The 163876-nt window shown below is 59.7% G+C and carries 145 protein-coding genes and 6 pseudogenes; 91 read left to right on the forward strand and 60 right to left on the reverse strand.

The window, feature by feature from the left end:
• Positions 1–198, forward strand: a 198-nt coding sequence (locus D3M70_RS32380) for a hypothetical protein (RefSeq protein WP_218568444.1), incomplete at its 5' end; no start/stop codon positions are given.
• A gap of 471 nt (positions 199–669) precedes the next feature.
• Here D3M70_RS32380 and D3M70_RS20575 read toward each other — a convergent pair.
• On the reverse strand, positions 670–1527 hold the full coding sequence (locus D3M70_RS20575; RefSeq protein ID WP_120127508.1) for a glycine betaine ABC transporter substrate-binding protein: 858 nt from the start codon (positions 1525–1527) through the stop codon (positions 670–672).
• Positions 1528–1983: 456 nt separating this feature from the next.
• On the opposite strand from D3M70_RS20575, the gene D3M70_RS20580 reads away from it, so the two are divergent.
• Positions 1984–3588: a glycosyl hydrolase family 17 protein gene (locus tag D3M70_RS20580; RefSeq protein ID WP_120127509.1), complete on the forward strand. Its 1605-nt coding sequence runs from the start codon at positions 1984–1986 to the stop codon at positions 3586–3588.
• Positions 3589–4263: 675 nt separating this feature from the next.
• Here the strand turns inward: D3M70_RS20580 and D3M70_RS20585 are convergent.
• Positions 4264–4623, reverse strand: coding sequence for a hypothetical protein (locus tag D3M70_RS20585; protein WP_120127510.1), 360 nt, complete (start codon positions 4621–4623; stop codon positions 4264–4266).
• A 222-nt stretch (positions 4624–4845) separates the two neighbouring features.
• On the opposite strand from D3M70_RS20585, the gene D3M70_RS20590 reads away from it, so the two are divergent.
• The 3 genes from D3M70_RS20590 (at position 4846) to D3M70_RS20600 (ending at position 8010) form a co-directional block, all read left to right on the forward strand.
• Complete coding sequence (locus D3M70_RS20590; RefSeq protein ID WP_120127511.1) at positions 4846–6144, forward strand: serine/threonine protein kinase; 1299 nt, start codon at positions 4846–4848, stop codon at positions 6142–6144.
• Complete coding sequence (locus D3M70_RS20595) at positions 6137–6940, forward strand: VacJ family lipoprotein (RefSeq protein ID WP_120127512.1); 804 nt, start codon at positions 6137–6139, stop codon at positions 6938–6940. The genes D3M70_RS20590 and D3M70_RS20595 overlap by 8 nt, the downstream gene beginning before the upstream one ends.
• 215 nt (positions 6941–7155) lie before the next feature.
• Positions 7156–8010, forward strand: a complete 855-nt coding sequence (locus tag D3M70_RS20600) for a pirin family protein (RefSeq protein WP_120127513.1) — start codon at positions 7156–7158, stop codon at positions 8008–8010.
• Between the two features lie 99 nt (positions 8011–8109).
• Here D3M70_RS20600 and D3M70_RS20605 read toward each other — a convergent pair whose 3' ends face one another.
• Positions 8110–9042: a lipid A biosynthesis lauroyl acyltransferase gene (locus D3M70_RS20605; RefSeq protein WP_120127514.1), complete on the reverse strand. Its 933-nt coding sequence runs from the start codon at positions 9040–9042 to the stop codon at positions 8110–8112.
• 145 nt (positions 9043–9187) lie between these two features.
• On the opposite strand from D3M70_RS20605, the gene minC reads away from it, so the two are divergent.
• The 7 genes from minC (at position 9188) to D3M70_RS20635 (ending at position 16419) form a co-directional block, all read left to right on the forward strand.
• Entirely contained in the window at positions 9188–9934 is a 747-nt protein-coding gene (gene minC / locus D3M70_RS20610; protein ID WP_120127515.1) for a septum site-determining protein MinC, read from the forward strand.
• A 199-nt stretch (positions 9935–10133) separates the two neighbouring features.
• Positions 10134–10946, forward strand: a complete 813-nt coding sequence (gene minD / locus D3M70_RS20615; protein ID WP_081565987.1) for a septum site-determining protein MinD — start codon at positions 10134–10136, stop codon at positions 10944–10946.
• Entirely contained in the window at positions 10946–11200 is a 255-nt protein-coding gene (gene minE, locus D3M70_RS20620) for a cell division topological specificity factor MinE (protein WP_037013831.1), read from the forward strand. Before minD ends, minE begins: the two co-directional genes overlap by 1 nt.
• Before the next feature lie 115 nt (positions 11201–11315).
• A complete protein-coding gene (locus D3M70_RS20625) occupies positions 11316–11951 on the forward strand; it encodes an RluA family pseudouridine synthase (RefSeq protein WP_120127516.1) in 636 nt (211 codons plus the stop codon).
• Positions 11952–12043: 92 nt separating this feature from the next.
• Positions 12044–13333: a M18 family aminopeptidase gene (locus D3M70_RS20630; RefSeq protein WP_120127517.1), complete on the forward strand. Its 1290-nt coding sequence runs from the start codon at positions 12044–12046 to the stop codon at positions 13331–13333.
• A 582-nt stretch (positions 13334–13915) separates the two neighbouring features.
• Entirely contained in the window at positions 13916–14080 is a 165-nt protein-coding gene (locus D3M70_RS32055) for a hypothetical protein (protein ID WP_165869858.1), read from the forward strand.
• Positions 14081–14232: 152 nt separating this feature from the next.
• A complete protein-coding gene (locus D3M70_RS20635; RefSeq protein ID WP_256659941.1) occupies positions 14233–16419 on the forward strand; it encodes a mechanosensitive ion channel family protein in 2187 nt (728 codons plus the stop codon).
• Positions 16420–16581: 162 nt separating this feature from the next.
• Here D3M70_RS20635 and D3M70_RS20640 read toward each other — a convergent pair whose 3' ends face one another.
• Entirely contained in the window at positions 16582–17490 is a 909-nt protein-coding gene (locus D3M70_RS20640) for a glycine betaine ABC transporter substrate-binding protein (protein WP_120127518.1), read from the reverse strand.
• Positions 17491–17706: 216 nt separating this feature from the next.
• Between D3M70_RS20640 and D3M70_RS20645 the strand changes: the two genes are divergently transcribed.
• On the forward strand, positions 17707–19743 hold the full coding sequence (locus tag D3M70_RS20645) for an NADH:flavin oxidoreductase (protein WP_120127519.1): 2037 nt from the start codon (positions 17707–17709) through the stop codon (positions 19741–19743).
• Between the two features lie 210 nt (positions 19744–19953).
• Here the strand turns inward: D3M70_RS20645 and D3M70_RS20650 are convergent, their stop codons facing one another.
• The 3 genes from D3M70_RS20650 to D3M70_RS20660 form a co-directional block, all read right to left on the reverse strand.
• Positions 19954–20733 (reverse strand): pyrroline-5-carboxylate reductase, encoded by a 780-nt coding sequence (locus tag D3M70_RS20650; protein ID WP_256659942.1) that lies wholly within the window; start codon positions 20731–20733, stop codon positions 19954–19956.
• Positions 20723–21427, reverse strand: coding sequence for a TetR/AcrR family transcriptional regulator (locus D3M70_RS20655; RefSeq protein ID WP_120127521.1), 705 nt, complete (start codon positions 21425–21427; stop codon positions 20723–20725). Before D3M70_RS20655 ends, D3M70_RS20650 begins: the two co-directional genes overlap by 11 nt.
• A 219-nt stretch (positions 21428–21646) precedes the next feature.
• A complete protein-coding gene (locus tag D3M70_RS20660) occupies positions 21647–22366 on the reverse strand; it encodes a UTRA domain-containing protein (protein WP_120127522.1) in 720 nt (239 codons plus the stop codon).
• 373 nt (positions 22367–22739) lie between these two features.
• On the opposite strand from D3M70_RS20660, the gene D3M70_RS20665 reads away from it, so the two are divergent.
• The 6 genes from D3M70_RS20665 to D3M70_RS20690 all read left to right on the forward strand — a co-directional run bounded on the left by D3M70_RS20665 (position 22740) and on the right by D3M70_RS20690 (position 28276).
• Complete coding sequence (locus D3M70_RS20665; RefSeq protein WP_120127523.1) at positions 22740–23801, forward strand: ABC transporter substrate-binding protein; 1062 nt, start codon at positions 22740–22742, stop codon at positions 23799–23801.
• 252 nt (positions 23802–24053) lie between these two features.
• Positions 24054–24860, forward strand: coding sequence for an alkaline phosphatase family protein (locus D3M70_RS20670; RefSeq protein WP_120127524.1), 807 nt, complete (start codon positions 24054–24056; stop codon positions 24858–24860).
• On the forward strand, positions 24857–25699 hold the full coding sequence (locus D3M70_RS20675) for an ABC transporter permease subunit (protein ID WP_120127525.1): 843 nt from the start codon (positions 24857–24859) through the stop codon (positions 25697–25699). The genes D3M70_RS20670 and D3M70_RS20675 overlap by 4 nt, the downstream gene beginning before the upstream one ends.
• The gene (locus D3M70_RS20680; protein ID WP_120127526.1) at positions 25686–26483 is read left to right on the forward strand and encodes an ABC transporter permease; all 798 of its coding nucleotides are present in this window, start codon (positions 25686–25688) and stop codon (positions 26481–26483) included. Before D3M70_RS20675 ends, D3M70_RS20680 begins: the two co-directional genes overlap by 14 nt.
• Before the next feature lies 1 nt (position 26484).
• Positions 26485–27474: an ABC transporter ATP-binding protein gene (locus tag D3M70_RS20685; protein WP_120127527.1), complete on the forward strand. Its 990-nt coding sequence runs from the start codon at positions 26485–26487 to the stop codon at positions 27472–27474.
• A gap of 148 nt (positions 27475–27622) precedes the next feature.
• Positions 27623–28276 (forward strand): HAD family phosphatase, encoded by a 654-nt coding sequence (locus tag D3M70_RS20690; protein ID WP_120127528.1) that lies wholly within the window; start codon positions 27623–27625, stop codon positions 28274–28276.
• A gap of 153 nt (positions 28277–28429) precedes the next feature.
• Here the strand turns inward: D3M70_RS20690 and D3M70_RS20695 are convergent, their stop codons facing one another.
• Entirely contained in the window at positions 28430–29392 is a 963-nt protein-coding gene (locus D3M70_RS20695) for a zinc-binding dehydrogenase (RefSeq protein ID WP_120127627.1), read from the reverse strand.
• Between the two features lie 144 nt (positions 29393–29536).
• Here D3M70_RS20695 and D3M70_RS20700 point away from each other — a divergent pair, with 144 nt between their 5' ends.
• Complete coding sequence (locus tag D3M70_RS20700) at positions 29537–31618, forward strand: carboxy terminal-processing peptidase (RefSeq protein ID WP_177418459.1); 2082 nt, start codon at positions 29537–29539, stop codon at positions 31616–31618.
• Between the two features lie 166 nt (positions 31619–31784).
• On the opposite strand, the gene D3M70_RS20705 is transcribed toward D3M70_RS20700, so the two are convergent.
• From D3M70_RS20705 to D3M70_RS20720, 4 genes are all read right to left on the reverse strand, one after another.
• The gene (locus tag D3M70_RS20705) at positions 31785–32159 is read right to left on the reverse strand and encodes a hypothetical protein (protein WP_120127530.1); all 375 of its coding nucleotides are present in this window, start codon (positions 32157–32159) and stop codon (positions 31785–31787) included.
• Complete coding sequence (locus tag D3M70_RS20710; RefSeq protein WP_120127531.1) at positions 32156–32506, reverse strand: helix-turn-helix domain-containing protein; 351 nt, start codon at positions 32504–32506, stop codon at positions 32156–32158. The genes D3M70_RS20705 and D3M70_RS20710 overlap by 4 nt, the downstream gene beginning before the upstream one ends.
• 316 nt (positions 32507–32822) lie before the next feature.
• Positions 32823–33272: a YkvA family protein gene (locus D3M70_RS20715; RefSeq protein WP_120127532.1), complete on the reverse strand. Its 450-nt coding sequence runs from the start codon at positions 33270–33272 to the stop codon at positions 32823–32825.
• A 417-nt stretch (positions 33273–33689) separates the two neighbouring features.
• Positions 33690–34478, reverse strand: coding sequence for an FKBP-type peptidyl-prolyl cis-trans isomerase (locus D3M70_RS20720; protein WP_120127533.1), 789 nt, complete (start codon positions 34476–34478; stop codon positions 33690–33692).
• A gap of 394 nt (positions 34479–34872) precedes the next feature.
• Between D3M70_RS20720 and D3M70_RS20725 the strand changes: the two genes are divergently transcribed.
• The 8 genes from D3M70_RS20725 to D3M70_RS20765 all read left to right on the forward strand — a co-directional run bounded on the left by D3M70_RS20725 (position 34873) and on the right by D3M70_RS20765 (position 43742).
• Entirely contained in the window at positions 34873–35925 is a 1053-nt protein-coding gene (locus D3M70_RS20725; protein WP_120127534.1) for an ABC transporter substrate-binding protein, read from the forward strand.
• Between the two features lie 11 nt (positions 35926–35936).
• Positions 35937–36863: an ABC transporter permease gene (locus tag D3M70_RS20730; protein ID WP_120127535.1), complete on the forward strand. Its 927-nt coding sequence runs from the start codon at positions 35937–35939 to the stop codon at positions 36861–36863.
• A complete protein-coding gene (locus D3M70_RS20735) occupies positions 36864–37658 on the forward strand; it encodes an ABC transporter permease (protein ID WP_177418461.1) in 795 nt (264 codons plus the stop codon).
• Positions 37659–37977: 319 nt separating this feature from the next.
• Entirely contained in the window at positions 37978–39438 is a 1461-nt protein-coding gene (locus D3M70_RS20740) for an NAD-dependent succinate-semialdehyde dehydrogenase (protein ID WP_120127536.1), read from the forward strand.
• Between the two features lie 312 nt (positions 39439–39750).
• Positions 39751–40839, forward strand: a complete 1089-nt coding sequence (locus D3M70_RS20745; protein WP_120127537.1) for an ABC transporter ATP-binding protein — start codon at positions 39751–39753, stop codon at positions 40837–40839.
• A gap of 297 nt (positions 40840–41136) precedes the next feature.
• Entirely contained in the window at positions 41137–42426 is a 1290-nt protein-coding gene (gene gabT / locus D3M70_RS20755) for a 4-aminobutyrate--2-oxoglutarate transaminase (RefSeq protein WP_120127539.1), read from the forward strand.
• 99 nt (positions 42427–42525) lie between these two features.
• Positions 42526–43212, forward strand: a complete 687-nt coding sequence (locus tag D3M70_RS20760) for a haloacid dehalogenase (RefSeq protein WP_120127540.1) — start codon at positions 42526–42528, stop codon at positions 43210–43212.
• A 38-nt stretch (positions 43213–43250) separates the two neighbouring features.
• The gene (locus D3M70_RS20765; RefSeq protein ID WP_081567735.1) at positions 43251–43742 is read left to right on the forward strand and encodes an Lrp/AsnC family transcriptional regulator; all 492 of its coding nucleotides are present in this window, start codon (positions 43251–43253) and stop codon (positions 43740–43742) included.
• Positions 43743–43793: 51 nt separating this feature from the next.
• On the opposite strand, the gene D3M70_RS20770 is transcribed toward D3M70_RS20765, so the two are convergent.
• From D3M70_RS20770 to D3M70_RS20785, 4 genes are all read right to left on the reverse strand, one after another.
• The gene (locus D3M70_RS20770; protein ID WP_120127541.1) at positions 43794–44504 is read right to left on the reverse strand and encodes a cupin domain-containing protein; all 711 of its coding nucleotides are present in this window, start codon (positions 44502–44504) and stop codon (positions 43794–43796) included.
• Positions 44505–44518: 14 nt separating this feature from the next.
• The gene (locus D3M70_RS20775) at positions 44519–45802 is read right to left on the reverse strand and encodes an FAD-binding oxidoreductase (RefSeq protein WP_165869859.1); all 1284 of its coding nucleotides are present in this window, start codon (positions 45800–45802) and stop codon (positions 44519–44521) included.
• Positions 45803–46005: 203 nt separating this feature from the next.
• The gene (locus D3M70_RS20780) at positions 46006–46710 is read right to left on the reverse strand and encodes an HAD-IA family hydrolase (protein WP_120127542.1); all 705 of its coding nucleotides are present in this window, start codon (positions 46708–46710) and stop codon (positions 46006–46008) included.
• A 142-nt stretch (positions 46711–46852) separates the two neighbouring features.
• Positions 46853–47800, reverse strand: coding sequence for a LysR family transcriptional regulator (locus tag D3M70_RS20785; protein ID WP_120127543.1), 948 nt, complete (start codon positions 47798–47800; stop codon positions 46853–46855).
• A 149-nt stretch (positions 47801–47949) separates the two neighbouring features.
• On the opposite strand from D3M70_RS20785, the gene D3M70_RS20790 reads away from it, so the two are divergent.
• On the forward strand, positions 47950–49377 hold the full coding sequence (locus D3M70_RS20790) for an aldehyde dehydrogenase family protein (protein ID WP_120127544.1): 1428 nt from the start codon (positions 47950–47952) through the stop codon (positions 49375–49377).
• Positions 49378–49548: 171 nt separating this feature from the next.
• Here the strand turns inward: D3M70_RS20790 and D3M70_RS20795 are convergent, their stop codons facing one another.
• The 3 genes from D3M70_RS20795 to D3M70_RS20805 form a co-directional block, all read right to left on the reverse strand.
• Entirely contained in the window at positions 49549–51279 is a 1731-nt protein-coding gene (locus D3M70_RS20795; RefSeq protein WP_120127545.1) for a GMC family oxidoreductase, read from the reverse strand.
• Between the two features lie 15 nt (positions 51280–51294).
• Positions 51295–52344, reverse strand: a complete 1050-nt coding sequence (locus D3M70_RS20800) for an ABC transporter substrate-binding protein (protein WP_120127546.1) — start codon at positions 52342–52344, stop codon at positions 51295–51297.
• A 231-nt stretch (positions 52345–52575) separates the two neighbouring features.
• Entirely contained in the window at positions 52576–53487 is a 912-nt protein-coding gene (locus D3M70_RS20805) for a LysR substrate-binding domain-containing protein (RefSeq protein WP_120127547.1), read from the reverse strand.
• Between the two features lie 109 nt (positions 53488–53596).
• Between D3M70_RS20805 and D3M70_RS20810 the strand changes: the two genes are divergently transcribed.
• Both D3M70_RS20810 and D3M70_RS20815 read left to right on the forward strand, forming a co-directional pair.
• Positions 53597–54676, forward strand: a complete 1080-nt coding sequence (locus tag D3M70_RS20810) for a tartrate dehydrogenase (protein ID WP_120127548.1) — start codon at positions 53597–53599, stop codon at positions 54674–54676.
• A gap of 107 nt (positions 54677–54783) precedes the next feature.
• Entirely contained in the window at positions 54784–55710 is a 927-nt protein-coding gene (locus tag D3M70_RS20815) for a glyoxylate/hydroxypyruvate reductase A (protein WP_120127630.1), read from the forward strand.
• Positions 55711–55716: 6 nt separating this feature from the next.
• On the opposite strand, the gene D3M70_RS20820 is transcribed toward D3M70_RS20815, so the two are convergent.
• On the reverse strand, positions 55717–59520 hold the full coding sequence (locus D3M70_RS20820; protein ID WP_120127549.1) for a bifunctional nitrate reductase/sulfite reductase flavoprotein subunit alpha: 3804 nt from the start codon (positions 59518–59520) through the stop codon (positions 55717–55719).
• Between the two features lie 728 nt (positions 59521–60248).
• Here D3M70_RS20820 and nirB point away from each other — a divergent pair.
• Positions 60249–62810, forward strand: coding sequence for a nitrite reductase large subunit NirB (gene nirB, locus D3M70_RS20825; protein ID WP_120127550.1), 2562 nt, complete (start codon positions 60249–60251; stop codon positions 62808–62810).
• Positions 62807–63184, forward strand: coding sequence for a nitrite reductase small subunit NirD (gene nirD / locus D3M70_RS20830; RefSeq protein ID WP_120127551.1), 378 nt, complete (start codon positions 62807–62809; stop codon positions 63182–63184). Before nirB ends, nirD begins: the two co-directional genes overlap by 4 nt.
• 257 nt (positions 63185–63441) lie before the next feature.
• On the opposite strand, the gene ccoM is transcribed toward nirD, so the two are convergent.
• The 3 genes from ccoM to D3M70_RS20840 form a co-directional block, all read right to left on the reverse strand.
• Positions 63442–63558 (reverse strand): cytochrome c oxidase subunit CcoM, encoded by a 117-nt coding sequence (ccoM, locus tag D3M70_RS33985; protein WP_305955099.1) that lies wholly within the window; start codon positions 63556–63558, stop codon positions 63442–63444.
• Positions 63559–63691: 133 nt separating this feature from the next.
• Entirely contained in the window at positions 63692–63853 is a 162-nt protein-coding gene (locus D3M70_RS32060) for a hypothetical protein (protein WP_165869860.1), read from the reverse strand.
• Positions 63854–63919: 66 nt separating this feature from the next.
• Positions 63920–64303 (reverse strand): aspartate-semialdehyde dehydrogenase, encoded by a 384-nt coding sequence (locus D3M70_RS20840; protein ID WP_120127553.1) that lies wholly within the window; start codon positions 64301–64303, stop codon positions 63920–63922.
• A gap of 218 nt (positions 64304–64521) precedes the next feature.
• Between D3M70_RS20840 and rapA the strand changes: the two genes are divergently transcribed.
• Positions 64522–67368: an RNA polymerase-associated protein RapA gene (gene rapA / locus D3M70_RS20845; protein ID WP_120127554.1), complete on the forward strand. Its 2847-nt coding sequence runs from the start codon at positions 64522–64524 to the stop codon at positions 67366–67368.
• A gap of 122 nt (positions 67369–67490) precedes the next feature.
• Here the strand turns inward: rapA and D3M70_RS20850 are convergent, their stop codons facing one another.
• Positions 67491–68846, reverse strand: a complete 1356-nt coding sequence (locus tag D3M70_RS20850) for an MFS transporter (RefSeq protein ID WP_120127555.1) — start codon at positions 68844–68846, stop codon at positions 67491–67493.
• Between the two features lie 281 nt (positions 68847–69127).
• Between D3M70_RS20850 and D3M70_RS20855 the strand changes: the two genes are divergently transcribed.
• The 3 genes and pseudogenes from D3M70_RS20855 to D3M70_RS33490 form a co-directional block, all read left to right on the forward strand.
• The gene (locus D3M70_RS20855) at positions 69128–69517 is read left to right on the forward strand and encodes a YkgJ family cysteine cluster protein (RefSeq protein ID WP_120127556.1); all 390 of its coding nucleotides are present in this window, start codon (positions 69128–69130) and stop codon (positions 69515–69517) included.
• Between the two features lie 148 nt (positions 69518–69665).
• The coding region (locus tag D3M70_RS33485; RefSeq protein WP_256659943.1) for a diguanylate cyclase domain-containing protein at positions 69666–70942 on the forward strand (1277 nt) is incomplete at its 3' end.
• Positions 70943–70944: 2 nt separating this feature from the next.
• Positions 70945–71873 (forward strand): annotated as a pseudogene (locus tag D3M70_RS33490) (putative bifunctional diguanylate cyclase/phosphodiesterase); the annotation flags it as partial.
• A gap of 152 nt (positions 71874–72025) precedes the next feature.
• On the opposite strand, the gene D3M70_RS20865 reads toward D3M70_RS33490, so the two are convergent.
• Positions 72026–72325 (reverse strand): DUF2288 domain-containing protein, encoded by a 300-nt coding sequence (locus tag D3M70_RS20865; RefSeq protein WP_120127558.1) that lies wholly within the window; start codon positions 72323–72325, stop codon positions 72026–72028.
• Between the two features lie 328 nt (positions 72326–72653).
• Here D3M70_RS20865 and D3M70_RS33495 point away from each other — a divergent pair.
• The 6 genes and pseudogenes from D3M70_RS33495 to D3M70_RS20890 form a co-directional block, all read left to right on the forward strand.
• A pseudogene (locus tag D3M70_RS33495) lies at positions 72654–72791 on the forward strand (leucine ABC transporter subunit substrate-binding protein LivK); the annotation flags it as partial.
• A gap of 1 nt (position 72792) precedes the next feature.
• Positions 72793–73738: pseudogene (locus D3M70_RS20870) on the forward strand (branched-chain amino acid ABC transporter substrate-binding protein); the annotation flags it as partial.
• Between the two features lie 215 nt (positions 73739–73953).
• Positions 73954–74883 carry a high-affinity branched-chain amino acid ABC transporter permease LivH gene (gene livH, locus D3M70_RS20875; protein ID WP_120127559.1) on the forward strand — a complete coding sequence of 310 codons (930 nt, stop codon included), beginning with the start codon at positions 73954–73956 and terminating at the stop codon, positions 74881–74883.
• Positions 74880–76142 carry a high-affinity branched-chain amino acid ABC transporter permease LivM gene (locus tag D3M70_RS20880; RefSeq protein ID WP_120127560.1) on the forward strand — a complete coding sequence of 421 codons (1263 nt, stop codon included), beginning with the start codon at positions 74880–74882 and terminating at the stop codon, positions 76140–76142. Before livH ends, D3M70_RS20880 begins: the two co-directional genes overlap by 4 nt.
• Complete coding sequence (livG, locus tag D3M70_RS20885; RefSeq protein ID WP_092408935.1) at positions 76142–76909, forward strand: high-affinity branched-chain amino acid ABC transporter ATP-binding protein LivG; 768 nt, start codon at positions 76142–76144, stop codon at positions 76907–76909. Before D3M70_RS20880 ends, livG begins: the two co-directional genes overlap by 1 nt.
• Positions 76910–77611, forward strand: a complete 702-nt coding sequence (locus tag D3M70_RS20890; protein ID WP_120127561.1) for an ABC transporter ATP-binding protein — start codon at positions 76910–76912, stop codon at positions 77609–77611.
• 185 nt (positions 77612–77796) lie between these two features.
• Here the strand turns inward: D3M70_RS20890 and D3M70_RS20895 are convergent, their stop codons facing one another.
• Positions 77797–78708 carry a LysR family transcriptional regulator gene (locus tag D3M70_RS20895; protein WP_120127562.1) on the reverse strand — a complete coding sequence of 304 codons (912 nt, stop codon included), beginning with the start codon at positions 78706–78708 and terminating at the stop codon, positions 77797–77799.
• Positions 78709–78954: 246 nt separating this feature from the next.
• On the opposite strand from D3M70_RS20895, the gene D3M70_RS20905 reads away from it, so the two are divergent.
• From D3M70_RS20905 to nhaA, 3 genes are all read left to right on the forward strand, one after another.
• Positions 78955–79635 (forward strand): COG3650 family protein, encoded by a 681-nt coding sequence (locus D3M70_RS20905; RefSeq protein WP_120127563.1) that lies wholly within the window; start codon positions 78955–78957, stop codon positions 79633–79635.
• Between the two features lie 95 nt (positions 79636–79730).
• Positions 79731–81344 (forward strand): NAD(P)/FAD-dependent oxidoreductase, encoded by a 1614-nt coding sequence (locus tag D3M70_RS20910; protein WP_120127564.1) that lies wholly within the window; start codon positions 79731–79733, stop codon positions 81342–81344.
• Between the two features lie 314 nt (positions 81345–81658).
• Positions 81659–82846 (forward strand): Na+/H+ antiporter NhaA, encoded by a 1188-nt coding sequence (nhaA, locus tag D3M70_RS20915; RefSeq protein ID WP_120127631.1) that lies wholly within the window; start codon positions 81659–81661, stop codon positions 82844–82846.
• A gap of 96 nt (positions 82847–82942) precedes the next feature.
• Here nhaA and D3M70_RS20920 read toward each other — a convergent pair whose 3' ends face one another.
• From D3M70_RS20920 to dinG, 6 genes are all read right to left on the reverse strand, one after another.
• Complete coding sequence (locus D3M70_RS20920) at positions 82943–83407, reverse strand: glycine zipper 2TM domain-containing protein (RefSeq protein ID WP_120127565.1); 465 nt, start codon at positions 83405–83407, stop codon at positions 82943–82945.
• A 193-nt stretch (positions 83408–83600) separates the two neighbouring features.
• On the reverse strand, positions 83601–84248 hold the full coding sequence (gene pdxH, locus D3M70_RS20925) for a pyridoxamine 5'-phosphate oxidase (RefSeq protein WP_120127566.1): 648 nt from the start codon (positions 84246–84248) through the stop codon (positions 83601–83603).
• 48 nt (positions 84249–84296) lie between these two features.
• The gene (locus D3M70_RS20930) at positions 84297–85391 is read right to left on the reverse strand and encodes an OmpA family protein (protein ID WP_120127567.1); all 1095 of its coding nucleotides are present in this window, start codon (positions 85389–85391) and stop codon (positions 84297–84299) included.
• Positions 85392–85542: 151 nt separating this feature from the next.
• Positions 85543–86691, reverse strand: coding sequence for a serine hydrolase domain-containing protein (locus D3M70_RS20935; RefSeq protein ID WP_120127568.1), 1149 nt, complete (start codon positions 86689–86691; stop codon positions 85543–85545).
• 202 nt (positions 86692–86893) lie between these two features.
• On the reverse strand, positions 86894–89239 hold the full coding sequence (locus tag D3M70_RS20940) for a beta-galactosidase (protein ID WP_120127569.1): 2346 nt from the start codon (positions 89237–89239) through the stop codon (positions 86894–86896).
• 108 nt (positions 89240–89347) lie between these two features.
• Positions 89348–91492: an ATP-dependent DNA helicase DinG gene (gene dinG / locus D3M70_RS20945; protein WP_120127570.1), complete on the reverse strand. Its 2145-nt coding sequence runs from the start codon at positions 91490–91492 to the stop codon at positions 89348–89350.
• 128 nt (positions 91493–91620) lie between these two features.
• Between dinG and D3M70_RS20950 the strand changes: the two genes are divergently transcribed.
• Positions 91621–92049: CopD family protein (locus D3M70_RS20950; RefSeq protein ID WP_120127632.1), on the forward strand; the 429-nt coding region annotated here is incomplete at its 3' end.
• A gap of 85 nt (positions 92050–92134) precedes the next feature.
• Here D3M70_RS20950 and D3M70_RS20955 read toward each other — a convergent pair.
• The 3 genes from D3M70_RS20955 to D3M70_RS20965 form a co-directional block, all read right to left on the reverse strand.
• Complete coding sequence (locus D3M70_RS20955) at positions 92135–92908, reverse strand: collagen-like protein (protein ID WP_120127571.1); 774 nt, start codon at positions 92906–92908, stop codon at positions 92135–92137.
• Entirely contained in the window at positions 92901–93176 is a 276-nt protein-coding gene (locus D3M70_RS20960) for a DUF1145 domain-containing protein (protein WP_120127572.1), read from the reverse strand. The genes D3M70_RS20955 and D3M70_RS20960 overlap by 8 nt, the downstream gene beginning before the upstream one ends.
• Positions 93177–93359: 183 nt before the next feature.
• Positions 93360–94058, reverse strand: coding sequence for an OmpA family protein (locus D3M70_RS20965; protein ID WP_120127573.1), 699 nt, complete (start codon positions 94056–94058; stop codon positions 93360–93362).
• Between the two features lie 244 nt (positions 94059–94302).
• On the opposite strand from D3M70_RS20965, the gene D3M70_RS20970 reads away from it, so the two are divergent.
• Positions 94303–94800, forward strand: coding sequence for a DUF6231 family protein (locus D3M70_RS20970; protein WP_120127574.1), 498 nt, complete (start codon positions 94303–94305; stop codon positions 94798–94800).
• 10 nt (positions 94801–94810) lie between these two features.
• Positions 94811–95284, forward strand: a complete 474-nt coding sequence (locus D3M70_RS20975; protein ID WP_120127575.1) for a YchJ family protein — start codon at positions 94811–94813, stop codon at positions 95282–95284.
• A 77-nt stretch (positions 95285–95361) separates the two neighbouring features.
• Here D3M70_RS20975 and D3M70_RS20980 read toward each other — a convergent pair whose 3' ends face one another.
• A complete protein-coding gene (locus tag D3M70_RS20980; RefSeq protein WP_120127576.1) occupies positions 95362–95970 on the reverse strand; it encodes a hypothetical protein in 609 nt (202 codons plus the stop codon).
• Positions 95971–96080: 110 nt separating this feature from the next.
• Between D3M70_RS20980 and D3M70_RS20985 the strand changes: the two genes are divergently transcribed.
• The 12 genes from D3M70_RS20985 (at position 96081) to pdeM (ending at position 110368) form a co-directional block, all read left to right on the forward strand.
• Entirely contained in the window at positions 96081–96569 is a 489-nt protein-coding gene (locus tag D3M70_RS20985; RefSeq protein ID WP_120127577.1) for an LEA type 2 family protein, read from the forward strand.
• 4 nt (positions 96570–96573) lie between these two features.
• Positions 96574–96780 (forward strand): SEC-C metal-binding domain-containing protein, encoded by a 207-nt coding sequence (locus tag D3M70_RS20990; RefSeq protein ID WP_120127578.1) that lies wholly within the window; start codon positions 96574–96576, stop codon positions 96778–96780.
• A 215-nt stretch (positions 96781–96995) separates the two neighbouring features.
• Positions 96996–99479, forward strand: coding sequence for a penicillin acylase family protein (locus D3M70_RS20995; RefSeq protein ID WP_120127579.1), 2484 nt, complete (start codon positions 96996–96998; stop codon positions 99477–99479).
• A gap of 214 nt (positions 99480–99693) precedes the next feature.
• Positions 99694–100728: a ligase-associated DNA damage response exonuclease gene (locus D3M70_RS21000; RefSeq protein WP_120127580.1), complete on the forward strand. Its 1035-nt coding sequence runs from the start codon at positions 99694–99696 to the stop codon at positions 100726–100728.
• Entirely contained in the window at positions 100725–102443 is a 1719-nt protein-coding gene (locus tag D3M70_RS21005) for an ATP-dependent DNA ligase (RefSeq protein ID WP_120127581.1), read from the forward strand. The genes D3M70_RS21000 and D3M70_RS21005 overlap by 4 nt, the downstream gene beginning before the upstream one ends.
• A gap of 392 nt (positions 102444–102835) precedes the next feature.
• Positions 102836–103618 carry a transporter substrate-binding domain-containing protein gene (locus D3M70_RS21010; RefSeq protein WP_062387926.1) on the forward strand — a complete coding sequence of 261 codons (783 nt, stop codon included), beginning with the start codon at positions 102836–102838 and terminating at the stop codon, positions 103616–103618.
• 83 nt (positions 103619–103701) lie between these two features.
• The gene (locus D3M70_RS21015; protein ID WP_120127582.1) at positions 103702–104430 is read left to right on the forward strand and encodes an ABC transporter permease; all 729 of its coding nucleotides are present in this window, start codon (positions 103702–103704) and stop codon (positions 104428–104430) included.
• The gene (locus tag D3M70_RS21020; protein ID WP_120127583.1) at positions 104427–105137 is read left to right on the forward strand and encodes an ABC transporter permease; all 711 of its coding nucleotides are present in this window, start codon (positions 104427–104429) and stop codon (positions 105135–105137) included. The genes D3M70_RS21015 and D3M70_RS21020 overlap by 4 nt, the downstream gene beginning before the upstream one ends.
• Positions 105138–105146: 9 nt before the next feature.
• Complete coding sequence (locus D3M70_RS21025) at positions 105147–106265, forward strand: succinylglutamate desuccinylase/aspartoacylase family protein (RefSeq protein ID WP_120127584.1); 1119 nt, start codon at positions 105147–105149, stop codon at positions 106263–106265.
• A gap of 12 nt (positions 106266–106277) precedes the next feature.
• On the forward strand, positions 106278–107042 hold the full coding sequence (locus tag D3M70_RS21030; RefSeq protein WP_120127585.1) for an ABC transporter ATP-binding protein: 765 nt from the start codon (positions 106278–106280) through the stop codon (positions 107040–107042).
• A gap of 180 nt (positions 107043–107222) precedes the next feature.
• A complete protein-coding gene (locus tag D3M70_RS21035; protein WP_120127586.1) occupies positions 107223–109715 on the forward strand; it encodes a ligase-associated DNA damage response DEXH box helicase in 2493 nt (830 codons plus the stop codon).
• A complete protein-coding gene (pdeM, locus tag D3M70_RS21040) occupies positions 109712–110368 on the forward strand; it encodes a ligase-associated DNA damage response endonuclease PdeM (protein ID WP_120127587.1) in 657 nt (218 codons plus the stop codon). The genes D3M70_RS21035 and pdeM overlap by 4 nt, the downstream gene beginning before the upstream one ends.
• A gap of 86 nt (positions 110369–110454) precedes the next feature.
• Here the strand turns inward: pdeM and D3M70_RS21045 are convergent, their stop codons facing one another.
• A complete protein-coding gene (locus tag D3M70_RS21045) occupies positions 110455–110676 on the reverse strand; it encodes a hypothetical protein (protein WP_120127588.1) in 222 nt (73 codons plus the stop codon).
• A gap of 109 nt (positions 110677–110785) precedes the next feature.
• Positions 110786–111352 carry a dCTP deaminase gene (gene dcd / locus D3M70_RS21050; RefSeq protein ID WP_017126297.1) on the reverse strand — a complete coding sequence of 189 codons (567 nt, stop codon included), beginning with the start codon at positions 111350–111352 and terminating at the stop codon, positions 110786–110788.
• Between the two features lie 311 nt (positions 111353–111663).
• Between dcd and D3M70_RS21055 the strand changes: the two genes are divergently transcribed.
• Positions 111664–111873, forward strand: a complete 210-nt coding sequence (locus D3M70_RS21055; RefSeq protein WP_002554837.1) for a cold-shock protein — start codon at positions 111664–111666, stop codon at positions 111871–111873.
• Between the two features lie 153 nt (positions 111874–112026).
• Here D3M70_RS21055 and apbC read toward each other — a convergent pair whose 3' ends face one another.
• Positions 112027–113121: an iron-sulfur cluster carrier protein ApbC gene (gene apbC / locus D3M70_RS21060; protein WP_120127589.1), complete on the reverse strand. Its 1095-nt coding sequence runs from the start codon at positions 113119–113121 to the stop codon at positions 112027–112029.
• Between the two features lie 182 nt (positions 113122–113303).
• Here apbC and metG point away from each other — a divergent pair, with 182 nt between their 5' ends.
• The 4 genes from metG to D3M70_RS21080 all read left to right on the forward strand — a co-directional run bounded on the left by metG (position 113304) and on the right by D3M70_RS21080 (position 117416).
• Positions 113304–115352, forward strand: coding sequence for a methionine--tRNA ligase (gene metG / locus D3M70_RS21065; protein ID WP_120127590.1), 2049 nt, complete (start codon positions 113304–113306; stop codon positions 115350–115352).
• A 46-nt stretch (positions 115353–115398) separates the two neighbouring features.
• Positions 115399–116481: an electron transport complex subunit RsxB gene (rsxB, locus tag D3M70_RS21070; protein WP_120127591.1), complete on the forward strand. Its 1083-nt coding sequence runs from the start codon at positions 115399–115401 to the stop codon at positions 116479–116481.
• Positions 116482–116489: 8 nt separating this feature from the next.
• Complete coding sequence (gene nth, locus D3M70_RS21075; RefSeq protein WP_120127592.1) at positions 116490–117128, forward strand: endonuclease III; 639 nt, start codon at positions 116490–116492, stop codon at positions 117126–117128.
• A 105-nt stretch (positions 117129–117233) separates the two neighbouring features.
• Positions 117234–117416, forward strand: coding sequence for a PA3496 family putative envelope integrity protein (locus D3M70_RS21080; protein ID WP_120127593.1), 183 nt, complete (start codon positions 117234–117236; stop codon positions 117414–117416).
• A 119-nt stretch (positions 117417–117535) separates the two neighbouring features.
• On the opposite strand, the gene D3M70_RS21085 is transcribed toward D3M70_RS21080, so the two are convergent.
• Positions 117536–118162, reverse strand: a complete 627-nt coding sequence (locus D3M70_RS21085) for a response regulator transcription factor (protein ID WP_074753141.1) — start codon at positions 118160–118162, stop codon at positions 117536–117538.
• Between the two features lie 1179 nt (positions 118163–119341).
• On the opposite strand from D3M70_RS21085, the gene D3M70_RS21090 reads away from it, so the two are divergent.
• Positions 119342–119932 carry a hypothetical protein gene (locus D3M70_RS21090; RefSeq protein WP_256659944.1) on the forward strand — a complete coding sequence of 197 codons (591 nt, stop codon included), beginning with the start codon at positions 119342–119344 and terminating at the stop codon, positions 119930–119932.
• 192 nt (positions 119933–120124) lie between these two features.
• Here D3M70_RS21090 and D3M70_RS33505 read toward each other — a convergent pair.
• From D3M70_RS33505 to D3M70_RS21100, 3 genes and pseudogenes are all read right to left on the reverse strand, one after another.
• Positions 120125–120225, reverse strand: a 101-nt coding sequence (locus tag D3M70_RS33505; protein ID WP_256659946.1) for a hypothetical protein, incomplete at its 5' end; no start/stop codon positions are given.
• 1 nt (position 120226) lies between these two features.
• A pseudogene (locus D3M70_RS21095) lies at positions 120227–121295 on the reverse strand (argininosuccinate synthase); the annotation flags it as partial.
• A gap of 133 nt (positions 121296–121428) precedes the next feature.
• The gene (locus tag D3M70_RS21100; protein WP_120127594.1) at positions 121429–122403 is read right to left on the reverse strand and encodes an OmpA family protein; all 975 of its coding nucleotides are present in this window, start codon (positions 122401–122403) and stop codon (positions 121429–121431) included.
• Between the two features lie 148 nt (positions 122404–122551).
• Here D3M70_RS21100 and pyrC point away from each other — a divergent pair, with 148 nt between their 5' ends.
• The 4 genes from pyrC to bfr all read left to right on the forward strand — a co-directional run bounded on the left by pyrC (position 122552) and on the right by bfr (position 125346).
• Positions 122552–123598, forward strand: coding sequence for a dihydroorotase (gene pyrC / locus D3M70_RS21105; protein ID WP_120127595.1), 1047 nt, complete (start codon positions 122552–122554; stop codon positions 123596–123598).
• On the forward strand, positions 123595–124272 hold the full coding sequence (gene rnt, locus D3M70_RS21110; protein WP_081567799.1) for a ribonuclease T: 678 nt from the start codon (positions 123595–123597) through the stop codon (positions 124270–124272). Before pyrC ends, rnt begins: the two co-directional genes overlap by 4 nt.
• 177 nt (positions 124273–124449) lie before the next feature.
• Positions 124450–124668 (forward strand): bacterioferritin-associated ferredoxin, encoded by a 219-nt coding sequence (locus D3M70_RS21115; RefSeq protein ID WP_092410435.1) that lies wholly within the window; start codon positions 124450–124452, stop codon positions 124666–124668.
• A gap of 201 nt (positions 124669–124869) precedes the next feature.
• Positions 124870–125346: a bacterioferritin gene (gene bfr / locus D3M70_RS21120; protein WP_062387988.1), complete on the forward strand. Its 477-nt coding sequence runs from the start codon at positions 124870–124872 to the stop codon at positions 125344–125346.
• Between the two features lie 159 nt (positions 125347–125505).
• Here the strand turns inward: bfr and grxD are convergent, their stop codons facing one another.
• From grxD to D3M70_RS21135, 3 genes are all read right to left on the reverse strand, one after another.
• Positions 125506–125835 (reverse strand): Grx4 family monothiol glutaredoxin, encoded by a 330-nt coding sequence (gene grxD, locus D3M70_RS21125; protein ID WP_074753148.1) that lies wholly within the window; start codon positions 125833–125835, stop codon positions 125506–125508.
• A 116-nt stretch (positions 125836–125951) separates the two neighbouring features.
• Entirely contained in the window at positions 125952–128060 is a 2109-nt protein-coding gene (locus D3M70_RS21130) for a molybdopterin oxidoreductase family protein (protein WP_120127596.1), read from the reverse strand.
• Between the two features lie 158 nt (positions 128061–128218).
• On the reverse strand, positions 128219–128521 hold the full coding sequence (locus tag D3M70_RS21135; protein ID WP_120127597.1) for a hypothetical protein: 303 nt from the start codon (positions 128519–128521) through the stop codon (positions 128219–128221).
• Positions 128522–128971: 450 nt separating this feature from the next.
• Between D3M70_RS21135 and argF the strand changes: the two genes are divergently transcribed.
• Together argF and D3M70_RS21145 are read left to right on the forward strand one after the other, a co-directional pair.
• Complete coding sequence (gene argF, locus D3M70_RS21140; protein WP_120127598.1) at positions 128972–129892, forward strand: ornithine carbamoyltransferase; 921 nt, start codon at positions 128972–128974, stop codon at positions 129890–129892.
• A complete protein-coding gene (locus D3M70_RS21145) occupies positions 129889–130968 on the forward strand; it encodes an ABC transporter ATP-binding protein (RefSeq protein ID WP_165869861.1) in 1080 nt (359 codons plus the stop codon). Before argF ends, D3M70_RS21145 begins: the two co-directional genes overlap by 4 nt.
• A gap of 10 nt (positions 130969–130978) precedes the next feature.
• Here D3M70_RS21145 and D3M70_RS21150 read toward each other — a convergent pair whose 3' ends face one another.
• Together D3M70_RS21150 and ybaK are read right to left on the reverse strand one after the other, a co-directional pair.
• Complete coding sequence (locus D3M70_RS21150; protein ID WP_120127633.1) at positions 130979–131767, reverse strand: PhzF family phenazine biosynthesis protein; 789 nt, start codon at positions 131765–131767, stop codon at positions 130979–130981.
• A gap of 98 nt (positions 131768–131865) precedes the next feature.
• Positions 131866–132336 (reverse strand): Cys-tRNA(Pro) deacylase, encoded by a 471-nt coding sequence (gene ybaK, locus D3M70_RS21155; protein ID WP_120127600.1) that lies wholly within the window; start codon positions 132334–132336, stop codon positions 131866–131868.
• Positions 132337–132614: 278 nt separating this feature from the next.
• Here ybaK and glpK point away from each other — a divergent pair, with 278 nt between their 5' ends.
• From glpK to D3M70_RS21205, 11 genes and pseudogenes are all read left to right on the forward strand, one after another.
• A complete protein-coding gene (gene glpK / locus D3M70_RS21160) occupies positions 132615–134120 on the forward strand; it encodes a glycerol kinase GlpK (protein ID WP_120127601.1) in 1506 nt (501 codons plus the stop codon).
• A gap of 134 nt (positions 134121–134254) precedes the next feature.
• The coding region (locus D3M70_RS33510; protein WP_256659945.1) for a DeoR/GlpR family DNA-binding transcription regulator at positions 134255–134563 on the forward strand (309 nt) is incomplete at its 3' end.
• 1 nt (position 134564) lies between these two features.
• A pseudogene (locus D3M70_RS33515) lies at positions 134565–134910 on the forward strand (DeoR family transcriptional regulator); the annotation flags it as partial.
• 311 nt (positions 134911–135221) lie between these two features.
• Positions 135222–136760, forward strand: a complete 1539-nt coding sequence (glpD, locus tag D3M70_RS21170; protein ID WP_120127602.1) for a glycerol-3-phosphate dehydrogenase — start codon at positions 135222–135224, stop codon at positions 136758–136760.
• Positions 136761–136788: 28 nt separating this feature from the next.
• Positions 136789–136983 (forward strand): hypothetical protein, encoded by a 195-nt coding sequence (locus tag D3M70_RS21175; protein WP_120127603.1) that lies wholly within the window; start codon positions 136789–136791, stop codon positions 136981–136983.
• A gap of 169 nt (positions 136984–137152) precedes the next feature.
• The gene (locus tag D3M70_RS21180; protein WP_120127604.1) at positions 137153–138067 is read left to right on the forward strand and encodes a glutamate/aspartate ABC transporter substrate-binding protein; all 915 of its coding nucleotides are present in this window, start codon (positions 137153–137155) and stop codon (positions 138065–138067) included.
• 117 nt (positions 138068–138184) lie between these two features.
• Entirely contained in the window at positions 138185–138931 is a 747-nt protein-coding gene (locus D3M70_RS21185; RefSeq protein WP_120127605.1) for an amino acid ABC transporter permease, read from the forward strand.
• The gene (locus D3M70_RS21190) at positions 138928–139596 is read left to right on the forward strand and encodes an amino acid ABC transporter permease (protein ID WP_177418463.1); all 669 of its coding nucleotides are present in this window, start codon (positions 138928–138930) and stop codon (positions 139594–139596) included. Before D3M70_RS21185 ends, D3M70_RS21190 begins: the two co-directional genes overlap by 4 nt.
• Positions 139593–140327, forward strand: coding sequence for an amino acid ABC transporter ATP-binding protein (locus D3M70_RS21195; protein ID WP_120127607.1), 735 nt, complete (start codon positions 139593–139595; stop codon positions 140325–140327). Before D3M70_RS21190 ends, D3M70_RS21195 begins: the two co-directional genes overlap by 4 nt.
• 91 nt (positions 140328–140418) lie before the next feature.
• Entirely contained in the window at positions 140419–142317 is a 1899-nt protein-coding gene (locus D3M70_RS21200) for an ATP-binding protein (RefSeq protein ID WP_120127608.1), read from the forward strand.
• Positions 142318–142466: 149 nt separating this feature from the next.
• Positions 142467–143792 carry a sigma-54 dependent transcriptional regulator gene (locus D3M70_RS21205; RefSeq protein WP_120127609.1) on the forward strand — a complete coding sequence of 442 codons (1326 nt, stop codon included), beginning with the start codon at positions 142467–142469 and terminating at the stop codon, positions 143790–143792.
• 111 nt (positions 143793–143903) lie between these two features.
• On the opposite strand, the gene D3M70_RS21210 is transcribed toward D3M70_RS21205, so the two are convergent.
• The 7 genes and pseudogenes from D3M70_RS21210 to metE all read right to left on the reverse strand — a co-directional run bounded on the left by D3M70_RS21210 (position 143904) and on the right by metE (position 152561).
• The gene (locus D3M70_RS21210) at positions 143904–144824 is read right to left on the reverse strand and encodes a PfkB family carbohydrate kinase (protein WP_165869862.1); all 921 of its coding nucleotides are present in this window, start codon (positions 144822–144824) and stop codon (positions 143904–143906) included.
• A gap of 73 nt (positions 144825–144897) precedes the next feature.
• Positions 144898–146240: pseudogene (locus tag D3M70_RS21215) on the reverse strand (purine-cytosine permease family protein); the annotation flags it as partial.
• Positions 146241–146408: 168 nt separating this feature from the next.
• Positions 146409–147425, reverse strand: coding sequence for an ADP-ribosylglycohydrolase family protein (locus D3M70_RS21220; RefSeq protein ID WP_120127611.1), 1017 nt, complete (start codon positions 147423–147425; stop codon positions 146409–146411).
• Positions 147422–148135, reverse strand: coding sequence for a GntR family transcriptional regulator (locus tag D3M70_RS21225; RefSeq protein WP_165869863.1), 714 nt, complete (start codon positions 148133–148135; stop codon positions 147422–147424). The genes D3M70_RS21220 and D3M70_RS21225 overlap by 4 nt, the downstream gene beginning before the upstream one ends.
• A 158-nt stretch (positions 148136–148293) precedes the next feature.
• Positions 148294–148977 carry a DsbA family oxidoreductase gene (locus D3M70_RS21230; protein WP_120127612.1) on the reverse strand — a complete coding sequence of 228 codons (684 nt, stop codon included), beginning with the start codon at positions 148975–148977 and terminating at the stop codon, positions 148294–148296.
• A 44-nt stretch (positions 148978–149021) separates the two neighbouring features.
• Positions 149022–150014: an alpha/beta fold hydrolase gene (locus D3M70_RS21235; protein WP_120127635.1), complete on the reverse strand. Its 993-nt coding sequence runs from the start codon at positions 150012–150014 to the stop codon at positions 149022–149024.
• Positions 150015–150248: 234 nt separating this feature from the next.
• Complete coding sequence (metE, locus tag D3M70_RS21240; RefSeq protein ID WP_120127613.1) at positions 150249–152561, reverse strand: 5-methyltetrahydropteroyltriglutamate--homocysteine S-methyltransferase; 2313 nt, start codon at positions 152559–152561, stop codon at positions 150249–150251.
• Between the two features lie 107 nt (positions 152562–152668).
• Here metE and metR point away from each other — a divergent pair, with 107 nt between their 5' ends.
• Positions 152669–153586: a transcriptional regulator MetR gene (gene metR, locus D3M70_RS21245; protein ID WP_120127614.1), complete on the forward strand. Its 918-nt coding sequence runs from the start codon at positions 152669–152671 to the stop codon at positions 153584–153586.
• Positions 153587–153752: 166 nt separating this feature from the next.
• On the opposite strand, the gene D3M70_RS21250 is transcribed toward metR, so the two are convergent.
• The 3 genes from D3M70_RS21250 to D3M70_RS21260 form a co-directional block, all read right to left on the reverse strand.
• Complete coding sequence (locus tag D3M70_RS21250; protein WP_120127615.1) at positions 153753–154157, reverse strand: NUDIX domain-containing protein; 405 nt, start codon at positions 154155–154157, stop codon at positions 153753–153755.
• Positions 154154–155245, reverse strand: coding sequence for a D-alanine--D-alanine ligase (gene ddlA / locus D3M70_RS21255; protein WP_120127616.1), 1092 nt, complete (start codon positions 155243–155245; stop codon positions 154154–154156). Before ddlA ends, D3M70_RS21250 begins: the two co-directional genes overlap by 4 nt.
• 220 nt (positions 155246–155465) lie before the next feature.
• Positions 155466–155735, reverse strand: a complete 270-nt coding sequence (locus tag D3M70_RS21260) for a type B 50S ribosomal protein L31 (protein WP_120127617.1) — start codon at positions 155733–155735, stop codon at positions 155466–155468.
• Between the two features lie 201 nt (positions 155736–155936).
• Here D3M70_RS21260 and D3M70_RS21265 point away from each other — a divergent pair, with 201 nt between their 5' ends.
• Positions 155937–156302 (forward strand): hypothetical protein, encoded by a 366-nt coding sequence (locus D3M70_RS21265; RefSeq protein ID WP_120127618.1) that lies wholly within the window; start codon positions 155937–155939, stop codon positions 156300–156302.
• Positions 156303–156350: 48 nt separating this feature from the next.
• Here the strand turns inward: D3M70_RS21265 and D3M70_RS21270 are convergent, their stop codons facing one another.
• Positions 156351–157676, reverse strand: coding sequence for an APC family permease (locus D3M70_RS21270; protein ID WP_120127619.1), 1326 nt, complete (start codon positions 157674–157676; stop codon positions 156351–156353).
• 126 nt (positions 157677–157802) lie between these two features.
• Positions 157803–158624 carry a carbon-nitrogen hydrolase family protein gene (locus D3M70_RS21275; protein WP_120127620.1) on the reverse strand — a complete coding sequence of 274 codons (822 nt, stop codon included), beginning with the start codon at positions 158622–158624 and terminating at the stop codon, positions 157803–157805.
• A 135-nt stretch (positions 158625–158759) separates the two neighbouring features.
• Here D3M70_RS21275 and D3M70_RS21280 point away from each other — a divergent pair, with 135 nt between their 5' ends.
• From D3M70_RS21280 to D3M70_RS21300, 5 genes are all read left to right on the forward strand, one after another.
• Complete coding sequence (locus D3M70_RS21280) at positions 158760–159572, forward strand: helix-turn-helix transcriptional regulator (RefSeq protein WP_120127621.1); 813 nt, start codon at positions 158760–158762, stop codon at positions 159570–159572.
• Positions 159573–159651: 79 nt separating this feature from the next.
• Complete coding sequence (locus tag D3M70_RS21285) at positions 159652–161265, forward strand: FMN-binding glutamate synthase family protein (protein WP_120127622.1); 1614 nt, start codon at positions 159652–159654, stop codon at positions 161263–161265.
• 208 nt (positions 161266–161473) lie between these two features.
• A complete protein-coding gene (locus tag D3M70_RS21290; RefSeq protein ID WP_120127623.1) occupies positions 161474–162616 on the forward strand; it encodes an OpgC domain-containing protein in 1143 nt (380 codons plus the stop codon).
• Between the two features lie 89 nt (positions 162617–162705).
• On the forward strand, positions 162706–163017 hold the full coding sequence (locus D3M70_RS21295) for a hypothetical protein (RefSeq protein WP_133306504.1): 312 nt from the start codon (positions 162706–162708) through the stop codon (positions 163015–163017).
• A 3-nt stretch (positions 163018–163020) separates the two neighbouring features.
• Positions 163021–163434, forward strand: coding sequence for a hypothetical protein (locus D3M70_RS21300; RefSeq protein WP_120127625.1), 414 nt, complete (start codon positions 163021–163023; stop codon positions 163432–163434).
• The last annotated feature ends 442 nt before the right edge of the window (positions 163435–163876 follow it).

The raw sequence follows: 163876 nt of genomic DNA on the forward strand, positions 1-163876 counted from the left end.
TTTGCTGATTTAACGACTGCTGCGCAGCCGATCGCCGACAAGTCAGGCTCCTACGCCCTCCGGGCAGAATCAAAAGCTACGCCCTTCGGGCAGAATCAAAACCATGCCCTTCGGGCAGAATCAAAAGCCATGCCCTTCGGGCAGAATCAAAACCATGCCCTTCGGGCAGAATCAACAACCAGGCGCGCGGCACCGTAGCTTCTGCCCCAGGCGTGGGAGGCCGGCTTGCCGACGAGCTGGCGCCAAGCGGCANGGGTCAGGCAGACTGCATTTGCTGATTTAACGACTGCTGCGCAGCCGATCGCCGACAAGTCAGGCTCCTACGCCCTTCGGGCCGAATCAAAAGCTACGCCCTTCGGGCAGAATGAAAAAACCAGGCGCGCAGCACCGTAGCTTCTGCCGCAGGCGTAGGAGGCCGGCTTGCCGACGATCTGGCGCGAAGCGGCAGCACACACTGAGCATGCGGGGGTCAGGCAGACTGCATTTGCTGATTTAACGACTGCTGCGCAGCCGATCGCCGACAAGTCAGGCTCCTACGCCCTTCGGGCAGAATCAAAAACCAAGTCAGGCTCCTGCGCCCTTCGGGCAGATGCGGAATGTGCGAACAATAAAAAAACCGCCTGGCAATCACTCACCAGGCGGTTTTTTGGACGAACGCTTTATTGCAACTTACTTACCGGTCCACTCTTTAACGCGATCCGGGTGTTTGGCGACCCAGTCCTTGGCAGCCGCTTCAGGCTTGGCGCCGTCCTGGATGGCGAGCATGACTTCGCCGATTTCATCCTTGCTGGTCCACTGGAATTTCTTCAGGAAGTCAGCCACGTCAGGGGCCTTTTTGGCCAGCTCCAGGCTGCCGATGTTGTTAACGGTTTCAGCTGCACCGTAGACGCCTTTTGGATCTTCCAGGAACTTGAGTTTCCACTTGGCGAACATCCAGTGCGGTACCCAGCCGGTCACTGCGATGGATTCTTGCTTGTTCTCAGCGCGAGTCAGTTCGGCGATCATGCCGGCGCCGGAGCTCGCCTGAAGTTTGTAGCCGTCCAGGCCGTAATCCTTGATGGCCTGATCGGTCTTGATCATCACGCCCGAGCCTGCGTCGATACCCACGATCTTCTTCTTGAAGGACTCGTCGGTTTTCAGGTCGGCAACGGAGTTGGCTTTCACGTACTCAGGCACGATCAGGCCAATTTTCGCGTCCTTGAAGTTAGCACCGTAGTCGGTGACCTTGTCCTTGTTCTTGGTCCAGTATTCGCCGTGAGTCACTGGCAGCCAGGCAGACAGCATCATGTCCAGTTTGCCGGTGGCAACGCCCTGCCACATGATCCCGGCTGCGACAGCCTGCAATTTCACCGGATAACCCAGTTTTTCCTTGATCACTTCAGCGGCCACGTTGGTGGTCGCAACGCTGTCGGACCAGCCATCCACATAACCGATGCTCAGCTCCGGTTTTTCTGCGGCAAATGCCAGCGTGGAACTGATGGCCAGGGCCAGAGCGGCACCCGCACCCAGGATATTTCGAATCTTCATCGTTACTTCCCCGGTAGTCCTGAACCCGACGGCGGTCGGGAATCGTTAACGTTCTTATAAGGTCGCGACCTGCGCCCACGTTTGGCGCGTCGCGCACTTTTCACGCCTCAACCACTTGCCTGCGCAGCCGCACTCGCTGCGTGGACGAATCGATCATCAACCCCCACTGACCTTGTGCCTTTCCTGTCAGCGACACTCAGACAGCGGGAAACGACATCACCGGGCCATCAACGACAGACAGGTCGTAAAACGCGTGGCAGTCCGTCCGAAAATTGCATGGTTAAAGAAAAGCGGCCGCTGGACACGCTTGCGCAGGGGCGCGTTTGCTCTGGGCGGCACTGCGACGATTCGCGAACGTTCCATGGCTCGGACGTCGGCAGTGATCCGTTTTTTCGCGGGCAAGCGCGCGCCTGCAGGGTGCTAATATGCCGACCTCTGCCCCACCTCGGCCCGATCATGCCCGCTACCTCCCGCTCCCCTGTCGTCCTTTACCTGTTTTCCTGTCTGATTGCTCTGATCGCCCTGTGCGGTTATTGGTACTGGCTCGGCAAACCGGTGGTGCTGCCGGATGCCGCGACCCCGACACACAAGCTGCAATGCGCGTCCTACACGCCTTTCGACAAGGACCAATCGCCGTTCGATCAGCCGTTCACCTTACGCCCGGAGCGGATGGACGCCGACCTTGCTCTGCTGGCGACACGCTTCGAATGTATCCGCACCTATTCCATGACCGGACTGGAGGCGATCCCGGAATTGGCGCGCAAACACGGGTTGAAAGTGATGCTTGGCGCCTGGGTCAATGCCAACCCCACAGACACCGCCAAGGAAATCAACGCGCTGATCGCACAGGCCAATGCCTACCCGGATGTGGTTAGCGCCGTGATCGTCGGAAACGAGGTGTTGTTACGCAAGGAAGTGACCGGCGCGCAGTTGGTCAAACTCATCCGGCAGGTGAAAGCTCAGGTCAGGCAACCGGTGACCTATGCCGACGTCTGGGAATACTGGCTGCAATACCCTGAAGTCGCGCCCGCTGTGGACTTTCTGACCATCCATCTGCTGCCTTATTGGGAAGACGATCCCAAAGGGATTGACGCTGCGCTCGATCATGTCGCGCAGATCCGCCAGCTGTTCGGCAGCAAGTTCGCGCCCAAGGACGTGCTGATTGGCGAAACTGGCTGGCCTAGTGAAGGGCGTCAGCGGGAAACCGCGCTTCCGAGTCGCGTCAACGAGGCAAAATTCATTCGCAGTTTCGTCGCGATGGCCGAGCAGAACGGCTGGCGCTACAACCTGATCGAGGCATTCGACCAGCCCTGGAAGCGCGAGGCCGAAGGTGCGGTGGGGGGTTATTGGGGACTGTTCGACGCCGACCGGCAGGAAAAAGGTGTGTTGGCAGGGCCGGTATCGAACCTGCCTTACTGGCCATTCTGGCTGACAGTCAGCGGGATAATCGGTCTTGCGACTCTGGCGCTGGCTGGCAAGGGAGCGACACCCCGCAACGCACTGATCCTTCCGCTGCTGGCTGTGTTCGCCGGTTGTTGCATCGGCACATGGGGTGAGCTGGCGCGGGTGACCAGCCGTTTCGTTGGCGAATACATCTGGGCGGTGGCCCTGGTCGTGTTGAACCTGCTGGTGCTCGCCCACGCCGCATTGGCGCTGTCAGCGCAAACTGGCTGGCGGGGTCGCGCCTTTGTCTGGTTCGAATCCCGCGCAGGGTGGTGGTTGAGTGCCAGCGGATTCGCCGCCGCGGTGATGATGCTCGCGATGGTGTTCGACCCACGTTATCGCAGCTTCGCGACCCCGACCCTCTGGCTGCCTGCCCTCTTTTATCTGTTGCGACCGGTGAGCGCCCCGCGCCGGGAAATCGCGTTGCTGGCGTTTATCGTCGGCGCCGGGATCGTTCCGCAACTGTTCCGCGAAGGCCTGAGCAATCCGCAGGCCCTGGCATGGGCGGCCGTCAGCGTGCTGATGGCATTGGCGCTCTGGCGCAGTTTGCGTGCGCGCGTCGCCTCGGCGGTCAGCCGCACACCGCCACGGCCCGACCTAGAGCGCGTGCCGGGGTGACAGCAGGAGAAACACATTGTGTTACCGATGAGGCCATTCCAAAACAGAATACGGGTAACACGGAAACAGAATGGGCTGTGCCGCTGAATCGACGAAATCTGTATTTCTGACAAGACATTGATTTTAAAGGATTTAACAAAGTTGGCACGGCACCTGCTATATCTCCTGCACAACAAGAATAAAATGTGAAATCCCAATAAAAATAAGATGAATCGGCTCTGACATAACAAGAACAACGGCACAGAGACGCAGCCAACAGATTTTTTTGGAGTAGATGTGCTTTACCGAGGTCTTGGCCTCGCAGCCCGACAGAGAACAATAAAACTACCTTCAGGTAGCGTCCAGAACGGGTTGGATCTTCGCCACACGCGAATCGGATCGAAGCAGATAAGCGCTCAAAAAAATACGTTTGCTCTTGTATCCCGGATGGGGATCACTGAAGAACGCTGTGAAGGGAACGGTTGCCAAAAACAACAATAGACCGCCCTAAAACAATAAGAAAAGAGCACGTGCAACGATTTAAAGGGGAGCCTCGGCTCCCCTTTATGCTGTCTGCGATTTGGTTTTTGACCTTGTCGCTCCGCTGCTTCTCCTTGTAGCAGTCCGGCTTGCCGGCGGTGGCGATATCGAGAGCGTCCCCGCCGGCAAGCCGTACTGCTACAGAGAGCACACTATTCAGGGAGCCCGCACCAACCGCAACCCGGCAATCACCACCGCGAACACCGCAAGACTCGCCGTGTATAGCACCAGCGCCAGAATCCCCAGCAGCAAACCGATCCCTGCCAACACTCGGCCGATTCTGTGTGGCATGAAGAAGGCGATTGCTGAAGCGATCAACGCGCCCCAGCCAAATACCCCGAAGTGAATGAGCAGGCCGAGATTCGAGCGCACCAAGCATTGCCACTTCGACGTTTCATCAGCACACGCCCCGACCCATTGCACGTCCTCCATCAGCCCATAGCGCACGCCATAAACGGCAGCCAGCCACAGCGCCAGGACGACAAACGACACAACCAGCGGCACACGACGGGACACGGAAATCTCCAGCTCTGGAAAACGACACTCAGCATATCTCTGGCGTGCGGCACACGACACGCAAATCACATTTAAAGCACAAGCAGACACGCCAAAAGTGCCGAAACGTGTATTGTCGCCTAGGGTCTTTACACGGGCAGCTTGCCGCTGCGGCACTTTGGCACTACACCCGTGTCATAGCCTGCGTATTTCAACAGCACTTCTTTCCCAAGGGATTTAGTCATGCTCCGTTTTTTACGCCTCGCCGCCCTTTCCGGTGGCTTGTTCTTGAGTGCGTCCGTGATGGCGGTCGATGTCGATCCGTCCAGCTATGGCTACCCTCTGACCAACCCGTTCGAAGCGACCATCGCCACGACGCCCCCTGATTTGCGTGCGAAGGTTCCGGACGACGCCGACATCGATCAGGACGACTACAGCCTGACCCTGCGCCCGGATCGCGAGTTCACCCTGCCAGATAACTTCTGGGCGGTGAAAAAGCTGCGTTATCGTCTGGCCAAGCAAGACAAACCCGCGCCGTTGATCTTTCTCATCGCCGGCACTGGCGCCCCGTACAACAGCACGCTCAACGAATACCTCAAGCGTCTTTACTACGGAGCGGGTTACAACGTCGTACAGCTTTCGTCGCCGACCAGCTACGACTTCATGAGCGCCGCCTCACGCTTCGCCACCCCCGGCGTGACCACCGAAGACGCCGAAGATCTCTACCGCGTGATGCAGGCCGTGCGTGCCCAGCAGAGCAAACTGCAGGTGACCGAGTACTACCTCACCGGTTACAGCCTCGGCGCTCTGGATGCGGCATTCGTCAGCAAACTGGATGAAACCCGGCGCAGTTTCAATTTCAAGAAAGTCCTGCTGATCAACCCGCCGGTGAATCTCTACACCTCGATCACCAACCTGGACAAGATGGTGCAGACCGAGGTCAAGGGCATCACCAACAGCACCACTTTCTATGAACTGGTCCTGCAGAAGCTGACCCGTTACTTCCGCGAAAAAGGCTACATCGACCTCAACGATGCGCTGCTCTATGACTTCCAGCAGTCCAAGCAGCACCTGTCCAACGAACAGATGGCGATGCTGATCGGCACCTCGTTCCGCTTCTCGGCCGCCGACATCGCGTTCACCTCGGACCTGATCAACCGCCGTGGTCTGATTACCCCGCCGAAGACGCCAATCAGTGAAGGCACGAGCCTGACCCCGTTCCTCAAGCGCGCGTTGCAGTGCGATTTCGACTGCTACGTGACCGAGCAAGTGATTCCCATGTGGCGCGCCCGTACCGACGGCGGCAGCCTGTTGCAACTGGTGGACCAAGTGAGTCTGTACGCACTCAAGGATTACCTGACCAGCAGCAAGAAGATCGCCGTGATGCACAACGCCGATGACGTGATCCTGGGCCCTGGCGACCTCGGTTTCCTGCGCAAGACCTTTGGCGATCGCCTGACCGTTTACCCTTATGGCGGTCACTGCGGCAACATGAACTATCGCGTCAACAGCGACGCCATGCTGGAGTTTTTCCGTGGCTAAACGTCTATTGCTCATTGCCGCCCTGCTCTGCGCAGGCACCGTTCATGCGGCCGACGCGCCGATTGTCTCTCAGGCCGCCCCGGTCAATCGGGTGGACAATCCGGACGGTTTCACCGAACCCTTGAAGTCGCTGAAATTCAATCCCGGCCTGGACGCGCAGGAATTCGAGCGCTCGTCGCTCAATGCCCTCAACGTCTACGATCCGCTGGAGTCGTGGAACCGCAGGGTCTACCACTTCAACTATCGCTTCGATGAATGGGTATTCCTGCCGGTGGTCAACGGCTACAAATACATCACGCCAAGCTTCCTGCGCACGGGTGTCAGCAACTTCTTCAGCAACCTGGGCGACGTGCCCAATCTGCTGAACAGCCTGCTGCAGTTCAAGGGCAAGCGTTCGATGGAAACCACCGGCCGCCTGATCATCAACACCACGCTGGGCATTGCTGGCTTGTGGGACCCTGCCACGATGATGGGCCTGCCCAAACAGAGCGAGGACTTCGGTCAGACCCTGGGCTTCTATGGCGTACCAGCGGGGCCGTATTTCGTGTTGCCGATCCTCGGCCCTTCGAACTTCCGCGACACCGGTGGTCTGGTATTCGACTTCACCGCCGAATCGCAGATCAACTTCCTGAACGTTGCGCAGGTCAGCCAGGACCATCCGGAGCTGTACCTGCTGCGTGCCATCGACCGGCGCTACACCACCAGCTTCCGTTACGGCCAGATGGATTCGCCGTTCGAGTATGAGAAGGTGCGGTACGTGTACACCGAGGCGCGCAAGTTGCAGATTGGGGAATAGCCCCAGTCCCCTGTAGGAGCGCGCTTGCCCGCGATTGCACTCTTTCCGGCACCTCTTTGCCGACTGACAGAACGCTTTCGCGGGCAAGCGCGCTCCTACAATGCAGCGTCATAACAATCTATAAAGTCGATCAATCCCCCGCAAAATCGTCACCCATCCATCGCCTCAACAGGCATACCATAGGCGCCATTCCCACCTGTTCCGGAGTGAGCCTCATGACTCAATTACGCAAAGTGCTGTCGATCCAGGCCGGTCAGCCGACCTCGGATGGCGCGGGCGTCAAGCTGACTCGCGTCTTCGGCGGTCCCGGTGTCGAGCTGTTCGACCCGTTCCTGATGCTCGATGAATTCGGCTCGGACAAGCCTGACGACTACATCGCCGGTTTCCCCCCTCATCCGCACCGTGGTTTCGAAACCGTGACGTACATGCTCGAAGGCCGCATGCGCCACGAGGACCACATGGGCAATGTCGGTCTGCTGCAGGGCGGCGGCGTGCAATGGATGACCGCTGCGCGCGGCGTGATTCACAGCGAAATGCCCGAGCAGGAAGAAGGCGTGATGCGCGGCTTCCAGCTGTGGTTGAACCTGCCGGGCAAATCGAAGATGGGTGACGCCGGTTACGACGATATCCAGCCGGAGCGCATCCCGCGCATCACCACTCAGAATGGCGTCGAGGTGGTCGTGATCGCCGGGCATTTCGACGATGGCCAGACCCAGCAGGCGGGTGTGGTGCAGCGCCCGGACACTGAGCCGCAGTATTTCGATTTCCACATGCCGGCAGGGGCACAGATAAGCCCGCGTGTTCCGCAAGGCCACCGCGTGCTGTTGTACGTGTATGAAGGTGAAGTCGAGATGGCGGGGCAACCGCAGAAACTGGGCAAGAGCCGTCTGGCCAGACTCTCGGAAACCGGCGAATTGCAGCTGAGCACTGCAAGCGGCGCCCGAGTGTTATTGATCGCCGGCAAACCGTTGGGTGAACCGATCGTGCAGTACGGGCCGTTCGTGATGAACAGCCGTGAAGAGATCGAACAGGCCCTGCGCGATTTTCGCGATGATCGCCTGACGGCCTGAGTCGCTGTCCTCTAATGCTGTAGCAGTCCGACGTGCCGGCGGCGGCGCATTCAATACGCCACCGCCGGGCAGCCGTACCGCTACAGGCGCTGTGCGCCCTCAGCCGCGCTTCTTGTACAGCTTCGGTTCGCCCGGCGGTCGGCTCTTGAAACGTCGGTGAGCCCACAAATACTGCTCTGGACACGCCGTCACCGCGCGCTCGACCCACTGATTGATGCGTATGCAATCGGCCTCATCGCTCTCGCCGGGGAAGTTCTCCAGCGGCGGGTGAATCACCAGTTTGTAGCCACTGCCGTCCGCCAGGCGCTCTTGCGTGAACGGCACCACCAACGCGCGACCCAGCGTTGCGAACTTGCTGGTGGCTGGCACCGTGGCGGCCGGAATGCCGAACAGCGGCACGAAGATGCTCTGCTTGGCGCCGTAGTCTTGATCCGGTGCATACCAGATCGCCCGGCCCTTGCGCAGTTGTTTGATCATCCCGCGCACGTCCTCGCGTTCGACGGCGATGGAATCCCTGTTATGCCGCTCCCGCCCGCGACGCTGAACGTAGTCGAACAGCGCATTCTTGTGCTCGCGGTACATGCCATCGATGGTGTGCTGCTGACCGAGCAGCGCCGCGCCGATCTCCAGCGTGGTGAAGTGCAGCGCCATGAGAATCACGCCCTGCCCGTCAAGATGCGGTTGCTTGAGGTGCTGCAGGCCTTCGATATGCGCGAGTTTCGCCAGGCGTTGCGGGCTCCACCACCAGCTCATCGCCATCTCGAAAAACGCGATGCCGGTGGACGCGAAGTTTTCCTTGAGCAGGCGTTTGCGCTCGGCTTTGGAATAGTGCGGAAAGCACAATTCCAGGTTACGGGCCGCGATGATCCGCCGATCGGTCGCGAAGTAGTACATGATCCCGCCAAGCACCCGACCGATGGCGACCAGCACGCGAAACGGCAACTGCACGATCAACCAGAGCAAGCCCAGCCCCAGCCAGAGCGGCCAGAAGCGCGGGTGAAGAAATTGAGCTCGAAAACGCGGGCGATCCATTACAGCTTCCGTCAGGGCAAAGGCGGGCATTCTACATCGGTTCGACGGGATCGGTGACGCTTCGTCAGTTGCGGCTCCCTTGCGACTCGCGGGCGTTCTCGTTATAAGTCTCGGCACTTTTAGCGACAAGCCGCTGTATGCCGACATGAGCCAAATCGAATTGAAAGACAAGGAACCGGTGTTCCAGTTGAAGGGCAGCATGCTGGCCATTACCGTACTGGAACTGGCCCGCAACAACCTCGAAGCGCTGGATCGTCAACTGGCGGCAAAAGTCGCTCAGGCGCCGAATTTCTTCAGCAATACCCCGCTGGTGCTGGCGCTGGACAAACTGCCACCCAACGAAGGCGCGATCGATCTGCCGGGGATGATGCGCATCTGCCGTCAGCACGGTCTGCGCACCCTGGCCATCCGTGCCAACCGGATCGAAGACATCGCGGCGGCCATCGCCATCGACCTGCCCGTCCTGCCACCCTCTGGTGCCCGGGAAAGATCGCTCGATCCGACGGAAGGCGAAGTGAAGAAAAAGCCGGAAGTGATCGCCAAACCACCCGAGCCGCTGATCAAGCCGACCAAGATAATCACGGCTCCCGTGCGCGGCGGTCAGCAGATTTATGCGCAGGGCTCTGATCTGGTGGTGATTTCCTCGGTCAGCCCCGGCGCGGAACTTCTCGCCGATGGCAACATCCATGTGTATGGTCCCATGCGGGGCCGGGCACTGGCAGGCATCAAAGGCGATACCAAAGCGCGGATTTTCTGCCAGCAAATGGTGGCCGAACTGGTCTCCATCGCCGGGCAATACAAGGTTTCCGAAGACTTGCGCAGAGATCCTCTGTGGGGGGCCGGGGTACAGGTCAGTCTGTCCGGCGACGTGTTGAACATCACCCGTCTTTAACGGATACTGCGCCATTTTCAAAGCCACTCTGATTCGTCGCGAAAACGATGCAAAGGGAAAGGAAATCCGTTTATTTGTCGGTTTTTCTCGAATCATGATCCCGATACGGGTTCTGGTTTGCACCGCTGCTCGGGTACCGCTGCGTCATGAGGGGCTCTTCAGGGACAAAAAAGTCCTTTTCCTCTAGGGGTGATTCACCTTGGCCAAGATTCTCGTGGTTACATCCGGCAAGGGTGGTGTGGGCAAGACCACCACCAGCGCCGCTATCGGTACCGGCCTCGCTCTGCGCGGCCACAAAACAGTCATCGTCGACTTCGACGTGGGTCTGCGTAACCTTGACCTGATCATGGGTTGTGAGCGTCGCGTCGTTTATGACTTCGTCAACGTGGTCAACGGCGAAGCCAACCTGCAACAGGCCCTGATCAAGGACAAGAAGATCGAAGGCCTGTACGTACTGGCCGCCAGCCAGACCCGTGACAAGGAAGCGCTGACCAAAGACGGCGTGGAAAAAGTCCTGATGGAACTCAAGGAATCCTTCGAGTACATCGTCTGCGACTCCCCAGCCGGTATCGAAACGGGCGCTCACCTGGCGATGTACTTTGCCGACGAAGCAATCGTCGTGACCAACCCGGAAGTCTCCTCGGTACGTGACTCGGACCGCATGCTGGGCCTGCTGGCCAGCAAATCGCGCCGCGCCGAGCGTAACGAAGACCCGATCAAGGAACACCTGCTTCTGACCCGCTACAACCCTGAGCGCGTGAGCAAGGGCGAAATGCTGGGCGTGGAAGACGTCAAGGAAATCCTCGCTGTGACCCTGCTGGGCGTGATCCCGGAATCCCAGGCCGTGCTGAAGGCTTCCAACCAGGGCGTGCCGGTCATCCTCGACGATCAGAGCGACGCTGGCCAGGCCTACAGCGATGCCGTCGACCGCCTGTTGGGCAAAGACCGCGAGCATCGCTTCCTGGACGTACAGAAAAAGGGATTTTTCGAACGTCTGTTCGGGGGTAATTAATGAGTATTTTTGACTTCTTTCGTGCCAACAAAAAGCCCAGCACCGCGTCGGTAGCGAAAGAGCGTCTACAGATCATCGTGGCGCACGAACGCGGCCAACGCAGCACCCCGGACTACCTGCCAGCCTTGCAGAAGGAACTGGTCGAGGTGATTCGCAAGTACGTCAATATCGGCAACGATGACGTGCATGTCGCCCTGGAAAACGACGGCAGCTGCTCGATTCTGGAACTCAATATCACCCTGCCTGATCGTTGATCGAAAAGGCAGTCGCCACGGCGGCTCGTTTGCCATGATCCTTTCGCGGGGTGGTGGTGAACGAGCCGCCGTTGGCGTTTGTTATGCGCCTGTTTTTTAGCTACGAGACTGATCGATGCCGCTGTCCAATGTTCACATTCTCCATCAGGACGATGCCGTACTGGTGGTGAACAAGCCCACCCTGCTGCTCTCGGTGCCCGGCCGCGCCGACGACAACAAGGACTGCCTGATTACCCGTCTGCAGGAAAACGGCTACCCGGAGGCGCGGATCGTTCACCGGCTGGACTGGGAAACGTCTGGCATCATCCTGCTGGCGCGCGATGCCGATACACATCGTGAGCTGTCTCGGCAGTTTCACGACCGGGAAACCGAAAAAGCCTACACCGCGTTGGCTTGGGGGCAGCCCGAGCTGGACAGTGGCAGCATCGATCTGCCGTTGCGTTACGACCCGCCAACCAAGCCGCGACATGTGGTCGATCACGAGTTTGGCAAGCATGCGTTGACGTTCTGGAAGGTGCTGGAGCGGTATGACACCCACTGCCGGGTGGAACTGACGCCGATTACCGGGCGTTCGCATCAGTTGCGGGTGCACATGCTGTCGATCGGGCATCCGCTACTGGGGGACGGCTTGTATGCGCATCCCGAGGCACTGGCGGCGTACCCGCGGTTGTGTCTGCATGCGAGCATGTTGACCTTTACCCACCCGGGGACGGGTAAGCGATTGCGGTTTGAGTGTCCTGCGCCGTTTTGATGGGGTTGTGGGGCACGCGGGATTGCTACAGGCGCACTCGCCGCAGCCCGGATTGGCCTGTAAACTCCCGCCATTGCTGTCTGGAGTAACTTATGCGCGAAGAGTTGAACCAAGGCCTGATCGACTTCCTCAAGGCCTCTCCCACCCCGTTTCATGCCACCGCAAGCCTGGTACAACGTCTGGAAGGCGCCGGTTATCAGCGCCTCGACGAGCGTGAGCCTTGGCACACCGAAACCGGCGGCCGCTACTACGTCACCCGTAACGACTCTTCCATCGTCGCCTTCAAACTGGGGCGCCTGTCGCCGCTGATCGGCGGTATCCGCCTGGTCGGCGCTCACACCGACAGCCCCTGCCTGCGCGTCAAGCCGCAGCCTGAATTGCAACGTCAGGGCTTCTGGCAACTGGGGGTCGAAGTCTATGGTGGCGCCCTTCTGGCCCCTTGGTTCGACCGCGACCTGTCGCTGGCCGGCCGTGTCACCTTCCGTCGAGACGGCAAGGTCGAAAGCCAACTGATCGATTTCAAGCTACCGATTGCCGTGATCCCGAACCTGGCGATCCACCTCAATCGCACCGCCAACGAAGGCTGGCCGATCAACCCGCAGAACGAACTGCCGCCGATCCTCGCCCAGGTGGCGGGCGATGAGCGCGCTGACTTCCGCGCGCTGCTCACCGACCAACTGGCCCGTGAGCACGGCCTGAACGCCGATGTGGTACTCGATTACGAGTTGAGCTTCTACGACACCCAAAGCGCTGCAGTCATCGGCCTGAACGGCGACTTCATCGCGGGGGCGCGTCTGGACAACCTGCTGTCGTGCTTCGCGGGCCTGCAAGCGCTGCTCAACGCCGATGGCGACGAGACCTGCCTGCTGATCTGCACTGACCACGAAGAAGTTGGCTCGACCTCGGCCTGTGGCGCCGACGGTCCGATGCTCGAACAAGTGCTGCAACGCCTGCTGCCGGAAGGCGACGACTACGTACGCACCATCCAGAAGTCGCTGCTGATCTCCGCTGACAACGCCCACGGTGTTCACCCGAACTATGCCGACAAGCACGACGGCAATCACGGCCCGAAACTCAACGCGGGTCCGGTGATCAAGGTCAACACCAACCAGCGCTACGCCACCAACAGCGAAACCGCCGGGTTCTTCCGTCATCTGTGCATGGCTGAGGAAGTACCGGTGCAAAGCTTCGTGGTCCGTACCGACATGGCGTGCGGTTCGACCATCGGCCCGATCACTGCCGGGCATCTGGGCGTGCGCACCGTGGACATCGGCCTGCCGACCTTTGCCATGCACTCGATCCGCGAGCTGGCGGGCAGCCAGGACCTGGCGCATCTGGTGAAGGTATTGTCAGCGTTTTATGCGAGCACCGAGCTCCCATAAGCACCCCACATCTGTATAGCCGGCTTGCTGGCGAACGCGATAGGTCAGTCGCAAATAGGTCGACTGACTCCCCGCCTTCGCCAGCCAGTCGGCTCCCACGGACTTCGGCCAGAATAAAAAGCCCGAACCACACTTCAATCCCGCTTCTGCCGAAGGCGTGGGAGGTCGCCGCGGTGGCGCTCCACCTTGTCGGCGATCTGCCGGGCACCGGCAGTAAGATCAGCCAGCTCGCTTCATCAGGCACACCGCATGCGCAGGTTTTGCTGCCGCTGCGCGCCAGATCGCCGACAAGGTGGAGCGCCACCCCGGCGACCTCCCACGCCCTCCGGGCAGAAGCTGTTCGACGTCTCCTGCAATACCGCAGCTTTGTGGCCTACCGGGCTTTTTAATTGAGCCAAAACATCGTAGGAGCGCGCTTGCCCGCGATTGCGGTGGGTCAGTCGACGTCAATGTGACAGACCTTGCGCCTTCGCCAGCAAGCCGGCACACAGAAAACGCGTCCAATCACACACCTGCCACCTGACCCTCTGAAAAATCCGGCCTAGACTCTCTGTATCTGTCCCCAACAGAGAGTCAGTCATCATGGACGAGTATTTTTCCCTTCTGATTCCAGTCGTCGTTGGCATGCTGTTGCTGTGCGTTGGCTTCAGTTACCGCGAGTACCGCAGCGGCGTGGCGTCGATTACGCTGGGTATGCTGCTGATGCTCGGCACCGCCGCCGTCCAGATCCTGGAAAAGCTCACGTGAGGCGATGAAGGCCGCAGTCGTTGGGAGTCGCCGCACAAAATGCTACTCGCCAATGCCAGGCGTCACTCGTAAACTCACCAGTCCTGCCTGAACGTCCCGGCTGGCCTCGCGCGGCCGCGTCAGGTGCCTGTCGATTCGAGGTTCATTGCCTGGTGATTGTTTCTGCCCGCCTGTCCGTCCTGCCGCGTCTGTTACTGATTTGTCTGCTGGCATTGTTTCCCTTCGCACTGACTGAGGCCGCGGGTCTTCCTAGTCTGCTGAGCGGTCAGAACGCCCAGCCTCAGGCGCAGGAACCGCTGGGGCAGTCGCTGGACGAGGTGATTACCTCGCTGGAGAACGATCAACAGCGCAGCAAACTGCTGGATGACCTGAAGAAGCTGCGCGATGCCACCAAAAAGGCCCAGCCCACTGCCGAGCAAGGCGTGCTGGGGCTGATCGGCAGTACGATGTCCGAGTTCGAAAAACAGTTCACCGGCGAGGACAGCCCCCTCAGTCGCTGGAGCGATGAGGTGTCGCTGGCGGAGCAGGAGTTGATCGCGCTGATGCTCCCGGCCAACCAGTGGTGGCCGATCATCTTCAGCTTTGCCGTGGTTATAGCCTTGTGGAGTCTGCTGGCCGCCGCGCTGATCTGGCTCAGTCATCGAGTGCGCGTGCGCTTCGGTCTGTCCGAAGAACTGCCACAACACCCACGTCCCACGGACATGCTGCGCTTCGCTTTGCGTAAACTCGGGCCGTGGCTGATCGCGCTGGTGATCACGGTCTACCTCAGTTATTCCCTGCCGCCGTCGCTGGGGCGCGACCTGGCGATGGTCCTGGCCTACGCGCTGGTTGTGGGCACGTTGTTTTCGGCGATCTGCGTGATTGCCTTCTCGCTGCTCGACGGCCCGCACCGGCATCAGGCGTTGCATATTCTGCGACATCAGGCGTTTCGTCCGCTGTGGTGGATCGGCAGTTTTGCCGCCTTCGGTGAAGCGCTCAGCGACCCGCGACTGGTGGCGAGCCTTGGCGTGCATCTGGCGCACACCGCCGCGACGCTCGCCAACGTCATGGCAGCTGTCTCCACCGGGCTGTTCATCATCCGTTTCCGCCGGCCGATCGCTCACCTGATGCGCAACCAGCCGCTGTCCAGACGTCTCAAGCGCCGTGCCCTGAGCGACACCATCGAGATTCTGGGCAGCTTCTGGTACTTGCCGGCGCTGGTGTTGGTGGGTGTTTCCCTGTTCGCCACCTTCTTCTCGGCGGGCGACACCAGCACGGCCTTGCGCCAGTCGCTGATTTGCACCGTGTTGCTGGTGTTGTGCATGGTGATCAATGGGCTGGTGCGTCGACACTCGCAGAAACCCTCCCACGGCCACAAGCGCCACGCCCTCTATTCGGACCGCTTGAAGAGCTTCTTCTACACCGTCGCACATCTGCTGGTATGGCTGCTGTTCATCGAACTTGGCCTGCGGGTGTGGGGCCTGTCGCTGATTCGTTTTTCGGAGGGTGAAGGCCACGACATCAGCGTGCGCGTCATGGGTCTGGCGACCACGTTGATGTTCGCCTGGCTGATCTGGATTCTGGCGGATACCGCGATTCACCACGCCCTCACCCGTTCGCGCAAAGGCCTGGCCAACGCACGGGCGCAAACCATGATGCCGCTGATCCGCAACGTGCTGTTCGTGACCATTTTCATCATTGCGCTGATCGTCGCGCTGGCGAACATGGGGATGAACGTCACGCCGCTGCTGGCCGGTGCCGGTGTGATCGGTCTGGCCATCGGTTTCGGTGCCCAGTCGCTGGTGGCGGATTTGATCACCGGCCTGTTCATCATCATCGAAGACTCACTGGCCATCGACGATTACGTGGACGTCGGCGGGCATCTGGGGACGGTCGAAGGGCTGACCATTCGCACCGTGCGCCTGCGGGACATCGACGGCATCGTTCACACCATCCCGTTCAGCGAGATCAAGAGCATTCAGAACTACTCGCGCGAATTCGGCTACGCGATCTTCCGCATTGCCATTCCGTCGAGCATGAACATCGACGACGCGCTGAAGATGATCCGCGACGTCGGCCAGAAAATGCGCACCGATCCGTTGCAGCGCCGCAATATCTGGTCGCCGCTGGAGATTCAGGGGGTAGAGAGTTTCGAGTCGGGCAATGCGATTTTGCGTGCGCGCTTCAAGACCGCGCCGATCAAGCAATGGGAGGTATCCCGGGCCTTCAACCTGTCGCTCAAGCGCTATCTGGACGAAGCCGGCATGGACCTGGCGACACCGCGCCTGAATGTGCAGGTCAGCACCAGCGGCGGCAGCGTGAGTGGGATTCGCGGGAAGAAGGACGAGTCGGCGGTGTGAGATTCCCCGACATCCTGTAGCCGTCCGGCTTGCCGGCGGTGGGCTGCGAAGCAGTCGTAAACCTGAAATCGCCGATGTGTCAGATGCAACGCACTGGCAGGATTACGACCGGTGCCCGGCCGACCGTCCGCAAGCCGGACGGCTACAGGGGCGCGGCGTCCGTTACGGCGCAGCCGACGCCGTCTTGCTGCCTTCAGCCATCGCCGCAAACCGCGTTTTGTTGGCGGCGTAGTAAGCGGCGACGACTTTCTCAGGCGAGTTTCCCGGCTCCCGCGCTTCGGACATCATCTTTTGCAGGTCAGCCTGGGGGATGGAGTAATGAGAGAAGAACTGCGCCACTTTCGGGTATTGCTCGCTGAAGCCTTTGCGGGCCACGACATGAATCTGCTCCACGCCGCCGAACAAGTGTTCCGGATCGTCGAGATAGCGCAGCGGGTACTTGGCGAACATCCAGTGCGGGCTCCAGGCGTTGACCAGTGACCATTTACCGCGTTTGAGGTTACGGTCCAGCTCGCTGAGCATCCCGCTCTCCGAAGACGCGACCATCTTGTAACCGACGATTTTCTTTTCGTTGAGCACTTTTTCGGTCAGCTTGTACTGCCCGTTGCCCACTTCGGAGGTGAGGATCTTGCCGTCGAACTTCTGCGCAGTCCCCGGCTTGTTCAGGTCCGCCAGGCTGGAAACCTCACTGGCTGGCACGATGTCCGGCACCGCCATGCCAATGCGCCCCTCGTACAGCACGCCCAGATCTTCGAGCTTGTCCTTGTACTTGTCGTAGAAGGCCTTGTGCGTCCCCGGCAACCAGACCATCGGGATCAGGTCGATATTGCCGTTGGCCATGGCCTGAAACTGAATGCCAATGTCGGCCATGATCAGCTTGACCGGCTGTTTCAACTGATCTTCCAGCACAACGTTGGCCAGCTTGACGGCAATTTCGGTGTCCGACCAATTGACCCATCCGATGCGAACGGGCGGCGGGTCTGCCGCTTGAGTCAACAGACTCACCGAGGTCAAGGCAAGCCCTGCCAACCAACCAATACGTTTTTTCTTATACGGCGAATAAGCATCCATCGTGCATCTCCCCTGTCGTGTATGGGTGTTTCCGGGTGTGGCAGTGAAAGTGGTGAATCGCCAGTCTTGGCCAGCTGATCGGCCGATAGTAGCCACACAAGGAGTGTGGGCGCAAGGGAAATGTACACATGCGTCATCGACGCTTGACACACATGTACATTCCTCCTAGTTTTGCCTCAAACCAAGCCTGATGTTCCCCTCCAGGAGCGCACCACGATGTCGACCGACCCGCTGCTGCAGCCTTATAAGATCAAGAACCTGACCCTGCGCAACCGCATCATCACCACGTCTCACGAACCGGCCTATCCGGTCGATGGCATGCCCAAGGATCTGTACCGGGCCTATCACGTCGAACGCGCGAAGGCCGGTGTCGCGTTGACCATGACAGCGGGTTCGGCAGCCGTGTCTCGTGACAGCCCGCCCGTTTTCAACAACGTGCTGGCGTACAAGGATGAGGTGGTCGGCTGGCTCAAGGACCTCACCGACGAATGCCATGAACACGGCGCGGCGGTGATGATTCAACTGACGCACCTGGGCCGTCGCACGCGCTGGGACAAGGCCGACTGGCTGCCGGTGGTTTCGCCGTCCCATCGACGCGAGGCCTCGCACCGTTCATTCCCCAAGAAGCTGGAAGACTGGGATATCCAGCGCATCATCAAGGACTACATAGACGCCGCCGAACGCATGAAAGCAGCAGGCATGGACGGTCTGGAGCTTCAGGCGTACGGCCATCTGATGGACCAGTTCTGGTCGCCGCTGACCAACGACCTCGAAGGCGAATACGGCGGCTCGCTGGAGAACCGTCTGCGCTTCACTTTCGACATCCTGCGTGGCATCCGCAAGCAATGCGGCGAAGACTTCCTGCTGGGCGTGCGCTACACCGGCGATGAGGATTTGCCGGGCGGGTTCGGTGCCGAAGAAGGCATCGCCATCTCGCACATGCTCAAGGACAGCGGGCTGGTGGATTTCCTGAACGTCGTCAAAGGCCATATCGACACCGATGCGGGGCTGACCGATGTCATCCCGATCCAGGGCATGCGTAATTCGCCGCACCTGGACTTTGCCGGAGAGATCCGCGCCGCGACCGGATTTCCCACCTTTCATGCGGCGAAGATTCCTGACGTCGCCACCGCCCGTCACGCGATCGCGTCCGGCAAGGTCGACATGGTTGGCATGACCCGCGCGCACATGACTGACCCGCACATCGTGCGCAAGATCATCGAAAAGCGTGAGGAAGAGATTCGCCCATGCGTGGGCGCCAACTATTGTCTGGACCGCATCTATCAAGGCGGCGCGGCGTACTGTATCCACAATGCCGCGACCGGTCGCGAGACCACCATGCCTCATGAGATTCCCAAGGCTGCCGCCCCACGCAAGGTGGTGGTCATCGGCGCGGGCCCCGGAGGGCTGGAAGCGGCGCGTGTTGCAGCCGAACGCGGGCACGACGTTACGGTGCTGGAAGCGGCCGATCAGCCGGGCGGGCAGATTCGCCTGACGTCATTGAGCGAACGACGCCGCGAGATGATCAGCATCATCGACTGGCGCATGGCGCAATGCGAACGCATGGGTGTGAAGTTTCAGTTCAACACGTGGGCTGAGGCGCAAACCGTTCTGGATCAGGAACCGGACGTGGTCATCGTCGCCACCGGTGGTTTGCCGGACACCGAAGTGTTGAAGGAAGGCAACGAATTGGTGGTCTCGGCCTGGGACATCATTTCCGGGGACGCGAAACCGGGCAAGAACGTGCTGATTTTCGATGACGCGGGCGATCACGCGGCATTGCAAGCGGCGGAAGTCATCGCCCAGAGCGGTGCACACCTGGAAATCGTCACGCCGGACAGGTCCTTCTCACCGGAAGTCATGGCGATGAATCTGGTGCCGTACATGCGCAGCCTGCAGGATCTGGACGTGGTCTTCACCGTGACCTATCGGGTGGAATCCGTGCAACGGCGCGACGGCAAACTGGCCGCGATCTTCGGCAGCGACTACGGCAAGGTCAACAAGGAGCGCATCGTCGATCAGGTGGTGATCAACCACGGCACACTGCCGCTGGATGATCTGTATTTCGAACTTCGTCCGCTCTCCAGCAATGGCGGCGCGGTGGAGCAACACGACCTGATCGCGGGCAACGTGCAGAATCTGGTGACCCATCCGGATGGGCGTTTTCAGTTGTTCCGAATCGGGGACGCCGTGGCGGCGCGTAATACGCACGCGGCCATCTACGATGCGCTGCGGTTGATGAAGGATCTTTAGAAGCTTTGCAGGAGCGCGCTTGCCCGTGATAACGGTTTGTCTGCACCGGATGCGGTGGCTGACACGCCGCAATCGCGGGCAAGCGCGCTCCTACAAAGGAGTGAGCTGCTCGCGATAACGGTTTGTCTGCACCGGCTGCGGTGGCTGACACACCGCTATCGCGAGCAAGCTCACTCCTACAAATGTCACATATCCTGCGAGCGACCGGGGTCACATGCCTCTGCGTGCGACCTCTGCGCCGGCCTGCACCGCCTCGCCGATCATGCCTTCAAACCCCGCATCCATCAGGCTCTGCAAGGCAGCCGCAGTGACGCCTTTATAAGCCACCAATGAATCGATCAGGTCCTGGGGCTCGGTCTTGTTCAGCAACTGGCTGGCATTGAGGACCACGCCTCGTGCAGCGCTTCGGGCGATGTCTTCAGGGATTCCCGCCGCCACCGCCTGATGGGCAAGCGCCGTCATCAACAACGCCGGAAACGCCGGGCCTGTGCCCGACAATGCGCTCAGATAATCGATGGCATCTTCGCTCGGCACTCGACTTGCGGTCCCCACGCACGCAAGCAACCCCTGTATGAAATCGACCTCGGACGCCGACAGATCATGGGCGCAGTGCCAGGGCGTGAACGATTGTCTGATCTCGACGGCAGCGTTGGCCATGGCCCTGACGATCAACGACGCTCCGGTGACCTGACCGATCACCTGTGAAGGCACGCCCGCCATCAGCGAAATCACGCGCTTGCCCGTGGCATCAATGTTCAGCGCCTTGAATTGCTCGGGACGCACCGACAGGATCAACGTGTCGCACGCATCCACAAGCCCCTGATTGTCAGCCATCAAACGAGCGCCGGTTTTTTCCAGCGGATGACTGCCCGAGCGATTGGACAGAAGCAGCCGGTCGGCCTCGATGAACCCCGTGTCCATCAATGCCTCGGCGAGCGCGCCGCCCAACCAGCCCGTACCGCCAATGATGCCGATGCGCTCAGTTCGCACCGGCGTTTTCCTCGAAAGTATCGGCCAGCGGAACGAACTCACCCGGGGCTTTTTCGGCATAACCGAACGTGCCGTAAAACCGGTCCAGCTCGCGCTTCTTCGGCGACTTGCCGGTAAAAATCGCGACGTAGTGAGGGATGCGTCGGAAGCGCTCGGTGATGTCTTCTGTGGTTTTCATCGAGATGTAACCGATCTGCGTCAGATAAATCGTGCGAGCGCGAGTGTCGGCAGCGTCCTGTTCATAGCCGAAGCGCCTGAACATCGCCGCCAGTGCACTGATACGGGCGTCATCCGCGGCGGCGATTTCCTGAGTGACCTCTTCGGACTGCAAGGCCCAGCTGCGCACGGCAAATTCGAACTGCGAATCGAACACCTCGGGGTTCAGCCAGCACTCGAAGACGTTGAGGATCGCTTCGGTGATGTTTTCAGCGTAGCTTTCGGACTGCTTGACCATCCCGCCGGTGTTCTTGTCCTTCCAGCGCGCGAGCAAGGCAGCGAGTAACTGTTCGCGGTCCTGGTAGAACCAGTAGAAACTGGTGCGCGAGAGGTTCAGGCGTTTGGCGAGCGGCATCACGCGAACGGCATCGACACCGGATTCCTTCAAGGCTTCATAAGCCGCTTCGAGCCAGCCTTCAGGCGAGCCTCGCCAGCCGGAATCCTGGGATTTGCCTCGTTCCTTGCCTGATACCGACATCTGATGTCGCCTTTGTTCGAAATTAAGTGAATGAACTGTACGCGCCTGATTCCTTGATGTACATCCGTGTACATTCAAGTGACGCTCAGCCTCCCCCAACTGTCGACTTTCGGCATGCCGCGTTCACCCCTGTAGCAGTCCGGCTCGTCGGCCATGGCGATTCTGAGTGCGTTACCGCCGGCTAGCCGAATTGCTACAGGAAGTTGTGTTGAAGCGTACTCAAACATCCCCCACCACCGCGCTCACATGAATCGCGTCGTGCCGCCAGTACTCCAGATCGCAGTCGATCAATCGTCCGCGCTGGTCATGGTTGACCCTGGCAATGCGCAGGCCGGGGCTGCCAATCGACACTTTCAACGCCGCCGCCGCTTCGACCGGCAACGCGGTGGGCACCATCTCGAAACGCACCTGGCCGTAACCAATGTCGTAATAGCGGGCATACAGCTCGGTCAGCGACTGATTCAGGTCGAAATCCAGAATCTGCGGAAAGTAGTCGGGGTTGAGGTAATGCTCGACGTAGAGCACCAATCGCTCATCAATGCGCCGTGCGCGGCAGATCTGGATCACGCTGGATAATGCAGGCAATTGCAGCAGGCCACAGATGGCCGCCGATGCTGGCTGTAACCTGGCCGAGATCACCTGAGTCGCCGGCACCCGCCCTTGCGCCTGAACCATGGCGTGAAAGTGGCTGCGACGCATCAGGTCGTAGGCCAGCCGTGGCGGCGAGATGAACCAGCCCCTTCGCTCCTCGCGATAGATCAGGCCCTGTGCTTCCAGCTGCACCAGCGCCTCACGCAATGTAATGCGCGTGGTGTCGAATACCTCACTCAGCTTGCGCTCGGCAGGCAGTTTGCTGCCGGGCGGCAAAAGGCCGTGTTCGATCTGCTCCTGCAAGGCATTGCAGATGGTCGTCACCGCTCGAGGCACTTCTTGGCGCATCACGTTACCTATCTGGACTAGACCAGCGCTATTTGGGGGCAAGGTCTACAGCTCAATGGCCTGTTTCAGTGCTCTAGAGCCTAGGCAGCGTAGATGACTGTTACGTGACAATCCAGCCCGAAACCCCAGCCAAACCTTGCGATAAAAAGAGATAAGCCTTTTCAGATCAGTTATTTGGGCATGGTCTACGCTTACCCCACGGCCATACCGTCCGCCTGCCAGGCTCAGAGCAAAAGTCGGTCCAGACACGAAAGTGTCATGTGAGTCGCCTAACTTGGCTCAGGTATTGCTGACCTAGACCAACCCACCCGCAACGAGCATTTCACCGACCCTTTCCTACATAACGTCGAGAAGTGCACCAAAGGAGCTTCGAATGAAACACCTTTTGCTGGCATCACTCCTGGGTTCGGCCATTGCGCTGAGCACTTCGGCCATGGCCGCCGATATCAAGGATCTGGAAGCCGCCGCCAAAACCGAAGGCGCGGTCAATAGTGTTGGCATGCCCGACGACTGGGCGAACTGGAAAGGCACCTGGACCGACCTGACCGCCAAGTACGGTCTGGTGCACATGGACACCGACATGAGTTCGGCTCAGGAAGTGGCCAAGTTCGACGCGGAAAAAGACAACGCCAGCGCCGATATCGGTGACGTCGGCGCGGCCTTCGGCCCTATCGCGGTCACCAAGGGCGTGACCCAGCCATACAAACCGACCACCTGGGATCAGGTTCCGGACTGGGCCAAGGACAAGGACGGTCACTGGGCACTGGCCTACACCGGCACCATCGCCTTCATCGTCAACAAAAAGCTGCTGCACGGCTCCGAAGTCCCCACCAAGTGGGCTGACCTCAAAGACGGCAAGTACAAGGTCACCATCGGTGACGTGAGCACCGCCGCTCAGGCAGCCAACGGCGTACTGGCCGCTGCCATTGCCATGAAAGGTGACGAAACCAACATCGCGCCGGGCCTTGCGCTGTTCACCGAACTGGCAAAACAGAAGCGTCTGGGCATCAACAACCCAACCATTCAGACCATGGAAAAAGGCGAAGTCGAAGTCGGCGTGGTATGGGACTTCAACGGTCTGAGCTACAAGGCCAAGATGGCCAACCCGGATGACTACGTCGTGCTGATTCCGTCCGACGGCTCGGTGATCTCCGGCTACACCACCATCATCAACAAATACGCCAAGCACCCGAACGCCGCCAAGCTCGCGCGCGAATACATCTTCAGCGACGCCGGTCAGATCAACCTGGCCAATGGCAACGCCCGTCCGATCCGTGCCGAGCACCTGAAACTGCCACCGGAAGTGCAGGCCAAGCTGCTGCCTAACGAGCAATACAAGAACGTCACCCCGATCAAAGACCCTGCAGCCTGGGAAAAGACCTCCAAAGCCCTGCCTCAGCAGTGGAACGAGCAGGTTATCGTCGAGATGCAATAACACTCCGAAGGCGCTTCAAGGATGAAGCACCTTTTTTGGGAGACCGAAATCCTGCTTCTGCCCGAAGGGCGTGGGAGCTTGGCTTGCCAGCGATCTAGCGCGCAGCGGTAGTAAAACCAGTCACCTCCGTGTGTCAGGTGTATTGCATGCTCAGGTTTTGCTGCCGGTGCCCGGCAGATCGCCGGCAAGCCAGGCTCCCACGCCCTCCGGGCAGAATCAAAAACACCTGGTCCGCATCGTCCCGGAGCGAGTATGAAACACAACGTCATCCTGATCCTGCTGGACGGCCTGAGCTACAGCGTGGCACAGCATGCGATGGGGCATCTGCTGGCGTACCGGAACGTGGGCCGGGCCGCCTTGTACAAACTGGAATGCGAGTTGCCGGCGCTTTCCCGCCCGCTGTACGAATGCATCCTGACCGGCGTTGCGCCTATCGACAGCGGCATTGTGCACAACCATGTTTCGCGTCTATCCAACCAGCGCAGCGTGTTTCACTACGCCGCAGCAGCCGGACTGAAAACGGCCGCCGCCGCTTATCACTGGGTCAGCGAGCTGTACAACCGCAGCCCGTTCATCGCCGGCCGTGACCGACATACCGACGACGCCGACCTGCCAATCCAGCACGGTCATTTCTACTACGTCGATCATTACCCCGATTCCCACCTGTTCGACGATGCCGAGCATCTGCGAACAGCGCACCAACCGAATCTCCTGTTCATTCACCCGATGAACATCGATGACGCCGGCCACAAGCACGGCCTCGACACCCCGCAATACCGCAACAGCGCGCGCTCGGCCGACATCATTCTCGCCGAGTATCTGCAGTGCTGGCTGGACGCCGGCTATCAAGTGTTGGTGACTGCCGACCACGGCATGAACAATGACCGCTCACACAACGGCATCCTCCCCGAAGAGCGCGAAGTGCCGCTGTTCGTCATCGGTGACGCCTTCAGTCTCGACCCCGACGCGCAACCGAAACAGACCGAGATCTGCGGCACGGTCTGCGAACTGCTCGGCGTGCCCCACGACAAACCCGTCTGCAGAGAGGTGCTCAAGTGAATTCACAGAGTCGCGGCAAATGGCTGGGGCTGTTGTGCCTGGTGCCGTTTGCGATTTTCTTCATCGCATTTCAGATCGCGCCGCTGGCCTGGGTCGCGATCAACAGCCTGCATTCGGACACGGGCTGGGGCGTGGATAACTTCATCAAGGCGTTCAATTCACGCTTCTACCGACAGGCCATGCAATACAGCCTGGAGATCAGTTTCTGGTCGAGTCTGATCGGCATCGTCATCGCCATCCTGGGCAGTTATTCGCTGCGCAAAGTGCCGTCGCGTCTGCGGGATTTCGTCAGCGCCTTCGCCAACATGACCAGCAACTTCTCCGGCGTGCCACTGGCCTTCGCGTTCATCATTCTGCTGGGTTTCAACGGCGCGCTGACCCTGATCCTCAAACAAGCCGGAATCATCGACGACTTCAACCTGTACTCGAAAACAGGGCTGATCATCCTCTACACCTACTTCCAGATTCCCCTCGGCGTCCTGCTGCTGTATCCGGCCTTCGACGCCCTGCGCGAGGACTGGCGCGAATCGGCTTCGTTGCTCGGCGCCAGCACCTGGGATTTCTGGCGCCACATCGGCATTCCCGTGCTGACGCCCGCACTGCTCGGCACCTTCGTGATCCTGCTGGCCAACGCCCTGGGCGCCTATGCGACGGTCTATGCCCTGACCACCGGTAACTTCAACGTGCTGCCGATCCGCATCGCCGCCATGGTTGCCGGCGATATCAGTCTGGACCCGAACCTGGCGAGCGCCCTGGCGATGATTCTGGTGGGCATGATGACGCTGGTGACCATCGTCCATCAGTGGCTGTTGAAGAGGAGCTACCATGTCTCGCGCTGAACGCGGCCCGGCCGGGCTCTACCACCGCGTGGTGGTGTACATCCTGTTTCTGATTCTGCTGGCGCCACTGCTTGGAACGTTCGTCTACTCGATTGCCACCAGTTGGTCGGCGACGATTCTGCCTGCCGGCCTGACCTACAAATGGTATCTGGCGCTGTGGAGCGATCCGCGCTTTCTGATCGCCTTCGGGCAGTCGCTGCTGGTCTGCGTGGGCGCGCTGATTCTCTCGATAGTGCTGATTCTGCCGCTGCTGTTCGTGGTGCATTACCACTTCCCGAAACTCGATGCGCTGATGAACATTCTGATCCTGCTGCCGTTCGCGGTCCCGCCCGTGGTGTCGTCGGTGGGGCTGTTGCAGCTCTACGGTTCGGGGCCGCTGGCGATGGTCGGTACGCCGTGGATTCTGATCGGCTGCTACTTCACCATCGCCCTGCCCTTCATGTACCGCGCAATCACCAACAACCTTCAGGCAATCAATCTGGTGGACCTGATGGACGCCGCGCAATTGCTCGGCGCCAGCACCTTTCAGGCGGCGTTTCTGGTGGTACTGCCCAACCTGCGCAAGGGCTTGATGATTGCCCTGCTGCTGTCGTTCTCCTTCCTGTTCGGCGAGTTCGTGTTCGCCAACCTGCTGGTCGGCACGCGCTACGAAACCCTGCAGGTGTACCTCAACAACATGCGCAACAGCAGCGGCCACTTCAACAGTGCGCTGGTGATCTCTTATTTCTTCTTCGTATTGCTGCTGACCTGGGCGGCCAACCGACTGAACAAGGACAAAGACTGATATGAGCTTCGTCAGTGTCGAAAACCTGCAGAAGAACTACGCCAGCACAGCGGTCTTCAGCGATATCAATTGCGTGATCCACAAAGGCGAATTCGTCACCTTGCTCGGCCCGTCCGGTTGCGGCAAATCCACCCTGCTGCGCTGCATTGCCGGACTGACGTCGGTCACCAGCGGCAAGATTTTTCTCGACGGCAAGGATCTGGTCCCCGTCTCGCCGCAGAAGCGCGGGATTGGCATGGTGTTCCAGAGCTATGCGCTGTTCCCCAACATGAATGTCGAGCAGAACGTGGCCTTTGGTCTGCGCATGCAGAAAGTCAGTGCCGAGGATACGAAACAGCGTGTAGCCGAGGTGTTGAAACTGGTCGAGCTGACCGAGCTTGCCAGGCGCTATCCGCATCAGATGTCCGGTGGACAGTGTCAGCGTGTGGCACTGGCGCGTTCACTGGTCACCCGCCCTCGCCTGCTGTTGCTCGATGAGCCACTGTCTGCGCTGGATGCACGCATTCGCAAACACCTGCGCGAACAGATCCGCGCGATCCAGCAGGAGCTGGGGCTGACCACCATTTTCGTGACTCACGATCAGGAAGAAGCGCTGACCATGTCGGACCGCATCTTTCTGATGAATCAAGGGCGAATCGTCCAGAGCGGCGACGCTGAAACGCTGTACACCGCGCCGGTGGATGCATTCGCGGCGGGCTTCATCGGCAACTACAACCTGCTTGAGCCTGACGATGCCAGCCGCTTGATGCAGCGACCGATCAACAGCCGGGTGGCGATTCGTCCCGAAGCGATCCAGCTGAGCCTGACCGGTTCGCTGGAAGGTGAAGTGCGCAGTCACAGCCTGTTGGGCAACGTGATCCGCTATCGGGTCGAAGCACGGGGAGTGGAGTTGGTCGTCGACGTGCTCAACCGCTCGGCCAACGACTTGCACCCCAACGGCCAGCGCGTCACCCTGAACATCGAAGCGTCGGCGTTGTGCGAAGTGGCTTAGAAGCACGCCGTACTCTCTGTAGGAGCACGCTTGCCCGCGATTGAGCTCGATCAAATACAACATCGGTGTCTGACACGACGCTATCGCGGGCAAGCGCGCTCCTACAAAGTCCATGCATAGGCAACAAATTTGTTAGAGGAGCAAAACGATGGCACTGGCCATTTTCGATCTGGACGAAACCCTGATCCACGGCGACTGCGCCAGCCTGTGGAGCGAGCAGATGGGCCGGCTGGGCTGGGTCGATCCTGAATCGTTCCTGAAAAAAGACCATGAATTGATGGAGGCCTACAGCAAGGGCGATCTGGCGATGGAAGACTACATGGCGTTCAGCCTGGAGCCGATGATCGGTCGCACGCCTGAAGAAGTGGATTTCCTCGTCGGCCCATGGGTTGAAGACTTCATCGAGCCGATTATTTTCAGTGACGCCACCAAAGCCATCGCCGAACACCGCGCCGCTGGCGACCGCATCCTGATCATCTCCGCGTCCGGCGTGCATCTGGTCCGCCCCATCGCTGAACGCATCGGCGTGGATGAGGTGCTGGCCATCGATCTGGACATCGCCCATGGCGTTTACAGCGGGAAAACGAAAGGCGTGCTGACCTACCGTGAAGGCAAGATCACTCGCTTGCTGGAGTGGCTGGATCAGGAAGGCGAAAACCTCGAAGGCGCAAGTTTCTATTCAGACTCACGCAATGACCTGCCGCTGTTGCAGAGGGTCGATTTCCCCCATGTAGTCAATCCGGATCCGGTACTGCGTGAAGCGGCGCAGACAGCGGGATGGCCGATTCATAGCTGGAAGTAGCAGGCGCGTCATTGATTGTTCCCACGCTCCGCGTGGTAACACAGTGATCGACGCTCCGCGTCGCTTTGGACACACAGCGTCCTGCGAGACATTCCCACGCAGAGCGTGGGAACGATCATCGTCATCAATCAGCGCAACCGATAAAGCCTGATATCACTTCAGGCTTTCATCGATCACCAACACCACCTTCCCCGAGACCTGATTGGTCGCCAGCTCCGCGTACGCCTCTTCCGCTTCCAGGATCGGAAAGCTGCGGGCCAGTTGTGGCTTGAGGCGGCCCTCGGTGAACAGCGGCCAGACGTGCTGGCCCAGATCGGCAAGCAGATCAGCCTTGAATTGGTCATCGCGGCTGCGCAGGGTCGAGCCGAGAATCTGGATGCGCTTGCCCAGCACCTGGGCAAAATCCAGCTCGGCCTTTCGCCCGCCCATCAAACCGATCAACACCAGCCGCCCGTCCGTACCCAGCACTTTCAGGTTCAGCGCGGCATAGTTGGCGCCGACCGGGTCGAGGACGACGTGAAACGGTGCGAAGTCGTTCAGGCCGTCCAGGCTTTCGTTGCGGATCACACCGCCCTGGGCGCCGAGTTCTTCGCAGTACGCCAGACGGTCGGCCGATCCCACACTGACCCAGCACGGGCTGCCGAATGCCTTGCACAGCTGAATGGCAGCTGAACCAACTCCACTTGCACCGGCGTGCAGCAAAACTTTTTCACCGGGCTTGAGCCCCGCCAGTTGGAACAGGTTCAGCCAGGCCGTTGCATAGACTTCGGGAATCGCCGCCGCTTCATGCAGCGAGATGCCCTCTGGTACGGGTAAAACATGCCGTGCGTCGACGACTACTTCTTCTGCCATCGCCCCGCCTGCAACCAGCGCACAGACGCGGTCGCCCACTTGCCATGAGGTCCCGGAACCGATCTCGGCGATCACGCCGGAACACTCCATCCCGAGGATTTCCGTGACGCCGGGCGGTGGCGGATAAAGCCCCGCACGTTGCAGCAAATCCGCTCGGTTGAGCCCTGCCGCCGCGACCTTGATGCGAACTTGCCCCACATCGAGCGTCGGTGATGGCTGTTCAACCCATTCCACGTGACCTTCAACGCCTTGCAATGCTTTCACGGTGCCTCCATAGTGAGTCTTGACTGAGCCAGTGTGCATCTAAGCATCCTGGCTTTCTTGCATTATGCGACCGGCGCCCAAGGGAACCGGCGATCTCAAAGACGGCCTAATATGCGTTATCAATTGTCCCCGCGTCGAATCAGCATGAAGCAATTTTTGCCCAGCACCACCCTTGCATTACTCATTGGCCTGGCCGCGTTGCCAATGTCAGCCAGTTCATTCGCAGCCAACAGCTGGGATAATCTTCAACCTGATCGCGATGAAGTCATCGCCAGTCTGAATGTCGTGGAGCTGCTAAAGCGCCACCATTACAGCAAGCCGCCGCTGGACGACAAGCGTTCGGAAATCATCTATCAGAGCTATCTGAAACTGCTCGACCCTGCGCGCAGTTACTTTCTGGCGAGCGACATTGCCGAATTCGACAAATGGCGCTTTCAGTTCGACGACTTCCTCAAGAGCGGCGATCTGAACCCGGGATTCACTATCTACAAGCGCTATCTGGACCGCATCAAGTCGCGTCTGGATTTCGCCCTGGCCCAATTGAGCAAAGGCGTCGACAAGATCGACCTGAACACGCAGGAAACCCTGCTGGTCGATCGCAAGGACGCGCCATGGCCGAAGAACGAAGCAGAACTCGACGACCTGTGGCGCAAGCGCGTCAAGGACGAGGTTCTGCGTTTGAAGATCGCGGGCAAAGACCCGGCCAAGATTCAGGAAACCCTGACCAAGCGCTACAAGAATCAACTTGCACGTCTGGGTCAGACCCGCAGCGAAGACATCTTCCAGGCTTACCTGAACACCTTCGCGATGTCCTACGATCCGCACACCAACTACCTGTCACCTGACAGCGCGGAAAACTTCGACATCAACATGAGCCTGTCGCTGGAAGGCATCGGCGCCGTCCTGCAGAGCGACAACGACAACGTCAAGATCGTGCGTCTGGTTCCGGCCGGCCCTGCCGCCAAGACCAAGCAAGTCGCCACCGCAGACAAGATCATCGGCGTTGCCCAGGGCGACAAAGAGATGGTCGACGTGATCGGCTGGCGTCTCGATGAAGTGGTCAAGCTGATCCGCGGTCCAAAAGGCTCGGTGGTACGTCTGGAAATCATCCCGGCCAGCAATGCGCCGAACGATCAGACCACCAAGATTGTGTCGATCACCCGCGAAGCGGTGAAGCTTGAAGAACAAGCGGCGAAGAAGTCGATCCTGCACCTCAATCAGGATGGCAAGGACTACAAGCTGGGCGTGATCGAGATTCCTGCTTTCTACCTGGACTTCAAGGCCTACCGTGCCGGCGATCCTGAGTACAAGAGCACCACCCGCGACGTGAAGAAACTGCTGACCGAATTGCAGTCGGAAAAAGTCGACGGCGTGGTCATCGACCTGCGTAACAACGGCGGCGGTTCGTTGCAGGAAGCCACTGAGCTGACCAGCCTGTTCATCGACAAGGGCCCGACCGTTCTGGTGCGTAACGCCGACGGCAAGGTCGATGTGCTGGAAGACGAAAACAGCGGCGCGTTCTACAAAGGCCCGATGGCGCTGCTGGTCAACCGCCTGTCCGCTTCGGCTTCGGAGATCTTCGCCGGCGCGATGCAGGACTATCACCGCGCGCTGATCATCGGTGGTCAGACCTTTGGTAAAGGCACCGTGCAGACCATCCAGCCGCTCAACCACGGCGAGCTGAAACTGACACTGGCGAAGTTCTACCGGGTCTCCGGTCAGAGCACCCAGCATCAGGGCGTGCTGCCGGACATCGCGTATCCGTCGATCATCGACACCAAGGAAATCGGCGAAAGCGCGCTGCCCGAGGCAATGACCTACGACACGATCAAGCCTGCGATCAAGCCGGCGGTGGATCCGTTCAAGCCATTCCTGGCCCAGTTGCAGTCACGCCACGATGTGCGTTCGGCCAAAGACGCCGAGTTCGTGTTCGTCGAGCAGAAGCTGGCACTGGCCAAGAAATTGATGAGCGAGAAGACCGTCAGCCTGAACGAGGCCGAGCGTCGCACCGAGCACGCCGACGTCGAGAGCAAGCAGTTGGTGATGGAGAACACCCGTCGCAAGGCCAAGGGCGAAGAACCGCTCAAAGAGCTGAAGAAAGAAGACGAGGATGCGCTGCCAGTGGACGACGACAAGACCAAACCGGAAGACGACGCCTACCTGTCGGAAACCGGGCGGATTCTCATCGATTATCTGGGTTTGAGTGGTTCCGTGGCAAAGAAGTAAGGAATTGAAGACCTCGTCATGAACCATGACGAGGTCAGCCTCCTTACGCGGATCCAGCATCTGCGGTTGCTAAAAAGGGGCTCGACGCCAAAGCGTCGAGCCCCTTTTTTATTTGCTCTGCGCAGCGGGTTGACCAGGCAGCCACCCGCGCGGGTCTTGCCCCGTCCTACTCAGGCCTGGCCTGCTCCGGATACTCGAACTCGAAGACTCGCACCACCTCAGCTGCATGCCAGGAGGCTGCTGCGACGCCGTCAGAGGGCCCGGAGAAGCGGCCGAGGCGCTCGGCACATTCGAAGAATCCGGTGCGTGGCAATCGACTCGCGCCCTGGCTGATCACCAGAGAGCTGCGCAGAGGCTGCTCGACGCGGGCGTCGATGGCAGCGAGATGTTCAAGCGCAGCGGTAAGGGTTTGCATCGCGGGAGTGGGCAACTGTAGACGCTCCAGTAACGCGCGATAGGTGACGAGATGGCGTTGCCGACGCGCCATGTCCAGTTCAGCCAGCAGCGCTTCCCAGTGCTGACGGCTGATCCGCACGCTCATGGCTCACCTCGCCAGCCAGGCACACCCAATTCCCACGCCAGGCTTCGGAGGATCGCAGCATCGGGCTGGCGCGTGCCGTTCTCGATGAGCTCAAGGTACGAAGGGCTGATGCCAACCGTACGCGCCAACTGCCCGAGCGCCAACCCTTTGGCCTCACGCAAAGCACCCAGTTGATCGAGAGAGGGAAGTTCGGCAGAAGCAGAAACCGTTGAATCGGCAGGTTGCGCAGTGGACGAAGTGTTTTGTGGATGAGAAACGCCAGCTGCCTGCAACAGCGCCTGATACTGCGCCCATGGCAACACTGCGTACTCTGGCTCTCCATCACGAGAAATGACCTGAAGATCCATACCACCCCCTGTAGGACAAAAAACTGTTTCTAGTAGTCTTTTTCTTTGTATTGGCGGCATCTTAACAGCGGACGGGCAGAACTTGCGTGCATGTAATCGACACAGTTTTCTCAGGAGCGACTTTTTCGAGGGTATTTCGGCGCAAACGGGAAAGATGCGACGTATTACCCTGTCCAACGGCGACGAACGTCTGTAGCAGTCCGGCTTGTCGACGGTGGCGAAATTGAAGACGCCATCGCCGGCAAGCCGGACTGCCACAACGGTGACGAATTCGATGCATCATTTAGGGGAGGCGAACGTCAGACCAAGGCAGCCCTCAATCCTTCTTTTCACGCTCCAGTAACTTCGGTGTCGCGGGTAGACGCTCGACCACCGCCAGCTTTTCCGGATTCTGCCGCTCGCGCCAAGCTCGAAAGGCGCTGAGTTCGGCTTCCAGATTTTTCATTACCCAGGCCAGCACGGCGATGTCGTCCAGCATGCCCAGCCCCGGAATCCAGTCAGGGATGGCGTCCAGCGGGCTCAGGAAGTACATCAAACCGGCCACCACCGAAAGAATCGCCTTACCGCTGATGGCGCGGTACTCGCCCCGCCAGTAGGCCAGGCACAGGGCTTGAAGCAGTTTCAGATCATCCTTGAGCTTGCCAAGCCGGTTGCCTTCGCTTGCGGCTTTGCCGGCAACGGCGAACAGCAATGCAGGCAAACGACCCGCCGCCATGAGCCGTTTTGCCATGGGCAGGTATCGAATGAAGCTCCAGGGTGCTTTCATATTCTCTCCGGCGATGTCGATAAAAATCGATAAAACGGACAATCAATCTCGATTGAGGGACCCAAGTACAGTGAGCAAGGGTCCACGCACGAAAGGTTATCCACACAAATTGTGGATAACCTTGTGAACAGACCCAGATTTGGGCGCTGAAACGCCCGTTCTACAGGGGTCTGGCTCAAATCGCGCGTTTTTTACACACAAACATGAACGCAGAAAAGCGTTGACTTGAGTGCTTTCAGAAGCTATCGGAAGCCAGGATTCGAACCCGTTGGATCGTCCGACAATCCCGACATTTGCCCAACATGCCAACGGTATTGGGACTGTGTGTGCCCTACCCGGTTCGATTTGTTTTCAACAAAAATGAAAATGCCCCGTCGAGACGGGGCATTTTCGTAGAAGCGGCAATCGAAGAGTCGATTACTTCTTGGCGGCCGGCTTGGCAGGTTCTGCTGCCGGTGCAGCCTCTTCTTCCTCGTCCGCACCTGCGGCAGCATCGTTGGCACCTGCAGCGGCAGGATCCTTGATGCCCAGCAGTTCCAGATCGAATACCAGCACCGAGTTGGCCGGGATCATCGGGCTAGGGCTTTGCGCGCCGTAAGCCAGTTCGCTAGGAATGTAGAGCTTGATCTTCTCGCCGACGTGCATCAGTTGCAGGCCTTCGACCCAACCCGGAATCACGCCGCTCACGGGCAGATCGATCGGGCTGCCGCGCTCGACAGAGCTGTCGAACACTTTGCCGTCGGTCAGCTTGCCTTCGTAGTGAACGGTCACGACGTCAGTAGGCTTGGGCACCGGGCCGTCGGCTTTCTTGATGATTTCGTATTGCAGACCGGAAGCAGTGGTGGTGACTTCCTTACGCTTGCCATTCTCTTCGAGGAATTTTTTGCCGGCGGCTGCCGACTCTTCGCTCATCTTGGCCATGCGCTCTTCAGCACGCTTCTGCAGCTCGCCGAAGGCTGCTACCAGTTCGTCGTCTTTGAGTTTCTGTTCTTTCTTGCCGACGGCATCTTCGATGCCCAGCGCTACGGCCTTGGAATCCAGATCGTCCATCCCTTCCTGAGCCAGGCTCTTGCCCATGTTCAGGCCGATGCCATAAGAGGCTTTTTGTGCCGGGGTTTTCAGCTCAACGGTGCTGGCTTGCTTATCGCAGCCCGCGAGTACCAGACCGACCAGGGCAATCGCCGCTGCCAACCGATGCTGTTTCATCCTGTTTCCTTGTTCATGCGCCAATAGGGCAAACGAGTAAAGCCGCGAGCTTATCAGGCCGCCGCGATCAATGGCTACCGGCATGAGAGGGGGAAAAGGTAGATAAGTTCAGGTAACCAAAGGTTTTCTTGTTCTATCGGGAAAACCGTTCAGTTTTGGTTCAGGCGCAAACCAGAAACGGGAATCCGGCATGCGGGAATTTTCCGAAAGTGCCAAACGCAGGACATGCCGTCAGCGTTCGCTATTTCGCAATAAAGCACTTTTCGACGGGGCATTTATGACCGCTTCGTGCATGGACAAGACAGTACATTAGGACTGCATGGTCCCGCAGAGCGACCGACAACAAAACCTCCAGCTCGCTTATGAAATCTGCCAACCATCCGGAGCCTTCCTCATGACCAAACCCCGTAGCAACGCTTTGAAGCTGGCGAGCCTGGCGCTGTTGATCAGCGGCACCACCCAGGCCTTTGCCGAAGACATCACGTTCGTCTCCCAGGGGGGTGCTTATCAGGAGGCGCAGAGCAAGGCGATCCTTGAACCTGCGGCAAAGAAACTGGGCCTGACATTGAAACAGGACAGTTCGCCCAAGGCTTATCCGATCATCAAGACCCAGGTGGAAAGCGGCAAAGTCACCTGGGATGTCGTGGACCTGCCCACCGGCGACTGCATTCGCGGCGAGTCGGAAGGTCTGTTCGAAAAGCTCGACCCTGCCCTGATTCCCAATGCAGCTCAACTGCCTGCGGCGCTCAAGGATGATTACAGCGTGGGCTACATCAGTTATTCCACCGTGCTGGCCTATCGCACCGATGCATTCAAGGGCAAGGACGTACCCAAGACCTGGGCTGATTTCTGGGACACGAAGAAATTCCCCGGCCAGCGCTCGCTGCGCAATCTGCCCCGCCCTACCCTGGAAATCGCCTTGCTGGCCGATGGCGTTCCTGCCGACAAGCTCTATCCGATGGATGTCGATCGCGCGTTTAGGAAACTGGAGCAGATCAAGCCCGACATCGCCACCTGGTGGACCTCCGGCGGACAGTCCGCCCAACTGATCAGCGACGGCGAAGTCGACATGATCCAGGCGTGGAACGGCCGCATCAGCGCTGTGCAGGCAGCCGGCGCCCCGGTGGCGTTCGACTATAACCAGGGCATTCTGGAAACCAACTCGCTGTGCGTGCTCAAAGGCTCGCCACACAAGGCCGCCGCGATGAAGTTCGTCAACGAAGCAATCGACGCGAAGCTGCAAGCCGCCCTGCCAATGATCATCGACTACGGCCCGCTCAACCCCGAAGCGTTCAACACCGGTGTGATCCCTGCCGAGCGCGCTGCGAAGCTGCCATCCTCACCCGAGAACATTTCCCGTCAGGCCCTGTTGTCCGCGCAATGGTGGGCGTCCGAGGCGGGCGTCAAAGCCGAAGAGCGCTGGTTGTCCTTCGTTCAGAAAAAGTAATGGGAGGCCCCATGTCCAACGCTTACCTCGCCAAAACCCTCCCCGACTCCAGCGACCAGCGCCAGCCGCCGCTCACCAGTGAGCACGCACTGGCTCGGGAGGAGCGCAAGGAACACACCTCGATGCTGCTGTTGCTCGCGCCCGCGCTGGTGATGGTGGTCGTGCTGTTGATCCTGCCGCTGTGCTGGCTGGCGGTGCAGTCGGTGCAGACCGAAGAAGGGTTCTCGCTGGTCAACTACCTGCGCATCTTTCAGGAGGCGATTTACTGGGACACCTTCGCCCTGACCTTCAAGATCAGTTTTCTGGTGACCATTCTTTCGATCGTCATGGGGTTTCCCATTGCCTATGCGGCATCACGCCTGCACGGCTTCTGGGCCAACCTGGTATTGATCTGCGTGATCCTGCCGTTCTGGACCAGTGTGCTGGTGCGTTCCTACGCCTGGCTGGTGCTGCTGCAGCGGCGCGGTCTGGTCAACCAGACCCTGATCGACCTGGGCATCATCGACCAGCCCCTGAACCTGATGCACAACACCACCGGCACCGTCATCGGCACCCTGCATGTGATGCTGCCGTTCATGGTGCTGCCGCTGTATTCGGTGATGAAGAAGATCCCTCAAGACCTGATGCAGGCCTCGGAGAGTCTGGGCGCCAAACCCTTCTACACTTTCCGCCGCGTATTCTTGCCGATGGCGGCGCCAGGCATCATGGCCGGTTCCATTCTGGTGTTCGTGATCTGCCTGGGCTTCTTCATTACGCCGGAACTGCTGGGCGGCGGACGCACGATTCTGGTGTCGATGCTGGTGCAACGCAACGTCGAGCTGTATCACGCCTGGGGCGCGGCCAGCGCTGTCGGTCTGGTGCTGTTGTTCGTGGTGTTCCTGATCTTCTGGGGCATCAATCGCTTCATCCCCATCGAACGCATTCTGGGAGCGCGCTAAATGAACCTGCTTGCCAACCTGCGTCACATCAAGCTTTCACACCTGGTGTTCACCGTGGTGGTCGCGGCGATCCTGCTGTATTTGATCATCCCGGTGCTGATCGTGGTGCCGATGTCGTTTTCCGAAGCGCGCTTTCTGCAGTTCCCTCCCAAGCAGTGGTCGTTCCACTGGTATGAGGCGTTCTTCAACAGCGTTGAGTGGATGTCGGCGGCAAGGGTCAGTCTGATCACGGCGTTCTTCACCATGGTCATCAGCCTGCCGATCGGCATGGCTGCCGCGTACGCCATCAACAGCTCGAGCCTGAAAGTGGTGCGTACGCTGCAGATCATTCTGCTGCTGCCGATGATGGTGCCGATCATCCTGATCGCCGCCGGTGTGTTCTTCGTCTATGCGCGAGTCGGGCTAATCAGCACCATGACCGGGCTGGTACTGGCGCACATCATGCTGGCGCTGCCTTACGTGATCATCGCGCTGCTCGCCGGGCTGCGTAACTTCGACATGTCTCAGGAGATGGTGGCGCGCAGTCTGGGCATGAACCGCTTCCGCGCCTTCATGGCCGTGACACTGCCGCAGATCAAGCCGAGTCTGGTGTCGGCCACGCTGTTTGCGTTCATCACATCACTGGATGAAACGGTGGTGGCGCTGTTCATCTCCGGTGGCGACAACCAGACCCTCACCAAGCGCATGTTTACCGCCCTGCGCGACGAAATCGACCCGACCATTGCGGCAATCAGTTCGATCCTGATTCTCGCGTCGCTGATCCTCGTCGTGATTGCCGGGCGCAACAAGCAGTAGGAAACACGCCGCACTCTGGGAGCGATGATCGTTCCCACGCTCCGCGTGGGAACGGCCTCTGTGACGCTCTGGGTCACGCCGGGTGGACGCAGAGCGTCTCGGGATGCATCCCCACGCGGAGCGTGGGGATGATCATTCGCGAAGCGCAGGAGGTTTCTGCCCAACCGGCGCCCTGTCACGCGTCCAGCCTCCCAGCACAGCCTGCCGTCAATCCTCGCAATTCAGCATCTATCACCCGCCAAGCTGCTCATCTCGGCATCGGCGGCTGGGCGAGGATTTTTACAATGAGTCCATCGCTCGTACCCTCAAGGCCCTGATCATGTTGAAAAACCAACTGCGTGACCCTTCACTTCTTGTCGAACGTGCCTACGTTAATGGCGCCTGGATCGATGCCGATGACGGCCAGACCATTGAAGTGACCAATCCCGCTGACGGCACCGTCATCGCCCGGGTTCCGGCCTTGCAGGCGGCGGAGACCCGCCGTGCCATCGAGGCCGCCGAATCGCGCTTCGCCACCTGGCGCGAAGTGCCGGCGGCCGAACGTGCTCGCTTTCTGGAAACCTGGTTCGCGCTGATCATGGAGAACCAGGAGGACCTGGCGTTGATCATGACCGCCGAGCAAGGCAAACCGCTGGCAGAATCCCGCGGCGAGATCGGCTATGGCGCCAGCTTCGTCAAATGGTTCGCCGAAGAAGCCCGGCGCATTTATGGCGACACCATCCCCTCGCCCGCCGCGGACCGCCGTATTCTGGTACTCAAACAACCCATCGGCGTGGTCGCTGCGATTACCCCGTGGAACTTCCCCAACGCGATGATCACCCGCAAATGCGCGCCTGCACTGGCGGCGGGCTGCACGGTGTTGGTCAAACCTTCGGAAATGACCCCTTTGTCGGCTCTGGCACTAGCGGTGCTGGCAGAGCGCGCGGGCATTCCAGCGGGTGTGTTCAACGTCCTGACCGGTATGCCCGCGGGCGTTGGCGGCGAGATGACCGCCAACCCTGCGGTGCGCAAGCTGTCGTTCACCGGCTCGACCCGAATCGGTCAACTGCTGATGAGCCAGTGTGCGAGCACTATCAAGCGCCTCAGTCTGGAACTGGGTGGCAACGCGCCGTTCATTGTCTTCGACGATGCGGATCTGGACCTGGCGATTGCCGGTGTCATGCAGAGCAAATTCCGTAACGCCGGGCAGACCTGCGTGTGCGCCAACCGGATTCTGGTGCAAGACGGCATTTACGACCGTTTTGCCGAACGCCTGAGCGCCGCAGTCGCCCAGTTGAAGGTCGGCGATGGCCTGGAGAATGGCGTCACCATCGGCCCGCTGATCAACGCGGCGGCCGTGGACAAGGTCGGGCGACACATCAACGACGCGCTGGAGAAAGGCGCCAGCATCGCCATCGGCGGCGCTCCGCGAGGCGACGGCCTGTATGTGCAGCCGACGGTCCTGCGCGATGCCAACGCCGACATGTTGCTGGCGACCGAAGAAACGTTCGGCCCGGTTGCACCGCTGTTTCGCTTCAAGGACGAAGCGGAGGCTCTGGCGCTGGCCAATGCCACCCCATACGGCCTGGGCGCCTACTACTTCACGCAGGACATGCGCCGTGCCTGGCGGGTGGGCGAGCGCCTGGAGTTCGGCATGGTCGGGCTCAACACCGGGATCATTTCCATGGAGGTCGCGCCCTTCGGCGGCATGAAGCAATCGGGCACTGGCCGTGAAGGCTCCAAGTACGGGCTGGACGAATTCCTCGAAGTCAAAGCCTGGCACATTGGCGGGTTGGGTTAAGCCCTCTGTAGGAGCGCGCTTGCCCGCGATGGCGGTGTTTCTAAACGCATATTGGCAACGGGCAAATCGCAATCGCGGGCAAGCGCGCTCCTACAAGGGGGGTGCGGTGTGTTCGCAGCGTTGATGCGTGGCGCAGCAAGTTCGCGATGTGTTCGCAACGTTGATGCGTGGCGCAGCAAGATTTAACCCCCCGCCGCACAGCAGATCCTGTTGGTGCGGCGGCCCAAAACGGCACGAATCAGGCCTGCGCCTGTGTTCAGATGACAAGCAGACTTATCGGGCAATCCCCCGTTCTGCAGAGGAGGACGCTTCATGAATTTCACTGAAGGTTTTGAATCGGTCAGCGTCAACAAGGTGTGCAAACACTACGGCAGCCTCAAGGCATTGAACAACGTCGATCTGAAGGTCGAAGCCGGGGAATTCATGTCACTGCTCGGCCCGTCGGGTTCGGGCAAGACCACGCTGCTGAGCATTTTGGGCGGGTTCATCCGGGTCAGTTCCGGCAGCATTTTCTTCGGTGAACGGGACGTCACCCTCATGCCGCCGCACAAGCGCGAGATCGGTGTGGTGTTCCAGAACTACGCGCTGTTTCCGCACATGACCGTGGGCGAAAACGTGGCCTTTCCGCTGCGCGCCCGAGGCGAAAGCGCCAGCAAAAGCCGCGACCGGGTCAAGAGCGCACTGGCAACCGTCGAGCTGTCCGGTTACGAAGACCGAAACATTGCGGCGCTGTCCGGCGGTCAACGCCAACGCGTGGCGCTGGCTCGCGCCATCGTCTTCGAACCTAAGCTGATCCTCATGGACGAGCCGCTGTCGGCGCTGGACAAGCAACTGCGCGAGATCATGCAGATCGAGTTGCGTGCCCTGCACAAACGCCTGGGCGCGACCATGATCTACGTCACTCACGATCAGCGCGAAGCCCTGACCATGAGCGACCGCATCGCGATCATGCGCGGCGGTCAGTTGGTACAAGTCGATACGCCACGGCGCCTGCACGATCATCCGGCCAACGATTTTGTCGCCAGTTTCATCGGCGAAAGCACGCTGGTGCCGCTGCAACGTGGAGAGAACAACGGCCTGACACTGGGCACCACAGCACTGCGCACCACCCGGCCGGTGCCGCCGTCCGGGGATGTGTTCCTGGCGCTGCAATCGGAAAAACTGCTGCTTGACAACGACAGCTCCGGGCCCGAATGGAACCGCCTTCGCGGGCGGGTTTCCGACATCGTCTTTCAAGGTGAGAGCCTGAAGGTGTTCGTCGATCTGGAGGGCGGCCCCACCGTCAGCCTGCGTCAGCCGAGCCACCACGAAGGCAACCTCAGTCTGCCGCCAATCGGCTCGCCGATGATGATGCGCCTGCATCCGGAAGACACCATCGTCGTTCCGCGCGCCGGGGTTTGATTCAGATGATCGTTACCACGCTGCGCGCGGGAATGCCGTACCGGACGCTCGGCGTCTAACCGGTAGCCGACGCGGAGCGTTGCGAGATGCATTCCCACACGGAGCGTGAGAGCGATCAATACGCAGAGCGTGGGAACGGTCAACGATTTCAAAAATTCTGCGCAGCGAAATATGTCGTAACACCCCCGCAAAACAGTCGATCACAGCGCTGGCCACCCCAAGTTCAGCGCTTGTGATTCCGGCCAGTCCTTATCCTGATCACATCACCCGCCACCCTCGGCGTTCACGGAGATCGAGATGAATTCTGCATTGACTGAAAACCAGCGCCTGCTGGCCCTGCGCGAACAACACGTGCCTCGCGGTATCGCGACCGCGCACCCTGTCGTGGCCGCGCGTGCTCAAGGTGCTGAACTATGGGATGTGGATGGCAAGCGCTACCTGGATTTCGTCGGCGGCATCGGCGTGCTCAACGTCGGCCACAACCACCCCAACGTGGTCGAGGCGGTGCGTCGTCAGGTCGGCGAGATCTCTCATGCCAGCTTCCAGGTCGTGGCGTACGAAAACTACATCGAAGTGGCGGCGCGCCTGAACAAGATGATCGGCGGGGACGCGCATTACAAAAGCGTGTTGTTCACCTCCGGCGCCGAAGCGGTAGAAAATGCGGTCAAGATCGCCCGGGGTTATACAAACCGCACTGCGGTGATTTCCTTCCGGGGCGGCTTTCATGGCCGCACCTTGCTGGGGGTCACACTGACCGGCATGAGCCAGCCCTACAAGCAGAATTTCGGGCCCTTCCCCGCCGAGCTCTATCACGCGACTTACCCCACCGCCTATCGCGGCATCAGCAGTGAAGACGCGCTGGCCGAGCTGGACGAACTGTTCGCCACCGACGTCGCGCCTGATCGTGTCGCCGCCATCATCATCGAGCCGGTCCAGGGCGACGGCGGCTTCCTGGCAGCGCCAAAAGAATTCCTCCAGGCCTTGCGCGCGCGGTGTACGCAGCACGGCATCGTGTTGATTCTCGATGAAATCCAGGCAGGTTTCGGACGTACCGGCACGATGTTCGGTTTCCAGCACGCCGACATCCAGCCGGACCTGGTGACCGTCGCCAAGAGCCTGGCCGGTGGCATGCCGCTGTCGGGCGTCGTCGGTCGCGCCGAGATCATGGACGCACCGACGCCGGGCGGTCTGGGCGGCACCTATGGCGGTAACGCAGTGGCGTGTGCTGCGGCGCTGGCGGTGCTCGATCTTTTCGAGGAGCACGATCTGCTGGCACAAGGCGAGACACTGGCAGCGCAGCTCAACGAGGGGCTGCTGGCGTTGCAGAAACGCTATCCGCGCATCGGCGACGTGCGCGGTCTGGGGTTCATGCAAGCCATCGAGATGGTGGCCGACGACGCAGTCCAAAGCCCGGATGCGGCACTGGCGCAGAAGGTCATCGACGAAGCACGCAACGCCGGATTGCTGGTGATCAAGTGCGGCGTGCATCGCAACGTGGTGCGCTTCCTCGCCCCGCTGGTGACCACACCGGCGCAGGTGGCCGAGGCTTTGCAGATGCTCGACAAGGCGCTGTCCGTCGCCTGTTGAGCGACTGTTCAACGTGTCACTCGACCCGGCCTGCCAGCGCAGTGCCGGGTCGTGAGCTCAACCATCATGGAATCGGAACGTGCTATCCAGGAGCCAATCATGAAAGTCACCCAGTACAAGGCTTTGGGCTTGTCGTTCGGCACCCTGGTTGACCGCGAACGGGGCATTCTCGAAGGGCTGCGACCGCTGGCAGTGCAGAGTGAATCGAATACCAGCGACGCTCAGTTGCTCAGCACTTATCGACAGGTGGCGCAGGCGCTTGCCAGCACGGCAACACAGGTCAGCGCGACGGCTTTTCACGGCCAGCTTTACCAGCGTGTGGCGCAACAATTGCAAATCATTCCGGGCTGGGATGAAAGTGTGGCATTCAGTAGCTCTTCGTCCCAGTGGCCGATTTTCGAAGATGCTCCAGGTGCCCTTCAGTACCTGAGCAAGTTCTACCGTTTGATACTGATCGCCCCACCCCAAGGCGTCGATGTACTTGCGCTGGCTCGGCGCCTGCCGGTCGAATTCGATGCGATCATCGAACCCGGCAGCGACGATTGGCATAGCAGCCTCGAGACCGAGCTGCAGCGTCTGGGACTGGAGCGTTCAGAACTGTTACCGGTGCGCAGTACCGAAAGCGACGACCCGTGGATCGAACGGGTGGACTTTCCGGTGTGCACCCTGCGCCGCGGCCATAACCGGCCGTGGAACCATTCGCCTCAGGCAATGGACGGCAAGCGCTGCGAATACGCCAGCCTCGCCGATCTCGCACATGCCCACCAAAAGGCATTGCACGCCTGAGACCGAAGGCCCAGATTCGACATTGCGAGGACTGACCAATGGACGCTGCAACCAAGCTCGATCGTATCGACATCAACATTCTGGTCCAATTGCAGAAAGACGGGCGCATGACCAACGTCAGCCTCGCCGAAGCCGTGGGCCTGTCGCCCAGCCCTTGCCTGCAGCGGGTCAAACGCCTGGAAGCAGCCGGTTATATCAGCGGTTACGAAGCCCACGTCAATCTCGCCAAGTTCGCCAATTCGGTGACCGTGTTCACCGAAATGACCCTGTCGGACCACAAGCGTGCCGACTTCGTGAAGTTCGAATCGAGCATTCGCAACATCGACGAAGTGCTGGAGTGCCACTTGATCAGCGGGGGTTATGACTATCTGGTGCGCTTCCTGTGCAGCAGCATCCAGCATTATCAGGAACTGATGGAATCGATCCTGGACAAGAACATCGGCATCGAAAAATACTTCAGCTACATCGTGATCAAGTCGCCGGTGGTCAAGAGCACCGTGCCGTTGCGCAGCCTGGTCAGAGCGGTTTGAGTCTTCGCAAAAAAAAGGGCTGAAAGGCCCTTTTTTCACGTGCGTTGAAAACTACGACAAAATGCAGAACACCTTGCGCACCGTCTCTTCGCTGCGCCATGCGTTGGTCGCGCCCTTGGGCACCATCACCGTTTCGCCTGCTCGTACATGATGACTGTCACCCTGCTCTGCGGTGAGGGTCACTGAACCTTCGAGAATGAACATCAGCTCGCTGTAAGCGGGCTCCACCTGTTTGCGCGCATACGCCTCGCATTGCCACAGGCCGATACGCAGGTTCGCGGCGCTGAACAGGGTTTCGCTCCAGGCGCTCGGGGTGCCGGTCAGTAGCACATTCGCCGACGGTGGACTGGCCGCCGACAGGGATTGAGACAAGTCGATCCGGATCGGCATTTTCGGCATGTCGGTGCAGGCTTCCAGCCCCGGAAACGCCATGAACAATCGGCGCAGTTGCCCACGGTGATGCCAGCGAACACGAACGCCACGAGGCACCACGAAGCAGTCACCGGCCCTGAGTTGCAGATCGAAACCGTCGCCTTGCAAACGCAGTTCGCCCGCTTCGACGATGCCCAGTTCGACCCAGGGAAAATCCTCGATCAACAGATTCGCGCCGACGCTGACACTGCTGCCGGTCGCATACCCCTGCAGCGGATCGTGGAAGTTGATCACACGTCCGGCGGCCAGCGGATCGCCTTGCAGGGCAAAGGCTGCGCACGGCAACTGCCGGTCGGTGTGAGGCGTGGAGTAAAGCAGGATCGGTGGCATGGTTTAACGCTCGCTCATCGGCCGATGACATCAAGGAACTGCTGCCAGCCCGCCGCCAGGCGAACGCCCGGTGCGCGGAAGGCGTGCAAGGGAATAGGGTTGAAGTTGTCGCCCGCCAGCAAGCCGAGATCGACCTTCTCGCCCGCCGTCATCGCCGCCAGTTGTCTGCCCATCCAGGTCGACATCGCAACCCCGCCGCCGTTGTAGCCAATGGCGTAGAAACTGCGCTCGTCCAGTTGCCCGGCATGGGGCAGATAATCGAGGGTCATCGCCACCAGACCGGACCAGCGATAGGCAATTTTCTGATCGCGCAGCACCGGAAAAACCACGCCCATGCTGCGTTGCAGATCGTCGAAGGCGCTGTGCGAGTCGTCTTTGCCGAATGCCCCTCTGCCACCGAAAATCAGGCGATCACCGATGACCCGGAACCAGCGCAGCATGCGCTTGGTGTCGCCACAGACCTGCCCGCCCGGCATGAGCGTGGCGAGAATGTGCGGGGGCAGCGGGTCGGTGGCAATGATCGCGCTGCGGAACGGAATCAGCCGACGATGCAAGGTGTCAGTGACGCGGGTCTGATCCGAATAACCGTTGGTGGCGTAGATCACCTGCCGGGCACTGACTCGTCCCTGCGGCGTCTGCACGATGACGCGATCACCCTCACGACGGACCTGTTCGGCGGGGCTGTTGATGAACAGTTTCACGCCGCGATCGACGAGGTGCTGAGCCATGCCGCGCGCGTAATTAAGAGGATGGATACCGCCTGCCTTGGGGGTCAGCAAGCCCCCGGAGAAAATCGTGGCGCCAGTCATTTCCCGCACCTGATCTGCCGAGATCATCACCGACGACGCGCCACCGGTTTCACGTTTGATCCAGTTCGCGGTGGACTCAAGACCGCCCAACGCATGAACGTTGTGCGCCGCTGCGATGTGCCCGCCCATGTGCAGGTTGGCGCCAGTCAGACCAAGGGTTTGGACCGTCTCCACCAGACTGTCCACGGCGGCATAACCGGTGCGGTACATCTGCAAGGCCGTGTCACGGCCGAACCGCGACATCAGTGTCGAAAAACCTACGCGAAACTTGGGCGACACCACGCCGCCGTTACGCCCGCTGGCGCCCCAAGCCAGGGTGTTGGCTTCGACGATCAGGGGCTCGCGCCCACTTTCAGCGATGTGACGAGCTGCCGAGAGGCCGGTATAACCCGCGCCGATGATCACCACGTCGCACTGCCGCTCGCCTTCCAGGGATTGCAGCGCAGGTGCAGGTTGGGCGGTGGCCGCCCATAAGCTCTGAACAGTCATGCCGGCATCTCGGATAAATAAGGACTGACGCTCGCCTGAACTGTATGACACGCAATGCTCTGTAGCAGCGCGGCGTGCCGGCGGTGGCGGTGTATCTGCAATGCATTCATCAACCGATCCATGTCAACCGCCGGCAAGCCGCGCTGCTACAGAGTTTTGCCAGCAACACGTCTTGCCTGTTCAGGTCCGAGCGTCGAAAGGATTCAACCCAGTTCTTTTTCTACCGCGTCAGCCAGTTGCGCCAGCGAGGTGAAGTGGTAGTGCGGTTCGGTGCGCTCGGATTCCAGGGTGCCGCCGGTGCCTTTCTGGGCGAAACGACGTTCGATCCAGCAGGTCTGGTATCCCAGACGCATGGCGACGCCAATGTCGTGGTACTGGCTCTGGGCAACGTGGAGGATGTTTTCGAACAAGATGCCTTGGGTTGCCAGCACGCCGCGGGTGTAAGCGAAGAACTGCGGATCGGGTTTTTCGAACCGTACGTCATCGACAGTGACGCGCACATCGAATGGCTGATCCAGGGTCTCGGCCATGTGATTCAGAGCCCAGATCTGCGAGTTGGTGGTCGCCACCAGTTTGAAGTGTTTGCGCAGACGCTTGAGCGCTTCGACCGAATCCGGGAATGCCGGGAAGTTCTTCACTGACTGAGCCAGGCCTTTGGCGTACTCATCGTTGTCCGGCAGGCCCAGCCTGGAGGCGATGACGTGGTAGCAGCGCTCCAGATCGTCCGGCCACCAGCCCGAATCGGTAGAGGCACGGGCTTCACGGTAGGCCTTGAGGATGTCGTCATCGCTGCAGGCTTTGCCCGCTTCGCCCGCCACTTCGCGCACATGGGCGAGGATGCCGGCTTCGAAATCGATCAGGGTACCGACGACGTCGAACGTCAGGGCTTTGAACTGCTTGAAAGACATAGGGCGCTCCGCAAGAAAAGTCGTGAGGATGAAACTGACTGGACGGTCCCATTATCTGCCCGCCCTCTCGCGCAATATTCTGTTTTGCCCTGCCCTTAAGGCATAACCTACTGTTTTTCTACTCGACGTACCGCAGCTGTGCTCAACGGCTCGATTCGAGGGTCGCCGCCAGCCCCAGATGAGGGTACAGCGCGTCGATTTCGAGCAGGTCGGCACGCATTTCTTCGATAATCCAGTCGCGCACATTTTCCACGATCGGGCGCACCGGACGGTTGCCCGGCACCACCAGACAACAGCGTCGCGAATTGACCCGAAATGTCTCTGCCGCCGGCACCAGTTCGCCCTTGCACAGTGAATTGGACACCACGTTGAGCCAACCCAGCGCGATGCCCTGGCCAAGCAAGGCTGCCTGCACCACGACCGCATAATCGGAAAACACCAGCGTGTTGTCCGCGCGCCCGTGCGTCCCGAAAGGCGCTGCCCAGGCACGATCCTGATGGTCCATGCTGATCAGTGTCGGCACCTGTTTTCGACTCCTGCCCTGCACCACATCCGCCAGGTACTGAGGGTTGCAGACCGGCAGGGTAATCTCCGGAATGACCAGTGTTTCCGTGGCTTTCAGGCTTCCTTCATCGAGATAGCGCATGCCCAGATCGACGTCCACCAGCGGCCCCCCGATCCTTCCGGACATCAGTTGGTAACGCATGTCGACCGTGGGAAAGCGCTGATTGAAGCGGCTCATGCGCGGCATCAACCAGTGGGTGGTGAAGGCCGTGGAGACCGACAGCGTGACGGTCTCGATGCCGGTTGCGCGGGCTTCGATTTCGCTGATGGCCGACTCGATGGTGCTGAAGCCTTCCTGCACCCGGCGAAACAGAATGCTGCCGCTTTCGGTCAGCCGGGCACCGCCTCGAACACGCTCGAAAAGCTGCACGCCGAGATGCTCTTCGAGGCGTGACAACATGCGGCTGACGGCCGGCTGACTGACGCACAACTCGTCGGCTGCCCGAGTGAAGCTGCCACAGCGAGCAGCGGCTTCGAAGACGAACAGCGAACTGGAGCTGGGGAGTTTTCGACGGAGATTTGACATGACCTCAGATTATGCCTCGCACAACTATTAGTAAATTGTCTGCTGCAAAAAAGCGCGCCTATTCTTGCGAGCGACTGCATGCAACATTCCAGCCGTCGATCAGCCTCCCCTGATGCACCTCTCTATCATTCGAACGAGACCGCACCCGTATGGAAAACGCCCTGAAGTTTTATATCGACGGCCGCTGGGTAGACCCATGCGGCAACGACCGCATGGCCGTGATCAACCCGGCCACAGAACAAGCGTTCGGCGAAATCGCCATGGGCAATCTGGATGACGTAGACGCTGCGGTGAACGCTGCGCGTCGTGCTTTTCCGGCATTCGCCGAGACCTCACCGGCAGAGCGCAGGCGGTTGCTGGAACGCATACTTGCCGCCTTCATGAACCGTTATGACGAAATCGCTGATGCCGTGATGCAAGAGGTCGGCGCGCCGAAAACCTTGTCCCACGACTGGCAGGCCGGGATTGGCAAGCGTCATCTGGAACAGTTGCTGCTGACGCTCGACACGTTCGAATTTCAGAAACAACGGGGCACGACGCTGATCAGTCAGGAGCCAGTCGGTGTGGTGGCGCTGATCACACCGTGGAACTGGCCGATCAATCAGATCGTCTGCAAAGTCGCCCCCGCCCTCGCGGCAGGCTGCACGATGGTGCTCAAACCCAGTGAGATCGCCCCGATCAACGCGTTGCTCTTCGCCCAGGTGATGCATGAAGCCGGGGTGCCCGCAGGGGTGTTCAACCTGATAAATGGTGACGGCCCGACCGTGGGAGCAGCACTCGCGGCGCATCGGGACGTGGACATGGTTTCGTTCACCGGCTCGACCCGCGCCGGCACGGAGATCGCCCGCCTTGCAGCGCCTACGGTCAAACGCGTGCATCAGGAGTTGGGGGGCAAGTCCGCGAACATTTTGCTCGATGACGTTGACCTTGAGTCAGCGGTGACCTCTGGGGTGGACAGCTGCTTTGGCAACAGTGGGCAGTCCTGCAATGCGCCGACCCGCATGCTGGTTCCCGGGGCACTGCACGATCAGGCGGTTGAAATCGCCCGCCGTGCTGCAAAGGCTCACACGCTGGGCGCGCCAGACGATGCAGCTACCCGCATGGGTCCGGTCATCAGCGAACGGCAATTCGATGCGATTCAAAAGATGATCGGCATTGGCATCGAAGAAGGTGCGCAATTGGTGTGCGGTGGCCTGGGCCGACCGGCTCATCTACCCACGGGCTATTACGTCCAGCCGACGATCTTTGCCAACGTCACTCAGGACATGACGATTTCAAGGGAAGAAATCTTTGGCCCGGTGCTGGTCATCCAGCCCTATGAGGCGGATGCAGACGCCGTCAGCATGGCCAACGACAGCGTGTTTGGTCTGGCGGCGTACGTGCAATCGCCCGATGTGGAACGCGCTCGAAAGGTGGCATTGCAGATGCGCGCAGGCAGCGTCTACATCAACTATCCGAACTGGGACGCCAGCGCGCCATTCGGCGGTTACAAGCAATCAGGCAACGGGCGGGAATATGCCGAGTTCGGTCTGGAAGCGTTTCTGGAAACCAAGGGGATTGTGGGATGGGGCGCGTGAGGGTCGGCTGAGTCGATTGTCTGTAGGAGCCGCACGGCCCCGCAGACCTGTAGCAGTCCGGCTTGCCGGCGGTGGCGATACGACGGACGCCTGCGCCGGCAAGCTGTGCTGCTACAGACTGAGTGAGGTGAGCCAGAAACGATCAGGATCAGGAGCTCGCGAGCCCATCCGCTAGATGCCGGAGACCTCGACATCCCGCTGCGCAACGGTCGCTTGGGCCTTGATCAGGTCGGCGATGCGCTCGGCGATCATGATCGTTGGCACGTTAGTGTTCGCGCAGGGAATCGACGGCATCAACGACGCATCGCACACGCGCAGTCCCTGGACCCCGATCACTCGCCCCTCCCCTGTGGTGACTGCCAGCGGATCATCGGCGCTTCCCATGCGGCATGTGCCTGATGGATGCCAGGTGCCGCCGACATTGCGCTGCACGAATTCGGTCAGCGCCCGGTCATCGGCCATCAGCTTTTTCAAGGTAACACCCTGAGTCACCAAGCCATGCACCAGCCATTGACGCAAAGGGCCTGCGACGTCCAGCAACAGACTCAACATCCCCCGCTGCAAGGCATTGAACGCACCCGGCATCGCGACTTTCGCCACCCGAGGCGAATAGCTGGAAGGGAACACCACGCTGCGCGCTCCAGCCAGCGCATCCGCCGACAAGGTTTCTGCGCCCAACCGCAGCGCCTGTTTCAAACGCTCCAGATCCCGAGCATCGGACAACATCTCGAAGCGCACGACCGGCTCGTCGTTCGGGTCGCTGGACGCCAGGCGCAAACGCCCCCGGGAATAAGATTTATTGACCCAGAAAAACAGGGTGCCCAGACGATATCCAATGGAATGCCAGCCGGAGCGAGACAGGATTGCCCCGTGCATGTCACAGGGAACCGTGCCTTGGAGCCCCGACGAAAACCGCACGATGGCCTGCTCGTGATGCTCGTCGGGAAACGCCGTACGCCCCTCGCGATTGAGCAACGCAGAGACCGCAATCGATGGATGCTCCATCAGATTCGCCCCCACACCCGGCCGATCACTGACCAAACTGATGCCCAGTGAAATCAGGTCATCGACCGGACCAATGCCGCTGCGCAACAGAATGGCCGGACTGTGAATCGCGCCGGCGCAAACGATGACTTCTCTGGCCATCAGCGATTCGACTGCGCCGTCCTGGCCAATGATTCTGGCCCCCACTGCGCGCCCGGATTTGATCAGTACGCGGTCTACAAGGCAGTGTGTCTTGATGGTCAGATTGCTGCGACGACGCACTTCGTCGGTCAGGTAACACACCGAGGTTGGAATCCGGTCACCCTGTTCGCTGACGCCAATGGCGCCGACGAAGACGCCCTCTTCCCACGGGCCATTCTGATCGGGTTTGTGCGCAAGGCCGCGCCCGCCCAACACGTTCATCACGCCTCGCACGAAGGGCGAAAGCCGCTCAGGCGAGGTGCGTCGAATCCGCAGAGGGCCGCTGTTGCCATGCAACGCAGCATGCTGCGGACCCCTGAAATCACTGTCGTTTTCCAGCTTGCGAAAGTACGGCAGGCAGTTGTCCCAATTCCAGCCTTGCGCACCGAGCGTTTGCCACTCGTCGTAATCGGCAGGCGCCCCTCGATTGGTCATCAGCGCGTTGATCGCCGAACCGCCGCCCAGAATCCGCGCCTGTTCGTATCGACGCTCGGCGCTGGCCCGATTGCCCATCAAGGCAGTCAGGCGACGCCAGATGTTGCTGACATCCAGGTAGGCGCGCCCCGGATACCGACTGCGAATCGCAGCCGGCATGGTCCGAGCGCTGATGTCTCGACCCGCCTCGATCAGGCAGACCTGCTTATCCGGATCTTCCGAGAGCCGCGCAGCCAGCACACACCCTGCCGAGCCGCCGCCGAGTATCAGGTAATCGATCATGTGCGCACTCCGGCCTTACTGGACGAAGGACAGCCAGCGATCCTTGGCCGCAATCCCCGCAGGCGACGCCCACCACTCTTCGGACATCATCGCCTGGCGGGCGGCATTGTCCGGCGAGCTAGGCAGTTCTTTGGCTCGTTGATCGGTGATCTTGCCGGTTGCGAAAGCGGCAGGGTTCCCCGGGCCGTAGTCGATGTACAACGGCAGGTTGGCCTGCAACTCAGGCGACACCGCTTCGTTGACGAACTTCACGGCAGCGGCGTAGTTAGGGGCGTTTTTCAGGATGCACAGCTGGGTGTTCTGCAGCAGGCCATCGTTGTAGGTGAACGCGACATCGGGGTTGCTTTTCTGCACCGCGCTGGCGCGACCGTTCCAGATCATCAACATGTCCACTTCACCGTCTGCCAGCAACTGCGCCGATTGACCGCCTGACGTCCACCAGACCGCAATATTGGGTTTGATCTGCTCCAGGCGTTTGTAGGCGCGGTCGACATCCAGCGGATAGAGTTTGTCTCGGGGGACGCCATCGGACAGCAGCGCGGCTTCCAGGGTACTCATCGGATCGTTGCGCAGCGCACGGGTGCCGGGGAAGTTTTTCACATCCCAGAACTCGGCCCAGGTCTGAGGAATCTTTTTCAGGGTTTTCGTGTTGTAGCCGATGACCGACGAATAGAACTCGTAGGCCACCGAATACGGCGTGCGATAGGCAGCGGGCATGCCCTGCACGTTGGGCATTTTGCTCAGGTCCAGCTTCTCGATCAGCCCTTCGTTGCCGCCGCGCACGCAGTTGGACGGAGGGGTGTCGATCACGTCCCAGACCGGTTTCTTCGCCTCGCCCTGCGCCTTGACCATCGGCCAGGCGTCCGGCGCGCTGTCCTGCTTGATGGTCATGTTCAGGGCTTTCGCCGCGGGATCCAGAATGGCTTTGGTCTGCGCTTCCTGATACGCGCCCCCTTGCGAGACGAAGGTGATCTCGTCGGCCCATGCCGGCACCGCACACGCCACCGACAGGCTCAACAGGGATAAGACGGAACCGAACGCTGCAGTAACAGACAAGGTTTTCATGGCAAATCATCCTGGACGTAGATTAATTCGGCAGTGCTAAAACCTCGACTGAACACCCTGCACCGCAGTGCCTTGCTCAGGTTTGATCTTATTATTCGACCGAGCGGGAGCCTTGGACGTTACAAGAGCATGACGGCCGGGGGCAATGCACGATTAGTCAGATAGTCCATGACGTGAGGTTATGCAAAAAAATACCTTTACACCCGCCAGTCGTTCGACCTGCGCCATCACTCACTTGATGGCGGCAAACGGTAAACGCTCGGTCAGCGCTTGCGCAAGGTAACGGGTAAACACCTGGATGCGCTGCGGGATATGGCGCCTGTGTTGATACACGGCGAAGATGTCGGCGCGAGGTGCCTGGTGGTCCGTCAATACCGCTTGCAGTCGCCCATTCTCCAGATAGCCCTGAACATTCCAGCGCGAGCGCAGGATGAGCCCGTGACCATCCAGCGCCAGGCTCAGCGCCACTTCACCATCGTTGCTCGACAGCGTTCCACTGACCTTGTGCGAGTAATCCTGGCCATCCTTGCTGAACCGCCAGATCGCGTAATCGCTGCCGAACTGGCGCAGGACAATGCAGTTGTGCTGCGCCAGATCGGCCACTCGGGTCAGCGCAGGCATAGCCTCAAGGTATCCTGGCGACGCACAGAGGATGCGCGGGTTTTCCAGCAGGCGGATGCCGATCAACCGCGAATCCGGCGGCTCCCCCATGCACACCCCGATGTCGAACTGATCATCCAGCAGGCTCAGCGGCTGGCTGGTCAACTCCAGCGAAATTTCAAGGTCCGGGTGCAAACGCGCGAAGCTCGACACGATCGGCGCCAGATGCTGACGTCCGAAACCCAGCGTGCCGTTGATTCGCAAGCGCCCCTGCAACGTGGGCTGACGGCTGTTCAGCGCGCTTTCCAGCTCTTCGAGCTGCCGCAGAATCGGGCGACTGCCCTCCAGATACAGCGTACCTTCCGGCGTCAGCGACAATCGCCGGGTGGTGCGCTGCAGCAACTGCACGCCCAACCTGGCCTCCAGCTGGCTCAAGCGTTTGCTGACGGCGGGCAGTGACAGCCCCAGATGCCGCGCCACTTCCGTGAGGCTGCCGCGGGTTGCCACCTGCTGAAAGAAACTCAGGTCATCGATCATGCTCATGGATTCTTTCCTTGAAACTAAGAATGGCTTTCCCGGAAGACTAATTATTAATCCAGAGACACTGCATACACTGAGACCCGTGCCCCAATCAACCCAAGGAGTCGAATCCATGAGCACCCGTCAGTACAAAATTGCAGTGATCCCCGGCGACGGTATCGGCAAGGAAGTCATGCCCGAGGGCGTACGCGTGCTCGATGCCGTCGCTGCCCGCTTCAACCTGGAACTGCAATGGGACTGGTTCGACTTCGCCAGCGCCGATTACTACCTGGCTCACGGCAAGATGATGCCGGACGACTGGTTCGACACCCTCAAGGGCTATGACGCGATCTACTTCGGCGCCGTGGGCTGGCCGAACGTGGTACCGGACCACATTTCCCTGTGGGATTCGCTGTTGCAGTTCCGCCGCGAATTCGACCAGTACGTCAACCTGCGTCCCTGCCGTCTGATGCCGGGCGTGAAGGCCCCACTGGCAAACCGCAAGCCCGGCGACATCGATTTCTGGGTGGTGCGCGAGAACACCGAAGGCGAATACTCGAGCGTAGGCGGCAAGATGTTCCCCGGAACCGAGCGCGAGATCGTCCTGCAGGAAACCGTCATGACCCGCGTTGGCGTCGACCGCATCCTGAAATTTGCCTATGACCTGGCCCAGAGCCGGCCGAAGAAGCACCTGACCTCGGCCACCAAGTCCAACGGCATCGCGATCACCATGCCCTACTGGGATGAGCGCGTCGCCGAAATGGGCAAGCAGTACCCCGACGTCAACGTCGACAAGTACCACATCGATATCCTGACCGCGAACTTCGTCCTGCACCCGGACTGGTTCGACGTGGTGGTGGCGAGCAACCTGTTCGGCGATATCCTTTCCGACCTGGGCCCGGCCTGCACCGGCACCATCGGCATCGCGCCTTCGGCCAACATCAACCCGGAGCGCAACTTCCCGAGTCTGTTCGAGCCGGTGCATGGTTCGGCGCCCGACATCGCAGGCAAGGGCATCGCCAACCCCATCGGCCAGATCTGGTGCGGCGCAATGATGCTCGAACACCTGGGCCATCCGGAAGCCGGCGCAGCGGTGCTGACAGCGATTGAAACCGTGCTCGCGATGGGCCCGGAGAATGCCCCGCTGACCGCCGACATCGGTGGCACAGGCAACACCGAAGCGCTGGGCAAGGCCATCGCTGCTGCGGTCTGAGCGGACAAATAACGCGCAATCTCCCGTTCCGGCCGAAGGATTCGGGAGATTGTTGCGTAGGGCTCTGGCATCGTGTGGGCATCTGCCCGACTGCCTGCGAGACGCCCATGGCCCTGCTGTTCAAAGTCGATGACGCCCGCGGCGACATCTGGAAATCACTGTTCCAAACCCACGCGCCAGACATCGACGTGCGCCTGTGGCCCGACATCGGCGATCCGTCGCAGGTGCGTTACTTCGCCGCCTGGCAACCGCCGAAGAACCTGCACGAGCGCTTCCCCCATCTTGAAGTGGTATTTGCAACCTCAGCCGGGGTCGATCAGTTCGAACTGGGCGAGTTACCCGAACACATCAACGTGGTCCGCATGCTCGACCCCGGCATCGCCAAAGGCATGATCGAATACGCCTGCTTCGCGGTATTGAGTTTGCATCGGCAGATCCCCCTGTACCTTCAACAGCAGCAGGCGCGGCAATGGCAGGAGCATGAACTGATGCCCGCCAGACGCCGCCGTGTTGGGGTCATGGGCCTGGGCAATCTGGGCGTCTCGGTGCTGGAAAGCCTGCGTCCGTTCGGTTTCGAACTGCACGGCTGGGCACGCTCGCAAAAGCACATTGACGGCGTAGAGTGTTACGCCGCAAACGACCATCTGGAGCCGTTTCTCAATCAGTGCGACATCCTCATCTGCCTGTTGCCATTGACCGATGACACCCGTGGAATCCTCAATGCCAGAACCTTCGCGGCGATGCCCGAAGGGGCGCAACTGATCAACCTCGGGCGCGGGGGACACTTGGTGGAAAACGACCTTCTGGATGCCTTGGCGAGCGGCCAGCTGGCACATGCCATCGTTGATGTGTTGAACGATGAACCGCCCGCCGAAGACCATCCGTTCTGGCACCACCCCGGCATCTGGATGACACCCCACATTGGCGCCAACACCTCCCCGGACAGCGCTTTCGAGGTGCTGCTGGAAAATATTCGTCGGCATCAGCGCGGCGAGGCGATGCTCGGCGAGATAGCCCGTGATCAGGGGTACTGAAGCCGTTCAGTACACGTCGCGCACATAACGCTTCTGTTCGGCCAGATAGCGTAAATACTCAGTCGCCCGTTCGGGGCTCAAACCGCCGTGCTCGCCGATGACTTCGCGCAGAGCCTGATCGACATCCTTGGCCATGTGCGTGGCATCGCCGCAGATGTAGAGCTGCGCCCCGTCCTGTAGCCAGCGCCACAGTTGCGCACCCTGTTGACGAATGCGGTGCTGGACGTAGATTTTCTCCGCCTGATCGCGAGAGAACGCCAGGCTCAGGTTCGTCAGCAAGCCATCCTTCTGCAGGCCTTGCAGCTCGTCGCGATAGTAGAAGTCGGTCGCTGCATGCTGCTCGCCGAAGAACAGCCAGTTGCGCCCGCGGTCACCGCGCATGCGCCGCTCCTGCAGAAAGGCCCTGAACGGCGCGACACCGGTGCCGGGGCCGATCATGATGATCGGCACGTCACCATCGGCAGGCGGGCGGAAATGCTGAGTGGGCTGGACGAAGATCGGCACTTCGCAGTCGTCCGCGCGGTCCGCGAGAAAGGTCGACGATACGCCCTTGCGTTTGCCGTAGCGCACGGCAGAAACGGTAAGATGAACTTCGTTCGGATGGGCCATTGCGCTGGAGGCGATGGAGTAAAGGCGCGGCTGCAAGGGCTTGAGATGTGCCAGCAGCTCCTGCGCGGAACACCTCAGGGGGAATTCGCGCAGCACGTCCGCCAGTTGCCGGCCCCAGAGCCAGTCTTTCAACTCACCTTTGAACGGGTCGGTCAGCAGGTCTCTCAGCTCGTTGCTGTTGCTGCGCTCGGCGATGAACCGCAATGCCTGCGCGTTGGGTCGTGCGATTTCGATTTGCTCCGTCAGCGCCACACGCAGCGGCACCTCCCCATATTTGTCGAGGACGACCGGTTGCTCGCCATTCAAGCCGGTGAACTCCAGCACCTCGTCGACCAGTGCCGGACAGTTGCGCGGCCAAACCCCCAGCGCATCGCCAGCGTTGTATTTCAGACCCGAGTCGCCGAGCGTCAACGCAAACTGGCGAGTGTCCTTGCTGGCGCCCTTCCCGTTCAGCCGGCGGTTGATAGACAGTTTCGCCGGGTGCGGACGCCCACGGGTTGGCTGGTCGCCTGGCGCCGTGTCAGCGACTTCGATGTCGGGAATGTCCAGCGCCAGCGCCTGTTGCAGCGCCTTGAACCAGCCATCGGCAGGGTCCTGAAAATCACCGTCGCAATCGACCCGAGGAATCAACGGCGAGGCACCTAGCGTCAGCAAACGCTGATCCAGATTCCTGCCGTGCTGGCAGAAGCGCTCGTAGCTCGGGTCACCCAGCGCCAACACGGCGTAGCGCAGCGACTCCAGGCGTTCTTGCTGAGTTGTCAGGGACTGCCAGAAGCCTTGCCCATTGTCCGGCGAATCGCCGTCGCCAAACGTGCTGCTGATCAGCGCGACATTGCTCACTTCACTGAGTCGCGCCACGGGGAAACTGTCCATCGCCGCCACCTGCACAGCAATACCCGCCGTGCGCAGATGGGTGCCGAAGCGCTTGGCCAGGGTTTCGGCGTTGCCGGTTTGTGAAGCCCAGAGCAGGGTCAGCAGCGGCTCGCCTTGCGCCGCGTCAGACATTTGCGGTTCGGCTTCGGGCAGGTCAAGAAAGCGATGGCCGATCAACTCCACTTTGCGCAAGGCCACGGCGCAGAACTTGAACTCGGGCTGTTGGGAAATCGGGTCTATCGCGTCGCTGGTGACAGCGTTGATCGCCAGGTTTTCGCCATACACATCGTTCCAGTGAAACGGCGCGAAGCAGTTGCCGGGGCGCACCCGGTCGGTGAGGACCGCAGGCAACACGGCCTGTCCCCGAACCGAGCGCACTTCCACTGCGTCCTTGTCGCGAATGCCCAACACAGCAGCGTCGTCAGGATGGATTTCCACGAATGGCCCCGGATTGAGCTTGTTCAGCGCCGCCACTTTCCCGGTCTTGGTCAGGGTGTGCCATTGATGTTGCAAGCGCCCAGTGTTGAGCACCATCGGGAAGGCATCATTGGGCATTTCGGCGGGCGGCATGTGCGGGCGCGGCAGGAACATCGCCTTGCCGTTTGCCGTGGCGAAAACAATCGCCGGGCGCTCACCCTGTTCATCCAGCCGAGCGGCCTGGCTGACACCGTCGTTGAGGTAACGAATCGGGTTGCGCGTGCCGATGTCGTCAGGCGCGCAGGGCCATTGCAGCGACTGATCGCGCAGCCGCGCGTAGCTCGCTCCGCGAATGTCGTAGCCGGTTTTCGGGTTCCAGGCCTGTTTGATTTCCTCGAACACGTCTTCGGCCGAGGCATAGCTGAAGGACTCGGCGAAGCCCATTTCACAGGCGACCCGCGCAATGATCTGCCAGTCCGGCAAGGCCTGGCCAGGCGCATCGACGGCTTTCTGCGTGAGGTTCAGGTTGCGCTCGGAATTGATCATCACCCCTTCGGCCTCTGCCCACAGCGCGCCTGGCAGGAGGATGTCAGCGTAGCGATTGGTTTCGGTGTCCAGGAACGCGTCCTGAGTAATGACCAACTCGGCGGTCTGCAGCGCTTCGATCACCGTGGCGCGGTTGGCGACGCTGGCGACCGGGTTGGTGCAGATGATCCAGCAGGCTTTGATAACGCCATCGCGCATCTGCTCGAACATGTCGATGGTGCCACCGCCCAGCATCTGGCCGAGGCTGCCGCGGGGAATCGCCCACAGGTCTTCGATAAAGCTGCGATCCGATTCAACCAGAACCGAGCGTTGCCCCGGAAGGCCAGGCCCCATGTAGCCCATCTCCCGACCGCCCATGGCATTGGGCTGGCCGGTGAGGGAGAACGGCCCGCTGCCCGGACGGCAAATCGCCCCGGTGGCCAGATGCAGGTTGCACAGCGCATTGGTGTTCCAGGTGCCGTGGGTGCTCTGATTCAAGCCCATGGTCCAGCAGCTCATCCACTCCGGGGCAAGGCCGATCATCAGTGCGGCCTGGCGAAGGTCGGCTTCGGCCAGACCGGTGATCTGCGCGACGTTTTCAGGGGTGTAGTCGGCGAGAAACGCCGGCATCGCGTCCCAGCCCTGAGTGAAGGACGCGATGAAGTCGTGGTCGATGTCGCCGTTTTCAAGCAGCAAGTGCAACAGGCCGTTGAGCAACGCCAGGTCGGTGCCGGGTTTGATCTGCAGAAACAGGCTGGCCTTGTCGGCCGTGGCGCTGCGGCGGGGATCGACCACGATCAGCTTGGCGCCGGCCTTGACCCGGTCCATCATGCGCAGGAACAGGATCGGATGACAGTCGGCCATGTTCGCGCCGATCACGAAGAACAGATCGGCGTTGTCGAAATCGTCGTAGGAGCCGGGCGGTCCGTCCGAGCCCAGCGACAGTTTGTAGCCGCTGCCGGCGCTGGCCATGCACAGCCGCGAGTTGGATTCGATGTTGTGGGTGCGCACAAAGCCCTTGGCCAGTTTGTTGGCCAGGTATTGTGCTTCCAGAGACATCTGCCCCGATACATAGAACGCCAGTGCATCGGGGCCGTCGCGGTCGAGGATCGTGCGCATGCGCAGCGCGGTTTGAGTGATTGCCGCATCCATGTCGCTGCGCACAGGATCCTGATTGCGCTGATGACGCAGGTACGCCGATTCCATACGCCCGGGATCGGCGATTGCTTGTCCACAGGTGGTGCCCTTGGTACACAGACGCCCGAGGTTGGTCGGATGCTGCCTGTCACCCGTGACCCTGATCACACGATTGTTTTCGACCTGCATGACGACGCCGCAGCCGACGCCACAATAAGGACACACACTTCGCACGCTGTTGCTCGCCATAGCCGATTTCCCGAAACCAAAAAAAAGACGCCCTGTTCTCCCCCGTCGAAAATACGGAGAGCACACGGCGCCTTTGTCGTGAAGATGGCAATCGGCGTTGACTGCCTGTAAGCGGGCAATTGCAAAGGACAGGCCAGCCTTCTGTGTCTGCCTGTCGCCCCACGGGATGTCGGCGGTGGAGCGTTCAGGATCGCCGGCGCTGGCCAGCGGGATTGCTACAGGTTGGGGCACGCGCAGCGAAATCGCACAGTTTTTGTGCTGAATTGCATAGTCAATTCCGGCCTCTGCCCGCCAGGGCGTAGGAGGCTGGCTTGCCAACGATCTGGCGCAAAGCGGCAGCAGAATCAGACATCTCGGTTGAGCCAGAGCGCCGACCACCGCCGGTTTTGCTGCCGCTGCGCGCCAGATCGTCAGCAAGCTGGCCTCCCACGGCCTTCGGCCAGAATCTAAAGCAGACCGCGTACAGGCCTCCACGCATAAGAGACCAATGCCGCGATGGCACACCCATTGCTTTATTACCTCCAAGTCCAGCCTGTATGCGCGGTTGGCAGCCCTGGTCGGTCAATGATGATCGTCCGCCCTCAAGGCAGTGGGCTCAGCAGGTTGTTCCGACACTGTGGTCGAGCGACAACCCATAAAAGAACAGGCAAAGGCGCCTGGAACCGAAAGGTTCCGGGCGCCTTTTTTTTGCTTTCAAAAAACCTGATTGGCCTTGGCCGGGACTCGATATGAACACCACAGTCGCCCCTCTGAACGATGTGCAAACACTGATCGTCGTTGGTAACGGGATGGTCGGTCACCACTGCGTCGAACAACTGATCGCCGCCGGTGCCCTTGAGCGCTACCGCATTCATGTCTTCGGTGAAGAAGGCCAGCGCGCCTACGACCGCGTGCACCTGTCCGAATACTTCGGCGGGCGCGATGCCGAATCGCTGGCCCTGAGCGATGCCGCTTTGTACGAGCACCCGGGCCTGACGCTGCATCTGGGGGTGCCGGTACTGGAGATCGACAAGGCTCGACGCGAAGTCATCACCGCCCAAGGCTGCTTCGGCTACGACAAGCTGGTGCTCGCCACAGGGTCGTATCCGTTCGTGCCGCCCATCGAAGGCGCCGAGGGGCATTCGCGACTGGTCTATCGCACGCTGGACGATCTGGACACCATTCGCGCCGCTGCCGAAAACGCTAAACGTGGTGTCGTGGTCGGCGGTGGGCTGCTGGGTCTGGAAGCAGCGAACGCCTTGAAATCTCTTGGACTGGAAGCCCACGTCGTCGAGTTCGCACCACGCCTGATGCCGGTACAACTGGACGATCATGGCGGCGCGGCGCTCAAGGCCCGGATCGAAGCGCTGGGGGTTGGCGTGCATCTGTCTCGCGCCACTCAGTCGATCAGCGCAGGCGAGCAATATCGCTATCGCATGAACTTCGCCGGAGATGAATTCCTCGAAACCGACCTGATCGTGTTCTCGGCCGGCATTCGCCCACAGGACGCCCTCGCCCGCCAATGCGCGCTGGAGCTGGGCCCGCGTGGCGGCATTTCGATTGACGAACATTGCCGCACCAGTGACGCCGATATTTTCGCCATCGGCGAGTGCGCGGCGTGGAACGGCAGTGTCTTCGGACTGGTCGCGCCGGGTTATCAGATGGCGCGCAACGTCGCGGCACAATTGTGCGATCTGGATGCAGAGCCCTTCTTCGGCGCCGACATGTCGACCAAGCTCAAGCTCCTGGGCGTCGACGTCGGTTCCATCGGCGACGCCCATGGGGCCTTGACCGGTGCGCGCAGCTACCGCTTCATCGACGAAGCCACCTCCAGCTATCGTCGCCTGGTGGTCTCGGCCGACGGCACCCAAGTGCTGGGCGCGGTGCTGGTCGGCGACAACAGCTACTACGACACCCTGCTGCAATATGCGCAGAACGGCATCAAGCTGCCCGCCGACCCGTCGAGCCTGATCCTGCCCCACAGCGAAGGCGCACCGACCCTCGGCGCAGACGCCCTGCCCGCCACGGCGACCACCAGCTCGTGCCGCAACGTCGGCAAACGCGCGGTCGGCTCCGCCCTCGACGGCGGCTGCACCAACCTTGCCGGCATCAAGACCTGCACCAAGGCGGCAACCGGTTGCGGTGGCTGCTCGGCACTGCTCAAGAGCGTGTTCGAACACGAACTGACAGCCCGTGGCGTGGCGGTCGACAAGAGCCTGTGCGAGCACTTCGCTTTCACCCGTCAGGAGCTGTACGCCTTCGCCCGAGTGGGAAGCATCGAGAGTTTCGAACAGATGCTGGCCCGCCACGGCAAGGGCCACATCGGTTGCGACATCTGCAAACCGGCGGTCGGCTCCATTCTCGCGTCATGCTGGAACAAGCCGATCATGGACCCGTCGCTGGTCCCATTGCAGGACACCAACGACACCTTCATGGCCAACATGCAGAAAAATGGCACCTACTCCATCGTGCCGCGCATTCCGGCAGGAGAAATCACCCCCGACGGCCTGATCGCCATCGGCGCCGTCGCGAAAAAATACGATCTGTACACCAAGATCACCGGGGGCCAGCGCATCGACCTGTTCGGCGCGCAGCTCCATGAACTGCCCGATATCTGGGCCGAATTGATCGCCGCCGGTTTCGAAACCGGGCATGCGTACGGTAAATCCACCCGCACGGTGAAGTCCTGCGTCGGCAGCACCTGGTGCCGCTATGGCGTGCAGGACAGCGTGCAAATGGCGCTGAACATCGAGGATCGCTACAAGGGCCTGCGCTCGCCGCACAAACTCAAATTCGCGGTCTCCGGCTGCACCCGCGAATGCGCCGAAGCCCAGAGCAAGGACATCGGCGTGATCGCCACCGAGAACGGCTGGAACCTGTACGTCTGCGGCAACGGCGGCATGCGCCCGCGCCATGCCGAACTGTTCGCCACCGATCTGGATGACGAAACGCTGATTCGCTACATCGACCGCGTGCTGATGTTTTACATCCGCACCGCTGACAAATTGCAGCGCACGTCGGTCTGGCGCGAGTCGCTGGAAGGTGGACTGGATTACCTCAAGGCCGTCGTGATTGACGACAGCCTGGGGCTGGCGGCCGAGTTGGAACAGCAAATGCAACTGGTGGTGGATCGCTATGAATGCGAGTGGGCGAACGCACTAAAGAGCCCGGAGAAACTCAAGCGCTTCCGCACCTTCGTCAACGACAAGAGCGCTGACCCGGACATTCATTTCGTCAAGGAACGCAGCCAGCGTCGCCCGGCACGCGCCGGTGAACTCAACCTTATTCCTGTTGCGGAGATCGCACGATGAGCCAGTCCAATGCGTTGATGATGGACCCGTCGCAAACTCAGGCCTGGCGTGCGGTGTGCGCACGTCAGGATCTGGTGCTCAACTCCGGCGTGGTGGCGCTGGTGGGCACGGCGCAAGTCGCACTGTTTTACGTGGCGTCGATCAGTGGCACGCCGCAGTTGTTCGCGGTGGACAATCGCGATCCGGTGTCCGGGGTCAATGTGATCGGGCGGGGGTTGATCGGGAGTCTGGCGGGGGATCTGGTGATTGCGTCGCCGCTGTACAAGCAGCATTACCGGTTGGAAGACGGTACGTGTCTGGAGGATCCGGCGTTGAGATTGCGGACCTGGCCGGTGCGGTTGATGGGGGACGTGGTTGAGGTTGATGTGGGGTGAGGTGTTTTTTGCGTTGAGGTCGAGTGCATGGGGTCTGGCTAACGCCATACTCGTTTCGCCTTCGGCGGGTTACTTGGGGTCTTTTCAAGTAACCCGCCGAAGGCGGAACGCTTCTGCCGTTAGGCAGAACCAAAATCAGGGCCGCCACAAATGAAGGATATATCCACCATTCCAGCGCCACCGACTCCCCCCAAAAAACCAAAAAAATGGGCAACCGAAGTCGCCCAAAATGCCTTGCGTGCTCTTTTTATAAAGACTCAATCCTTGCCGCTCTTGGGTGAGTCTCTCCAGATAAACAACCCCAGCCCTGCGAAACAACTCAGCATCAGCATGACCGTGATGACACCGCCTACCACCACATGGTCGGGAAACATGAGCGCCCCCTCCTGCCGTGACCCTGTTCGATGGGTGCAGATTAACCAGAGACGAATCGAGAGATATTGATCCAGGTCAACGCCGCCGCACATGACGGCAGCTCATCGACCGGATCGGAAAAAGAAGGGAGGTCTAGCGCTTTTTCGGTTTGTTCTTCGGCTTTTTCTTGCCTTTGCCCAACGGCATTGCCTGCTCGAAGGCCTGACGCACTTCGTTGAGCCGCTTGTCGTTGAGATCGTGAACGCGCTTGGCGCGCTCGACGCTCAGGTCTACCAGTTTTTCATCATCGCTCATGGCGTGCCGCTCTCGAATGCCCAATGGCGACAATAATGCGCAATCGCGCCGGCGCTGACCAGCACCTCAGACTTTCAGATCCACCCACAAGCCCTGACGCGGCTCGTCGTCGATGATCGGCACCACCGGCACCGTGTTATCGGCGTTCAGGTAGTCGCCGGGCATGGCCGGGCCTTGATGCGCCGAATCTTGCGCAGCCTGCCCTTCATCCTCGTTCAGATCGGGATGACGATCGGCAGTGCGTCGATCACGGCGACGCCGTTGCTGTCGACGCTGCTCCTCGCGCAGCATCAACTGCGCCTGTTCCGGATCGCGCTCACCCATGTTGATCGTGGTTTCGCTGGAACTCGGCTGCACCGGGGTCACGGGCGGAATGTCCGGTGTCGGCCTGACCGGGTCCTGCTGCGCAGTCACGGGGGCTGCACTCAAGGGAATCAGCGGTGGCAGCATGGTAATGGTCTCCTGTTATCAAGCTGTCGGCTGCCGTTTCGTCGACTTGAGCCGTCGGAAGAGGAAGTTTGGACTATGTTTTTCGCAACTAGTGCAAATGTGGACCCAAACATCAGGCCATACGTCCAATAAATACGGGGCTTTTTACAATGCGCCTTTGGCCTTGGCGGCTTGTTCCGTTAACATAGTCGGCTTTTTCAAGGCGGGAGTCAGGCAGCATGGCGCAGCAGTATCAACCGGGGCAACGCTGGATTAGCGACAGCGAAGCCGAGCTGGGTTTAGGCACCGTTCTGGCACAGGACGGCCGCTTGTTGACCGTGCTCTATCCGGCCACTGGCGACACGCGCCAATATGCGTTGCGCAATGCCCCGCTGACGCGGGTGCGCTTCTCGCCGGGTGACACCATCACCCACTTCGAGAACTGGAAAATGACCGTTCGCGAAGTCGACGACGTCGACGGCCTGCTGGTCTACCACGGTCTCAATGCGCAGAACCAACCGGTCACCCTGCCGGAAACCCAGCTCTCGAACTTCATTCAGTTCCGACTGGCCAGCGACCGTCTGTTCGCCGGGCAGATCGACCCGCTGGCCTGGTTCTCACTGCGTTATCACACGCTCGAGCACACCAGCCGCCAACTGCAATCCTCGCTGTGGGGCCTGGGCGGCGTTCGTGCCCAGCCTATCGCTCACCAATTGCACATCGCCCGCGAAGTCGCGGACCGTATCGCCCCGCGCGTTCTGCTCGCTGACGAAGTGGGTCTGGGCAAGACCATCGAAGCCGGCCTGGTCATTCATCGCCAGCTGCTCTCGGGCCGCGCCAGCCGCGTGCTGATCCTCGTGCCGGAAAACCTCCAGCACCAGTGGCTGGTGGAAATGCGCCGTCGCTTCAACCTGCAGGTCGCGCTGTTCGACGCCGAGCGTTTCATCGAAAGCGATGCCAGCAACCCGTTCGAAGACACTCAACTGGCGCTGGTTTCGCTGGAGTGGCTGGTGGACGACGAGAAAGCTCAGGACGCGCTGTTCGCGGCCGGCTGGGATCTGCTGGTGGTCGACGAAGCTCACCACCTGGTCTGGCACGAAGAAAAGGCCAGCGCGGAGTATTCGCTGGTCGAGCAATTGGCCGAAGTGATCCCGGGCGTACTGTTGCTGACCGCGACCCCGGAACAACTGGGACAGGACAGCCACTTCGCCCGTCTGCGTCTGCTCGATCCAAACCGTTTTCATGACCTGCACGCCTTCCGCGCCGAAAGCGAAAACTATCGCCCGGTGGCCGAAGCCGTTCAGGAATTGCTCGATCAGGGCCGTTTGTCTCCTGAAGCCCACAAGACCATTCATGGCTTTCTCGGTGCCGAAGGCGAAGCCTTGCTGGCTGCCGTGGCCGATGGCGACACCGAAGCCAGCGCCCGTCTGATCCGCGAATTGCTCGACCGCCATGGCACCGGTCGCGTGCTGTTCCGTAACACCCGCGCCGCTGTCCAGGGTTTCCCGGAACGCAAGCTGCATCCGTATCCGCTGCCGTGCCCGGCCGAATACCTCGAATTGCCAATTGGCGAGCATGCCGATCTGTACCCGGAAGTCAGCTTCCAGGCTCAGGGCGAGACCAGCGAAGAAGAACGCTGGTGGCGCTTCGACCCACGGGTCGACTGGCTGATCGACACGCTGAAAATGCTCAAGCGCGTCAAAGTGCTGGTGATCTGTGCCCACGCTGAAACCGCGATGGACCTGGAAGACGCCCTGCGCGTGCGCTCCGGCATCCCGGCCACCGTGTTCCACGAAGGCATGAACATCCTCGAGCGCGACCGCGCGGCGGCCTACTTCGCCGACGAAGAGTTCGGCGCGCAGGTCTTGATCTGTTCGGAAATCGGCAGCGAAGGCCGCAACTTCCAGTTCTCCCATCACCTGGTGCTGTTCGATCTGCCTGCGCACCCGGACCTGCTGGAGCAGCGTATCGGCCGTCTGGACCGTATCGGCCAGAAGCACATCATCGAACTGCACGTGCCGTATCTGGAAACCAGCCCTCAAGAGCGTCTGTTCCAGTGGTATCACGAAGCGCTGAATGCATTCCTCAATACCTGCCCGACCGGCAACGCCCTGCAGCACCAGTTCGGACCGCGTCTGCTGCCGCAACTGGAAGGTGGCGACGAGGACGACTGGCAGGCGCTGGTCAACGAGGCCCGCGCCGAACGCGAGCGTCTGGAAAGCGAACTGCACACCGGTCGCGACCGCCTGCTGGAGCTCAACTCCGGCGGCGCGGGTGAAGGCGAGGCGCTGGTCGAGGCGATTCTTGAGCAGGACGATCAGTTCACCCTGCCGATCTACATGGAAACCCTGTTCGACGCGTTCGGCATCGACAGCGAAGATCATTCGGAAAACGCGCTGATCCTCAAGCCGAGCGAGAAGATGCTCGACGCCAGCTTCCCGCTCGGCGACGACGAAGGCGTGACCATTACCTACGACCGCAATCAGGCGCTGTCTCGCGAGGACATGCAGTTCATCACCTGGGAGCACCCGATGGTGCAAGGCGGCATGGATCTGGTGCTGTCCGGTTCCATGGGCAACACCGCCGTGGCGCTGATCAAGAACAAGGCGCTGAAACCCGGCACCGTGCTGCTTGAGCTGCTGTATGTGAGCGAAGTGGTTGCACCGCGCTCGCTGCAACTGGGCCGTTACCTGCCGCCCGCCGCCCTGCGCTGTCTGCTGGACGCCAACGGCAACGATCTGTCGGGACGTGTTTCATTCACGACCCTGAACGATCAGCTGGAAAGCGTGCCCCGCGCCAGCGCCAACAAGTTCATCCAGGCCCAGCGCGACGTGCTCAACCCGCAGATCAATGCCGCCGAAAGCAAGATTGCGCCGAAACACGCCGAGCGCGTGGCCGAAGCCCAACGTCGCCTGGCAGCCGATACCGATGAAGAACTGGCGCGTCTGTCCGCCCTGCAAGCGGTCAACCCGACCGTGCGCGACAGCGAACTGACTGCCTTGCGCGAGCAGCGCGAGCAAGGTCTGGCGATGCTCGAGAAGGCGGCACTGCGTCTGGAAGCGATCCGGGTGCTGGTCGCCGGATAAGTCTGATCATGCCCACGCTCTGCGTGGGCATGCATCCCTTGATGCCCCGCGTCACATCAACAAGCGGACGCGGAGCGTCCAGCCCAGCGTTACCACGCAGAGCGTGGGAACGAGCAAAAACCCTAAGCGACTGACGGTTTCACCCCTGCCGCTACTGGCTCATCGGCCAGCATCCCTTCGCGCATCCGCTGCGCATCGCGACTGAAGCACTTCGACGCCCGCACCAGAAACACCAGCGCAAAGAACAGCGCCACCGGAATCAGGTACATCGCATCATGCAGCCCGACGGCCTTGAACGGTTCGGTCATCTGTTCGACCTGCGCCGCGTACATTGCTGAATGAGCGAAATGATCCGACAACAGCCCGACCACCACCGGCCCCAGGCCACCGCCCAACAGATACAACCCGGCGAAGAACAGCGCCATGGCCGTTGCCCGCAACCGCGGCTGCACCACGTCCTGGATGGCGGTGTAGACGCAGGTATAGAAGTTGTAGGAGAACAGCCAGCCGAGGCTGAACACGGCGACGAACACACCTATCTCGATGCGGCCGGCATGCAGCGCATAACCCGTGCACAGGCTGGCAATCGCCATGCTCAATGCCGCGAACATCAACCGGCCATTGGCGAAACGCTGATGCAGCTTGTCCGCGACCCAGCCACCGGCGGTCAAACCCACAAGCCCCGTCACACCGACAATCATCCCCGTCGCCATGGCGGCCTCTTGCAACGGCAACAGGAAATACCGCTGCAACATCGGCACCATGAACGAGTTGCACGCATAGGTCGCGAAGTTGAAAGCAAGGCCCGCCAGCACCAGCCAACGGAAGGTTGGAATCGACAGCACGCGGCGGATCGGCCGGTCGATCTTCTCTTGCGACGTCGCAATGCTTTCTGCGGCCCCCCGCGCCGGCTCGCGAATGAAAAACATGAAGACGGCCAGCACCAGGCCCGGCACTGCCGCGATGAAGAACGGCGCACGCCAACTGTCGAACGCCTTGACCATCGCGCCGATGGTGAAGAACGCCAGCAACAGCCCCAGTGGCAGGCCGAGCATGAAGATCCCCATTGCCCGCGCGCGTTTGTGTGCAGGGAACAGATCGCCGATCAGTGAGTTGGCGGCTGGCGCATAGCTCGCCTCGCCAATGCCAACGCCCATGCGCACCAGCAAGAACGCCCAGAAGTTGCCGACCAGGCCATTGACCGCTGTCAGCCCGCTCCACACCGCCAGGCCCCAGCCCATCAACTTGCGTCGCGAGCCGTTGTCCGCCATGCGCCCCAACGGCAACCCCGCAATCGCGTAGACCAACGTAAACGCGGTGCCGATGATTCCAAGCTGAAAGTCGCTCAGCAGCCATTCCTTGCGAATCGGCTCAATGATGATCGCCGGAATCGTGCGGTCGAAAAAGTTGAAAAGATTGGCCAGAAACAACAGGAACAGAATGCGCCACGCGTTCGCCGCCTGAGTCGAATGATCCATGTGTCGATCTCTTTATTGTTGTTTTTCGGCCAGACACGACCAGGCCAGGAAATGGAAATCTAGACAGCCCACCCTCAGCTGTCTGTGATTATTCGCCAGGCTGATATCAACCCATCGGAATCGAATGTCCCGAGCGATTTAATCCTCGCAACGACTGCCCATTTCAAGCCTCATACACATCCAGAAATATTTTCTGAACCCACTTCCCAGGCGCAACGGAAAGCCTAGAATGGCCAGCCGTTCTACCCCTCCCTTCGTCTTGGCCCTTCTTGGTTGAAACCATGTCCGACGTCAGTCCGTGCCTGAATTGTGGTGCCTGCTGTTCATATTTTCGCGTGTCTTTTTTCTGGGGTGAGTGCGCGTCGGCGGGAGGCACGGTCCCCGATGACCGGGTGAGCAGCATCAGCCCGAGTCGCGTGGCAATGCTTGGCACCGACTGCAAATCCGTGCGCTGCACGGCGCTTGTAGGGGAAGTGGGAAAGGGAACGAGCTGTTCAATTTATGAACAGCGCTCCAGCACCTGCCGCGAGTTCGAGGCGTCCTGGACGGACGGGATACACAATGCGGATTGCGATGCTGCCAGGGCGAAATTCGGTCTGGCCGCAATCTCCCCGCCGCCGGGCAATGATGATGGTTGGGGCCTTTTGCCAGATGACATCGCTACTGCTTAGAACCATTCGCGATAACTGTTATTTCGAAATAATGTGTACATCCGTCCCCAAACGAGTGTTTAAAACCCAGTCACCTCTATAATCATCGCAAAGTGCCATCAGTTACCCAGACTGGGGCTACTCCGGCAGTGGACACATGGAGCGTGCTATGGATTGGCTGGGTTTGCATTTTCTTCCTTCTGTGCCGGCGGACGGCCGGATGCTGCTCGAGTGCAGCCATAACCCCCTTCTCATCCTGCTGGCGTATCTGGTGGCCTGTGCCGCCAGCTTCGCAACGCTGGACATCGCCGAGCGAATCGGACATGTCGATAATTTCAACGCCCGAATCCGCTGGCGAGCGTTGGGCGCGTTGTGCCTGGCCGTGGGTATCTGGGCCATGCATTTCATCAGCATGCTGTCGTTTCAAACACCGCTGGAAATGCACTATGAGCTGCCCATCACTATCGCGTCGCTGGCCATCGCGCTGATTGCCGGGATGGTGGCGATGGAAGCCCTGAGCCATCCACAGCTGAGCCTCGCGCAATACCTCTTTGCATCCGTTTTCATCGGTCTTGGCATCACCGCCATGCATTACGTAGGCATGTCGGCCATGCGCTCCAGTGCGCTGCAGTTTTACGAACCGGTGCGTTTTGTCGCCTCCATCGTGATCGCCATCGCCAGCAGCCTCGCCGCGCTGGTACTTGCCATTCACTTGCGTCAGGGCAGTGGTGTATTTCATCAACTCCTCAAGTACGGCGCGAGCCTGGTTCTGGGCGCGGGCATCGTCAGCACACACTTCATGGGGATGTGGGCGCTGCACCTGATCGTGCCCGCCGGAACGCAGCTTCAGCCCCCGGCCATGGAAAACAGCCTGCAGTTGAGCCTGACCATCGCTCTGATCGTGCTGCTGATCATCGCCGGCAGCGTCAGCGCGGCACTGGCAGACAAGAAACTGCAAGCCAAGGAGCGCGATCTGAATCGGGTCAACGCGCTACTGAGTCAGCTCGATCAGGCCCGCGTGTCCTTGCAGCAAGTGGCGCATTACGACGCGCTGACCAACCTGATCAACCGCCGTGGTTTCAACCAGATCTTCGCTGAACGCCTGATGGAGCAAAAGCTCGCTGAAGGCATGCTCGCGGTGATGTTCCTGGACATCGATCATTTCAAGCGCATCAACGACAGTCTGGGCCATGATGCTGGAGACGAATTGTTGAAGGTGATCGCCGAGCGCATCCGCAGCGCCACCCGCAGCAATGACGTGGTCGCGCGTTTCGGCGGCGACGAGTTCTGCATCCTCATTGCGCTGAACAGTACCAACGAGGCCCTGCACCTGGCGCAGAGAGTGATGCAAAAGATGAAAGAGCCCATCGCGCTGTCGGGGCGGCGCATGGTCATGACCACCAGTATCGGTATCAGTGTTTATCCCGAGGATGGCGAAACCTCGGANNGCAACAGCATTCATTTCTTCAGCGCCAACCTCAAGACCAAGGCCAGTCTGGAACTTCATCTGGAAGAGGAACTGCGCGCGGCGCTGCGACAAGAAGGCGCCCTGCAACTGTATTACCAACCCATCGTCGATCTACGCACCGGGCATGTCGCCAAGTTGGAGGCGCTGGTGCGCTGGGAGCACCCGACCCATGGCCTGCTGACCCCGGATCGCTTCATCAGCATCGCGGAAAACAACGGTTTGATCGCCGAACTGGACAACTGGGTCTTGCGCCGGGCCTGTCGCGATCTGGGTCAGCTCACGGAGCCGGGATTCGAGAAACTGGTGATCGCGGTCAACTGCTCGGCGTTGAACCTGGCCCGCGAAGAGTTGCTGGAGGAAGTCGACAGCGCCTTGAAGGAAGCCGGCGTCGCGCCTCATCGACTGGAGCTGGAAGTCACCGAGAATGCCTTGATGGGCAATATCAGCAACACCATCATCCTGCTCAAGGAGATTCGTGCTCTGGGCGTCGCCTTGTCCATCGACGACTTCGGCACCGGTTACTCGTCGCTCGCTTACCTCAAGCGCTTGCCACTGGACACGGTAAAGATCGACCGTTCGTTCATCATCGACATCCCCCGCTCGCCCCAGGACATGGAGATCGTCCAGGCAATCATCCTGATGGCCCACACGCTGCACCTGAAGGTCGTGACAGAAGGCGTGGAGACCCCGGCGCAACTGGACTTTCTCAGCCACTACGGGTGCGACTACGTCCAGGGTTATCTGTTCAGCAAGCCAGCGCCGCTGAGCGATCTTCGTCCCTTGGTGAAACAGCTCAACATGCGCCGCCCCGCCGGTTTGTGGCCATCGACCGCCATACTCGATGCGGTGAAACCGAACGTTCAAACCGCAATCGGGCGATCTGCCGGGAACCGGCCGCCAACGCGGTGAGCGGGACTCTCTGATGTGGCTGGCGTTAGCCAGACCGCAAATGATCACAGCACACAATTGCTGGGATTTTTTGCTACTGACACCCCACTTACAGTTACCGCCCTACCCACTTTGCCATCATTCAACGCACCAAAATAAGGCGCAAGCAACCCTCACGCCCTTTCCTGGATCATGACCCACGGCGCCACTACCACTGCCCACAACGGTGGATCTCGTTCAAGCAAGTCCAGAGCCTTTGATTCAGAGACCTTCCCGACCTCCCCACTGTTAAGCCACGTGGCGACTTTCGCCTCGGCGTTCTCGGCAAATGCCTGGGCAACAGCTATCAGATCCTGCGAAGGCTCGACCCACAACAGGGCACCCTTGGCAAAGAACGGTTGCAATTCATTCCAGGTAATTGAAGCCGTTTCGCCAAGCAGTTTGGCATAGAGGGTGCTAGGTTCTTGCGTCATGGGTTTCACCGTTTGGAAAATCGGTCTGAATCATACCGCCGCCTTTCCCGCGCTCAAACCTGGATTCAAGTGATTGATTGCAGAGAACTTCGCTCAAGCCGATAGATTGAACGACCCGGTTGGGCAATCGACCGGCTTGATTGTGTATCTTTCTTTCGATTAAGCGACATCAACAGGTTTTGCCCCCTGCAGCCAGCTTTTCAAGCGCTCGACCGGCGCTCTAAACTGTTCCGGTACAGTTGCCGGGGGAATGGCCTGGATAATCAATCCGGTCCTGCAGCTTCTGGCCGTCAGGATTATAAAAACTACAACGCAAGAGTGGAGCATCATGACTAAGGGTATTAATCAGATTTCCAAGCTGTTTGCCGCACTGGTTCTGGCGGGGGTTGCCAGCCATTCGTTCGCAGCTGACACCATCAAGATCGGCATCGCCGGCCCTAAAACCGGTGCTGTTGCCCAATACGGCNCGCCAAAGGCGGCGTAGACGGCAAGAAGCTGGAAGCCGTTGATTACGACGACGCTTGCGACCCTAAACAAGCGGTCGCGATCGCCAACAAAGTGGTGAACGACGGCGTGAAATTCGTGGTCGGCCACCTGTGCTCCAGCTCCACTCAGCCAGCGTCCGACATCTACGAAGACGAAGGCATCATCATGATCACTCCGGCTGCCACCAGTCCGGAAATCACCAGCCGTGGCTACAAAATGGTGTTCCGCACCATCGGTCTGGACAGTGCGCAGGGCCCGGCTGCCGGCGAATACATCGCCAAGCAAGTCAAGCCGAAGATCGTCGCGGTCATCCACGACAAACAGCAGTACGGTGAAGGTATCGCCACTGCCGTCAAGCAGACCCTGGAAAAAGACGGCGTGAAAGTCGCCCTGTTCGAAGGCATCAACGCCGGCGACAAGGACTTCTCTTCGCTGATCGCCAAAATGAAGCAAGCCAACGTCGACTTCGTCTACTACGGCGGCTATCACCCTGAGCTGGGTCTGATCCTGCGTCAGGCTCAGGAAAAAGGCCTGAAAGCCGGCTTCATGGGTCCGGAAGGCGTGGGTAACGCTTCCATCTCGCAGATCGCTCAGGACGCATCCGAAGGTCTGTTGGTAACCCTGCCGAAGTCCTTTGACCAGGATCCTGCCAACAAGGCACTGGTAGAAGCATTCAAAGCCAAGAAAGAAGACCCGAGCGGTCCTTTCGTGTTCCCGGCCTACGCCGCAGTTGAAGTCATCGCCGACGGTATCAAGGCCGCCAAGTCCGAAGACACCGCCAAAGTGGCCGAAGCCATTCGCGCTGGCACCTTCAAGACCCCTACCGGCGATCTGTCTTTCGACGCCAAGGGTGACCTGAAAGACTTCAAATTCGTCGTTTACACCTGGCACAAAGATGGCACCAAGACTGAAGCCCCTGTGAAGTAATCACACGCCTCATGTTGAACCCGGAGCCCACTGCAACCGCAGTGGGCTTTGTTTTACGAGGCCGACGGATTTCACAAGAATCCCGACACCTGAACATCTTGAAACCGCACCAGTGAATCACTGGGCTCGTGCCGAACGCGGACGTAGATCACGACGCGCGAGCGGGAAAAAGACTTCACCAGTGAAACACCGAGAAGGTTTTTAGGAGCACGGCAATGCCCGAGATAGATCTCTATCATTTTTTCCAACAGCTGGTTAATGGCATGACCATTGGCAGCACGTATGCCCTGATCGCCATCGGCTACACGATGGTCTACGGCATCATCGGCATGATCAACTTCGCCCACGGCGAGGTGTACATGATCGGTTCGTACGTGGCGTTCATCGCCCTGGCCGGCCTGACCATGCTGGGCCTGGACAACCTGCCTCTGCTGATCACGGCCGCTTTCATCGCCAGTATCGTGGTGACCAGTGCCTATGGTTACGCCATCGAACGGGTCGCCTACCGTCCGCTGCGCGGCAGCAACCGTCTGATCCCTCTGATTTCCGCGATCGGTATGTCGATCTTCCTGCAGAACACCGTGCTGTTGTCGCAGGACTCCAAAGACAAATCGATTCCCAACCTGATCCCCGGCAACTTCGTGTTCGGCCCCGGCTCGACCCATGAAGTCGTGATCTCGTACATGCAGATCCTGATCTTCATCGTGACCGTTCTGGCCATGCTCGGCCTGACGTGGTTCATCTCCCGTTCTCGCCTGGGCCGCGCCTGCCGCGCCTGCGCCGAGGACATCAAGATGGCCAACCTGCTCGGCATCAACACCAACAACATCATCGCCCTGACCTTCGTCATCGGCGCGGCGCTGGCCGCAGTCGCTGCGGTACTGCTGAGCATGCAATACGGCGTGATCAACCCCAACGCCGGTTTCCTCGTCGGCATCAAGGCCTTCACCGCAGCGGTTCTGGGCGGTATCGGCAGTATCCCGGGCGCGATGCTCGGCGGTCTGGTGCTGGGTGTGGCTGAAGCGTTCGGCGCCGACATCTTTGGCGACCAGTACAAGGATGTGGTGGCGTTCGGTCTTCTCGTATTGGTGTTGTTGTTCCGGCCAACCGGCCTGCTCGGCCGTCCGGAGGTTGAAAAAGTATGACCAGGAATCTCAAATCGGCCCTCTTCAGCGCAGTGCTGGTACTGGCCGTCGCATACCCGATCCTCGGGCTCAAACTGGACATCGTCGGGGTCAACCTGGCGGTCGTCGGCGCCAGCACCACGACTGTCTTGGTGATCTTCGCCGCTGCCCTGCTGATGTTCCTGCGCGTGCTGTTCAATGAACAGATCAGCGCCATGTGGCGTTCGCGTCCGCAAAAGCAACTGGTGTCGGACAAGGCCAGCAACTTCCTGACCCTGCCGTCGACCCAGCGCTGGTTCCTCGGTGCAATCGTCATCGCCGCGCTGATCTGGCCGTTCTTCGGTTCGCGCGGCGCGGTGGACATCGCGACACTGATCCTGATCTACGTGATGCTCGGCCTGGGCCTGAACATCGTGGTCGGTCTTGCGGGGCTGCTGGACCTGGGTTACGTCGGTTTCTACGCCGTCGGTGCCTACACCTACGCCCTGCTGCAACACTACTTCGGCTTCGGTTTCTGGATCTGCCTGCCTCTGGCCGGCCTGGCCTCGGCCACGTTCGGCTTCCTGCTGGGCTTCCCGGTGTTGCGTCTGCGGGGTGACTATCTGGCCATCGTGACGCTGGGCTTCGGCGAGATCATTCGTCTGTTCCTGCGCAACCTGACCGACATCACCGGTGGCCCGAACGGCATCAGCAACATCGAAAAACCAACGTTGTTCGGTCTGAGCTTCGAGCGTAAAGCGGCCGAAGGCATGCAGACGTTCCACGAATACTTCGGCCTGCAATACAACTCCATCAACAAGGTGATCTTCCTCTATCTGATCGCCCTGTTACTGGCGCTTTTGGCCCTGTTCGTGATCAACCGCCTGCTGCGCATGCCGATCGGCCGTGCATGGGAAGCGCTGCGTGAAGACGAAATCGCCTGTCGCGCGCTGGGTCTGAACCCGACCGTGATCAAGCTCTCCGCGTTCACCCTGGGCGCTGCGTTCGCCGGTTTCGCCGGCAGCTTCTTCGCCGCACGCCAAGGCCTGATCACCCCTGAATCGTTCACCTTTCTCGAGTCGGCGATCATCCTCGCCATCGTGGTACTGGGCGGTATGGGCTCGCAGCTGGGCGTGATTCTGGCGGCGGTGGTGATGATTCTGTTGCCTGAACTGCTTCGCGAATTCAGCGAATACCGGATGTTGGGCTTCGGCGCCTTGATGGTGCTGATGATGATCTGGCGTCCTCAGGGCTTCCTGCCAATGCAGCGTCCCGTCATGAAACTCAAGGGGGAGCGCTGATGAGCCGTCCACTTCTGCAAGCCTCCGGCTTGAGCATGCGCTTTGGCGGCCTGTTGGCGGTCAATGGCGTGGGTCTGACCGTCAACGAGAAACAGGTCGTGTCGATGATCGGCCCGAACGGCGCCGGCAAGACCACCGTCTTCAACTGCCTGACCGGTTTCTACAAGCCGACAGCGGGCACCATCCTGCTGGACGGTGAGCCGATTCAGGGTCTGGCCGGTCACGAGATTGCCCGCAAAGGCGTGGTACGTACCTTCCAGAACGTGCGTCTGTTCAAGGAAATGACGGCGGTCGAGAACCTGCTGGTGGCCCAGCATCGTCACCTCAACACCAATTTCCTGTCCGGCCTGTTCAAGACACCGGCGTATCGCAAGAGCGAACGCGAGGCCATGGAATACGCCGAGCACTGGCTCGAAGCGGTTGACTTGAAAGCCTTCGCCAACCGCCCCGCCGGCACGCTGGCCTACGGTCAGCAACGCCGTCTGGAAATCGCCCGCTGCATGATGACCCGCCCGCGCATCCTGATGCTCGACGAGCCAGCGGCCGGTCTGAACCCGAAGGAAACCGAGGACCTGAAGGCGCTGATCGGTGTGCTGCGCAACGAGCACAACGCCACGGTGTTGCTGATCGAGCACGACATGAAGCTGGTCATGAGCATTTCCGACCACATCGTGGTGATCAACCAGGGCACCCCCCTGGCTGACGGCACGCCCGAGCAGATCCGTGACAATCCTGAAGTGATCAAAGCCTACCTGGGGGAAGCGTAAATGCTGCAGTTCGACAACGTTTCCACCTTCTACGGCAAGATCCAGGCGTTACACAGCGTCAGTATCGATGTGCAGCAGGGTGAGATCGTCACCCTGATCGGCGCCAACGGCGCGGGCAAATCCACCCTGCTGATGACCCTGTGCGGTTCGCCGCGCGCTCACAGCGGCAGCATCCGTTACATGGGTGAGGAGCTGGTGGGTCTGGAATCTTCGGTCATCATGCGCAAGAGCATTGCGGTCGTGCCTGAAGGCCGTCGCGTGTTCGCCCGCCTGACCGTGGAAGAGAACCTGGCGATGGGCGGTTTCTTCACCGACAAGGGCGATTATCAGGAGCAGATGGACAAGGTCCTGGGCCTGTTCCCACGCTTGAAGGAACGCTTCAATCAACGTGGTGGCACCATGTCCGGCGGCGAACAGCAAATGCTCGCCATTGGCCGCGCGCTGATGAGCAAGCCCAAGCTGCTGTTGCTCGACGAGCCTTCGCTGGGTCTGGCGCCGATCATCATTCAGCAGATTTTCGAGATCGTCGAACAGCTGCGTCGTGATGGCGTAACAGTGTTCCTGGTCGAGCAGAATGCCAACCAGGCCTTGAAAATCGCCGACCGTGCGTACGTGCTGGAGAACGGTCGAGTGGTGATGCAGGGTACCGGCGCTGAACTGCTGGTCGATCCGAAAGTGCGGGACGCGTATCTGGGCGGCTGATGCCGTCTCTACGATTGCCATCGTCGTAGGAGCGCGCTTGCCCGCGATTGCGTTATCACGGACATAGATCATGTTTGTGATCCACCGCAATCGCGGGCAAGCGCGCTCCTACAGGTTGATTACCGGATCACCCTTGGCGCACCTCGAAAAACGGCCCTCATCGGGCCGTTTTTCATGCGTGCCAGTCAAAGCTTTTCCAACACCGCCGCGCTCTGCACGAACCACTGCGTCAGATAATCGGCCATCACCTGAACCCGCCTCGGCAGCCGTCCTTCGAACGGGTGCACCAGAAACATCGACGAAACCGGTGTCTGGTAATCGCGCAACAACCATTGCAGGCTGCCGTCGTTCAACTCGTTGTGGACCATGTACGAAGGCAGGCGCGCAATCCCCGTCCCCGCCAAGGCCGCCTTTTTCAGCAGGCTGTATTGATTGCTGGCAAAAGGGCCGCGGACATTCACTCGACTCACTTCGTGGTTCTGGTGATAGACCCACCAGCCTTCTCGGCCCGCAGAGTGACTGTTGAGCAGGCAGCGATGCGTGCGCAGGGCTTCGGGAGTCGCTGGACGGCCATGGGCCTCGACGTAGCCGGGACTGGCGCAGGTCAGTTCCTGCGAGGACAGCAGCGGTTTGGCGACCAGCAGCTGGTCGATGCCCACGCTTGGACGAATACTCAGGTCAAACCCGTCGCGACGCAGGTCACGGAAATGATTGCAGAGGTCCAGCTCGACCTGCACCTGCGGGTAACACTTGGAAAACTCCGTCAGTATCCCCTCGAAAAACACCTCGCCCACTGACGCGGGCACGGTCAGCCGGACCATGCCGACCAGTCTTTCGCTGAGATACGCCATGGCATCGCGCACCCGGTCCCGTTGCGCCACCAGCGCCCGAGCCTCGGGCAGCAGAACCGCCCCTGCCGAGGTCAGTGTGAGACTGCGGGTGGTGCGGTGCAGCAAGATCACGCCATAGCTTTTTTCCAGCTTGCTGATGCGCTTGGACAGCTGGCTGGTGCTGGTCTCCAGCCATTGCGCAGCAAGGGTAAAACTGTTGGCTTCCACCAGCATGGCGAATGCTGCCAGATCGTCCATTTCGCTCATGATGGTTTCCTTATGCGAATCGGCCGTAACAGCGGTTACGAAGCGGTCGATGGTAGTGACAGAGGGTCGATCCGCAAACTATTCGAACGGGTAGGTTCTTTCGATTTCCTGATCTGCCCGGCCGGTCACAGGATCAAAAATGTAGAAGGGCTCCACACCGGAAACACTTTGCGCCCAGGCCAATCGCCTCTTGTGATGAGCGAGCAGGCTGAGTAACGTGGCGGCACTTGTCTGGAGACCCGCCACATGTTCGCTGCTCGTTCCGTCCTGATGTTCGCCCTGCTGCCCGTATTTGCCGGTTGCCAGTTGTTGCCCTCGCAAACCGCTGACAGCTCGGTGTCCACCGCTGGCATGATCCGCATGCAAGGCATTCTGAGTGGCGACGGCGGCAAACTGTTCTTCGCCCCCTGCAACGAACAGCGTCGTTACGCCGTCACTGACAAAGGCAACACCGGCATTCTTCAGGAAGCCGCTTCAGTGGTGGACAAGAACGGCAAAGCCTTCGCTGATGTGCGCGGCAATTTCGTCGCCAGCCGGGCGCAAGGCAGCGATGGCCTGGCTGATGTCTATCAGTTTTACCGGGTCGAACGCCCGAGCGATGCCTGTGAAGACCCGAACTTCAAGCGCCTGACCATCCACGCCAGCGGCAACGGTCCCAAGTGGAACCTCAATGCCAGCGGCAAGGGCATGGTGCTGGAGCGCGAAGGCCAGCAACCGTTCGCCGTGCCTTACATGGAGGAGCAGATGCCCGAAGGCCGCTTCAACCTGATCACCGATGCCAACGATCAGCATGTCGAACTTTATGTCGCGCCGCAGCGCTGCGTGGATCCGGCGAACGGCTCCGTCCAGCACCTCACCGCCGAGCTGCGGGTCAACGGTCAGGTGCAGCGCGGATGCGCCTATTTCGGTGGCATGCGTAACGATTGAGGGACGAGCCACCGCTGCGCCCGCAATGTGGCTTATAATTGCCGGTTCTTGTAGCGCTGCCGGGCCGATCCTGCGGCCCGAAACCGGACCTTTCAATGTTACGAATCACCGAACTCAAACTGCCGCTGGACCACGCGGATGAAGCGCTGCGCCCCGCGCTCGTGCAACGCCTGGGCATCGACAGCGACGAGCTGCTGGATTTCACCCTGTTCAAGCGCAGCTATGATGCGCGCAAGAAATCCTCCGAACTGCAGTTCATCTACACCATCGATCTTCAGGTGCGCGACGAAGCGGCCCTGCTCAAGCGCCTGAGCCATGACAAACACCTTACCGTCGCGCCGGACGTCAGCTACAAGGTCGTGGGCCATGCGCCTTCCGACATGAGCGAACGACCACTGGTGGTCGGTTTCGGCCCTTGCGGGATCTTCGCCGGATTGCTGCTGGCCCAGATGGGCTTCAAGCCGATCATCCTCGAACGCGGCAAGGAAGTGCGCCAGCGCACAAAGGACACATGGGGCCTGTGGCGCAAAAACGTGCTCAACCCTGAGTCCAACGTGCAGTTCGGCGAAGGCGGTGCGGGCACCTTCTCGGACGGCAAGCTTTACAGCCAGATCAAAGACCCGAAATTCCACGGTCGCAAAGTGCTGCACGAATTCGTCAAGGCCGGTGCACCCGAAGAAATCCTCTACGTCAGCAAACCGCACATCGGCACTTTCCGTCTGACCGGCGTCGTTGAAAACATGCGCCAGCAGATCGAAGCGCTGGGCGGCGAAGTGCGCTTCGAGCAGCGCGTGACCGACGTATTGATCGACGACGGCCAACTGCAAGGTATCGTCCTTGGCAGCGGTGAACGCATCGATTCCCGGCACGTGATTCTGGCGCTGGGACACAGCGCCCGTGACACCTTCCGCATGCTCCACGGCCGCGGCGTGTACATGGAAGCCAAACCGTTCTCGGTAGGTTTCCGAATCGAGCACCCGCAGGGCCTGATCGACCGCGCGCGCCTGGGCAAATATGCCGGGCACCCCAAACTTGGCGCTGCCGATTACAAACTGGTGCACCACGCCAAAAACGGGCGCTCGGTGTACAGCTTCTGCATGTGTCCTGGCGGTACGGTCGTGGCAGCCACCTCGGAGCCTAACCGCGTGGTCACCAACGGCATGAGCCAGTATTCACGCAACGAGCGCAATGCGAACTCGGGCATCGTGGTCGGCATCACCCCGGACGAAGACTATCCGGGCAGCCCATTGGCGGGTATCGAACTGCAGGAACGTCTGGAATCCCACGCCTACATCATGGGTGGCGAAAGCTACGAAGCGCCCGCGCAGCTGGTGGGTGACTTTATTGCAGGCAAGGCGTCGACGGAACTTGGGACCGTCGAACCTTCCTACAAGCCAGGTGTGAAACTCACCGATCTGGCCGATGCGCTGCCCGCGTTCGCCATCGAAGCGATTCGTGAAGCATTGCCGGCGTTCGACAAGCAGATCAAAGGCTTCTCGCAACACGACGCCATCCTCACCGGCATCGAAACCCGCACGTCCTCGCCGCTGCGGATCACCCGAGGCGCGGATATGCAAAGTCTGAACGTCAAAGGCCTGTTCCCGGCCGGTGAAGGCGCGGGCTATGCAGGCGGGATCATGTCGGCGGGTGTCGACGGGATTCGCATCGCCGAAGCGCTGGCGAAGAGCATGTTGGGGCTCGTGGACTGATAGAGGTCCCTGTGGGCGCCGGCGTGCTGACGAATGTTTCGGATCAATCACAACAACGTTGTCCGTCACTTCACATTCGCCAGCAGCCCGGCGCCTACACCTATCAACCGCGAAAAGATCGACATTACAAAGTGAAACTTCCTACAGCCCGCGTCATTCAAGCGCTGTAGCACTTTGTAACTAATCTAACGAATTCTTTGTATACAAATTCTTCTTCGATTTTTTATAACCAAATCGAATATAACTTTTGTTTTCAGAAATAAGAACACAGGTTAGGGTGTCGCTCCTTTTGCGCATGTCCATGGAGAATGACCTTGCCCGTACGCAATACATTCAAACGTTTTTTCCAGCTCGAGGCGGCTGGCGGTCTGCTGTTGATCGCCGCTGCCGCCCTGGCCCTGCTCGTCAATAACTCGCCCTTGTCCTGGCTGTATAACGGTCTGCTCGAAGTGCCTGTGGTCGCGCAGATAGGCGCATTGAAGATCGCCAAGCCCCTGCTGCTGTGGATCAACGATGGCTTGATGGCGCTGTTCTTCCTGCTGATCGGCCTGGAAGTCAAACGTGAGGTGCTTCAGGGCCACTTGTCCCGCCCTTCGCAGATCGTCCTGCCCGGCGCCGCCGCGATTGGCGGCATGGTGATCCCGGCGCTGGTGTTCTGGTCGCTGAACAAGGGCAACGCTGCTGCCATGAGCGGCTGGGCGATCCCGATGGCCACCGACATCGCCTTCGCCCTTGGCGTACTGGCCCTGCTCGGCAAACGCGTGCCGGTGTCGCTGAAGCTGTTTCTCATGACCCTGGCGATCATCGATGACCTGGGTGCGATCATCGTCATCGCCCTGTTCTACTCGGGTGAACTGTCCAATCTCTCCCTGGCCCTTGCAGCCGCGTCGATCCTCTCGTTGATCGCGATGAACCGGTTGGGCGTGGTCAAGCTTGCGCCCTATCTGCTTGTAGGCCTGGTGCTGTGGGTCTGCGTGCTCAAGAGCGGCGTCCACGCAACGCTGGCGGGCGTGGTTCTGGCGTTCTGCATTCCGCTCAAGACCGAAAGGAATTCTCCTTCACCGTTGCAGCAACTTGAACACGCTCTGCACCCGTGGGTTGCCTACGCCATCCTGCCGCTGTTCGCCTTTGCCAACGCGGGGGTTTCGCTGAGCGGCGTAACAGCCGAAAGCTTCACCCATCACGTGCCCATGGGTATCGCGCTGGGTCTGCTGGTGGGCAAGATGGTGGGCGTGTTCGGCCTCACCTGGCTGGCGGTCAAAACCGGCATGGCGGCATTGCCGACGGGCGCAAACTGGGGTCAGGTGCTGGGGGTGTCGATTCTGTGCGGCATTGGTTTCACCATGAGCCTGTTCGTCGGTTCGTTGGCATTCGTACCGGGGCAAAGCGAGTTTGCCGGGATGGATCGAATGGGCATCCTCACCGGATCAATTCTCGCTGCATTGATCGGTTATACGATCACGGCAGTCGCCAGTCGTAAACAGGTCGTTGTCACGCACTGACACCCGTCGCCGAAAAGCAAAACGCCCCGACAAATCGGGGCGTTTTTTGTGTGAGCCGGCTTACATATGAGCCGCTTGAAGAGTCTTCAGGCCCAATCAGTGGCTGACGCGGCTGGTGCCATTGACCGTCATGATGCGCACGCGCTCGCCAACACGGAAGATCTCGTTTTCCTGAACCTGCTGAACGTAGGCGCGCATGGTGCCGTCGTCTTCACGAACGGTGATCTCGACACCCTGAGTACGCGTCAGACCTTCTTCGGTCATCGAGCCGAGCAAACCACCGGCCACGGCGCCAATGACTGCAGTCACGATACTGCCGCGACCACCACCGATGGCGCTACCACCCACGCCACCGACGATCGCACCGGCGCCTGCGCCAATCGGCGTCTTGGTGCCTTCAATCTTTACCGGACGCAACGATTCGACAGTGCCTAGACGCACGGTCTGCACCTGGCGGGCTTCATCGCGCGAATACGAGTCGCCGGTCAGGCTCGAAGTACAGCCGCCCAGCGTCAGCGCCATGGCGGTGAACGAAGCAACCAACAGAACAGACTTACGCATAACATTCATCTCCAGGGGAACAGGTGGCCATTAAACTCCGCGACGCCAATCGATGTCACGGTCCTGTCCCGATAATTTAGGTTCATTCAGGCGAGATACAGTATGCCGCCAGCGTCTACAAGTATGGACGACGGGCTACTGGATAGATTCAAAGAATTGAAATTCAGGCCGCTTGGCTCCGTGCATCCGCGGATTAAGGCGCGAGACGCTCGCGAATCCAGTGACCGTCGATCATTCGGTAATTCAGGCGATCGTGCAGCCGGCTTGGACGCCCTTGCCAGAACTCGATACGGTCTGGCAACAGACGATAGCCGCCCCAATGCTCCGGGCAGTGCGGTTGGGTATCGCTGAAACGCTCTTCGGTGGCTTTGAGCAGACCTTCCAGCTCAGCGCGATCAGCAATGACCTTGCTTTGCGGAGATGCCCACGCTCCCAGCCGGCTGCCCAGCGGGCGGACCTGATAATACGCGTCGGACTCTTGGGGGGAAACCCTGACCACCCTGCCTTCGATCCGCACCTGACGCTCCAGGGTTGGCCAGAAGAAGGTCATGGCCGCGAAAGGCCGAGCAGTCATCTGCTCGCCCTTGGCGCTGTCGTAGTTGCTGAAGAAAGTGAAACCCTGAGTGTCGAGGCCCTTGAGCAACAGGACCCGGCAGTGTGGACGACCGTCAGCATCGACGGTCGCCAGCGTCATGGCATTGGCTTCGACCGGCACCTGCTCGGTTTTCACTGCCTCGTCGAACCACTGGCGGAACAGCGCAAAGGGCTCTTCCGGTGCCTGCGCCTCAGTCAGACCCTCGCGGGCGTAGTTGCGGCGCATATCGGCCAGGCTCTGGCTCATCACTGCCTTCCTTTATCGAAATCCGTGGACGGGATGCCGATATTAACCTCAGTTGGCGCTGGCTTGGGCGTCGGAAGCAGGTTTCTTGGCGGCAGCTTTGGCTGGCGCTGCCTTGGCCTTGGCTGGCGCTTTCTTGGCCGCAGCTTTCTTGGTGGCAGGCGCCTTGGCCGCGACGGCTTTTTTGGCTGGTGCTGCGGCTTTGGCCGGCGCTGCCTTGGTGGCGGGTGCCGGTGCTGGCGCAACCACTGGTTTAGCTTCCTTCAAGGCCACCATCGTCGGTGCTGGCGCAGGCGACATGTTGTATTTGGCCATCAGCGCAATCATGGTGTCTTGCGGGGTCATGATGATTTCCACACGACGGTTCAGCGCACGGCCTGCAGCGCTGTCATCGGCAGCACGCGGCATCACCGCGCCAAGACCACGAAGGTTCAGACGGTTACGTTCCAGCCCGCTCAGACGAAAGATCGCGGCAACCGACTGTGCGCGTTGCTGGCTGATCTTGAGGTTGGTGTCGCTGGCGACGTCACTGTGGCCCAGCACCAGCACTGCGGACTTCTGATCACCTTCAACCAGCTTGGCCATGCGCGTGATCGGGCCGAGATTGACCGGCAGCAGCATTTCCGGACGGTCGGGGTTGAAGGTGCTGTCGACCGGCGCAGTCACTACCAGGACGTCCTCACGGCGCTCGAGTTCGAACTTGCTGTCCTTGATCGCTTCACGCACACGGGGTTCGTACTGGTCCAGCCAGGCCTGGGTCACTTTTGGATCGACCCTCGGTACGGCGGGCGCGGCGTCTTTCTTTGCCTCGCTGGCACCGAACGGCCACCACCACTTGCTGCCGTCATCAGCCTTGGCTACGGCGGGTTTGGCGGCGGGTTGAGTCGCCGCCAGTTCGGGTTTCTTGTCAGTCGCGCCATGGTCGGAGCCGAATGGCCAGTACCAGTGAGTGCCGCTTTCTGCTTCAGTCTTGGCGACTTCGGCGGCTACCGGGCTGACGGCAGGTTTTACCGGCGCGGTGTCGTTGCTTTTGCCTGAGCCGAACGACCACCAATGATCGTTGCTGGCCGATTGATCCTGAGGCGTTTGTGCGCAGCCGGTAACGGCGAGGCACAGAGCGAATGCGAGACTTTTATTGGCAGACATGGATGACTCACACAAATAATTGATCAGAAAATGAACGAAGCAGCGCCCATATAACACGCATAAACGCCGTTTTGGAAAAGGAAACCGCCCTACGGTTCCGATATGGGCGGTTTAACTGACAGTCGGTATAACAAGCACTTATCAGCGATAGTTATTGCAAACACTCACCAAGGACCCGAACCAGACGCTGTGCTCGCGGATCCATGAGCACATACGGCCCCAATGTGTTGGTCACGAAACCGAAGGCGACGTCACGCTCGGGATCGGCAAACCCCACCGAGCCACCTGCCCCCGGATGGCCGAACGATTTTCCACCCAGGCCGAAGGTAGCGTTGGGCACGGTCGGCTGGTCGAGCATGCAACCCAGGCCGAAGCGGGTCTGAGTCAGCAGTGTCTTGTCCTGACCGAGGCTGTGCTCGCGCGTCAGTTCGTTGATCAGCTCTGCCTCCAGCAGGCTGCCATCGAGCAGCCCACTGTAGAAACCCGCCAGACTGCGGGCATTGCCGTGACCGTTGGCGGCGGGCTGTTGCATGCGCCGCCACTCGGGTTTGTTGGTGCTGGTCATGATGGAGGGCGGGTTTGTAAACGCACGCGCCGTCATCGACGCAGGTTCGCGCAGGGTGGTCTGCACCAGACGCTGGGCGGCTTCGTCGCCCATGTTGCCTTTGCCCCGCGCGATGTGGGCGACACGATGAAACTCCTCATCGGGCAACCCCACATGGAAATCGAGCCCGAGAGGACGCGAAATACGGGCAGCAATGGACTCGCCCGGTCCGCGCCCGTCAGCCCGACGAATCATCTCGCCCACCAGCCAGCCATAGGTGATCGCGGCGTAGCCATGCCCCTGGCCCGGCGTCCACCAAGGCTCTTCAGCCGCCAGGGCGTCGGTCATGGCTTGCCAGTCGTACAAGGCCTCTGCGGGCAACATGTCCCGAATCGCCGGCAGACCGGCCTGATGACAAAGCAACTGACGCAGGGTGATGGACTGTTTTCCTGCGGCGGCGAATTCCGGCCAGAGGCGCGAAACCGGCTCGTCCAGACTCAACTTGCCCTCCCCCACCAGTTGCAGGGCAGTGACTGACGTGAAGGTCTTGGTGCAGGAGAACAGGTTGGCGATGGTATCGCTGTGCCAAACCTCAGCGCCGTCCTTGTCAGCGGTCCCCGCCCACAGGTCGAGCACGGTCTGACCGCCGATCTGTACGCACAGGGCTGCGCCTCGTTCTTGCGGATCGTCGAACAGCGCTGCGAATGCCTCGCGCACGGCTTCGAATTGAAGCTCGAAATGACCTTGAATCTGCACGGTGTCGTCTCCGGACCGGGGCTGCACAAAAAGGCGTGCATTGTTCCAGCGATTGATGGTTTTGTGAACAGCCAGCCAACATCAGACACCCGTCAAATCCTGTAGGAATGAGCGTGCTCACGATTGAGGTGTATCAGACAAGATTGCAGTGTCTGGTCGACCCCATCGCGAGCACGCTCACCCCTACAAGGGTTATATGTCGTTACTGGGGTTTCCCGGCATCCTTGCCGATCACGTCCGCGACTTGCGCGTTGGCCTTGCGCACAGCCTCGATGAAACCCTGATACGGCACGTCGGTGATTGCGACCAGACCCAGATGCCCGTTTTCGCCGTCGAGCATGCGGCCCGTCGCGGGTTGGTCGAGGTACTGGAACCAATGCACACCGACAATCGAGGGCTCGGCCAACGCACCCTTCAGAAAGTTGCCGTAGGCCGGGCCGCGATCTTCTTCACGAGCGACCTCCATGGCTCCTCCCCAGAACGGCCCGCGATCCCGGGAGCCAAAGTGAAACTCGCTGACCAGTACCGGCTTGTCGAGCACGCGCAGTTTGGCGAAATCCACCCCGTCCTGCGGTTTGGGGGCGTACAGGTTGAAGCTCAGAACGTCGCAGTACTTGGCACACGCCTCGATGGCTTCCGGCGTGCTGATGCCAAAACGGCCCCCGAGCAGCAGGTGATTGGGCGCGTGCCACTTCAGCGCATCGGAAATGGTCTTGAAGTAGGTTTCAGCGAAAACGCGTTGGAAGTAACGGAAGTCATTTTCGATTTCCGGATGTTCAGGATTCGGCAACGGCGGCTCGAACCCTGGGTCTTCCATCAATTCCCAGGCGGTCAGATCGATACCCCAGGCCTTGGACAGCCCCTCCTGATTTCGGTATTTGTCGCGCAGTTGTTTGAGGAAGGCGCGCTTGGCCGGTACGTCGGTGGTCAACTTCAGGGTGCCGTAGGCCAGGGCATAGCGATCTTTCGGATCGTCGCCAGGTGCGGCCCAGGCCAGTTCGTTGTCGGCGAAATAGCCGATCAGATAAGGGTCGTCGCGGTGATCGCGAGCAGCGATGGCGACCGCACGCTCGGTGGCCATGGCGAATCGTGGATCGAACGGGTCAGGCATGCCCCCCCACCAGTCATGGCCGGTGCTGATGCTGGCGTAATCACCGACGATGGACAGCGGCAGGGTGTAGGGCACACGGTCCTTTTTCGGCAATTGATCGCTTCCCAGCTCCGGCTCGCTCCAGTTACCGACCGTATTGAAACCCCAGGCCCGCAACCGTTGGGCGCTGTGATCGACCCAGCGCTGGAGATCGAACTTCACCGGTTTGCACTCGGCGGCCTGCTCCACCACTGGCGGTGTTTCAGACGCCGCGGCAGGGTTCGTTTCATCACTGGAGGCGTCTGACGGTGCGTCATCCTGATCGATCACAGGCGCCGGCTTGAGGACTTCGACGCATTTGGGGACGCCAAAAGTGCGCTGCAGGTTGGCGCCGTAGAAATCGAACCAGCGGCCCTGATCGAACTGGCGATCCTTGTTGGCCCCAATGCCGCGATTGTCATCGCCCTCCCCGTAAAACGCTGCGAGCGGATCGTCACTCCCCGGAAGACTGGCGAACATCGGTTCACGACCTTCGATGTAGGTCTGGCTGTCGTCCCCCGTGACCGCGTTGACCCCCAGCGAATAGAACGCATGCCCTTCCGGGGTCACCAGATACCAGCGGTCATTGCGTTTCTCGGTGCGGAAAAAGCCTTTCGCTTCGAACCCCGGTCCCTTGAGCAGGCCGCCGTATCGATCTTGAGGCGCAAGGTCTTTGCGCCAGGCCTTGAGCTGTTGTTGCTCCTTGGTTGCCAGGGCCTTGAGCTGGTCGTCGCTGCTGATCTTTTCCGGCCATTTACCGCGGGTGAACTGCCCATAGCCGTCGAGGAGATTGCTGTAGGCCGCCTTCTGGATCGCATCGCCCTCCTGCACACCGAATTTCTCGATCAACACACTTTGCGCGATGTCGGGTTGGGACATGGACACCGTGACCGACGTGATCTGAGCGGGATCGATTTCGCCTTCCGAATTGGCGAGCAATACCCGCTGCCCTTCATATGTCCACGGCATCGGCGGCCCGACCCGCATGCCCTGGCTCAACGGGGAACTGGCCTTCAGCGGCACGATCAGGGTTTGCGCAGGTCCTGCCGGGAGGTCGATCCGGCTGCTGAGGGTCTTGCCGTCGCTGCTCTGAATCTGCACATACAGCGTCAGCGCCCAATCCATCGCGCTTTGCAGGCGCAGGGTCATTGCGCTGTCCGCGCTCCAGTCCCAGACACCGGTTTGCGGCGTCAGACGCAGGCTCGGCTTGGCGACCGGATTGAAGTTCACCCGGCGCAGGACCTCGCCCTCGGCAGTCTGCTCGGCGTTGGCTTGCGGCAGGCTGGCGTCTTGGGTCGTGACCTGCACCACATCGGCGGGACGAACGAAATTGAACAACGTCTGCTGCCCTTGGGGCGCGGCATACACCGGCGCTGCGCAGGCAAGAACGAGGATGGCAGACAGTGAACGGCGAATCATGCGATCGGTTGCTCCTTGATCATCGGAAGCCCGAACGACGGCATTCGACGCAGCGCCCGGGCGGACCGAGTTAAGACCCGGTCAACCGGGTTTCATCCCCGATACATTTCAGGAAATTTCGCGGCGGAATGGAGGCAGTGCGTTGAGGATGGCTTTGCCGTAACGCTGGGTGACCACGCGACGGTCCAGCAGCGTGATGATGCCGCGGTCCTGCTCGGTGCGCAGCAAACGCCCGCAAGCCTGGATCAGGCGCAGAGAGGCGTCGGGCACGGCGATTTCCATGAACGGGTTACCGCCTCGCGCTTCGATCCATTCCGCCAGTGCGGCTTCGACGGGATCATCCGGCACGGCGAAAGGAATCTTGGCGATCACCACGTGCTCGCAGTAAGCGCCCGGCAAGTCCACACCTTCGGCGAAACTGGCCAGACCGAACAGCACGCTTTCATCGCCGCCATCGACCCGAGCCTTGTGTTTGTTGAGGGTTTCCTGCTTGGACAGGTTGCCCTGAATGAACACGCGCTTGCGCCAGTCCCGCTCCAGGCCGTCGAAAACCTCCTGCATCTGTTTACGGGAGGAGAACAGCACCAGCGTACCTTTGGAGCCTTCCACCAGCCCCGGCAGTTCACGAATGATCGCCGCTGTATGCTCCGCGGCATTGCGCGGGTCAGCTTTCAGATCCGGCACGCGCAGGATGCCAGCGTCAGCGTGGTGAAAGGGGCTTGGCACTACTGCCGTAACGGCGTCCTTGGGCAATCCGGCGCGCATGCGAAAACGATCGAACTTGCCCAGCGCGGTCAGCGTCGCCGAAGTCACCAGCGCGCCGTAGGCCACGTTCCAAAGGTTGCGACGCAGCATTTCAGCCGCAAGAATCGGGCTGGCATTGACCTCGATATCGAACAGCGAACCGCTTTCCGCCAAGGTCAGCCAGCGGGCCATGGGCGGGCTGTTTTCCGGGTCTTCGGCGGTGAACGCAGTCCACAATTCCCAGTTGCCGTGGGCCCTCGCCAGGAGACTGCCGAACAACGGATACCATTCTTCGGCCTGATGGCTGGCGATGCCGATGTTGACCTCGCCATCCATTCCTTCCTTCAGCAGTTCTGTCAGGCGTGTGAACAGATCGTCCAGGCGGGCAAAACCCTTCTTCAGTTCGATGCCCATCTCGCGCATGTGCTCAGGCACCACGCCACCGACGAAGCGATGACGCGGGCGTTCGCGGCCTTCCATGTCTTCACCGGCCTTGAAATCGGCCAGTTGTTCGCAGGCCGTGAACATGAACTGCTGGTGAGTCTTGATCTCCCGCGCAAGTTCGGGGACTTGCTCGATCAGTTTGCCCAGATCGCCGGGCAGCGGGTGCTGAGCCAACAATTTGGTGAGGTTTTTCGCGGTCTGTTCCAGCCAGTCGGCCGTGGAACGCAAACGGCTGAAATGGGCGAAATGGCCGATGGCCTTGTCCGGAAGGTGGTGGCCTTCGTCGAATACATAAAGGGTGTCGCGGGGATCGGGCAGGACCGCACCGCCGCCCAGTGCAAGGTCCGCCAGGACCATGTCGTGATTGGTGACGATGACGTCGACTTTTCCCATGCCTTCGCGCGCCTTGTAGAAGGCACACTGCTGAAAGTTCGGGCAATGCCTGTTGGTGCACTGGCTGTGATCGGTGGTCAGACGCGCCCAGTCCTGATCGGCCAGCTCCTGCGGCCAGCTATCCCGGTCGCCGTCCCATTTATTGCCGGCAAGCTTTTCGATCATGCTGGTGAACAGCTTCTGGCTGGCCTCATCGACTTCGATCTTGAAGCCTTCTTCTTCGAAAAGCTGAGCCGTGGCGCTTTGCGCGTTACCTTCTTGCAACAGCATGTCGAGTTTGGACAGGCACATGTAACGACCGCGCCCTTTAGCCAGTGAGAACGTGAAGCTAAGGCCGCTGTTGCGCATCAGGTCAGGCAGGTCCTTGTGGACGATCTGCTCCTGCAGCGCAACGGTCGCGGTTGCGATCACCAGTCGCTTGCCAGCGGCCTTGGCGGTAGGAATCGCGGCGATGGCATAGGCCACGGTTTTCCCGGTACCAGTCCCCGCCTCTACCGCGACCACCGCCGGATCACCGGAGCGCCGGCCTTCTTCGTCGGTGTCCACGTCTCCCAGCACCTTGGCGACCTCGGCGATCATCAAACGCTGGCCGTAGCGAGGTTTGAGGCTCTTGGCTTCGAGGAAACGCGAATAGGCACCCTGAATCTGGGATTTGAGTTCGGTACTGATCATGGGCTGGGTCGTTGGCTCGGCGTCACGGTGCTGAATGAAAACATAAAAAAACCGCTGGATATATCTCCAGTCTTCGGAGGGCGGCTATCATACCGCGCTAATGCTTTCTGCGCAGAACGGAGTTTCCGATGTCACCTGTAGCCCTTGTCTACACCTTGCATGTCCTTTCGGCTGTTCTCTGGGTAGGAGGGATGTTTTTCGCCTGGATGATTCTGCGACCGGCGGTCATCGCCGCGTTGGAGGGCCCTGCTCGTCTGAAGCTGTGGCTACAGGTGTTCCCACGTTTCTTCATCTGGGTCTGGTGCGCGGTGATCATGCTGCCGGTGACCGGTATCGGCATGATCAACATCAACTTCAGTGGTTTCCAGACCGCGCCGCGTTACGTGCAGGTGATGATAGGGCTGTACGTGGTGATGGTGGCGCTGTTCCTGCGCATCTCGACGCTGAACCTGCCGGAACTGCGCAAGGCGGTGGCCGCCGAGCAATGGCCTGAGGGTGCAGCCGCACTCGGAAAGATCCGTCGTCTGGTGGGGATCAATCTGCTGGTCGGGATCTCGNCGTGGCGGTCCGGCTTGCCGGCAGTCGCGCCTTCAAGAACGCTGCCGCCGGCACGCCGTGTTGCTGCACAGCTGTGTGTTGCGCTTAAAGCTTGCGAATACTCACAGAACCGGCCGGCCCTGCCGAACCAGACTGGCCCTTTTCGCCATTCTTGCCCGACCTGGCACCATCGGCACGGTAGACGAGACAGCCCTTGGACGCTCCGCCCTTGCCGCCATGCCCGCCTTCGCCGCCGATACCGCCCGCGCCACCCTGCACATTGACCTTCACTTGATCATCCGAAAATGCCTGAGGCAGCTCCAGACGCACCAGGGCCCCCGGCGCGCCATCACGGCCGTTGCCGCCGTTGTCGCCATCGAAGCCGCGGCTGGCCGATCCCCAGGTGCAACCCGGATTCTGACCGTTACCGCCGTCCAGTCCGACATAGCCCGGTGAGCCGGCGCCGCCACGAGCGTCGATGGACAGCACATCGGCATTCAACTGCTCGACACGAAGATTCAGGCTACGTCCCGGCAAGGGAGGCTTTTCGAACGTTCCTGGCGCTCCCCGGGCGGTAATCTGAGAGCCGCTGCCCAGATCGCCACGCTTGACCTGCAATTTGAACGGTTCGGCGCTGGGCACGATGGCGATACGCGACTCGTGCCCCATCACCAGTTGCCCGACCTGAACTTCGGTGAGCCCCGCCGGGATAAGCAGGGTGCCGTAATCAGCCACTTCCAGACGCTCGAGCTGCAGGACGCTGGTATTACTCGGCAGACGCATCAATGAATGCGGCTCCACCGAGATGCTCTGCGCCATCGCCCAGCAACCGCCAAGGGCCGATAGCAAGCCAGCCGTCATCAACAACGCGTTACGCATGGTGAACCTCCGCCTGACGGCGCCCAAAGGATTGCAGGTGGAAAATACCGAAAATCAGGATCTGCACACGGTCGAGCCAGGGATGCGAACGCCCTCGCAGGCTGCCGTTGAAGAGAAACAGTTCCAACACGTGGGTCAGCAGCAAGAGGCTGCCAGCCAGTTTGATCAACATCTCGAAGGGAATCGGCAGGACAACGGCCTGATTGATCAGCACCACCATCCAGAAACCCAACGTCAAGACTTTCCCCAACCCCCAAAACAACTTCATGACACGCCCCTGCTGTTTTTTTATTTCTGTGCGGCAAAAAAAGCTTTGCGCACAGTACGGCGACGAACGTGACTATGCCAGAGGGACGTCGCAAAAAGCTGGCATTGCTGAGCGGCGCCGTGTCGCCCCTGAAAAGAAAACCCCGGCACCGGGCCGGGGTTTGTCTTGAAGCGTCACGCAACCTTAACGGTTGAGTTTGATTTCCACACGACGGTTCAGCGCACGACCATCAGCAGTTTTGTTGTCTGCCACCGGACGGCTTTCACCATCACCTTCCACCGAGACGAACGCGCTACGAGGGATACCGGCACCGACCAGATAATCGGTGACCGAGTGCGCGCGTTTTTCCGAGAGCTTCTGGTTGTAAGCATCGCTGCCCACGCTGTCGGTATGACCGCTGACATGCATCTGCACGTTCGGCGCTTCCGTTTTCAGCTTGGTGGCGACCATGTCCAGTTGCTGCTTGTCGCTCGGGGTCAGGGTTGCCTTGTTGAACTCGAAGTGCACATCCCGAATGGTGATGATTTCTTCTTTTGGCAGCACCACTGGCGCTACAGGTTCAGGCGCTGGCGGCACGATCGGGCAGCCCGTGGCATCGACCTTGGTACCTTTGGGCGTATCCGGGCATTTGTCGACACTGTTCAGAACACCATCACCATCATCGTCGCCATCACCGTGAGCCCAGCAATACGCGCCAGCCATCACACCGACCGCGCCACCCAGCCCCGCCGCAACCGAAGCCGTCTGGAACGCACCAATTGCCGCACCGGTGAGAACGCCACCGGCAGCGCACAGCGGCCAGTCGGTCTTTTGCAAGCCGGCGCAGCCCGTCAATACACTGGTAACCAAAATCAGAGGTAACGCTGTCCGAATCATGCTCATACAGTTCTTCTCCTTTGGTATCGGCTAAAACCGACTGAAATGGAGTAAAGACGCCGTTACGGCCCTTTGCCACCCGGAATACGGGGGTTTTGTGGGTTTTTGAGCGCATAAACGGGCCTGTTCTTTTAGAAATAGCCTTTTGCCTTCACTCCGTACGCTTTGTCATGGCTACCGATAAAAAAGTTCAAGCACTAGGCCACGATGATTCGGCAGGCTAACCTTGCGGGCTTACCGAGGGATTTTGATGACCGACAGCTTTTCTACCCGCACGCCGCAGCAAGCACTCGCCGCGTTGCTGGACCGTTATGCGCCCAAGCGGCTTCTGCTGATCGGCGCGGACAGTTTTCCGGCGCTGCAAGCCTTTCAGGATGCCCATCCAGGCACAGAACTGGCTCAGGCCGCGCCCGGCGCACTGCCGGCTGAACTGGCCGGTCAGCGTTTCGACCTGGCGCTGGTGGTCGATTGCCTGGAGCACATCCCCAAGCGCGCGGGACTGGAGCTGTTGGGCGGGATTCGCAACCTCAACGCCAGCCGCATTGCCGTGCTTGCGGACATGAAAGCTTGTGGCTGGCAAACAACCGACTTCTATTCATTGGCGCTGCAGGCCAGTGAACGCTTCGCCAGGGACGAACAGGTGCTGACGCTCTTCACCCACGACCTGCGCGAGAACGCACAGGTACCGGACTGGCTGAACGCGAAGGTCTGGGCCAACCCGGAGAATTTTGGAAAGTACTGGTGGTGAGATCCGCAACATGAGCAGTGCAATTTGCCCCTGTGGCAGCGGCAACCTGTTGACCGGCTGCTGCGGCCGTTACCACGCGGGTCAAGCCGCGCCTTGCGCAGAAGCCCTGATGCGCTCGCGCTACAGCGCCTACGTTCTGGGTCTGATCGATTACCTTCTCGATACGACGTTACCGGTCCAGAAGAGCAGCCTGGATCGCGAATCGATCAGCCAGTGGAGCGCGCAAAGCACCTGGCTAGGGCTCGAGGTCGAGCATGCGGAGCTACTGGGTGGCAAGCCCGAACATGCCTTCGTGACGTTCACCGCGCGCTGGCACGATGCCGCGGGTGAGCATAGCCACCGCGAGCGCTCGGCTTTCGTCCAGAATCAGGGCCGCTGGTACTTCATCGACCCCACCGTGCAGCTTAAGGCAGGGCGCAACGATGCCTGCCCGTGTGGCAGCGAGCTGAAATTCAAGAAATGCTGTTCCGCCTATATGGCCTGATCGGTTGAGTGCGACCCACGCTCCAGGTAGCAGTCCGGGCGGAATGCTACAGAGCTTCATCGCAAATGAGGTCTGCATTACGCCAGTTTCAAATGGGATGTGTCCGGCACCCGCACGTGCTCCTGCGACTTCGCCTCGCCCATATCACTGCCGGCAGGCGCCAGGCTAAATCCTGACAGATCCAGCCGTGGCGCCACCGCAGGGGTTTTGGGATCCTGCACGTCCTTGCCCAACTCGGAGATCGTGAAATCCGGCGCCTGGACGTCAACGAACGCAGCCATGTAGACGTCACGAGGCTCAAGCTTCGAAGTCTTTTGAGCACCGGGCGGAGAACCGGCCGGAGACGAAGATTGGCGCGTGCGACGGGTCCACGTGGGTTCATCCGGTGGCGGCGCCAGTTCGACCTCTTCGACTTCGACCGGCTCAGACTGCGGGTCAGGCTCGGCCTTGACTTGCACGGCCATTTCCACGACATCCACTCGTGCGCCTGCGCGTTCGAGGGTGGAGCGATATTTTTCGGCGGCAGCGGGGTCCAGGTTGTTCTTCAACACCAGACGCCGACCCGAGAACAGCAGCGCAATGCGCTGAGTGTCGGCCTGGAACAGTTTTGCCAGATTGGCCTGAACCCGATCCAGCTGTGCGCCGGGCACCAATTGGCCGGAAAATACAATTTCATACTGCTTCATGGGTCAATACTCCTTCGACACATCGCATGAGTATGGTGCAGGCTCTGTGGAACAGCGAGTGGCCCCAACCCCGTCACTTGCTAGACTGTAGCCCGACAGGGAGTGAACCAATGGTGTTTCAGGCAAGCGTATTCAGAGTTATCGGCCTCTTCATGGTGCTCGCGGTGTCCGGGTGCTCATCTCTTTTTTCCAGCAGCGACACCCGAGATCCCGAGGTCAAGCTGCTCAAGGTCGACGTGGTCAAGGCCAAACTGCTCAAGCAGGACATGAAACTGCGCTTTCGCATCGACAACCCCAACGACTCCAACTTGTGGGTCCGGGGGTTGAGGTACAAAGTCGTGCTCAACGACATCCTGATCGCCGATGGCGAGTACAGCGACTGGTTCATCGTCAAGGCCTACGGTCACAAGAACTTCTCGGTGCCGATCCGCACCAACCTCTGGCAACACCTCAAGGACGTGACCCGAATGCTCGGGAAACCCGACCAGCCTATTCATTACCGGCTGGAAGGCAAGCTCAAGACCGGATTTTTATTCGGTGACAGCGTGCGTATTGGGCGCGATGGCGACATAATTCCCGGCGATTTGATTCCGGAGTAACCCCATGACCCAGCAAGACCACGTGCACGGCCCTGATTGCAACCACGATCACGACCATCACGACCATCATCATGACCATGGCCACGTCCACGGTCCGCATTGCAACCACGAGCCTCAGGAGCCGGTTCGCAACGCGCTCAAGGACGTGGGCCGCAACGATCCTTGCCCGTGCGGTAGCGAGAAGAAATTCAAGAAGTGCCACGGCGCTTGATGGTCGATCCGCGTTTCCGGTGACCGCTGTAGCAGCACGGCTCGCCGGCGGTGGCGTTCTTGCAATCGCCGCCGCCGGCAGGCCGTGCTGCTACAGAGGTGTCCACATCCCATCCCGAAAAATCCTGAAATAAACACCTGCCCCCCGCTTGCGTGGCGCCTGCCCGCTCTCTAACGTAGCGCGTTTCCAATGCCTACCCCCGCAGGAGCTCCATCATGGCCTCGCCAGCCCCCTCTTCCCTTAAGACGCGACTCAGCGCTGCCGCTGCCATGATGGGCCTGTTGAGCCTCGCCGGCTGTCAGTTGGGCGGTGAAGACCGCGACAGCCTGCCTCCCGCCAGCGGGGTGTTCGCGATCAAGGGCCTGGCGCAGAATGTCTCCGTGCGACGCAACAACCTGGGCATGCCGCTGATCGAAAGCAGCACATTTCACGACGCGCTGTTCACCCTGGGCTATGTGCACGCCAGCGACCGCATTTCGCAAATGATGCAAATGCGCCTGCTCGCGCAGGGCCGCCTGTCGGAAATCGCAGGGCCCGGGGCACTGGATCTGGACCGCATGATGCGCGCCGCCAATCTCAAGCAGAACGCCAGCGAGCTGTACAACGCCTCCTCACCGCGCCTGAAACGCTTCTTCGAAGTCTACGCGCGCGGCGTCAACGCTTATCTCTTCCGCTACCGCGACAAGTTGCCGTCCGACATCGCCGACTCAGGTTACAAACCCGAATACTGGAAGCCCGAAGATTCGGCGCTGATTTTCAGCCTGCTGAACTTCAGCCTGTCGGTGAATCTGCAGGAGGAGATTTCCTCACTGGTGCTGGCCCAGAAAGTCGGCGCCGACAAACTCGCCTGGCTGCTGCCGACCTACCCGGACGAAGAGCTGCCGTTTGCCGAGGCTGACAAACTCAAGGGTTTGAATCTGAGCAGCCAAATGCCGGGGCTGAGCGATATCGAGAAGGCTGCACTGCAACTTTCCGACCTCAATCTGTTGGGGGTTTCGGCGTCCAACAACTGGGTGATCTCGCCGCAACGCGCCCGTGCAGGCAAGAGCTTGCTGGCGACCGACAGCCAGCTTCCGGCCACACTGCCGTCAATGTGGAATTTCGTGCAGATCCGCGCGCCGAAATATCAGGCCGCAGGCGCGACCGTCGCGGGGCTGCCGCTGGTGTTGTCGGGTTACAACGGCAAGCTGGCCTGGGGCATGGGCCCGGCGATGGGCGATAACCAGGATCTGTTCCTGGAAAAACTCAAACGCGAAAACAATCGCCTGATGGTCATGGCCGATGGCAAGTGGGTGGCCGCGGGGGCTCACGAAGAAACCTATTTCGTCAAAGGCCAGCGCCCGGTGCGTGAGCCTGCGTATGAAACCCGTCACGGGCCATTGCTCAACGCCAGCTCGGCGCAACTGGCCAGCGGCCTGGGCATCGCGCTGCAGACCCCGGACGCCAAGGACGACAAGACGCTGGACGCGCTGTTTGACCTGACCCGCGCACAGAACGTCGAACGGGCTTTCGAGACCACCCGGGAAATCCGCGCCATTACCCTGAACATCGTGTTCGCCGACTCATCGAACACTGGCTGGCAGGTCACAGGACGCTATCCGAACCGTCGCGAAGGCCTGGGCCTGATTCCTTCGCCGGGCTGGGATGGTCGTTTCGACTGGGACGGTTACGCCGACGCCATGCTGCATCCCTACGATCAGGACCCGCAGCAAGGCTGGATCGCCACCGCCAACCAGCGCACGATGCCCAAAGGCTACGGCATGCAACTGTCCAACTCCTGGGATTACCCGGAGCGGGCCGAGCGTATCGCCGAACTGGCCAACACCGGCAAACAGGACACCCGCAGCACCATCGGCATGCAGTACGACCAGACCACGACGTTTGCCGCCAAGCTGAAAAAGATGTTCGACGCACCGGGCATGGCCAAGCCGTTGAAACAGGCCATCGACGCCCTGCCGCCAGCCGACCGCGACAAGGCGCGCGAAGCACTCAGTCGCCTGATGGCGTTCGACGGCAGACTGTCTCCCGTCTCAGCGGACGCCGCGATCTATGAGCTGTTCCTGCAAGAAAGCAGCAAACAGATATTCCTCGATGAACTCGGACCTGAGGGCAGTCCGGCCTGGAAAGCGCTGGTACAGAGCGCTGACCTTTCCTACTCGCCACAGGCCGACCATCTGCTGGGACGCGAGGACAGTCCGTATTGGGATGACGTGAAAACACCGCAGAAAGAAGACAAACCGGCGATTCTGGCGCGCAGTCTTTCGGCGGCCATCAGTGCGGGTGAAAGTCGGTTGGGCGGCGATCACAAGGCTTGGCAATGGGGCAAGTTGCACCAGTACACATGGACTTCACAAAGCGCCCAACTGATTGCCGCAATGGGTGGCAGCAAAGCCAATGTGATCAAAGGACCGATGGCCGCCGGTGGCGACCACACGACGCCGAATGCGTCGGGCTTTCACTGGGGCCAGGATTTCGACGCGGCGGTGATTCCGGCGATGCGGATGATCGTCGACTTCGCGCAGCAGGAACCGATGATGGCGCAGAATGCGGCGGGACAATCGGGTAACCCGGCAAGCCCGCACTTTGCCAATGGCATCGACCCTTGGGTCAAGGGGCAATACATGTCGATTCCGATGCAGCCGGAGAACTTCGAGAAGATTTACGGGAAGCAGCGGTTGACGTTGACGCCCGGGAAGTAGCGCTTACGCCTTTTAATTGCGTCGGCGCCGAGCTTTGGACACGACCCTTGATTTGTGCTGGCGCCTCGTACTTCGTGCTGGCTTACGCCAGAGCTGTTCCGCCGAAGGCGGAACGCTTCTGCCGTTAGGCAGAACCAAGCATCAGCGCCAAAAAACCCGAACTTCCCGCCCCCCGAACCGCTCTACCTGACAAGCCCCCCAATCCGGTCATCCCATGGACCTTGTCATCGCCCGTCCCGAAGGCCTGTACTGCCCGCCCGGAGACTTCTATATCGACCCGTGGCGCCCGGTCGAACGCTCGGTCATTACACACGGGCATGGCGACCACGCCCGAACCGGCAACCAGCATTACCTTGCCGCCGCCCCCGGCGAAGGTATTCTGCGCTCGCGTCTGGGTCAGGACATCAACCTGCAAACCCTCGAATACGGCGAAACCATCACCCACCACGGGGTAAAACTCAGCCTGCATCCGGCCGGTCATGTACTCGGCTCTGCACAAGTCCGCCTGGAATACCAGGGCGAAGTCTGGGTCGCGTCAGGCGACTACAAAGTCGAACCCGACGGCACCTGCGCTCCCTTCGAACCGGTCCGCTGTCACACCTTCATCACCGAATCCACCTTTGGCCTGCCGATCTACCGCTGGCAACCGCAGTCGGAAATCTTCACCGGTATAAACGACTGGTGGCGCGCCAACGCCGCAGTGGGCAAGGCCAGCGTGTTGTTCGCTTATTCGTTCGGCAAGGCACAACGCATTCTGCATGGCATTGACTCCAGTATCGGACCGATTCTGGTCCACGGTGCCGTCGAACCGCTGAACCGGGTCTATCGCGAAGCCGGGGTGCGGATACCGGAAACCCACTACGCCGGGGATTTCAAAAAGACCGACCCCGCCCTTCGCCAGGCACTGATCGTGGCTCCGCCTTCAGCCGGCGGCAGCACCTGGATGCGTCGATTCGGCGATTTCAGCGATGCCTTCGCCAGCGGCTGGATGATGCTTCGCGGCACCCGTCGGCGGCGTGGCGTGGATCGCGGTTTTGCGCTGTCCGACCATGCCGACTGGCCCGGCTTACTGTGGGCTATCGAAAACACGGGTGCCGAGCGGGTGATGGTCACCCACGGCTCAGTGGCGGTACTGGTGCGATATCTGCGTGAAAGCGGGCTCGATGCCCAAGGCTTCACCACCGAATACGGCGACGAGGAAGACGACGCCCCCGCCAAGTCGGACACCGCAGAGGAGGCCTCGTCATGAAGGCCTTCGCCGAGCTCTACTCATTGCTGGACGCAACCACTTCCAGCAACGCCAAGCTTGCCGCCATGCAGCAGTATTTCGCCAAGGCAGCACCTGAGGACGCGGCCTGGGCGGTGTATTTCCTTTCCGGTGGGCGGCCACGACAGCTGGTGCCGACGCGCATGTTGCGCGAACAGGCGATGCTTCTTTCCGGGCTGTCTGAGTGGCTGTTTGAAGAAAGCTACCAGGCCGTGGGCGACTTGGCGGAGACCCTTTCGCTATTGCTGCCACAAGCTGAACACAGCTCTGAGGAGGGCTTGGCCACCTGGATGGAAGACAAGTTGCTGCCCTTGCGCGGCCTGCCGCCAGAGGAGTTGCTGGAGCGATTGCCGGCATTCTGGTCACAACTGGATCGCCAGAGCCTGATGGTCTGCCTGAAGCTGATCACCGGCAGTTTTCGGGTCGGTGTCTCCAAGCTGCTGGTCACCCGAGCGCTGGCGGCGCTGGCGAACATCGACAGCAAGCGCGTGGCCCAGCGTCTGGTGGGCTACACCGACCTGTCCCACCGGCCCAGCGCGCAAGGGTATCTGAAGCTGGTCGCTGAAGAATCCGAGGACGAGCACGCCCAACGCGGGGGCCAGCCCTACCCGTTCTTTCTCGCCCACGCGCTGCAACAACCGGTGGACCAGTTCGAAAGCCTGCTGGGCCCTGCCGAGAACTGGCAAGTGGAATGGAAGTGGGATGGCATTCGCGCGCAAGTCGTCAAGCGCGAGGGTCGCTTGTGGATCTGGTCGCGAGGTGAAGAACTGGTCACCGATCGTTTTCCCGAATTGCACGCCCTCGTCCAGTGCCTGCCTGACGGGACGGTGATCGACGGTGAAATCGTCGTCTGGAAAGCGCCTGCCACTGACCAGCATGCCAGCCCGGATGACTTCGCCCTTAACACGCCAGCACCAGGCACGCCCAATGAATCGACACCCTCGGTGCAGCCTTTCGCACTGCTGCAACAACGCATCGGTCGCAAAACCCTGGGCAAGAAGATCCTCGAAGATGTGCCGGTCGTGGTGCTCGCCTACGATCTGCTCGAATGGCAGGGTCATGACTGGCGCAGCAAGCCGCAGTATGAAAGACGCGCGCAACTGGAGCAGGTAATCGCCAGTGCGCAAAGTCCGGTGCTGATGTCCTCCCCGGTGCTGACCGGAAAAGACTGGGCCGACCTCAGCCAGCAGCGCGAGGCATCCCGCAGCCTTGGGGTCGAGGGCATGATGCTCAAGGCCCGGGACTCGTTGTACGGGGTCGGTCGGACCAAGGACATGGGCGTGTGGTGGAAATGGAAGATCGACCCGTTCAGCGTCGACGCCGTGTTGATCTATGCCCAACGCGGCCATGGTCGCCGCGCCAGCCTGTACAGCGACTACACATTCGCGGTCTGGGACGGCCCGCCGCAGTCCAGCGAGCGCACGCTGGTGCCCTTCGCCAAGGCCTATTCGGGCCTGACCGATGAAGAGATGCGCAAAGTCGATGCAATCATCCGCAAGACCACGGTCGAGAAATTCGGCCCGGTCAGAAGTGTTACCCCGACGCTGGTGTTCGAGCTGGGATTCGAGGGCATTGCCCTGTCCAAGCGCCATAAAAGCGGGATCGCGGTGAGATTCCCTCGAATGCTCCGATGGCGGCAGGACAAGCCGGTAGCAGAGGCGGACAGTCTGGCAACTCTGCAAGACCTTCTGGCTTGAGCACCGCTTTGGTGCGATCTCACGCACTCCATTACACCCTATTGCACCGTGTAGCGGCATGGCCCGTCGGCGGTGGCGTATTTGAAAGCGCTACCGCCAGCAAGCCGGACTGCTACGGATGGCCGCAATCCGACTTGAGGCAAGGGAACAACCGACGTTGGCCAGGATTTTTTCCGCCCTCTTTCATGCCGTTTCGGCTACTCTCCCCCTGCCTCGGGCGCCCTGAAAAAAGACAAGAGATGGCTCAAAGTCATCATTGCGACAACTCCGTACATTTAAAACGCGCGTTCGTCTCTTTGGTTCGGAAATTGCTATCTTTTTGCGGTCTGGCACCTGCCGGTAGCAAGCCTTCGCGTGTTCCCAACGCTCAATTTGGTTTTAAGGACTGAACGATGAAAAAAGCATGGCTGACCCTTTCCGCACTCGCCATCTGTCTGGCCGCTGGCAACGCAATGGCCAAGGAGTACAAGGAACTGCGTTTCGGCGTCGATCCTTCCTACGCACCATTCGAATCGAAAGCCGCTGACGGCAGCCTGGTTGGCTTCGACATCGACCTGGGCAACGCGATCTGTGCAGAACTGAAGGTCAAATGCAAATGGGTCGAAAGCGATTTCGACGGCATGATCCCTGGCCTGAAAGCCAACAAGTTCGACGGCGTGATTTCCTCCATGACCGTGACCCCGGCTCGCGAGAAAGTCATCGATTTCTCCAGCGAACTGTTCTCCGGTCCGACCTCGCTGGTCTACAAGAAAGGTTCCGGCCTCTCTGCTGACGTTGCCTCGCTCAAAGGCAAGACCGTCGGTTACGAGCAAGGCACCATTCAGGAAGCCTACGCCAAGGCAATCCTGGACAAGGCAGGCGTGAAAACCCAGGCCTACGCCAACCAGGATCAGGTTTACGCCGACCTGGTATCCGGTCGTCTGGACGCTTCGGTACAAGACATGCTGCAAGCCGAACTGGGCTTCCTGAAGTCGCCACAAGGTGCTGATTACGAAGTCAGCAAGCCAATCGACGATCCTCTGCTGCCAGCCAAGACCGCAGTCGGCATCGCCAAAGGTAACAAAGACCTGAAAGCGCTTTTGGACAAAGGTATCAAAGCGTTACACGATGACGGCAAATATGCCGAGATCCAGAAGAAGCACTTCGGCGATCTGAATCTGTACAGCGGTAAGTAAGAAAACAAGCGCCCGCGTCTTCAGCGATCATCCGAATCCCCCGCTGAAGTTCACGGGCGTTTTATTGACTGTATAGGTTCCACATGCTCGATACTCTCCTGCAACACCTGGGACTGTCCGCGTTCAGCCTCAAGGGTTTCGGCCCGTTGCTGCTTCAGGGCACCTGGATGACCGTCAAATTGTCGGTAATGTCGCTGCTGCTGGCCATCGTGCTCGGCCTGCTGGGCGCCAGTGCCAAACTGTCCAAGACTGCGCTTCTGCGCGTTCCGGCGCAGGTCTACACCACGCTGATCCGAGGCGTGCCCGACCTGGTGCTGATGCTGTTGATTTTCTACAGCCTGCAAACCTGGCTGACGACGCTGACCGAAGCAATGGAATGGGACTACATCGAAATCGATCCCTTCGCCGCCGGTGTCATCACCCTGGGCTTCATTTACGGGGCGTATTTCACCGAGACCTTCCGTGGCGCCATCCTCGCGGTCCCTCGTGGACAGGTCGAAGCCGGGACCGCGTATGGCCTGAGCCGCTCCCAACGCTTTCGCTTCGTGGTGTTTCCGCAAATGATGCGCTTCGCCCTTCCCGGCATCGGCAACAACTGGCAAGTGGTGCTCAAGGCCACGGCGCTGGTGTCGATCATCGGCCTGGCGGACCTGGTCAAGGCGTCTCAGGATGCCGGTAAAAGCACCTATCAACTGTTTTATTTCCTGGTACTCGCGGCGTTGATCTATCTGGTCATCACCAGCGTCTCCAACTTTGCCCTGCGCTGGGCTGAACGGCGTTACTCCGCAGGCAGCCGGGAGGCCAGACGATGATCGAATTGCTTCAAGAATACTGGCGCGCGTTCCTGTACACGGACGGGCAGAACATTACCGGTCTGGCCATGACCCTGTGGCTGCTCAGTGCGTCGATCGCCATTGGCTTCATCGTGTCGATCCCGCTGTCCATCGCACGGGTTTCGCCCAATCCGCTGGTTCGCTGGCCGGTGCAGTTCTACACCTACCTGTTCCGTGGCACCCCGCTCTATATCCAGCTACTGATCTGCTACACCGGTATCTACAGCCTTTCGGTGGTTCGCGACCAGCCGATGCTCAACGCGTTCTTCCGCGATGCGATGAACTGCACCATCCTGGCGTTCGCCCTCAACACCTGCGCGTACACCACCGAGATCTTCGCCGGTGCAATTCGCAGCATGAACCATGGCGAAGTCGAAGCGGCCAAGGCTTATGGTCTTACAGGCTGGCGTCTGTACACCTACGTGATCATGCCGTCAGCACTGCGTCGTTCGCTGCCGTATTACAGCAACGAAGTGATCCTGATGCTGCATTCGACCACCGTGGCGTTCACGGCCACCGTGCCGGACATCCTGAAGGTTGCGCGTGATGCGAACTCGGCGACGTTCCTGACGTTCCAGTCGTTCGGCATCGCTGCGCTGATCTACCTTACGGTGACTTTCATCCTGGTCGGTCTGTTCCGACTGGCCGAACGACGCTGGCTCGCCTTCCTCGGCCCGTCTCACTAGGACCTCTGCATGCGACACCAGACCCATGATCTGCTAGCCCCGGTGCCAGGCACTGCGCGGCAGATCCACAGTTTTCACTACGGCCCGGAAAACGGTGCCTGCAAGATCTACATTCAATCGTCCCTGCACGCCGACGAACTGCCCGGCATGCTGGTTTCCTGGTACCTCAAACAGCGCCTGGCCGAACTGGAAAACGCCGGTCAGTTACTGGGCGAAATCGTCATCGTTCCGGTGGCCAACCCAATCGGGCTGGAACAAGTCCTGATGGACATCCCGCTCGGTCGTTACGAGCTGGAAAGCGGGCAAAACTTTAATCGCTGGTTCGTTGACCTGACCCAACAGGTGGGCGATGAGGTCGAACCGCTGTTGGGCGATGACGAGAAACGCAACGTCGACCTGATCCGCCAAAGCCTGCGCGCCGCCTTGCTCGCACGCAGCGGCGCTACCCAACTGGAATCGCAACGTCTGGCCTTGCAGCGTCTGGCGTGCGATGCCGACATGGTGCTGGACCTGCATTGCGACTTCGAATCTGTGGAGCACCTGTACACCACGCCCGAAGCCTGGCCGCAGGTCGAGCCGCTGTCGCGTTACCTCGGCGCGCAAGCCAGCCTGCTGGCGACGGACTCAGGCGGTCAGTCGTTCGACGAATGTTTCACGCTGGTCTGGTGGCAGTTGCAACAGCGTTTCGAAAAACGCTTTGCGATTCCGCTGGGCAGTTTTTCAGTGACCCTGGAACTGCGCGGTCAGGGCGATGTGAGCCATGCCCTCGGCAGTCGCGACTGCCAGGCGATCATCAGCTACCTGATGCAGTACGGCGCAATCGCCGGTGAGCCCCTGGCTCAACCCGAACTGATTTATCCGGCGACGCCTCTTGCGGCGGTCGAACCGGTGGCCACGCCAGTCGGCGGTCTGCTGGTGTTCTGCACCCTGCCCGGCGAATACGTCGAAGCCGGGCAACTGATCGCTGAGGTGATCGACCCGATCAGCGACGCAGTGACCCCGGTCCACACGGCCAACGCCGGCCTGATGTACGCCCGCTCATTGCGACGCATGGCGACTGCCGGCATGGTCATCGCCCATGTCGCCGGCACCGAAGCCTTTCGCAGCGGCTACCTACTTTCTCCTTAAGGATTGCCAGTCATGTACAAACTGACCATCGATGGCCTGCATAAAAGCTACGGTGACCATGAAGTGCTCAAAGGCGTATCGCTCAAGGCCAACGTCGGTGACGTGATCTGCCTGATCGGTGCCAGCGGCTCGGGCAAAAGCACTTTTCTGCGCTGCATCAACTTCCTCGAACAACCCAACGACGGCGCCATGAGCCTGGACGGACAGCAAATCCGCATGGTCAGCGACGCCAGCGGCATGCGCGTCGCCGACCCGGCCGAACTGCAGCGCATTCGTACCCGTCTGGCCATGGTGTTTCAGCACTTCAACTTGTGGAGCCACATGACGGTGCTGGAAAACATCACCATGGCCCCACGCCGCGTGCTGGGGGTGTCCAGGGTGGAAGCCGAAGACCGCGCGCGCAAATACCTGGAAAAGGTCGGCCTGCCTGCTCGCGTCGCCGACCAATACCCGGCATTCCTGTCTGGCGGTCAGCAACAGCGAGTCGCCATTGCCCGGGCGTTGGCGATGGAGCCGGAAATCATGCTCTTCGACGAGCCTACGTCGGCGCTGGACCCGGAGCTTGTGGGCGAAGTGTTGAAGGTGATTCAAGGCCTGGCCGAAGAAGGCCGGACGATGATTCTGGTCACCCACGAAATGGGCTTCGCCCGTAAAGTGGCCAACCAGGTAGTGTTCCTGCACCAGGGCCAGATCGAAGAAATCGGCCATCCGGATGATGTGCTGGGCAATCCGAAGAGCGAGCGCCTGCAGCAGTTCCTGAGCGGGAATCTGAAGTAATGCTTCAGCTGTAGGAGTGAGCTTGCTCGCGATTGCGATCTCTCTGCACCTGCGGGTGCCAAGACACGACGTCATCGCGAGCACGCTCACGCCTACACCGGTCCGGCACCACACCAAACCCGACCAAACTTATCTCCTCTGCGTACGGTCTCTGAGTTAACCCCTCCGCAGAGCCCGCGCATGCCCAATACCGTCAATTTTGCCCAGCGCTGGTTCGCCGCTCGTGGCTGGAAGCCTTTCCCCTTTCAGAAAGAAGTGTGGGCCGCGGTCGCTCGTGGCGAATCCGGCCTGCTGCATGCCAGCACCGGCGCAGGCAAGACATATTCGGTATGGTTCGGCGCGCTCAATCGCTTTGCCAGAACGGCCACCGCCTCGCCGGATGAAAAACCACGCAAACGCAAACCGCCCCCCGCTCCACTGAACGTGCTTTGGATCACCCCGATGAGGGCCCTTGCTGCCGATACCGCAAAAGCGTTGGAGGCGCCGTTGATGGATCTGCAGATCCCCTGGAGCGTAGGACTGCGTACCGGCGATACCAGCAGCAGCGAACGGGCGAAACAGGGGCGTCGGCTGCCCTCTGCACTGATCACTACGCCGGAAAGCCTGACGCTTCTGCTGACCCGGGCAGACGCCGAAGTGACTTTCGCGACCCTGAAAATGATCGTGGTGGACGAGTGGCACGAACTGATCGGCAATAAACGCGGCGTCCAGCTGCAGCTGGCCATTGCACGACTGCGTCGCTGGAACCCGGCCCTCATCGTGTGGGGGCTGTCGGCGACGCTGGGCAATCAGGATCACGCTCAACGCGTGCTGCTGGGCAACGACGGCACTGCGGTGCAGGGCAAAGTGGTCAAGGAGCTGACCGTCGACACCCTGATCCCGCAGAGCATCGAGCGCTTCCCCTGGGCCGGCCACATGGGGTTGCGCATGTTGCCGCAGGTGCTGGCCGAAGTGGAAAGCAGCAACAGTTGCCTTCTGTTCACCAACACCCGGGCGCAGTCGGAAATCTGGTACCAGGCGCTGCTGGAAGCGCGGCCGGATTGGGCAGGCCTGATCGCCTTGCATCACGGGTCGTTATCGCGAGAGGTGCGCGATTGGGTCGAACGGGCGCTGAAGGAAGGCCATCTCAAGGCCGTGGTCTGCACCTCGAGTCTCGATCTGGGCGTGGATTTTCTCCCGGTCGAGCGTGTGCTGCAGATCGGCTCTGCCAAAGGCGTTGCGCGTCTGATGCAACGCGCCGGGCGCTCTGGCCATGCGCCTGGCCGCCCGTCGCGGGTCACACTGGTGCCGACCCACAGCCTTGAACTGGTGGAAGCCGCTGCCGCCCGCGATGCCGTTGTCGCCCGACAAATCGAGGCAAGGGAATCACCGCACAAGCCTCTGGACGTTCTCGTACAACACTTGGTGAGCATGGCGCTGGGCGGTGGATTCACACCCGACGAACTCCTGACCGAGGTGCGGACGGCTTGGGCGTATCGCGACCTGACTGGTGAAGAATGGCAATGGGCGCTGGCCTTCGTGCGCCACGGCGGTTTGTCGCTGACAGCCTATCCCGACTATCGGCGGGTCGAGCCGGACGAACAGGGCGTCTGGCGTGTGCCCGATGCCCGCCTGGCACGCCGGCACCGCATGAGCATCGGCACCATCGTCAGCGATGCCAGCATCAACGTGAAGTACTGGAGCAAAGGCGGTGGCGGGGGCTCATTGGGCAGTGTCGAAGAGGGGTTCATCGCACGATTGAAACCAGGAGACGGGTTTCTATTCAGTGGTCGATTGCTGGAACTGGTGCGGGTAGAAAACATGACCGCCTACGTGAAACGGGCCACGACCAGGAAGGCCGCTGTCCCTCGCTGGAATGGCGGACGTATGCCCCTTTCCAGCGAACTGGCTGACGCGGTGGTGGAGAAATTCGACGCTGCCGCCCACGGTGTCTTCGACAGCTCGGAAATGCACACTGTCAGTCCGTTGCTGGAAGTCCAGCGAGAATGGTCGGCATTGCCGCGCAAAGACACGTTACTGGCCGAGGTGTTGAAGTCCCGGGAGGGCTGGCACTTGTTTCTGTATCCATTCGCCGGGCGGCATGTACACCTAGGGTTGGCGAGCCTGCTGGCCTGGCGCCTTAGCCGCGATACGCCGCTGACCTTTTCCATCGCGGTCAACGATTATGGATTCGAGCTGCTGAGCGCGACCGAAGTGGATTGGTCGCAACGCTTGAATTCCACGCTGTTCAGTGAACAAGCGCTGCTGAGCGACATCATCGCCAGTCTCAATGCCGGTGAGCTGGCCCTGCGCCGCTTCCGCGAAATTGCCCGAATCGCCGGGCTGGTGTTTTCCGGCTACCCCGGTGCGCCGAAGAGCAACCGACAGTTGCAGGCGTCCAGCGGGTTGTTTTTCGAGGTGTTCAAACAGTACGACGCAAAAAACCTGCTGCTGACCCAAGCCGAAGAGGAAGTGCTTCGTCAGGAGCTGGATGTAGGTCGACTCGAACACACATTGCGACGAATCAACCAGCGGACACTGGACATCCACATCATCAAACGACCGACGCCCATGGCATTTCCGCTGCTGGTCGAACGCATGCGTGAAAGCCTGAGCACCGAAAAGCTGTCGGACCGCATCGCGCGCATGGTTCGCGATCTGGAGAAAGCGGCTGGGCCAGAGGTCGTCACATGAGGCCTTATCTGTCCATAGAACTGGCCGGGGCCCGATTGTGGCTGCTCGCCGACAAAGCCATCTACTACCCGGCTGAGCATGCGCTGCTGATTGCCGATGCGCATTTCGGCAAGGCTGCGGCCTATCGTCGGCTGGGGCAACCCGTTCCTCACGGCACCACCGATGATAACCTGCAACGCCTGGACGCGATTCTTTCGGCGTATGAATGCCAACATCTGATATTCCTCGGGGATTTCCTACACGCACCCGAATCCCACGCTCCGTCAACGCTTTCGGCCTTACAGGCCTGGCGCGAGCGGCACGCTGCCCTGAACATCACCTTGATTCGCGGCAATCACGACAAAAGGGCGGGAGATCCGCCGCCTCAGTTGAAGATCCGTGTCCTGCCCGAGCCATTGCTATTAGGGCCGTTTGCGCTGCAGCATGAGCCTGACCCTCACGCCACGCATCACGTCCTCGCCGGCCATGTCCATCCAGCTTATCGGTTGTTCGGCAAAGGCAGGCAACGTCTGCGCCTGCCATGCTTTCACATGACGGCACACGTCAGTCTGCTGCCTGCATTCGGCGCTTTTACCGGCGGGATGAACATTGAAAAAGGAGATAGCAGCAGGGTGTTCGTGGTGGGAGACGGCGCCATCTGGGAAGCGCTGTAGCTGAGCACTGAAAGGTTTAAGCCAGGGATGTTCGCAGTAGATCCCTGCCGACGCTGCGACACCGGCAAGGATGCAGGTACGAGTGATCAGGCGACCGGAGCAGGAGGCGGCTCGTCAGGGAGCGTTGGCTCACCGGGCTCTTCGGGCTGAGGGTAATCGTTGGGGGTATCGGGATTGGGCTGCCCGGGGATACCGCCGGCGACCATGTTATTCAGGTGGGGATGCGCTAACAGCGACCACGCCAGCAACCCGACCTGATTCTGTCCGGGGTCGGCTTCCTTGATGCTGGTCTTGATTTGTCTCTTCATAGGGCACTCCTGAGCGTTGGCCCCATCCGCATGGTGCGGATGGGAACAGTTCAGTCAATAGAGTGCTGATTTCGAGACTAATTCACTTTCGAAATGACCAACGGTGCAATCAGGTGCGTGGCAAAGTGACACCGCGCTGACCCTGATACTTGCCGCCGCGGTCTTTGTACGAGACTTCGCACTCTTCGTCGGACTCAAGAAAAAGCATCTGTGCGACGCCTTCATTGGCGTAGATCTTCGCCGGCAACGTCGTGGTGTTGGAGAACTCAAGGGTGACATGGCCTTCCCATTCCGGCTCCAGCGGGGTCACGTTGACGATGATGCCGCAGCGCGCGTAGGTACTCTTGCCCAGACAGATGGTCAGGACATTGCGCGGAATGCGGAAATATTCGACGGTGCGGGCCAGTGCGAAGGAGTTCGGCGGAATGATGCAGACGTCGCTCTTGATGTCGACGAAGCTTTTTTCATCGAAATTCTTCGGATCGACGGTCGCCGAGTTGATGTTGGTGAACACCTTGAATTCGTCGGCGCAACGCACGTCGTAGCCGTAGCTGGAGACGCCGAAGGAGATCAAGCGGTCAGCGCCCTCGCCGCGCATCTGGCGCTCTACGAAGGGCTCGATCATGCCGTGCTCTTGCGCCATGCGGCGAATCCACTTGTCCGATTTGATGCTCATGGCGGTGTCCTGAATAGCGAGGTGAAAAAAGATGTCCGGCATCTTACCGGGCATGGGCGCCGGGTTCAAAGATTGCGCGCAGGCCGCTTTGGAAGCTTTGTGCCTTCCGTCGAAATAAACGAGACATGCCCATTGGCACATCCGGAAAAAAGGGTTAAGGTGCATCCACTGTGTTGCTTGTGTCACTGAGAATCTCTACACGATGTTGAATTTCGATCCAACCATCTCCAAGAATTTTTCCTGCTCTTTGCACTCAGTCTCGGCCAGGGTTCTTCCTGAGTCGCAGTTAACTTTGTCCAAGGAGATACACCATGTCTAATCGCCAAACTGGTACCGTTAAGTGGTTCAACGATGAAAAAGGCTTCGGCTTCATCACTCCACAATCCGGTGACGACCTGTTCGTGCACTTCAAAGCTATCCAATCCGACGGCTTCAAAAGCCTGAAAGAAGGCCAGCAGGTCTCTTTCATCGCTACCCGCGGTCAGAAAGGCATGCAAGCTGAAGAAGTTCAAGTTATCTAACTTGTACTAAATCGCTTAAAAAACCCCGCTCTCAAGGCGGGGTTTTTTTATGCCTGCAGATTTGTGGCCAAGGGGGAAGACGGCCAATCAATACAAACCCCAATGGCCTGTAGCAGTCCGAACGGGCGGGCTGCTACAGAAAAGCGGACGGCATCAGTCGTCGCTGATGGAGATGTCGGGCATCGCAGGCGTTGCCGCCTCCTGCAACACGATCCGTGCGCCAACGTGACGCGCCAGCTCCTGATAGACCATGGCGATCTGGCTTTCCGGCTCTGCAATCGCGGTTGGCTTGCCACCATCCGCCTGTTCTCGAATCAGCATCGACAAAGGCAACGAAGCCAATAGTTCTACGCCGTACTGTGACGCAAGCTTTTCGCCGCCGCCTTCACCGAACAGGTGCTCGGCATGACCGCAGTTCGAGCAGATGTGCACTGCCATGTTTTCCACCACGCCCAACACCGGAATGTTGACCTTGCGGAACATTTCCACGCCCTTCCTGGCATCCAGCAGCGCCAGATCCTGCGGAGTGGTAACAATGACCGCGCCTGCGACCGGCACCTTCTGCGCCAGCGTCAACTGGATATCACCAGTACCTGGCGGCATGTCGATGACAAGGTAATCCAGATCGTTCCAGGCGGTCTGCGTGATGAGTTGCAGCAGCGCGCCCGAGACCATCGGGCCTCTCCAGACCATCGGTGTGTTGTCGTCGGTCAAGAACGCCATCGACATCACCTCGATGCCGTGAGCCTCGATCGGCACGAACCATTTCTGGTCCTTGATCTTCGGACGCGTCCCTTCAGCGATCCCGAACATCACACCCTGGCTCGGACCGTAGATATCGGCATCGAGGATCCCGACGCGCGCGCCTTCGCGAGAAAGCGCCAACGCCAGATTGGCGGCAGTCGTGGACTTGCCCACCCCGCCCTTTCCAGAAGCCACGGCGACGATATTCTTGACGTTGGCAAGGCCTGGAATCTGTCCCTGCGCCTTGTGCGCGGTGATCAGGGTGTCGATCTGCACCTTCGCGGTGGTGACACCCTCAAGGCCCTCGATGGCCATCTGCAGCATCTGCGCCCAGCCATTCTTGAACAGCGCTGCGGCGTAGCCGATTTCCAGCTGCACGCTGACGCGGTCGCCGTCGATATCGATGGCCCGCACGCAGCCGGCGCTGACAGGGTCTTGGTTCAAATAAGGATCGGTGTACTGGCGAAGGACGGCTTCCACCGTTGCGCGGTTCACGGCGCTCATGGGTCACTCCCGAAAAAGACTGAGCAAAACAGGCGGCTATCCTACCGCGTTCGTCAGAATAAGAGGGGCCGGGTTTTGCTCAAGGTCGATGAAGCCGATTCCGACACGCTGTGCGGGATGAAAAAAAACGCTCAGACCTTTATAGTGGCCGACCTCCGTTTCACTTCAAGTAGCCGAGCCCCATGTCCGAGCCACGCAAGATTCTCGTCACCAGCGCCCTGCCCTATGCCAATGGTTCCATCCACCTTGGCCACATGCTCGAGTACATCCAGACCGACATGTGGGTGCGCTTTCAGAAGCACCGCGGCAATCAGTGCATCTATGTGTGCGCGGACGACGCCCATGGCTCGGCAATCATGCTGCGCGCGGAAAAGGAAGGTATTACTCCAGAGCAATTGATCGCCAACGTCCAGGCTGAACACAGCGCTGATTTTGCCGACTTCCTGGTCAACTTCGACAATTTCCACTCGACACACGCCGAAGAGAACCGAGAGCTCTCGAGCCTGATCTACACCCGTCTGCGCGACGCGGGGCATATCGCCACGCGCTCGGTGACTCAGTATTTCGACCCGGAAAAGAAAATGTTCCTGGCCGACCGCTTCATCAAGGGCACCTGTCCGAAGTGCGGCACCGAAGATCAGTACGGCGACAACTGTGAAAAATGCGGCGCTACCTACGCCCCGACCGACCTGAAAGACCCCAAGTCCGCGATTTCCGGCGCGACGCCCGTGCTCAAGGACTCGAAGCACTTCTTCTTCGATCTGCCTGCCTTCGACGCCATGCTCAAAAGCTGGACCCGCAGCGGCACCCTGCAAGACGCCGTGGCGAACAAGATCGCCGAATGGCTGGACGCCGGCCTGCAGCAATGGGACATCTCTCGCGACGCGCCTTATTTCGGGTTCGAAATTCCGGATGAGCCAGGCAAATATTTCTACGTCTGGCTGGATGCTCCGATTGGCTACATGGCCAGCTTCAAGAACCTGTGCGACCGTACACCGGAGCTGGATTTCGACGCGTTCTGGAACAAGAATTCGACCACTGAGCTGTACCACTTCATCGGCAAGGATATCGTCAACTTCCACGCCCTGTTCTGGCCGGCGATGCTGGAAGGCTCGGGCTTCCGCAAGCCCAGTGGCATCAACGTCCACGGCTACCTGACCGTCAACGGCCAGAAGATGTCGAAGTCCCGTGGCACCTTCATCAAGGCGCGCACTTACCTCGATCACCTGTCGCCCGAATACCTGCGTTACTACTACGCGGCCAAGCTGGGCCGTGGCGTCGACGATCTGGACCTGAACCTCGAAGACTTCGTGCAAAAGGTCAATTCCGATCTGATCGGCAAGGTAGTGAACATCGCCAGCCGTTGCGCCGGCTTCATCCACAAAGGCAACGCTGGCGTGCTGGTGGCAGGCAATGCTGCGCCCGAGCTGACCGACGCGTTCCTTGCCGCCGCGCCAGGCATCGCCGAAGCGTATGAGGCGCGCGACTTTGCCCGCGCCATGCGCGAAATCATGGCCCTGGCCGACCGCGCCAACGCCTGGATTGCCGATAAGGCTCCGTGGTCGCTGGCCAAGCAGGAAGGCAAACAGGACGAAGTTCAGGCCATCTGCGCGCTGGGCGTCAACCTGTTCCGTCAACTGGTGATCTTCCTCAAGCCGGTGCTGCCGAACCTGGCTGCCGATGCCGAACAGTTCCTCAATGTCGCGCCGCTTACCTGGGACGACCACCTGACGCTGCTCAGCAATCATCAATTGAATCCGTTCCAGGCCCTGATGACCCGCATCGATCCGGCGAAAGTGGAAGCCATGACCAACGCCTCGAAAGAAGACCTCGCTGCCAGCGCCACCGATACCGGCGCAGCCACCGAGGGTAACGGCGAACTGTCCAAGGATCCGCTGTCGCCGGAAATCGAGTTCGATGCGTTCGCCGCCATCGACTTGCGCGTGGCGTTGATCGAGAAAGCCGAACATGTCGAAGGCGCAGACAAACTGCTGCGCCTGACCCTGGATATCGGCGACGAAAAACGCAACGTGTTCTCCGGAATCAAGAGTGCATACCCAAACCCGGCCGAACTCGAAGGCCGCCTGACCATGATGATTGCCAACCTCAAGCCTCGGAAAATGCGTTTCGGCATATCCGAGGGCATGGTGATGGCAGCCGGCCCGGGCGGCGAAGAGATTTATCTGCTCAGCCCTGACAGCGGCGCAAAGCCGGGCCAGCGCATCAAGTAAACCGTGAACGTGGCCGACGCCTTCAAGGCGTCGGTCTGGTCAAACCATGAGCCTGATTCAGCGCATCGACGCCCTCCTGCCGCAAACCCAGTGCGGTAAATGCGGCCATCCTGGTTGCAAGCCTTACGCCGAAGGCATCGCCGCTGGCGAAGCGATCAACCGATGTCCACCTGGTGGCGATGAAACGATCGCTGCATTGTCGCGCCTGCTAGAAGTGCCCGTTCTGCCGCTGGACACCGAACGCGGCGAGGCCCCGGCACAGGTGGCCTTTATTCGAGAGGCCGAATGCATTGGCTGCACCAAGTGCATCCAGGCCTGCCCCGTTGACGCCATTGTGGGTGCCTCGAAGCTGATGCATACCGTGATCGTCGACGAATGCACCGGTTGCGACCTGTGTGTGGCACCCTGCCCGGTCGACTGCATCGACATGCTTCCTTTGAGCATGACAACCGTGGTCCCCATCGTCGGCGGGTTGGCGTTCACCGAAGCCCAACGAGTAGCGAGAACCGCCAAGCGTGGTCACGCACGTCAACGGTTCGAAGCACGCAACGCACGCCTGCAACGCGAGGAGCAACGGCGTCAAGCTGAACGACTGGCGCGCCAGCAGAAATCTCAGCAGACAACAGAGCCGCACAGGGACTTTGGAATCGACCCTGTGCAAGCGGCTCTGGAGCGGGTTCGCGCACAGAAGCCAGCAGACACGGACGCAGCACTGAAACAGGCCCGTATCAGCGTGGCAATGAGCCGAGCGCAATTGAGCAAGTCGCTCAGAGCATTCGGTCACCCGCCTATTGCGGAACAAGCCGCACGGCTGGTTGAGCTGCAGCGTGAGTATGAAGACGCCGAACGCAGGCTCGCAGAATTGCTGGCCAGCGCCGTAACCGCTGCCGCGACGGACTCCACGCCAGCCGCGAAGCCATCGACCACGAAACCCGACGGCGCGGCCTTGAACCGGGCGAAGATACAGCTGGCGATGCGCCGCGCTGCGCTGAAGAAAGCCCAATCTGCAGGCGCCTCTGAAGGTCAACTTGCAACGTTGAGCGAAGAGCTCATGCAGGGCGAGCAGGCGCTGAATGCGCTCGAAGTGGCATTTACCACGAACTCCGACCCGACCGATTCTAAGGAATAACGCAGTTCATGAACGCAGCAAAGCGGCTGGAAATCTTTCGTCGTCTCCACGAAGACAACCCCGAGCCCAAGACCGAACTGTCTTACACCACGCCCTTTGAACTGCTGATTGCAGTGATCCTGTCAGCGCAAGCTACCGACGTTGGCGTGAACAAGGCCACTGCGCGCCTTTACCCGGTCGCCAACACGCCCCAGGCAATCTACGACTTGGGCGTAGAGGGGTTGTCGGAGTACATCAAGACGATTGGCCTGTACAACAGCAAGGCGAAGAATGTGATCGAAACCTGTCGGATGCTCGTCGAGCTCCATGGCGGGGAAGTCCCACAAACCCGAGAGGCGCTTGAAGCCCTGCCGGGCGTAGGACGCAAGACCGCCAACGTCGTGCTCAATACCGCGTTTAAACAATTAGCCATGGCAGTGGACACCCATATCTTTCGCGTCAGCAATCGCACCGGTATCGCCCCGGGCAAGAACGTTGTGGAAGTCGAGACCAAACTGATGAAGTTCGTTCCGAAAGATTATCTGCTCGACGCACACCATTGGCTGATTCTGCATGGTCGCTATGTGTGCGTGGCGCGCAAGCCCCGCTGTGGCAGTTGCCGAATAGAAGACCTGTGCGAATACAAGGCAAAGACGTCGGACGATTGAGCGATAGAGCGCTGGGTGGTTGATCGATTGAAAAAATCTTTTTTACCCGGCTGAAGTTTGTCGATATAAGGTGCGCCAATGACAGTCTAAGCTGGAGTCAACTTCATGAGCGCTGACAAAGAGCAGTTGGACGTAGACGACGACTTCGTATCCGGGGATGCCGACGAAGCCGCACAAGTGCCTGTAGAGACCGCAAAAACCAATCTCAGCAAACGCCGCACCATCGATAATCTGCTGGAAGAGCGCCGCCTGCAGAGGCAACTGGCAGACTACGACTTCGATCTCTGATACTCCCTCCGTTCGAAGCCTTTCCATGACTTGAGAGGCTTTGCCGTGCGGGCGCTCATTCAATTGAAAGCAGCCTGCACATTCTGCTGCAAAGCCGTCTCTGGGCTGTGCCTCGCTTGCTAAACCAGTCCGTTACGTTGAGCCAGTTCAATCAGGTCGACCAATGAGTGAGCGTTGAGCTTGAGCAACAGGCGCGTTTTATAGGTGCTGACCGTCTTGTTGCTCAGGAACATCCCGTCGGCAATTTCCTTGTTGGTCTTACCTCGTGCCAACTGTTGGAGAACCATCATCTCCCGTCCGGAAAGACGATCGACCATCTCGGCCTCGCTGGCATTCCCCAAGCTGGAGCGGACGGTATGCAGCGCTTGATTTGGAAAATAGCTGTATCCCGAAAGTACCGCCTTGATGGCGCTCAACAACTCGGTGAGATCCTGTTGCTTGCAGACATAGCCAGCGGCTCCGGCCTGCATGCACCGCATCGAAAAATGCCCTGGAGCCTGAGACGTCAGGATCAACACCTTGAAAGGCAGGGTCATTGCGGTTAGCCGGGCGATGACTTCAAGCCCGTCGAGTTTGGGAATGCCTATGTCCAGAATCACGATATCGGGCAAATGTTCGCGCGCCAGTTGCAGCGCATCCACCCCGTTATCCGTCTCGGCAATGACCTCGTAACCATGACGTTCCATCAACATGCGTACGGCAAGCCGAATGACAGGGTGATCATCCACGATCAACACTTTATTCATGAGCAGTCCATTCTTCGCTGTTCGAATTTTCAGAGCTCGCACAATAGCTTAGTCGTTTAGTGCTTTGCATGGCGCTCCTCCCCACGGACGAGCAGGCAAAGACCTTTCTCACTCAACCACCAGAAAGGTCCTACAAAACCTGCCCTATTTGGTCTTTCACGCGCCCTTCTCACGCCTTTTTTTCCGGTTGAGGAGAACGCCAGGGAGCGTCGTAAGCAAACGACTCAAACCACCCGAAACTGCAGATATCAATTATTACAAGACGCTGAATCATGAATCTAATACCTCATCGGACTATTAGCCCGCTCAAGAGCTACGTAAAGAATATGTACGTGTATTCGGCGGCATGGTGCGAAAGGGGTCGAGATGCTCTGCCTGGCGACGATGAAGCTGCCAAGGGCGTCAGAATATGTCTTCAGCCGGGATCGACTACACGAAGCGCCACGCTTACACGGTTGCCTGCCTTCAGAATAAGCGGAACCGGGCAACATGCCAGGAGGCAACAATCATAAAATATTGCGGATCGCCTTCCATTCAACCGGTGATGACTGCGTTGAAAAAATACACATTAAAAAAAGGTTTTTTGAATACATATTTATTTACAGAAACAGCCTACGCAACGATCAGAAAATTCTGATGCCAGCGCACAGCGTGCAATGCAATGCCACACGGCATGCGTCCACCGACGAGCCTCAGCGAGGGCGCGCAGGAGTAGACGGCACTGTTCAAGAATTCCCTGAATAGGTTATTTTTAAATAAGCTAACGAACGTTGAGTTCTTCCGACACACACGTAATACCATCCCGCCTTTTAAATCCAGTCAAGTTGACGCAAAGCAGAAAAATACTACACAACTAAAAGACCGTTATTACTTTCAGACGCGTAGTTAAAAAACAACAACAGCCAATTTACCGAAAATTTAATTTTCACTTGCCAAACCTATTTCCAGTCGTTACTTTTTTCTTCACTACATACGCCACCCTTGGCAAAGAGAACGACATTTTAACTAACCCTTATAGATACCTGCGACGGCTGCCTGTTTACCGTTCTTGCCTGTCGTCATGCGCGAGCCGGTGTGGGTCAATCTGAAGATCCCTTTTAAGGCGCGTAAACATTATTTGATAAAGGACTGTAGCCCGCTGTCGAGGCCTGCATATCAACATGTTCAAAGGAATAAACCATGACCAGAAAAACGGGAGCGTCATCAGCGATCACTCAAGAGGATCTTGAACTCGCCAATGCCATAGAGCTGTACGTCGCACAAGGTGGAGTCATCTGCATCGTGCCTGAGGGTGAATCGGCGCAGGTGCAGAACCAGGCCGTAGATACGCTCGCGGACCTTGAGCCCGAAGCGCAGATGACGGCAAAAATAGAACAACTCAAAGGGCTTGCAGCCAAAGGTGCCGGGGTCTCGGCGCTTCAATATTCACTGCGGATGAATCGCCAGGAGATCAAACGCCTCGCGAGTGAAAACGGCGTGAAGATCCTGTACAGTCGCCCGGTTCGAGGGTTGCGAACGACGCGCAGCCGTGAGGCACATAACGTGGATGACACCGTTGCCGGCCATGCCATGCACTATTCAACGCTGGGATATACGGTGCCCGAGATCGCACAACGTCTGGAACTCAGCGTACGAGACGTCTGGAACATCGGTAAGGCATATCGGTTCGAGTTCAAAAACACGCCCGCCGTCGATCTGTACGTATCACCCGATTCCGACGCCCTCGCGCCAGGAAATAAACAAACCGACGATACCCCTTCTCACGGATGAGAAAGTTCGCGTAGTTTTCGCGAAAAAGATTACAACTAACGATCGTCCTCTCGGCTGCAAAAGTTTGAAAAATCCAGTTTCGGGTGAACACTCAAATAGATGAGCCGCGTCACAGCGACGTGGCAAAGGCAGGAAGTGAAGTGATGTGGAGGTGCAACTCCTGCGGAGTTGCACCTTTAACGACATCTGCGATCAGAATAATTTGCGGTTCTTGTTCGCTGCAATGCGCATGCGCAAAGCATTGAGCTTGATGAAGCCAGCAGCATCAGCCTGGTTGTAGGCGCCGCCGTCTTNGGCCCGTGACGATGACGTTGCCTTTGTACAGCTTGAGGCGCACGACACCATTCACATGAGCCTGGGAGGCGTCGATCATCTGCTGCAGCATCAGACGCTCCGGGCTCCACCAGTAACCGGTGTAGATCAGACTCGCGTATTTTGGCATCAGCTCGTCTTTCAAGTGAGCGACTTCGCGGTCCAGCGTGATCGACTCGATGGCGCGGTGAGCTCTGAGCATGATGGTGCCGCCCGGAGTTTCGTAGCAGCCACGGGACTTCATGCCGACGTAACGGTTTTCGACGATATCCAGACGACCGATACCATGCTCGCCGCCGATACGGTTCAATGTCGCCAGCACGGTGGCAGGCGTCATTTCCACGCCGTCGAGTGCAACGATGTCACCGTTGCGGTAGGTCAGCTCCAGGTATTGAGGCTTGTCGGGCGCGTTTTCCGGGGAAACGGTCCAGCGCCACATGTCTTCTTCGTGCTCGGTCCAGGTGTCTTCCAGTACGCCGCCTTCATAGGAGATGTGCAGCAGGTTGGCATCCATGGAGTACGGGGACTTCTTCTTGCCATGGCGTTCGATCGGGATCGCGTGCTTTTCGGCATAGTCCATCAGCTTCTCGCGCGACAGCAGGTCCCACTCGCGCCATGGAGCGATCACTTTCACGCCTGGCTTGAGGGCGTAAGCGCCGAGTTCAAAGCGAACCTGATCGTTACCCTTGCCGGTAGCGCCATGGGAAATGGCATCAGCGCCGGTTTCATTGGCGATTTCGATCAGGCGCTTGGCGATCAGCGGACGTGCGATGGAAGTACCGAGCAGGTACTCGCCTTCGTAGACGGTGTTGGCGCGGAACATCGGGAACACGAAATCGCGTACGAATTCTTCGCGCAGATCGTCGATGTAGATTTCTTTGACGCCCATGGCTTGCGCCTTGGCGCGTGCTGGCTCGACTTCTTCGCCCTGACCCAGGTCAGCGGTGAAAGTCACCACTTCGCAGTTATACGTATCTTGCAGCCACTTGAGGATTACCGAAGTATCCAGGCCACCGGAATACGCGAGAACTACCTTGTTAACGTCCGCCATGCCATCACTCCAACGCGTTGTACGGAAAACCGCTGATTCTACCGTTCAAACCCGTGAATTTACAGTGTCGCGACAGCTTCTGACGACGAAGCGACAGAAGCTATCGAGCGCGCGACGGCGCGATGGGCGCTGATCAGGCCTTGGCAGGTGGCGTTCCGGAAGGTGTCGGAGTCTGGATTGGAGTAGCAGTGGGCGCCGAAACGGGCGCAGGAGCTGGGGCAGGAGCAGCCGCTGGCGCCACGGCGGGCTTCTGCTCGGCCACGCGATCAAGGTGGATGTTCACCCGGCGATTGCGCGCCCGATTGGCGTTGTTAGTGTTAGGCACCAGCGGATACTGCTCACCATGGAAGCGCACGGTGATCTGTTCTTCCGGAACACCCTGAGCCTTGAGGTAATCCATCACGGCCAATGCGCGACGCCGGGAAAGGTCGCGGTTGGTCAGGCGATTACCGCTGTTGTCCGAATGACCGTCGAGCTCGACGCGGTTTACCGTTGGGTCAGCCTTCATATAAGCCAGCACAGTGTCGAGACGACGTTTGGCCTGAGGATCCAGATCGATTCCGCCGCCCGGGAAGCCGATTTCGGCCTGTCTGACCTGCTCGAAATTCATCGGCAGAAGCTTGGCGGTACACTGCTGAAAATCGCCGTAAGCCTTGCTGAACTTGACCGGCAACAGGCGAATTTCCATGGCGCCGCCGCCGTCTCGCAGAACATGACGAATCACCGGGCTGCGCCCTTCCATCAAGCCGGCGATCAAGCGCCCCGCTTGAGCCTGATTGGTATTGAATGGTACCTCGCCGCTGCTGACCTTGACCGCACCAAGGTTCAGATCTCCCCTGCCTGGTTGCCATGGCGCCGCCGCGGCGATCAAAGTCGCCGACCCCGATGCCAGACTGTAGCCGTTGGCCTTTAGTCGGAAAGTCGCTTGTTCGCCTGCGCGACGCACGAACTCGCCCGCCCCGAAGTCGGTGATGGGCTGACTCAGACGGCATTCGAATTGATCGCCTTCTACCTTCCACTCGATATTCTCCAGACGGGTCTGGAATGTGAGAGCCATCGCCGGCAGGCTGGCAAACACGCTGAGTAGGGCTAGATATCGCTGGCGCACGGGAGGCTCCACAAAAAAAGGTACTGCGTAACAAAATTTATCGCTTACAGGTGTCTATCGGTTAGTTCCTGTAAAACTTGATAGCGAGTGCCTGGAGGAGTCTTTTCCGGTAGCATTCGCAGCGAGTTTGACCCGCCTGGAATTCCCAATGTCCGACCGCCTGACCCTCCTGCGCCCCGACGACTGGCATATCCATCTTCGTGATGGCGCTGTTCTGCCCCATACCGTCGCTGACGTGGCGCGCACGTTTAGCCGTGCGATCATCATGCCGAATCTCGTGCCGCCGGTACGCAACGCAGAGCAAGCAGATGCCTATCGCCAGCGCATCCTCGCTGCTCGCCCTAGTGGCAGCCGTTTTGAGCCATTGATGGTGCTTTACCTCACTGACCTGACCCAGCCTGAAGATATCCGGACTGCGAAAGCCAGTGGCTTCGTGTACGCCGCCAAGCTGTATCCGGCCGGCGCCACCACCAACTCCGACTCGGGCGTGACCAGCGTCGACAAGATCTTCCCGGTGCTCGAAGCGATGGCCGAAGTCGGAATGCCGCTGCTGATTCACGGCGAAGTGACCCGCGGCGACATCGACGTGTTCGACCGCGAGAAAATCTTCATCGATGAGCACATGCGGCGTGTGGTCGAGCGTTTTCCGACGCTCAAAGTGGTGTTCGAGCACATCACCACCGGCGATGCCGTGCAGTTCGTCAACGAGGCTTCGGCCAACGTCGGCGCAACCATCACCGCGCACCACTTGTTGTACAACCGCAACCACATGCTGGTCGGGGGTATTCGTCCCCACTTCTATTGCCTGCCGATCCTCAAGCGCAACACCCATCAGGACGCCTTGCTGGACGCTGCCACCAGCGGCAGCAGCAAGTTCTTCCTGGGCACCGATTCGGCGCCTCACGCGCAGCACGCCAAGGAAGCCGCCTGCGGCTGCGCTGGCTGCTACACCGCGTACGCGGCGATCGAGTTGTATGCCGAAGCGTTCGAGCAACGCAATGCGCTGGACAAGCTGGAAGGCTTCGCCAGCCTCAACGGCTCGGCGTTCTATGGCCTGCCAGTCAACACCGATACCATCACTCTGGTTCGTGAAGAATGGACTGCCCCTGCCAGCCTGCCATTTGGCGAGCTGTCCGTAATCCCGCTGCGCGCCGGTGAGAAACTGCGCTGGCGCCTGCTGGAGGAACACGCGTGAGTGAAGACCATTACGACGACGATCAGGAAGGTTCTGGCGGCGGTACAGGCTCCAGGCATCCAATGGCAGCGCGATTTCGCGGCTACCTGCCGGTCGTTGTCGATGTAGAAACCGGCGGCTTCAATTCGGCCACCGATGCGTTGCTGGAAATTGCCGCGACCACCATTGGCATGGATGAAAAAGGCTTCGTGTTCCCCGAGCACACCTATTTCTTTCGCGTCGAGCCGTTCGAAGGCGCCAACATCGAAGCCGCAGCGCTGGAGTTCACCGGCATCAAGCTCGATCATCCGCTGCGCATGGCGGTGAGCGAAGAAACCGCGTTAACGGATATCTTCCGTGGCGTGCGCAAGGCGCTGAAGGCCAATGGTTGCAAGCGGGCGATTCTGGTCGGCCACAATGCCAGTTTCGACCTGGGCTTCCTCAATGCTGCAGTTGCGCGGCTGGACATGAAGCGCAACCCGTTCCATCCGTTTTCCAGCTTCGATACCGCGACCCTCGCCGGCCTCGCCTACGGCCAGACTGTATTGGCGAAGGCATGCCAGTCGGCCGACATCGATTTCGACGGTCGCGAGGCCCACTCGGCTCGCTATGACACCGAAAAGACCGCCGAGCTGTTCTGCGGCATCGTCAATCGCTGGAAAGAAATGGGTGGCTGGCACGATTTCGACGACTGAAGCCTGCTCCGATCCAGAAAACCGGTCCGTTGGCCGGTTTTTTTCTGCCTATTCAATACAGGGAATTGACCACTCATCGGGCATCATCTGATGCTGCGGAAGTAGCTTTGACAAGCATTCTCATTAACATTAGTATCCGTCACATCTCGCAAATAACTCAGCGACGGTCTTATTTATATGTATGTCTGCCTCTGCCAAGGTGTCACCGACGGACAAATCCGCGAAGCGATCATGGAAGGATGCTGCAGCTATCGTGAAGTGCGCGAGACCTTGGGTGTCGCCAGTAAATGTGGGAAATGTGCCTGCCTTGCGAAGGAAGTGGTGCGTGAAACCCTGACCGAATTGCAAACGACTCAGGCTGCGCTGGCTTATCCAGCAGAATTTTCAGCCGCCTGAATCAACTGTTTTTGAAGAACCGGACCTTGTGTCCGGTTTTTTTATGCCTGTAATTCAAGTGGTTAGCGATAAGATGCGGAACACAAACATTCTTATTCCTATTTATTTTCACTTATTATTCAATAACTTAGGTTTGACAGGTGTTATGGGTAGGCTCAGACTTGCGGCCTATATACGAACATCTTCGACAGGACCTCGATCATGAAAGGCGACATTACAGTCATCCAGCATCTCAACAAGATCCTCGGAAACGAGCTGGTCGCGATCAACCAGTACTTCCTGCATGCGCGCATGTATGAGGATTGGGGTCTGAACAAGCTGGGCAAGCACGAGTACAAAGAATCCATCGACGAGATGAAGCACGCTGACAAGCTGATCAAGCGCATCCTGTTTCTGGAAGGCCTGCCAAACCTGCAGGACCTGGGCAAGATTCTGATCGGCGAGCACACCAAGGAAATGCTGGAGTGCGATCTGAAGATCGAGCGCAAAGGCCACGCGGACCTGAAAGCTGCTATCGCCCACTGCGAAACCGTTGGCGATTTCGGTAGCCGTGAAATGCTCGAAGACATTCTCGAATCCGAGGAAGAGCACATCGACTGGCTCGAAACCCAGTTGGGTCTGATCGACAAAGTCGGCATCGAGAACTACCTGCAATCGCAGATGGGCGAGGAAGACTGATTTAAGTCTTTTCGCACTAAAAGAAGCCCCATCTGGCGTTGAGCCAGTGGGGCTTTTTTGTGGGTGCTTTCCGTTGCGTAATCGCCAAACACAATGCATCGGAAACAAAAAGCCCCGCCTCTCAACCAAGAGACAGGGCTTTTTGGGGAACAGGCTGGATCAGGCCGTCGCGTTCTTCTCGACCGCTTCCTTGACCAACTTCTGCAGCGAACCATCGGCATGCATTTCAACGATGATATCGCTACCACCAACCAGCTCGCCGTCTACCCACAACTGTGGGAAGGTTGGCCAGTTGGCGTATTTTGGCAGGTTGGCGCGGATTTCAGGGTTCTGCAGGATATCGACGTACGCGAACTTTTCGCCACACGCCATCAATGCCTGAGACGCCTTGGCCGAGAAGCCACACTGAGGGGCATTCGGAGCGCCTTTCATGTAAAGCAGAACGGTGTTTTTGGCAATCTGGTCTTTGATCGTTTCGATGATATCCATGGAGCACCTCGGCTTAACTTTACGACTGTATGAGTCGACACGGTGGCGCATTGTAACGGAAAGCCTAGCGTAACGCTCGGTCTTGGCTTTAATCGATCTGATAAATATGATGAGCGTCATGCCGCGGCGACAGTCACCGGCACCCCATTAAGCGCTGCGTTGCCCGACACGGCGTCCAGTTGCCGTTCGTCGGTCAGGTCGTTGGCACTTTCCCCCGCTTGCTCCCGTGCGATATCCATATGCACCCCCGGCCGACCATGTCCCCACCCATGAGGCAAGCTCACGACGCCGGGCATCATGTCCAGACTCCCCAACACTTCGACTTCTATTGTCCCGACACGGGAACTGACACGTACGCGCTGGCCGTCGCTCAAACCTCGCGTCGCCAGGTCCTGAGGATTCATCAACAGCTGATGCCTGGGCTTACCTTTCACCAGTCGATGGTAATTGTGCATCCAGGAGTTGTTGCTACGGACATGACGCCGGCCAATCATCAGCAACTCTCCACCTTGCGGCGGGGGTAGCATCGCGAAGCGCACCAGATCGGCAAGAATCACTTCCGGTGCCGCCTGAACCCGTTGGTTGGTGGTTTTGAGACGTGATGCAAGATTGGGTTTGAGCGCGCCCAAATCCAGGCCATGAGGATGGTCATAGAGGGTTTCCAGCGACAACCTGAAATCAGAGGCATCGCCATAAAGTCCGGCTCGCAACCCGCGATCGACCATCTGCGCGGGCGCGATGGTCGATTTCAGTTCGCGCTCGGCTTTTGACGCAAAGGCTCTGGCAAGCCCGACGAAGATCTCCCAATCGTGCAGCGCACCTTCGGGCTTGGCGAGAATCGCACGATTGAAGCGGGTGACGTTGCGCACCGCGAACATGTTGAATGTGGTGTCGTAGTGATCGTTCTCCAGTGCCGAGGTCGACGGCAGGATCAGATCGGCATGGCGGGTGGTTTCGTTGATGTATAAATCGATGCTGAGCATGAACTCCAGCCCATCGAGGGCCTGATCCAGTCGACGACCATTGGGGGTCGACAACACCGGGTTGCCCGCCACCGTGATCAAGGCCCTCACCTGGCCCTCGCCCTCAGTGAGCATTTCTTCGGCCAGCGCCGAGACCGGAAGCTCGCCGCCATACTCGGGCAAGCCGGATACGCGGCTCTGCCAGCGATTGAATCCCCCACCCGAAGTGGACGCCACGAGATCGAGCGCGGGTTCAGTGCACAGCGCGCCGCCGACACGATCCAGATTGCCGGTCACCAGGTTGATCAATTGCACCAGCCAGTGACACAGCGTACCGAACGCTTGGGTGGAAATGCCCATTCGCCCGTAGCACACCGCACTCCCGGCGCTGGCGAAGTCTCGCGCCAATTGCCGGATCTGTTCGCCCGACACGCCACATCGCAGGCTCATGGCATCGGCATCCATGTGCGCGATGGCGGCGCGCACTTCCTCCAGACCGTCCACCGGTAAATGACTGCCGCGAGTCAGGTTCTCGGCAAACAAGGTATGCAGCATTCCGAACAACAGGGCCGCATCACCGCCTGGACGAATGAATAGATGCTGATCGGCGATGGCTGCGGTTTCACTTCGTCTAGGGTCGACGACGACAACCTTTCCGCCGCGCGCCTGAATCGCCTTCAGCCGCTTCTCCACGTCGGGCACCGTCATGATGCTGCCGTTGGAAGCCAATGGATTGCCCCCAAGTATCAGCATGAAGTCCGTGTGATCGATGTCCGCAATCGGCAACAGCAATCCGTGGCCGTACATCAGGTAGCTGGTCAGGTGATGGGGCAGCTGGTCGACTGACGTCGCCGAGAACCGATTCCGGGTTTTCAGCAGTCCGAGAAAATAATTGCTGTGGGTCATCAGCCCATAGTTGTGAACGGAGGGATTGCCCTGATACACGGCAACTGCGTTATTACCGTGACGCTGCTGAATGTCGTAAAGACGCTCTGCCACCAGATCGAACGCAGCCTGCCACTCGATGGGATGCCATTCATGGCCAACTCGCTGCATGGGCTGACGCAGGCGATCAGGATCGTTCTGGATGTCTTGCAAGGCGATGGCCTTGGGGCAGATATGCCCTCGGCTGAACGTATCCTGCGCATCCCCCTTGATCGAACTGATGCGCACCGTCGAGTCGACTTCAAGGGTCGTCTCGATGGTCAGGCCGCAGATGGCCTCACAGAGGTGACAGGCACGGTGATGGAGAGTCTTGGTCATGGCCAGTCTCATGTTTTTGTATGGCGATCAATGTGATCGCGGAAACAAAACTATGGAGCCTGGCGCGGCACTTCGCCAGAAACGTCAGCGCTGTGAATCGGACAGCATCAGGCGAGCGGATAGCTCACCCGAGCGATAAAGAAGGGGTCACACGATACTCAGGAGGCGGAACCGCCAATAGGTGTCACGACCTTGCGCTGCATCTGGATTTCGTGGACGGTCTCGACCTGCTCCTGGGAGACCTGTACACCCGTCAGTTCACCGATCAAACGCCAGTGATCGTCCAGCCCTGCGCTGATGGTTGCCATGCGGTCGATCATGCGACGACCTGCCGAGCGGGTCACTTCATCTTCACTGCGCATCAGCTCGAACGACATCGAGGTCATCGAGGCCGTGAGGTGCGTGAGGGTGCGAGCCGTGAGCCCGAGCAGTTCCGTCAGTTGTTTCTCTTTTGATTCCATTCCCCACCCCTTTTGGAGGACATAAGCGGCCTTTATAACCCACGCCAGTGGTTTAGGAAACGTCCGGGTTTCCGCGGCGTGAAGCATGTCGCATAAGGTTTTGCAGCCATTTGAAACTGTTACAGAATCGGCAGTAATTGCGTACGGGTAACAGGACGGTGTACAACCTCTGCCGATTGAAGCACACCAGGATGGCTAATTGCCTGCGCGTGTACTGAACTGTAGCACTTCGTTACATGAAAAGCGTCCTGCAAGCGCCACTTTCAGGCAACCGGACGTCTGACTGTCACTTTCCATCAAGTCGGGCCTTGGCACGAGGCGACATTTTCTTATACCCTCGCGCCTTCCCTATTCGTCGCCCCGTGCGGCTTTTGCCGCAGGTCTCGCCCGTTTTCCCGATAAAACCCGGCTTTGAGGATCTGCGGTCTGTTGCAGACAAGGTAGTTAATGATGAGCGCAAGGCACTTTCTCTCGATGATGGATTACACGCCAGATGAGCTCGTCGGCATGATTCGTCGCGGCATTGAGCTGAAGGACCTGCGAAATCGAGGCGTGCTGTTCGAGCCGCTGAGAGGCCGGGTGCTGGCCATGATCTTCGAGAAATCTTCGACTCGAACCCGCGTTTCCTTTGAAGCGGGCATGATTCAACTGGGTGGTCAGGCCATCTTTCTGTCGCCTCGGGACACGCAACTGGGCCGTGGCGAGCCGATTGCCGACGGCGCACGCGTGATGTCGCGCATGGTCGATGCGGTGATGATCCGTACGTTCGCTCACAGCAATCTGATCGAATTCGCCGCCAACTCGCGGGTGCCGGTGATCAATGGCCTGTCCGACGACCTGCACCCTTGCCAGTTGCTCGCGGACATGCAGACCTTTCTCGAGCATCGTGGCTCGATCAAGGGCAAGACCGTGGCCTGGATCGGCGACGGCAACAACATGTGCAACAGCTATATAGAAGCAGCCATCCAGTTCGACTTCAAACTGCGTGTCGCCTGTCCCGAGGGGTATGAGCCGAACCCGCAGTTCCTGGCCTTGGCGGGTGATCGCGTTACGTTGACCCGCGACCCGCGTGAAGCGGTCAGGGGCGCGCACCTGATCAGTACCGACGTCTGGACTTCAATGGGCCAGGAAGAAGAAGCCGCCAAGCGCATCGCGCTGTTCAAGCCATTCCAGGTGACCCGCGAGTTACTCGAGCTGGCTGCCGAAGACGTGCTGTTCATGCACTGCCTGCCAGCGCATCGCGGCGAAGAAATCAGCGAAGACCTGCTCGACGACGCCCGTTCGGTGGCATGGGATCAGGCAGAGAACCGCTTGCATGCGCAAAAGGCCTTGCTGGAGTTCCTCGTGGCTCCCGCCTATCAACCTGCGTGAGTGCTCCAATGCTGCTGAAACTGCGCAACCTCGCCTGCGGATATCAAGACCAGCGTGTGGTGCAGAACCTGGATCTGCACCTCAATGCAGGCGACATCGGTTGCTTGCTCGGTTCCTCCGGCTGCGGCAAGACCACGACCTTGCGCGCCATTGCCGGTTTCGAACCGGTGCATGCAGGCGAAATCGTGCTGGCGGGCGAAGTCATCTCAAAAGCCGGATTCACCCTGGCACCGGAGAAACGCCGCATCGGCATGGTGTTTCAGGACTACGCGCTGTTCCCGCACCTGACCGTCGCCGAGAACATTGCATTCGGTATCCGCAATCATCCGCGCCAGACGCAGTTGGTCAACGAGATGCTGGAGCTGGTCAATCTCGGATCGCTGGGCACGCGTCATCCTCACGAACTCTCAGGCGGTCAACAGCAACGCGTGGCGCTGGCGCGAGCATTGGCGCCCGAGCCACAGCTGCTCTTGCTTGACGAGCCGTTCTCCAATCTCGACGGCGAGCTGCGTCGACGCTTGAGCCATGAAGTGCGCGATATCCTGAAGGCCCGTGGCACCAGTGCGATTCTGGTCACCCACGACCAGGAGGAAGCCTTCGCGGTCAGCGATCACGTGGGTGTCTTCAGGGAAGGCCGCCTGGAACAATGGGATACGCCCTACAACCTCTATCACGAACCGGCGACACCTTACGTCGCCAGTTTTGTCGGGCAGGGTTATTTCATTCGTGGCCAGATGCTCGACTCCGAGTCAGTACAGACCGAACTCGGCGTACTACGGGGCAACCGCGCTTATCCAGACGTCAGCGGTGCGCCGATGGATGTGCTGCTGCGACCTGACGACATCGTTTATGCACCTGAAAGCGCGTTGAAGGCCAGGGTGACCAGCAAGACCTTTCAAGGCGCCGCCACCCTTTACCGTCTGCAATTGCCCACGGGCACTCAGCTGGAAGCGCTGTTTGCAAGCCATGCCGATTTACGTGCGGGGGAGGACGTCGGGATTGCCGTGTCGGCCGAGCATCTGGTGTTGTTCCCGGCAGTAGGGAGCGTGCCGGTGCATCAGGATGTGGCGGTGTGATCGCCATAGCTCACCCAAGCTTCAGCGTCCCACTCGCCACCAGCGTCGCATGACCGCCAATCTTCACCCGATCCCCTTCCAGACGACAGAACAGCTCGCCGCCTCGCGCTGAGCACTGATAGGCCGTAAGGCTGAACTTGTTCAGCCGCGCCGACCAGTACGGGATCAGACTGCAATGGGTCGAGCCGGTTACCGGGTCTTCCGCAATACCGATTGCGGGTGCGAAGTAACGGGAAACGAAGTCGTGGCGCTCACCATCACCTTTGGCAGTGATGATCACGCCGGGCCATGGCAATCGGGCGATCGCGGCGAAGTCGGGCTTGCAGTCACGCACGGCCTGCTCGGATTCCAGTACCACCAACAGCTCTGCGGCCCCGAGCACATCAACGATATCTACACCCAACGCCCGCTCGACATCAACCGTCACACCCACCTCGCTGGGCGGCATCGCTGGGAAATCCAGCAACAGCCGCCCGTTTTCTCGCGTCACGCTGAGGGCACCGGACTTGCCGACAAAGTCGATGGTATGGGACGCCTCGCCGTAAACGTCGAAAAGCACGTGAGCGCTGGCAAGCGTCGCATGCCCGCACAGCGGTACTTCGTTGGTCGGGGTGAACCAGCGAATGTGCCAACCCTGGGTTTCACGCACCAGGAAAGCGGTTTCTGACAGATTGTGCTCTGTTGCAATGTGCTGCATCAGCTCATCCGAAAGCCACGCATCAAGGCGATAGACCATCGCAGGGTTACCTGCGAACGGTCGGTCACTGAAAGCATCGACTTGATGAAATTCAAGCTGCATGGAAGGCATCCCCAATCGTTTTTGTTCGGCAGCGCCCTGCCCTGGTCGCTGCAAATTTTTGTATGTCGAGCGCTCAGGCATCTGAGCGAGCATCCAGATCACTCACGAGCAATCTGTGCGAACGTCGCACTGGTGTGTTGTGCCAATACCGCCGCTGAGAGTTCGACTTCAAGCCCACGTCGTCCAGCGCTGACAAATACCGTGGCGAACGGTTGAGCGGACTCATCGATGAAAGTTCGCAGTCTTTTCTTCTGGCCCAGCGGGCTGATGCCGCCTAGCAAGTAACCTGTGGCTCGCTGAGCAGCAGCGGGGTCAGCCATTTCCGCCTTCTTGGCACCTGCGGCATGGGCCAGCGCCTTGAGGTCCAGCGAGCCTGCCACCGGGACCACGGCCACCAGCAATTCGCCTTTTTCGGTGCTGGCCAGCAACGTCTTGAAAACCCGGGCCGGTTCCAGGTTCAGCTTTTCCGCGGCTTCCAGGCCATAGGACGCCGCCTTCGGATCATGTTCATAACTGTGAATACGGTGCTCGGCGCGAAACTTTTTCAGTAAATCCAATGCGGGGGTCATGCAGCACTCCAGGCGACCGGGCTGTTTCATGTTTGCTGCCGTCACTCTAGGCTATCTGCCATCGAAACGCCTCTACTAGAGAGGCCCGATCAACTGAGGCCGTATACCCTCCATCGCCTGCCCGTTCGCTTTCGACCTTTGACAAGGTTCGTTTACGTCTATATTTTTTCGAATACGAATATTCCCTAGACACGGAACCACCACCTGAGCAACCGGAATGCTTCGCACGTAAACTGATGACATTTTCCGGACACCCGCTTTATCACCAGGCCACTGACATGACCGATAACGACAACAAGAATTACATCATCGCCCTCGATCAAGGCACTACCAGTTCACGCGCAATCATCTTCGACCGCGATGCGAATGTGGTCAGCTCCGCCCAGAGCGAGTTCGTTCAGCACTACCCGCAACCCGGCTGGGTTGAACACGACCCCATGGAAATCTTCGCCACCCAGACCGCCTGCATGACCAAAGTGCTGGCCCAGGCGAACCTGCACCACAACCAGATTGCAGCCATTGGCATCACCAACCAGCGCGAAACCACGGTGGTGTGGGAGAAAGACAGCGGTCGGCCGATCTACAACGCCGTGGTCTGGCAATGCCGCCGTAGTACCGAGATTTGTCAGCAGCTCAAACGCGACGGTCTCGAGGACTACATCAGGGAAACCACCGGTCTGGTCATCGACCCGTATTTTTCCGGCAGCAAGCTGAAGTGGATTCTCGATCACGTCGAAGGCAGCCGCGAACGGGCTCGCCGAGGCGAGTTGCTGTTCGGCACGGTCGATAGCTGGCTGATCTGGAAATTCACCGGCGGCAAGGTTCACGTCACCGATTACACCAACGCCTCGCGCACCATGATGTTCAACATCCATACCCTGGAGTGGGATCAACGGATACTGGACGTGCTCGATGTGCCGCGGGAGATGCTCCCTGAGGTTAAATCCTCCTCCGAAGTCTATGGCCACAGCAAGAGCGGCATCGCTATCGCCGGGATTGCCGGTGACCAGCAATCTGCGCTGTTCGGGCAAATGTGCGTGGAACCCGGTCAGGCGAAGAACACCTACGGCACGGGTTGTTTCCTGCTGATGAACACCGGCAAGAAAGCCGTCAAATCCAACCACGGCCTGCTCACCACCATCGGCTGCGGCCCACGGGGCGAAGTGGCCTATGCGCTGGAAGGTGCGGTGTTCAACGGCGGGTCGACCGTGCAGTGGTTGCGCGACGAGCTGAAGATCGTCAACGATTCCATGGACACCGAATATTTCGCCACGAAGGTGAAGAACAGCAACGGCGTCTATCTGGTGCCAGCGTTCACCGGCCTCGGCGCGCCATACTGGGACCCGTATGCGCGCGGTGCGCTGTTCGGCCTGACCCGTGGCGTGAAGGTCGATCACATCATTCGTGCGGCACTGGAATCCATCGCCTACCAGACCCGCGACGTGCTGGACGCCATGCAGCAGGATGCCGCCGAACCGCTCAAGGCCTTGCGCGTGGACGGTGGTGCGGTCGCCAACAACTTCCTCATGCAATTCCAGGCCGACATTCTCGGCACTCCGGTCGAGCGCCCGAAAATGCGCGAGACGACAGCGTTGGGTGCAGCGTATCTGGCCGGCCTGGCCATTGGCTTCTGGAGCGGTCTGGACGAGCTGAAAGACAAAGCGGTGATCGAACGCAAATTCGAACCGCAATGCGACGAAGCCGAGAAAGAAAAGCTCTACGCAGGCTGGCGCAAGGCGGTCGACCGAACTCGGGATTGGGAGCCGCACGAAGACGCTGAATGACACCTCGCTCTCTGTAGCCGTCCGGCTTGCCGCGCTGCTACAGATGACCGGAGTGAACACAGGTGGGTGTTTTTCCGGCTGACAGGTAATGGCCGCCTGCGGCATCATGGGCGCCCTTGCCCGAAGGAAAAAAAATGAATCTGCCACCCCGTCAACAGCAGATCCTCGAGCTGGTCCGTGAGCGCGGCTATGTCAGCATCGAGGAAATGGCCCATTTGTTCGTCGTGACCCCGCAAACCATACGGCGCGACATCAACCAGCTGGCGGAAATGAACCTGTTGCGTCGCTACCATGGCGGCGCCGCCTACGACTCCAGTATCGAAAACACCGCGTACGCGATGCGTGCCGACCAGATGCGCGACGAGAAACAGCGCATTGCGGAGGCCATTGCTGCGCAGATCCCGGATCACGCGTCGCTGTTCATCAATATCGGTACGACCACCNCCTGCTGGCGGGTGGAAACGTGCGTCGCGATGGCGGCGTGGTCGGTCAGGCGAGCGTGGATTTCATCACTCAGTTCAAAGTGGACTTTGCCTTGGTGGGTATCAGCGGGATCGACGGAGACGGCAGTCTTCTGGATTTCGACTACCAGGAAGTGCGCGTCTCCCAGGCGATCATTGCCAATGCCCGGCAGGTGATTCTTGCGGCGGACTCCAGCAAGTTCGGCCGCAACGCCATGGTGCGTCTGGGCCCGATCACTCTGATCGACTGCCTGGTGACCGATCAGGCGCCGGTGCCCGCGCTCGCGCAACTGCTGACGCAAAACAAGATTCGGCTGGAAGTCGTCTGACCCGCATATCGCTTTTGTAGGAGCGCGCTTGCGATGGGTTGTAGTCATCGACTTCTTCTCATCTGAAACACCGCAATCGCGGGCAAGCGCGCTCCTACATAGTCAACCCAGGTCCAACCATCGTTGGACACAGCCTCGCAATGTTCGATTTTGTTCCTTTCCTTTCCCTCTGATCAGTATTTTCAATCAATGCTGAGTGGTCGAGTGCGTATTATTGCGTTACTATTTTCGGAAATGAACATAAATGTTCGAATTCGCCCTTGAGCGATTGCGCTTGATCCGCGCTTGATCGAATCTGACAGGAGGCCCCGATGGCCCGTTCCAGCATGCCCACCCCACCCCTTTCCGAGGTTTACGACATCGCAGTCATCGGCGGCGGTATCAACGGCGTCGGGATCGCGGCGGATGCCTCGGGGCGTGGTTTGTCGGTGTTCCTTTGCGAAAAGGACGATCTGGCCAGCCATACTTCTTCGGCCAGCAGCAAGCTGATCCATGGCGGCCTGCGCTACCTCGAACATTACGAATTCCGACTGGTGCGCGAGGCCCTTGCCGAGCGTGAAGTGTTGCTGGAAAAGGCCCCACACATCGTCAAACCCATGCGCTTCGTGCTGCCCCACCGCCCCCATCTGCGTCCGGCCTGGATGATTCGCGCCGGCCTGTTTCTGTACGACCACTTGGGCAAACGCGAAAAACTGCCCGCGTCAAAAAACCTGCGTTTTGGCGCTAGCAGCCCGCTGAACAGTTCGATCACTCGCGGTTTCGAATATTCGGATTGCTGGGTGGATGACGCCCGCCTGGTGGTCCTTAACGCAATGGCCGCTCGAGAAAAAGGCGCGCACATTCACACCCAGACACGATGCCTGAGCGCCCGACGCAGCGGTGGCCTGTGGCACCTGAACATGGAGCGGGCGGACGGCAGCCTGTTTTCCATCCGCGCCAAAGCGCTGGTCAACGCAGCGGGCCCGTGGGTCGCCAAGTTCATTCGTGAAGACTTGAAGCTGGAATCGCAATACGGCATCCGTTTGATTCAGGGCAGCCACCTGATCGTGCCAAGGCTGTACGAGGGTGAAAACGCCTTCATTTTGCAGAATGAAGATCAGCGCATCGTCTTCGCGATTCCGTATCTGGAACACTTCACCATTATTGGCACCACCGATCGCGAATACACCGGCGATCCGGCCAAGGTCGCGATCACTGAGAGCGAAACCGATTACTTGCTGAAAATCGTCAACGAGCACTTCAAGAAGCAGCTCAGCCGCGATGACATCCTCCGCACTTACTCTGGCGTGCGCCCGCTGTGCAACGACGAATCGGACAACCCCTCGGCAATCACTCGGGACTACACACTGTCGTTGTCGGGCGGAGCAGATGAGGCGCCGATCCTGTCGGTGTTCGGCGGCAAGCTGACCACTTACCGCAAGCTGGCCGAGTCGGCCATGCAGCAACTGGCGCCGTTCTTCACCCAGATGCGACCGAGCTGGACCGCCAAGGCCAGTCTGCCAGGCGGCGAGAACATGACCACGCCAGCGGCCCTGGCCGCCGAACTTCAGCAACGTTGCAGCTGGTTGCCGGCAGCGACCGCCAAGCGTTGGGCCATCACCTATGGCTCGCGCAGTTGGCGCATCGTAGAAGGCGTGCAAAGCCTTGCGGATATGGGCGAGCACTTGGGTGGCGGGCTTTACAGCCGCGAAGTGGATTACCTGTGCAGCGAAGAATGGGCAACTCAGGCGGACGACATCCTGTGGCGTCGGACCAAGCTCGGCCTGTTCACGACGGCCGAGGAGCAGCAGAACGTTCAGGTGTACCTGGACAAGGTGTCTCGCAATAAAGGTGCTATCGAAGCGGCGTGAATCAACACAAACCATTGCAGGAGCGCGCTTGCCCGCGAAAAATCGGTCTGATGGCACAGATGTGTTGATCGCGCCGCCGCAATCGCTGGCAAGCCCGCTCCTGCAATGGATGCGTCAGCCCCACTTCACCATTCGGATTTCCGAACACAACCTTCCCGCCCCATTCGGCATCCCGGACACGGAAATGCCTGCCAGCGTCAAACCAAAAATAAATACCCTTTAAATCAAAGTGTTAGCCTCTTCCACCTCCTTGGCATGACTCATGCTCTACACTCAATCACGACTGCTTCGATGTAGCGTGCCGCCTGTTTGGGCCGCCGTTGTAGCGTTCTGAAAACGATAGGGCCGTCCAACACCGGACCCATAAAAAAAACAATGTCGAGGATTAACAGATGCGCATCGTTCCCCACATCCTGGGCGCAGCCATTGCTGCCGCTTTGATCAGCACCCCGGTTTTCGCCGCCGAACTGACCGGCACACTGAAGAAAATCAACGATTCGGGCACCATTACTCTCGGTCACCGCGACTCGTCCATTCCCTTCTCCTACATCGCTGACGCTTCCGGCAAACCCGTCGGTTATTCCCACGATATCCAGCTGGCAATCGTCGAAGCGATCAAGAAAGACCTGAACAAGCCTGACCTGAACGTCAAGTACAACCTGGTCACCTCGCAAACCCGTATTCCTCTCGTGCAGAACGGTACCGTCGACGTTGAATGTGGCTCGACCACCAACAACGCCGAGCGTGCGCAGCAGGTCGACTTCTCCGTCGGCATCTTCGAAATCGGTACCCGCCTGCTGACCAAGACCGGCTCGCCGTACAACGACTTCGACGATCTCAAAGGCAAGAACGTAGTGACCACCGCCGGCACCACGTCGGAGCGCATTCTCAAGTCCATGAACGCTGACAAGCAGATGGGCATGAACGTCATCTCCGCCAAAGACCATGGCGAGTCCTTCCAGATGCTGGAATCGGGTCGCGCCGTTGCCTTCATGATGGACGACGCCCTGCTGGCAGGTGAAATGGCCAAGGCCAAGAAGCCGACTGACTGGCACGTGACCGGCACCGCACAATCCAACGAAATTTATGGCTGCATGGTTCGCAAGGATGACCCTGCGTTCAAGAAAGCCGTCGACGACGCGATTGTCGGCCTCTACAAGTCGGGCGAGATCAACAAGATCTACGACAAGTGGTTCACCCAGCCGATTCCACCAAAAGGCCTGAACCTCATGTTCCCGATGAGCGAAGAGCTCAAGGCCCTGATCGCCAATCCGAACGACAAGCCGGCGCCGGACAAGAAGGCCTGAGTCCTTCGCTCCACACCTTAAAAGCGTGAAAAGCCTGTTTCCCGGAGAAGCCCTGCTTCTCCGGGAGCCGCTACCAAGCGTATGCGTGCATAACGATCGATCAGAGGGGAGACCCTGATGAATTACAACTGGGACTGGGGCGTGTTCTTCAAGTCCACTGGCGTTGGCAGCGAGACCTATCTGGACTGGTACATTTCCGGGCTGGGCTGGACTATTGCAATTGCCATCGTCGCCTGGATCATCGCGTTGATGCTGGGCTCGGTGCTCGGCGTGATGCGTACGGTGCCTAACCGCATCGTCTCGACAATTGCCACGGTGTACGTGGAAATCTTCCGTAATGTGCCACTGCTGGTGCAGCTGTTCATCTGGTACTTTCTGGTGCCCGACCTGCTGCCTGAAAACCTGCAGGAGTGGTACAAGCAAGACCTCAACCCGACCACCTCGGCCTTTCTGAGCGTCGTCGTGTGCCTGGGTCTGTTCACCGCCGCGCGGGTTTGCGAACAGGTGCGTACCGGCATTCAGGCGCTGCCCGTGGGCCAGGAATCGGCCGCGCGCGCCATGGGGTTCAAACTGCCGCAGATCTACTGGAACGTGCTGCTGCCACAGGCTTACCGGATCATCATTCCGCCGCTCACCTCCGAATTCCTCAACGTGTTCAAGAACTCGTCCGTGGCCTCGCTCATCGGTCTGATGGAGTTGTTGGCGCAGACCAAGCAGACCGCCGAGTTTTCCGCGAACCTGTTCGAAGCCTTCACCCTGGCGACATTGATCTATTTCACCCTGAACATGAGCCTGATGCTGCTCATGCGCCTGATCGAGAAGAAAGTCGCGGTGCCGGGCCTGATCTCCGTGGGGGGTAAATAATGGACTTCTCTGGAATCATTCCCGCCATTCCCGGCATGTGGAACGGCATGGTCATGACCCTTCAGTTGATGGTCATGGGCGTGGTCGGGGGCATCATCATCGGCACCCTTCTGGCGTTGATGCGGCTGTCGTCCAACAAGCTGCTTTCACGTATCGCCGGCGCCTACGTCAACTATTTCCGTTCGATCCCGCTGCTGCTGGTGATCACCTGGTTCTATCTGGCGGTGCCGTTCGTGCTGCGCTGGATCACCGGCGAAGACACCCCGGTCGGCGCGTTCACCTCCTGCGTCGTGGCGTTCATGATGTTCGAGGCCGCCTACTTCTGCGAAATCGTGCGTGCAGGGGTGCAGTCGATCTCACGCGGTCAGATGGGCGCAGCTCAAGCACTGGGCATGACCTACGGGCAGATGATGCGCCTGATCATCCTGCCGCAGGCGTTCCGCAAGATGACCCCGCTGCTGCTGCAGCAGAGCATCATTCTGTTTCAGGACACCTCGCTGGTGTACACGGTCGGTCTGGTGGACTTCCTCAACTCGGCCCGTTCCAGCGGCGACATCATTGGCCGCTCCAATGAATTCCTGATCATCGCCGGTCTTGTGTACTTCACGATCAGCTTCGCAGCTTCGCGTCTGGTCAAGCTCATGCAGAAAAGGTTAGCCGTATGATTTCCATCAAAAATATCAACAAGTGGTATGGGGACTTTCAGGTGCTGACCGATTGCAGCACTGAGGTCAAGAAAGGCGAAGTGATCGTGGTGTGCGGGCCTTCGGGCTCGGGCAAATCGACCCTGATCAAATGCGTCAACGCGCTGGAGCCGTTCCAGAAAGGCGATATCGTCGTCGACGGCACTTCCATCGCCGACCCGAAAACCAATCTGCCGAAACTGCGCTCGCGCGTTGGCATGGTGTTCCAGCATTTCGAGCTGTTTCCTCATCTGACCATCACCGAAAACCTGACCATCGCGCAGATCAAGGTCCTGGGCCGCAGCAAGGAAGAGGCCACCAAGAAAGGCCTGCAATTGCTGGAGCGCGTTGGCCTTTCAGCCCATGCACATAAACACCCTGGGCAACTGTCCGGCGGTCAGCAGCAGCGTGTGGCGATTGCCCGTGCCCTGGCGATGGACCCGGTGGTGATGCTGTTCGACGAACCGACTTCAGCCCTGGACCCGGAAATGGTCAACGAAGTGCTCGACGTGATGGTGCAACTGGCCCACGAAGGCATGACCATGATGTGCGTCACCCACGAAATGGGCTTCGCCCGCAAAGTGGCTGACCGGGTGATCTTCATGGACAAGGGCCAGATCATCGAAGACTGCGTCAAAGAGGAGTTCTTCGGCGACGTCAGCGCACGTTCTGAACGTGCCCAGCACTTCCTCAACAAGATCCTGCAGCACTGATTGATTCAATGCCTCACAAGGGCACAAAACCCGCTGGCCGTTCGTGTCGACATCCATGACACGAGCGGCTGGTCGGTCCAGGACGACTGTGATGAAATGCGATCCACCTCTTAGCCCGCCGCCATCACTTGCCGTGAAACCCCGCCTGATCCGCCACCTGTTCTTGCCGCCGCTGGTCATCCTGCTGATGATCGCGCTCGGCTATGTCACCTATCTGTACAGCGAAAAGAACGGCATCCAGGCACTCGGCGAAAACGGACAGCGTCAGCTCGAACTGCACGCCCGCACCGTCGAGAGCGAAATCAACAAGTACAACTACCTGCCCAGCGTGCTGGAGCTCGAATCCAATGTCTCCGACCTGCTCAACGATCCGTCGCCGGAGTTGAGAACCAAGGTCAACGACTACCTCGAAGGCCTGAACCGCCGCAGCCGCAGCCGCGCCATCTATGTGCTCGACACCACTGGCCGCGTGCTCGCCACCAGTAACTGGCGCGACGCCGACAGTTATCTGGGTGAGGACCTGTCCTTTCGTGCCTATTACCAGGACGCTATTCGTGGCCTGCCCGGCCGTTTCTACGGCATCGGCAGCACCACCGGCGAGCCGGGTTACTACCTCGCGCATGGGCTGGAAGAGAAAGGCAAGATCATCGGCGTCGCCGTGATCAAGGTGCGGCTCGAAGCGCTGGAAGAGCGCTGGCAACGGGCACGCCTGGAAGCCTTCGTCTCCGACGAGAACGGCATCATCATTCTGTCCAGCGACCCGGCGCGGCGTCTCAAATCGGTTCGCCCACTGACAGCGGAAATCAAGGAACGCCTGGCGCGCAGCCTGCAATATTACTGGTGGCCACTCAATGAACTGGTGCCGCTGGAGCGGGAGTCGATTGCCGACGGTGTGGAAAAGCTGACCTTCCCCGCCAACAGCAGCGTCGATCATGAGCACACCGTGGTGAGTTATCTGGCGCAGACCCGCGATCTGGCCGACACGCCGTGGCATCTCACATTACTGACACCGCTGGAAGACCTGCGCCGCGAAGCCGCCAACCAGGGCATGTTGGTGGCGGTGGCCTGCGCGCTGGTGGCGTTTCTGTTGATCGCCTGGAACGAGCGGCGCAAGGTGATTTCCACCCGCCTCGCCGCCCGCGAAGCACTGGAACAGGCGAACAACGAATTGGAGCGTCGGATTACCGAACGCACCGCTGACCTGCGTGCCAGCAACGAACGCCTCAAGGGGCAGATACGTGAGCGGCGTCAGGCCGAAGAGACGTTGCGTCAGGCGCAGGATGAACTGGTCCAGGCCGGAAAGCTGGCGGCCATCGGGCAGATGTCCACCAGCATCGCCCATGAACTCAACCAACCGCTGGCGGCGCTGCGTACGCTTTCGGGCAACACTGTGCGCTTCATCGAGCGCGGCGCGCTGGACACTGCCAGCACCAACTTGCGCACCATCAACGATCTGGTGGACCGCATGGGTCGTATTACGGCGAGCCTTCGGGCGTTTGCCCGGCGCGGCGAAGACAAGGGCCAGGCGTCGCTGAGCAAGGCGGTCGAAGCGGCTTTGCAATTGCTGGCCGGACGGTTGGAGAACAGCGCGCTGGACCTGCATCAGCAATTCGACGATGTGGCGCTGGCGATCGACCAGACCCGTCTGGAGCAGATTCTGGTGAACCTGATCGGCAACGCGCTCGATGCCATGCAGGCGCAACCGCTGCCCGTGCTGTGGCTGGAAGGCGAGATGTTCGAAGGCCGCTATCGCCTGCGTATTCGCGACAACGGCCACGGCATCGACGCCGAAGCACGCAAGCATCTGTTCGAACCGTTCTTCACCACCAAGCCCGGCGAGCAGGGTCTGGGACTGGGCCTGACACTGTCGGCGAGTCTCGCTGCTGCGGCCGGTGGCAGCCTGAATGCCGAAGACCCGGCGGAAGGCGGCACGATGTTTGTTCTGATTTTGCCGCTGGTGAACAGCGGGCTCACACCGCATGAGATTTGAAGACAGACTCTGTACCTGTAGCAGTCCGGCTTGCCGGCGGAGTGGTGTGTCAGCCAGCATTTTCTTCACAGGTGCATCGCGCCGCCGGCAAGCCGGACTGCTACAGGAAAGAGCCGTGCCTACACATTGCGTATCGATGAGAGTTTCGAATGAACACTGAACTGACTGTCCTCATCGTCGAAGACGACCCCCATGTCCTGCTTGGCTGCCAGCAGGCGCTGGCGCTGGAAGACATCCACAGTCAGGGCGTCGGCAGTGCCGAAGAGGCGCTGGCGTTGGTCGGCGACAATTTTGCCGGGATTGTCATCAGCGATATTCGCCTGCCAGGGATCGACGGCCTTGAGCTGCTCAAGCGCCTGAAGGAACGCGACCGCACGCTGCCCGTGGTGCTGATCACCGGTCACGGGGACGTGTCGATGGCTGTCGGCGCCATGCGTGACGGGGCTTACGATTTCATGGAAAAGCCCTTCTCGCCTGAGCGGCTGGTGGACGTAGCACGGCGTGCGTTGGAGCAACGCGGGCTGGCTCGGGAGGTCTGGTCGCTGCGCCGACAACTCGCCGAACGCGATTCGCTGGAGGGCAAGATCATTGGCCGCTCGCCCGCCATGCAGAATTTGCGCGCGTTGATCACCAATGTCGCCGACACCTCGGCCAACGTGTTGATCGAAGGCGAGACCGGCACCGGCAAGGAACTGGTCGCCCGCTGCCTGCATGATTTCAGCCGCCGTCATTCCAGTCAGTTCGTCGCGCTGAACTGCGGCGGCCTGCCGGAAAACCTGTTCGAAAGCGAAATCTTCGGCCACGAAGCCAATGCCTTCACCGGCGCCGGCAAACGTCGGATCGGCAAGATCGAGCACGCCCACAACGGCACCCTGTTTCTCGACGAAGTGGAAAGCATGCCGATCAACCTGCAGATCAAACTGCTGCGGGTCTTGCAGGAGCGCACGCTGGAACGACTGGGCTCCAACCAGAGCGTCGCGGTGGATTGCCGTGTGATCGCCGCAACAAAATCGGACTTGAACGAGCTGAGCAAAGCCAGCCAGTTTCGCAGCGACCTGTATTACCGCCTCAACGTGGTGACGCTTGAACTGCCGCCTCTGCGTGAACGCCGCGAGGATATCCTGCAATTGTTCGAGCACTTCTTGCAGTTGTCCTCGTTACGTTTCGATCGTGAGCCGCCGCAGCTGGATTCGCAGACCATGTCCGCGCTGATGAGCCACGACTGGCCGGGCAACGTGCGCGAATTGCGTAACGTGGCCGAGCGTTATGCGTTGGGGCTTCCCGCGTTCAAGAAGTCAGGGCTTTCAGTCAGCAGCCAGAGCCTGGGCTTTTCCGAAGCCGTGGAGGCGTTCGAGAAAAATATGCTCAGCGAGGCATTGCAGCGCAGTGGCGGGAATCTCAGCCAGGCCAGCCAGGAACTGGGGATGGCCAAGACCACGTTGTTCGACAAGGTGAAGAAGTACGGGTTGGGCTGAGTGCTGACGCGATCACGCACAACCGTTTCGCCAATACAGATTCTGTAGCAGTCCGGCTTCCCGGCGTTAGCAATTGAGACGCCACCGCCGGCAAGCCGGACTGCGACGGGGTTACCCGCCAATCAGCTCATCAACCTCATCGGTTTTCGGTGCGGTCGCCGGCCCCCATCGGGTCACGGCAATCGCCGCCGCCGCATTGGCCCGCAACGCCGCCTGTTCCGCCGAAAGTCCGGTCGCCAATCCGGCAAGCAACACACCCGCATGGGCGTCCCCTGCGCCGTTGGTATCGATGGCAGTCACCGGAAAACCGCGCACGTGCTGCGTCTCGCCCTGTTGACGAATCCAGCATCCTTGCGGGCCATCGCGCACGACGATCAGCGCGTCGTCGTTCAGCCACTGCGCCAGCTGCTCCAGCGCATCGGCAATCGCGTCGCATCCGGTGAAGCGCAGTGCCTCCTCGCAGTTGCTGGTCCATATCGTGATCAGCGGCAACACCGCCTGCATCTCTGCGCCGTCCGGCGAGTTCACCAACGGACCCGGATCGAACACCACGCCCGCTTCTGTTGGCAATTCGCTTAACCACTGCAGCAACGTCGAGACCTTGTCCTTGTGCAACAGGCTGTAACCACTGACGAACACATAGTCCTCGGACTGCACCGCAACACTGTGCAGGTCATCACGGGACAGCCCGCCCTCGGCGCCTACGTAGGAGATGAAAGAGCGCTCCGCTGACGGTTCGATCAACGCCACTGACAGCCCGGTGTCCTGATCATCGGAGCCGGCGGCAGCGATTTCGATGCCCTCAGCCGCCATGGCCTGACGCGCCAGATCGCCGAAACGCCCCTTGCCGTGACGACCGAGATAAACGGTCTGCATGCCGTTACGGCAGGCTGCGGCCATGACATTGAAACCTCCACCGGTCTCGAACGTTGCCGAACTGGCGAGCACATCGCCTCCCGAGCGCGGCAAGGCATCGAGCGCCATGACCAGGTCAACCACGACCTGGCCGGTGTAAAGCAATCTAGCGGGCATGAGCAGCCTCTTTGGGAACGAGGCGGCGGTCGCGAGAACCGCCGAGAATGGCATACAAGCCTCCGGCGACCANTCAGACAGGAAGCCTTTGAACAGGACGTTTTCCGGCGTCGTCGCAACGGTGGTGAAGCTGAAGCCCAGCACGATGGCCAAGGCCCATGCGCCCAGCGCGCGCCACTCGATCCCGCCGCGATACCAATAGGCGCTGCGTGGCGATACGTCCATCAAGTCCTTGGCCGAGTAGTAGTGACGATGGACCAGGTCAACGACGAAGATCCCCACCCAGGCAGTGATCGGCACCGCAAGCATCGAAATGAACGTAATGAACGGTCCGTAGAAACTGTCGGCAATCAGCATGAAGTAGATCGATCCGGCGAAGATCGCCACGATGTCGACGATCACTGCGTGAACGCGTTTGATCTTCAGCCCCAAAGTGAGCGTCGACAGGCCCGCCGAATACACCGACAGATTGTTCGACAGCAGCAGACCGCCGAATGCCGTGATCAAATAAGGCACGGCCATCCAGGTTGGCAGCAGTTCACGGATGGCAATGATCGGGTCGGTGGCCGAGGCCAGATGGTCGTTGCCGACTGACAACAGGCCGCCAAGGGTGATCAACAACACCAGCGGAATACCCGCACCGAATGCGGCCGAGGCCACCAGCCGCGTGGCCTTGACGCTGCCATGCTGGTACCGGGACATGTCAGCGCCTGCGTTTGCCCAGCCAATGCCGGTGCCTGCGGCCATGGTCCCAACCCCGATGATCATGGCGCTGAGGGGGGCGGGTGTGGCGTTGAAAACAGCGGTCCAGTCGATGTGAGCGATCAGAAAGCCGCCAACGATGATGTTCAGCGCGCCGAAGATATACGTCGCCCACTTCTGGATGACCAGCAGCGTGGCGTGGCCCAGTCCGGAAACGGTCAGGGTCATCAGCACGAAGATGGCAATGAACAGCAGGGTCAGGCCCGGCGAGTTTTTAGCCTCGACCGCCGTACCGAACAGAATCGAGCACAACGACAGCAACACGAAAGCGGCCGTTGTCGTGTTGACCGTTTCCCATCCCAGGCGCGACATCAGCGAAACGATGGTCGGACCGATGTTGCCGCGCACGCCGAAAATGGCACGAGACAGCGTCAGACTGGGCGCACGACCACGACGGCCGGCAATGGAAATGACACCCACCACGGCGAAAGAGCCCGCTGCTCCCAGGATCGCCACGATGATTGCCTGGCCGATGGACAGGCCGCGAAAGGCCACCAGCGTCGCACCCAGCGGCAAGCCGAGAATGCTGATGTTGGCCGCAAACCAGACCCAGAACAGTTGCAGCGGATGGCCGTTGCACTCGTTTTCCGGAACCGGCTCGATGCCGCGTGTTTCAAGTTGTCCTGCGCCTTGGGTGGCGTTGGATGAGGTCATGGGAAATGCTCCTGTTGCCATTTGTTCTGGTTGTGGGCAGTACGCAAAGCAAGTGACCTCCGTGTCGCAGGGGCTTTTTTTGACAACGAGGCGCCCCGGACCTCCAGTGATACCAACGGAGGTATGTGTCTCTTATTCAATTCGGTCAATCAGTACGCGGGCGTCGGCTCAGACCGCGCGCAGGGACAGCAAATGCTCGACCAGTGGGTAAAGTTCGAGTCCATTCACGGTTTTGATCTGTTCGATCAGCTCGTTCGGCCAGGCCGTCATGCCCTCACAAGCGCCGAGCATCGCGCCAAGAATGGCGGCGATGGTGTCGGTGTCGCCGCCCAGACTGGCCGCCATGCACAGTGCATCGAAGGCCGACAACTGCGTCGACGCCACTTGATGGGCAAGGGCAAAGGCCGCAACCACGGACTCCTGCGACGCCACTGAAGTGCCGATGACGTCGTAGATCCGTTCGGGCAATTGTTCGTTGTTGCACTCGGCGCAAAGATTTTTCGCCCAGATGATGCGCGCCGCAATGCGACCGCCAGCGATCCAGTGCCCATGCGCCTCGGCCTGCTGCGCGATGTGTACGCCGACGTCCAGGGCATCACTCAGACTGGCGCCGTTGATTCCCGCAGACACCACGGCGGCCACCGCCGCCGCGCTGGAGATTCCGAGAGTGGTGTTGTGCGTCACCTGACAGGCCTGCATCACCGACTCGACAAACTGCTGTTCATCACGCACATCAGCGGCAATGCCCACCGGGGTAATCCGCATGGCCGCACCGTTGGTAGTGCCGAATCGCCCTGCCTCCTCGGGACTATGGCCTGCGAGGATCATCTCTATCGCGCGTTTGGTCGACGGGCCAAGCAAGTCCTGCGAACCCTTGGCCTGCATGACCGCTTCCCAATCGATCAGACTTTGCGCCAGGTCCGAAGGGTCGATGCGCCCTCCTCCGGCCACCAGCAATTCGGCGACCAGCACCGCCTGTTCAGTGTCATCGGTAACCGATCCGGCCGCCATGTTCGGCGCGATGGGTTGGTCGGCGTCGGCGGCGGTCAGGGTGGTGATGCAATCAAAGCGTTGCTTGATCTGCTCGCGACTGAGCGATTGCGTGGGCATGCCCAACGCATCGCCTAAAGCCAGGCCGTAAAAAGCGGCCAGAGCGCGGTCGCGAAAGTCGATCAATGCAGTCATGTAGACGATCCAAATGCCAGGTGAAGTCGAAAATGCACGGGGTCCAGAAGGCTTTCCACGTGCTCCATGAAACGTTGTCGCCGGTCAAACGTGGTGCGAATCGCCTTGAGAAACACCGAGCCCGGTTCGCGCAGCATCAGCGCGGCGTCGTCGTTGCTCAGCGGCTCGGCGCCGATCCATTGATCGCCGCGATCCCCGACATAGCCGTGAGCGGCCATGGTCACGGTCAGCGAGTCGTCGATCAGCCCGTCGCGGGGCAGGTTTTCCAGCCCATCGACGGCCGGAATCAGTACCCGCTCCAGCGACACGACAGTGCCGTCCGCCGCCGTACGACGGCGATCCAGCGCAATGAAATCTGCCGTGCCGAAACGCCCCTCCAGATCAGGACGCTGCACCGCCACCAATCGCAGGATTTCAGTGCTGACCCGAGCGCCGGTATCGGCCAGTGCCTGCGCCCACCCTGCGCGCTGATCCAGCGAAATCCCGTCGTAGGTCACGATGGAGCCGACGCCGGTCTGGGTCGCGATGTAGTTACGGCGTTTGAGTTCGGACAGCGCCTCACGCAACGTGCCACGACTGACATTGAATTCCTGCGCCAGCAGATTCTCCCCAGGCAACAGTTCACCCGAACCCATCTGACCGGTTTCTATGCGGCGGGCCAACTCATCGACCACACGTTTTTTCTTGTCGAACCGAACCTGTCTAATCATGTACAAATTGATATCCGAGTTGATGGATGGGAGCAAGTAATTTTTCAATTGCGATGGGCTATTTGTTACAGCGGGTGCATCGGACCACGAGCCACGTCAGTGCTGCGGAATCCATCACCAACCCGCCAGCCACGAGCTTGCCCGCTCAGCGTAGACCATCAATCGGCTGCGTTGACGATGCTGCCTTGCTCGCTGACGATCTGACGAATGGCGCTGACGAACACGTCTACCGGCTGGCCACCCGTCACGGCATATTGATCATTGAACACCATGGTCGGCACCGAGCTCACACCGCGTGAGGTCCAGAGTTGCTCCAGCGCCCGCACTTCATCGGCGTATTGACCGGACGTCAGGACCTGTTCGGCGCCCGCACGACCCAGACCGGCCTTCTGCGCGATATCGGCCAGGACCGTGTGACTGGAAACGTTGGCGTGCTGGCTGAAATAGGCGGTGAACAGCGCTTCCTTCAGCGCCTGCTGCTTGCCTTGGTGCCCTTTATCTTCAAGAGCAGCCCAGTGCAGCAGCCTATGGGCGTCGAAGGTGTTGTAGATGCGGCGCTCGCCCTGCCTGAAGACAAAACCCAGCTCGGCGCCGCGCTGACGAATGTTTTCGGCATTGGCCTGGTACTGCTCCCGGGTCGAACCGTACTTTTCGGCAATGTGCTCGAAGATTTCCTGACCGTCGCGCCCCATATTCGGGTTGAGCTCGAACGGCTGGAAGTGGATCTGCGCCTGGACTTCGTCGCCCAGATGCTCAAGGGCCTGATCCAGCGCGCGCAGGCCAATGATGCACCAGGGGCAGGACACGTCGGAGATGAAGTCGATTTTCAGCGGAGTGCTCATGGCAGCCTCGTGGGAAAGAGGAAACGTCGCACGATACGCCGATTTCAGAGCTGGGCAACGTGGGACGCGTCCTCACGATGCTCTCGCAGATACGGCAACACCGCCGCCAGCAGGGGTGCCTTGAACGCTTTCTGAAAACGATGGGCCAGGCCTGGAATCAACTTCAACTGACTGCCCTGAATATGCGCGGCGACATGTATCCCGTGCATCACCGGGAGCAGAGGATCCGCTGTGCCATGCACCACCAACGTCGGCACGCGAAGGCGATTCAACAATTCCACGCGGCTCGGTTCTGCAAGGATCGCGAGGATCTGCCGCTTCACCCCCTCAGGATTGAACGCCCTGTCGTAGGAAATAGCAGCCTGTTGGAGCAGACTCTGCCGATCATCTTTGACCTCAGGGCTCCCCAGCGCCGCCAGCAGATCGGCTTGCTGTTCGAGTGCAGTCTGACGATCCGGCGCTCCACGACGCGCCAGCAATTGCAGCAACGCAGGGCTTGGCATCGGCAGCCCCGGTGCGCCGGAGCTGGTCATGAGCAGGGTCAGGCTTTCCACGCGTTTGGGCGCCATGTCAGCCAGATGCTGAGCGATCATCCCGCCCATGCTCGCGCCCAGTACATGAAATTGCTGAATGTGCATGGCGTCCATCAGGCCAAGGGCGTCCTGCGCCATGTCGGTCAGGGAATACGGCGCCGAAACCTGCAGGCCGATCTTGTAGCGCAACACTTCATAGGTCAGGTTGGCGGTCGCAGGCGCCTGGACCCAAGTCGATAAGCCGACGTCGCGGTTGTCGTAGCGAATCACCCGAAAACCCTGCTGACAGAGCGCAACGACGACCTCGTCCGGCCAATGAATCAACTGCCCACCCAGCCCCATGACCAGCAGCAGCGCCGGGTCGGAATCACGACCGATGCTTTGATACGCCAGGTGCACCTCATCGAGCTCGGCCACTTGTGTGGGAACGTTGACATCGCATCGAGAAGCCGCAAGAGACGGCAAGCTGCACAAGAGCGCAGCCAGGAAAAATAAAACCCGCATGAAAAACACCGAAACGCAGAACCCCAGTAGGCCGCGAGTCTGATGAAGTTTTTCAAAGCGCGCTGCCACAGTTGCGTGACATTTTGATGAAGGGGGCCAGACGGTAAGCAATCCTGCAAAACCACCAGGCCAGTGGTCTACGGAAATAGTCTGTAACGGCACTTGCCGGCAGTGACGGACTCAAGATCGCCACCGCAGGCAAGCCGTGCTGCTAAAGACATTGCGTCAAATCGCTCAGGCCAGTTCAGACCGCAGCTGCCGTGCCGCTGCAACCATGTTCACCAGCGCAGCCTCGGTCTCGGGCCATGCACGAGTTTTCAGGCCGCAATCGGGGTTGACCCACAAGCGCTCGGCGGGAATCCGCTGCACCGCCTTGCTCATCAACTTGACCATTTCAGCCTTGTCTGGCACCCGTGGCGAGTGAATGTCATAGACACCCGGCCCGATGTCATTCGGGTAATCGAAGGCCTTGAAGGCCTCCAGTAATTCCATGTCCGAGCGCGACGTTTCGATGGTGATCACGTCAGCGTCCATGGCCGCGATGGACTCGATCACATCGTTGAACTCGCTGTAGCACATGTGGGTATGGATCTGGGTTTCATCTCGCACGCCCGAGGCGCACAGGCGGAAGGCTTCCACTGCCCAGTCCAGATACTCATTCCACTGCGCCCGACGCAGCGGCAGACCTTCGCGGAACGCCGCTTCGTCGATCTGAACGATCTTGACGCCCGCGCTCTCCAGGTCCACCACTTCGTCACGGATCGCCAGTGCCAATTGCTGCGCCTGGACCTTGCGTGACACGTCCTCACGGGGGAACGACCACATCAGCATGGTGACGGGGCCTGTCAGCATGCCCTTGATGACCTTGTCGGTCAGGCTTTGTGCGTACTCGATCCAGTGAACGGTCATCGCCTGCGCACGACTGAGGTCGCCAAAGATCACCGCCGGCTTGACGCAACGAGAGCCGTAGCTCTGCACCCAGCCGAAACGACTGAACACGTAACCGTCCAGTTGCTCGGCGAAGTATTCGACCATGTCGTTGCGCTCGGCTTCGCCATGCACAAGAACATCCAGCCCCAGTCGCTCCTGAATTTCCACCGCATGTCGAATCTCGGCGCGCATTGCATCGTGGTAGTCATTGGCGGACAACTTGCCTTGCTTCCACGACTGACGCGCCAGACGAATCGATGAGGTCTGTGGGAAAGAGCCAATAGTGGTGGTTGGAAATGCCGGCAGATTCAGGCGAGCGCGTTGCACCTCAATGCGCTCGGCAAAGCCTGACTGACGCTGGCTGTCGGCTGCGGTGATGGCGGCGATCCGCGCCTGGACGTCAGGTTTGTGAATGCGTGGCGACTGCCTGCGACTCAGTTGCACCGCGCGGCTTTCAGCGAACGCTGCCTGCACACGCTCGGCGTGAGGCTCGTTCAACGCCGCACTGAGCGCCGAAATTTCCGCGCACTTCTGCTTGGCAAAAGCCAGCCAGCTCTTCAGCTCGGCATCGAGCTTATCTTCACGTTCCAGATTGACCGGGCTGTGCAGCAGCGAGCAGGACCCTGCGACCCACAGGTTATCGGCGAAGCGCAGTTGTGCCTCGATCAGCAGCTCACGAGCGGCTTCCAGGTCGCACCGCCAGACATTACGGCCATTGACCACGCCCAGAGACAGGACTTTGTAGGTTGGCAGACGATCAAGCAGCGCTGGCAGTTGCTCAGGGGCGCGCACCAGATCGACGTGCAGGCCGTCCACCGGCAACGAAACCGCCAGACCAAGGTTGTCTTCCAGACCGCCGAAGTAGGTCGCGATCAGCTTCTTCAACGGGGAATACTGCAGGCTGTGGTAGGCGCGTTCAAAGGCGTTCTTCCAGTCCTGCGGCAGATCCAGAGTGAGGATCGGCTCGTCGATCTGCACCCACTCCACGCCCTGCCCCGCCAGACGACCGAGGATCTCGCCGTAGATGGGCAACAGGCGATCCAGCAGTTCAAGCTTGTCGAAGCTGTCGCCCTTGGCTTTGCCCAACCAGAGGTAAGTCAACGGCCCGATGATCACCGGCTTGACCTTGTGACCCAGTGCGTGGGCTTCGTCCACTTCCTCGAACAATTGCTCCCAACTCAGCTTGAAGCGTTGATCCTGCGTGAATTCCGGCACCAGATAGTGGTAGTTGGTATCGAACCACTTAGTCAGTTCCTGTGCATATTGCGCCTTGCCGTGGCTGCCGCCGCAGCAAAGGCTGGAAGCGCCACGAGCCATGGCGAACAAGGTGTCCAGCGTCGGCAGCCCTTTGTCGTTGCGCACATTGGCGAAGCGCTCGGGGATCACGCCGAAGGTCAGCGAGTGGGTCAGTACCTGGTCGTACCAGGCAAAGTCGCCGACAGGCAGCAGATCGATTCCAGCCTCTTTCTGCAGTTGCCAGTGAGTGGCGCGCAGGTCACGTCCCACAGCTCGCAGAGCGGTCTGATCAAGGTCGCCTTTCCAGTAGGCTTCGAGGGCTTTCTTGAGTTCGCGATCAGCGCCAATGCGCGGAAATCCAAGGTTATGGGCCAGGGCCATGTCGACTACTCCATTCAAAATATGGCGCCATTGTCGACACTCGCTGTTACATGAGACAAACTCATTGTTTTCGCGTTGATCACAAAATTCATTCATGGAGCGCCAAGGTGCTTGAGATACGCCACCTGAAAACCCTGCATGCGCTGCGCGAGGCCGATAGCCTGGTGGATGCTGCTGACCGTCTGCATCTGACACAGTCGGCGCTGTCCCATCAGTTCAAGGAGCTGGAGGAGCGCATGGGCATGCCGCTGTTCGTGCGCAAGACCAAACCGGTGCGGTTCACCAGCGCAGGCTTGCGGCTGCTGCAACTGGCGGACTCGGTACTGCCGCAACTGCGTCATGCAGAGCGGGATATTTCGCGTCTGGCGGGCGGTGTCGCCGGGCGTCTGCACATGGCAATCGAATGTCACAGTTGCTTTCAGTGGCTGATGCCGACCATCGACCAGTTCCGCGATGCCTGGCCTGAAGTGGAACTGGACCTGGCCTCCGGTTTTGCCTTTGCCCCGCTCCCTGCCCTGGCCCGCGGCGATCTGGACCTGGTGGTGACTTCCGATCCTGTGGATCTGGTTGGCATTACCTATGTGCCGCTATTCACGTATGAGGCGATGCTGGCCGTGGCCAATCAACATCCGCTGGCGGGCAAGCCTTACGTGGTGCCGGAGGACCTGATCACCGAAACGCTGATCACCTATCCGGTGGAGCGTGATCGTCTGGATATCTTCACCCGTTTCCTGGAGCCCGCGGATGTCGAGCCTGCACAGGTAAGGACGTCGGAGCTGACAGTGATGATGATGCAGCTCGTCGCCAGTGGCCGAGGTGTGTGCGGTATGCCGCACTGGGCGCTGCATGAATACAGCTCACGGGGCTACGTGAAAGCCAAGCGCCTGGGCGACAAAGGTCTTTTTGCCACGCTGTACGCAGCGATTCGCGCGGACATGCTGGATGCGCCGTACATGCGCGACTTCCTGCTGACGGCCAAGGACACGTCGTTCTCGACGCTGGATGGGGTGAGTGCGGTGCGATGAAAGCACAACGCCAGTTACCCCGTTCGTCACTTTCCAACGCGACCTTATACCTGTAGCAGTCCGGCTTGCCGGCGGCAGCGGTCTTGAGCCCCTCACCGCCGGCAAGCCGGACTGCTACAGGGTATCCGACACCAACAGTATCAGCGTCAGCACGCAACAGAGAAAATCAGGCCCTTTGCAGACGTCTGTACAACGGCAAAATCGAATCCCGGGTCAGCGGCGCCAGATGGAGGTGATCGACGTTACCGGCATCGACCCAGACAACCTCTTCGATCTCTGCAGCAGGTGCGACTTCCTGGCCAATGTCGAGCCGATACAACTGGCAGTTCACCTCGAAGCCCGGTTCGTTGGCAGCTACTGCCGAAAACTCCCCGAGAAACTGTGCGTGCTCGGGCAGGACTTGCAGGCCCAGTTCCTCGTACAACTCACGAACCAGCGCAACCGGTGCGGACTCGCCAGCATCGATCTTGCCACCCGGCTGCATGAAAGCCTGAGTACCACGCTTGCGCACCAGCAAAGTCCGCCCGTCTGCGCCGATCAACAACGCCGCCGCGATACGAATGACCTTCACTGCACCACCTCGGTTTTCAGCGCACGGTTTTCTTCGGCGCGCTCCAGCGCGAGCACGATCAGGCGATCGATCAGTTCCGGATAACTCAGGCCACTGGCCTGCCAGAGTTTTGGGTACATGCTGATGGAGGTGAATCCAGGGAGGGTGTTGATCTCGTTGATGATGATTTCCCGCGCCTCGGTCACGAAGAAATCGACCCGCGACAGACCTGCGCAACCCAGCACGCGATAGGCCTGCAAAGCGACCTCGCGCACCTCCTCGCTCAAGTCTTCGGGCAACTCGGCAGGGATCGCGATGCGCGCCTGGCCGTCGTTCAGGTATTTGGTGTCATAGGCGTAGAACTCGTCGTTGGCCACCACTTCGCCGCACACGCTGACCTGCGGCTCATGGTTGCCCAGCACCGCGCATTCCACTTCACGGCCGACGATGCCCTGCTCGATCAGCACCTTGTTGTCGTAGTCGAACGCCAGCTTCAAGGCGGCGGCGTAGCTGGACTCGTCGGTGACCTTACTCACGCCGACCGACGACCCTTGGCTCGCGGGTTTGACGAACAGCGGCAAGCCCAGTTGCGCGGAGACGCTGACGAAATCCACGGACTCACCGCGATGCAACACAACGAACGGCGCGACACTGATGCCCGCATCGCGCAGCAGGCGTTTGGTCACATCTTTGTCCATGCACGCCGCCGAACCGAGCACATCGGGGCCGACGAACGGAATATCCAGCAGACGCAACATGCCCTGCAGCGAGCCATCTTCGCCGTAGCTGCCATGAATCAGCGGGAACACCACATCGATACGCGGCACGTCGAGACCGGTTTCAACCTCAACGAACTGCGGCCCTTGGGTACCGGGCATCAACGACAGCAGACGGCCAGATTCGCTGAGCTTGATATGCGCAGGATCGTTGGCGTTCTGCAGGTAATCGCGCTCGTCGAAACGCAGCCAGTGACCCTGTTTGTCGATGCCGATCAGGGTGACGTAATAGTTGTTGCGATCAATCGCGTTGATCACGTTGCGCGCCGATTGCAACGACACTTCATGTTCGGAGGATTGCCCACCAAAAACGATGGCGACTGACTTTTTCAAAGGGAGAAGCTCCTGGATTTCAGGTCGCAGAGCTAAAAGCAATTTGCGCCGTTAGTCCAGTGCCAAGGACGTTCGATGGACGGAATGCAGGGACATGCAATGCCAGATCGCACTTGATGCCGGGTGCAGCGCTCAGGAATCAGCGCCACAGGATCCCACCACAAAAAACCACGCCTCGGGGATTAGTCGCGCGAACCCCAAGGCGCGGGAAGCTTTTTTGTCATTCCGCCTTCTTGGCCCCCGACCCAAAGGTCGCAAACCGCTTGTTGAAGCCTGCGATACGGCCCTCTGTGGTCGTCTTGCGCTGCTGCCCGGTGTACATCGGATGTGAAGCACTGGACACATCGAGCGCGACGTAAGGATAGGTATTGCCATCGCTGTGCTTTTGCGTGCGATCAGTGTCGACCGTCGAACCGATCACAAAGTAAACGTCGGCAGCTGTGTCGTGGAAAAGGACTTGGCGGTAGTCAGGGTGGATATTCGCTTTCATGACGCTCTCCAGATTTAGGTAATCATGTAATACGTTATACAGTAACAACCGGAAATAGTTCAACCTTCCGTTTTTTTGTAACCGTTACAACTTTGCGCTTTGCCGCTGGGGGAACTGCGGCTAACGTTCGTGCCGCCGCAAAACGCCCCACCCCGAGCCCATCGGGAACGGAATGAAACATCATCACCAGGAGGTTGTGCCATGCACTTGATCGATCGCTATGAACTGACTATTCCGGGCCACATGCGACTGGTCGACGCCCGAAGCGCGCTGAACTATCTGGAGCGCTTCGTCAAAAGCAGCGAAGGCCCCCTGAATCCTGAACTGCTCGCCGAGAAGCTGGAGCCATTGGTCGAAGCACTGAACGACGCTGCTGACGATACGCGCCCCGTTGATGGCCGCGACGCCTTCATGCGCCAGGCGTGCGACTGGGATTACATAGCGCTCTCACCCAGGGAGCGCGAGATGCTGCACGAGCTACGCAGTTGCAGCGAAGAGGGCCAGGAGGACATCTATCGCATGATCAGCGATACCCTGGACCGCAAACCGATGCCGGCTCCTCAATGACGGCGTGAAGCCAGGGAGCGCGCCATTGCAGCGCGCCCCGCTTTGGCATCACGCCGCTTCCTGAAAGTCCATTTCAGGCGGCTGTCGGCGGAAACCACCGGTAAGCCAGGCCAGATAGAGACAACCGAGCACCAGCCAGCTGACGCCGAGCATGATCGCCAGCTTGTCGAGGCTGACCATCAGCCACAGGTCAGCCACAAGGCCGATCAGTGGGCAGATCAGGAATAGAAACAACTCACGCAACCCGCGTTTTTCGCCCGCGATCCAGTAATGAAAGATCACCGACAGGTTGACCAGACTGAACGCCAGGAAGGCCCCGAAGTTGATGAACGAGGTCGATGTGGTCACGTCCAGTTTCAGCGCCAGAAGGGCAACCACTGCGCACAACAGAATGCTGTTGACCGGCGTGCCATAGCGCTCGCTGAGCCCGGCGAAGAACGACTTGGGCAACACGCCGTCGCGCCCCATGGCATAAAGCAGACGCGAGCCGCTGGCCTGAGCGGACAGGCCCGACGCGAACTGGCCGACGATCAGCCCGATCAGGAAGATGATCACGAACAGGTCGCCACCGATGTTGCGGGCGATTTCGTACGCTGCAGAATCGACGTTCTCGAACTGCGCCGACGGGTGCGCCAACTGCACGAAGTACGACACACCGACGAAGATCAGGCCACCGATCAGGGTGATCAGCATGATCGCCTTGGGAATGGTGCGACGCGGATCCCGGGTTTCTTCGGTCAAGGTGCTGACCGCGTCGAAGCCCAGGAACGAGTAACAGGCAATGGCTGCACCACTCATGATCAGCGGCATCTGCATGTCACCGTTGAAGAATGGCGCCAGAGTCCAGAGCGGCTTGCTCGCGTCGCCACCCAGGTAATGAATGCACAGCACGACGAACGCTGCCAGCACCAGAAACTGCACGATCATCAACAACGCGTTGACGGTATTCGCCAGTTTCAGGCCAACGATGTTGATCAGGCTGGTGACGACGATGAACCCCAGCACCCAGATTGGCTGAGGGACCGAAGGAAACGCCGAGCCCAGATACGCAGCGCCAATCAGCCAGATGGCCATGGGCAGAAACAGGTAGTCGAGCAACACGGCCCAACCGGCGATGAAGCCCAGCTTCGGGCTGATGGCCTTGCGCACATAGCTATAGGCTGAACCTGCAACCGGAAACGCCGATGCCATGCGGCCATAGCTCATGGCGGTAAAAAACATCGCCACCAGTGCGGCGAGATACGACGCCGGCACCATGCCGCCGGTGGATTGCGCAAGGATGCCGAAGGTTCCGAGCACGATGATGGGGGTCATATAGGCGATGCCAAACAGCACCACCGACCCTAACGAAAGGGTGCGTTGCAAACGAGCCATGAGCGACTACTCCGAATTTATAGGTTTTATGGCAGAGAAAAGTTCGGCAGAACAAAGGCGTTTCTATTATTGGGAGTTGCCGATCGCCTGAGCCCGCTACAGGACGGCGATCAGTCATTTCTTCTTTTACTGTGTTGGAATCATCAGCTCGCGCACGCCGTTGTCGTGTTCGATCACTTCGCCCGGCAGGCGCAGACGCTGGTCATCGAGGTAGCGGTAATCACGGCGCGCAGCCTGCAACTGGCTCAGATCGAGCTCCGCGCTGAATTGAGACTCATCGCGGCCAGCTTCCTGCAACAGCGTGCCGAATGGATCGACCAACGCGCTGCCGCCAGCGAATACCAGATTGCCGTCGCCCTCTCCGACGCGGTTGACCATCAGCGCAAATGCCTGGTTTTCCTGCGCACGAGCCATGATCGCGGTGCGGTGGGTCGGACCATAAGGGTCCATGTTGCCGTTGGTGACGATGATCAATTCGGCGCCGAGCTGCGCCAGCGCACGGGCTGACTCGGGAAACTCGATGTCATAGCAAATCAGCATGCCGACTCGCACGCCATTCCACAGGCAGGTCGCATAACGGTCGCCGGGCGTGAACACCCCTCGGTCGGACGCCCATAGATGAGTCTTGCGATAGCGCAGCGCGATCCCTTCAGGGGTGATCAGCAAGGTGGTGTTGTAGAAGCGGCCGTTGTCGCTCTCGGCCATGCCGATTACCACAGAGACATTGCGCGCACAGGCGGCCTGCTGCACAGCCTGAACCGTCGGACCGTCCACAGGTTCGGAAATCCCGGCCACCGTTTCGCTTGAAGGGAAGCCCATCAGATGCGTTTCCGGGAATACGATCAACGCGGTATCGCTGGCGCACGCGGCAATCGCATTGAGTGCGCGTTTCAGATTATGGCTCGTGCCATTGTCCTGGCCCGTCAACTGGGCGAATTCGACCTTCATGGGTTCTCCTTATCGAGTCACGTTGCCGAACAGGCGCAAAAATGCTGGCCTGATCATTGGCTCTGCGGGCAGTATGCGCATCAGCGTGCGTTACGGGGTATTACGCAGCTGTAGTAACCCAATAGGGGTAGATCAATGACCATCGCACTTCAGGACCTCGCCTGGCATCGCTCGGTTGCGCAGCTGATCGAGGCGCTGGACCGGCCGAACTTCTGGGCCCAGCTGGTGCGCCTGCTCAATCAGTACGTGAGCTTCGATAGCTGGGTTGCGCTGCAATTCAGCTCCGCACAACGCCCTCAGGTATTTGCCGAAAGCCCGGCGGAGGACGGCAGCCCTGATCAGCTGTTTCAGGATTACCTCAAGGGTCTGTACCTGCTCGACCCCTTCTACATCGCCAGTCGCGAGCGCTCGCAAAGCGGGCTCTTTCGGCTTGCCGAGGTGGCGCCGGAGCATTTCGAGCTGACCGAGTACTATCAGCGATACTTTCGTCTGAATGTCGTGGCCGACGAAATCCAGTTCAATTGCCAGCTCGACAGCGACCGCACCCTTTGTCTCTCGCTGGGCTCAACCCAGCGTTTCAGTGCCGAGCAGATCGCGTTGTTGTCGATGATTCAGCCGTGGGTCATCGCCCTGCTACGCCAACGCCTGCCCTTCGAACTGGCAGAACCGGTTTGCGATCAGGAAGCTGCGGCCGCGCAGCTCCCGACCAGCGACTGGCGGACCCAGTTGGAGGCCTCGGTGCAGCAAAGCCGAGGCGCACAACTGACGGCACGGGAACTGGATGTGGGTCGCTTGATGCTCAGCGGCTGCTCCAGCAAGGAGATCGCGCGCAAGCTGGAAATCTCTGCGGAAACCGTGCGCGTACACAAGAAACATATGTACAGCAAACTGGGGATCAAATCGCAGTCCGAACTGTTCTCGATTTTTCTTCAGGCGCAGAGCGCTTGAGGCGAAGCAAAGTCTTGCCGAAAAAAGGCGCGGCACAGCGCTACCGTCATTAACCGTGTAAAGACCTACAGGATCGCCTATGAGCTTGTCCCTTCTCAGTCGCTACGCCTTCTTCGTTGGCTGCGTGTTGTTCACCTTGTTGAGCTTGCCGTTTCTGTACCACGAGTGGCTTTGGCCCTTCACGCTGGCCACCGCGATACTCAGCCTGATCGGTATTTTCGACCTCATTCAGGTGCCACATTCGGTCCGGCGCAACTATCCGATCCTCGGCAACATCCGCTACGCCGTCGAGACGATCCGCCCGGAAATCCGCCAGTACCTGCTGGAGTCCGACAGCGACGCACTGCCCTTCTCCCGCGCCCAGCGCTCGCTGGTGTACGCACGCGCCAAGAACGAAACGGCCGACAAACCATTCGGCACGCTGATCGATGTCTATGAAACGGGCTTCGAATTCATCAGCCACTCCATGCGACCGGCGCCGTTGTCCGACCCCAACCTGTTCCGCGTCACCGTCGGTGGGCCGCAATGCAGCCAACCGTACTCAGCATCGATCTTCAACATTTCCGCCATGAGCTTCGGCTCGCTCAGCGCCAACGCCATCCGCGCACTGAACCAAGGCGCCAAGCTGGGCAACTTCGCCCATGACACCGGCGAAGGCAGCATCAGTCCCTATCACCGGGAGAACGGCGGCGACCTGACATGGGAGCTGGGCAGCGGCTACTTCGGCTGCCGCACCGAGGATGGCCGTTTCGACCCTGAGCGGTTCGCCAAACAGGCGCAGGATCCACAGGTGCGCATGATCGAAATCAAGATGAGCCAAGGCGCAAAACCTGGTCATGGCGGCATCCTGCCCAAACACAAAGTCACCGAAGAGATCGCCCAGACACGTGGAATCCCGATGGGCGAGGACTGTATTTCGCCGTCACGTCACAGCGCGTTTTCCACCCCGTCCGAGATGATGCAGTTCATCGCTCAACTCAGGGAGTTGTCCGGCGGCAAGCCCGTCGGCTTCAAATTCTGCCTGGGCCACCCATGGGAGTTCATGGGAATCGCCAAGGCCATGATTGAAACCGGTATCCTCCCCGACTTCATCGTCGTCGATGGCACCGAAGGCGGCACTGGCGCGGCCCCGGTCGAGTTCACCGACCACATGGGCGTCCCGATGCGCGAAGGCCTGCTGTTCGTGCATAACACGCTGGTCGGGCTGAACCTGCGCGACAAGATCAAGCTCGGTGCCAGCGGCAAGATTGTCAGCGCCTTCGACATTGCAAGCGTGCTTTCCATTGGCGCCGACTGGGCCAACTCTGCGCGCGGTTTCATGTTTGCAATCGGCTGTATTCAGTCCCAAAGCTGCCACACCAACAAATGCCCGACCGGCGTTGCCACGCAAGACCCATTGCGCCAACGGGCGTTGGTCGTGCCCGACAAAGCCCAAAGGGTGTTCAACTTCCACCGCAACACCCTGCACGCCCTTGCGGAAATGCTCGCGGCAGCCGGTCTGGACTCACCCGATCAACTGGAGGCCAAGCATCTGGTGCGGCGCATGTCGGCCACAGAAGTCAAACAGTTCTCCCAGTCCCACGTATTCCTGCAACCGGGACAATTGCTCAACGGCATCGTCGACGATAGTTTCTACTCGCGCACCTGGCGCATGGCGCGGGCTGACAGCTTTGAGCCCAATGAGATCGATTGATTGGGTTGTCGTTATGGGGGCGGTGCCAACCGCCTCCATTGACTGAAGGCCGATGCCGTATAACTGAGACATCCTGTAATACCCCCCTTTTTGCTTTTACCCCGCAAAACCGCCACGCTTCGCGCCGCCGATCAGCCCCGGCTGCTAGCGTTGAACCAAGGCCAGCCACGGCCCTCTTCTTTAAACAGACTTGCAAGAGCCCACCGTCATGACGAACGGACGCGACCATCGAATCGACTTCTTTCGAGGTTTGGCGCTGATCTTCATTTTTTGGGATCACGTACCGGACAACCCCTTCGCGCAGCTCACCCTGCGCAATTTCGGCTTCAGCGACGCTGCGGAAGTCTTTGTATTTCTCGCCGGTTATGCCGCGGTCCTTGCGTATGGGCGCGTTGCCGAGCGTGACGGATTTGGCGTCGCCTGCCTGCGCATTCTGCGACGCACCTGGGTGCTGTATGTCGCACACATCTTTCTGCTGACGCTCTTGATGGGCATCGTCTTCGTCGCCAACAACCATGTGGAAACCCGAGACATGGTGCGCGAGATGGGCCTGGAGTACTTCGTCGGCAATCCGCAACAGGCACTGGCCGATGAACTGTTGCTGCGCTTCAAGCCCAACCTGACAGACCCGCTGCCGCTGTACATCCTGCTGATGGGCGCGCTGCCACTGATCCTGCCGATCATGTTGCGCAACGCCGCCGTGGCTGTGGGCCTGTCGGTTTCGCTGTACATGATGGTGCCGTTGTTCGGCTGGAACCTGCGCGCCTACGAAGGCGGCGGTTACTGGTACTTCAATCCGGTGGCCTGGCAGTTGATCTTCGTGCTCGGCGGCGCGTTTGCCATGTACACGCAGCGGCCTTCTGAAGGCCGGGCGGTTTCGCGCCCGCTCTGGCAACAACCTCTGTTTCTGGGCGCCGCGCTGTACATGCTGGTATCGGGCACCATTGCCTTCCTGTGGAAGTTTCCCGAGGTCCATGACGCACTGTTGCCCAAGGCGTTCACCGATCTGATCTACCCGATCGACAAGACCAACCTGTCGCCCCTTCGTCTGCTGCATTTTATTGCGCTGGTTTACGTGGTGGCGAAACTGCTCCCGACCTCACACGCCTGGCTCGACAACTGGCCCGCTCAGCAAACCTGTCGCATGGGGCGCTATTCGCTGGAAATCTTCTGCCTGGGCGTACTCCTCGCCCCACTGGCCGACATGGCGAATGCCTTGGCTGACGACGCATGGCAGATGCGCGTCATCACCGCGCTGCTGGGGTTGGGACTGATGCTGCTGCTGTCCAACTGGCTGGAGCTCAATAAACGTTTGGGTAGCCCGAAAGCAGCGCCGGTGGTTCGGGTTTGAGAACGGGGTCTCATTAGGAGGACTCCTCGGAAATTTCCTACTGGTTTATCAGGCAAAGCTTTTTCGCATGCGGCCGTTATGCGAGATGCATGGATAAACCAGTGAGGAGAATAAGGATGGAGATTAAAGGATCCGAGCTGTTGATCAATGGGTACAGAGTGACGGAAATGCCATCTGGCAAGCTCCCCGAAACATGGAGTTGCCCTGAAGACCTTGGCGCGATGCAAAGGCAAAAACTCTACGTAGTCGAACGTTTCCTCCCAAAAAGCTGCTTCCCAACAAGCGTTACCGCTGAAGAACTTAACAGTAACTACTCAAGGGAGGAGGATCTCTGGGGAACCGGGATGATTCCGCTAAAAGAGGGCGAATGCTGCTGGACCTGCAGAATTTACGATGCCTAGGGATTGGAGCTACTGGCGGAGGGGGCGCTTAATGAGCTAAAAAACGCGTTGGAAAAACTCAAAACCAGCCTGACAAAGAAAAACCCGGAGCTGGCGAACAAACCTTTTGACTTCGCCATAGATGGAAATAGCCGAGTCAAAGTTCTGGACACTGGCAACAGACTATCGAACATGGAGATCGATTACATCACTCGGCTGGTCAATGAATCTTCATTAATAAAAGAACTCCTTGCCACTTACACGTCAACATTGGCAGAGCTCACAAAACTGTATGAAAAAAAAGAGAGTGAACCTTTTGCCGAGAACGTGCCGTTACTCAGCCCAAATCCGTCACAGTTAACGGCTAAGGGGAGCGTGAGGGCAAGGTTGTCCAACAGCAATGGTCGGAAGTTGTCGGCGATTTGTATCCAAGCCTGACCGGGAAGACGGGTGCAGTATCAACTGCACCCTTCTCATTACCATCTATCTACAGTGCCTTTTTCTAGTCTTTGACTACAGATGTGAGCTATCCCCAAAACGTAGGGCGTCTCTGTGGTTAACTTTTGCGACTCGAAGAACACTTCGAAAGCATACCAACCCGCCACATGATAGGTAGACAGCCAATGGCGATGTTCGGCGTTAGGCTCGTTCTGTCTAACGCTCATCTCGCCAAAGCTAGCAAACGATTGGCGCTGCGCCGAAAAAGTAAGGAAAAGCGATCTTCAGACGCCAGCACCAATAGGCTCCAGCATCCCAGATGCGGCCGCACGCGAGCCGCCGCCTTTACAAATTTTTCCCCTTCCCGGTGTGTGTCAATGTAGTTGTCGCGTCAGTCTCAAGCAGTTTGTCTGTTCATAGGCTCACGTTCCCGATTCAAGTA

This window comes from Pseudomonas sp. LS-2 (assembly GCF_003605735.1).
Lineage (GTDB): Bacteria > Pseudomonadota > Gammaproteobacteria > Pseudomonadales > Pseudomonadaceae > Aquipseudomonas.

Excerpts from the sequence above, each read along its gene's own strand:
- D3M70_RS20575 (WP_120127508.1), bottom strand. The coding sequence starts at position 1,527 with ATGAAGATTCGAAATATCCTGGGTGCGGGTGCCGCTCTGGCCCTGGCC.
- D3M70_RS20580 (WP_120127509.1), top strand. The coding sequence starts at position 1,984 with ATGCCCGCTACCTCCCGCTCCCCTGTCGTCCTTTACCTGTTTTCCTGT.
- D3M70_RS20590 (WP_120127511.1), top strand. The coding sequence starts at position 4,846 with ATGCTCCGTTTTTTACGCCTCGCCGCCCTTTCCGGTGGCTTGTTCTTG.
- D3M70_RS20600 (WP_120127513.1), top strand. The coding sequence starts at position 7,156 with ATGACTCAATTACGCAAAGTGCTGTCGATCCAGGCCGGTCAGCCGACC.
- D3M70_RS20605 (WP_120127514.1), bottom strand. The coding sequence starts at position 9,042 with ATGGATCGCCCGCGTTTTCGAGCTCAATTTCTTCACCCGCGCTTCTGG.
- minC (WP_120127515.1), top strand. The coding sequence starts at position 9,188 with ATGAGCCAAATCGAATTGAAAGACAAGGAACCGGTGTTCCAGTTGAAG.
- minE (WP_037013831.1), top strand. The coding sequence starts at position 10,946 with ATGAGTATTTTTGACTTCTTTCGTGCCAACAAAAAGCCCAGCACCGCG.
- D3M70_RS20625 (WP_120127516.1), top strand. The coding sequence starts at position 11,316 with ATGCCGCTGTCCAATGTTCACATTCTCCATCAGGACGATGCCGTACTG.
- D3M70_RS20630 (WP_120127517.1), top strand. The coding sequence starts at position 12,044 with ATGCGCGAAGAGTTGAACCAAGGCCTGATCGACTTCCTCAAGGCCTCT.
- D3M70_RS32055 (WP_165869858.1), top strand. The coding sequence starts at position 13,916 with ATGGACGAGTATTTTTCCCTTCTGATTCCAGTCGTCGTTGGCATGCTG.
- D3M70_RS20640 (WP_120127518.1), bottom strand. The coding sequence starts at position 17,490 with ATGGATGCTTATTCGCCGTATAAGAAAAAACGTATTGGTTGGTTGGCA.
- D3M70_RS20645 (WP_120127519.1), top strand. The coding sequence starts at position 17,707 with ATGTCGACCGACCCGCTGCTGCAGCCTTATAAGATCAAGAACCTGACC.
- D3M70_RS20655 (WP_120127521.1), bottom strand. The coding sequence starts at position 21,427 with ATGTCGGTATCAGGCAAGGAACGAGGCAAATCCCAGGATTCCGGCTGG.
- D3M70_RS20660 (WP_120127522.1), bottom strand. The coding sequence starts at position 22,366 with ATGCGCCAAGAAGTGCCTCGAGCGGTGACGACCATCTGCAATGCCTTG.
- D3M70_RS20665 (WP_120127523.1), top strand. The coding sequence starts at position 22,740 with ATGAAACACCTTTTGCTGGCATCACTCCTGGGTTCGGCCATTGCGCTG.
- D3M70_RS20670 (WP_120127524.1), top strand. The coding sequence starts at position 24,054 with ATGAAACACAACGTCATCCTGATCCTGCTGGACGGCCTGAGCTACAGC.
- D3M70_RS20680 (WP_120127526.1), top strand. The coding sequence starts at position 25,686 with ATGTCTCGCGCTGAACGCGGCCCGGCCGGGCTCTACCACCGCGTGGTG.
- D3M70_RS20685 (WP_120127527.1), top strand. The coding sequence starts at position 26,485 with ATGAGCTTCGTCAGTGTCGAAAACCTGCAGAAGAACTACGCCAGCACA.
- D3M70_RS20690 (WP_120127528.1), top strand. The coding sequence starts at position 27,623 with ATGGCACTGGCCATTTTCGATCTGGACGAAACCCTGATCCACGGCGAC.
- D3M70_RS20700 (WP_177418459.1), top strand. The coding sequence starts at position 29,537 with ATGAAGCAATTTTTGCCCAGCACCACCCTTGCATTACTCATTGGCCTG.
- D3M70_RS20705 (WP_120127530.1), bottom strand. The coding sequence starts at position 32,159 with ATGAGCGTGCGGATCAGCCGTCAGCACTGGGAAGCGCTGCTGGCTGAA.
- D3M70_RS20710 (WP_120127531.1), bottom strand. The coding sequence starts at position 32,506 with ATGGATCTTCAGGTCATTTCTCGTGATGGAGAGCCAGAGTACGCAGTG.
- D3M70_RS20715 (WP_120127532.1), bottom strand. The coding sequence starts at position 33,272 with ATGAAAGCACCCTGGAGCTTCATTCGATACCTGCCCATGGCAAAACGG.
- D3M70_RS20720 (WP_120127533.1), bottom strand. The coding sequence starts at position 34,478 with ATGAAACAGCATCGGTTGGCAGCGGCGATTGCCCTGGTCGGTCTGGTA.
- D3M70_RS20725 (WP_120127534.1), top strand. The coding sequence starts at position 34,873 with ATGACCAAACCCCGTAGCAACGCTTTGAAGCTGGCGAGCCTGGCGCTG.
- D3M70_RS20730 (WP_120127535.1), top strand. The coding sequence starts at position 35,937 with ATGTCCAACGCTTACCTCGCCAAAACCCTCCCCGACTCCAGCGACCAG.
- D3M70_RS20735 (WP_177418461.1), top strand. The coding sequence starts at position 36,864 with ATGAACCTGCTTGCCAACCTGCGTCACATCAAGCTTTCACACCTGGTG.
- D3M70_RS20740 (WP_120127536.1), top strand. The coding sequence starts at position 37,978 with ATGTTGAAAAACCAACTGCGTGACCCTTCACTTCTTGTCGAACGTGCC.
- D3M70_RS20745 (WP_120127537.1), top strand. The coding sequence starts at position 39,751 with ATGAATTTCACTGAAGGTTTTGAATCGGTCAGCGTCAACAAGGTGTGC.
- gabT (WP_120127539.1), top strand. The coding sequence starts at position 41,137 with ATGAATTCTGCATTGACTGAAAACCAGCGCCTGCTGGCCCTGCGCGAA.
- D3M70_RS20760 (WP_120127540.1), top strand. The coding sequence starts at position 42,526 with ATGAAAGTCACCCAGTACAAGGCTTTGGGCTTGTCGTTCGGCACCCTG.
- D3M70_RS20765 (WP_081567735.1), top strand. The coding sequence starts at position 43,251 with ATGGACGCTGCAACCAAGCTCGATCGTATCGACATCAACATTCTGGTC.
- D3M70_RS20770 (WP_120127541.1), bottom strand. The coding sequence starts at position 44,504 with ATGCCACCGATCCTGCTTTACTCCACGCCTCACACCGACCGGCAGTTG.
- D3M70_RS20775 (WP_165869859.1), bottom strand. The coding sequence starts at position 45,802 with ATGACTGTTCAGAGCTTATGGGCGGCCACCGCCCAACCTGCACCTGCG.
- D3M70_RS20780 (WP_120127542.1), bottom strand. The coding sequence starts at position 46,710 with ATGTCTTTCAAGCAGTTCAAAGCCCTGACGTTCGACGTCGTCGGTACC.
- D3M70_RS20785 (WP_120127543.1), bottom strand. The coding sequence starts at position 47,800 with ATGTCAAATCTCCGTCGAAAACTCCCCAGCTCCAGTTCGCTGTTCGTC.
- D3M70_RS20790 (WP_120127544.1), top strand. The coding sequence starts at position 47,950 with ATGGAAAACGCCCTGAAGTTTTATATCGACGGCCGCTGGGTAGACCCA.
- D3M70_RS20795 (WP_120127545.1), bottom strand. The coding sequence starts at position 51,279 with ATGATCGATTACCTGATACTCGGCGGCGGCTCGGCAGGGTGTGTGCTG.
- D3M70_RS20800 (WP_120127546.1), bottom strand. The coding sequence starts at position 52,344 with ATGAAAACCTTGTCTGTTACTGCAGCGTTCGGTTCCGTCTTATCCCTG.
- D3M70_RS20805 (WP_120127547.1), bottom strand. The coding sequence starts at position 53,487 with ATGAGCATGATCGATGACCTGAGTTTCTTTCAGCAGGTGGCAACCCGC.
- D3M70_RS20810 (WP_120127548.1), top strand. The coding sequence starts at position 53,597 with ATGAGCACCCGTCAGTACAAAATTGCAGTGATCCCCGGCGACGGTATC.
- D3M70_RS20815 (WP_120127630.1), top strand. The coding sequence starts at position 54,784 with ATGGCCCTGCTGTTCAAAGTCGATGACGCCCGCGGCGACATCTGGAAA.
- D3M70_RS20820 (WP_120127549.1), bottom strand. The coding sequence starts at position 59,520 with ATGGCGAGCAACAGCGTGCGAAGTGTGTGTCCTTATTGTGGCGTCGGC.
- nirB (WP_120127550.1), top strand. The coding sequence starts at position 60,249 with ATGAACACCACAGTCGCCCCTCTGAACGATGTGCAAACACTGATCGTC.
- nirD (WP_120127551.1), top strand. The coding sequence starts at position 62,807 with ATGAGCCAGTCCAATGCGTTGATGATGGACCCGTCGCAAACTCAGGCC.
- ccoM (WP_305955099.1), bottom strand. The coding sequence starts at position 63,558 with ATGTTTCCCGACCATGTGGTGGTAGGCGGTGTCATCACGGTCATGCTG.
- D3M70_RS32060 (WP_165869860.1), bottom strand. The coding sequence starts at position 63,853 with ATGAGCGATGATGAAAAACTGGTAGACCTGAGCGTCGAGCGCGCCAAG.
- D3M70_RS20840 (WP_120127553.1), bottom strand. The coding sequence starts at position 64,303 with ATGCTGCCACCGCTGATTCCCTTGAGTGCAGCCCCCGTGACTGCGCAG.
- rapA (WP_120127554.1), top strand. The coding sequence starts at position 64,522 with ATGGCGCAGCAGTATCAACCGGGGCAACGCTGGATTAGCGACAGCGAA.
- D3M70_RS20850 (WP_120127555.1), bottom strand. The coding sequence starts at position 68,846 with ATGGATCATTCGACTCAGGCGGCGAACGCGTGGCGCATTCTGTTCCTG.
- D3M70_RS20855 (WP_120127556.1), top strand. The coding sequence starts at position 69,128 with ATGTCCGACGTCAGTCCGTGCCTGAATTGTGGTGCCTGCTGTTCATAT.
- D3M70_RS20865 (WP_120127558.1), bottom strand. The coding sequence starts at position 72,325 with ATGACGCAAGAACCTAGCACCCTCTATGCCAAACTGCTTGGCGAAACG.
- livH (WP_120127559.1), top strand. The coding sequence starts at position 73,954 with ATGCCCGAGATAGATCTCTATCATTTTTTCCAACAGCTGGTTAATGGC.
- D3M70_RS20880 (WP_120127560.1), top strand. The coding sequence starts at position 74,880 with ATGACCAGGAATCTCAAATCGGCCCTCTTCAGCGCAGTGCTGGTACTG.
- livG (WP_092408935.1), top strand. The coding sequence starts at position 76,142 with ATGAGCCGTCCACTTCTGCAAGCCTCCGGCTTGAGCATGCGCTTTGGC.
- D3M70_RS20890 (WP_120127561.1), top strand. The coding sequence starts at position 76,910 with ATGCTGCAGTTCGACAACGTTTCCACCTTCTACGGCAAGATCCAGGCG.
- D3M70_RS20895 (WP_120127562.1), bottom strand. The coding sequence starts at position 78,708 with ATGAGCGAAATGGACGATCTGGCAGCATTCGCCATGCTGGTGGAAGCC.
- D3M70_RS20905 (WP_120127563.1), top strand. The coding sequence starts at position 78,955 with ATGTTCGCTGCTCGTTCCGTCCTGATGTTCGCCCTGCTGCCCGTATTT.
- D3M70_RS20910 (WP_120127564.1), top strand. The coding sequence starts at position 79,731 with ATGTTACGAATCACCGAACTCAAACTGCCGCTGGACCACGCGGATGAA.
- D3M70_RS20920 (WP_120127565.1), bottom strand. The coding sequence starts at position 83,407 with ATGCGTAAGTCTGTTCTGTTGGTTGCTTCGTTCACCGCCATGGCGCTG.
- pdxH (WP_120127566.1), bottom strand. The coding sequence starts at position 84,248 with ATGAGCCAGAGCCTGGCCGATATGCGCCGCAACTACGCCCGCGAGGGT.
- D3M70_RS20930 (WP_120127567.1), bottom strand. The coding sequence starts at position 85,391 with ATGTCTGCCAATAAAAGTCTCGCATTCGCTCTGTGCCTCGCCGTTACC.
- D3M70_RS20940 (WP_120127569.1), bottom strand. The coding sequence starts at position 89,239 with ATGATTCGCCGTTCACTGTCTGCCATCCTCGTTCTTGCCTGCGCAGCG.
- dinG (WP_120127570.1), bottom strand. The coding sequence starts at position 91,492 with ATGATCAGTACCGAACTCAAATCCCAGATTCAGGGTGCCTATTCGCGT.
- D3M70_RS20955 (WP_120127571.1), bottom strand. The coding sequence starts at position 92,908 with ATGCGTAACGCGTTGTTGATGACGGCTGGCTTGCTATCGGCCCTTGGC.
- D3M70_RS20960 (WP_120127572.1), bottom strand. The coding sequence starts at position 93,176 with ATGAAGTTGTTTTGGGGGTTGGGGAAAGTCTTGACGTTGGGTTTCTGG.
- D3M70_RS20965 (WP_120127573.1), bottom strand. The coding sequence starts at position 94,058 with ATGAGCATGATTCGGACAGCGTTACCTCTGATTTTGGTTACCAGTGTA.
- D3M70_RS20970 (WP_120127574.1), top strand. The coding sequence starts at position 94,303 with ATGACCGACAGCTTTTCTACCCGCACGCCGCAGCAAGCACTCGCCGCG.
- D3M70_RS20975 (WP_120127575.1), top strand. The coding sequence starts at position 94,811 with ATGAGCAGTGCAATTTGCCCCTGTGGCAGCGGCAACCTGTTGACCGGC.
- D3M70_RS20980 (WP_120127576.1), bottom strand. The coding sequence starts at position 95,970 with ATGAAGCAGTATGAAATTGTATTTTCCGGCCAATTGGTGCCCGGCGCA.
- D3M70_RS20985 (WP_120127577.1), top strand. The coding sequence starts at position 96,081 with ATGGTGTTTCAGGCAAGCGTATTCAGAGTTATCGGCCTCTTCATGGTG.
- D3M70_RS20990 (WP_120127578.1), top strand. The coding sequence starts at position 96,574 with ATGACCCAGCAAGACCACGTGCACGGCCCTGATTGCAACCACGATCAC.
- D3M70_RS20995 (WP_120127579.1), top strand. The coding sequence starts at position 96,996 with ATGGCCTCGCCAGCCCCCTCTTCCCTTAAGACGCGACTCAGCGCTGCC.
- D3M70_RS21000 (WP_120127580.1), top strand. The coding sequence starts at position 99,694 with ATGGACCTTGTCATCGCCCGTCCCGAAGGCCTGTACTGCCCGCCCGGA.
- D3M70_RS21005 (WP_120127581.1), top strand. The coding sequence starts at position 100,725 with ATGAAGGCCTTCGCCGAGCTCTACTCATTGCTGGACGCAACCACTTCC.
- D3M70_RS21010 (WP_062387926.1), top strand. The coding sequence starts at position 102,836 with ATGAAAAAAGCATGGCTGACCCTTTCCGCACTCGCCATCTGTCTGGCC.
- D3M70_RS21015 (WP_120127582.1), top strand. The coding sequence starts at position 103,702 with ATGCTCGATACTCTCCTGCAACACCTGGGACTGTCCGCGTTCAGCCTC.
- D3M70_RS21020 (WP_120127583.1), top strand. The coding sequence starts at position 104,427 with ATGATCGAATTGCTTCAAGAATACTGGCGCGCGTTCCTGTACACGGAC.
- D3M70_RS21025 (WP_120127584.1), top strand. The coding sequence starts at position 105,147 with ATGCGACACCAGACCCATGATCTGCTAGCCCCGGTGCCAGGCACTGCG.
- D3M70_RS21030 (WP_120127585.1), top strand. The coding sequence starts at position 106,278 with ATGTACAAACTGACCATCGATGGCCTGCATAAAAGCTACGGTGACCAT.
- D3M70_RS21035 (WP_120127586.1), top strand. The coding sequence starts at position 107,223 with ATGCCCAATACCGTCAATTTTGCCCAGCGCTGGTTCGCCGCTCGTGGC.
- pdeM (WP_120127587.1), top strand. The coding sequence starts at position 109,712 with ATGAGGCCTTATCTGTCCATAGAACTGGCCGGGGCCCGATTGTGGCTG.
- D3M70_RS21045 (WP_120127588.1), bottom strand. The coding sequence starts at position 110,676 with ATGAAGAGACAAATCAAGACCAGCATCAAGGAAGCCGACCCCGGACAG.
- dcd (WP_017126297.1), bottom strand. The coding sequence starts at position 111,352 with ATGAGCATCAAATCGGACAAGTGGATTCGCCGCATGGCGCAAGAGCAC.
- D3M70_RS21055 (WP_002554837.1), top strand. The coding sequence starts at position 111,664 with ATGTCTAATCGCCAAACTGGTACCGTTAAGTGGTTCAACGATGAAAAA.
- apbC (WP_120127589.1), bottom strand. The coding sequence starts at position 113,121 with ATGAGCGCCGTGAACCGCGCAACGGTGGAAGCCGTCCTTCGCCAGTAC.
- metG (WP_120127590.1), top strand. The coding sequence starts at position 113,304 with ATGTCCGAGCCACGCAAGATTCTCGTCACCAGCGCCCTGCCCTATGCC.
- rsxB (WP_120127591.1), top strand. The coding sequence starts at position 115,399 with ATGAGCCTGATTCAGCGCATCGACGCCCTCCTGCCGCAAACCCAGTGC.
- nth (WP_120127592.1), top strand. The coding sequence starts at position 116,490 with ATGAACGCAGCAAAGCGGCTGGAAATCTTTCGTCGTCTCCACGAAGAC.
- D3M70_RS21080 (WP_120127593.1), top strand. The coding sequence starts at position 117,234 with ATGAGCGCTGACAAAGAGCAGTTGGACGTAGACGACGACTTCGTATCC.
- D3M70_RS21085 (WP_074753141.1), bottom strand. The coding sequence starts at position 118,162 with ATGAATAAAGTGTTGATCGTGGATGATCACCCTGTCATTCGGCTTGCC.
- D3M70_RS21090 (WP_256659944.1), top strand. The coding sequence starts at position 119,342 with ATGACCAGAAAAACGGGAGCGTCATCAGCGATCACTCAAGAGGATCTT.
- pyrC (WP_120127595.1), top strand. The coding sequence starts at position 122,552 with ATGTCCGACCGCCTGACCCTCCTGCGCCCCGACGACTGGCATATCCAT.
- D3M70_RS21115 (WP_092410435.1), top strand. The coding sequence starts at position 124,450 with ATGTATGTCTGCCTCTGCCAAGGTGTCACCGACGGACAAATCCGCGAA.
- bfr (WP_062387988.1), top strand. The coding sequence starts at position 124,870 with ATGAAAGGCGACATTACAGTCATCCAGCATCTCAACAAGATCCTCGGA.
- grxD (WP_074753148.1), bottom strand. The coding sequence starts at position 125,835 with ATGGATATCATCGAAACGATCAAAGACCAGATTGCCAAAAACACCGTT.
- D3M70_RS21130 (WP_120127596.1), bottom strand. The coding sequence starts at position 128,060 with ATGACCAAGACTCTCCATCACCGTGCCTGTCACCTCTGTGAGGCCATC.
- D3M70_RS21135 (WP_120127597.1), bottom strand. The coding sequence starts at position 128,521 with ATGGAATCAAAAGAGAAACAACTGACGGAACTGCTCGGGCTCACGGCT.
- argF (WP_120127598.1), top strand. The coding sequence starts at position 128,972 with ATGAGCGCAAGGCACTTTCTCTCGATGATGGATTACACGCCAGATGAG.
- D3M70_RS21150 (WP_120127633.1), bottom strand. The coding sequence starts at position 131,767 with ATGCAGCTTGAATTTCATCAAGTCGATGCTTTCAGTGACCGACCGTTC.
- ybaK (WP_120127600.1), bottom strand. The coding sequence starts at position 132,336 with ATGACCCCCGCATTGGATTTACTGAAAAAGTTTCGCGCCGAGCACCGT.
- glpK (WP_120127601.1), top strand. The coding sequence starts at position 132,615 with ATGACCGATAACGACAACAAGAATTACATCATCGCCCTCGATCAAGGC.
- glpD (WP_120127602.1), top strand. The coding sequence starts at position 135,222 with ATGGCCCGTTCCAGCATGCCCACCCCACCCCTTTCCGAGGTTTACGAC.
- D3M70_RS21180 (WP_120127604.1), top strand. The coding sequence starts at position 137,153 with ATGCGCATCGTTCCCCACATCCTGGGCGCAGCCATTGCTGCCGCTTTG.
- D3M70_RS21185 (WP_120127605.1), top strand. The coding sequence starts at position 138,185 with ATGAATTACAACTGGGACTGGGGCGTGTTCTTCAAGTCCACTGGCGTT.
- D3M70_RS21195 (WP_120127607.1), top strand. The coding sequence starts at position 139,593 with ATGATTTCCATCAAAAATATCAACAAGTGGTATGGGGACTTTCAGGTG.
- D3M70_RS21200 (WP_120127608.1), top strand. The coding sequence starts at position 140,419 with ATGAAATGCGATCCACCTCTTAGCCCGCCGCCATCACTTGCCGTGAAA.
- D3M70_RS21205 (WP_120127609.1), top strand. The coding sequence starts at position 142,467 with ATGAACACTGAACTGACTGTCCTCATCGTCGAAGACGACCCCCATGTC.
- D3M70_RS21210 (WP_165869862.1), bottom strand. The coding sequence starts at position 144,824 with ATGCCCGCTAGATTGCTTTACACCGGCCAGGTCGTGGTTGACCTGGTC.
- D3M70_RS21220 (WP_120127611.1), bottom strand. The coding sequence starts at position 147,425 with ATGACTGCATTGATCGACTTTCGCGACCGCGCTCTGGCCGCTTTTTAC.
- D3M70_RS21225 (WP_165869863.1), bottom strand. The coding sequence starts at position 148,135 with ATGATTAGACAGGTTCGGTTCGACAAGAAAAAACGTGTGGTCGATGAG.
- D3M70_RS21230 (WP_120127612.1), bottom strand. The coding sequence starts at position 148,977 with ATGAGCACTCCGCTGAAAATCGACTTCATCTCCGACGTGTCCTGCCCC.
- D3M70_RS21235 (WP_120127635.1), bottom strand. The coding sequence starts at position 150,014 with ATGCGGGTTTTATTTTTCCTGGCTGCGCTCTTGTGCAGCTTGCCGTCT.
- metE (WP_120127613.1), bottom strand. The coding sequence starts at position 152,561 with ATGGCCCTGGCCCATAACCTTGGATTTCCGCGCATTGGCGCTGATCGC.
- D3M70_RS21260 (WP_120127617.1), bottom strand. The coding sequence starts at position 155,735 with ATGAAAGCGAATATCCACCCTGACTACCGCCAAGTCCTTTTCCACGAC.
- D3M70_RS21265 (WP_120127618.1), top strand. The coding sequence starts at position 155,937 with ATGCACTTGATCGATCGCTATGAACTGACTATTCCGGGCCACATGCGA.
- D3M70_RS21270 (WP_120127619.1), bottom strand. The coding sequence starts at position 157,676 with ATGGCTCGTTTGCAACGCACCCTTTCGTTAGGGTCGGTGGTGCTGTTT.
- D3M70_RS21275 (WP_120127620.1), bottom strand. The coding sequence starts at position 158,624 with ATGAAGGTCGAATTCGCCCAGTTGACGGGCCAGGACAATGGCACGAGC.
- D3M70_RS21280 (WP_120127621.1), top strand. The coding sequence starts at position 158,760 with ATGACCATCGCACTTCAGGACCTCGCCTGGCATCGCTCGGTTGCGCAG.
- D3M70_RS21285 (WP_120127622.1), top strand. The coding sequence starts at position 159,652 with ATGAGCTTGTCCCTTCTCAGTCGCTACGCCTTCTTCGTTGGCTGCGTG.
- D3M70_RS21290 (WP_120127623.1), top strand. The coding sequence starts at position 161,474 with ATGACGAACGGACGCGACCATCGAATCGACTTCTTTCGAGGTTTGGCG.
- D3M70_RS21295 (WP_133306504.1), top strand. The coding sequence starts at position 162,706 with ATGGATAAACCAGTGAGGAGAATAAGGATGGAGATTAAAGGATCCGAG.